Origin of the sequence: Actinosynnema sp. NPDC023587 (assembly GCF_040640215.1) — a bacterium.
GTDB lineage: Bacteria > Actinomycetota > Actinomycetes > Mycobacteriales > Pseudonocardiaceae > Actinosynnema.
Genome location: NZ_JBFABG010000004.1, coordinates 516,195 through 695,397 on the forward strand (window position 1 = coordinate 516,195; position 179,203 = coordinate 695,397).

Annotated in this window: 168 protein-coding genes, 5 pseudogenes and 1 riboswitch; of the genes and pseudogenes, 61 read left to right on the plus strand and 112 right to left on the minus strand. The window is 71.5% G+C overall.

What is annotated here, in order from left to right; all coding sequences use genetic code 11:
* Positions 1-87: 87 nt before the first annotated feature.
* A complete protein-coding gene (locus AB0G01_RS14740) occupies positions 88-1,332 on the plus strand; it encodes an FAD-dependent oxidoreductase (RefSeq protein WP_360944689.1) in 1,245 nt (414 codons plus the stop codon).
* 97 nt (positions 1,333-1,429) lie between these two features.
* Here the strand turns inward: AB0G01_RS14740 and AB0G01_RS14745 are convergent, their stop codons facing one another.
* Complete coding sequence (locus tag AB0G01_RS14745) at positions 1,430-2,200, minus strand: fumarylacetoacetate hydrolase family protein (protein WP_360944692.1); 771 nt, start codon at positions 2,198-2,200, stop codon at positions 1,430-1,432.
* Positions 2,201-2,256: 56 nt separating this feature from the next.
* On the opposite strand from AB0G01_RS14745, the gene AB0G01_RS14750 reads away from it, so the two are divergent.
* Positions 2,257-2,901, plus strand: coding sequence for a S1 family peptidase (locus AB0G01_RS14750; protein ID WP_360944694.1), 645 nt, complete (start codon positions 2,257-2,259; stop codon positions 2,899-2,901).
* Positions 2,902-2,907: 6 nt separating this feature from the next.
* Here the strand turns inward: AB0G01_RS14750 and cimA are convergent, their stop codons facing one another.
* From cimA to serA, 7 genes are all read right to left on the minus strand, one after another.
* Entirely contained in the window at positions 2,908-4,494 is a 1,587-nt protein-coding gene (gene cimA / locus AB0G01_RS14755; RefSeq protein ID WP_360944697.1) for a citramalate synthase, read from the minus strand.
* A 287-nt stretch (positions 4,495-4,781) separates the two neighbouring features.
* Positions 4,782-5,765, minus strand: a complete 984-nt coding sequence (locus AB0G01_RS14760) for an ABC transporter substrate-binding protein (protein WP_360944700.1) — start codon at positions 5,763-5,765, stop codon at positions 4,782-4,784.
* 59 nt (positions 5,766-5,824) lie between these two features.
* Entirely contained in the window at positions 5,825-6,589 is a 765-nt protein-coding gene (locus AB0G01_RS14765) for an ABC transporter ATP-binding protein (RefSeq protein WP_360945277.1), read from the minus strand.
* 51 nt (positions 6,590-6,640) lie between these two features.
* The gene (locus AB0G01_RS14770; RefSeq protein ID WP_360944703.1) at positions 6,641-7,663 is read right to left on the minus strand and encodes an iron ABC transporter permease; all 1,023 of its coding nucleotides are present in this window, start codon (positions 7,661-7,663) and stop codon (positions 6,641-6,643) included.
* Between the two features lie 103 nt (positions 7,664-7,766).
* A riboswitch (cobalamin riboswitch) is annotated at positions 7,767-7,839 on the minus strand.
* A gap of 141 nt (positions 7,840-7,980) precedes the next feature.
* The gene (locus AB0G01_RS14775) at positions 7,981-9,018 is read right to left on the minus strand and encodes a 3-isopropylmalate dehydrogenase (protein WP_015104546.1); all 1,038 of its coding nucleotides are present in this window, start codon (positions 9,016-9,018) and stop codon (positions 7,981-7,983) included.
* Between the two features lie 227 nt (positions 9,019-9,245).
* Positions 9,246-12,578, minus strand: coding sequence for a S8 family serine peptidase (locus AB0G01_RS14780; RefSeq protein WP_360944708.1), 3,333 nt, complete (start codon positions 12,576-12,578; stop codon positions 9,246-9,248).
* Positions 12,579-13,002: 424 nt separating this feature from the next.
* Positions 13,003-14,589, minus strand: a complete 1,587-nt coding sequence (serA, locus tag AB0G01_RS14785) for a phosphoglycerate dehydrogenase (RefSeq protein ID WP_360944711.1) — start codon at positions 14,587-14,589, stop codon at positions 13,003-13,005.
* Between the two features lie 312 nt (positions 14,590-14,901).
* On the opposite strand from serA, the gene AB0G01_RS14790 reads away from it, so the two are divergent.
* Positions 14,902-15,354 carry a hypothetical protein gene (locus tag AB0G01_RS14790; RefSeq protein ID WP_360944714.1) on the plus strand — a complete coding sequence of 151 codons (453 nt, stop codon included), beginning with the start codon at positions 14,902-14,904 and terminating at the stop codon, positions 15,352-15,354.
* Positions 15,355-15,613: 259 nt separating this feature from the next.
* Here the strand turns inward: AB0G01_RS14790 and AB0G01_RS14795 are convergent.
* A pseudogene (locus AB0G01_RS14795) lies at positions 15,614-16,006 on the minus strand (alpha/beta fold hydrolase); the annotation flags it as partial.
* Positions 16,007-16,253: 247 nt separating this feature from the next.
* Here AB0G01_RS14795 and AB0G01_RS14800 point away from each other — a divergent pair.
* Positions 16,254-16,454, plus strand: coding sequence for a hypothetical protein (locus tag AB0G01_RS14800; protein WP_360944717.1), 201 nt, complete (start codon positions 16,254-16,256; stop codon positions 16,452-16,454).
* 163 nt (positions 16,455-16,617) lie between these two features.
* A complete protein-coding gene (locus AB0G01_RS14805) occupies positions 16,618-17,634 on the plus strand; it encodes a ParA family protein (RefSeq protein WP_360945280.1) in 1,017 nt (338 codons plus the stop codon).
* A gap of 33 nt (positions 17,635-17,667) precedes the next feature.
* Here AB0G01_RS14805 and AB0G01_RS14810 read toward each other — a convergent pair whose 3' ends face one another.
* The 8 genes from AB0G01_RS14810 to AB0G01_RS14845 all read right to left on the minus strand — a co-directional run bounded on the left by AB0G01_RS14810 (position 17,668) and on the right by AB0G01_RS14845 (position 27,770).
* Complete coding sequence (locus AB0G01_RS14810) at positions 17,668-19,938, minus strand: TniQ family protein (RefSeq protein ID WP_360944720.1); 2,271 nt, start codon at positions 19,936-19,938, stop codon at positions 17,668-17,670.
* Complete coding sequence (locus AB0G01_RS14815; protein ID WP_360944723.1) at positions 19,935-21,059, minus strand: ATP-binding protein; 1,125 nt, start codon at positions 21,057-21,059, stop codon at positions 19,935-19,937. The genes AB0G01_RS14810 and AB0G01_RS14815 overlap by 4 nt, the downstream gene beginning before the upstream one ends.
* Entirely contained in the window at positions 21,056-23,233 is a 2,178-nt protein-coding gene (locus AB0G01_RS14820; protein WP_360944726.1) for a Mu transposase C-terminal domain-containing protein, read from the minus strand. Before AB0G01_RS14820 ends, AB0G01_RS14815 begins: the two co-directional genes overlap by 4 nt.
* Positions 23,230-23,958, minus strand: a complete 729-nt coding sequence (locus AB0G01_RS14825; protein WP_360944729.1) for a TnsA-like heteromeric transposase endonuclease subunit — start codon at positions 23,956-23,958, stop codon at positions 23,230-23,232. The genes AB0G01_RS14820 and AB0G01_RS14825 overlap by 4 nt, the downstream gene beginning before the upstream one ends.
* A 142-nt stretch (positions 23,959-24,100) precedes the next feature.
* On the minus strand, positions 24,101-24,370 hold the full coding sequence (locus AB0G01_RS14830) for a DUF397 domain-containing protein (protein WP_015104552.1): 270 nt from the start codon (positions 24,368-24,370) through the stop codon (positions 24,101-24,103).
* Positions 24,371-24,435: 65 nt separating this feature from the next.
* Positions 24,436-25,449, minus strand: coding sequence for a ketol-acid reductoisomerase (gene ilvC, locus AB0G01_RS14835; RefSeq protein WP_360944732.1), 1,014 nt, complete (start codon positions 25,447-25,449; stop codon positions 24,436-24,438).
* 29 nt (positions 25,450-25,478) lie between these two features.
* Positions 25,479-25,985, minus strand: a complete 507-nt coding sequence (gene ilvN, locus AB0G01_RS14840) for an acetolactate synthase small subunit (protein WP_360944735.1) — start codon at positions 25,983-25,985, stop codon at positions 25,479-25,481.
* Between the two features lie 39 nt (positions 25,986-26,024).
* Positions 26,025-27,770 carry an acetolactate synthase large subunit gene (locus tag AB0G01_RS14845; RefSeq protein ID WP_360945283.1) on the minus strand — a complete coding sequence of 582 codons (1,746 nt, stop codon included), beginning with the start codon at positions 27,768-27,770 and terminating at the stop codon, positions 26,025-26,027.
* 381 nt (positions 27,771-28,151) lie between these two features.
* Between AB0G01_RS14845 and AB0G01_RS14850 the strand changes: the two genes are divergently transcribed.
* The 3 genes from AB0G01_RS14850 (at position 28,152) to ilvD (ending at position 30,905) form a co-directional block, all read left to right on the plus strand.
* Positions 28,152-28,547: a PH domain-containing protein gene (locus tag AB0G01_RS14850; RefSeq protein WP_360944738.1), complete on the plus strand. Its 396-nt coding sequence runs from the start codon at positions 28,152-28,154 to the stop codon at positions 28,545-28,547.
* Positions 28,544-28,984: a vitamin K epoxide reductase family protein gene (locus AB0G01_RS14855; protein WP_360944741.1), complete on the plus strand. Its 441-nt coding sequence runs from the start codon at positions 28,544-28,546 to the stop codon at positions 28,982-28,984. The genes AB0G01_RS14850 and AB0G01_RS14855 overlap by 4 nt, the downstream gene beginning before the upstream one ends.
* Positions 28,985-29,060: 76 nt before the next feature.
* Positions 29,061-30,905, plus strand: a complete 1,845-nt coding sequence (gene ilvD / locus AB0G01_RS14860; protein WP_360944744.1) for a dihydroxy-acid dehydratase — start codon at positions 29,061-29,063, stop codon at positions 30,903-30,905.
* 657 nt (positions 30,906-31,562) lie between these two features.
* On the opposite strand, the gene AB0G01_RS14865 is transcribed toward ilvD, so the two are convergent.
* Positions 31,563-32,327 carry a DoxX family protein gene (locus AB0G01_RS14865; protein WP_360944747.1) on the minus strand — a complete coding sequence of 255 codons (765 nt, stop codon included), beginning with the start codon at positions 32,325-32,327 and terminating at the stop codon, positions 31,563-31,565.
* 350 nt (positions 32,328-32,677) lie between these two features.
* Entirely contained in the window at positions 32,678-33,592 is a 915-nt protein-coding gene (locus tag AB0G01_RS14870) for a 2-hydroxyacid dehydrogenase (protein WP_360944750.1), read from the minus strand.
* Between the two features lie 29 nt (positions 33,593-33,621).
* Here AB0G01_RS14870 and AB0G01_RS14875 point away from each other — a divergent pair, with 29 nt between their 5' ends.
* Positions 33,622-34,479, plus strand: coding sequence for an alpha/beta hydrolase (locus AB0G01_RS14875; protein ID WP_360944753.1), 858 nt, complete (start codon positions 33,622-33,624; stop codon positions 34,477-34,479).
* A 10-nt stretch (positions 34,480-34,489) separates the two neighbouring features.
* A complete protein-coding gene (locus tag AB0G01_RS14880; RefSeq protein ID WP_360944756.1) occupies positions 34,490-35,671 on the plus strand; it encodes a PQQ-dependent sugar dehydrogenase in 1,182 nt (393 codons plus the stop codon).
* Between the two features lie 21 nt (positions 35,672-35,692).
* Here AB0G01_RS14880 and AB0G01_RS14885 read toward each other — a convergent pair whose 3' ends face one another.
* The 6 genes from AB0G01_RS14885 to gatC form a co-directional block, all read right to left on the minus strand.
* Positions 35,693-38,311 (minus strand): CHAT domain-containing protein, encoded by a 2,619-nt coding sequence (locus tag AB0G01_RS14885; protein ID WP_360944759.1) that lies wholly within the window; start codon positions 38,309-38,311, stop codon positions 35,693-35,695.
* A gap of 62 nt (positions 38,312-38,373) precedes the next feature.
* Positions 38,374-38,685: a hypothetical protein gene (locus AB0G01_RS14890; protein ID WP_360944762.1), complete on the minus strand. Its 312-nt coding sequence runs from the start codon at positions 38,683-38,685 to the stop codon at positions 38,374-38,376.
* A gap of 376 nt (positions 38,686-39,061) precedes the next feature.
* Positions 39,062-40,564 (minus strand): Asp-tRNA(Asn)/Glu-tRNA(Gln) amidotransferase subunit GatB, encoded by a 1,503-nt coding sequence (gene gatB / locus AB0G01_RS14895; RefSeq protein WP_360944765.1) that lies wholly within the window; start codon positions 40,562-40,564, stop codon positions 39,062-39,064.
* Positions 40,561-40,752 (minus strand): hypothetical protein, encoded by a 192-nt coding sequence (locus tag AB0G01_RS14900; protein WP_360944768.1) that lies wholly within the window; start codon positions 40,750-40,752, stop codon positions 40,561-40,563. The genes gatB and AB0G01_RS14900 overlap by 4 nt, the downstream gene beginning before the upstream one ends.
* Positions 40,749-42,248, minus strand: coding sequence for an Asp-tRNA(Asn)/Glu-tRNA(Gln) amidotransferase subunit GatA (gene gatA, locus AB0G01_RS14905; RefSeq protein WP_360944771.1), 1,500 nt, complete (start codon positions 42,246-42,248; stop codon positions 40,749-40,751). The genes AB0G01_RS14900 and gatA overlap by 4 nt, the downstream gene beginning before the upstream one ends.
* Positions 42,245-42,544 carry an Asp-tRNA(Asn)/Glu-tRNA(Gln) amidotransferase subunit GatC gene (gene gatC / locus AB0G01_RS14910; RefSeq protein ID WP_015804727.1) on the minus strand — a complete coding sequence of 100 codons (300 nt, stop codon included), beginning with the start codon at positions 42,542-42,544 and terminating at the stop codon, positions 42,245-42,247. Before gatC ends, gatA begins: the two co-directional genes overlap by 4 nt.
* Positions 42,545-42,750: 206 nt before the next feature.
* On the opposite strand from gatC, the gene AB0G01_RS14915 reads away from it, so the two are divergent.
* On the plus strand, positions 42,751-43,404 hold the full coding sequence (locus tag AB0G01_RS14915) for an ACT domain-containing protein (RefSeq protein WP_360944775.1): 654 nt from the start codon (positions 42,751-42,753) through the stop codon (positions 43,402-43,404).
* A gap of 60 nt (positions 43,405-43,464) precedes the next feature.
* Here the strand turns inward: AB0G01_RS14915 and AB0G01_RS14920 are convergent, their stop codons facing one another.
* The 3 genes from AB0G01_RS14920 to AB0G01_RS14930 all read right to left on the minus strand — a co-directional run bounded on the left by AB0G01_RS14920 (position 43,465) and on the right by AB0G01_RS14930 (position 45,819).
* Entirely contained in the window at positions 43,465-44,190 is a 726-nt protein-coding gene (locus AB0G01_RS14920) for a 3-keto-5-aminohexanoate cleavage protein (protein WP_360944778.1), read from the minus strand.
* Between the two features lie 88 nt (positions 44,191-44,278).
* Entirely contained in the window at positions 44,279-44,929 is a 651-nt protein-coding gene (locus tag AB0G01_RS14925) for a hypothetical protein (RefSeq protein ID WP_360944781.1), read from the minus strand.
* Positions 44,926-45,819, minus strand: coding sequence for a LysR family transcriptional regulator (locus tag AB0G01_RS14930; protein WP_360944784.1), 894 nt, complete (start codon positions 45,817-45,819; stop codon positions 44,926-44,928). Before AB0G01_RS14930 ends, AB0G01_RS14925 begins: the two co-directional genes overlap by 4 nt.
* A gap of 70 nt (positions 45,820-45,889) precedes the next feature.
* On the opposite strand from AB0G01_RS14930, the gene AB0G01_RS14935 reads away from it, so the two are divergent.
* Entirely contained in the window at positions 45,890-46,678 is a 789-nt protein-coding gene (locus tag AB0G01_RS14935; protein WP_360944787.1) for a putative sulfate exporter family transporter, read from the plus strand.
* Here AB0G01_RS14935 and AB0G01_RS14940 read toward each other — a convergent pair.
* Genes AB0G01_RS14940 through AB0G01_RS14950 form a run of 3 tightly spaced genes read right to left on the minus strand, consistent with a single transcriptional unit; the run spans position 46,654 to position 49,938 of the window.
* Positions 46,654-47,400, minus strand: a complete 747-nt coding sequence (locus AB0G01_RS14940; protein WP_360944789.1) for a succinate dehydrogenase/fumarate reductase iron-sulfur subunit — start codon at positions 47,398-47,400, stop codon at positions 46,654-46,656. The two genes, AB0G01_RS14935 and AB0G01_RS14940, sit on opposite strands and share 25 nt — an antisense overlap.
* Positions 47,397-49,307: a fumarate reductase/succinate dehydrogenase flavoprotein subunit gene (locus tag AB0G01_RS14945; protein ID WP_360944792.1), complete on the minus strand. Its 1,911-nt coding sequence runs from the start codon at positions 49,305-49,307 to the stop codon at positions 47,397-47,399. Before AB0G01_RS14945 ends, AB0G01_RS14940 begins: the two co-directional genes overlap by 4 nt.
* A 1-nt stretch (position 49,308) precedes the next feature.
* The gene (locus AB0G01_RS14950) at positions 49,309-49,938 is read right to left on the minus strand and encodes a succinate dehydrogenase cytochrome b subunit (RefSeq protein ID WP_360944795.1); all 630 of its coding nucleotides are present in this window, start codon (positions 49,936-49,938) and stop codon (positions 49,309-49,311) included.
* 72 nt (positions 49,939-50,010) lie between these two features.
* Here AB0G01_RS14950 and AB0G01_RS14955 point away from each other — a divergent pair, with 72 nt between their 5' ends.
* From AB0G01_RS14955 to AB0G01_RS14965, 3 genes are read left to right on the plus strand one after another with little or no spacing between them, the layout of a single operon-like run.
* Entirely contained in the window at positions 50,011-50,916 is a 906-nt protein-coding gene (locus AB0G01_RS14955; RefSeq protein WP_360944798.1) for a LysR family transcriptional regulator, read from the plus strand.
* 9 nt (positions 50,917-50,925) lie between these two features.
* Positions 50,926-51,432, plus strand: a complete 507-nt coding sequence (locus tag AB0G01_RS14960) for an N-acetyltransferase (protein ID WP_360944801.1) — start codon at positions 50,926-50,928, stop codon at positions 51,430-51,432.
* Positions 51,429-51,758: a hypothetical protein gene (locus tag AB0G01_RS14965; RefSeq protein WP_360944804.1), complete on the plus strand. Its 330-nt coding sequence runs from the start codon at positions 51,429-51,431 to the stop codon at positions 51,756-51,758. Before AB0G01_RS14960 ends, AB0G01_RS14965 begins: the two co-directional genes overlap by 4 nt.
* Here the strand turns inward: AB0G01_RS14965 and AB0G01_RS14970 are convergent.
* Positions 51,709-52,434: a glycoside hydrolase family 9 protein gene (locus AB0G01_RS14970; protein WP_360944807.1), complete on the minus strand. Its 726-nt coding sequence runs from the start codon at positions 52,432-52,434 to the stop codon at positions 51,709-51,711. The genes AB0G01_RS14965 and AB0G01_RS14970 overlap by 50 nt on opposite strands.
* Positions 52,431-53,441: a methionine synthase gene (locus AB0G01_RS14975; protein WP_360944810.1), complete on the minus strand. Its 1,011-nt coding sequence runs from the start codon at positions 53,439-53,441 to the stop codon at positions 52,431-52,433. The genes AB0G01_RS14970 and AB0G01_RS14975 overlap by 4 nt, the downstream gene beginning before the upstream one ends.
* Positions 53,442-53,648: 207 nt before the next feature.
* Between AB0G01_RS14975 and AB0G01_RS14980 the strand changes: the two genes are divergently transcribed.
* Positions 53,649-55,058 carry a cellulose binding domain-containing protein gene (locus tag AB0G01_RS14980; RefSeq protein ID WP_360944813.1) on the plus strand — a complete coding sequence of 470 codons (1,410 nt, stop codon included), beginning with the start codon at positions 53,649-53,651 and terminating at the stop codon, positions 55,056-55,058.
* Between the two features lie 185 nt (positions 55,059-55,243).
* On the opposite strand, the gene AB0G01_RS14985 is transcribed toward AB0G01_RS14980, so the two are convergent.
* Positions 55,244-55,708: a hypothetical protein gene (locus AB0G01_RS14985; protein WP_360944816.1), complete on the minus strand. Its 465-nt coding sequence runs from the start codon at positions 55,706-55,708 to the stop codon at positions 55,244-55,246.
* 21 nt (positions 55,709-55,729) lie between these two features.
* Between AB0G01_RS14985 and paaI the strand changes: the two genes are divergently transcribed.
* Entirely contained in the window at positions 55,730-56,116 is a 387-nt protein-coding gene (gene paaI, locus AB0G01_RS14990; RefSeq protein ID WP_360944819.1) for a hydroxyphenylacetyl-CoA thioesterase PaaI, read from the plus strand.
* Positions 56,117-56,134: 18 nt separating this feature from the next.
* On the opposite strand, the gene AB0G01_RS14995 is transcribed toward paaI, so the two are convergent.
* Positions 56,135-56,512 (minus strand): hypothetical protein, encoded by a 378-nt coding sequence (locus AB0G01_RS14995; protein WP_360944822.1) that lies wholly within the window; start codon positions 56,510-56,512, stop codon positions 56,135-56,137.
* An 89-nt stretch (positions 56,513-56,601) separates the two neighbouring features.
* Positions 56,602-57,783, minus strand: coding sequence for a hypothetical protein (locus AB0G01_RS15000; RefSeq protein ID WP_360944825.1), 1,182 nt, complete (start codon positions 57,781-57,783; stop codon positions 56,602-56,604).
* Positions 57,784-57,824: 41 nt separating this feature from the next.
* On the opposite strand from AB0G01_RS15000, the gene AB0G01_RS15005 reads away from it, so the two are divergent.
* Positions 57,825-58,325: a DUF6584 family protein gene (locus tag AB0G01_RS15005; RefSeq protein WP_360944828.1), complete on the plus strand. Its 501-nt coding sequence runs from the start codon at positions 57,825-57,827 to the stop codon at positions 58,323-58,325.
* Between the two features lie 15 nt (positions 58,326-58,340).
* A complete protein-coding gene (locus AB0G01_RS15010) occupies positions 58,341-59,207 on the plus strand; it encodes a serine/threonine dehydratase (protein ID WP_360944831.1) in 867 nt (288 codons plus the stop codon).
* A gap of 54 nt (positions 59,208-59,261) precedes the next feature.
* Here the strand turns inward: AB0G01_RS15010 and mnmA are convergent, their stop codons facing one another.
* From mnmA to AB0G01_RS15045, 7 genes are all read right to left on the minus strand, one after another.
* On the minus strand, positions 59,262-60,344 hold the full coding sequence (gene mnmA, locus AB0G01_RS15015; protein ID WP_360945286.1) for a tRNA 2-thiouridine(34) synthase MnmA: 1,083 nt from the start codon (positions 60,342-60,344) through the stop codon (positions 59,262-59,264).
* A gap of 5 nt (positions 60,345-60,349) precedes the next feature.
* On the minus strand, positions 60,350-61,525 hold the full coding sequence (locus AB0G01_RS15020) for a cysteine desulfurase family protein (RefSeq protein WP_360944834.1): 1,176 nt from the start codon (positions 61,523-61,525) through the stop codon (positions 60,350-60,352).
* Positions 61,525-62,910: an MFS transporter gene (locus AB0G01_RS15025; protein WP_360944837.1), complete on the minus strand. Its 1,386-nt coding sequence runs from the start codon at positions 62,908-62,910 to the stop codon at positions 61,525-61,527. The genes AB0G01_RS15020 and AB0G01_RS15025 overlap by 1 nt, the downstream gene beginning before the upstream one ends.
* 145 nt (positions 62,911-63,055) lie before the next feature.
* Positions 63,056-63,946 carry a lysophospholipid acyltransferase family protein gene (locus tag AB0G01_RS15030; protein WP_360944840.1) on the minus strand — a complete coding sequence of 297 codons (891 nt, stop codon included), beginning with the start codon at positions 63,944-63,946 and terminating at the stop codon, positions 63,056-63,058.
* The gene (locus AB0G01_RS15035) at positions 63,943-64,716 is read right to left on the minus strand and encodes a GNAT family N-acyltransferase (protein ID WP_360944843.1); all 774 of its coding nucleotides are present in this window, start codon (positions 64,714-64,716) and stop codon (positions 63,943-63,945) included. Before AB0G01_RS15035 ends, AB0G01_RS15030 begins: the two co-directional genes overlap by 4 nt.
* A 158-nt stretch (positions 64,717-64,874) precedes the next feature.
* Positions 64,875-65,834 carry an electron transfer flavoprotein subunit alpha/FixB family protein gene (locus AB0G01_RS15040; RefSeq protein ID WP_360944846.1) on the minus strand — a complete coding sequence of 320 codons (960 nt, stop codon included), beginning with the start codon at positions 65,832-65,834 and terminating at the stop codon, positions 64,875-64,877.
* Positions 65,835-65,851: 17 nt separating this feature from the next.
* Entirely contained in the window at positions 65,852-66,634 is a 783-nt protein-coding gene (locus AB0G01_RS15045; RefSeq protein ID WP_360944849.1) for an electron transfer flavoprotein subunit beta/FixA family protein, read from the minus strand.
* A gap of 288 nt (positions 66,635-66,922) precedes the next feature.
* Between AB0G01_RS15045 and AB0G01_RS15050 the strand changes: the two genes are divergently transcribed.
* Both AB0G01_RS15050 and AB0G01_RS15055 read left to right on the plus strand, forming a co-directional pair.
* Positions 66,923-67,765 carry a DegV family protein gene (locus AB0G01_RS15050; protein ID WP_360944852.1) on the plus strand — a complete coding sequence of 281 codons (843 nt, stop codon included), beginning with the start codon at positions 66,923-66,925 and terminating at the stop codon, positions 67,763-67,765.
* Between the two features lie 62 nt (positions 67,766-67,827).
* The gene (locus AB0G01_RS15055) at positions 67,828-67,971 is read left to right on the plus strand and encodes a hypothetical protein (protein ID WP_360944855.1); all 144 of its coding nucleotides are present in this window, start codon (positions 67,828-67,830) and stop codon (positions 67,969-67,971) included.
* 16 nt (positions 67,972-67,987) lie between these two features.
* On the opposite strand, the gene AB0G01_RS15060 is transcribed toward AB0G01_RS15055, so the two are convergent.
* From AB0G01_RS15060 to AB0G01_RS15090, 7 genes are all read right to left on the minus strand, one after another.
* Positions 67,988-68,635, minus strand: coding sequence for a hypothetical protein (locus AB0G01_RS15060; protein ID WP_360944858.1), 648 nt, complete (start codon positions 68,633-68,635; stop codon positions 67,988-67,990).
* A gap of 114 nt (positions 68,636-68,749) precedes the next feature.
* Positions 68,750-69,781, minus strand: a complete 1,032-nt coding sequence (locus AB0G01_RS15065) for a hypothetical protein (protein ID WP_360944861.1) — start codon at positions 69,779-69,781, stop codon at positions 68,750-68,752.
* A 950-nt stretch (positions 69,782-70,731) separates the two neighbouring features.
* Positions 70,732-71,433, minus strand: a complete 702-nt coding sequence (locus AB0G01_RS15070; protein WP_360944864.1) for a hypothetical protein — start codon at positions 71,431-71,433, stop codon at positions 70,732-70,734.
* 147 nt (positions 71,434-71,580) lie between these two features.
* Positions 71,581-71,925, minus strand: a complete 345-nt coding sequence (locus AB0G01_RS15075) for a hypothetical protein (RefSeq protein WP_360944867.1) — start codon at positions 71,923-71,925, stop codon at positions 71,581-71,583.
* An 85-nt stretch (positions 71,926-72,010) separates the two neighbouring features.
* Entirely contained in the window at positions 72,011-73,195 is a 1,185-nt protein-coding gene (locus AB0G01_RS15080; protein WP_360944870.1) for a methyltransferase domain-containing protein, read from the minus strand.
* A gap of 30 nt (positions 73,196-73,225) precedes the next feature.
* Positions 73,226-73,486 (minus strand): hypothetical protein, encoded by a 261-nt coding sequence (locus tag AB0G01_RS15085; protein ID WP_360944873.1) that lies wholly within the window; start codon positions 73,484-73,486, stop codon positions 73,226-73,228.
* A gap of 46 nt (positions 73,487-73,532) precedes the next feature.
* A complete protein-coding gene (locus AB0G01_RS15090) occupies positions 73,533-74,762 on the minus strand; it encodes a helix-turn-helix transcriptional regulator (RefSeq protein ID WP_360944876.1) in 1,230 nt (409 codons plus the stop codon).
* A gap of 206 nt (positions 74,763-74,968) precedes the next feature.
* Here AB0G01_RS15090 and AB0G01_RS15095 point away from each other — a divergent pair, with 206 nt between their 5' ends.
* A complete protein-coding gene (locus tag AB0G01_RS15095; RefSeq protein WP_360944879.1) occupies positions 74,969-75,229 on the plus strand; it encodes a helix-turn-helix domain-containing protein in 261 nt (86 codons plus the stop codon).
* 356 nt (positions 75,230-75,585) lie between these two features.
* Here AB0G01_RS15095 and AB0G01_RS15100 read toward each other — a convergent pair whose 3' ends face one another.
* Together AB0G01_RS15100 and AB0G01_RS15105 are read right to left on the minus strand one after the other, a co-directional pair.
* A complete protein-coding gene (locus AB0G01_RS15100; protein WP_360944882.1) occupies positions 75,586-76,254 on the minus strand; it encodes a DUF3800 domain-containing protein in 669 nt (222 codons plus the stop codon).
* 376 nt (positions 76,255-76,630) lie between these two features.
* The gene (locus AB0G01_RS15105; protein WP_360944885.1) at positions 76,631-77,551 is read right to left on the minus strand and encodes a tyrosine-type recombinase/integrase; all 921 of its coding nucleotides are present in this window, start codon (positions 77,549-77,551) and stop codon (positions 76,631-76,633) included.
* Positions 77,552-77,625: 74 nt separating this feature from the next.
* On the opposite strand from AB0G01_RS15105, the gene AB0G01_RS15110 reads away from it, so the two are divergent.
* The 3 genes from AB0G01_RS15110 (at position 77,626) to AB0G01_RS15120 (ending at position 81,228) form a co-directional block, all read left to right on the plus strand.
* On the plus strand, positions 77,626-78,390 hold the full coding sequence (locus tag AB0G01_RS15110; protein ID WP_360944888.1) for a class I SAM-dependent methyltransferase: 765 nt from the start codon (positions 77,626-77,628) through the stop codon (positions 78,388-78,390).
* Positions 78,387-79,877: a glycoside hydrolase family 57 protein gene (locus AB0G01_RS15115; protein WP_360944891.1), complete on the plus strand. Its 1,491-nt coding sequence runs from the start codon at positions 78,387-78,389 to the stop codon at positions 79,875-79,877. The genes AB0G01_RS15110 and AB0G01_RS15115 overlap by 4 nt, the downstream gene beginning before the upstream one ends.
* Positions 79,878-79,980: 103 nt before the next feature.
* Complete coding sequence (locus tag AB0G01_RS15120; protein WP_360944894.1) at positions 79,981-81,228, plus strand: glycosyltransferase family 4 protein; 1,248 nt, start codon at positions 79,981-79,983, stop codon at positions 81,226-81,228.
* A 101-nt stretch (positions 81,229-81,329) separates the two neighbouring features.
* Here the strand turns inward: AB0G01_RS15120 and AB0G01_RS15125 are convergent, their stop codons facing one another.
* Entirely contained in the window at positions 81,330-82,076 is a 747-nt protein-coding gene (locus AB0G01_RS15125; protein WP_360944897.1) for an acyltransferase, read from the minus strand.
* A gap of 137 nt (positions 82,077-82,213) precedes the next feature.
* Here AB0G01_RS15125 and AB0G01_RS15130 point away from each other — a divergent pair, with 137 nt between their 5' ends.
* On the plus strand, positions 82,214-83,161 hold the full coding sequence (locus AB0G01_RS15130) for a nucleoside hydrolase (RefSeq protein ID WP_360944900.1): 948 nt from the start codon (positions 82,214-82,216) through the stop codon (positions 83,159-83,161).
* Here the strand turns inward: AB0G01_RS15130 and AB0G01_RS15135 are convergent.
* The 4 genes from AB0G01_RS15135 to AB0G01_RS15150 all read right to left on the minus strand — a co-directional run bounded on the left by AB0G01_RS15135 (position 83,135) and on the right by AB0G01_RS15150 (position 86,883).
* The gene (locus AB0G01_RS15135) at positions 83,135-84,289 is read right to left on the minus strand and encodes a class I SAM-dependent methyltransferase (RefSeq protein ID WP_360944903.1); all 1,155 of its coding nucleotides are present in this window, start codon (positions 84,287-84,289) and stop codon (positions 83,135-83,137) included. The genes AB0G01_RS15130 and AB0G01_RS15135 overlap by 27 nt on opposite strands.
* The gene (locus AB0G01_RS15140) at positions 84,290-85,201 is read right to left on the minus strand and encodes a class I SAM-dependent methyltransferase (RefSeq protein ID WP_360945289.1); all 912 of its coding nucleotides are present in this window, start codon (positions 85,199-85,201) and stop codon (positions 84,290-84,292) included.
* A gap of 88 nt (positions 85,202-85,289) precedes the next feature.
* Positions 85,290-86,069: an enoyl-CoA hydratase-related protein gene (locus AB0G01_RS15145; RefSeq protein WP_360944906.1), complete on the minus strand. Its 780-nt coding sequence runs from the start codon at positions 86,067-86,069 to the stop codon at positions 85,290-85,292.
* Between the two features lie 37 nt (positions 86,070-86,106).
* Complete coding sequence (locus AB0G01_RS15150; RefSeq protein WP_360945292.1) at positions 86,107-86,883, minus strand: ABC transporter ATP-binding protein; 777 nt, start codon at positions 86,881-86,883, stop codon at positions 86,107-86,109.
* Between the two features lie 143 nt (positions 86,884-87,026).
* On the opposite strand from AB0G01_RS15150, the gene glgX reads away from it, so the two are divergent.
* The 4 genes from glgX to AB0G01_RS15170 all read left to right on the plus strand — a co-directional run bounded on the left by glgX (position 87,027) and on the right by AB0G01_RS15170 (position 91,670).
* Complete coding sequence (glgX, locus tag AB0G01_RS15155; protein ID WP_360944909.1) at positions 87,027-89,153, plus strand: glycogen debranching protein GlgX; 2,127 nt, start codon at positions 87,027-87,029, stop codon at positions 89,151-89,153.
* Positions 89,154-89,447: 294 nt separating this feature from the next.
* Positions 89,448-89,999: a cysteine dioxygenase family protein gene (locus tag AB0G01_RS15160; protein WP_360944912.1), complete on the plus strand. Its 552-nt coding sequence runs from the start codon at positions 89,448-89,450 to the stop codon at positions 89,997-89,999.
* Positions 89,996-90,382 (plus strand): rhodanese-like domain-containing protein, encoded by a 387-nt coding sequence (locus tag AB0G01_RS15165; protein ID WP_360944915.1) that lies wholly within the window; start codon positions 89,996-89,998, stop codon positions 90,380-90,382. Before AB0G01_RS15160 ends, AB0G01_RS15165 begins: the two co-directional genes overlap by 4 nt.
* 178 nt (positions 90,383-90,560) lie before the next feature.
* Positions 90,561-91,670: a hypothetical protein gene (locus AB0G01_RS15170; protein ID WP_360944918.1), complete on the plus strand. Its 1,110-nt coding sequence runs from the start codon at positions 90,561-90,563 to the stop codon at positions 91,668-91,670.
* A 141-nt stretch (positions 91,671-91,811) separates the two neighbouring features.
* Here the strand turns inward: AB0G01_RS15170 and glgP are convergent, their stop codons facing one another.
* Positions 91,812-94,382 carry an alpha-glucan family phosphorylase gene (gene glgP, locus AB0G01_RS15175; RefSeq protein ID WP_360944921.1) on the minus strand — a complete coding sequence of 857 codons (2,571 nt, stop codon included), beginning with the start codon at positions 94,380-94,382 and terminating at the stop codon, positions 91,812-91,814.
* Positions 94,383-95,099: 717 nt separating this feature from the next.
* Between glgP and AB0G01_RS15180 the strand changes: the two genes are divergently transcribed.
* The 4 genes from AB0G01_RS15180 to glgB all read left to right on the plus strand — a co-directional run bounded on the left by AB0G01_RS15180 (position 95,100) and on the right by glgB (position 102,468).
* The gene (locus AB0G01_RS15180; RefSeq protein ID WP_360944925.1) at positions 95,100-97,079 is read left to right on the plus strand and encodes a maltotransferase domain-containing protein; all 1,980 of its coding nucleotides are present in this window, start codon (positions 95,100-95,102) and stop codon (positions 97,077-97,079) included.
* A gap of 90 nt (positions 97,080-97,169) precedes the next feature.
* Positions 97,170-98,981, plus strand: coding sequence for a maltose alpha-D-glucosyltransferase (treS, locus tag AB0G01_RS15185; RefSeq protein ID WP_360944928.1), 1,812 nt, complete (start codon positions 97,170-97,172; stop codon positions 98,979-98,981).
* Between the two features lie 5 nt (positions 98,982-98,986).
* Positions 98,987-100,321 carry an aminoglycoside phosphotransferase gene (locus AB0G01_RS15190; RefSeq protein WP_360944931.1) on the plus strand — a complete coding sequence of 445 codons (1,335 nt, stop codon included), beginning with the start codon at positions 98,987-98,989 and terminating at the stop codon, positions 100,319-100,321.
* On the plus strand, positions 100,318-102,468 hold the full coding sequence (gene glgB / locus AB0G01_RS15195) for a 1,4-alpha-glucan branching protein GlgB (protein ID WP_360944934.1): 2,151 nt from the start codon (positions 100,318-100,320) through the stop codon (positions 102,466-102,468). The genes AB0G01_RS15190 and glgB overlap by 4 nt, the downstream gene beginning before the upstream one ends.
* 49 nt (positions 102,469-102,517) lie before the next feature.
* Here the strand turns inward: glgB and AB0G01_RS15200 are convergent, their stop codons facing one another.
* From AB0G01_RS15200 to AB0G01_RS15210, 3 genes are read right to left on the minus strand one after another with little or no spacing between them, the layout of a single operon-like run.
* The gene (locus tag AB0G01_RS15200; RefSeq protein ID WP_360944937.1) at positions 102,518-103,249 is read right to left on the minus strand and encodes a hypothetical protein; all 732 of its coding nucleotides are present in this window, start codon (positions 103,247-103,249) and stop codon (positions 102,518-102,520) included.
* Between the two features lie 20 nt (positions 103,250-103,269).
* Positions 103,270-104,460 (minus strand): MFS transporter, encoded by a 1,191-nt coding sequence (locus AB0G01_RS15205; protein WP_360944940.1) that lies wholly within the window; start codon positions 104,458-104,460, stop codon positions 103,270-103,272.
* Entirely contained in the window at positions 104,460-106,022 is a 1,563-nt protein-coding gene (locus AB0G01_RS15210; RefSeq protein ID WP_360944943.1) for a discoidin domain-containing protein, read from the minus strand. The genes AB0G01_RS15205 and AB0G01_RS15210 overlap by 1 nt, the downstream gene beginning before the upstream one ends.
* Before the next feature lie 544 nt (positions 106,023-106,566).
* On the opposite strand from AB0G01_RS15210, the gene AB0G01_RS15215 reads away from it, so the two are divergent.
* Both AB0G01_RS15215 and AB0G01_RS15220 read left to right on the plus strand, forming a co-directional pair.
* On the plus strand, positions 106,567-107,952 hold the full coding sequence (locus AB0G01_RS15215) for a neutral zinc metallopeptidase (protein ID WP_360944946.1): 1,386 nt from the start codon (positions 106,567-106,569) through the stop codon (positions 107,950-107,952).
* Between the two features lie 72 nt (positions 107,953-108,024).
* Positions 108,025-109,464 carry a neutral zinc metallopeptidase gene (locus AB0G01_RS15220; protein ID WP_360944949.1) on the plus strand — a complete coding sequence of 480 codons (1,440 nt, stop codon included), beginning with the start codon at positions 108,025-108,027 and terminating at the stop codon, positions 109,462-109,464.
* 583 nt (positions 109,465-110,047) lie between these two features.
* Here the strand turns inward: AB0G01_RS15220 and AB0G01_RS15225 are convergent.
* From AB0G01_RS15225 to AB0G01_RS15235, 3 genes are read right to left on the minus strand one after another with little or no spacing between them, the layout of a single operon-like run.
* Entirely contained in the window at positions 110,048-111,004 is a 957-nt protein-coding gene (locus AB0G01_RS15225) for a tetratricopeptide repeat protein (protein WP_360944952.1), read from the minus strand.
* Positions 111,005-111,049: 45 nt separating this feature from the next.
* Positions 111,050-111,895, minus strand: coding sequence for a hypothetical protein (locus AB0G01_RS15230; protein WP_360944955.1), 846 nt, complete (start codon positions 111,893-111,895; stop codon positions 111,050-111,052).
* A 42-nt stretch (positions 111,896-111,937) separates the two neighbouring features.
* Positions 111,938-112,237 (minus strand): MTH1187 family thiamine-binding protein, encoded by a 300-nt coding sequence (locus AB0G01_RS15235; protein WP_360944958.1) that lies wholly within the window; start codon positions 112,235-112,237, stop codon positions 111,938-111,940.
* 43 nt (positions 112,238-112,280) lie between these two features.
* Between AB0G01_RS15235 and AB0G01_RS15240 the strand changes: the two genes are divergently transcribed.
* Complete coding sequence (locus AB0G01_RS15240) at positions 112,281-112,784, plus strand: MarR family transcriptional regulator (RefSeq protein ID WP_360944961.1); 504 nt, start codon at positions 112,281-112,283, stop codon at positions 112,782-112,784.
* An 8-nt stretch (positions 112,785-112,792) separates the two neighbouring features.
* The gene (locus AB0G01_RS15245; RefSeq protein WP_360944964.1) at positions 112,793-113,836 is read left to right on the plus strand and encodes a phosphotransferase; all 1,044 of its coding nucleotides are present in this window, start codon (positions 112,793-112,795) and stop codon (positions 113,834-113,836) included.
* 4 nt (positions 113,837-113,840) lie between these two features.
* On the opposite strand, the gene AB0G01_RS15250 is transcribed toward AB0G01_RS15245, so the two are convergent.
* From AB0G01_RS15250 to AB0G01_RS15270, 5 genes are all read right to left on the minus strand, one after another.
* On the minus strand, positions 113,841-114,152 hold the full coding sequence (locus AB0G01_RS15250; protein ID WP_360944967.1) for a DUF3817 domain-containing protein: 312 nt from the start codon (positions 114,150-114,152) through the stop codon (positions 113,841-113,843).
* Between the two features lie 175 nt (positions 114,153-114,327).
* Positions 114,328-115,371, minus strand: a complete 1,044-nt coding sequence (locus tag AB0G01_RS15255) for an ABC transporter permease (protein ID WP_360944970.1) — start codon at positions 115,369-115,371, stop codon at positions 114,328-114,330.
* On the minus strand, positions 115,368-116,282 hold the full coding sequence (locus AB0G01_RS15260) for an ABC transporter ATP-binding protein (protein ID WP_360944973.1): 915 nt from the start codon (positions 116,280-116,282) through the stop codon (positions 115,368-115,370). Before AB0G01_RS15260 ends, AB0G01_RS15255 begins: the two co-directional genes overlap by 4 nt.
* Before the next feature lie 268 nt (positions 116,283-116,550).
* Positions 116,551-118,839, minus strand: a complete 2,289-nt coding sequence (locus tag AB0G01_RS15265; protein ID WP_360944976.1) for a GH92 family glycosyl hydrolase — start codon at positions 118,837-118,839, stop codon at positions 116,551-116,553.
* A 121-nt stretch (positions 118,840-118,960) separates the two neighbouring features.
* Positions 118,961-122,170, minus strand: a complete 3,210-nt coding sequence (locus tag AB0G01_RS15270) for a GH92 family glycosyl hydrolase (protein ID WP_360944979.1) — start codon at positions 122,168-122,170, stop codon at positions 118,961-118,963.
* A gap of 209 nt (positions 122,171-122,379) precedes the next feature.
* Here AB0G01_RS15270 and AB0G01_RS15275 point away from each other — a divergent pair, with 209 nt between their 5' ends.
* From AB0G01_RS15275 to AB0G01_RS15295, 5 genes are read left to right on the plus strand one after another with little or no spacing between them, the layout of a single operon-like run.
* Complete coding sequence (locus AB0G01_RS15275) at positions 122,380-123,363, plus strand: LacI family DNA-binding transcriptional regulator (RefSeq protein WP_360945295.1); 984 nt, start codon at positions 122,380-122,382, stop codon at positions 123,361-123,363.
* Positions 123,360-124,364 carry a mannose-6-phosphate isomerase gene (locus AB0G01_RS15280; RefSeq protein ID WP_360944982.1) on the plus strand — a complete coding sequence of 335 codons (1,005 nt, stop codon included), beginning with the start codon at positions 123,360-123,362 and terminating at the stop codon, positions 124,362-124,364. Before AB0G01_RS15275 ends, AB0G01_RS15280 begins: the two co-directional genes overlap by 4 nt.
* 1 nt (position 124,365) lies before the next feature.
* Positions 124,366-125,127: an ATP-binding cassette domain-containing protein gene (locus AB0G01_RS15285; protein WP_360944985.1), complete on the plus strand. Its 762-nt coding sequence runs from the start codon at positions 124,366-124,368 to the stop codon at positions 125,125-125,127.
* Positions 125,124-126,128: an ABC transporter permease gene (locus tag AB0G01_RS15290; RefSeq protein ID WP_360944988.1), complete on the plus strand. Its 1,005-nt coding sequence runs from the start codon at positions 125,124-125,126 to the stop codon at positions 126,126-126,128. The genes AB0G01_RS15285 and AB0G01_RS15290 overlap by 4 nt, the downstream gene beginning before the upstream one ends.
* Before the next feature lie 19 nt (positions 126,129-126,147).
* A complete protein-coding gene (locus tag AB0G01_RS15295) occupies positions 126,148-127,116 on the plus strand; it encodes an ABC transporter substrate-binding protein (protein WP_360944991.1) in 969 nt (322 codons plus the stop codon).
* A 30-nt stretch (positions 127,117-127,146) separates the two neighbouring features.
* Here AB0G01_RS15295 and AB0G01_RS15300 read toward each other — a convergent pair whose 3' ends face one another.
* The gene (locus tag AB0G01_RS15300; RefSeq protein ID WP_360944994.1) at positions 127,147-128,151 is read right to left on the minus strand and encodes a hypothetical protein; all 1,005 of its coding nucleotides are present in this window, start codon (positions 128,149-128,151) and stop codon (positions 127,147-127,149) included.
* 129 nt (positions 128,152-128,280) lie between these two features.
* On the opposite strand from AB0G01_RS15300, the gene AB0G01_RS15305 reads away from it, so the two are divergent.
* Positions 128,281-129,801: an alpha/beta hydrolase gene (locus AB0G01_RS15305; RefSeq protein ID WP_360944997.1), complete on the plus strand. Its 1,521-nt coding sequence runs from the start codon at positions 128,281-128,283 to the stop codon at positions 129,799-129,801.
* A 396-nt stretch (positions 129,802-130,197) separates the two neighbouring features.
* Here AB0G01_RS15305 and AB0G01_RS15310 read toward each other — a convergent pair whose 3' ends face one another.
* The 3 genes from AB0G01_RS15310 to AB0G01_RS15320 all read right to left on the minus strand — a co-directional run bounded on the left by AB0G01_RS15310 (position 130,198) and on the right by AB0G01_RS15320 (position 133,033).
* Positions 130,198-130,851, minus strand: a complete 654-nt coding sequence (locus tag AB0G01_RS15310; RefSeq protein WP_360944999.1) for a response regulator transcription factor — start codon at positions 130,849-130,851, stop codon at positions 130,198-130,200.
* A gap of 12 nt (positions 130,852-130,863) precedes the next feature.
* Positions 130,864-132,426: a GAF domain-containing protein gene (locus AB0G01_RS15315; RefSeq protein ID WP_360945002.1), complete on the minus strand. Its 1,563-nt coding sequence runs from the start codon at positions 132,424-132,426 to the stop codon at positions 130,864-130,866.
* A 208-nt stretch (positions 132,427-132,634) separates the two neighbouring features.
* Positions 132,635-133,033 (minus strand): pyridoxamine 5'-phosphate oxidase family protein, encoded by a 399-nt coding sequence (locus AB0G01_RS15320; RefSeq protein WP_360945005.1) that lies wholly within the window; start codon positions 133,031-133,033, stop codon positions 132,635-132,637.
* Between the two features lie 111 nt (positions 133,034-133,144).
* Here AB0G01_RS15320 and AB0G01_RS15325 point away from each other — a divergent pair, with 111 nt between their 5' ends.
* Positions 133,145-134,044, plus strand: coding sequence for an arylamine N-acetyltransferase (locus AB0G01_RS15325; protein ID WP_360945008.1), 900 nt, complete (start codon positions 133,145-133,147; stop codon positions 134,042-134,044).
* A gap of 35 nt (positions 134,045-134,079) precedes the next feature.
* On the opposite strand, the pseudogene AB0G01_RS15330 reads toward AB0G01_RS15325, so the two are convergent.
* Together AB0G01_RS15330 and AB0G01_RS15335 are read right to left on the minus strand one after the other, a co-directional pair.
* Positions 134,080-134,968: pseudogene (locus AB0G01_RS15330) on the minus strand (methylmalonyl Co-A mutase-associated GTPase MeaB).
* A gap of 4 nt (positions 134,969-134,972) precedes the next feature.
* The gene (locus AB0G01_RS15335) at positions 134,973-136,160 is read right to left on the minus strand and encodes an acetyl-CoA C-acetyltransferase (RefSeq protein ID WP_360945011.1); all 1,188 of its coding nucleotides are present in this window, start codon (positions 136,158-136,160) and stop codon (positions 134,973-134,975) included.
* Between the two features lie 124 nt (positions 136,161-136,284).
* Here AB0G01_RS15335 and mce point away from each other — a divergent pair, with 124 nt between their 5' ends.
* From mce to AB0G01_RS15350, 3 genes are all read left to right on the plus strand, one after another.
* Positions 136,285-136,731 (plus strand): methylmalonyl-CoA epimerase, encoded by a 447-nt coding sequence (mce, locus tag AB0G01_RS15340; RefSeq protein ID WP_360945014.1) that lies wholly within the window; start codon positions 136,285-136,287, stop codon positions 136,729-136,731.
* Between the two features lie 194 nt (positions 136,732-136,925).
* The gene (locus tag AB0G01_RS15345) at positions 136,926-137,981 is read left to right on the plus strand and encodes a zinc-binding dehydrogenase (protein ID WP_360945017.1); all 1,056 of its coding nucleotides are present in this window, start codon (positions 136,926-136,928) and stop codon (positions 137,979-137,981) included.
* A 68-nt stretch (positions 137,982-138,049) separates the two neighbouring features.
* On the plus strand, positions 138,050-139,378 hold the full coding sequence (locus AB0G01_RS15350; RefSeq protein ID WP_360945020.1) for a chromosome segregation protein: 1,329 nt from the start codon (positions 138,050-138,052) through the stop codon (positions 139,376-139,378).
* A gap of 9 nt (positions 139,379-139,387) precedes the next feature.
* Here AB0G01_RS15350 and AB0G01_RS15355 read toward each other — a convergent pair whose 3' ends face one another.
* Positions 139,388-140,155, minus strand: coding sequence for an alpha/beta hydrolase (locus AB0G01_RS15355; RefSeq protein ID WP_360945023.1), 768 nt, complete (start codon positions 140,153-140,155; stop codon positions 139,388-139,390).
* Between the two features lie 37 nt (positions 140,156-140,192).
* On the opposite strand from AB0G01_RS15355, the gene AB0G01_RS15360 reads away from it, so the two are divergent.
* Complete coding sequence (locus tag AB0G01_RS15360; protein WP_360945026.1) at positions 140,193-140,723, plus strand: GNAT family N-acetyltransferase; 531 nt, start codon at positions 140,193-140,195, stop codon at positions 140,721-140,723.
* Here AB0G01_RS15360 and AB0G01_RS15365 read toward each other — a convergent pair.
* Positions 140,699-141,451 (minus strand): alpha/beta hydrolase, encoded by a 753-nt coding sequence (locus AB0G01_RS15365; RefSeq protein ID WP_360945029.1) that lies wholly within the window; start codon positions 141,449-141,451, stop codon positions 140,699-140,701. The genes AB0G01_RS15360 and AB0G01_RS15365 overlap by 25 nt on opposite strands.
* Before the next feature lie 122 nt (positions 141,452-141,573).
* Positions 141,574-141,867 (minus strand): hypothetical protein, encoded by a 294-nt coding sequence (locus tag AB0G01_RS15370; protein ID WP_360945032.1) that lies wholly within the window; start codon positions 141,865-141,867, stop codon positions 141,574-141,576.
* Positions 141,868-141,919: 52 nt separating this feature from the next.
* Here AB0G01_RS15370 and AB0G01_RS15375 point away from each other — a divergent pair, with 52 nt between their 5' ends.
* Both AB0G01_RS15375 and AB0G01_RS15380 read left to right on the plus strand, forming a co-directional pair.
* Positions 141,920-142,279: a hypothetical protein gene (locus AB0G01_RS15375; RefSeq protein ID WP_360945035.1), complete on the plus strand. Its 360-nt coding sequence runs from the start codon at positions 141,920-141,922 to the stop codon at positions 142,277-142,279.
* A gap of 4 nt (positions 142,280-142,283) precedes the next feature.
* Complete coding sequence (locus tag AB0G01_RS15380; RefSeq protein WP_360945038.1) at positions 142,284-142,493, plus strand: zinc ribbon domain-containing protein; 210 nt, start codon at positions 142,284-142,286, stop codon at positions 142,491-142,493.
* Positions 142,494-142,553: 60 nt separating this feature from the next.
* Here AB0G01_RS15380 and AB0G01_RS15385 read toward each other — a convergent pair whose 3' ends face one another.
* From AB0G01_RS15385 to AB0G01_RS15415, 7 genes and pseudogenes are all read right to left on the minus strand, one after another.
* Positions 142,554-143,129: a DUF3558 family protein gene (locus tag AB0G01_RS15385; RefSeq protein ID WP_360945041.1), complete on the minus strand. Its 576-nt coding sequence runs from the start codon at positions 143,127-143,129 to the stop codon at positions 142,554-142,556.
* A 122-nt stretch (positions 143,130-143,251) separates the two neighbouring features.
* A pseudogene (locus tag AB0G01_RS15390) lies at positions 143,252-144,093 on the minus strand (3-hydroxyacyl-CoA dehydrogenase NAD-binding domain-containing protein).
* Between the two features lie 136 nt (positions 144,094-144,229).
* Positions 144,230-144,964, minus strand: a complete 735-nt coding sequence (gene dhaM, locus AB0G01_RS15395) for a dihydroxyacetone kinase phosphoryl donor subunit DhaM (RefSeq protein ID WP_360945044.1) — start codon at positions 144,962-144,964, stop codon at positions 144,230-144,232.
* Positions 144,961-145,590, minus strand: coding sequence for a dihydroxyacetone kinase subunit DhaL (gene dhaL / locus AB0G01_RS15400; RefSeq protein ID WP_360945047.1), 630 nt, complete (start codon positions 145,588-145,590; stop codon positions 144,961-144,963). The genes dhaM and dhaL overlap by 4 nt, the downstream gene beginning before the upstream one ends.
* Positions 145,590-146,591: a dihydroxyacetone kinase subunit DhaK gene (gene dhaK, locus AB0G01_RS15405; protein WP_360945298.1), complete on the minus strand. Its 1,002-nt coding sequence runs from the start codon at positions 146,589-146,591 to the stop codon at positions 145,590-145,592. Before dhaK ends, dhaL begins: the two co-directional genes overlap by 1 nt.
* A gap of 56 nt (positions 146,592-146,647) precedes the next feature.
* Complete coding sequence (locus tag AB0G01_RS15410; protein ID WP_360945050.1) at positions 146,648-148,153, minus strand: aldehyde dehydrogenase family protein; 1,506 nt, start codon at positions 148,151-148,153, stop codon at positions 146,648-146,650.
* A 73-nt stretch (positions 148,154-148,226) separates the two neighbouring features.
* Positions 148,227-149,219: a hypothetical protein gene (locus AB0G01_RS15415; protein ID WP_360945053.1), complete on the minus strand. Its 993-nt coding sequence runs from the start codon at positions 149,217-149,219 to the stop codon at positions 148,227-148,229.
* An 89-nt stretch (positions 149,220-149,308) separates the two neighbouring features.
* Between AB0G01_RS15415 and AB0G01_RS15420 the strand changes: the two genes are divergently transcribed.
* Positions 149,309-149,434 carry a hypothetical protein gene (locus tag AB0G01_RS15420; protein ID WP_360945056.1) on the plus strand — a complete coding sequence of 42 codons (126 nt, stop codon included), beginning with the start codon at positions 149,309-149,311 and terminating at the stop codon, positions 149,432-149,434.
* Here AB0G01_RS15420 and AB0G01_RS15425 read toward each other — a convergent pair.
* The 10 genes from AB0G01_RS15425 to nucS form a co-directional block, all read right to left on the minus strand.
* The gene (locus AB0G01_RS15425; protein WP_360945059.1) at positions 149,431-149,694 is read right to left on the minus strand and encodes a hypothetical protein; all 264 of its coding nucleotides are present in this window, start codon (positions 149,692-149,694) and stop codon (positions 149,431-149,433) included. The genes AB0G01_RS15420 and AB0G01_RS15425 overlap by 4 nt on opposite strands.
* A gap of 11 nt (positions 149,695-149,705) precedes the next feature.
* Complete coding sequence (locus tag AB0G01_RS15430) at positions 149,706-151,391, minus strand: sodium:solute symporter family protein (protein WP_360945062.1); 1,686 nt, start codon at positions 151,389-151,391, stop codon at positions 149,706-149,708.
* A gap of 307 nt (positions 151,392-151,698) precedes the next feature.
* Entirely contained in the window at positions 151,699-152,094 is a 396-nt protein-coding gene (locus AB0G01_RS15435) for a hypothetical protein (RefSeq protein WP_360945065.1), read from the minus strand.
* Between the two features lie 296 nt (positions 152,095-152,390).
* Positions 152,391-153,062: a dTMP kinase gene (gene tmk, locus AB0G01_RS15440; RefSeq protein WP_360945068.1), complete on the minus strand. Its 672-nt coding sequence runs from the start codon at positions 153,060-153,062 to the stop codon at positions 152,391-152,393.
* Positions 153,040-153,639 (minus strand): 3'-5' exonuclease, encoded by a 600-nt coding sequence (locus AB0G01_RS15445; protein WP_360945071.1) that lies wholly within the window; start codon positions 153,637-153,639, stop codon positions 153,040-153,042. The genes tmk and AB0G01_RS15445 overlap by 23 nt, the downstream gene beginning before the upstream one ends.
* On the minus strand, positions 153,632-154,810 hold the full coding sequence (locus AB0G01_RS15450) for a radical SAM protein (protein WP_360945074.1): 1,179 nt from the start codon (positions 154,808-154,810) through the stop codon (positions 153,632-153,634). The genes AB0G01_RS15445 and AB0G01_RS15450 overlap by 8 nt, the downstream gene beginning before the upstream one ends.
* 117 nt (positions 154,811-154,927) lie before the next feature.
* On the minus strand, positions 154,928-155,848 hold the full coding sequence (locus AB0G01_RS15455) for a helix-turn-helix transcriptional regulator (protein ID WP_360945077.1): 921 nt from the start codon (positions 155,846-155,848) through the stop codon (positions 154,928-154,930).
* The gene (locus AB0G01_RS15460; protein ID WP_360945301.1) at positions 155,778-156,320 is read right to left on the minus strand and encodes a DUF6879 family protein; all 543 of its coding nucleotides are present in this window, start codon (positions 156,318-156,320) and stop codon (positions 155,778-155,780) included. The genes AB0G01_RS15455 and AB0G01_RS15460 overlap by 71 nt, the downstream gene beginning before the upstream one ends.
* On the minus strand, positions 156,317-156,553 hold the full coding sequence (locus AB0G01_RS15465) for a hypothetical protein (RefSeq protein ID WP_360945080.1): 237 nt from the start codon (positions 156,551-156,553) through the stop codon (positions 156,317-156,319). The genes AB0G01_RS15460 and AB0G01_RS15465 overlap by 4 nt, the downstream gene beginning before the upstream one ends.
* 98 nt (positions 156,554-156,651) lie before the next feature.
* The gene (nucS, locus tag AB0G01_RS15470) at positions 156,652-157,311 is read right to left on the minus strand and encodes an endonuclease NucS (RefSeq protein ID WP_360945083.1); all 660 of its coding nucleotides are present in this window, start codon (positions 157,309-157,311) and stop codon (positions 156,652-156,654) included.
* Positions 157,312-157,367: 56 nt separating this feature from the next.
* Between nucS and AB0G01_RS15475 the strand changes: the two genes are divergently transcribed.
* Genes AB0G01_RS15475 through AB0G01_RS15485 form a run of 3 tightly spaced genes read left to right on the plus strand, consistent with a single transcriptional unit; the run spans position 157,368 to position 159,423 of the window.
* Entirely contained in the window at positions 157,368-158,753 is a 1,386-nt protein-coding gene (locus AB0G01_RS15475; protein ID WP_360945086.1) for an amino acid permease, read from the plus strand.
* Complete coding sequence (locus AB0G01_RS15480; RefSeq protein ID WP_360945089.1) at positions 158,750-159,292, plus strand: NUDIX hydrolase; 543 nt, start codon at positions 158,750-158,752, stop codon at positions 159,290-159,292. Before AB0G01_RS15475 ends, AB0G01_RS15480 begins: the two co-directional genes overlap by 4 nt.
* On the plus strand, positions 159,289-159,423 hold the full coding sequence (locus AB0G01_RS15485; protein ID WP_360945092.1) for a hypothetical protein: 135 nt from the start codon (positions 159,289-159,291) through the stop codon (positions 159,421-159,423). Before AB0G01_RS15480 ends, AB0G01_RS15485 begins: the two co-directional genes overlap by 4 nt.
* A gap of 83 nt (positions 159,424-159,506) precedes the next feature.
* On the opposite strand, the gene AB0G01_RS15490 is transcribed toward AB0G01_RS15485, so the two are convergent.
* Complete coding sequence (locus tag AB0G01_RS15490; RefSeq protein WP_360945095.1) at positions 159,507-160,280, minus strand: enoyl-CoA hydratase-related protein; 774 nt, start codon at positions 160,278-160,280, stop codon at positions 159,507-159,509.
* Positions 160,281-160,336: 56 nt separating this feature from the next.
* Between AB0G01_RS15490 and AB0G01_RS15495 the strand changes: the two genes are divergently transcribed.
* Positions 160,337-161,161 (plus strand): hypothetical protein, encoded by an 825-nt coding sequence (locus tag AB0G01_RS15495; RefSeq protein ID WP_360945098.1) that lies wholly within the window; start codon positions 160,337-160,339, stop codon positions 161,159-161,161.
* On the opposite strand, the gene AB0G01_RS15500 is transcribed toward AB0G01_RS15495, so the two are convergent.
* Complete coding sequence (locus AB0G01_RS15500; RefSeq protein WP_360945101.1) at positions 161,148-162,098, minus strand: helix-turn-helix domain-containing protein; 951 nt, start codon at positions 162,096-162,098, stop codon at positions 161,148-161,150. The two genes, AB0G01_RS15495 and AB0G01_RS15500, sit on opposite strands and share 14 nt — an antisense overlap.
* Positions 162,099-162,169: 71 nt before the next feature.
* Between AB0G01_RS15500 and AB0G01_RS15505 the strand changes: the two genes are divergently transcribed.
* Positions 162,170-162,712, plus strand: a complete 543-nt coding sequence (locus AB0G01_RS15505) for a cysteine hydrolase family protein (protein WP_360945104.1) — start codon at positions 162,170-162,172, stop codon at positions 162,710-162,712.
* On the opposite strand, the pseudogene AB0G01_RS15510 reads toward AB0G01_RS15505, so the two are convergent.
* A pseudogene (locus AB0G01_RS15510) lies at positions 162,709-163,956 on the minus strand (methylmalonyl-CoA mutase family protein). The gene AB0G01_RS15505 and the pseudogene AB0G01_RS15510 overlap by 4 nt on opposite strands.
* A gap of 92 nt (positions 163,957-164,048) precedes the next feature.
* On the opposite strand from AB0G01_RS15510, the gene AB0G01_RS15515 reads away from it, so the two are divergent.
* Positions 164,049-164,345 (plus strand): hypothetical protein, encoded by a 297-nt coding sequence (locus AB0G01_RS15515; protein ID WP_360945107.1) that lies wholly within the window; start codon positions 164,049-164,051, stop codon positions 164,343-164,345.
* A 39-nt stretch (positions 164,346-164,384) separates the two neighbouring features.
* Complete coding sequence (locus tag AB0G01_RS15520; protein ID WP_360945110.1) at positions 164,385-164,966, plus strand: DinB family protein; 582 nt, start codon at positions 164,385-164,387, stop codon at positions 164,964-164,966.
* A gap of 169 nt (positions 164,967-165,135) precedes the next feature.
* Here the strand turns inward: AB0G01_RS15520 and murA are convergent, their stop codons facing one another.
* Entirely contained in the window at positions 165,136-166,425 is a 1,290-nt protein-coding gene (murA, locus tag AB0G01_RS15525) for a UDP-N-acetylglucosamine 1-carboxyvinyltransferase (protein ID WP_360945113.1), read from the minus strand.
* Positions 166,426-166,512: 87 nt separating this feature from the next.
* Between murA and AB0G01_RS15530 the strand changes: the two genes are divergently transcribed.
* Entirely contained in the window at positions 166,513-167,085 is a 573-nt protein-coding gene (locus tag AB0G01_RS15530) for a cob(I)yrinic acid a,c-diamide adenosyltransferase (RefSeq protein WP_360945116.1), read from the plus strand.
* 265 nt (positions 167,086-167,350) lie between these two features.
* On the opposite strand, the gene AB0G01_RS15535 is transcribed toward AB0G01_RS15530, so the two are convergent.
* The 3 genes and pseudogenes from AB0G01_RS15535 to AB0G01_RS15545 all read right to left on the minus strand — a co-directional run.
* A complete protein-coding gene (locus AB0G01_RS15535; protein ID WP_360945119.1) occupies positions 167,351-167,785 on the minus strand; it encodes a DUF2550 domain-containing protein in 435 nt (144 codons plus the stop codon).
* 22 nt (positions 167,786-167,807) lie between these two features.
* Positions 167,808-168,173 (minus strand): F0F1 ATP synthase subunit epsilon, encoded by a 366-nt coding sequence (locus AB0G01_RS15540; protein WP_360945121.1) that lies wholly within the window; start codon positions 168,171-168,173, stop codon positions 167,808-167,810.
* 38 nt (positions 168,174-168,211) lie between these two features.
* Positions 168,212-168,433 (minus strand): annotated as a pseudogene (locus AB0G01_RS15545) (hypothetical protein); the annotation flags it as partial.
* A gap of 281 nt (positions 168,434-168,714) precedes the next feature.
* Between AB0G01_RS15545 and AB0G01_RS15550 the strand changes: the two are divergent.
* The gene (locus AB0G01_RS15550; protein WP_360945124.1) at positions 168,715-169,479 is read left to right on the plus strand and encodes an IclR family transcriptional regulator; all 765 of its coding nucleotides are present in this window, start codon (positions 168,715-168,717) and stop codon (positions 169,477-169,479) included.
* An 83-nt stretch (positions 169,480-169,562) separates the two neighbouring features.
* Here AB0G01_RS15550 and atpD read toward each other — a convergent pair whose 3' ends face one another.
* From atpD to AB0G01_RS15600, 10 genes are all read right to left on the minus strand, one after another.
* Complete coding sequence (gene atpD / locus AB0G01_RS15555) at positions 169,563-170,999, minus strand: F0F1 ATP synthase subunit beta (RefSeq protein WP_360945127.1); 1,437 nt, start codon at positions 170,997-170,999, stop codon at positions 169,563-169,565.
* The gene (locus AB0G01_RS15560; protein WP_360945130.1) at positions 170,992-171,903 is read right to left on the minus strand and encodes a F0F1 ATP synthase subunit gamma; all 912 of its coding nucleotides are present in this window, start codon (positions 171,901-171,903) and stop codon (positions 170,992-170,994) included. The genes atpD and AB0G01_RS15560 overlap by 8 nt, the downstream gene beginning before the upstream one ends.
* A gap of 7 nt (positions 171,904-171,910) precedes the next feature.
* Positions 171,911-173,557: a F0F1 ATP synthase subunit alpha gene (gene atpA / locus AB0G01_RS15565; RefSeq protein WP_360945133.1), complete on the minus strand. Its 1,647-nt coding sequence runs from the start codon at positions 173,555-173,557 to the stop codon at positions 171,911-171,913.
* 60 nt (positions 173,558-173,617) lie between these two features.
* A complete protein-coding gene (locus AB0G01_RS15570; protein WP_360945136.1) occupies positions 173,618-174,445 on the minus strand; it encodes a F0F1 ATP synthase subunit delta in 828 nt (275 codons plus the stop codon).
* A gap of 10 nt (positions 174,446-174,455) precedes the next feature.
* On the minus strand, positions 174,456-174,998 hold the full coding sequence (locus tag AB0G01_RS15575) for a F0F1 ATP synthase subunit B (RefSeq protein ID WP_360945139.1): 543 nt from the start codon (positions 174,996-174,998) through the stop codon (positions 174,456-174,458).
* Positions 174,999-175,030: 32 nt separating this feature from the next.
* Positions 175,031-175,285 (minus strand): ATP F0F1 synthase subunit C, encoded by a 255-nt coding sequence (locus AB0G01_RS15580; protein ID WP_360945142.1) that lies wholly within the window; start codon positions 175,283-175,285, stop codon positions 175,031-175,033.
* Between the two features lie 61 nt (positions 175,286-175,346).
* Positions 175,347-176,126 carry a F0F1 ATP synthase subunit A gene (gene atpB, locus AB0G01_RS15585; RefSeq protein WP_360945145.1) on the minus strand — a complete coding sequence of 260 codons (780 nt, stop codon included), beginning with the start codon at positions 176,124-176,126 and terminating at the stop codon, positions 175,347-175,349.
* Positions 176,127-176,275: 149 nt separating this feature from the next.
* Positions 176,276-176,713 (minus strand): hypothetical protein, encoded by a 438-nt coding sequence (locus tag AB0G01_RS15590; protein WP_360945148.1) that lies wholly within the window; start codon positions 176,711-176,713, stop codon positions 176,276-176,278.
* Between the two features lie 289 nt (positions 176,714-177,002).
* Positions 177,003-178,181 carry an MraY family glycosyltransferase gene (locus AB0G01_RS15595; RefSeq protein ID WP_360945151.1) on the minus strand — a complete coding sequence of 393 codons (1,179 nt, stop codon included), beginning with the start codon at positions 178,179-178,181 and terminating at the stop codon, positions 177,003-177,005.
* Between the two features lie 70 nt (positions 178,182-178,251).
* The gene (locus AB0G01_RS15600; protein WP_360945154.1) at positions 178,252-178,902 is read right to left on the minus strand and encodes an L-threonylcarbamoyladenylate synthase; all 651 of its coding nucleotides are present in this window, start codon (positions 178,900-178,902) and stop codon (positions 178,252-178,254) included.
* Positions 178,903-179,203 lie beyond the last annotated feature (301 nt).

Consider the following 179,203-nt stretch of genomic DNA (forward strand, 5'->3'; position numbering starts at 1 on the left):
GACCCGATCAGCGTATCCGGCTTGACCGGCTCGACCGACAGGAGCATCCTGAAGTTATTCAACTGGCGTTGAAAAGAGGTGGGGATCATGGAGAGGACCACGGTCGCGGTCGTCGGAGGAGGTCCGGCGGGGATGGTGTTCGCGCTGCTCATGGCGCGCGCCGGCGTCCGCGTCACGGTGCTGGAGAAGCACGGCGACTTCCTGCGCGACTTCCGGGGCGACACGGTGCACGCGTCCACGCTGACGCTGCTCGACGAACTGGGGCTGGGCCCGTCGTTCGCCGAGGTGCCGCACCAGCTCGTCGACCGGGGCCAGGTCATGACCGACCGGGGGCTGGTCACCATGGCCGACCTGCGCAGGCTGCCCGGCCCGCACAAGCACATCGCGTTCGTGCCGCAGTGGGACTTCCTCGACCTGCTGGCCGACGCGGGCAAGCGCGAGCCGTCGTTCGAGCTGAGGATGAACGCCGAGTTCACCGGCGTGACGCGGGCGGGCGGCCGGGTCACCGGCGTCCGCTACCGCACCCCGGACGGCACGGCCGAGCTGGCCGCCGACCTGGTCGTCGCGGCGGACGGCCGCAGCTCGTCGGTGCGCGCGGAAGTCGGCCTGCCGGTGCGCGAGTTCGGCGCGCCGATGGACGTCTGGTGGTTCCGCCTCCCCCGGCACGGGGGTGAGGTGGGCACCGGGCTCGGGCGGTTCACGCGGGGCGAGGCGCTGGTGCTGATCCCGCGCGGGGAGTACTACCAGTGCGCCTACCTGATCCGGAAGGGCGCGGACCGGCGGTTGCGGGCCGAGGGCGTCGAGGCGTTCCGGGCCAGGGTGGCGGGGCTCGTCCCGTGGCTGGCGGACCGCACCGCGACGATCGGGTCGCTCGACGACGTGAAGCTGCTGGACGTGAAGCTCGACCGGCTGCGCCGCTGGCACGCCGAGGGCGTGCTGTGCATCGGGGACGCCGCGCACGCCATGTCGCCGATCGGCGGCGTCGGCATCAACCTGGCCGTGCAGGACGCCGTCGCGGCGGCCCGGATCCTGGCCGCGCCCGCCCGGCGGGGCCGGCTCACCGGCCGGGTGCTCGCGAAGGTCCGCCGGCGGCGCTGGTTCCCGACCGTGGTGACGCAGGCGTTCCAGCGCCGGATCCAGGACTCGTTCCTGAAGCCGACCCTGGCGGGGGAGCGGGCGGGCGTCGGCGGCGGGCTGCCCGGTCCGGTGGTCCTGCTGCAACGCCTGCCGTGGCTCCAGGCGATCCCCGCCTACCTCGTGGCGATCGGCCTGCGCCCGGAGCACGCCCCCGACTTCGCCCGCCGGGCACCGGAGAAGATCACCCGGAGCTGACCGGCGAATCGGCACCCGGCGGGCCGCTCCCCGGCGGGAACCGGCTCCCCGAAGGGCACCGGCCGCAAGAACGCCACCGCCGGTCTCCCCTACGGGGTCAGCGGTCGGTGACGGTGTTGGTCAGGGTGCCGAGACCTTCGACGGTCACCGAGACCGTCTGCCCGGCCCGGAGCGGCCCGACGCCCGCCGGGGTGCCGGTGAGGATGACGTCGAGCGGGCGGAGCGTCATGACCGCCGAGATGTACTCGATCAGCTCCGGGATGTCGTGCAGCAGCAACGAGGTGCGCGAGTCCTGCGCGACCACGCCGTCCAGCTCCGTCCGGATGGCCACGTCCGACGGGTCGAAGTCGGTCTCCACCCACGGCCCGAGCGGGCAGAACGTGTCGAAGCCCTTCGCCCGCGTCCACTGGCCGTCGGACTCCTGGAGGTCCCGCGCCGTCACGTCGTTGGCGATCGTGTAGCCGAGGACCGACTGCCGGGCCCGGGACGCCGGGATGTCCCGCCCGCCCACGCCGATGACGACCGCGAGCTCCCCCTCGAAGTCCACCCGCTCGGACGCGGCCGGCAGCTTGATGTCCGCGTTCGGCCCGATCACCGCCGTGTTCGGCTTGAGGAACATCAGCGGGTCGGCCGGCACCTCGTGGCCGAACTCGGCCGCGTGCTCGGCGTAGTTGCGACCGATGCACACGATCTTGGGCGGCAGGAACGGTGCCAGCAGGCGGACGTCCGCGAGCGGCCACCTGCGACCGGTGAACGTCGGGTTCGCGAAGGGGTCGTCGGCGATCTCGACGGCGGTCAGGTCGTCACCGTCGCCCTCGATCGAGGCGAAAGCGAGGCCGTTCGGTTGGGCGATACGGGCAATGCGCACGGCGGTCACCCTATCCGGCGGCTTGCGGTACCACCCGCCGTGCCTAACGTCGAGGGATGAAAACCCTGCTGCTCACCCTGCTGCTCACCGCCGCCACCGCCGGCGCTCCGGCCACGGCCACCGCGACACCCCCGCCCGCCACCGCCCCGGTCCCGCTCGAAGCCGGCACCCCGCTCGGCTCCCCGTCCCACGCCCGCTGCGCGAACGGCTTCAACGTCCGGGGCCACCTGCTGATCGCGGTCCGCTGCGCCGACGGCACGGGTCCGATCACCGGTCCCGGCGGCGGCCAGGTCGGCCCGGTCGTCCGCGTCCGCGACACCTACGCCGTGGTGAAGGTCCAGGACCCGGCGAAGTGGAACCAGTTGCCGCGCCTGGTCGGCTCCCCCACGCCCATCACGGGCTCGACCGAAGCGGCCGTCGGGGCGGCGGTGTGCGCCGCGAGCCGGACCTCCGGTTGGAGGTGCGGCACGCTCCAGGCCAAGAACCAGACCGTCCACCACGGGACCGGCGTCATCACCGGGTTGACCCGCACGAACCTGTGCGTCCAACCCGGCGACGACTGGGTGCCCGTGGTCAGCGGGAGCCAGGCCCAGGGCCACCTGCTGGGCGGCCTGGGCGGTGGGCCCGGGGGCTGCACCTCGTTCTTCCAGCCGATCAACCGCATCTTGAGGGCGGAGGCGTTCACCCTCGTCACCGGCTGACCGGGCTCACGCCCCGGCCCTGGTCGCCTTGTGCACGAGGGCGTCGCACAGGGCCAGCCAACTGGCCTCGACGATGTTCCCGTGGACGCCGACCGTGGTCCACTCGCGTTCGCCGTCCGTCGACTCCACCAGCACGCGGGTGACGGCGTCGGTGCCGTGCTGATCGGTGAGGATGCGCACCTTGTAGTCGTTGAGCTGCACGCTGTCCAACCAGGACAGGTGCGGCAGCAGGGCCTTGCGCAACGCGGCGTCCAGCGCGTGCACCGGCCCGTTGCCCTCGGCCGTGGCGATGACCCGCTCGCCCGCGACGTGCACCTTGACCGTCGCCTCGGACACGATCGCACCGTCCCGGGTGTGGTCGAGCACGACGCGGTAGGACTCCAGCGTGAACGGCGGCGTGTCCAGTTCGGACAGCTCGTCCTTCAACAGCAGCTCCAGCGAGGCGTCGGCCGCTTCGAACGACCAGCCACCCGCCTCCAGCTCCTTCACCTTGCGCACCACGCTGGTGAGCGCGTCGGGCCGGCGGGTCAGGTCGATCCCGAGCTCACGTCCCTTGAGTTCGAGACTGGCCCGACCCGCCATCTCGGTGACCAGCACCCGCATGTCGTTGCCGACGGTGTCCGGATCGATGTGGTTGTAGAGCTCCGGGTCCACCTTGATCGCGCTCGCGTGCAGCCCCGCCTTGTGGGCGAAGGACGACGACCCGACGTAAGCCTGGTGGGAGTCGGGTGCGATGTTCGCGATCTCGGCAAGGGCATGGGAGACACGGGTGAGCTCGGCCAGTGATTCGCGCGGTAGCACGTCCAGGCCGAGTTTGGTCACGAGGTTCCCGACGACGGCGAACAGGTCGGCGTTGCCCGCCCGCTCGCCGTAGCCGTTGGCGGTGCACTGCACGTGGGTCGCCCCGGCCTGCACCGCCGCGAGGGTGTTGGCCACCGCGCAGGACGTGTCGTCCTGGCAGTGGATGCCGACCCGGAAGCCCGTGCGGGCCACCACGTCGGCCACGGTCTCGGCCAGCCCCAGCGGGAGCTGGCCGCCGTTCGTGTCGCAGAGGACGAGGACGTCCGCGCCACCCTCCACAGCGGACTCCAAGGTGCGGAGGGAGGTGTCGGGGTCGAACGCGAACCCGTCGAAGAAGTGCTCCGCGTCCAGGAACACCCGCCGCCCCTCGTCCACGAGGTGTCGAACGGTGTCCCGCACCATGGCGCAGTTCTCCGCGACATCGGTCCGCAAAGCGCGTTCGATGTGCCGGCGATCGGATTTGGCGACCAGCGTGACAACGGGCGCGCCGGATTCCAGCAGTGCCCGGACCTGCTGGTCCTCCCGCACCTCCACACCGGGTTTGCGAGTGGACCCGAACGCGACGAGCTGCGCGTGCTCCAGCGTCAGGTCCCCCCGCGCGGCCCGTGCGAAGAATTCGGTGTCCTTCGGCATAGCCCCAGGCCAGCCACCCTCGATGAACCCGACGCCCAGCCCGTCCAACAGCCGCGCGACCGCGAGCTTGTCCGTGACCGAGTAGGAGATGCCCTCGTGCTGGGCACCATCCCGCAAGGTCGTGTCGTAGACGTGGAAGGAATCGCCGAGCGTGGTCACGAGGGTCTCCTAGAGCAGATCACGGAAAACAAAAAGACCCCCCGCAGGATGCGAGAGGTCGGCGCGCCGGGTGCTGGAGGAGCACTTACCCGGCGCGCTCAGAAATAATGATCACGGTGCAGAGAGCCACGTTCTGGATACTGCCACAGCCGACCGACGATTACCAAGCCACGGACGGGTGTTCTCACACTCTGAGCAACGCCGACGCCCGCGAACCCCCACCACGTCGTGTCGTCCTCGGCGGCTCGTCCGTCCGGTGAGGACACTTCGGCCCCGGGTCCAGACCCTCACCCCTGGGCGAGGAACCGCGCGAAGTCCTCGATCGCGGCCGGGTTCCGCGGCGACTCGACCAGCGCCGCGTACGGCAGCACGAAGAACTTCCCGTTCCGCACCGCCGGCACCTCTTTCAGCGCCGGGTACGACTCCAGGAACGCCCGCTTCTGCTCGGGCGAACCGGCGTCCCCGTCCGCGTAGTCGTTGATCAGGATCACCTCGGGGGCGCGGTCCACCACGGCCTCCCACCCCACGGTCGTCCAACTGTCGTCCAGGTCGCCGAAGATGTTCTCCCCGCCGGCCTTCCCGATGATGTCCTGCGGTGCCGCGTTCTTCCCGGCCGTGAAGGGCTGGTCCAACCCGCTGTCGTACAGGAACACCTTCGGTCGCGGCCGACCTCCCAGCAACTTCTCCGCGTCCGCGATCTGCTTCTGGTACCCGGCGATCAACGCGGACGCCCGGTCCGACACCCCGAAGATCGCGCCGAGGTTGCGCAGGTCCGCGTACAGCGCCTCCAGCGGCGGCATGATCCCCCGCTGCTTGCCGACGCCGTTGAGGCAGGCCTCGGTCAACTGGTAGGTCGCGACTCCGAGCCCCTTGAGGGCGTCCGGCGTGAAACCGGTGCTCTCCGAGAACCCGTAGTTCCACCCGGCGAACACCAGGTCTGCCGACGCGCCCTGCACGACCTCCTTGTTGATCTCCGAGGCGAGCTTGGGCACCTTCGCGAAGTCCGCCTTCCACGGCGAGCTGTCGACGTCGCCCTGCTGGCCGTCCCCCATGACGTACCCGGCCATCCGGTCTCCCAGCCCGAGCGCGAACATCAGCTCCGCGATCCCCGTGTCGTTCGTGACGACCCGCTGCGGTGCCCGGTCGTAGGTGACGTCGACCCCGCAGTTCCGCACCGTCACCTTCCCGCCGGTCGAGGGCGTCTCGGCGATCGTCGCCCCGCACCCCGCCGTCAGGCCCAGCACGACCGCCACCGCCACGATCCTCTGCACCGCACTCCTCCCGCCAACGCCCCGCTCCACCTCTCGCACCCCTCTCGTCCTCTCCCGCTTCACCGGTCGAACCGGTGCTCGAACAACAGTTGCGGAACCCCGCTCACCGGGTGCCGCACCACGTGGGCGCTCACCCGGAAGACCTCCAGCAGCACCTCGGGCGTCAGCACGTCGGCGGGTTTCCCGGAAGCCACCACCCGCCCGTCGTCCATCACGTGGACCCGGTCGCAGTACGCCGCCGCCAGGTTCAGGTCGTGCAGCACGGTCAGCACCGTGATCCCCAACCCGCGCACCAGCGCCAGCACCGCGAGCTGGTGGCTGATGTCCAGGTGGTTGGTGGGCTCGTCCAGCACGAGGACCTCCGGCCGCTGGGCCAGCGCCCGCGCGATCAGCACCCGCTGCCGCTCGCCCCCGGACAGGCTCAGGAAGCTCCGGTCGCGCAGGTGCCCGGCGTCCACCCGGGACAGCGCCCAGGCGCAGATCTCCCGGTCCTCCGAGGTCTCCCCGTCGAACCCGGACTGGTGCGGCAACCGTCCCATCGCGACGACCTCGGTCACCGTGAAGTCGAACTCCACGTGGCTGTCCTGGGTCAGCGCCGCCATGTCGCGCGCGCTCTCCCGCACGGTCAGGTCGGCCAACGGCCGCCCGCCCAACCGGACCACTCCCCCGCTCGGCTGCAACGCCCGGTAGACGCACCGCAACGTCGTGGACTTCCCGCTGCCGTTGGGCCCGACGATCCCGTGCACCTCGCCGTCGCCCACCGCCACCGTGACGCCGCGCAGAATCCCGGTCACCGTGATCGCATCGACCTCAACGTCCACCAGCGACCGCCCTCCTCCGCGCCACACGCCCCGCCGGCCCTGCCCCGGCACCCATCACTTGCCCCCGAACACGTAGCCACGACCGCGCATCAGGAACACGAAGCACGGCACGCCCAACGCCGCCGTGATGACGCCCAGCGGCAGTTCCTCGGGCGCGGCCAGCAGGCGTGCCGCCACGTCCACCCAGATCAGGAAGCACGCCCCGGCCAGCGGCGCGATCGCCAGCACCTTCCGGTGGTCCGCTCCCACCAGCAACCGGACCAGGTGCGGCAGCATCAGCCCGACGAACCCGATCGCCCCGCTGACCGCCACCAGCACGCCGGTCATCGCCGCCGTCACCACGAACAGGACCTTGCGCAGGTGGGCGATGTCGACGCCGAGCGTCATGGCGGTCTCGTCGCCCATCGACATCGCGTTGAGGTTCTTCGCCTGGAGCCGCAGGTAGGTGATGCCGCCCAGGACCACGACCGCGGCGATCGGCAGCGACGCCCAGGTGACCCCGCCCAGGCTGCCCAGCAGCCAGAACATCGCCGCCCGCGCCGCTTCCCCGCGCGGTGCCCGGAACACCAGCAGCATCGCGATCGCGGAGAACCCGTACGCCATCGCCGTCCCGGTGAGCACGAGCCGCAACGGCGTGAGCCCGCCGCGCCGGGCCGCCAGGTACACCAGCGCCATCGCCGCCAGCGCGGACAGGAACGCCGCCGTGGACAGCGCGTAGATGCCCAGGGTCGCGAAGAGCCCCGTCGTGGCCACGGCCGTCGCGCCGACGCTCGCACCCGAGGAGATGCCCAGCACGTACGGGTCGGCCAGGGCGTTGCGCACCATGGCCTGGACGGCCACGCCGACCACGGACAGTCCCGCACCGACCACGGCGGCGAGCAGCACGCGGGGCAGTCGGATGTCCCAGACGATCCGGTACGCGCCCGCTTCCGAGGCGTCGATCACACCACCCGAGAACGCCGCTCCGAGGAAGCGCAGCACGTCGGGGAACGCGATGCCCACCGGCCCCAGCGCCACGCCGCACACGATCGACAGGGCCAGGAGCACGATCAGCCCGGCGCTCAGCCGTTTGGTCACCGGTCGCCCTTCGGACAGGTGGCCGTGCGGCACGCAGCCCGGGGGACCGTCGCACCCGTCCCGCAGACCACGGCAGGAGGTGGAGCGTCGTTCGGCCGCCTGCGGGTGATCGGGCTCGCCCTCCACCGGAGGGCCCACCGTTGCGGGTCAGCGCCGGACTTCGACCGGACTTCCCCCGCGAGGGGCTCGACCGACCCTACGTCCCGGACCTGCCGGAACGCGATTCCCGTGGTCCTGCTCACTCGACCGCCGCCCGGGAACGCCGAAGGCCGCCCCGACCGGCGCGGTCGGAGCGGCCTTCGGCGTGACCGCGGAGATCAGCCGGTGCGCACGTTCGAGCTCACCAGCGCGGCGAGCCGGTCGCCCACCGCGTAGGTCGCACCCGGCGACGCGTGGTCCCGGGTCGCGAGGTCGAACGCCACCGACGCCTCGATCCGCCGCGCCGGCTCGTGCTCACCGAGGTGGTCGAGCATCAGGGCGACGGACAGCACCGCCGCCGTCGGGTCCGCGATGCCCTGCCCGGCGATGTCCGGCGCGCTGCCGTGCACCGGCTCGAACATGCTCGGGTTGCGCCGGGTCACGTCCAGGTTGCCGCTGGCCGCCAGTCCGATCCCGCCCGTCACCGCCGCCGCCAGGTCCGTGAGGATGTCACCGAACAGGTTGTCGGTGACGATCACGTCGTACCGGGCCGGGTCGGTGACCAGGTGGATGGTCGCCGCGTCGACGTGCTGGTACGCCACCGTCACGTCGGGGTGCTGCAACGACACCTCCTCCACCACGCGCGACCACAGCGAACCCGCGTGCGTGAGCACGTTGGTCTTGTGCACCAGCGTGAGGTGCTTGCGAGGCCGGTTCGCCGCGCGGGCGAACGCGTCGCGGACGACCCGCTCCACCCCGAACGAGGTGTTGATCGACACCTCGGTGGCGATCTCGTGCGGGGTGTCCTTGCGCAGGAGGCCGCCGTTGCCCGCGTACAGGCCCTCGGTGCCCTCCCGCACGACCACCATGTCGATCTCCGGCGGATCGGCGATCGGACTGCGCACGCCCGGGTACAACCGGGCCGGGCGCAGGTTCACGTGGTGGTCCAGTTCGAAGCGGAGACGGAGCAGCAGGCCGCGTTCCAGAATGCCGCTGGGCACCGACGGGTCCCCGACGGCACCGAGCAGGATCGCGTCGTGCTGGCGCAGTTCGCCCAGCACGGACTCCGGCAAGAGCTCACCTGTGGCGTGCCAGCGCGCCGCGCCGAGGTCATAGCGGGTGATCTCGGCCGCCGGAACGACCTCACCGAGCACCTTCAGGGCCTCGGCGACGACCTCGGGCCCGATCCCGTCTCCTGGGATCACTGCGAGCCGCATCCACACACCTCCCAGGTATCAGTCCCATTGCACGGGACTAGTTTCCTTTGCGAAAGGCTACCGGTCGCAGACCCGTTCGCCGCACTCGGAACACACTTCAGTGGCCATGTCTCCCGTACTGCGGGACACCCGAACGGTTCAGTACCCCCGTTCGGCCGTCACCCGATGCGCTTAAACGGCTCTGGCCGGCCGGGGCAACCCCGACCGGCCAGAGCGACGTACGCAGGTCAGTCCGCTGAGCGGTTGCTCCTGGTCGCCTTCACCTTCACCACGTCGGCCCGATCGCCGGTGGCGTTGTGGTGGTTGAGCACCAGCAGGCTGTCCGCGCCGTCGGCGGCCAGCGCCGCCGCGTTGCGGTTGACCACCAGCGCGGTGCCCGGACGGGCCACGTAGGACAGTGCGGCGTCGCCGCCGCCCTGCACCCACAGGCCCGGCTGGAGCGGGTCGAACGACGACGGGGTGCCGATCGAGTCGATCAACCCGTTCGTGGTGCCCGGCGCGACGTAGAAGCCGGCCACGCCCGAGGTGTACGAGATCCGCGAGGTGTCGCCGGCCGGGTCGATGCCCAGCGCCGACAGCAGCACCGGCAGGACGACCACGTTGGTGTCGAACACGTTGGTGTCGACGTCGCCGAACTGGCCGTTGACGGCCTGGATGTCGACCGTCGCCCCGGTCCGCAGGTCCTGGGTGACCGCCACCAGCAGGTCGGTGTCGGTCAGCTTGTTCGCGTAGACCTCGAAGTCCGGCACGCCGTCACCGGTGGTGTCGATGTCGACGAACGGGACCGTGTTGTTGCCCAGGTTGTACCAGTTTCCCCAGGTCACAAGGCCGAACGCGAGCAGCGCGTTCTGCGGCTCACCCTGCGCCTTGGCCAGCGGCGCGGTGGACGTGACGCCCACGTACCGCAGGTCGCCGCCCTTGGCGGTGTCGTTGAGCGTGCAGTTCGACGTCACGTTGCGGCGGCACTCGCGCAGCTTCGGCGAGGTCTGCTGCAACTCCAGGACGCTGACCAGCGAGCGGTAGGCACCCTGGTTGACGCCGCGACCGGTCAGGTTCAGCACCGACTGCTTCGCGTTGCCCTTGAACGTCACCTTGTCCGGCGTGGTGATGTCCGCCGCCGGCTTCGGGGCCGAGTACACCGGCACCCGCAGCGCGACCGTGGACCCGCTCTTGGGCGTGAACACGATCCGACCGGACGCGTCGGCCAGGAACTGGCGCGGGGTGTCCAGGTGGTTCGCCTCGACCGTCGGGTCGACGGTCTTGCGCAGCAGCGCCGGGTTGTCGATCTTTAGCGTGACCTTGACCTTGGCGATGCCGCGCGGGCTGAGCCGCACGGTGCTCTGCGAGAGCTCGTACTTCACGCCCGGGATGGAGGTCAGCGCCTCGTAGCCGACCGCGTAGTCGACCCACTTGGTGGACTTGTTGACCACCTTGATCGTCTTGGTCTGCGCGACCGGCTTGGTCACCTCGACCACGCCGAACGACGCGCTGACCGCGCCCGGGTCGTCCTGCACGTAGGCCAGCACCTGGTTCTCCAGGGCCGCCTTGCCGTCGATCCGGCCGGAGCCGACGCGGTTGGGCGCGTAGGTCTTGCCGCCGGCCTTCACGTCCGCCGACGCGCTGTTCATGATCGCGGCCTTGACCTCTTCCGGGGTCCAGTCCGGGTGGGCCTGGCGGACCAGCGCGGCGATGCCCGTGGTGTGCGGGGCCGCCATCGAGGTGCCGCTGAGGACCGCCGTCTTGTTGCCCGAGCCGACCGCCGCCGAGGCGATCGAGTCACCGGGCGCGGCCACGTCCGGCTTCACGACCGGGCCGCGCACGCCGCGCGAGGTGAACGAGCTCGGCGTGTCGGTGATCGCCTGGTCGTAGGTGGGCAGCGAGGTGCGCAGGTCGCCCGCGAGGCGGACGGTCAGCGTGCCCGCCGACAGCGCCGGCCGCACCGACGCGGTCGCGCCGCCGGTGAGCTGGATCACCGGGATCGCCGCGTTGCCCGCGATGCCCGCGCTGAAGTTCTCCAGGGTCGAGCTGAAGATCGCGCCCGCCGCGCCCGCGGCGGTCACGTTGTTCGCCCGCGCGCCCGAACCGCAGCGCCGACTGGCGTCGTTGTCGTCCCACTCCAGCCACGCGATCCTGCCCGCCACGGCGGCGGCATCGGCGGCCGACAGCGCGACGCAGCCGTCCTTGTTGCCCGCGTCGCCCAGCGGCACGACCTTCGCGGTGACGGACTTGCCCTCGTAGTTGTACGACTGGCTGTACTGGCCGGCCTTGAGGCCGGCGGCACCGGCCGGGGCGGTCACCTCGGCGGCGTCGCGCAGCACGTACGCGTCACGGGTGCTGGCCACGGTCAGCGACTCGGGGGTGCTGCCCGGCGAACCGCCGATGTCGTACAGGTCGCCGCCGTTGCCCGCGGAGAACACCGTCACGACGCCGGAGGCGTTGAGCTTGCGGACGAACAGCGAGTCGGGGTCGTCCGGTGCGCCGTAGTCGGAACCCAGGGACAGGTTGACCACGTCGAGGTGGTCGGAGAAGTCGCCGTCGCCGTCCGGGTCGAGCGACCAGTCCAGCGCCTGCGCGGTGACGTTGGTCGAACCCTCGCAGCCGAACACCTTCAGCGCGTAGAGCAGGGCCTTGGGCGCGGTGCCGGGACCGATGCGCAGCGCGTTGAGCGAGTCGTCGGTCAGCTTGGTGTAGTCGCCCTTGAACGGGGAGCCGTCGGCGTTGACGCCGAAGCCCGCCGACGTGCCGGCGACGTGCGAGCCGTGGCCGTTGCAGTCGATCGGGTTCGGGTCCGGCTTCGGGGTGTTGACGGCCGGGTCGGTGCTCGCACCGTCGTAGCCGTTGCCGACGAAGTCGTAGCCGCCGACCACCTTGGCGGTCGGGAAGTACGCGGCGTCGACCTTGGTCTCGTCGATCGCCTCGAACGCCGGGATGGTGCCCGGACCGCCGAAGTCGGCGTGCGTGTAGTCGATACCCGTGTCGATGATGCCGATGCGGGTGTCGTCACCGAGCCTGCCGTACTGCTGCCACACCTTGAGGGTGTTGGTGAGCTGGACGGCGGAGGAGTTCTGCCGGGACTTCGGGACCACCGTGCGGACGGACTTCACGTCCGCGCGCTGCGCGATCTCCCGGACCTTGTCGGCGTCGGCCGTGACGACCACGCCCACCACGCCGTTGGCGGTCCGGTAGACCTCCTTGGTCGCGGCGTCCTTGCCCTTGAGGTCCTTCACCACGGAGTCGACGACCTTCGAGGTGTCGTTCTTCGTGGCCTTGGCCGCGTCCTTGGCCTGCTGCTTGGTCGCGCCCTGGCTGGTCTTCTCCTGGTAGGTGTCGACGGCCGGCTTGGCCTCCAACTCCACGAAGGCGGTGACCCGGCCGTGGGCGGCGGTCAGCCGCTTGCCCACCTTCAACTGCAACTTGCCGGCGTCCAGCCCGTGCGCGGCGGCGACGGACTCGGCCGGCTGATCCTCCGCGCCCAGCGCGGTCCCGGCGGTCGAACCGGCGACGAGGATCGCCGCCAACACCGGTACCGCTGATCTGGCGACAACGCGAGATCGGCTCACAACTTGCCCCTACCGAGGTCTGATTCGACCCGGCGGGCAGCATCGCTATACGTCCGGTAGGGGTGGAGCTGCCCGCGCGGTGCCGTGCCCTCTACGGCACCGGGTCAACCTCGTGAGGTGGAACCTAATAGTTCCGCCGAGCCGATCATTTAGACCGAAAGAGTGACGGCACCCACAGATTTGACGACCAACAGTCAACTGTGACACCGCCGGGGACCTGCGACGATACCCATCGAGCTGGATTTCGGCCGGATAGCGCCGCGCCGTGTTCGGAAACGAGCCCCGCTCCTGCCGCGCGGTCCCTCCCGCGCGGAACCGGACGGGCCGGGGGTCGACGTGCCGCGCGACGACCGGGGCGAACCCCCGTCGAGCACCGCGCCACGCGACCCCCGGCCCGCCGGGGAGCACTCGGCCGATCAGGCCGTCACTCGAAGTTGACCGCGCGCACCGTCCGCGCGCCCACGGCCGCGCCGATCGGGTTCAGCACCGCGGTGTCCACGGGCCGGTCGACGCGCAGCAGCATGAACGCGTCCGCACCGTCCTTGGTCTGGCTGATCTGCGCCGCCTCGACGTTCACGCCCGCCTCGCCCAGCAGGGTGCCGACGGTGCCCATCACGCCCGGCCGGTCCGGGTACTCCAGCAGCAGCACGTTGCCCTCGGCGCGCAGGTCGAAGCTGCGGCCGTTCACGCCGACCAGCTTCTCCACCTGGTCGAGACCGGTCAGCGTGCCGGACACGGTGATCACCGCGCCGTCGGCCTGCACCGCGCGCACCGTCACCAGGCTGCGGTGGTTGGCGCTCTCCGGCTCCTTCACCACGTCGACCGACACGCCCAGCGCCGCGGCGAGGCTCGGCGCGTTGACGAACGTCACCTGCTCCTCCACCACGCTGGAGAACACGCCGCGCAGCGCGGCCAGCGGCAGCACCGCGACGTCCTCGTTGGACAGCTCGCCGCGCACCTCGACGGTGACGCTGGTCGGGGCCTTCGCGGACAGCGCCGCGACGACCGCGCCGAGCTTCTGCACCAGCGGCAGGTAGGGGCGGACCTCCTCGCCGACACCGCCGCCCTGCACGTTCACCGCGTCCGGCACGAACTCGCCCTGGAGCGCGAGCAGCACCGACTTCGCGACATCCGTGCCCGCGCGGTCCTGCGCCTCGGTGGTCGACGCGCCCAGGTGGGGCGTGACGACCACGTTCGGCAGGCCGAACAGCGGGCTCTCGGTGGTGGGCTCGGTGCTGAACACGTCGATGCCCGCGCCGCCGACCTGGCCCTCCTTGACCGCCTCGGCGAGCGCCTCCTCGTCGATCAGGCCGCCGCGCGCGGCGTTGACGATGATGACGCCGCGCTTGGCCTTGGCGAGCTGCTCCGCGCCGATCAGACCCTTGGTCTCGGGCGTCTTGGGGAGGTGGACGGAGATCGCGTCGGCGCGCTCCAGCAGCTCCTCCAGGGACACCAGCTCGATGCCGAGCTGGGCGGCGCGCTGCTGGCTCACGTACGGGTCGTAGGCGATGATCTCGGTGCCGAACGCGGCGAGCCGGGCGGCGAAGAGCTGGCCGATCTTGCCCAGGCCGACCACGCCGACGGTCTTGCCGTTGATCTCGACGCCGTTGAACTTGCTGCGCTTCCACTCGTGGTTCTGGAGGGTGGCGTGCGCGGCGGGGATCTGCCGGGCGGTGGCCAGCAGCAGGGCCACGGCGTGCTCGGCGGCGCTGACGATGTTCGAGGTCGGCGCGTTCACCACCATGACGCCGCGCTCGGTGGCCGCCGGCACCTCCACGTTGTCCAGGCCCACGCCCGCGCGCGCGACGACCTTGAGCTTCGTGGTGGCCAGGAAGACCTCTTTGTCCACCTTCGTGGCGGACCGGACCAGCAGCGCGTCGGCGTCGGCCACGGCTTCGAGGAGCGCGGGACGGTCGGTGCCGTCGACGTGGCGCACTTCGATGCCCTCGCCGAAGACGTCGAGAACGGACGGGGCGAGCTTCTCGGCGATCAGGACAACGGGCTTGGTCACGGACGAGCTCCCGGAGGTTGTGCGACAAGACGGGTGGGGAGCGCGGGGCCGTCACAGCGAGCCGAGACCCGCGCGGCCGGCCACGGCAATGTGTCCGGGTTGTGAACGAGCATAGCCGGCGAGGGGCCTCCTCCGGTCACCCGGGTGCCCTGTCTCACCTGCTGGTTTCCCGTACGGGTGTCCTACATCGCCGGTCCGGGTGAACCGACCGCCACCGGCCGCGCCCTCCGCGTCGGAGCGACCGGCCGACCACGGCGGCGGACGGTCGGCCGCGCCTGTGTCGCGGGCGGGACGACCGGCATCGGAGCGGGTATGACCGACAACCCGTTCCACCCCACCGACGCCGAGCGCCGGGAGGGCTACGCCCTGGTGGCCGAGCCGGCAGCGGCCCTCGTGCCGGGCCCGGTGGTCGGCCCGTTCGCGGTGCCGGCCGCACGCTTCCTCTACGACCGGCGCGAGGCGCTGTTCGACCGGGCTGGCACACCGGGCCGCGCGTTCGACACGACCGGCACGGCGGTGCGCCCGGACCTCGGCGGCACGTCGCCGGCCCTGGTCCCGCACCCGCCCGCACCGCCCCTCCGGACCTGGTCCGCACCCGTCGTCCCGAGGGCGGCCGGCCCGGAACCGGAGTGCTGGTGGTGCGAGCACCGCGAATCGCAGTGCGACTGCCTGATCGGCGAGGCGCGGCGCTTCTGGCGGGGTGACCCCTCGGTCTCCACCGACGTGTCACGTCCTCCCGTCCCCCGTGGGACCAGTAGTGGGTGACCAAGCGGGCGAAGGTGAGTTGGAACGCCGGGTCGGCGACCGACAGGAACGGTGCGGCGTCGGGGGCCGGCGAGACGTGCGTGTCCTCCCACCCACACCACCCGCGTGCGGCCTCGGCCCGGATCTCGGGGTCGGGGTCGGGGAGCAACCGGCCGTAGGCGGCCGACAGGTCGCCGTCGCGTTCGGCGGCGGGCACACCGTCGCGGAACCGTTCCCACTCGCGCGGGAAAACGCGGCCCGTGTCACGGGTGATCCAGTCGGTGTCGCGCCGGTCACCGCTGGTGATGGCGGCGAGTACCAGTTCGGTCACCCGATCGGGATGCGCTTGGGCGTAGGCGAGAGCGAGCGTGACGCCCCACGAGCGACCCCGGACCAGCCGGCGGGTGATTCCCAGGTGGCTCCGCAGTGCCTCGACGTCCTCGACGAGGTGCTGCGTGGCGTTGGCCGACCGGGTTGACGACCGGGTTGACGACCGGGTCGGCGGCCGAAGGGGTGCTCCGCCCGGAATCGCGCTGATCGAACAGGACCACGCGGTAGCGGTTCGGGTCGAAGAGGCTCCGCATCCCGGGGACGCTCCCCGTGCCGGGACCGCCGTGCAGCACGACGGCCGGCTTGCCGTCGGGGTTGCCCGACACCTCCCAGCACAGCGAATGGCCGTCGCCGACCTCCAGCGCGCCCGACTCGTACGGCTCGATCGGCGGGTAACGGGTGTCGTCGAGCCTGTAGGTTCTCAACGCGCGTGACATGTCGATCTTGGGTGACCTGCACGTTTCGGCTCGTCTCACGACGGTGGCACCGTCATCAGTCTCAGTGGCCGTGTCACTTCTTCAGATACCCGCTCCACTTCGACTCAGGGAAGCAGAGCGCCTCCAGGCTTGGCTCAGGCGAGGGAGACTGGCATGGGCGCACCGGGTGTCAGCGACCTCATCGCGTGGATCCGCTCGCAGATCGCGAAGGATAAAGCGTGCGCAGACGGGGAGGCCGCAGTGACCAGCGTGTCGGACGACCTCAACGCCAGTCATGACCTGAAGGACGTCCAGGCGGTCGCGGACACCCATCACCCCCTCGCGCACACACGCCTCATTCACGCAGTTGGCTGACCAAACGGCCGACCGCAGGCCGCTCCAGCACCGGCAAGCCGTTCTCACGAGCAGACATGTGGATACTCGATCCGTTCACAGTGGATTCCACATACGTGTCAAGCGTACTTGTGATACGCTACAGACGTACCATCCGTCCACGACTGGGAGCGCCGCCGTGCCGATGACCTATGCCTTCTGGAACAACAAAGGAGGTACCGGCAAGACCAGCCTGTGCTTCCAGTCCATGACCTTCTTCGCTCACCAGAATCCCGACCAGCGCGTGCTGGCTATCGACGTTTGCCCTCAAGCCAACCTGTCGGAACTGCTGTTCGGCGGCCTGACGGGCAAGGGCAGCGAGGTCCTGCTTGCCCGCCAGAATGAACCAACGCGCAGGACCGTCGGTGGCTACTTCGAACTGCGCCTCCCTAATGCTTTCTCGGTTCCGGCGATTGATCCTGATGTGTATATCTCCCACCCGGCGGATTACAATTCCGCCATACCGGACAACCTCGACCTTATTGCCGGGGATCCTATCCTGGAGTTGCAGGCGAACGCTGTTTCCACGCTGGCCAACACTCAACTCCCGAACACCCCAACATGGCTGCGAGTCATCGACTGGATCCGGGATCTGATCGCCACCTTGGAGGACAGGTACGACGTAATTTTCATCGACGCCAACCCCTCGTTCTCGATGTACACCCAGATCGCTCTCGCAAGCGCCGACCGTCTGGTGCTGCCCGTGATGGCCGACGACTCATCACGTCGCGCAATCCAGAACGCATTCTCGTTGGTGTACGGCCTCAAGCTGCCCTCCGAGATCTACACCCAATACGCGTTCGCCACGAAGCTGAAGGCGGAAGGCCGGATGCTGCCGAAGGTCCACGTGATCGCGAAGAACCGGCTCACTCAATACGTCGTGGCAGCGTCCGGGTACTCAGCAGTTTTGAAAACCATCGACGCCGACGTCAAGACGTTGATGGCAGGCAACCCCGATATGTTTTCAGCGAGCAAGGCAAAGGATGTTATGGTTGAGATCCGGGACTTCCAGACTGCCGGGGTCGTCTCTTTCGCTCGCGGCTGCCCATTCTACGCCCAGAAGCCGGGCCGCATGGAGATCATGGGGAAGCGTGTTGGCGTGAAGGGAGAATACCTGGAGAATTGCGTCGAATCTGTGCAGCGGCTCGTCGACGAGCTCTGAGTCAGGGTGCCCCGGCCGAACCTAGCTGAGCCTCTAGAGGTCATTGGTTCTCCGAAGCGGAACATTGTGACGCTGAGCCCATTCGGCCATTGTTCGCCAGGAGACACCGGCTTCGCGAGCTAGGGCGGTCAGAGAGCGCCCATGAATTATATACTGGTCGTGGAGCCAGTCGCGGTCGATGCTGGTGGTGAGCTGTCTGCCGGGTTGACGCAACGGGATTCGGTAGTCGCGGGCGAGCCGGGCGATGTCTCTGTCTCGAACGCCGACCTGTTCGGCGATGTCGGCGGTGCTCATGCGGCGGTCGAGGTAAAACTCAGCGAGTTTGTCCGGGGGTAGGGCCACCTTGGCGGTTTGGTATGCGGTGGCTTTCACGGCTTCGGGGGCGGGCGGGGCGGGGTGGATCTCGACGAGGTGCCTGACCGTGTCGCGCGTGGTGCCGAGGATCTCGGCTGCTTGGCCGAGTGTGCGGTCGTCGTGTCGGATCAGCTGGTGCAGTCGTTCGATGTCGATGTCGGAGGGGTTGTCGCCGGGCAGTGACAGGCCGTCGAGCGGGTTGGTCGGGGGCTGCCAGGTCGGGGGCTCGTCGTGGATGTCGTGGGCGGCCAGGAAGTCGCGGGCGTAATTGTTCAGAGCGTCGGCCAGCGTGGGGGTGAGGACGCGGGCGAAATCGGCTGTTCTGGAACGGGAGTGGTGGTCGCCTTCGACGGCGGCCGGGCAAGTGTCGGCCGGGAGGCCACTGAGGCGTTCGAAGAGGTAGCAGCGGGCTCTTCTGCCTGTTGCTGTGGCGTTTAAGGCGGAAGCGCCTGTGTCGCGGCAGATCCGCTTCCATACCTGGTCTGTGAGCAGGCCGGTGTAGTCCAGGCGGCGACGGCGCCGATAGTCGATCGGGGTGCTGTGGACGGTGAGGTGATCGCCCATCATGGCCAGGGCTTGCCGGATGTCGCCCCACTGGCGGTGTTCGGCGAGCAGGCCCAGCAGCCGGCTGACCTGGTCTCGGTCGACGACGCGGCCGAGAAGGTCGGTCGCATCGCCGACCGGAAGGGTTGTTCCGGTGAACATGATCACGGCCGAGAGAGCGGGTCGTAGTTGCCGTTGCTGGGGACCTGGCACCGACAACCGCAGCGACCACGCTGGCCACAACATTGTCGGAAGACCGCGAGCGAGCTTGCCGACACGGATCGCGCCCGGCTGTGCTCGTGCGGGCAGCGGGTCCGCGACCCGGTGGCGCAGTTGGTCGCTGGCACTCATCGTCGGGGCCAGGGCTGCGACCTGAATCGCGTTCAGAACGGGGCTGGCGGGCACCCGTCCTAGGCTGGTGGCGTCGATCTTCGCCCCGTGGCCGCGGGCTTCGGTGACCAGCCATCGCAGGGCGTCGCCGCCCCGATGGGCGTCGGCTGCGCCCAGAGCGGCGAGAGCGGCGGTCACTGCGATCGCCGCCGCGGCGGCGACGCCGGGTGCCGGTGCGGTCGGCGACGGCTTGTAGGGGCGCGCCTTGTCGTCGATTTGTGGGTAGGCATCGAGCAGGTCGGCGGGGATCATCTGCCCCAAGGATCTCGTGGTGCCGTAGGCGAGAACTCGGTTCGCGACAATCCGGATGTCGGTGAGGGCTGCCTGCGCCGACTGGGGTGAGAAGGCGTAGACGCCGAAGTCAGCGGTGCCGGTGTCGATGATGTCGTGGACGGCTTGCTGGGCCTTCAGACAGGGGTGGTCGGCAGGCAGTTGCGCTGTGTCGGCTTCGGTCAGGTCGGCTCCGCAGCGAGCGGGAGCTCGGCCGACGGAGCCCGGCAGCGGGTTGGCGCAACGGCCCGGGACGGGGACCCGGATACCGGTTGGCGCGCGTCGGCGCTGCCGTTGCCGGCAGGCGGGACAGGTGTCGGAGAGCAGCCGGTGGTGGCGCAGGCAGGCGAACGACCAGCCCAGCCGCCAGGCCAGTTGCCACCGGCCTCCGGTTTCGGCCAAGCATGGCGGGCAGAACCGGGACGAGCTGGGAGGACTCCAGGGAAACGTCTTGTCGAGGGTCCCGGTGACGGGGTCCACTCGGAGCGCGGTCCGGTGGTAACGGGCAAGTGCCATCGTCTGCACGGTGTCGAGGTTCTCGGCGGTCGCCGCGACGAGCGTGGCCGCCTCGTCGGGAGCAGGGCGGGCGATCCATCCGCTGACGGTGGACGTGGGTTGGCTGAGGCCGACGGCGTTGAGCAGGTCGCTCCAACAGGTGTTGTGGCGGGCGGCCAGGGCTTCCAGCCAGGAGTCGATCGCCTCTCCGAGCAGTGGCCGTATCCGGATCGGCAGCGCCCGCGCGGTCACCAGGTCTTCCGCGGTTTCGTGGTGATCCTGCGGGACGCGAGGGCGGTTTCCAGCTCCCGGCGGGCTTTCTCGGCGGCGGCGTCGTTCTTAACCTGGTCAAGCAGGTCGGTGTCGAGCTTTTCGGCGCCGGTGCGCACGGCCCGCTGGCAGCCGCGGTTGATCAGGGTCATCAGCGAGCCGATGTGGCCGGTGGAGCGGGCGAACAGGTAGTCGGACAACTCGTCGGCGATCATGCCGGGGTGTTTGTCGGCGAGGACGACGCGTTGCTCGATCGCGAGCAGCAGTTGTCGCCATTCGCGGCGGCCGTGGTCGGTGTCGACGGCGAACCCGGGCATGTCCAACGGAGTGGTGCGCCGACCGGTTTGGGCGATCACCGCGTCGTTGTAGTCGGAGCCCTCGGAGAACAGGCCGCTGGCGGCCAGGCCGACGCCGACGAAGACGAGGGTGACGGGGAACTCGTTGGCGATGTATTTGAAGTGGTTACTGATTTCGACGCCACTGCGGTGGTGCCACCTCAGGAAGTGCAGGTCGTCGACCACGATGATGCTTGTGTCGCAGGAGAGTACGCAGTCCAGTGCCCGATGGGCGAACTCGGCGGCGGTGCCGTACTTGGTCCCGGGATGGGCGTAGAACTCCAGCATCGCCCGGTTGAACTCGCGCATCCCGGTGTTGCCGGTCAACCCGACCCTGCAGACCGGCCACCGCTGGTGCCCGGCGTCGGTGACCTCACCCAGAGCGGCGATCTCGCGGCGGTGGTACTTCTTGGCGAACGCGAGGACGGCCGTGGTCTTGCCCAGGCCGGGGAACGCGTCGATCGCGACCGCGCCCTTGGCCTTGTCGCCGTCGTGGAGGTTGCTGTCGACGATGTCCCACAGGTCCTCGTGCAGCGCCGCCATCTGCGGTGTCATCAGCGGCCCGAGGTTGGCGTGCCATTCCCGCCGCCGGCGGTTGTGGTCTTCGACCGCGCTCTCGCTCAGCGCTTTCAGCTCGCGCCGCGACAACGACTCGGGAGCGACGCGTGCCGCAGTGTCGACGAACCGACGCCATCCCTCCTTCCGCGACAGCGTGAGCCTGTCCAGCCGGGCCTCGGCGGGAACGTCGGTCGTCGACCGGGTGGTCACACTTCCTCCAGGGCGTCGGCATAGAACGAGTCCTCGTCGAACTCGCCTTCGCCGTCGTCGAGTTCGTCGTCGGCGTCGTCGTCACCACCCTCCGGCTCCGGATCAGGCCCCGGCGGCGTCGAGTCAGGGTCGGCGGCATCCGTGGATCCGGTCGTGGCGGCCAGGACTCTCGCGACCGACGGCAGCGCGGTCACCACCTCGCCGCCTGGTGCGTCGTCGAGCAGAGCGGCCTCGCGCGACAGGCGCAGCGCCATGCGGCGTTCGGCCACCGACGAGCCGAGCCCGAGGTTCCAGCGTTCGAGCAGGTCCGCGACGGCGAGCCGGTCGTCGGGGTAGGTGTATTTCGCCGCCGCCAACTGCCGGGCGAATTTCAGCGCGTCCTCGCTGAACGGCATCTGCGCACCGGGTGCGTGCTCCCAGCGCAGAACACCCCACTTGCGTGTGTCGGGGCGCCGGAACCAGGCGCGGGTGATGTCGTCGGGGTCGTAATGGACAGGCCAGCGGCGCTTGGCTTTCCCGGTGTAAGGGCTGGGTTCTCCGCGCAGCCCGTTCAGCACCGGGCCGTTGTAGCGGCGTCCGTCGAACTCCACGCCGTAGTGCTGGATGGTGCGCCATTTGACCTTCAGGAACTCATAGGCCAGGTCCGCGTCGCGCGGGACCTCGATGTAGCCGGCGCGGGCGATGCCGTGGGAGAACATCACCGCAGGCGACATGCGCAACCCCGGGACACGCGGGTCGATCAGGCTGTCGTGGGGCCGGTGGTGGTAGACCACCGCGACCCACTCCCTGACAATCGCCTCCAACTCATCCAGGTAGAAGAACGCCTCCGACTCCGGGTCCAGCCCGCGCGAGTGGACATCCGGACCCTTGTAGCCGGGCAGCGCCTGAAGCAGGTCTTCGCGCAGCGTGCGGAAGAACCGCTCCACCGGCCCCTTGTCACGCCCCGTACGCAGCCGCGCGGGCTGGATCGAGATGCCCATCCGCCGGCACACGCTGGTCAGATGCTCGGAGACGTAGACCTTGCCGTGGTCGATCACGAGCGTCTCCGGCATCACCGCCGGTCCCGCCGCGCCCCTTAGCGGGCCGTCGACCGCGTCGACGTCGACCAGCACCGAGCGGGGCATTCCGTGCTCGGGCCAGACCGCGTGTTCAGGCCAGTTCTCCCCGGCCGGGCGCGGACGCAACACCTGGAACAGCGTGGCCGCCACGTCCACCGACTTCGTCGACACCGGCGTGATCCGGATGCCGCAGACACAGCGGGTGTACCAGTCCATCGCGACCGTCAACTCGGCCTGCATCCACCGCAGCGTCACCGGATCCAGCGCGAACACGTCCAGGCGGGTCGTGTCCATCAGCAGGTACTCGCCCGGACGCGTCGGCCGCAGTTTGCCGTAAACGCCGTCCGGGCGAGCGGCGATGTCCCGAGTGCGTTTGGTGCTCAGCCGGAACGTCGGATGCCGCCGCTCCAGATCCTCCAAGACCCGGTAGGCCGTCGCACGCGATGGCAGCTTCACAACGTCAGTGCCGAACCGCGCGACCACACGGGCATTGGTCCTGTCGATCACAATCGAACGCGAGGGCCGTGACAGGTCGGTGTGCTCGACCATCACCTCCAAGGCAGTTTCCACCCACCGCTCGTCGGTCCGAGTGGCCGCCTTGCCCCCCACGGCCTCGCGCCTAGTCGCCAGGCCCGCCTCGCCCGAATTCTGAAAAAGGTGAACCCACCGCCCAATGGTGCGAAACCCGACGCCCAGCTCCGCAGCCTTGGCCGCATAGCGCTTCTCCAACGGAACCGAATCGGTGTATTCCGGTCGGGGTTCACCAGCAGCAGCGAGCAACGGGCTGCCCGACCGGTAACCGGTCAGCACCTCCCGGATATGCGCCGCCCGCTCCCGGACCTGCGCCAACTCGGTCTCGCTCAGAGCCGACAGCACGGCCACAATCGCCTCGTCGGCGTCGCTCGACACCGGGCCGTCCGCATCCGGGATGACACTCGCACGCTCGGCCACCAGAAGCTCGCGCAGCGCCAGCCGCCGATAGCGCCGCTGTCCGGTCAGCTCCTTGGCCACCACCTCGGTGCCACCAGCAGCGCAGACCAACTCGACCACTTCCACTACGTCGCCGTCGTAGCTCAGCCGAGTTCCGACTCCGACCCGCACACTCGCGCTCGTCATCGGCGGCTTCTCAACACTGTCGTGCCGCTCAGGGGCTCGGTCAGATCGACGGTCCAATGCTGTTTCCACAGCAGATGCAGCACCGCCGCACGCACCCTCCGGGCCGGGTGGCCCGGCAAACTGGCGAACGCCTCCGCCAGGCTCCGGTCCGTCAGGTCGAGTGACCTCAGCTCCTCAAGCAGATCGCCGTCGAACACGGCGTCTCTCCGGTATCCGGCCAGGAACCGTACGTTCTCCAGCTCGGCGGAGGTCGGCTCCGTAGCGACCTCGAACCGCCAGCCGCGCGATTCGACCACTGCCCGCGTCCAGGCGAAGGTGGACGCGACCTCGGGCTTGGACAGCCGTACAGCCGGTTTCACGTCGACCACCACGGGGACGCCGTCGTGTAGCAGCAGATAGTCCGGCACATGCCTGCGTAGTCGCCCCTCGATCTCGGCTTCTAGCAGGAACGGTTGGGCGACGATACGGCGCACCGACCGATCGAAATCGGCCAGGCGCAACCGCGCCAGCTCCAACCTGGACTCGTAGATCACCAAGTCCTGCTCGGTGCACGCCCAGTAGAAGCCCGAGTAGTGCCTCTGGCCGTGATACCAGCGGAAAGTCCGCCACGGTCGTGCCGTGAACAGCAACTCCATGCTGGCCTCACGCCACTGCATAGCGGATTCCGCGCCGTCTTCGCCGACGCGGAACCGCACGCGCACGTCCCCGACTGTGCCGTCGATCACACGCACATGATTGCCGATGCCAAGCCACTGGCCTGGCACCCGAACGCGCGTGTCTCAATCCCGTGGCAGATCTGCCACGTCCCTGCCATCAGGACTGAGAATCTGCCACTGGGTTTGAGAACCTACAGAGCCGCCGGCGCGGCTACCAGGGCTCGTCGAACTCGCCGTCTTTGACGCCCAGGATGAACGCCTCCCACTCGGCGGGCGTGAACACCAGGACGGGGCCCTCGGGGTGCGCGGAGTTCCGCATCGCCGTGTAGGTCACGCCGTCGGTGTGCTCGACGAACGCGATCTCGACGTGCTCCTCTTCCTCCTCCGCGCCCTCGTCGCTGCGGATCCAGGCTGCGCCGGTGAGGTCGAGGTTGCCCCGCACGTGGGCCTTGTCGTCGTAGATCGGCGCGCTGTCGCTCATGGGCCTAGATATACCGGAGCCCGCGGCGTCGGTGAACACCGCGGGCTCCGTCCTGGGGTGTGGACTCAGGCGGTCTCGGTGATGGGCCGGTCGACCCACGACATGAGGCCGCGCAGCTTCTTGCCGACTTCCTCGATCGGGTGCTGCTCACCCTCCTGCTGCAACTTCTTGTAGTTGCCCCGGCCGGCGTCGTCCTCGTTCACCCACTCGGTGGCGAAGGTGCCGTCCTGGATCTCGCCGAGGATCTTGCGCATCTCCTCCTTGACCCCGGGCGTGACGACGCGCGGGCCGCGGGTGAGGTCGCCGTACTCGGCGGTGTCCGAAATGGAGTACCGCATCCGGGCGATGCCGCCCTCGTACATGAGGTCCACGATCAGCTTCAGCTCGTGCAGGCACTCGAAGTAGGCCACCTCGGGCGCGTAACCCGCCTCGGTCAGCACCTCGAAACCGGCCTGCACCAGCGCCGACGCGCCACCGCACAGCACCGCCTGCTCACCGAACAGGTCGGTCTCGGTCTCCTCCTTGAACGTCGTCTTGATGACGCCCGCGCGGGTGCCGCCGATGCCCTTGGCGTAGGACAGGGCCAGCGCCTGCGCGGTGCCCGTCGCGTCCTGCTCGACCGCGATCAGCGCGGGCACGCCCTTGCCGTCGACGAACTGGCGGCGCACCAGGTGGCCCGGCCCCTTCGGCGCGACCATGGCGACGTCCACGTTGGACGGCACCTCGATCAGGCCGTAGCGGATGTTGAAGCCGTGGCCGAAGAAGACCGCGTCGCCGTCCTTGAGGTTCGGCGCGATGTCCTGCGCGTAGATGTGCCGCTGCGCGGTGTCCGGTGCCAGGATCATGATCAGGTCGGCCTCGGCGGAGACCTCGGCGGGGGTGCCGACCGGCAACCCCTCCTCCTCGGCCTTGGCGCGGGACTTGGAGCCCTCGGGGAGGCCGATCCGGACGTCGACGCCCGAGTCGCGCAGGCTCAGCGCGTGGGCGTGACCCTGGCTGCCGTAGCCGATGACCGCGACCTTGCGCCCCTGGATGATGCTCAGGTCGGCATCGTCGTCGTAGAAGATCTCGACGCTCACTGGTGGTACTTCCTTCCTACAAAGCGGATTCAGCGCACCGCGGTCGCGGTGATGGAGCGGGCGCCACGGCCGATGGCGACCATGCCGGACTGGACGATCTCGCGGAGCCCGTACGGCTCCAGCATCCGCAGCAGCGCGTCGAGCTTCTCAGACGTCCCGGTGGCTTCGACGGTGACCGCCTCCAGGGAGACGTCGACCACCTTCGCGCGGAAGAGCTGCACCGTTTCGAGGACCTGGCTGCGCACGGTCGCGTCGGCGCGGACCTTGACCAGCAGCAACTGGCGCTGCACCGACGCGGCCGGCTCCAGCTCCACGATCTTGATGACGTTGATCAGCTTGTTGAGCTGCTTGGTGACCTGCTCCAGCGGCAGTTCCTCCACGGAGACCACGATCGTCATCCGGGAGATGTCGGGGTGTTCGGTGCGCCCCACGGCGAGCGACTCGATGTTGAAGCCTCGGCGGGAGAACAGACCCGCCACCCGGGCGAGGACACCGGGTTTGTCCTCGACCAGAACGCTCAGGGTGTGCCTAGTCATCACTCGTCCTTGCGATCCCCGCCCGCAGGCGCTCGGCGTTCACTCGTCCTCGTCGAACAGCGGGCGGATGCCCCGCGCGGCCATGATCTCGCTGTTGCCGGTGCCGGCCGCGACCATCGGCCACACCTGGGCGTCCTTGCCGACCACGAAGTCGATGACCACCGGGCGGTCGTCGATCTCCATGGCCCGCTCGATGACCGCGTCGACCTCGTCCCTCGACTCGGCGCGCAGCCCCGCGCAGCCCATCGCCTCGGCGAGCAGCTTGAAGTCCGGGATGCGGTGCTTGTGCGTGCCCAGGTCGGTGCTGGAGTAGCGCTCGCCGTAGAACAGGGTCTGCCACTGCCGGACCATGCCCAGGTTGCCGTTGTTGATGACCGCGACCTTGATCGGGATGTTCTCGATGGCGCAGGTGGCCAACTCCTGGTTGGTCATCTGGAAGCAGCCGTCACCGTCGATCGCCCACACCTGGACGCCCGGCACGCCGGTCTTCGCCCCCATGGCCGCCGGCACCGCGAACCCCATGGTGCCCAGGCCGCCGGAGTTGATCCAGGTGCGCGGGCGCTCGTACTTCACGAACTGCGCGGCCCACATCTGGTGCTGCCCGACGCCCGCCGTGTAGAGGGTGTCCGGCGGGGTCAGCAGGCCGATCCGCTCGACCACGTACTGCGGCGACAGGGTCCCGTCGTCCGGCCAGTCGTAGCCCAGCGGGAACGTCGAGCGCAGCGCGTCGAGCTGCTCCCACCACGGGGTCAGGTCGACGGTCCGGTTCGCGCTCTCCTTCTCCGCGCGCACCGCGTCGATCAGCTCGGTGATGATCTCCTTGCAGTCGCCCACGATCGGCACGTCCGCGCGCCGGTTCTTGGAGATCTCCGCCGGGTCGATGTCGGCGTGCACCACCTGCGCGCCCGGCGCGAACGAGGAGAGCTGACCGGTGACCCGGTCGTCGAACCGCGCGCCCAGCGCCACCAGCAGGTCGGCCTTCTGCATCGCGGCCACCGCGGACACCGCGCCGTGCATCCCGGGCATGCCCATGTGCTGGCGGTGCGAGTCGGGGAACGCGCCGCGCGCCATCAGCGTGGTGACGACCGGGATGTCGTTCTCCTCGGCCAGCCGCAGCAGCTCCGGCGACGCCTCGGCCTTGATCACCCCGCCGCCCACGTACAGGACGGGGCGCTTGGCCGCCGCGATCAGCTTCGCGGCCTCGCGCACCTGCTTGCCGTGCGGCCGGGTCGTCGGCCGGTAACCGGGCAGGCGCAGTTCCGGCGGCCAGGAGAACGAGGTCATCTCCTGGAGCACGTCCTTGGGGATGTCCACCAGGACGGGGCCGGGGCGTCCGGTGGACGCCAGGTGGAACGCCTCGGCGATGGCGCGCGGGATGTCCGCGGCGTCCGTGACGAGGAAGTTGTGCTTGGTGATCGGCATCGTGATGCCGCAGATGTCGGCTTCCTGGAACGCGTCCGTGCCGATCAGCGGGCGGGACTGCTGGCCGGTGATGGCGACCACCGGGACCGAGTCCATGTTCGCGTCGGCCAGCGGCGTGACCAGGTTCGTCGCGCCGGGACCGGACGTGGCCATGCACACGCCGACCCCGCCGGTGGCCTGCGCGTAGCCGGTCGCGGCGTGACCCGCGCCCTGCTCGTGCCGCACCAGGATGTGGCGCACCTTCGTGGAGTCGAGGAGCGGGTCGTACGCGGGCAGGATCGTGCCGCCGGGAATGCCGAACACCACCTCGCAGCCGACCGCTTCGAGCGAGCGGACGAGGGACTGCGCGCCGGTCACGCGGATCGGAGCGCCGCTCGGCGGGGCCGGTTTCGGTCGCGGTCCAGGGCGGGGCGACGACGACTCACCAGGAGCCGGTCGCGAGGTTGCGCTGGTCATCTGTCTGCCTCGTGGGTGTGGAGAATGCACGGTCCGGGCACGAAAAAACCCTCGTCGACCCGAAGGGGTCGCACGAGGGTCGCGCGTCGACGCAGCCTGTACCTGCCTAGGCGTCGACGCGCCTGGGAAGTACGAGAATGAGGTTGCGCTGCATGGCCGTGACGTTAACCGTCAACTGCGACAGGCGTCAACTGTGCGGGACGGCTCTCCCGCATGGTGGACGCCCACGACCGGGTGAAAGCAGCCCGGGGTCACCCCTCCGGCTGGTGTTTGGCAGCATCTCGGCACGTGGACAAGCTCGTCTTCCGGATTCCCGCGCCCGCCCTGCTCGCCGCCGCCACCATCACGGTCTGCGCGACCCCGTTCGCGTGGGCGGCACCCGGCCTCCAGGCCGTCTACCTGGTCCCGCTGGGGTTCGCGTGGTGGGTGCTGCGGAACCGGACCACGGTGGACTCCTCGCAGCTCGTGGCGCGTGCGACGTTCGGCAAGCGGGTCGTCGCGTGGGACGACGTCAAGGCCCTCAAGGTCGTGCCGAGGGGCTGGCTCAGCGTCGTGCTGAAGGACGACTCGCTGGTCCGGCTGCCCGCCGTCCGGGCCGGTCACCTGACCGCGCTGGCGCACGTGAGCGGCGGTCGCCTCCCTGACCCGAACGCAACACCCGACTCCGTAGAGTCAGCGGAGTGACGTCGAACACTCAGCTCCGGTGGGTGCCCGTGACCAGCCTCGTGCTGTCGCTCGCGGGACTCGCGGTGTCGATTTACCTGACCGTGGCGCACTTCTCGGCCGGCGTGCTGCTGTGCGCCGAGGGCGCGGTGGTCGACTGCGGCACGGTCACCACCAGTGAGCAGTCCGAGTTCCTGGGCATCCCGGTGGCGATCCTCGGACTCGCGTTCTTCGCCTTCTTCACGCTGCTGTGCCTGCCCGTGGCGTGGCGTGACGAACGCCTGCACTGGGTGCGGCTCGGCTCGATCGGCGTGGGCGTGCTGTTCGTCGTGTACCTCGTCGCGGCCGAACTCGTGCTGATCGGCAAGATCTGCCTGTGGTGCACCGCCGTGCACGTCATCACACTCGCGCTGGCAGCGGTGCTGGTCACAGGGGCGTTTCGACGGAGTAGCCTCTAAAGCACCGCTCCCGGACCCACGGTGCCCACCCGGCACCTGTCGCGACACCGCTTGAGACGCAGATTCTGGAGGAGCCGTGCCACCGCTCCGTTCCCGCACCACGACCCACGGCCGCAACGCGGCCGGGGCCCGCGCGCTGTGGCGCGCCACCGGCCTGACCGACAGCGATTTCGGCAAGCCGATCGTGGCCATCGCCAACTCGTACACGCAGTTCGTGCCCGGTCACGTGCACCTCCGCGACCTCGGCGACATCGTGGCGGAGGCCGTGCGCGAGGCGGGCGGCGTGGCGCGCGAGTTCCACACCATCGCCGTGGACGACGGCATCGCCATGGGGCACAGCGGGATGCTGTACTCGCTGCCGTCGCGGGAGATCATCGCCGACTCGGTCGAGTACATGGTGAACGCGCACCAGGCGGACGCCATCGTGTGCATCTCCAACTGCGACAAGATCACGCCCGGGATGCTCAACGCCGCCATGCGGATCAACATCCCGGTGGTGTTCGTCTCCGGCGGGCCGATGGAGGCCGGCAAGGCGGTCGTGGTCGACGGCGTGGCCGTCGCGCCGACCGACCTGGTGACCGCGATCACGGCGTCCGCGTCGCCCGACGTCGACGACGAGGGGCTGAGCGCGGTCGAGCGCTCGGCGTGCCCGACGTGCGGGTCGTGCTCGGGCATGTTCACCGCGAACTCGATGAACTGCCTCACCGAGGCGCTGGGCCTGGCGCTGCCCGGGAACGGCTCGACGCTCGCGACGCACGCGGCCCGGCGCGAGCTGTTCGCCGAAGCGGGGCGCACGGTCGTCGAACTGTGCCGGAAGTACTACGGCGAGGACGACGAATCGGTGCTGCCGCGCTCGATCGCGTCGCGCGCGGCGTTCGAGAACGCGATGGCGCTGGACATGGCCATGGGCGGCTCGACCAACACGGTGCTGCACATCCTCGCGGCGGCGCAGGAGGGTGAGGTCGACTTCACCCTGGCCGACATCGACGACGTGAGCAGGCGGGTGCCCTGTTTGTCGAAGGTGGCACCGAACTCGGACTACCACATGGAGGACGTCCACCGCGCGGGCGGCATCCCGGCGCTGCTGGGCGAGCTCTGGCGCGGGGGGCTGCTGAACGAGGACGTCCGCACGGTGCACTCGCCGGACGTGGCGTCGTGGCTGTCGGCGTGGGACGTCCGCGCGGAGAGCCCGTCCGAGAAGGCCGTCGAGCTGTTCCACGCCGCGCCCGGAGGCGTCCGGACGACCAAGGCGTTCTCCACGACCAATCGCTGGTCGAAGCTCGACAAGGACGCGGCCGGCGGCTGCATCCGCGACGTCGAGCACGCGTACACGAAGGACGGCGGCCTGGCCGTGCTGCACGGCAACCTGGCCGAGCGCGGGGCCGTCATCAAGGCGGCGGGCATCGACGAGGACCTGTGGCACTTCGAGGGGCCGGCGCGCGTCGTCGAATCCCAGGAGCAGGCGGTCTCGGTGATCCTGAACAAGGTAATCCAGCCCGGTGACGTCCTGGTGGTCCGCTACGAAGGCCCGGCCGGCGGTCCCGGAATGCAGGAGATGCTGCACCCGACCGCATTCCTGAAAGGCGCGGGCCTGGGCCGGAAATGCGCCCTGATCACCGACGGTCGTTTCTCGGGGGGCACGTCGGGCCTGTCGATCGGCCACGTCTCCCCGGAAGCGGCGGGCGGGGGCACGATCGGCCTGGTGCAGGACGGCGACCGGATCGTCATCGACATCCACGAACGCCGCCTGGAACTCCAGGTTCCGGACGAGGTGCTGGCCGAACGCCGGGCGAAGATGGAAGCCTCGGAACGCCCGTGGCACCCGGCGGACCGGGTCCGCACCGTGACGACGGCGCTGCGCGCCTACGCGCTCCTGACGACCGACGCGTCGAAAGGCGCGGTGCGCGACGTGAACCGCTAGGGTTCATCACGCAGATTCACGATACGACTACCCGCCTGAATGCCCACACGGCACCCAGGCGGGTAGTCGCATACAGGGCGAAGCGCCACACGTCCCTCGATGGGATTGAAGCGGAAACGCTCAATGGAGTGGCGATTTCCGGGCACTTTCCGGCAGGGGATTTCGTTGCCGTAAACAAGGAGCGCGGCACACGGCGGCGAGAACTCGCACCCGGCTCACCTCAGGCCCGCGCTCCCACAATTACACAGCCACACCCGACGACTCATATCCGACGCTCATATCCGACGCCCATGTCCGACGCCCGCGCCAACTCCAGCCCAGCCCGCCTCGAATCCTGGACCTCAGCCCCGCCTCACGTCCTGGACTATGCCCAGCCTGGTCCGGATCTTGGCCCGGCGGCCCTACCGACTCGGCAGCCATACCGGCCCGGCAACCCAGCCGGTCCACCTGGTCCACCTGGCCCACCTGGCCCAGCGACCCAGCCGGTGACCCGGCCCCCGCCCAGCCGCCAGCCATCCCGATCGGTAGGCGGGCAGCAGGCAGGCAGGCGAGCAGCGGACAGCAGGCCAGGCGGCAGGCGGCAGGCGGGCGGGCGGGCGGCGAGCAGGCGCGGGGGTGGTGTGTGCGGAGGGGTGAGTGGTCGGCGGGGCGGTTGGGTCAGGCGCGGAAGACGAGGAGGGTCGTGGCTGTTGCGCCTGCTGCGAGGAGGAAGCAGAGGATGCCGGTCAGCAACGGGTGGCGGAACCAGCTTCGGTTGTAGTCGATCGCGGCGCGGCCTGGGCCGGTGAAGACCAGGGCGAACGCCATTGCCGCGTACGCGAGTTCCTGTTCGACGCCGTCCGGGTTGAGGAAGCGGCGGAAGCCGTCCGGGGGGAAGAGGCTGCCGCCGTACTTCAGGGCGATGACGTTGGCCATCACGCCCAGGATGCCCGCTGCCGCCAGCGGGGTGAAGAGGCCGAGCACCAGGAGGCCGCCGCCGGCCAGTTCGGTGATTCCGGTGATCCAGGCGAGGGTCTTCTCCTCGCGGTAGCCGAACTCGGTCAACTGGCGGGCGAACCCGTCGATCCCCGGACCGCCGAACGCGCCGAACACCTTCTGCGCGCCGTGTCCGATGAACACCGCGCCGAGCACCACCCGCAGCACCAGCAGGCCGAGGTCGGCGCTGCCGGTCCAGCCGAACGGCTTGCGCTCGACCTCCTCGTTCCGGTGGGCGGCGTCGTTCTGCCCGAACGTGTCCACCGGCGTGTAGCCGGAGGTGTCGAAGCTGCTGGTGTCCTTGTTGAAAGCGGCAGTGTCCTTGCCGAACGCCTGGGTGCCGTCGTCGAAGTGGTGCGCTCCTCCACTCCCGCCACTCGTCGAAGTCGAGTAGAAACCGTCGTCGGAGTAGCCGCTCGGGCTCTTCGAACGATCGTCAGTAGCCACGCACCCGCACGTTAGGAGGTTTGGCGGACCACCGCGAGCGTCCGTTACGCGGCCAAGATTCCCCCGAATGGTCTAATTCGGCCACGGATCGAGGGAAACGGCCGGTGCGCAGAGCGACCGAAAGGAGGGTGTGCGAGCGGGAGCGGAGCGGGACGGGAGATGAGGGGTGGAGAGCGGGATGAGGCAGGAGCGGGATGGGGCGGGAGTGGGTGGAGCGGCCCGCGCCGGAGGGATGTGTGACACAGCGTGTCCGGGGTTGGGGCGGGCGGCTCTCGACCGATTGACGTTCAGACGTTCAGCGGCTCAGCGGTTCAGAAGTCCGGACGTTCAGGGGTTGGGCGTTCAGGGGATCAGTAGTCTCCGCGCACCAGGTTTCGGGGCTCCTCGCCCCGCGCGAACCGGGCCAGTTCCGAGGCCACCACGGCGTAGGCCCGCTCCGCGTGGCCGGTGCACGACCCCGCCACGTGCGGCGTCAGGAACAGGCCCGGGGTGCTCCACAGTGGATGGTCCTCCGGCAGGGGCTCGGGTTCGGTGACGTCCAGCGCCGCCCGCAGCCGGCCGGCGGCCAGTTCCGCCACCAGGGCGTCGGTGTCGACCACGGGTCCGCGCGCGGCGTTGACGAAGATCGCCCCGTCCTTCATCCGGGCCAGGAACTTGGCGTCGACCATCCCGGTCGTCTCGTCCGTCAGCGGTACCACGACGAGCACCACGTCGTAGGACCCGAGCAGCTCGGGCAGTTCGGCCATCCCCCGCACCCCGTCGCGCGCGGTCCTCCCCACCAACGTCGCGGTGGCGTCGAACGGCTCCAGCCGGCGGCGGAACTGCTCGGCCAGATCGCCCGCTCCGACGACGAGGACTTCCTTGCCCTGCAACGTGTCCGTGAGGTGGTAGTCCCACTGCCGCGCGACCCGCGCCCGTTCGAACGCCGGGAAGTCGCGGTAGATCGACAGCAGCGCCCCGATCGCCCACTCGGCGGTGCTCCCGCCGTGCGCGCCCCGGCACGTGGACAGCAGCACGCCGTCCGGCACGGTCCCAATGAACCGCTCCGCGCCCGCGCTCAGCAACTGCACGAGCCGCAGCTTCGGCAACCGCCCGAAGAACTCGCGCGGATCGGTGCTCTGGAGGAACTTCGGCACCAGCACCTCGGCGTCGGCGGCCTCCGGGGGCAGGTCCTCCCCCACCGAGTACCGCACCGGCCGAACGCCTTCGACGCCGGTCAACACGCGGATACCAAGATCGTCGGGAACCAACACGGTGAGCGTCACACCCGCACGTTACGGCACACTGTCGGACCATGCGGGAGCACGACGTGTCCTCTGCGGACGGCACGCGGATCAGGCTGTGGCGCACCGACACCACGGGCCCGGACGTGCTGCTGAGCCCGGGGCCGGGCGCGGCGGCGGCGGTGTGGCCGGAGCTGTCGTGCGCCAGGGTGCACGGCTGGTACCACCGGGGCACGATGGGCTCGGACCGCCCGGCCGACCCGTCTCGCGTCACGCTGGGTGATCACGTGGCGGACGCGGTGGCGGTGCTGGACGACGGCGGTGTCGAGCGGTGCGTGGTGGTGGGCTGGTCGATGGGTGTGACGGTGGCGGCCGGGTTGGCGTTGCGGCACCCCGACCGGGTGTCGGGGCTGCTGTTGGTGGCGGGCGCGGCGGGTGATTCGTTCGCGGGCACGGTGGGGGTGCCGGGCCTGCCGGAGGACGTCCGCCGGCTGATCGGCGTGTCGTCGGTCGCGGCGTTGCGGCTGGTGGGTCCGCTGCTGGACCCGGTGCTGCACCGGGTGCCCGTCCCGGAGCTGTCGTCACCGGTGGTGGGCTCGCTGCGGCGGTTCCTGAAGCACGATTGGCGCTGGTACTTCACGCTGGTGCTGGCGTTGGGCCGGGCTCCGCGCCTGGACCTCACGGGCGTGACGTGCCCCACGACGGTGCTCGCGGGCCAGTACGACTGGTTGGCGTCGCCGGACAGCGTGGTCGGCGCGGTGTCGGGGCTGCCGCAGGCGCGTGTCCGCGTGCTGCCGAACACGCACTTCCTGCCGTGGGAGAACCCGCGCGTCGTGGTGGAGGAGCTGGAGTTGCTGCTGGCCCGCGTGCGGGGTGTGGAGCGGGCGGTGGACGACCTTCTCACCTCACGTTCACGGCCGCGCGCTTAGCCTGGGTGCCGTGTCACGACTCCGTGGATTGCTGATCGGCTCCGCTGTCGGCCTGCTGGCCGCCGGCTGCGCGAGCTTCCCGGAGCAGCCGGCACCGGCCGGCTGGAGCCCCGCGCCGCAGTTGACCCCGCAGGCGGGGCCGCGCCCGGAGTTGCCCGGTGAGCTGCCGAGCAGTCCCGGCCAGGGTCAGCAGCCGGGGCAGCAGCCGACGCCCGTGCCGCCGCCGCAGGGGTGCAAGGACTTCAGCCCGGCCGTGGTGGGCACGTGCCTGTCGCCGGTGTCGGGGGTGGCGATGACGGACGTGAACCAGACGACCGGTGCGGTGACGGCGTTGGCGTCCGAGCGCACGACGGGGCGTCTGGTGCGGGTCACCAAGGACGTGGAGCCGGTCGTCGTGCAGACGTTCGAGGTGGACGCGTCCTCCGACGGCGGCCTGACGAGCGTGACGCTGTCGCCGACGTACCCGGAGGACCAACTGGTCTACGTGTACGTGACGACGGCGACGGACAACCGGGTGCTGCGCCTGGCACCGAACGACGTGCCGAAGCCGGTGTTGACGGGCATCCCCAAGGGGCCGTCGGGCAATCGCGGGTCGCTGGGCTACGACCGGACCGGCGCGCTGCTCGTGGCGACGGGTGACGCGGGCAACCCGGCGTCGGCGGCGGACCCGGGGTCGCTGGCGGGCAAGGTGCTGCGCATCGACGGTTCGGGGCAGCCCGCGCGCGGCAACCCGACGGAGGGTTCGCGGGTGCTGGCCTCCGGGCTGCGGTCGCCGTCCGGGGTGTGCACGTCGACGGACGGCACGAAGACGTGGGTGACGGACGCGGGTGCGTCGGCGGACCTGCTGTACCGGGTGGAGGCGGGCAAGGCGCTGGGCAACGCGGCGTGGTCGTGGCCGGACAAGCCGGGTGTGAGCGGGTGCGCGTCGCTGTCGAACGCGGTGTGGGTGGGCACGGCGGGTTCGCCGGGCACGCTGGTGCTGCCGATGGGGCCGGACGGCAACTTCACCGGGAAGCCGGAACCGTTCCTGGACAAGGAGAACGGCTTCGGCCGGGTCGGTGCGATGGTGGCGGTGGACGACAACACGGCGTTGATCGGCACGGTGAACAAGAACGCGGGCGGTACGCCGGTGTCCAGTGACGATCGGGTGGCCGTCATCGTGCGGGACGGCACGGCCGGCAGCAAGGACTGAGTCGACCCCGTCAGGGGCGGGTCAGCCGGAGCCCAGGCAGACGAAGGGCCTGCGCAGGGGGTTGCTGGCGATGGCGTCGGCCAGGGCCACCGCCGGGGACGCGCCTGCCGCGAGGTTGTGGTGGAAGTCGGCCATGGCCTCGGCCGACTGCTCGTCGCCCACGCGGCTGGAGGCGGCGATCACCGTGCGCGCGCCGCTGGCGAGCAGGGCTCCGGCGAAGCCCAGGGGCTCGTCACCCGGCCGGACGCGGTTGAGGGCCAGTTCGCAGGCGGCCAGCACGACCTGGTGCGGTGGGCGGCGGATCCTGCCCATCTCGTGGGCGAAGAGGGCTCCGTCGACCAGTTCCAGCTTGGAGAACAGGGCGTTCTCCGGTTCGTGCTCGCCGTGCGCGGCGATGTGGGCCAGTTCCACGCCGTCGAGCGCGTCGAGGACGGAGCTGACCCGGGCGTCGCTCACGCCCAGCAGCGTGGCGTCCCGGTGGTAGCCGGCCAAGCGGTCGATCTCGCCCTGCGCGGCTTGGAGTCCCGGGCCCCGGACGAGCAGGACCCCGCTCGCGCCGGCCCGGTCCGCCCTGGTGGTGAAGAGCCAGGAGGTGGCGGACGGGACGGCCACCGTGGGGCGGCCGGCGCAGGTGGGGAGGACGCCCCACGGGACGACGTGCAGCGCGCCGGTCGGGACGACCACCAGTGCCCGGCTGCCGATCATCTCCGCCAGGGGGCTCAGCAGGAGGCCGTCCAGCTTCTCGGCTTCACGACTGGCGGAGGCCGAGATCACCCGCATGAGGGGCGGCGGGAGGTGGTCGGGGGCCAGGGCGTTCAGGTCGGCGTGCAGGCGGCGGGCGCACTCCGTCGCCTCGTCCACCGAGCCGAGGCGCTTCATGCGGACGCGGCCACCGGCCAGGACCACCGCCACGAGCGCGTCGCCGGAGGCCGCGAAGCTGACCATGGCCCGGTCGCCGAGCCGGGGCGTGATGTCGTCGGCCGTCGCCGCCGGGCGGGGTCGGCCCCACGGGCTCTCGCTCCAGCCCAGGCGCATCGCGTCCCGCTGGCTGGCGGCCAGGCGTTCCTCCAGCGCGGTGGTGGGCAGGCCGTCGAGCCGGGCGCGCAGGAGGGCTCGGCTCAGCCGGCGGACCTCGGTGATCCGCTCGCTCAGCGCGCTGTCCACTGTGGACTCGACGGGGTCGTAGCGGTAGAGCTGGGCCCGGGTCCGCTCCAGCCAGGTGAACAGGCGTTTCGCCGTCTCGGGCGAGTCCCCCGATTCCAGGACCAGGCGGACCGCGAGGTCGCCGAGCTCCCGGCCGTGCAGGGCGGTGCCCGAGACCAGTTCCAGGCCTCCCATGCGGTCGCGCATCCGGCCCAGTTCGGCCAGGCCCGCCTTGGCCTGGGCGAGGGCGGCGCGCCGGTTGCCCCGCGCCAGGGACAGCTCGGCGCGGCACAGGCGCAGCAGCATCCGGTGGTCTATGGGGGCGAAGCGGCGCGACTTCGAGACCCGGCGCAGCAGTTCGGCGGCGCTGTCGACGTTGCCGTGGCGCACTTCCATGCGCGCGGCCAGGACCGTGGCCAGCTTGGCCTGGTCGTGGAGCTTGAGCGCGCTCAACCGCGTGGCCAGTGCCAACGCCCGGCGCAGCACCGAGGGCGACGAACGGCGGGACTCCACCGCGCGCAACGCGTCCACGCGGAGTTCGATCAGGCCCGCCACGGCCGCCCACGCGGGGCTCCCCCGGCGGACGAGCCTGCGTTGCGCCGATCTGGCCATGCGCCTGGCCAGCACCAGGTCGCCGTCGGCCAGGGCCGCCGCGCCGCGGTAGAGCTCGGCTTCGGCGACGTCCTGGCCGATGCGCTGGCGGCGCAGCTCGGGCAGCACCTCGTCCAGCAGCCGGCCGGCCTCGTCGGTCAGGCCGACGCTGATCATGGCCTCGGCCTGGTCGATGCCCAGGCGCAGCAGGAGTCCCGGCTCCAGTTCGCGGAACGCCCGGTTGGCTTCCTGGTACCGGTGCAGCGCCTGGGGGATGTCGCCGGCCAGGCGCAGCACGTTGCCCAGCGAGTGGGTGGCGAGGGCCGCGCGCAGCGGGATGTCGTGCTCGGTGGCGAGTTCCGCCGCCCGGTTGAGGTCGCGGACGGCGTTGTCGATGCGGTGGACCTCGCCGTAGGCGTTGCCGCGGTTGGTGAGCGTGGTGATCAGCGACTGGACGACGGGGATCGGGTCGCCGCCCCCGGCCCCGGTGTGGGCCAGGAGGCGTTCGTGGTGCGCCACGTCGAGGTCGGCGTAGCGGATGCCCTCTTCGATGCGCCCCACGCGGAACAGCAGGACGCCCTGGACGCCGTTGACGAGGCTGGTGAGCTCGTCGCGCAGCGCCCCTTCGGGCAGGCCGGCGGTTTCCCCGCGGGCGTCCGCGAGCTGCCGCAGCCCGTCTTCCAGGCCTTGGGTTTCGGCCAGGCAGAAGGACAACGTCATGAGCAGCCTGATGCGGACTTCGAGCCGGCCGACCGGGTCCGCGTCCGCCCGGTCGAGCAGGGCCAGCCCCTGGCGGAGGATGCGGGTCGCGGTCAGGTAGCGGTTCGCGGACGCGGACGCCTTGCCCTTGCGGTGGAGTTCACGGGCATCCCCCACGGGATCGGCGGTCGCCAGAGGCACTCTCATATGAGAGCACAAGCTAGCGGACCGCACTGCCACCCGTCCGGCTGGCAGTGCGGCCCGCTGCCTCAGTTCTGCGCGGCGATCGGCTGGTCGACCGAGTGGGTCTGGTACGGGCCCCCGGTGGGGACGACCGGGCCGGGCTTCGCCGGGTCGGGCTGGTGCGGCTGGTACGGGCCGCCGTTGGGGTCGGACTCGCCGCCGCCGGGCTCGCCGTGGGTCTGGTACGGGCCGCCCTGCGGGATCGCGCCGCCGCCGCCGGAGCCGCCGTAGTTCTTGCCCGAACGCGCGGCGAGCGCCTCGGCTTCCTGCTCGACACCGGCCTCGGCCGGGATGGCGTCGATCTCCTCGACGAGCTTCGGATCGGTTTCAGCGGACATGCGTTGTCCTCCCCTACAACGGATCCCGGAGCACTCCCGGGATGCTTGACCGTGAGAGTGATCATTCGGCGGCCCCCCGGCCCTGCCGAACGGCTCAAGACTGACACAGATGGACGCATCTTTGACCGGGAAATTCACCGAGAGCGATCGTCATCACGGAAGCGGGTTGCTTTGACCTGGGCGAATTTCTCTTCAGAGCGGACGGTACCACTCGAATGGGGGAATGTGTTGACACAGAGGTAGCGCCGGAGGCCCGCAATAAGGGGACCGCCCGACCGGTCTCGGGGACGGGCCACCGCCGGCGCGGACCGGGCACGGCGGGCGGAAACGCCACCGCGGGGCAGGCCGGAGCCTGCCCCGCGGTGGTCGGACGCGGCTACGAGCAGCGGGCGATGATCAGGTCGCGGACCTTCTTGGCGTCCGCCTGCCCCTTCGTCGCCTTCATGACCGCGCCGACGATCGCGCCCGCGGCGGCGACCTTGCCGTCGCGGATCTTGGCGGCCACGTCGGGCTGGGCGGCCAGCGCCTCGTCGACGGCCTTCTCCAGCGCCGAGTCGTCGGACACGACCTTGAGCCCGCGAGCCTCGACCACGGCCTCCGGTTCGCCCTCGCCCGCCAGCACACCGGTCACCACGTCGCGGGCCAGCTTGTTGGTCAGCTCACCGGCGTTGACCAGGCCGATCACCCGGGCGATCTGGGTCGGCGTGATCGCCAGCTCGCCGAGTTCCACGCCTCGGGCGTTGGCCTCCTTGGTCAGGTAGGCCACCCACCACGAACGGGCTTCGGCGGGGGTCGCGCCGGCCTCGACCGTCGCCGTCACCAGGTCCACCGCGCCCGCGTTCACCAGGTCGCGGAGCTCGGCGTCGGTGAGCGACCACTCGTCCTGGACGCGCTTGCGGCGCTCCCACGGGAGTTCCGGCAGGGTGCCGCGCAGTTCCTCGACCCACTCGCGGGACGGGGCGATGGGCACCAGGTCGGGTTCCGGGAAGTACCGGTAGTCCTCGGCGGTCTCCTTGGCGCGGCCGGAGGACGTGCCGCCGGTCGACTCGTCGAAGTGCCGGGTCTCCTGGCGGATGGTGCCGCCGGACACCAGCACGGCGGCCTGCCGCGTCATCTCGAACCGCACGGCGCGCTCGACGCTGCGCAGCGAGTTGACGTTCTTGGTCTCGGTGCGGGTGCCGAACTCGGTGGCGTCCTTGGCCATCAGCGACACGTTCGCGTCGCAGCGCAGCGAGCCCTGGTCCATCCGGACGTCGGAGACGTCCAGCGCCTTGAGCAGGTCGCGCAGCGCGGTCACGTAGGCGCGGGCGACCTCGGGGGCGCGCTCGCCGGTGCCGGTGATCGGCTTGGTGACGATCTCGATCAGCGGGACGCCGGCCCGGTTGTAGTCCAGCAGCGAGTGGTCCGCGCCGTGGATGCGGCCGGTCGCGCCGCCGACGTGGAGGGACTTGCCGGTGTCCTCCTCCATGTGGGCGCGTTCGATCTCCACGCGCACCACGTCGCCGTCGTCCAGGGCGACGTCGAGCCAGCCGCCGAACGCGATCGGCTCGTCGTACTGGGACGTCTGGAAGTTCTTCGGCATGTCCGGGTAGAAGTAGTTCTTCCGGGCGAACCGGCACCACTCGGCGATGGAGCAGTTGAGCGCCAGCCCGATGCGGATCGCCGACTCGATCGCCTTGGCGTTCACCACCGGCAGCGCGCCGGGCATGCCCAGGCACGTCGGGCAGGTGTGCGAGTTGGGCTCGCCGCCGAACAGGTTGGCGCAGCCGCAGAACATCTTCGTGTTGGTGTGCAGCTCGACGTGCACCTCCAGGCCGAGCACCGGGTCGAACCGCTCGACGACCTCGGCGTAGTCCATCAGCTCGTGCACCGCGGTCATGCGTCGCCGTCCTTCCGCAGGCCCCGCACGGCCAGCGCCGCGCCGGTGATCGCCACCAGGATGCTCGCGATGGCGTTGACCAGGGCGAGCTTGTCGTTCCTGCCGCGCGCGGTCCGCAGCGTGGAGAACGCGCTCGCCGCCGCGCTGCCCGCGCCGAGCAGCGCGAAGATCCCTCGTGCCTTCTTCACCGCGCCACCGCCAATTCCGGCACGTCCGCGAGCACGGAGCCGCGGGCCGCCTCGTATGCCGCCGCCACCCGGTACATCCGGTGGTCCTGCAACGCCGGTGCCATGATCTGGAGCCCCACCGGGAGGCCGTCCTCGTCGGACAGTCCACTCGGGACGCTCATGGCGGGCGTGCCGGCCAGGTTGGCCGGGATGGTGCAGAGGTCTGCCTTGTACATGGCGATCGGGTCGTCGGCCCGCTCGCCGATCTTGAACGCCGTGGTCGGCGTCGTCGGCGACACCAGGACGTCGACCTGCTCGAACGCCCGCTGGAAGTCGCGGGTGATGAGCGTGCGCACCTTCTGCGCCGAGCCGTAGTAGGCGTCGTAGTAGCCCGACGACAGCGCGTAGGTGCCGATCATGATGCGCCGCTTGACCTCCGCGCCGAAGCACTGGTCGCGGGTGATCGCCATGACCTCCTCGGCGCTGCGGGTGCCGTCGTCACCGTGCCGCGCGCCGTAGCGCATCGCGTCGAACCGGGCGAGGTTGGACGACGCCTCGCTGGGCGCGATCAGGTAGTACGCGGGAAGCGCGTAGTCGAAGCTCGGGCACGACACCTCGACGACCTCCGCGCCGAGCTGCTTGAGCTGCGCGACGGCCGCCTCGAACGAGCGCAGCACGCCGGCCTGGTAGCCGTCGCCGCTGAACTGGGTGACCACGCCGACCCGCACGCCGGTCAGGTCGCCGTTCGCGCCCTCCCGGGCGGCGGCGACGACCGGCGGGACGGGCGCGTCGATCGACGTCGAGTCCATCGGGTCGTGGCCCGCGATGACCTCGTGCAGCAACGCCGCGTCGAGCACCGTGCGGGCGCACGGCCCGCCCTGGTCCAGCGACGAGGAGAACGCCACCAGGCCGTACCGGGACACGCCGCCGTAGGTGGGCTTCACGCCGACCGTGCCGGTGACCGAACCGGGCTGGCGGATCGAGCCGCCGGTGTCGGTGCCGATCGCCAGCGGGGCCTCGAACGCGGCGAGGCTCGCCGACGAGCCGCCGCCCGAGCCGCCGGGGACGCGGTCCAGGTCCCACGGGTTGCGGGTCGGGCCGAACGCCGAGTTCTCGGTGGAGGAACCCATCGCGAACTCGTCCATGTTGGTCTTGCCGAGGATCACGATGCCGGCCTCCTTGAGGCGGCGGGTGACCGTGGCGTCGTAGGGCGGCGTCCACGTGCGCAGCATCGCCGAACCGCAGGTGGTCGGCACGCCCTCGGTGGTGAACACGTCCTTGAGGGCCAGCGGGACGCCGGCCAGCGGGCCGACCGGCCTGCCGGCGGCGATGTCGTCGTCCACCCGCTTGGCGGCCTTGAGCGCGCCGTCGGTGTCGACGTGCAGGAACGCGTGCACCGCGCCGTCGACCTCGCCGATCCGGTCGAGGTGGGCCTGGGTGACCTCGGTCGCGGAGACCTCGCGGCTCGCGACCTTGGCGGCCAGTTCGGCGGCGGTGTGACGAATGAGCTCGGTCATGCTTCCTCACCCAGAATTCGCGGCACGCGGAAGCGGCCTTCCTCGGCGGCGGGGGCTCCGGCGAGCGCCTGCTGCTGACCGAGGCTGGGACGCACCACGTCCTCGCGGAACACGTTGGTCAGCGGAACGGCGTGCGAAGTGGGCGGGATGTCCGCGGTGGCGATGTCGCCCACCGTGGCCACCGACTGCAAGATCACGTCCAACTGGCCGGCGAACAGGTCGAGCTCGTCGTCGGTGACGGCGAGCCTGGCCAGTCGGGCCAGGTGCGCGACCTCGTCGCGGGAGATGCTGGGCATCTCGTCAACCCCCGTGGGTCGGTTTACTCGGATCGGGACCCGCCGAGTCTATTGGCAGGTCAGGGACGAGTCCGACGGGGATCTCCCGCCCGCGCGCGGGGGTGCGGGATTTTACCGTGGCGCAACGCGGCAGGTGGGTCGGAAAGCGAAGCCGCGTCTGCGAGAATCATCGGCCGAAACCCCGAACCTCCTGGAGGCGTTGCACCGTGTCCTTCCTGATCCGGGTCCAGCTCCCGGACCGCCCCGGCGCTCTGGGTGCGGTCGCCTCCGCGCTGGGCGAGATCGGGGCCGACATCCTCAGCGTGGACGTGGTGGAGCGCGGCGGTGGCGTCGCCATCGACGACCTGGTGGTGGAGCTGCCGTCCGGTCGGCTGCCGGACGTGCTGATCACCGCGGCCGAGTCCATCGACGGGGTCGAGGTGGACGCGGTGCGCCCGTACGCCGGAGTGCTCGACACCCACCGCGAGCTGGAACTCGTCGAGGAGGTCGCGGAGGAGCCGGCGCGCGGCCTGGAGGTGTTCACCGAGGGCGTCCCGAAGATCATCCGCGCCGGGTGGGCGGTGGTGCTGACCTGGGACAGCACCGGCGTGCACCGGATCACCGCGTCCACGGCGGCCCCGGAGACCCGGATGGCGAACCCGCCGTGGATGCCGCTGGCGCGGGCGACCGTGCTGGACGGCGAGGAGAGCTGGGTGCCGGAGACGTGGCGGGAGCTGGGCACCGAGCTCGCGGCGACACCGCTGGGCAAACCCGACCGGGTGCTGCTGGTGGGGCGTCCGGGCGGGCCGATGTTCCGGGCGGCGGAGGTGGCGCGGCTCGCCCACCTGGCGGGCATCGTGTCGGTCGTGCTGCCCGACTGAACCCGGTGGCCTGATCCGGACCGGGCCCGGTGATGGGTCCGGTGGCGGGTGGTCGCGCGGCTAGCGGACGGCGTTGGCCCGGATGGTGCGCTGCGCGTAGTCGACCAGTTGGGCGTTGTCCCGGGTCCGGGTGCCGTCCGGGTTGTGGAGGGTGTCCTCCAGCCCGATCCGGGTGTCGAGTTCGAGGCGGGCGGCGTAGTCCAGGATGGGCCACGCGCTGTCGTCCTCGCCGTGCAGCAGGATCGGCGGGCCGAGCGGTTCGAGCAGGCGCAGCAGGGCTTCGGCGTCGTCGGTGGTCCCGGCGGGCCGGACCTCGGCGAGGATGCGGACGGTCCCGTCCGGCACGCCCGCGCGGCGCAGGACGTGCGCGGCGTCCTCGTGGAACACACCCAGTTCGATGCCGACACCCGCGTCCCGCAGCGCCCGCGCCGCGTCGAGCCAGCCGTCCTCGTGGACGTTGACCGAGGCCACGTCGGGGCGGCCGGCGGCCAGGCCGGCCCAGCCGCGCAGGAGTTCGGCGCGGCGCACCGGGTCCGGCTGGATCCACGCGGCGGTGGTGACGCCCAGTTCGGCGCGCGGCGCGGCGGCCCGGACGACGGCCACGGTCGTCGCCACCTCGGGACCGGCCAGCACCTCCAGGCCGACCAGGTCGCGCGGGTGCAGGTGGAAGTGGGCGATGCCGAGCCGGACGAGCGCGGCGGCGTCGGCGGCCAGTTGCGCCGGGCTGACCGGCAGCGCCGGGTGGCTGTCGGCGGTGCGGGCACCGTTCAGGCAGACCTGGAGCACGTCGACCAGCGTCGCACGGGCCGGGAGCGCCCGCGAGCCGCCGACCCGTTCAGCCGCGTGCCGGACGGGTGCCGTGGGGGAAGCGGGGTCAGGAGGGGTCGTCGGCCAGGCCGCGGACCAGCTCGCGGAGGGCGAGCAGGTCGATCGCGCCGCCGGGTTCGGTGAGAGCCGTCTCCACGCGGCCCAGGTGCCGGGCGGCCAGCCGTTCGCCGAGGGTGACGTCCAGGGGCAGGTAGGTCATCGTCTGCCGCTGGGTGTCGTCCAGGTCGCCGAACAGCGGGTGGAACACCGCGACGTCGACCAGGCCGTCGGCGAGGTGGGCCGCCACCCGCACGTCGGCCAGCCGGACGGCTTTCACGCCCAGGTTCACCGTCACCAGGGTCGGATCGGGCACCGGCGGCACCGAGTCGTGGTACTCCCAGATCATGTCCTCGGGCGGCGCGGCGGCCGTCCACGCGTCGGTGTACGGGCGCACCTCCGGGTCTTCCTGACCGCTGAGGACCAGCGCGTAGATCGCGCGGTGGCCGCGTTCCAGCGAGAAGTGCAGGTCGGGGTGCAGCGCCGCGACCAGGTCGCACAGCTCGTTCTCGACCCGGTGCGGCGCGCCGTCCCCCAGGGCCGCGCTGACCTCGGGCAGCAGGTCGTACCAGCGCCGCCAGAACGCGTCCGCCGCCTCGGCCGGGTCGGGCCGGTGCCGGGGCGGTGTCGGGGGTGCGGTGCGGCGGCGGAACCAGCTCATGCCCCCATTGAACTACGCCGGACCGCGACGGCGAGGAGTTCCGCGGCGGGTCCCACGAGCCGCCGCCCGCCCGCCCACACGGCCCGCAGCACGCGCCGCAGGTCCAGCCCCTCCACGGGCACCTCGACGAGCCGGCCGTCGGCCAGGTCGAGGGCCACGGCCAGCACGGACAGCACGGCGGGTGCGACGCCGGCGACGACCGCGCCGCGCACGGCCGTCGTGGAGCCCAGTTCCAGCGCGGGCGGGACGGCGTCCGGCAGCGCCCGGTCCAGGGTGTCGCGGGTGCCGGAGCCGCGTTCCCGCACCACGAGCGGGGTGGCGGCGAGCTCGGTGGCGGTGACCGGGCGCGTGGCCCAGCGGTGGCCGGGCGGCACGACGACGGCGAGCCGGTCGACCGCGACCTGCCGGGACGACAGGCCGGTCACCGCGCCGGGCGCTTCCACGAACCCGAGGTCGACCGCGCCGTCGCGGAGCAGCCCGAGCACCGTCTCGGAGTTCGTCACGCGCAGGCCGACGTGCAGGTCGGGACGGGTGCGGCGGAGTTCGCCGATCCAGACCGGCGCGAGGTGCTCGGCGACGGTCATGCTGGCGGCGACGCGCAGCCCGGCGTCGCGCTCGACGCGCAGCGCGTCCGCGCCCGCGAGCAGCCCGGACACCTCGTCCAGGACGCGCCGCGCCCGCTCGGACACCACCACGCCGGCGGGGGTCAGGGCCGAGCCGCGCCGGCCCCGGTCGACCAGCACGAGGCCGAGCCGGCGTTCCAGGGTGGACAGCCGCTTGCTCGCCGAGGGCTGCGCCACCCCCAGCTCCCGGGCGGCCCGCCCGAGGCTGCCCAGCTCCCCCACCAGCACCAGCAGGCGCAGCGAGGCCAGGTCCGGCGGGTCGGTCATAGGCCCAGGGTATGACTTCATCGCCGGGTTCCGGCTACCGGAACGGGGCGAACCCGCCGAACGTGGTGGTGTGCTGATCGCCGCGCTCGTGCTGGGTGTCCTGGTGGGTGGCCGGTTGCCGGACCTGGCACCGCTCACCCGCAAGCTGCTGCGCGCGGGCGTGGTGGTGCTCGGTCTGCGGCTGTCGCTGCCGCAACTGCTGGAGCTCGGGCCGGGAATCCTGGTCGCGGCCGTCGTCACGGTCGGTGTCACGTTCTTCGGCACGCTGTGGATGGGCGGTCGGCTGCGCCTGCCGCGCGGCCTGGTCCTGCTGGTGGCCAGCGGGTTCTCGATCTGCGGCGCGTCGGCCATCGCGGCGGTGTCGACCGGGCGCGACGAGGAGCACGTGGCGGCGAGCGTCGCGCTGGTGACGGTGTTCGGCACCGCGACGATGGTCGTGCTGCCGCTGCTGGGCGCGTCGCCGGAGTGGATCGGGTTGAGCGTGCACGAGGTGGCGCAGGTGGCCGCCGCCGCGCCCGCCTCCGGGCTGGCGACCGCGATGGCGGTCAAGCTGAGCCGGGTGGCGCTGCTCGCGCCGGTCGTGGCCGGGGTGGGCCGGCGGCGCGGGCCGGTGGTGCCGCTGTTCCTGGTCGGGTTCCTCGCGATGGTCGCGGTGCGGTCGACCGGCGTGCTGCCCGGCGGGCTGCTGGCGGTCACCGAGGTCCTCACCACCGTGCTGTTCGCGGTGGCGATGTTCGGGCTGGGCACGGCGGTCCGGCCGCGCCACCTGCTCGCGACCGGACCGCGCGCCCTGCTGCTCGGGCTGCTGGCGACGGTCCTGGTGTGCTCGGTGTCCTACCTGTCGCTGCGCGTGGTGTGAGCGCGCAGCAGGTCGGCGTTGAGCCGGGCGATCGTGGTCAGCGGGATGCCCTTGGGGCACGCCGGGGTGCACTCGCCGGCGTTGGTGCAGCCGCCGAAGCCGAGCGCGTCGTGCTCGGCGACCATGTCCCGGGCCCGCGAGTACCGCTCCGGCTGCCCCTGCGGCAGGACGCCGAGGTGGGTGGCCTTCGCGGCCGTGAACAGCATCGCCGACCCGTTGGGGCACGCCGCGACGCACGCGCCGCACCCGATGCACGCCGCCGCCTCGAACGCGGTGTCGGCGTCCGGTTTGGGCACGGGGGTGGCGTGCGCGTCGGGTGCGCTGCCGGTGGGCACGCTGACGTACCCGCCGGCCGCGACGATCCGGTCGAACGCGCCGCGGTCCACGACCAGGTCCCGCACCACCGGGAACGGGTCGGCCCGCCACGGCTCCACGGTGAGCACGTCGCCGTCCGCGAAGCTGCGCAGGTGCAACTGGCACGCCGTGGTCGCCTTCTGCGGCCCGTGCGCGATGCCGTTGATCATCACGCCGCACGCGCCGCAGATGCCCTCGCGGCAGTCGTGGTCGAACGCGACGGGGTCCTCCCCGGCCAGGATCAGCCGCTCGTTGAGGACGTCCAACGCCTCCAGGAACGACATGTCGGCCGACAGGCCGTCCAGCGGGTACTCGACCAGCCGCCCGGTCGCGCCGCTCTGCCGCCAGATCCGCAGGGTGAGTTTCACGCGTAGCTCCGGGTGCTCGGCTTGACGTGCTCGAAAACGAGTTCTTCCTTGTGCAGCACGGGTTCAGCGCCGGTGAACTCCCACGCCGCGACGTAGGAGAAGCGGGCGTCGTCGCGGCGCGCCTCGCCGCCCCCGGTCTGCGACTCCGACCGGAAGTGCCCGCCGCAGGACTCCTCGCGGTGCAGCGCGTCCACGCACATCAGCTCGGCCAGCTCGAAGAAGTCCGCGACCCGCCCGGCCTTCTCCAGCTCCTGGTTGAGCCGCTCGCCCGTGCCGGGCACCTTCACCCGCCGCCAGAACTCCTCGCGCAGCTCGGGGATGCGCTCCAGCGCCTTGCGCAGCCCGGCTTCGTCGCGCTCCATGCCGCACTCGTCCCACATCAGCCGCCCCAACTCGCGGTGGAACGACTCGACCGTGCGGTCGCCGTCCACCGCGAGCAGGGCCTTCACCCGGCCGCGCACCTCGGACGTGGTGTCCGCAACGGCCGGGTGGTCCTCGGTGAGCGGTTCGAAGGGTGCGTCGGCCAGGTAGTCGCCGATCACGCCGGGCAGCACGAAGTAGCCGTCCGCCAGGCCCTGCATGAGCGCGCTCGCGCCCAGCCGGTTCGCGCCGTGGTCGGAGAAGTTCGCCTCGCCGATCACGAACAGGCCGGGGATCGTGGACTGGAGGTCGTAGTCGACCCACAGCCCGCCCATCGTGTAGTGCACGGCCGGGTAGATGCGCATCGGCACCCGGTACGGGTCTTCGCCGGTGATGCGCTGGTACATCTCGAACAGGTTGCCGTAGCGCTCTTCCACGGCGCGCACGCCCAGACGGGCGATGGCGTCGGCGAAGTCCAGGTACACGCCGCGCTTCTCGTCGGAGATGTTCTTCGCCGCGCGGGACGCGATGTCGCGCGGCACCAGGTTGCCGAACGCCGGGTACAGGCGCTCCAGGAAGTAGTCGCGCTCGCCGTCCGGGATGTCGTTGGGGGTGCGCGAGTCCTGCGGGTCCTTCGGCACCCACACGCGGCCGTCGTTGCGCAGCGATTCGCTCATCAGGGTCAGCTTGGACTGGTGGTCGCCGCTGATCGGGATGCACGTCGGGTGGATCTGGGTGAAGCACGGGTTCGCGAACAGCGCGCCCCGGCGGTGCGCCCGCCAGATCGCCGTGGTGTTGCAGCCCTTGGCGTTGGTGGACAGGTGGAACACGTTGCCGTAGCCGCCGGTCGCGAGCACCACGGCGTCGGCGAAGTGCGTCGACACCGCGCCGGTGACCAGGTCGCGGACCACGACCCCGCGCGCCCGGCCGTCCACCACCAGCAGGTCCAGCATCTCGGTGCGCGGGTGCACCTCCACCCGCCCGGCGGCGACCTGGCGCTCCAGCGCCTGGTACGCGCCCAGCAGGAGCTGCTGCCCGGTCTGGCCCCGGGCGTAGAACGTGCGCGACACCTGCGCACCGCCGAAGGACCGGGTGTCCAGCAGGCCGCCGTACTCGCGGGCGAACGGCACGCCCTGCGCCACGCACTGGTCGATGATCTCGACGCTGACCTGGGCCAGCCGGTGCACGTTGGACTCGCGGGCGCGGAAGTCGCCGCCCTTCACCGTGTCGTGGAACAGCCGGTGCACGCTGTCGCCGTCGTTGCGGTAGTTCTTGGCGGCGTTGATCCCGCCCTGCGCGGCGATGCTGTGCGCGCGGCGCGGGCTGTCCTGGTAGCAGAACGAGGTGACCCGGTAGCCGAGCTCGCCCAGGGTGGCGGCGGCCGAGCCGCCCGCCAGGCCGGTGCCCACGACGATCACGCTGCGGTTGCGGCGGTTCGCCGGGTTCACCAGGCGGGCGGAGAACCGGCGGCGGTCCCAGCGGGTCTCGATCGGGCCGTCCGGCGCGCGCCGGTCGGAAATCGGGTGGCCTTCGGTGTACAGCGGCATGTCAGCTCACCAATCCGGTGAAGACGGCGAAGGGGACGGAGAGGAAACCGGCGCAGATCACGACCGCCGCGACCAGGCCGGTCACCCGCGAGGTGGTCACGCCCAGCGTCCGGGTCGCGCTCCACACCCCGTGCCGGATGTGGAAGCCCAGCGCGAGCACGGCGACCGCGTAGGCCAGCACCACGTACCAGTGCTGGAAGTCGGCGACGACGTTGGCGTGGATCGCGCCGTGCACGCCGTTCGGGTTGAGCCACCCGACCGTGAGGTCGAGCAGGTGGTAGACCACGAACAGGGCGATGATCACGCCGCCCCACCGCATCGTGCGCGCGGCGTAGGAGCCCTGCACGACCCGGCGGTGCTCGTAGCGGCCACGGGCTCTGCGGGCCCGCACGGTGAGCTGGTAGGCGGCGACGAAGTGCAGGACGACGCACACGAGCAGCCCGACCCGCACCGGCCAGACCGCCCCGATGTCGCGCAGGAACCTGCCGTAGGCGTCGAGCGCGCCCGGTCCGGCGAAGATCGACAGGTTGCCGAGCATGTGCGCGATGACGTAGAGGAACATCGCGGCCCCGGTGACCGCCATGACGGCCTTCTTGCCGATCGTGCTGCGGTAAAGCCGGATCGTCTCCACCCGACCGACGCTAGGAACCGGGACGACGAGTCGTCCAATACATCGTGAGCTGCGGAACGATAGCCTGGGGCTATGACGCTCCAGCAGTTGGCATACTTCCTGGCAGTGGCCCGGACGCGGCACTTCACGAAGGCCGCCGAGGAGGTCCGTGTGGCGCAGCCCTCACTGTCCAAGCAGATCCACGCGCTGGAGAAGGAGCTGGGCGCGGAGCTGTTCAGCCGGGCGCGCGGCAACATCGCGCTCACCCCCGCCGGCGAGGCGCTGCTGCCGGTCGCCAACCGGATTTTGTCCGACGTGGACACCGCGCGGCTGGAGGTGGCCGAGCTGGTCGGGCTGCGCCGGGGCCGGGTGCGGGTCGGCGCGACGCCCAGCCTCTGCGGCAGCCTGTTCGCCGACGTCATCAAGCGCTACCACGACGCCTACCCCGGTATCCGGGTGTCGGTCACCGAGAGCGGGTCGCGGGACCTGGTGGCCGCGCTGGAGGCCGGCGACCTGGACCTGGCGCTGGTGATCGTGTCGCCGGCGGACGCGAACCGGGCGCTGACCATCCGGCCCGTCCTGCGCGAGGAGCTCGTGGTCGCGTCCGCCGCGCCGCTCGGCGTGCCCCGGCTGCGCCTGCCCGACCTGGCCGACCACCCCCTGGTGATGTTCCGGCCCGGCTACGACCTGCGCGAGACGACGCTGGCCGCGTGCCGGCGCGCCGGGTTCGAACCGCAGTTCGCCGTCGAGGGCGGCGAGATGGACGCCGTGCTGCGGTTCGTCGAGGTCGGGCTGGGGGTGGCGATCGTGCCGAGCACCGTGCTGGCCACCCGGTCCCTGCACGGCACGCCGCTCACCCCCGCCACCACCCGGACGGTCGGGCTCGCGCACCGGACGGACGTCGCGCCGACGACCGCCGCGCGGGCGTTCCAGAACGTGCTGCTGGGTTTCCTGCGCGGTGCGGAAATGCCTTCGGGGGTGCACCTCACCGCGTCGTAGGCTCGCCCGATGCTCATCCGACGCGAGACCCCCGACGACGTCCAGGCCATCACCGACGTCACCGACGCGGCGTTCGCGGCCAACCCCGGCGGCGAGGCGTGGCTGGTCGGCGAACTGCGCGCCGACCCCGGCTGGGTCCCGGAGCTGTCGCTGGTGGCCGAGTCGGCCTCCGGCGCGGTCGTCGGGCACGTGGTGTGCACGCGGGCGACGGTGAACGACACGCCGGCGCTCGGGCTCGGGCCGTTGAGCGTGCACCCGGACCACCAGCGGCAGGGCGTCGGCTCAGCGCTGGTGCACGCCGTGCTCGGCGCGGCCGACGCGCTCGGCGAACCCCTCGTGGCCCTGCTCGGCGACCCCGCCTACTACTCCCGGTTCGGTTTCCGGCCTGCCGCCGGACTCGGCGTCGACGCGCCCGTCCCGGAGTGGGGCGCGTACTTCCAGGTGCGGGCCCTGCACGCCCACCGGCCCAACCAGCGCGGCGCGTTCCGCTACGCGGAGCCGTTCGAGCGGCTGTGACGCGGACGGGCTCCCGCCGGGGTGGGCGGGAGCCCGTCGAACGCCCCGGGCCGCGAGCGCGGGTCCTCGAACAGCGCCGCGTCGTTCGGCCCGTTGACCACCGCGCCGACCAGCACGCGCCCGCCGCCGCGTTCGCGCCGAGCGTGAAGTTGCGCTGCCGCACGCCGAACGCGTCGAACGCCGTCACGTTCGCCGCCGTGCCGAACGGGCTGCGCGCCGCGCTGTCCACGCCGGACTGGAGCTGCCGGCGCAGGTCGCCGACCACCTGTGCCTCGGTCACCTCCGCGCCCGGGACGCCCGCGCGCAGCAGCTTGACCAGGTCGTAGTGGCCCAGTGCGTGGCGGCCTTGGCCCAGCCGGCGGACCGCGAGTCCCGCAACGCCCTGCCCGCCGGCGCGAGCTGGGTGGCACCGAACGCCAGGTCGTCGGCCCACGAGTCCTCGGGGTGGTAGGCGTGCGGGAACGCCGAGGCCAGTTCGCCCACGTCGGTGGTCTCGGCCGGCGCGAACAGGGAGGCCGCCTGTTGCAGGTGGGAGCGGACCAGGTTCGGGCTGATCTCCTCGCCCGGCTCGTTCGCGCGGAACACCGGGCGGTGCTTGATGAAGTACTTCTCGTCGCCGGGTTCGACGCTGAGCTCGTCGGCGTCCCACACCTTGTCCAGCCACCGCAGGCCGAAACGGGTTTCTGCCGCCGGCGCGGGGTTCTCCCGGTCGCGCTGGGCGGACAGCAGCGACGCCGTCGCGTACGCCGAGGCGTGGGTGAACTTGACGAAGTCGCCGGCGTCGAACCAGCCGCCCTCGACGTCGACGGTCGGACCGGCGGGCTTGAGCGGACCGGCGGCGACCGGGGCGAACAGGCCGTCGCCGACCTTGAACGACGGCGAGGTCGCGCGCCCGCCTCGACCCGGCCGGACAGCACGGTCCGGCCGGCCGGCGGCGGTGGCCTCAAGTAAAGAAACTTCCCTGATTACTTGGGGGGAGTAGCCGCCGACCGGACCGGTCACCAGCTCTCGGGCGGCTCCGCGAAGGCCTTCCCGGTCTCGCGGGTGAGTTCGAGCGCCCGCCGCACCCACCCGGCGCTCGCGCCGGCCAGCCCGCACGTCGGGGTGGGCAGCGCGTGCGTGCCCAGGATCGAGCGCGGGAACCCCAGCCGGTCCACCAGGTCCAGCGCCGGCTTCGCGATGTCGCGCAGCGCGGGCGGGCGGACCGGGTCGAGGCCCGGGGTCAGGCCCAGGAACAGCGTCGTGCCCTCCTCCCACGCCTCCCCGACCTCGTCCCACATCCCGGCGTCCAGGACGGACACGTCGAACGAGACCGCCTTCGCGCCCGTGCCGCGCAGCAACGTGATCGGCGGCTTGGCCGCGCAGCAGTGCACGACGACGTCCGCGCCGACCCCCTCGACCACGGACCGCAGCAGCGCCCGCGCGTCGGGCTCGGGGACCGCCGCCACCGTGCCGAGCTTCGACGGCGTGGGCAGCAGCCCGCGCAGCACGGCCGGCAACGCCGGCTCGTCGAGCTGCACGACCACCCGCGCGCCGGTCCGCTTCGCCACCTCGGCCACGTGCCGGGCCAGCCCCTCGGTCAGCGACGCGGTGTACTCGCGCAGCGCGCCCGGGTCGGTGAGCACCCGGTGCCCGCGCATCAGCTCGATGCCGGCGGTCAGCGTCCACGGCCCGGCCGCCTGGACCTTCACCGTCGCCGGCATCCGCCCGTCGGCCGCTTCGTCGAACGCGTCGAGGTCGCGGCGCAGGAAGTCCACCCCCCGCCGGTGGTCCTTGCCGGCGTGCGCGGCGGTCCGGTAGCCGGCCGTCACCACCTCCACCGGCAGGTCGACGAGCAGCGCGGCGGTGCGGCCGATGATGTCCGCGCCGACCCCGCGCGCGGGGAGTTCGGGCAGGTGGGGGAGTTCGGGCAGCTCGCCGAGGACGATCCGCGCGGCCTCCAGCGGGTCGGTTCCGGGCAGGGAGCCGATGCCGGTGGCGGTGCCGGCGGGCCAAGGTGCGTGATCCACGGGACCCAGTCTCCCACCCCCGGTTTTGACGGGGTGAAAACTGAAAAGGTCTAGACCCATTGACGAGGTGGTCTAGGCCACCTACCGTCACATTGTCGGTGCTGACAGTTGCGACGGCACCGCACACGACGTGGTGTGGGGGCGCGCCGCGCCCCGCGCTCCCGCACCACTTCCAAACCCCGTCCCCCTGCCACGGGAGCAAGTGCCATGTCGAACAAGCGCAAGACCCTGGCCGCCCTCGCGGCCGGCCTCGCCGCAGCGGTGACCACCGGCCTCGTCCTGGTCGCCCCGGCGGGCGCAGCCGCCACGCCCACCGCCGTATTCGCCCAGGACTCGTCCTGGGGCTCCGGCTACCAGGGCAAGTACACGATCACCGCCGGCAACGCGCCGCTGTCGAACTGGAAGCTGGAGTTCGACCTGCCGGCCGGCACCAAGCCCGGCTCCTACTGGGACGCCACGCTGACCAGTTCCGGCAACCACCACACGTTCACCAACCGCGAGTACAACGGCACCCTCGCGGCGGGCAAGTCCGCCTCGTTCGGCTTCCTGGCGAGTGGCGCGGGCCTGCCGGCCAACTGCAAGCTCAACGGCCAGTCGTGCGGTGGCGGGCCCACCACCACGTCGCCGAACCCGACCACCACCACCACGTGGTCGACCTCGTCGTCCCCCACCACCACGACGTCCACGAGCACCACGACGTCGACCACCACGACCACGACGACCACCACCACGACCCCGCCGCCCGGCGGCATCAAGTCCGCGCCGTACGTGGACATCACGATGCCCACGCCGTCGCTGGAGTCGATGGCCCGCGCGACCGGCCAGAAGGTGTACACGCTGGCGTTCGCGCTCGCCGACAGCTCGGGCTGCAACCCGTCCTGGGGCGGCACGATCCCGCTCAACGACAGCCGGATCATCAACGACGTCAAGGCGTTGAAGGCGCTCGGCGGCGACGTGATCGTGGCGACCGGCGGCGCGGCCGGCCCGTACCTGGAGTACACCTGCTCCACGGCCGACGCCCTGGTCGGCGCGTACAAGAAGGTGCTCGACGCGGTCGGCAGCAACCACCTGGACGTGGACGTCGAGGCGTCCATCCCGCACGACCTGGTCAACACGGCGCTGAAGAAGCTCCAGACCGAGCGCGGGACGGCGATCAGCTACACGATGCGCATCCAGGGCGACGACTACGGCATGGACCCGTACTCGGTGCAGATCCTCCAGAACGCGGCGGCGAAGGGCCTCACCGTCCTGGTCAACCCGATGACCATGGAGTTCGGCACGTCCCGGGCGGACTGGGGCGACGCGGTGATCGCGGCGGCCGAGGCGTCGCTCAAGCAGATGAAGACGATCTGGCCGGCGAAGTCCGACGCGGAGCTCAAGCGCCTGCTCGGCGTGACCCCGATGATCGGCCGCAACTACAACGGCAAGATCTTCAACCAGGCGCACGCCACCAAGCTGGTCGCCTGGGCGAACACGAACAAGATCGGCCTGCTGGGGTTCTGGTCGGTCGGCCGGGACAACGGCTCCTGCCCGGGCGGCGGCATCTCGCCGACGTGCAGCAGCATCGCCCAGTCCCAGTACGAGTTCACGAACATCTTCAAGGGCTTCACCCAGTAATCCCTGCACGGTGGCGGGGGCAGGCGTACGCACGACGCCTGCCCCCGCCGCCACATGTCCGGACGGTTTCGCCGGCGTCGGTCAGCAGGGACACGGACACCCCGCCGGGGACTCCTCGTCGCCTCCCCGCACCACGACCGCCACGGCGAACGGGGCGACCGCCCGGCCGATCTCGGCCGGCACGGTCAGAACAGCGGGGTGAAGTGGATTCTGAACGCCGGGTTCGGCGTCTTCCGGGTCGACGCGGCCAGCCAGTACTCGCCCGGCCGCACGATCGCCCCGGCGTAGCAGTTGCGCTCGCCGCCGACGTCCAGCACGCCCACGCACCCCCTCGGCGGGTTCTCCGCGCCGACCAGCAGCGTCACGTTCGACGTGAGGCCCTCGCCGACGTAGACCGCGACGAACCCGAGCACGTCGGCCCGGTAGACGGTGTTGAGCAGCCCGTCCGCGCGCGGCCCGCCGGTGCCCGGCGGTTCGGCACGCCGCTCCGGGGGCGTCACGGCGTTGTCCGCCGCTGCCGGCCCGACCTCCCGCGCCGCGTCGGCCGGCGGCCGGACCGCCTCCACCCGCGCGGACAGCGCCGCCACCTGGTGTTCCAGCTCCGCAACCCGGGCCCGGAGCGCTTCCTCGCGCCGCTTCGCGCCGAACACCCGACCTCCTAGAGTGCAGCCATGGACGGACCCGCGCAGATGCTCGCCAACGACCCCGCGTCGACCGCGCTCGGGATCAGACCGCTGGCCCTGGCGGACGGTTCCGCCACGCTGGCGATGACGGTAACCGAGCGGATGATCAACGGTCACGGGATCGCCCACGGTGGGTACGTGTTCCTGCTCGCCGACACGGCGTTCGCCTGCGCCTGCAACCGACCCGGTTCGGTGACGGTCGCGGCGCAGGCGGAGATCGACTTCCTGGTGCCGTGCGGGGTGGGCGACGAACTCGTCGCCAACGCGGTGGAGCGGGTCCGGGTCGGGCGCAGCGGGATCTACGACATCACCGTGCGCCGGGGCGACGAGGTGGTGGCCGAGTTCCGCGGCCGGAGCCGGACCCTGCGCTCCTGAGCCGCTCCCAGGGCGCTCCTAGGCCGCGCGGCGCAGGCCCACCACCTGGAGGGCGATGCACCCGACCACGACGACCGCCTGGACGACGATCACGACCATGCCGAGGGTGGTGACCGGGAACCAGCCCGCGAAAGCGGTCAGGAAGCTGTCCACCACCCACACGAAGTTGAGCACCACCGCCGCGCCGACCAATGGCCGGACGGGCTTGACCCCGAGCGCGAAGAAAGCCGCTCCGTTCACCACGAGGAACAGGCCGAGCCCGATCACGAGTGCCCGGGGCAAACCCAGCGGCGCGTCCACCAGGATCATCAGGACGCCCATTGCGGCCGAACCGAGGCCGTCGAGCTTGAGTGCGAAGCGGAGGAGATCGTCATCGCGGACCCGAGTTGTCGTCATGGCCCTGAAGTTAGGGTCGCGGGCACTGCCGGCACCACGTCGAACACTGCCAACAACTGCCAGTTCCGGCAGGTCGACCGGGGTCCGCGTCAGTCCGGCACCCGCGCGGACAGGTCGGCGGCCACCAGCTTGGCCCCGGCGTTCTGCCAGTTGTGCAGGGTGCGCTCGGGGACCTGGTCGGTGAACCACGCCAACGCTTTCCGGGCGTTCTGGTCGAGGTCCTCGCGTTTCGTCCGGCGCGAATACGGCCGGATTCCCACCACGTAGTAGAAGTAGAGCGCGTTGTAGTGCCGCCACTCGTCGCTGGTGCCGAATTCGCCGTCCCGGGGCTTCAACCGGAGAATGCCCTCCAGCAACAGCGCCTTCAACTCGGCGGCCCGTTCCAGCGGCTGGTCCGGCGCGCCCCGCGCGGCCAGCCGGGCGTCGATCACCGGCAGCCGGGTGAGCGGGTTCGCGACCAGCTTCGCCAGGTCGCCGTACCCGCTCAGCGCGCGCCGGGTGGACTTCACCAGGTCCAGCTCGTCGAGCGCGGTCCGCTGGTCGAGCTTCGGCAGCGCCTCGGCGGCGTCGCGCAGCTCGGCCCGGTTCGCGGCCACCGACGGCACGGCCACCCGGTCCACGATCGCCGCCAACGGGTTCGCCAGCACCTGGAGGGCGATGGCCGCCGCCACCGTGCCGAACAGCAGCGGCGTGAGCCGGTCGTCCAGGAACAGCGCGACCTGACCCCCGAACACCACCGCCAGGCCCGCCGCCCCGAGCAGCGAGCGCAGCATGTCGGCGCGGATCGCCTCGCCCTCGTCGAACGCGTCGCGCAGCGCCACCAGGACGCCGAACAGGAGCAGGTCCACCCCGATCGCCGCGACCAGCAGCACCGACGGGGTGAACCCGGTGAGGACGAGTGCCGAGCCGAGCAGGAACATCACCGTCGCCACGCCCCACAGCGCCCCGGTCCGCCGGACGTGCAGGACCACCGCGACACCCAGGGGCACCAGCACGACCAGGGGCACGAACCACGCCACCACCAGCAACGGCACCGCGCTCCACCGCCACCACCGGTCGTGGCGCTCGGGTAGCCGGCACACGATCGCGCCCGTCCACGCCACCGCCGGGATCGCGAGCACGACCGGCGGCACGGGCAGCGCCAACGCCGCCGCGTAGGCCACCAGGCCGGCGGCGGCCCGGTGCAGCACGGGCTTGCGCGGATTCCGCGCCACCAGGTACAGCCCCAGCCACCAGGCCAGGCCGAAAGCCGCCACCGACACCCCGATCACCCGAGGATCCTACGGTTGCACCGGCTGGGACGATGGGGGCCATGCCTGTCGAGCTCACGCTTCGCAAGGCCGCCGAAGAGGTAGGACGTGGTGATCTGGCCGGCGTCCTGCGCGCCCGGCAACGGCTCGTCGGGCTGGTCACCAGCTACCCGGACCGGCTGGACCTGCGGGACCGGCTCGCCGAGGTCTACCGGGTGCTGGGCGACACCGCCCAGGCCGGGCGCTGGAGCTACCTCGCGGACCACCGCGACGAGGCCGAGATCGCGGCGTTCGAACGCGCCTACCGGACCCCCGAGGCCCGCCTGGCGTCGTTGAACTGGGTGGGCGGCGAGGCCACCACGGAGACCGCGCGAATCCGGCTGGCGGCGCTGCGGGGCGCGGTGTCCGAGCAGCTCCGGGCCGAGCTCGCGGTGGCCGACGACCGCGACTCGTCGTGGGTCACGAACGTCCTGGTGCTGGCGGGCCTGATCGTGGTGCTGCTGTGCTTCGTGGTCGGGGCGGTGACGCTCGTCATGTGGGTCTACGAGGGGCTCACCGGGTAGGCGCATCCTGGTGGCATGACCCCCGACGTCGGTGCCGCAGCCGACCGCATCCGCCCGCACGTCCGCCGCACACCCCTGTGGCGGGTGGAGGTCGACGGCCGGCCGCTCGTGCTCAAGCTCGAACACCTCCAGCTCACCGGCTCGTTCAAGCTGCGCGGCGCGGTCAACACGCTGCTCGCGGCCGGTGTGCCGGACCGGGTCGTCACCGCGTCCGGCGGCAACCACGGCCTGGGCGTGGCCGCCGCCGCGCACCTGCTCGGCAGCCGGGCCACGGTGTTCGTGCCGGTCAGCGCACCGGAGGGCAAGGTGCGGCGGATCGAGGCGGCGGGCGCGCGGCTCGTCCGGGCCGGGGCCACCTACGCGGAGGCCGTGGAGGCGGCGCGCGAGGCGTCGGGGTTCTACGTGGAGGCCTACAACGACCCGTGCGTCATCGCCGGGCAGGGCACGGTCGCGGCCGAGGTGGTCGAGGACGCGCCGGAGGTGGACGTCATCGCGGTGGCCGTGGGCGGTGGCGGGCTGGCGGCCGGGACGGCGCTGTCCGGGCGGCACGTGGCCGCCGTGGAGCCGGAGAACTGCCGGGCCCTGCACGACGCCCTGGCCGCCGGTGGGCCGGTCGACTCGGTGGTGGACTCGGTGGCGTCGTCGGCGCTGGGCGCGAGCCGGGTCGGCACCGTGCCGTTCGAGGTGCTCCGGGCGTCGTCGGTGTCCTCGGTGCTGGTCGGCGACGACGAGTTGCTGGCGGCGCGGGACCGGCTGTGGGAGGAGTTCCGGCTGGCCGTGGAACCGGCGGCGGCGGTGCCGTTCGCCGCGTGGCTGCACGGGCGCGTGCCGGGGACGGTGTGCGTGGTGCTGTGCGGGGCGAACACCGACTGGACGCCCTGAGTCGCGCGTCGACGTACGCGGCTCGTGGAGGACGTGACCGGGCGGGACGCGGGGTCAGCGGGTGGTGCTGATGGTGGCGCTGGCCAGCACCAGGTCGCCCGCCGCGTCCGGGCGGTAGACCGCGACCGCCTGGCCCGGCGCGACACCGCTCAGCGGCTCGCGCAGGTGCACGTGGAGCTCGCCGTCGACCAGCTCGGCCACCGCCGGGGCGAGGCCGCCGTGCGCCCGCACCTGCGCGACGCACTCCACCGGTCCGGTGAACTCGATCCGGGTGACCGGGGTCCGCGCCACGATCTCGGTCACCGCGAGCTTCTCCGCCGCGCCCACCCGGACCGTGCCCGACACCGGCTCCAGCGACAGCACGTAGCGCGGCCGGCCGTCCGGCGCGGGCGCGTCGATGCCCAGGCCCTTGCGCTGGCCCACGGTGAACTCGTGCACGCCGACGTGCCGGCCGAGCACCGCGCCGGTCTCGTCGTCCACCAGCACCCCGGGCTGCTCGCCCAGCCGCCGGGTGAGGAACCCGCGGGTGTCGCCGTCCGGGATGAAGCAGATGTCGTGGCTGTCCGGCTTCTCCGCGACCTGGAGCCCGCGCGCCGCCGCCTCGGCCCGCACCTCGGCCTTGGTCGAGTCGCCCAGCGGGAACAGGGCGTGCGCCAACTGCTCGCGGGTCAGCGACGCCAGCACGTACGACTGGTCCTTGCCGTCGTCGGCGCTGCGCCGCAGCTCCACCCGGCCGCCGGCGGTGGACAGCCGGGCGTAGTGGCCGGTGCACACCGCGTCGAAGCCGAGGCCGATCGCCTTGTCCAGCAGGGCTTCGAACTTGATCCGCTCGTTGCACCGCAGGCACGGGTTGGGGGTGCGGCCCGCCGCGTACTCCGCGACGAAGTCCTCCACCACGTCCTCGGTGAACCGCTCGGCGAAGTCCCACACGTAGAACGGGATGCCGAGCACGTCGGCGGCGCGGCGGGCGTCCCGCGCGTCCTCCACCGTGCAGCAGCCACGCGCGCCGGTGCGCAACGTGCCCGGCTTCGCCGACAGCGCGAGGTGCACGCCGGTCACATCGTGACCCGCCGCCACCGCCCGCGCCGCGGCCACGGCGGAGTCCACACCGCCGCTCATCGCCGCCAGCACCCGCATCCCGCTCACACCCCCGCCTTGAGTCGCTTCATCCCCGCGATGCCCGCCGTGCGGGCGCGTTCCACCACCGGTCCGATCGCCTCGGCCAGCTCCCGCACCTCGCCGGTGGTCGACGTGTGCCCGAGGGAGAACCGCAGCGAGCCGCGCGCGAGCACCGGCTCGACGCCCATCGCCAGCAGCACGTGGCTGGGCTGCGCGACGCCGGCCGTGCACGCGGACCCGGTCGAGCACTCGATCCCCTTGGCGTCCAGCAGCATCAGCAGGCTGTCGCCCTCGCAGCCGGGGAAGGTCAGGTGCGCGTTGCCGGGCAGCCGGTGCACCGGGTCGCCGTTGAGGACCACGTCCGGCACCGCGCGGCGCACCGCGGCGACGAGCTCGTCGCGCAGCGCGGCCAGTTCGCCGGCGCGCGCGAGCTGCTCGGTCACCGCGTGCCGGACCGCCGTGGCCAGGGCGACGACCGCCGGCACGTCCAGCGTCCCGGAGCGCACGTCGCGCTCCTGCCCGCCGCCGTGCAGCAGCGGGGTCGTCCGCACGTCCCGGCCCAGCAGCAGCGCGCCCACGCCGTACGGGCCGCCCACCTTGTGCCCGGACAGGGTCAGCGCGCTCGCACCGGATTCGCGGAAGTCCACCGGCACCGCGCCGAGGGCCTGCACCGCGTCGGTGTGGAACGGGATTCCGCGCGCGGCGGCCAGTGCGGCCAGCTCGGGCACCGGGTTGACGGTGCCGACCTCGTTGTTCGCCCACATGGCGGTCACCAGGGCGACGTCGTCGTCCAGCACCTCGGCCAGCGCCTCGGGCCGGATTCGACCGAGTTCGTCGGGTTCCAGCCAGGTCACCGCCGCACCCTCGTGCTCGGCGAGCCACTGCACGGTGTCCAGCACGGCGTGGTGCTCGACGCCGGACGCGACGATCCCGCGCCGGCGGTCGGTGCGCCGGGCCCAGTACACGCCCTTCACGGCCAGGTTGTCGCTCTCGGTGCCACCGCTGGTGAACACGATCTCGGAGGGGCGCGCGCCCAGGGCGTCGGCGAGGTCCTCGCGGGCCTCCTCGACCGCACGCCGCGCCCGCCGCCCGGAGGTGTGCAGCGACGAGGCGTTGCCCGTGGTGGACAACGCCCTGGTCATCGCCTCGATCGCCTCGGGGAGCATGGGGGTCGTGGCGGCGTGGTCGAAGTAGGCCATCAGTCCACCAGGGTAGCCCGGCCCAACCTCCTCGCGAGCACGGCACCGAGGACCGCGACGGCGGCCATCAGCAGGTCGAACGGCACCACTCCGGCGGTGGGTGCCCGAGCCGACGCGAACGCGCCGACCAGCACCCCGCCGAGCCCGATCAGCAACGCCGATCCGAGCATGTCGCTGATCTGCAACGCCGCCGAGTTGAAGCCCCGGTCCACGTCGGTGGAGGCGGCCAGGGTGAGCACGCTCAGGCTCGACATGGCCATCCCCATGCCCGCCCCGGCGACGGCCCACAGCACGGGGGTCAGGAACGCCGGGCCCCACGAAGGTGCGACGAGCGTCACTCCGGCCACGCCGGCGGCGTTGAGCAGGAAACCCCAGCGGACCAGGGTGGCGCGCGGGATGTCGGGTTTGCGCGACTGCCACCACGAGCCGGCGGTCCAGCCCAGGGCGCTCACCGTGAGCGGGATGCCGGCGGCGATGGCCGAGTAGCCGTGCACCGAGGTCAGGGTGAGCGGGATGAACGCCTCGGCGGCGAAGAACGAGCCGGCCAGCAGCCCCCGGGCCAGGATCGTCGCGGGCAGGCCGGGCCGGGCCCGCAGCGTGCCCTTGGGCAGCAGGACGGCCAGGGCCGGGACCAGCACGCCCAGCCCCACCAGGCCGATCACCAGGTTGACGCCGGTCGGGTGCTGCGCGGCCCAGCTGAGGGCCGCCACGCCGGTGCCGGCACCCAGGGCGGCGAGCGGCAGGCCGCGACGCCGGGTCGGGTCGGGCCGGTGCGCGGGCAGCCTGCCCAGCACCGGGACCACGAGCAGGACGGCGAGCAGCACGAACGGGGCCAGCCCCAGGAACACCCACCGCCAGGACAGCGCCTCGGTGAGCCAGCCGGACACGGCGGGTCCGACCAGCGACGGCACCACCCAGGCGCTGGAGAGCAGCCCGAACACCGCGGGCCGGTCGCGCTCGGGGTAGACCAGGCCGATCAGCACGTAGACGGCCACCACCTGGGCACCGCCGCCGAGCCCCTGGAGGACCCGGCCGAGCAGCAGTTGCGGCATGTCCTGCGCGAGGCCGGCGACGACCAGCCCGACCAGGAACAGCGCGGGCCCGATCAGCAGGCTGGGTCGCGGGCCGCGCCGGTCGCTGAGCCGCCCGGACAGGACGGTGGCGATGACGCTGGCGGCGAGGAAGGCCAGGAACGGCCACGCGTACAGGTCGTTGCCGTCGAGTTCGGCCACCATGCGCGGCATGGCGGTGCTGACACCCATGTTCTCGAACGCGAGCAGGGTGACGAGCAGGACGATGCCGACGGTCGGTCCGCGCCGTTCCGGGGTCCAGAGCCGGGCTTTGGTCGTCGTGCCGGGTTCGCGCCCCGCGTCGGTGGTGGCCACCCGCCCATGGTTCAACCTCGCCCCCGGTCGAGGTCAAGGTGATATGACGCGGAAGGACGCAGCGCACACCGCCGGTCGGCCGCCGCGCGGGCACGGCACGGCGGGGGTGCGCAGGCGATCGCACCCCCGCCGAGGTCCGCCGGGCTCAGCGGCGCGCGGCGGTTCGCCGCACGTCCGCCTGCCGGCTGTTGCGGTGCACGCGCTGGATCGGGACCAGCACCTCCCCGTACAGCGCCCGCTCCGACTCCCACTGGACCAGCCCGGCCAGTTCCCGCCGGTCGACAGCCCGGCCGGGCGCGATCTCGTCCAGCACGCGGACCTCGACGACCAGCCCGCGCAGCCGCAGCACCCGCAGCAGGGAGTCGACGAGGGTGTCCGTCCCGACGAACGCCACCCGGCTCGTGGGCTCGCCGCCGACCAGGTACCGCAGGACCACGGGCCGGACCGGCACGCCGGCGTCCAGGGCGGCCTGGAACAACGCCGGCCGGTAGCGCCCGGAGGCCAGGCCGCACCACGTGGTGCCCTCGGCGTGGATGCCGACGGCCGCGCCGTCGCGCAGCGCGGACGCCAGCTCGGCCACCGTCCCCGGCAGCCGCGAGAGCCGTTCCCGGTCCAGGTAGACGGTGCGGGCCGCGGTGATCAGCGGCCCCAGCACGGGCCAGTCCCGGATCTCGCGCTTGGCCACCAGCCGGATCGGCTGCACCGCGTCGATCGCCAGTTCGTCCAGCCACGACACGTGGTTGGACACCACCAGCACGCCACGACCGGGCGTGGCCTGGAAGAGCGGTCCCCCCACGACGGTCAGCCGTGCGCCGAACGCCCGCACCAGGGCGCGGAACCACCGGCGCAGCAACGCTTCCCGCGCGGGTCCGCGACACACCGCGAGCCCCGCCACCACGAGCAGCCCGCCGCACAGCACCGCCAGCGCGGCGACGACCCGCCACACCACGCGGAAGACGCCCACGGCGGGGGTGGCGCGGTCCACGCACCCGTCGCCGCACGGCGAGTACGGCATCCACGCGTGGGCCGGGTTCATGATGTCTCGCCCAGGAAGAACTTCAGGTAGCGCTGGTCGACGTGCTCCATCCCCAGCAGCACGAACAGGTCGGCCACGCCGAAGTCCCCGTCCAGCGCGGGCGGGCCGCACACCCGCGCGCCCAGCCGCAGGTAGCCCTTCAGCAACGGCGGCAGGACGGCCTTGGCCGGGCGCGCCACCGCGTCGACGTCCCACGGCCTGAGCGGCGTCACCCGGTGCTCCTCGGCCGCGTAGTGCTTGGCGCGCACCTGGTCCCAGACGCCGGCCGCGTACGAGCCGCCGTCGTGCAGCGGCACGGACGCGCAGCCCACCAGCCACGAGTGGCCGGACAGCAGCATGTAGCGGGCGATGCCCGCCCACACCAGGGAGACGACCGCCCCGTTGCGGTGGTCGGGGTGGACGCACGACCGGCCGGTCTCCACGACACCCGGCCGCAGCGCCGCCAGGCGGGACAGGTCGAACTCGGTGTCGGAGTAGAGCCCGCCCGCGGCGGCGGCGCGCTCGGGCGGCAGCATCCGGTAGGTGCCGACGATCTCGCCGGTGCGGTCGTCCCGCACCACGAGGTGGTCGCAGTGCTCGTCGAACGGGTCGACGTCGTGGTCGGCGACGGGCGAGTGCAGGATCGCGCCCATCTCCCCGGCGAAGACCCGGTGGCGCAGTCTCTGCGCGGCCACCACCTCGGCGCTGTCGCGGGCGACCAGCAGGGAGTACCGCGGCGCGTCTCCGGCGGTGCGGTTCCCGGTGCTGACAAGCAGTTGGGGCTGCGTCATGGCACTGGTGTACCGACCGGACGGCGAACTCCCGCAGGCCGTTCCGGTGACGCATCGGTGGCAGGTCGGTGAAACCCTGGTGCGCGGACCGGCGACGAGGGCCGCACCTGCGAGAACGCGGTACGACCCTCGTCACCGGAGCGGTGCCCGGGAGGGGCTCAGCCCCTGCGCTCGCCGACCTCGTCGGTGAGCTGCGGCACGACCGAGAACAGGTCGCCCACCACGCCGAAGTCCGCGATCTCGAAGATCGGGGCTTCCGCGTCCTTGTTCACCGCGATGATCGTCTTGGACGTCTGCATGCCCGCGCGGTGCTGGATCGCGCCGGAGATGCCCAGCGCGATGTAGAGCTGCGGCGAGACCGTCTTGCCGGTCTGGCCGACCTGGAACTGGTGCGGGTAGTAGCCGGAGTCCACCGCAGCGCGGGACGCGCCCACGGCCGCGCCCAGGCTGTCGGCCAGCTTCTCGACCACGGCGAAGCTCTCCGCCGAGCCGACGCCCCGACCACCGGACACCACGACGGACGCTTCGGTCAGCTCCGGGCGGTCGCCGCCGACGATCGGCTCGCGGCCGGTCACCCGGGTCACCTTGGCGGCGTCCGCGACGGGCAGCGCGACCGACTCCTCCACGGCGTCACCGGGGGCTTCCGCGGCCTCCACCCCGCCGGGGCGGACGGTGATGACCGGCACGCCGGTGCTCACCCGGGACTTGACCACGTACGCGCCGCCGAAGACGGACTGCGTGCCGACGCCGTCGCCGTCCACGTCCACGACGTCCACCAGCAGGCCGGAGCCCAGCCGCGCGGCGAGCCGGCCGGCCACCTCCATGCCCTCGGTGGTCGCCGAGACCAGCACGGCGGCCGGGGAGGCGGTGCCCGCGATCGTCGCCAGCGCGTCGACCTTGGGCGTGACGAGGTGGTTCACCGCGTCGTCGGACTCCACCGCGTACACCTTGGCCGCGCCGTAGCGGGCCAGGGACTCCTTCACCTTGCCCGCGGTGCCGGGCGATCCGACCACCACCGCGGACGGCTCGCCGAGACGGCGCGCGGCGGATAGAAGCTCATGGGTGACCTTCTTGACCTCGCCGTCGACGTGGTCGACGAGGACCAGGATCTCAGACATGTGTTCCCTCCTCGCCTTCAGATGAGCTTCTGGCCGACCAGGTACTCGGCGATCTTCGAACCGCCGTCACCCGAGTCCTCGACGCGCTGACCGGCACCGCGCGGCGGCTTCGGGGCCGCCTCCAGCACCTCGGACCAGGCCGCGCCGAGACCGACCTCGCCCGCGTCGAAACCGAGGTCCGCCACGGAGAGGGTCGACACCGGCTTCTTCTTCGCCGCCATGATGCCCTTGAAGGACGGGTAGCGCGGCTCGTTGATCTTCTCGGTCACGCTGACCACGGCGGGCAGGTCCGCCTCGATGAACGTCAGGCCCTCGTCGGTCTCCCGCTCGGCCTTGACCACCCCGCCCTCGACGGACAGCTTGCGCACCTGGGTGACCTGCGGCAGGCCCAGCAGCTCGGCCAGGATGGCGGGGATCGCGCCCGCGCGGCCGTCGGTGGACTCGTTGCCGGCGATGACGAGGTCGAAGCCCTCGACCGTGCCCACGGCCCTGGCCAGCACCTTCGCGGTGCTCAGCACGTCGGAACCGTGCAGCGACTCGTCGGAGACGTGGATCGCCTTGTCCGCGCCCATGGACAGCGCCTTGCGGATCGCGTCGGTGGCGCGGCCGGGACCCATGGCGACCACCGTCACCTCGCCGCCGTGCGCTTCCTGGAGCAGCAGCGCTTCTTCCACAGCGCGCTCGTTGATCTCGTCGAGCACCGCGTCCGCGGACTCGCGGTCCAGGGTGTGGTCGGCGTCGGTGAGCTTGCGCTCGGACCAGGTGTCGGGCACCTGCTTGACCAGGACGACAATGTTCATGGGTCCTCTTCGACCTCCTGCGGACGGGCGGCGGTGTTCGGGCGAGCGGGTGCGCTGCGACCGGTCGCCGGGTGCTCCAGTGTGATCCGTGACCCTGCCACGTCATCGCCGCAATGGCATGGTGGTGTCGGCCACCCCGATGTTACCCGCGAGTAGGAGGGGTGGGCACTCTGGTGGGCACCCATGTCGCGTGACGATCCCCACAAGCGTCATAAGGCCGATCGAACGCTATCGTGCCTGCCTGCGGCGGCAGCAGACGGACCCCCCGCTCGGCTAGGGTCGGCAGACATGCACCGTCGAGTAGCGATCGTCACCGACTCCACCGCGTGCCTGCCGCCCCCGTTGGCCGAGAAGCTCGGGATCACCGTGGCGCAGATCCAGGTCCGCATCGGTGACCAGGTGGACGACGAGGCCAGGGTGCCGCTGCCCCGACTCGTGGACGCCATGCGCGACCAGGAGGAGATCGTCACGTCGCCGCCCGACCCGGGCGCTTTCTTCTGGAGCTACGCCGACGCGGCGGCGGCCGGGGCCGAGGCGATCGTGTCGCTGCACGTGTCCACCGACCTGTCGCAGACCGCCGAAGCCGCCCGGCAGGCGGCCGACCAGGCGCGGATTCCGGTGCACGTGGTGGACACCCGGACGTGCGGGATGAGCCTCGGGTACGCGGTGGTGGCCGCCGCGACCGTGGCGGCGGCGGGCGGCGACGCGCGGCGCGTGGTCACCGCCGCCCAGCAGAACTTCCGGCGCAACAGCGAGTTCTTCTACGTGGACACCCTGGAGTACCTGCGGCGCAGCGGGCGGATCGGCGCGGTGGCGGCCCTGTTCGGGTCGGCGCTGTCGGTGAAGCCGCTGCTGACCATGGCCGACGGCCGGGTCGCGCCGCTGGACAAGGTCTTCGGCGGGGAGCGCGCGGTGCGCCGGATGATCGACATCGCGGTCGGCCGGGCCGGCGGCGGCGAGGTGGACATCGCCGTCGAGCACTTCTCCGCGCCGGAGCGGGCGCAGTCGGTGCTGGACCAGTTGCGCGCCAAGCTGCCCCGCGTGCGGCGGTTCCTGGTGACCACGGTCAGCTCCGCGATCGGCGCGCACGTCGGTCCGGGCGCGGTGGGCGTGACCGTTTCGCCGGTTTAGGAACTATCGGCGGGGTTTGCCCGTTGACCTCGCAGGGAACCTAGACCGGGAGAGGAGACGCCATGCCTTCGCTGTTCAGCAAGCTTTCCGCGCTGGCCCGCAGTCCCCAGGGGCGACGGGTCACCGAGCAGCTCAAGCACGCCGCCCGGGACCCGCGCAACAAGACCAGGCTCCAAGGGGTTCTGCGCAAGCTGCGCAAGCGCTAGTCCACCGGGAACCAGCTCACCGGGTCCGCCGCCGCGCCGCCTCGAACGTACGCAGGTAGCGGCGGCGGAACTCGTCCGGATCACCCGGGTACCCCGCCTGGGTCGGCAGGGTGCCGGACACCGAGTGCAGGCCGAACCAGTCGTCCATCGGGACGGACTGCTCCGGCAGCACCGGTTGCTCGCCGGCGGTCCGCACGGGCCACTCCACCGGGTGCCCGTGGCCCGACCAGGGCCCGGCACCAGGTACTCCCGCATTCGTTTCTGCGGTATTCGATTCTGCGGCATTCGGATCTGCCGGGTCCGTGGTGGTGCTCTCGACGGCGGCCACCGGCTCCGGCAGCACGCGCCTCACAGCGTCGGAATCCTCCCGCACGGGCTCGTCCATCACCGGAACCAGCGCCGGTACCAGGGTGAGCGCCGGCCGGGCCGGCTCGTCGGGCGGCGCGGAGATCGGCAGGCCCATCACCGGGTTGCGGTGGATCGGCCTGGCCGCGTAGTCGTCCGGCGGCGGGCGCAGGTCGAGCTTCGGCTGTTCCCGGACCGGCACCGGTGCGGGGACCGGTGCCGGTTCGGCATCCCGTCTCAGCACGTAGGCCGTGAGCACGCACCCGGCCGCGAACGACAGTGCGCACAACCCGAAGACGAACGCGACCGCGCCTGACATAGCACTCCTACCCGACGAGTACGTCCACCTGCGGTCCGCCATCCGGCGGCGGACCGGGAACCGGGCCGACCCCGACCCGCGTGCTGATTGCCCCTCCCGGCACCACCGGACGGCTCAAGCGCCCACCCGCTGCCCGTCGGCGTTCTGCTCCGGGACCGGACCGGGCCGCCCGGTCGTCTGCTCCGCCGTCTGCCCGGTCGTCTGCCCGGTCGTCTGCTCGGGGATCAGGCCGGGCAGCCGGTCCGCCGCAGCGGCCAGCACGGCCCGCGCCTCGGCGAGCTGGGTGGCCACGATCCGGCGCAGCTCGGTCAGCTCGTCGACGTGCTCGTGGATCTCGGCGATCCTCCGCTCGGCTTCCCGGCACGCCATCTTCACCACGAACGAAGCGCGCGCCGAGGCGAGCTCCTCCTGTTCGGCGAACTGCTGGGCGGCCTCGTCGCGCCGGTGGGTCATGGTGAGCTCGAAGTAGTTCTGCACCTTGGTGCGTCGGTCCTCGGACTCGGTTTCGAGGCGGTTGCACTGCTCGGCGGTCTCGCGCAGCAGGCGGTCCGCGTCTTCCTGCGCGCGTGCCAGGGCGTCCGCGCACTCGGCGTCGACCTGGGCGGCGCGCTCGGCCAGGTAGGTCTCGGTGTCCGCGCGGCGGCGCTCCAGCTCGACCTCGCGCTCGTCGAGGTCGGCGGCCCGGCGGGCGGCGGCCTCGCGCAGGTCGCGCGCGTGCTCCTGCGCGGCGGCGCGCAGCTCCGCGATCTCGGCCTCCGCCTCCCGGCGCAGCTCGGCCACCTCGACCTCGGTGCGCTGACGCAGCGAGTCGGCCTCGCGCTCGGCGCGCAGGCGAAGCTCGGCGGACTCGTCCTCGGCCAGCAACAACATCCGGTGCAGGCGCTCGGTCGCACCGGCGGTGGTGTTCGGCGACATCTCCAGCCGCTCGATCCGGGCCCGCGACTCCTCCAGGTCGCCGCGGGTCATCTCCAGCAGCTTGCGCAGGTCGGCCGCCTGGGCCAGCGCCTCGGCGCGATCCACGCTGGTGTACCGGAGCTGTTCCTCCAGGTTGTCGATGTGCTCGATCACCTGTCGGCGGTGGAATCCTCGGTAGACGACGTCGAAACCCGCGTGCAGCGGAACAATCTCCGGCTCTTTCGCACCCATGGCCGCCCCACTCGTTTGAAGATTGACCGAGGATACCGACCGGATGAGTGGCCAACCAGCGTGAGACGAACCTCGGCGACGCCGCCGCGAAGCCCGGCCACAAGCCCTCGAACAGCGGAAACAGCGGAGGAGGAGATCAACACTACTCTGCCTCAGGTCACCCGATGGTGTCATTTTCCGGTAATGGACGAACTCCCCGGGAAACGCCCGACCGGGGACGTCGGGTAATCGCCATCTCCAGGTTCACGCGAAACAGTGACACCCGATGGGCCGGGGCCTGGCTACCGACGAGTAACGAACGACTGGGCTGGACGCCGTGACCGTCGAGCCGCTGCCCCTCACCGGCGAGCGCACCGTGCCCGGTATCCCCGCCGAGAACTACTGGTTCTTCACCAGGTAGGCGCTGTGAGGCGGTCCGTTCGCGCGAGTCACTGCCGAACGTTGTGCCCCTGGTTCTCGTAGCAGACGAAGTCGGCCCCATCCACGGTGCTCCCGTGAGCATCGAGGCGATCACCTGGGCGCTCGGTGGTCCCGACGGAGTATGGGTGGGCACGAGCGCGCACGCTCGCCAGGCTCATGGACGGCAGGAACCTCATCAAGGCGTCCCGCGCGGCCGGCGCACTCGGCATGGACGAGGTCCGCCTGATCCTGGAGCGCGTGCGCGGCGGCAGGGGCCACGCTGATTTTAGCGTCGGAGACGATCCTGGGCGTGGACCACGCCCGGCGTCACCTGTCCTACTGCTTTCCTCGGCCCGCCCCGGCGCAACGTGGGGGCGGGCCATGCGCGTGCTCTGGTCGTGCCTTCTTCTTCGAAAAGAATTACGTCTGCTTGAAGACGGCTCCACACGAGGTGTGCTAACACCCGACGAGTGGTGTCAGCACTTCCCCCGAGCCACACAACCGTCCTTGAAGCGGTAGCCAAACCGCCACCTTCCGGTCGGCTTCAAGCTTTACAACACCTGAAAACCGACCCCGCCGAATATTCCGATAAGCAGTACCGCCACCTTCAAGGTCTTCTTGGCAAGATCGGGACCATTCTCCACTCCGAACCAGCGGAGGATAGCGGTGACACCGTCGAACGTTTCGACGGTACTACCGAAGTTGTGGAAGATGGCGTCACTTGCCACGCCGCCCGCGACCACCGCGATGGTGCGCGCTTGCCCCAGCCTCAGCGCGAGGGTGTCCAGGGTGACATCGAGAACTCGCTTGAGTCGAGACAGGTTGACGCGGAACGTCTGCATCGCCTTTGCCAGGAACCGCACGATTATGCTGCCCTCATGCAGGCTCAAGAACCCCTCGACCGCACTGGACAGGAACTTCCGCAGCACCGACCGGACTTCGTTTTCGATCCGATCGGGGTAGGCACGCAGGAAAGCTCCGACATCGAACTTCTCACTCGTGATCCGGATGCTGAGCGCGTAGGTCTCGCCGACGCCGACACTCTCCCAGTCGTCGGACCGCAGGTCGCGATCCGCATTCCGCAGTGCGGACTTCTCGTATCGATCCGCAGCACGCAGTTCGGCCGGAGTCGCCACCCGCTGGTAGCCCTCGGGACTGCCGAAGTCGGCTGACGAACGAGTATGCGGGTGGTCGAGCACCTGTCCTTCGCCGCTTTCGCGTTCGCGGCGGTTCTCGTCAAAAGGGGTGGACAAACTCGACTCCCTACGTGCGGCGGCACATGCTTACTTTCACGCTACACGCGCACCTGCGGATCGGTCGGCCGTTCATACAAACGGCCTATCGGGACGTCGAAAATCCACTCCCGATCACCCGCTGCAATATAGCTCACGCACAACAAGCTATTCCTTACTTCCTGGAATAAAGATGCCGGTAACGATCAACCGCGCCGGTCGCATTCGGTTCGCCGCCGCGAGGTGTCGCCGAACCGGTGCCGCGCCCACAGCAGTGTCACCGCCGGCCGACGTGCGGCCCGTGACCGCGCGCCAGGCGGGGGCGAGCCGGTGACCGGGCGCGGGCAACAGCAGCAGCCCGCCCGCGATTTCGCCGAACGGGCCCGTCTCCTCCCACACGATGCGCTGGTCGGGGTCGGTGCGGATGCCCAACGCCTCGCCCGCGTGCCTGACCCGGATTCCGTCCGCCCAGCCGCCCGGCCACTGCCGGAAGCCGTCGAGCTGCGCGGCCACGATCGGCAGGAACTTCCAGCCGCCGGCGCACAGGTCGAGCAGGTGCCTCAGCGGCGGGTAGGCGGCGACCGCCGCCGCCTCGGCTTCAGTCGGCCACGTGGACCGGGGTCACGGTGTTGTCCGGCTCGCCCAGCCACACCTGCTGGTCGTCCGGCGTGACGGTCAGGCCGAACTCGAACCGCGACGGTCGACCTTGCCCGACCCACCAGCCGTGGGCAGTCTCCACCTCGTCCCACAACCGGCGCGGCCCGTGCCGGCGCACCTCGAACCGGCCGGCGGTGGTGGCATCGGGCGTGGTCCGCACCGTCGCCCAGCTCCCACTGTCCACATGGAACAGAAGCAGCTCCCACACGTCCGCGTCGGAGTCGTCGTGCGCGACGGAGTGCTGCACATCGGGCACCTGCACGCCCACCGCGAACATGCCGTCACGGTCGTAGGCCACCTGGTGCGGCGGCAACGTGGTCACCGTGGCGGGCAGGTCGGAGTCCTCGGCGAGACCGCCGAACCGGGCCGCGTGGCCCCACGGGGCCCGGTGATCTCGCAAGGCCATGAAGTAGGCGTCGCCTGCTACTGACCCGATCACCGTGCCGCCGTCGTGCACGATCAACTTCATCAGCACCGCCGCGCCCCACGTGGTCCGCCACGGGATGAGGAGCTGTCCGCCGGGACGGGCCGTCTGCTCGACCCACGGCAGCGGGATGCGCCCAGCCGCGACGGCGGCCGTGGAGATCACCCGGTCGAACGGGGCACGGGCCGGATACCCGGCCGTGCCGTCCCCGGTGACCACGGTCGGGTCTACGCCCGCGTCCTTCAACGCTCTACGTGCCCGGTCCGCCAGCTCCGCATCCAGCTCAACCGTGGTCACGTGGTCGTCGCCGAGACGGGTCGCCAAGAGCGCGGCGTTCCAGCCGGTCCCGGTGCCGATCTCCAGCACGCGCCGGCCGGGCTCGACGTCCAACGCGTCCAGCATCGCCAGGACCAGCGACGGCTGGGAGGCGCTGGAGGTGGGGTTGCGGCTGGTGTCCGGCCACACCGTCGCGCCGTCGTCGAGCTGCGTGACGATCGGCCGGTCGCTGTAGACCGCCGCCGCCCAGCCGTCCGGGTCCGTGACGCGGTCGAACGGGGCCGGGCGGCCGGTGCGGTCGTCCACCCAGCAGCGGGCCGGGATGAACGCGCCCCGATCCACGGCGGCGAACACGTCCACCCATGCGGGAGGCACGGCGTCGTCGGCCCGCAGGTCGGCGACGAGATCCGCATGGGTCCTGGTCACTGGCCGCCGCCCGGCTTACCGCCGCCGTGGTTACCGCCATCGGGACCGTCCGGGTTCGACCCCCCGCCTCCCTGCGGCTTGTGGGGCTGGGTCGAGGTGTCCTCGTCGCTGCGGTCGTCGTGCTTGCCCACGTGGCGCTCCCGTCGGGTCGTCGGTGTCGGTCAGGCCGTTGTCGTGTCCGTGGTCCCCGGCCGGGGCGCGGTGCCGCAGCTCGCGGTGCACGTGGAACGCCACCCAGCCGACGACGAGCAGCGCCACGGCGAGCACCAGGAGGAGGACGACAACAGCCATGCACAGGACGCTAGGGCGCTCTCGGTGTCCGTAGTTTCACAGAGTGTTAACGAACGCCCAGCCGGTTCTTCAGCGAGCGGAGTTCCCACGCCCGGACCTTGGCACGGTGGTCGAGCTGGACCAGCAGCTCCCGCGCGACGGGGTCGTGCCGGATGCGCTGGGGCGCGATGCGGTCGGCGGTGTCCAGGTGCCGCACGGCCTCCGCGTCCCGCGCCCCGCCCGCCTGCGCGAACGCCCGCCCCAGGTCGAAGTGCAGGGCCGCGCGCCGGTCGGCGGCGGTCAGGGCGGCGTCGTAGCCGGGTGCGGCGGTGATCCGTTCCGCCGCCGCCGGTCCCCCGCCGGACTCCACCGCGATCGACAGCGCCCACGCACTGACGTTGGCCGGCCCGAAGCTGAACCACAGCGTGTTCTGCTCGCCGATGCGCCGCGCCAGGTCGGCGGCCTCCGACAGGTGGGCTGTCGAATCCTGCGCCTGTCCGGCCTTGGCCGCCATCTGCGCGGAGGTCAGGTGCAGCATCCCCAGGGCTTCCGCCGACGCGGTGTCCGGTGCGGACGGATCGGAGACGTCCGCCAGGCGCTCAAGTTCGGTCGCGGCGATGCTCCGCGCCCGATGCCGCGCGCCCATGCGGCTCAACGCGGTGGAGCTGGTCATGGCGGCGAACGCGGACAGGGCCGGGTCGTCCAGGCGGGCGGCGGCCTCCCGGCCACGCGCGGCGGCGGCCACCGCCAAGTCCGCGTTGCCCAGCGACCGGGCGACGCCGGCAGCGACCATGCACGCTTCAAGCAGGGCGCGCAGTGCGACGCGGCTGTCGTCGCCGCTTCCAGCCACGGCGTGCACGTGAAGGTCGGTGAGCAGCGTTCCGAGATCCCGGCCGGCCGCGCCGTAGCGGGAATGGGCGGAGTGCTCGTTGGCGGTGCGCGCCCACTCCACCAACTCGTGAAGCGGGCGGGCCGGCACGTCGGGTACGTCGTCCAAGGTGGCGTCGTGCAGGCCCACGCTGATGCCGGGCAGGGTGGCCAGGGCGTTGGCGCTGACCCGGTCACCGGGCAGGTACGGGGTGCCGGTGAGGTCCGCGACGGAGCAACTAAGCGCGTGGGCGATGTCCTCCAGCAGGCCGCGCCGCTCGAACCGGCGTAGGCCCCGTTCGAGCATGGAGAGGTACGGCGCGCTGATGCCGGCCAGTCCGGCGGCGGTGTCCAGGGACAGGCCGCGACGCGTGCGGATCGTGCGGACGCGCTGGCCGATCTCCAGTGGTGTCGTGCCCGTGGCGTCCATACCCGCACCTCCCAACCACTTCCGAGGGTAGCCGGGTTGAGTAGGCGCATCATTCGGGTGACGCGATGCGCAGCTCCTCCAGGTCGAGCCTGGCGCGCCGGCCGTTCGGGTCGTCATCCGGGCGCGCTCACCTGCACCGCCACACGTTCGGGTGGAGGACGCCGTGAACTGTTTTCACGATCAACCGAGCGCACAACCTCAACGCCATGAGTGAGACGACGAGCAAGCCGCTGTTCTACACGGTGCGCGAGGCGGCGAAGGTCTTACGCGTGGACGCCGCCACGCTCTACCGCGCGATCCGGGAGGACGCCTTCCCCGCAGTGAAGATCCACACCCGCTACATCGTCCCGACCAAGGCGATCGAGGCGATGGCCTCCGGCGCGACGGAGACCGGCGCGGTGCTCAACGTGGCCGCGATGGTCCAGCAGCGCCGTATCGAGCAGGAGCTGGCGCAGCGCTGGCGGTGAGCGTCCTGACCGCATGCGCAGTAAGGGCACAGCTCCGACTTCACTCGCCTCTACGACACTCGCAGCTAGTGCAGTACCCCGAATGCCGTATAGCCCAAGACAGGATCTTCTGATCTTGACATGAGCGACACGGCAAGTCCTGACCTGCACAGAAGGATCTATCAACGTCAACATACGCAGGCGACAGCACTCGTTCGAATGTGACTCACATCACATGTTACGCGCTAGTCGTCACCCCAAAGGGAGTAACCCCCAGCGTGTACACGCGCTAGGCTCATGGAGCGCGACCCCGTCCGACGAAAGAGCCCCTGGGCTCGGCTTTCGCCTAGTTGGCCGGGGGTTCGTGCTTTTTTGGATCAGTAGTAGGTCTGCGTGCCGGCCTTGAAGATGTCGTACTCGCTGCACACCTTGTCCCTGATCAACTTGAGGCTCCGGTCGTCGCCGCGTTCCCATGCGCGCATGACCGCCCACGTACAGTAGTCAACCGCTTGCAGGCCGAAGTCGGACTCGTCTCGCCAAAAGGCCAGGGTGCGCTTCACGCGGAACGGCACGCACTGAGTCATCACGTCCTCGATGGCTCCACGGAACGCGGCACGCCCCTTCTTGGTCCCGATGGACGCCGCGACGACCAGTAGTTCGTCGTTGACGTGCAGGGTCCGAGGCGCGAGGTACTTAAGGTGGTAGTACCAGGCGTAGCGGAAGAACGTGGGGTCGTCCGGCCTGATCTTCGGCTGGGCCTTCGGTTTGTCGACCAACGTGACGTCCACCCGGAAGTCGATCGGCTTCAACGCCTCGAAAACCGTGTCCCTGACGTGCTGACTGTCGGTGGTCGCGTGGAAGGTCGAGTCGAGGCCGTGCCGCGCCCAGGCCAGTTCGTCCCTCGCGGTGGCGAGAGCTTGGCGCAGCTTGCCCAGCTCCGGCTCCTCGATCAGCAGGGTGCCCACAGCGAAGTACCGGCTGACTTGCGGGGCAGCTCGGAACTGGAGGTCTCCGCTCTCATCCGAGAACAGGTACCGACGAGCCATCCGGCCCCCTTGCTGATCACTCTGGGTGGTGATCCAGCAGACTACTCCGAGAGTCCGGCACCACCTGGACACCCAGAGGGGCACGACACCGCCCTACATCCCGAGTCGCCTCCCTCGCCCCGGCTCGCATACGTAACCGCACGTCAACAAGGTGTGGCGCAACCAGCCTTCCCCGTCTTCTCCGCACGCTCCTCGTCCGACGCGTAGAACTGGCGCGTAGAACTACAACCCGACGCCGCGCATTGCGTTGTCGCGCCACTTGTCCACCGCGCGCACGTAGCCGAGATGACTCAGCGTCAGGCAGCCCGGCCCGGACGACGACGGCCTTGACGATCGTCGCCACCCGGTGCAGCGACTCGATGGTGACCGGCGGGCATCAAACACGGTCACCGCGCGCCAGACGCCGGGCGGCATCCCGTGCACGTTCGTTCGCCGCCGAGTTGCCGTACCGCCGGACCATGAGCGGCGACGACCAGCCGGCCAGGCGCTCGACGTCGCTCTCGCCAGCGCCGTTCGAGAGCAGGTCGTGTGCCCAGGTGTGCCGAAGTTGGTGCGGGTGGAGATGCCCGAGGCCCGCCTGCACGCACCGCCGCGTGAGCATTTCGCCGACAGCGCCGCCCGTTAGCCGCCACGAACCGCCGTCGCGGGGACGGATGGACAGGAACAGGGGGGACGCGTCGGCCGCCGGACGCGTCGCACGGACACGGAGATATTTCCGCAACGCGAGCGCGGTCTTGTTCCCGAAAGGCACGATGCGCTGCTTCCGGCCTTTTCCGAGGACGTGGACCTCCTGGCGGCGGAGATCCACGTCCGCCAGGTCGATTCCGACGACTTCCGCACGCCGGCATCCGGTGTCGAGCAGGACCCGGATCAGCGCGCTGTCCCGCCGGTCGGTGTACGAGCTGCCCCCCATGCTGCGGAGCAGCGCCGACAGCTCCTCGTCGGAGATCACCGGGACCGGCAGCGCTTCGGGCATCGGCAGATCGAGGCCGGCGGCAGGGTTGGAGGTCAATCCGGAGTCCGGCTCGCCCGCCACGTACGACAAGAACAACCTGACGGCGATGCCGTCCCGCCGACGCGTGGCGTCCGCCCGGCCGCCGTCGCGGAGGTGTCGCACCCACCCCCCGACCACCTCCGGCGTGATGTGGGCCGGGCCGGTGATCTCGGGATGGGTTTCCCCGAGCCAGCGGACGAACGCGCGCGCAACACGCGCATACACCGTCACCGTGTGATCCGACACTGTCCCGGCTCGCAAATGCAGGGACCATTCATCCGCCCAGTCGGCCAGCTCATTCACCCCTGTAGGCTACGTCGTAGTTCTCGTGGCAGACAACGGTATGCGGAACGCACGATGGCAGGGAGCCGATCGAGATGTCCGACGTAAGTGCAGTTCCAGCGCCGAGCTTGCCACTGACCGGTGAGCGTACGATCCCCGGTATCAGCCACGAGAACTATTGGTTCCGCCGCCACGAAGCCGCGTACCTCGACCTCGTCCACCACTGCGCCGGCGCGGTGGTGCTGGAGGCCGGGTGCGGTGAGGGCTACGGGGCCGCCCTGATCGCCCGGCACGCCGCCCGCGTAATCGCGCTGGACTACGACCCCGCGACCGCCGCGCACGCCGCCCGCGCCTACCCCGGACTCGCCGTGGTGCGCGGGAACTTGGCGGCCCTGCCGCTGGCCGCCGCGAGCGTGGACGTGGTCGCCAACTTCCAGGTGATCGAGCACCTGTGGGACCAGGAGGGCTTCCTGGCCGAGTGCGCGCGGGTGCTGCGCCCCGGCGGGCGGCTGCTCGTGACCACGCCCAACCGGATCACCTTCTCCCCCGGCCGCGACACGCCCCTGAACCCCTTCCACACCAGGGAACTCGCCGCCGGTGAACTGGCCGACCTGCTGGTCGGCGCGGGGCTGGAGGTGGAGCTCCTGGCCGGGCTGCGGCACGGGCCGGCGCTGCGCGCGCTCGACGCCCGGTTCGGCGGGTCCGTCATCGACGCCCAGGTCGCCGTGGTCGTGGACGACAACCCGTGGCCGGAGGACCTGCTGGCCGCCGTGGCGGGTGTGCGCGGCGAGGACTTCGAGATCACCACCGACGACCTGGCCGCGAGCCTGGACCTGGTCGCGGTGGCGGTCCGGCGATGACCGAGGGGACCTTCTGCCTGGTGCTGCACAGCCACCTGCCGTGGCTGGCGCACCACGGGGCCTGGCCGGTCGGCGAGGAGTGGCTCTACCAGGCGTGGGCGCACTCGTACCTGCCCGTGGTGGACCTGCTGGAGCGGTTCGCCGCCGAGGGCCGCGAGAACGTGCTGACCCTGGGCGTCACCCCCGTGCTGGCCGCCCAGCTCGACGACCCGTACTGCCTGCGCGGCGTGCACGACTGGCTGGGCGACTGGCAGTTGCGCGCGCACGGCGCGGCGGCCCGGCTGCCCGACCTGTCCGCCCGCGAGCACCGGGCGTCGCAGTGGGCGCTGGACAGGTTCGAGACCCGGTGGCGGCACGGCTTCTCGCCGGTGCTCAGGTCCCTGGTGGACAGCGGCGTGGTCGAGCTGCTCGGCGGTCCGGCGGCGCACCCGTTCCAGCCGCTGCTCGACCCGGGGCTGCGGGCGTTCTCGCTGCGCACCGGGCTGGCCGACGCGCGGCTGCGGCTCGGGGCCGCGCCGGCGGGCATCTGGGCCCCCGAGTGCGCCTACGCGCCCGGGATGGAGACCGGCTACGCGGCGGCGGGGGTGCGGCGGTTCCTGGTCGACGGGCCGTCCCTGCACGGCGACACGGCCGCCGCCCGCCCGGTGGGGTCCTCGGACGTGCTGTGCTTCGGGCGTGACCTGGAGGTGTCGTACCGGGTGTGGTCGCCGAAGGTCGGCTACCCCGGCGACCCGGCGTACCGGGACTTCCACACCTACGACCACCCCAGCGGGCTCAAGCCGTCCCGGGTGACCGGGGTGGGGGTCGCGCCGCAGGACAAGGAGCCGTACTCGCCGGAGGCCGCCGCCGAGGTGGTGCGGCGGGACGCGGCGGACTTCGTGGACGTCGTGGTGCGGCGGCTGCGGGAGCTGCGGGAGCGGCACGGCAAGCCGTCGCTGGTGGTCGCCGCGTACGACACCGAGCTGTACGGGCACTGGTGGCACGAGGGCCCGGCGTGGCTGGAAGCCGTGCTGCGCGCGCTGCCCGAGGCCGGCGTGCACGTGACGACGCTGCGCGGCGCGGTGGAGGCCGGGCACGTCGGGACGCCCGTGGAGATCCCGCCGTCGTCGTGGGGCGCGGGCAAGGACTGGCACGTGTGGAACGGGCCGCAGGTCGCCGACGTGGTGGACCTCAACGCGGGCGTGCAGCGCGAACTGCTCGCGCTCGACCTGGCCGGGCCGACCCGCGACCCGGTCGCCGACCAGGCCGTGCGGGAGGCGCTGCTGGCGCTGTCCAGCGACTGGGCGTTCATGGTCACCAAGGACTCGGCCGCCGACTACGCCCGCTACCGGGCGAAGGTGCACGCCGACCGGTTCGCCGAGCTCGCCGCCCTGCTCCGACGCCGACGCGAGTACGGGCACGGACAGGCGCACGGGCGCGCGCGGGCGGGCGAACTCCGGGCCGTGGATGGACCCTTCGGCCACCTCGACGCGCGCGGGCTGGGCTGATGCGCCCGGTCCGGGGGTCGTCGGCGCGGCCCGGGACCCCGGGACGCCCGGCAGCTCCCCCCTGGGTCCACCCGGGGGCACCGAGGAAGTGCGAGGATGCGCCATGCGCGTGCTGATGCTGTCGTGGGAGTACCCGCCGGTCGTGGTGGGCGGACTGGGCCGGCACGTACACGCCCTGGCGACGGAGCTGGCCGGGCAGGGGCACGACGTCGTCGTGCTGTGCCGCCAGCCCACCGGCTCGGACGCCGTCACCCACCCCACCTCGGACGCGGTGGTGGAGGGCGTGCGGCTGATCCGGGTCGCCGAGGACCCCGCGCACCTGGTGTTCGAGCGCGACCTGGTGGCGTGGACGCTGGCCATGGGGCACGCGATGACCCGGGCCGGGCTGGCGCTGCTGCGCGGGTGGCGACCCGACGTGGTGCACGCGCACGACTGGCTGGTCACGCACCCCGCGATCGCCCTCGCCGAGGCCGCCGGCGCGCCGCTGGTGGCCACCGTGCACGCCACCGAGGCCGGTCGGCACAGCGGCTGGCTGTCGCGGACGCTCAACCAGCAGGTGCACTCGGTGGAGTGGTGGCTGGCGAACCGGGCGGACGCGCTGATCACCTGCTCGGCGGCGATGCGGACCGAGGTGGCGCACCTGTTCGAGGTCGACGCCGGCGGCATCACCGTGCTGCACAACGGGATCGAGCCCCGGCGGTGGCGGGTGCGGTCGGCCGACGTGGCCGCCGCGCGCGCGGAGTTCGCCGCCGACGGCCCGCTGCTGCTGTTCTTCGGGCGGCTGGAGTGGGAGAAGGGCGTGCAGGACCTGATCGCCGCGCTGCCCCGGATCCGCCGGGCGCACCGCGGCACGCGGGTGCTGGTGGCCGGCGGGGGAACGCACCGGGACTGGCTGGTGGAGCAGGCACGCGAGCACCGGGTGCTGCGGGCGGTCGAGTTCGTCGGGCACCTGCCGGACCGGACGCTGGCCGCCGTGCTGTCGGCGGCCGACGCCGTGGTGCTGCCCAGCCGGTACGAACCGTTCGGGATCGTGGCGCTGGAGGCGGCGGCGGCCGGGACCCCGCTGGTCGCGTCCACCGCCGGCGGGCTGGGCGAGGTCGTGCTGGACGGCGTGACGGGGCTGTCGTTCGCGCCCGGTGACGTGGCCGGGCTGGCGCGGGCCGTGCGGTCGGTGCTGGACGACCGGCCCGCCGCGCTGCGCCGGGCGAAGGCCGCGAAAGCCAGGCTGGGCACCGATTTCGACTGGGCGCGGATCGCCGAGGGCACCGTGGGGGTGTACCGGGGGGCGGCGGCCTGCGAGCACGGGCCGCTGGGCCGCCCCAAGATCGCCACCGGCAACGCGTTCCTGTAACCGGGCGGGAGCCCGGTGGTCGCGGAGCCCGGTGGTCGCCGCATCGACGTCGGGAGGGGGCGACGCACCCGCCGGCCGGACGGCTCACGGGCCGGGGTCGGTCAGTCCGGCCGCTTCGACTTCTCCAGCGCCTCACGGGCCTTGCGCGCCATGTCGGCCACGGCCGCGCGGCGCACGGCGTCCGCCTCGTAGTCCTCGCGCCGGTCCTTCACGACGCGCGCCGGAATCCCCACCGCGATCTTGAAGTCCGGCACGTCGCCGCGCACCACGGCGTGCGCGCCCAGCACGCACCCGCGTCCGACGCGCGTGCCGCGCGTGACGGTGACCTTCGTGCCCAGCCAGCAGTCCGGCCCGATCCGCACCGGCGACTTCACGATGCCCTGGTCCTTGATGGGCAGCGCGATGTCCGCCGTCACGTGGTCGAAGTCGCAGATGTACACCCAGTCCGCGACGAGCGTCGCCGCGCCGATCTCGACGTCCAGGTAGCAGTTGACCGTGTTGTCCTTGCCGAACACCGCCTTGTCGCCGATCCTCAGCGAACCCTCGTGGCAGCGGATGGCGTTGCCGTCGCCGATGTGCACCCAGCGGCCGATCTCCAGCCGGCCGTAACCGGGGCGGCAGTGCAGGTCCACGTTCTTGCCGAGGAACACCATGCCGCGCAGGACGACGTGCGGGTTCGCCAGCCGGAACCGCAGCAGCCGCCAGTACCGGACCAGGTACCAGGGGGTGTACGCGCGGTGGCGCAGGACCCACTTCAGCGAGGCCAGGGTGAGGAACCTGGCCTGCGCCGGATCGCGCCGCGCACTGCCCCACCTGGTCCACACGGGCGCACCCCACATGCTCGTCACGCGGGCACTCTAGCCGGCGGCCGGCGACCCCGGCGCGGGCCCGGGAGGGCGGCCGGGGGGAGGAGGCGGGGCCGGCGGCCGGTCGTGATCGGCCTCGCCGCCCCCGCCCCCGCCGCCCTGGGGCAGGATGGGAGCACGTGACGACCCCTCTCATCATCGACACCGACCCCGGCGTCGACGACGCCTTCGCCCTCGCGCTCGCGGCGGCCAGTCCCGAGGTGGACCTGATCGGCGTGACCACCGTGTTCGGCAACGTCTCGCCGGAGCTCACCACCCGCAACGCGCTGCGCGTGCTGGCGCTGCTGGGCCGCGAGGACGTGCCGGTCGCGGCGGGTGCGGCCCGGCCGCTGGTGCACCTCCAGCCGCACGTCTCGAAGGCGCACGGCGCGGACGGCCTCTCCGGTTACGCGGACACGCTGCCCGAACCCACCCGGGGACCCGACCGGCGCGACGCGGTGACCCTGCTCAAGGACCTCCTCGTCGCCGCCGACGAGCCGGTGACGATCGTGCCGATCGGGCCGCTGACCAACATCGCGCTGCTGCTGGCCGCGCACCCCGGCCTGCGGGACCGGATCGCGCGCCTGGTCGTGATGGGCGGCGGGGTCCGGGGCGGGAACGTCACGGCCGCCGCCGAGTTCAACCTGTGGTGCGACCCGGAGGCGGCCCGCCGGGTGCTGGTGGACGGGGAGGTGCCGGTCACGCTGGTGCCGATGGACCTCACCCGGCGGTGCGCGGTGGACTCGGCGTGGCTGGCCGAGCTCGCCGCGTCCTCGCCGACCGGCGCGACGCTGGTCGGCCTGACGCCGGACTACCTGGCCACCTACCGCAAGTTCCTCGGCTGGGACGGGATGGCGCTGCACGACGCGGTCGCGGTCGCCGAGGCGGTCCGGCCGGGCATCCTGGAGACCCGGCGGTTCCCGGTCGACGTCGAGTGCGCGTTCGGTCCCGGCCGGGGCGGGCTGCTGGTGGACGAACGGCTGGAGCACGCCGACCGCGCCGGGATCGACGTCGCCGTCGACGCGGACCTGGCCGGCCTGCGCGGGTTCATCCTGGACCGGCTACGTGCGCTCGGCGCGCGCCAGTAGGTAGGTCGGGGTCCGGCCGATCCGGGTCAGCACGACCGTCGCCTCCGCCGAACCGGCGGGCTTGAGCCTGCGGCGCAACGAGTCCGGGTCCACGTCGAGGCCGCGCACCAGGATCTCCAACCGGCCGACGTCGTGCGCGCGCAGCACGGCGCGCAACGACTTCTCGCCGTAGTGGCCGTGCTCCACGACCCGGAACGCGCGCACGCCCGGCGGCGGGATGGGCCCGGTGAGGTAGGCGATGCGCTCGTCGAGCTGCGCCAGGCCGTGCCGGGCGGCGTAGTGCCGCACCAGGCCCGCCCGCACCACCGCGCCGTCCGGGTCGACCAGCCACTCCCCCGGCGGGGTGACCGGGCAGTCGTCGGGTTCCGCGTCCGTGATCGTCCACCCCGGGCCGCCCGAGGTCAGGACGCTGGCCCGGCGGGACACCCCGGGGGTGGCCAGTCCTCGCGTCCACAGGCACGCCTCGCGGACCTGCCCGTCCAGCGAGACCAGCTCGACCTCGTCCGCCCACGGCGCGACCGCGAAGTCCGCGCCGGGTGCGCACTTCACGGCCAGGTCCCGCCCGGCGTAGGCCAGGGCCAGCTCGTCCAGCGGGGGTGCGAAGTCGGCGGGTCGCCAGGTGCGCCGGCCGGTCGCGTCGCGGCGGGCCGGGTCGGCGACCACCGGGACGTCGCGGGAGACCGGCCGCAGCGCGTCCGCGCGCAGCAGGGGCACGGCGTCGCCGAGGTTGTGCCGGGCCATGGCCAGCCGCACCGGGTCCAGGTCCGAACCGATCGAGCCCGGCGGCAGCGCCGCCAGGTCCGCGCCGACCGAGCACGTCACGTCGTGCGCGACCCGGCCGGCGAAGCGCCGCGCCCGGTGCTCGGCGACCGCGCGCGGGGTGGCCTGCTGGAGCGCGTCACCGGTGTAGAGGCCGTCCGCGAAGTCCACTTTGGACGGTGCTTTCCGGCGCAGCAGCAGGGTTTCCAGCACCGCCGCGAAGTGGTCCGGCGCGACCCGGCGGGCCCGCTGCACGTCGGTCAGCCGCGACGCCGGGGTGAGCGGGAGGTCGGCCAGCGCCGACAACGCGGCGCACCCCGCGTCGGCACGCAGGTACGCCACGTCGTCGAGGCTGAACGAGTACCCCACCTAGGCGACCGGCTTGCGGCCCGTCACGGAGACGTTGTAGAACACCTCGCGCGGCAGCACCTTCGCGAGCACGTTCTCGTCCACCCAGGAGAGCCGCTGCCAGGCCCGGTAGGCGAACATCGCCCAGCCGAAGCCCAGCTTCTCGCGCGGCACAGCCGCCTCGAAGGTGCGCACCGGCCACCCGAACAGGGCCGCCGACAGCTCCTCGGTCACCGCCCGCACCTCGGTCGCGCCCGCGCCGCGCGCGGTGCGCTCCAGGTCCCCCGGGTCGAAGGTGTGCAGGTCCACCACGGCCTCCAGCGCGGCGGCGCGGGACGACTCGGCCAGCTCCTCCTGCGGACGCCGCCAGTCGGTCAGCGGCGACAGCCGGGTGACGTTGGTGGTCAGCCACCAGGTCAACTGGCCGAGCTTGCGGGCGTAGAAGTTGCCGATGTCGGTCGGGTCGCCCGCGAACACGAACCGCCCGCCGGGCTTGAGCACCCGTTGCACCTCGCGCATCGCCGCCGCCACGTCCGGGATGTGGTGCAGCACGGCGTGCCCGATGACCAGGTCGAACGTGTTGTCGTCGTACGGTATCCGCTCCGCGTCGGCGACCCGGCCGTCCACCGGCAGACCGAGGTTCTCCGCGTTGCGCAACGCGACCTCGACCATGCCGGGCGACAGGTCGGTGACCGACCCCCGCTCGATCACGCCGCCCTGCATCAGGTTCAGCAGGAAGAAGCCCGTGCCGCAGCCCAGTTCCAGGGCGTGGCCGTACGGGCCGACGCCGCCGGACACCGCGCGGAACCGGTCCGTGGCGTAGGTGATGCAGCGCTCGTCGTAGGAGATCGACCACTTCTCGTCGTAGGTGCCGGCTTCCCAGTCGTGGTACAGCACGTTCGCGAGCTTCGGGTCGTCGTACGCCGCCCGCACCTCTTCGGCCGTCGCGTGCGGGTTGGGCTTGGGGTCCCCGGCCGGCGCGGTGCCCGCCGGGGAGGCGCTGCCCGCCGGGGGGTTGGGGTCAACGACCACTGAACTTCGCCTTCCCGGGACCGCTCTCGATGAACGAGGCCATGCCCGTCTTCTGGTCCTCGGTGGCGAACATGGCCGCGAACAACTGGCTCTCCAGCTTCAGGCCGTTGCCCAGGTCGGTGTCCAGGCCGCCGTCGATCGCGGCCTTGGCCGCCGCGTACGCGCGCACCGGGCCGTCGACGAACTGCCCGGCCCACCGCTTGGCGGCGGCGAAGACGTCGTCCGGCGCGACGACCTCGTCCACCATGCCGATCCGGAGCGCCTCCTCCGCGCCGACGAACCGGCCGGTGTAGATGAGGTCCTTCGCGCGGGACGGCCCGATCAGCCGGGGCAGCCGCTGCGTGCCGCCCATGCCGGGGATGACGCCGAGCAGGATCTCCGGCTGGCCGACCTTGGCGTTGTCGCCCGCGATCCGCCGGTCCGCGCACAGCGCCAGCTCGAACCCGCCGCCCAGCGCGTACCCGGTGATCGCGGCGACGGTCGGCTTCGGGATCTCCTCGACCGAGCGCAGCGCGGACTGGAACGACCCGGCGCGCGCCGCCATCTCGGCGTAGGACAGCTCGGCCATCTCCTTGATGTCCGCGCCGGCCGCGAACACCTTCGGACCTCCGTACACGATCGCGGAGTAGACGTCCGCGCGCTGCGCGGCCTCCTGCGCCGCCGCCCGGATCTCCTCCTGGAGCTGCCGGTTCAACGCGTTCATCGGCGGGCGGTCCAGCCGGATGACGCCGATGCCGTCCTCGACTTCGAGCTTCACGAACTCACCCACAGGTCCTCCTCGACCTCCGTCGGTAGCGCCCCGCAGGTTACCCCTGGGTAGCTTTGCGGCGCGCGAAGTACCGGTCGCCCGACCGGTGCAGCTCCAGCGGCTGGTCGAACGTCTTGGCGAGGTTCTCCTCGGTGAGCACGTCGTCCAGCAGGCCCTGCGCCACGATCGCGCCGTCGCGCAGCAGCAGCACGTGGGTGAAGCCCGGCGGGATCTCCTCCACGTGGTGGGTGACCAGCACGCTCGCCGGCGCGTCCGGGTCCAGCGCCAGTTCCGACAGCCGGGCCACCAGGTCCTCGCGCCCGCCCAGATCCAGACCCGCCGCCGGCTCGTCGAGCAGCAGCAGTTCCGGGTCGGTCATCAGCGCGCGGGCGATGAGCGTGCGCTTGCGCTCGCCCTCCGACAGCGTGCCGTACGCGCGGTCGGCCAGGTGCTCGATGCCGAGCTGCCCGAGCAGCTCCGCCGCCCGGCCGGTGTCGAGCCGGTCGTACTCCTCGCGCCACCGGCCCAGCACCGCGTACCCGGCGCTGACCACCAGGTCGAGCACCTTCTCCTCGGCCGGGATGCGCACCCCGACGGCCGCCGAGCACAGCCCGATCCGGGGGCGCAGCTCGAACACGTCGGTCTTGCCGATGCGCTCGCCGAGCACGTGCAGCCCGCCCTTGGTCGGGTGCAGTTCGGCGGCGGCCAGCCGGAGCAACGTCGTCTTGCCCGCGCCGTTGGGACCGAGCACCACCCAGCGCTCGTCCAGCTCCACGCTCCAGTCGACGTCCCCGACCAGCGTGGTCTTGCCCCGTCGAACCGAAACACCCTGCATGTGGATGACCAGATCTTCGTTTTCCACGCCTGCCCTCGCCCCGTCGATGCCTCGCCGCGCCCATTCTCGTGCAACGCCCGACGCGCGGGGGCGGCAGGGCCGTCGTCCCCACCTCGGGGCCGGATGCTGGGAAGATCGGGGGCATGGCCCTCGACTCGTCCCCGCTCGCAGGTCGGCCGTTCCCACTGGGTGCCCACCCCGAGGCCGGCGGTGTGCGCTTCGCCGTGTCCGTACCACCCGCCACCGCGGTCGAGGTGTGCCTGATCAGCGACGACGGCGCGGAGCGGCGGGTGGAGCTGACCGAGCGCACGTTCGGCGTCTGGCACGGCACCGTGGCCGGCATCACGCCCGGCCAGCGCTACGGGTACCGGGTGCACGGACCGTACGACCCGTCGCGCGGGTTGCGCTGCAACCCGGCCAAGCTCCTGGTCGACCCGTACGCGAGGCAGATCACCGGCGCGGTCACGTCGCTGGACGCGGCCCTCGGGTACGTCGGCGACCCGATGCTCGGGTCGCCGTCGCCGGTCGACTCGCTGGGCGCGGTGCCGCTGTCCGTGGTGTCCTCGCCCGGCGGGTCGGACACCGGCGTGAAGCCGGAGGTGCCCTTCGAGGAAGCGGTGATCTACGAGCTGCACGTGCGCGGGTTCACCCGGCGGCACCCGGACGTGCCCCCGCACCTGCGCGGCACGTACCTGGGCCTGGCCCACCCGGCGGTGGTCGAGCACCTGGCCCGGCTGGGCGTCACCACCGTCGAACTGCTGCCGGTGCAGGCGTTCCTGGACGAGCCGGCGCTGGTCCGCGAAGGCCGGCGCAACTACTGGGGCTACTCGCCGCTGAGCTACTTCGCGCCGCACCCCGGCTACGCCAGCGAACCCGGCCGGGAGGTCGAGGAGTTCCGGACCATGGTGGCCGCGCTGCACGCGGCCGGCATCGAGGTCCTGCTCGACGTGGTCTACAACCACACCTGCGAGGGCGGGCCGGACGGTCCGACGCTGTCCTACCGGGGTTTCGACGCGCCCGGCTACTACCTGCACATCGAGGGCGGCGGCACGCTCGACATCACCGGCTGCGGCAACACCCTGGAGGCCGGGTCGCCGCAGGTCGTGCGGCTGGTCACGGACTCGCTGCGGTACTGGACGACCGAACTGGGCGTGGACGGGTTCCGGTTCGACCTGGCCTCCACCCTGGGCCGGCCCGGCGGCGGCCGGTTCGACCGGGCCTCGGCGCTGCTCACCGCGATCACCTCGGACCCGGTGCTGTCCCGGTGCAAGCTGATCGCCGAGCCGTGGGACGCCACCGGCGACGGCTACCGGGTGGGCGACTTCGGCGTGCAGTGGGCCGAGTGGAACGGGCGCTACCGGGACACCGTGCGGGACTTCTGGCGCGGGCACACCGGCGTGCGGGACCTCGCCTACCGGCTGTCCGGCTCGTCCGACCTGTACGCCGACGACCTGCGCCGGCCGTGGCAGTCGATCAACTTCGTCACCGCGCACGACGGGTTCACGCTGCGGGACCTGGTGTCCTACAACGACAAGCACAACGAGGCCAACGGCGAGGACAACCGGGACGGCACCAACGACAACCGGTCCTGGAACTGCGGCGTGGAGGGCCCGACGGACGAGCCGGAGGTGCTCGCGCTGCGCGCCCGCCAGGCCCGCAACCTGCTGGCCACGCTGCTGCTGTCCACCGGCACGCCGATGATGACCGCCGGCGACGAGCTGTGGCGCACCCAGGGCGGCAACAACAACGCCTACTGCCTGGACGACGACACCTCGTGGGTCGACTGGGGCACCTCGGAGGAGGGCGAGTCGATGCTCGCCTTCACCCGGCGGGTGATCGGGCTGCGGGCGACGAGCCCGGCGCTGCGGCAGCCGGAGTTCTTCGACGGGCGCACCACGCCCTCCGGCGCGCCGGACCTCGTGTGGTTCCGCGTCGACGGCGAGGAGATGGCCGAAACCGACTGGTTCGACGAGGGCCGCCGGTTCCTCGGGATGTGGATCGACGGCTCCACCTCGTTGTCCCGCACCCGCGAGGGCGAACTCGTGTCGGACGACTCGTGGCTGTTGCTGCTGCACGCCGGCGCGGAGGCGGTGTCCGTCACGCTGCCGGGCGTGGAGTACGGCGAGCGGTTCGAGCCGGTGATCGACTCGACCACCGGGGACGGGTCGCCGGCCAGGCCGGGGAGGCTGGAGCCGGGTGCCGAGGTGGAGCTGGCCGCCCGGTCGCTGTTGTTGCTGCGCGTGCCCGAGGCGGGTCGCGGTACCGGCTGACCTACCTCGGGCACCGAGGCAATCCTGGCTGGTGAGAGCCCCTGCGCGGAGTCGGGTCGGCATGGCACCATGCGGGGGTGGCCAGTCAGTTGCTCACGTGGTGTGACCGCACGATCGACCTCCTCCTGGTGGCGTCGTGCGGGTGTAGCCGGACGCGACGAGGCGGCTCGGTGTGACCGTGGTGGGCCTTCCACCACGCTGAACCGGCCGAGGCTTCGTCGCGTCTTGATCGCTACCCCGTACGTTCTGTAGCCATCAGGAGCGATTTTGACTTCCGCAACCGCACGTGCCGATGTGCATTCCGCGCTCGACGTCCGCCTGTTCCGGGATCTGCTGCACCCCTCGCGGGAGTTGTGGACGCCCCGGGAACTCCGTGAACTGACCTCCTACGTGGCCGGTGAGCTGACCACGCCGTTGTTGTCCATCCTCTCGTTCGACGCCGAGCAGCGGTGGTGGGCCCGGCTCGCGCTCACCGAGGGCGTCGAGCTGTGGTTGCTGTCCTGGCTGCCCGGCCAGGGCACCGAACCGCACGACCACGGCGGCGCGGCCGGCTCGTTCACCGTGCTCACCGGGGAGCTGTCCGAGGACTACCGCTACCCGGGCGGGCCGGTCCGCTCGACCGTGCGCGGCGTCGGGTCGTCGATCGGGTTCGGTGCCGGCCGGGCGCACCAGGTGACCAACCGGGGTACGCGGGGCGCGTCCAGCGTGCACGCCTACTCGCCGCCGCTGGTGCCGACCCGGGAGTACCCGAGCCTCGCCGACATCCCCGGCGACATCCCGCCGCTGCCCGCCCAGCGGTTGCCGCTGGACCGGTTGCGGGTGCTCGCCGACCAGGAGGGGCCGTGAGCGCGGAGACCGTGCTGGCCGAGGCGCGGGCCGGATTGCGCCGGGTCGCGCCGGAAGACCTCGCCGGGCTGACCGACGTGCTGCTGGTGGACATCCGCCCGCACCACAACCGGCTGGCCGAGGGCGAGATCCCCGGTTCGGTGCCGGTGGAGCGGATCGTGCTGGAGTGGCGGCTCGACCCCACCGGGGAGCACCGCATCCCGGGGTTCGGCGCGGAGACGACCGTGGTCGTGCTCTGCAACGAGGGGTACGCGTCCAGCCTCGCCGCACGCGACCTGCAACGGGTCGGGCTGCCCAACGCGACGGACCTGGTGGGCGGGTTCCGGGCGTACGCCGAAGCGGGGCTGCCGATCCGCGCGGGCGCGACACCGCCGGTCGTCTGACCGCGCGGGCGTCACGCCGGCAGGTTTCCCGGCCCGGGAGCAGGGCCCGGTCCGGGAAACCTGCCGGCGTGACGCCCGTCCGACCGCACCGCTCGGCCGCACCACACCGCTCACACCGCACTGGTCGGCGGTGCCGGGGAACCGTCCGCCGGCCGGTAGCGTCTTGGGGTTTGTGTGGATGGTGCTGACGGCGCTGGTCGTCATCGGATTGGTCCTGTGGGAACCGGGGGCCTGGGCGGCGAGCCTGGCCGGTGCGGCCTGCGGGCTGCTCGCGACCATGGCCCTGCTCCAGCTCGGGTTGCTGCTCGGCGCGCTGCTGTGGCGGGTGCGGGTGTCGCTGGTGGTCATCGGTGTCGGCGGTGAGGTGCGCACCTGGAACGCGCCGCACCGGCGCGTGGTGCTGCGCACCGTCCCGGTGGTCATGTCCGTCGGGCTCACGTCCGTGCGCGCGCCGGTCCGCCGGCGGCTGTGGCTGACGTCCCTGGTGGCCGTGCTGCTGACCGGGCTCGCGGTGGCCGCCTGCTGGGTGTTCCCGCCCGCCGGGGCGTTCGGCCGGGGCTTCGCGGTGGCGGCGTCCGCCGTCCTGCTGCACGGGCTGGTGCCCAGGCGCGGGGCCGGCATGACGTCGCCGGGGTGGTTCCTGTTCCGGCTGCCGTTCCTGACCGGCCGGGTGGTCGCCGAGATGGAGGCGACGCCGATGGTGAACGAGGTGTCGGACGCGCTGTCCGCCGGTGACCTGGACCGGGCCGAGACCATTGCCGGACGGCTGCTCGACGCGCACCCGACCCTGCTGGTCGCGATCGGGTCGCAGGTGGCGGTGCTGACCATGCGGACCCGCTACGCCGAGGCCCTGCACCTGGTCAGCAAGCTGGTCGGGCGGACCGACCTGGAGCAGCGGGACATGGCCTTCGTGATGGCCGAGATGGCCAGCTCCACGGCCAACGCGATGGAGGCGGGCCAGCTTCCGGTCGAGGTCGGCATGGGCGCGGCGCGGCGGGCGTCCGGCGGTGCCGTGCAGCTCGGCTACCCCCGGTACCGGTGCACCGCGACGCTGGCTCAGCTCGCGCTGCTGGACCAGGACACCGACCTGGCCATCGAACTCGCCGGCCAGGCGAAGCGGACCAGCGAGAGCGCGCTGGGCCGGGCGGACGCGCTGGCGACCATCGCGCGCGCGCAGATGGCGGCCGGTGACAACGCGGCGGCCAGGCAGACCTTGACCGAGGCGAACGAGCTCGCGGGCTGGATGCCGCGCGTGGCGGAGACCAGCGCCCGGCTCGACATCCACTGACCGGGTGCGGGCCGGCCCGCCGGGTGGTCGTCGGCGTTGCCGTGGAGTGCGGGAGAAGGGTGTTCAGACCGGTCGTCGCCAACCGGTCCCGAACACCCCTCGTCCGGCTCCGGGCCTCACCCCGTCTCGCGCACCACCCGGCTAGCCCGCCAGGACCACCCGGCCGAGTTCGGCCGGTGACGCGAGCAGGTCGTGCCGGGGCAGCACGCGGACCGTGTAGCCGACCGCGCCGGCGTGCGGCAGGGGCACCTCGACGTCGTAGTTGCCGTTGCCCGAGTACCCCATGACGTGCGTGACCACGTCGTACAGCTCGTCCGAGTCGCCCACCTTGCCGAGCACCACCTGTACGTCCACCTCGGACGGCTCCAAGCCGGCCAGCTCGATCCGGGCCCGCACCCCGACCGGCGTGCCGAGCAGCGGCACGGTCGAGCCGCTGAGCGTCATCTCCGACTCCAGCACGCGCACCCGCGTCCACGACGCGCGCAGCCGCTGCCGGTACGCGGCGAGCTCCTTCGCTCCCCGGAAGCCGTCGCCGACGACGGAACCGGCCGAGGACGCGGCGGGCGCGTACAGGTTCTCCACGTACTCGCGCACCATCCGCGACGCCTGCACGGCCGGGCCCAGCGAGGCCAGCGTGTGTCGCACCATCGCCAGCCAGCGGGTCGGCACGCCGGTGTCGGCGCGGTCGTAGAACAGCGGCGCGACCTGGCTGCCCAGCAGGTCGTACAGCGCGGCGGCCTCCAGGTCGTCCCGGCGGGTCGGGTCGGAGACGCCGTCGGCGGTCGGGATCGCCCAGCCGTTGCTGCCGTCGTAGAACTCGTCCCACCACCCGTCCCGGATGGACAGGTTCAGGCCGCCGTTGAGGGCGGACTTCATGCCGGACGTGCCGCACGCCTCCAGCGGGCGCATCGGGTTGTTCAACCACACGTCGCAGCCCCAGTACAGGTAGCGGGCCATCGACATGTCGTAGTCCGGCAGGAACACGATCCGGTGCCGCACGCCCGCGTCGTCCGCGAACCGCACGATCTGCTGGATCAGCGCCTTGCCGCCGTCGTCCGCCGGGTGCGACTTGCCCGCCACCACGAGCTGCACCGGGCGCTCCGGGTGCAGCAGGAGGGCGCGCAGCCGCTCGGGGTCGCGCAGCATCAGGGTGAGCCGCTTGTAGGTGGGCACCCGGCGGGCGAAGCCGACGGTGAGGACGTCCGGGTCGAACACCGAGTCGGTCCAGCCCAGCTCCAGGGCGGACGCGCCGCGCTGGAGCCAGGACAGCCGGGTGCGCCGGCGGACCTCGTGCACCAGCTTGCCGCGCAGGTCGTTGCGCAGCTCCCAGAGCCGCTGGTCGGTGACCGGCTCGAAGCCGCGCAGGCCGACGCCGACGTCGTCGGACTCGCCCAGCAGCCGGCTCATCTCGGTGGCCGCCCAGGTCGGGCCGTGCACGCCGTTGGTGACCGAGCCGATCGGCACCTCGGTGACGTCGAAACCGGGCCACATGCCGCGGAACATGTCGCGGCTGACCTTGCCGTGCAGCTTGGACACGCCGTTGGCGCGCTGGGCGAGCCGCAGGCCCATGTGGGCCATGTTGAACAGGCCGGGGTTCTCCTCCGCGCCGAGCGCCAGCACGCGCTGCGTGCTCACGCCGGGCAGCAGCGCTTCGGAGCCGAAGTAGTGCTGCACGAGGTCCACCGGGAACCGGTCGATGCCGGCCGGGACGGGCGTGTGCGTGGTGAACACGGTGCCCGCGCGCACGGCGGCGAGCGCCTGGTCGAAGTCCAGGCCCGTGCCGGTCACCAGCTCGCGGATGCGCTCCAGGCCGAGGAAGCCCGCGTGGCCCTCGTTGGTGTGGAACACCTCGGGCGGGGGGTGGCCGGTGAGCTCGCAGAACGTGCGCACCGCGCGCACGCCGCCGACGCCCGCCAGGATCTCCTGCCGGATGCGGTGGTCCTGGTCGCCGCCGTAGAGCCGGTCGGTGACGCCGCGCAGGTCCTCGTCGTTCTCCTCGACGTCGGAGTCGAGCAGCAGCAGCGGGATGCGGCCCACCTGGGCCTTCCAGATCTTGGCGCGCAGCACCCGGTCGCCGGGCATGGCCACGTGCACCAGGATCGGCGCGCCGGACGGCTCGGTGAGCAGCTCCAGCGGCAGGCCGCGCGGGTCCAGCACGGGGTAGTGCTCGACCTGCCATCCGTCGAGGGACAGCGCCTGCCGGAAGTAGCCGGACCGGTAGAGCAGACCCACCGCGATCAGCGGCACGCCCAGGTCCGAGGCCGCCTTCAGGTGGTCGCCCGCGAGCACGCCGAGGCCGCCGGAGTAGTTGGGCAGCGCCTCGGTGACGCCGAACTCCATGGAGAAGTAGGCGATGCCCGAGGGCAGCGGGCCGAGGTCGAAGTCGCCGTGCTCACGCCGCTGCCGCACCTCGTCCCGACGGCGCTGGAACCAGCGCGGACCGGTGGTGTAGCGGGTCAGGTCGTCCGCGAGCGCCCGCGTGTGGGCGAGGAACTGCTCGTCGCGGGCCAGCGCCTCCAGCCGCTCGGGCTCGACCGTGGACAGCAGGCGCAGCGGGTCGCCGTTGGTCGACCAGCTCGCGGGGTCGATCGAGGCGAACAGGTCCTGGGTCGGCTGGTGCCACGTCCAGCGGAGGTTCGTGGCGAGCGTGCCCAGTGCGGACAGCGGCTCGGGCAGGCTGGCTCGGACGGTGAACCGGCGAATCGCACGCATGGCGTCGGACCCTATCCCCCATCCAGCGGTGCCGAGCAACGGTCACCGAACCGATGCAGGGACCGATCCAGCCCTACCAGCGCGGATGGCCCCCGCGTGTTCTTTCGTACACAGCCCGTCGCCGTCACCGCAACGCACGGGCGCGGTCTCGTCCGTTCCGCCGATCGGTGGCGGGCCGGTTGGCCCGGTCGGGGGCCGCCGGCATTCCGCGCGGGCGCTCCCGGAGGGGAGGGCCGCGCGGCTCGACCGACCCGGCGCGCGCTGTCCACAATGGACGCGAACGGGGTGCGAACGCGCCCTGCCGCCCACCGCCCGGTCCGGGCGACACGCCGACGGCACCGGGCGAGACCCGATCGAGCGATCTCCGTGCCCGGGTCCCCGGCCCTCCCCCCGCACGGCACGCCGCACCACGCCGGCTACCAACAATTGCCTCGCAGTTTTCTTGAGTGACACTCAACCGGGTGACCGGTCGTTCAAGATCGCCTCGTCGGTAGACTGCTGGTCACAAAGCCGCGTGAAGAGCGACTGATCAGGTGACACCCGCTCCGGGGATTGGGACGGGCGTCCCCCGTGACGAGATCGACACCACCGCCAAGTGTGCGATTCGCGCTTACGGGGTAGGAACACAAAGTACGTAGTCCCCGGTGACGCTCCGCGCGATCGCTGCGGGCAAACTTGACCGCGCAAGCGTCACACCAGGTGAGAGGGGCGCTGCCGATGAGCGGACGACTCGGTATCGACGACGTCTCCCCGACCGTGGGCTGTGGCCGGTACCCGGCCAAGGCCGTGGTCGGCGAGCACGTCCCGGTGGAGGCGACGGTGTGGCGCGAAGGCCACGACGCCGTCGCGGCCACCGTGACGTGGCGGGGACCGGGCGACCGGGTCGCGAGACAGACGCGCATGGTCCCGCACGGGATCGGGCTGGACCGCTGGGCCGCCACGATCGTCCCCGACGCCGAGGGCGCGTGGACGTTCCGGGTGGACGCCTGGTCGGACCCGTGGGCCACGTGGCTGCACGCCGTCGAGGTGAAGATCGCCGCCGGCCAGGGTGCCGACGAGCTGCACAACGACCTGGAGTCCGGCGCGCGCCTGATCGACCGCGTGTCCCGCCGGCCCGACCGACGCCGCGACAAGCCGCTGCTGGCCAACGCCGCCGCCGCGCTGCGCGACGAGGACCGGCCGCTCGCCGAGCGGGTCGCGCCCGCGCTCGCCCAGGACGTGCGGCGGGTCATGCACGACCACCCGGTCCGCGAGCTGATCACCAAGGGCAAGCCGCAGAAGGTCTGGGTGGACCGCACGCGCGCCGCGTTCGGCTCCTGGTACGAGTTCTTCCCGCGCTCCACGGGCGGGCTCGACGAAGCCGGCGTCCCGGTGCACGGCACGTTCACCACCGCCGCCCGGGAGCTGGAGCGGATCGCGGCGATGGGCTTCGACGTCGCCTACCTGCCGCCGATCCACCCCATCGGCCGGGTGAACCGCAAGGGACCCAACAACACCCTGGTGGCGTCCGAGGACGACCCGGGCTCGACCTGGGCGATCGGCGCGGACGAGGGCGGGCACGACGCGATCCACCCCGAATTGGGCACGATCGACGACTTCGACGCGTTCGTCGCGAAGGCCACCGAACTGGGCCTGGAGGTCGCGCTCGACCTGGCCCTCCAGTGCGCGCCGGACCACCCGTGGGTGCTCAAGCACCCGGAGTGGTTCACCACCCGGCCGGACGGCTCGATCGCCTACGCCGAGAACCCGCCGAAGAAGTACCAGGACATCTACCCGGTCAACTTCGACAACGACCCGCAGGGCATCTACAACGAGGTGCTGCGGGTCGTGCGGCACTGGGTCGACCACGGGGTGCGCATCTTCCGGGTGGACAACCCGCACACCAAGCCGCCGGACTTCTGGGCCTGGCTGATCTGGGCGGTCAAGGACGAGCACCCCGACGTGCTGTTCCTGTCCGAGGCGTTCACCCGCCCGGCCCGGCTCTACGGGCTGGCGAAGCTCGGCTTCACCCAGAGCTACACCTACTTCACCTGGCGCACGACCAAGGAAGAGCTGACCGACTTCGGCAACGAGCTGGTCGCGCACTGGGACGAGGCCCGGCCCAACCTCTTCGTCAACACGCCGGACATCCTGCACGAGTCGTTGCAGCACGGCGGGCCGGGCGTGTTCGCGCTGCGCGCCGCGCTCGCCGCGACGCTGAGCCCGAGCTGGGGCGTGTACGCCGGCTACGAGCTCTTCGAGCACCAGGCGGTGCGGGAGGGCAGCGAGGAGTACCTGGACTCGGAGAAGTACCAGTTGCGCCCGCGCGACTTCGGGCAGGCGGTGGCCGAGGGCCGGTCGCTGGAACCGTGGCTGCGCAAGCTGAACACGATCCGCCGCGCGCACCCCGCGTTGCGGCAGATGCGCACCCTCCGCTTCCACGAGGTCGAGAACCCCGCGCTGATCGCCTACTCCAAACAGGACCCGGGCACCGGCGACACGGTGATCGTGGTGGTGAACCTGGACCCGCACGACGCCCAGGACGGCACGATCTGGCTCGACCTGCCCTCGCTCGGGTTCGACTGGCACGAACGCCTGATCGCGCACGACGAGGTGACCGGGGAGACCTGGGACTGGGGCCAGGCCAACTACGTCCGCCTGGAACCGTGGCGCGCGTCGGCCCACGTCGTCGGCGTGCAGCGCAGGTTCAGCAGCTAACAAGCGGACAACCCCCGCACGAGTCCCCGCGCCCCGCAGCGCGAGGGACCGTCGAACGTACCCCCGACGAGGTGGGACGAGGTGGAGCACATGGCAGAAAACGCCCGACCCGACGCCGCGCTGACCGGACTGGACGGCGTGCCGCACACCGGTGAGGCCATCGGCGCGGACGGCATGCTGGTCGAACCCCAGGCCGAGGACTTCCGGTCGGCGAAACTCGCGCCGCGCGAACCGGACTGGTTCAAGGGCGCGGTGTTCTACGAGGTGCTGGTGCGCGCCTTCACCGACTCCAACGGGGACGGCACCGGGGACCTGCGCGGCCTGGCGTCGCGGCTGGACTACCTGGAGTGGCTCGGCGTCGACTGCCTGTGGCTGCCGCCCTTCTACGCCTCCCCGCTGCGCGACGGCGGGTACGACATCTCGGACTTCCGCGCCGTGCTGCCCGAGTTCGGGTCGGTCGAGGACTTCGTCTACCTGCTGGACGAGGCCCACCGGCGGGGCATCCGGGTGATCACCGACCTGGTGCTCAACCACACCAGCGACGCCCACCCGTGGTTCCAGCAGTCGCGGGCCGAGCCGGACGGGCCCTACGGCGACTACTACGTGTGGGGCGACGACGACCAGCGCTACCCGGACGCCCGGATCATCTTCGTCGACACCGAGTCCTCGAACTGGACCTACGACCCGGTGCGCGGCCAGTTCTACTGGCACCGGTTCTTCTCCCACCAGCCGGACCTCAACTTCGAGAACCCGGACGTCCAGGAAGCCATGCTGGACACCCTGCGGTTCTGGCTGGACCTGGGCATCGACGGGTTCCGGCTGGACGCCGTGCCCTACCTGTTCGAGCAGGAGGGCACGAACTGCGAGAACCTGCCGCGCACCCACGACTTCCTCAAGCGCTGCCGCAAGGTGGTGGACGACGAGTACCCCGGTCGGGTGCTGCTGGCCGAGGCCAACCAGTGGCCGTCGGACGTCGTGGAGTACTTCGGCGACCCCGAGGTGGGCGGCGACGAGTGCCACATGGCGTTCCACTTCCCGCTGATGCCGCGCATCTTCATGGCGGTCCGGCGCGAGTCGCGGTTCCCGATCTCGGAGATCCTGGCGCAGACGCCGCAGATCCCGGACGGCTGCCAGTGGGGCATCTTCCTGCGCAACCACGACGAGCTCACGCTCGAAATGGTCTCCGACGAAGAGCGCGACTACATGTACGCCGAGTACGCCAAAGATCCCCGGATGAAGGCGAACATCGGGATCAGACGCAGGCTCGCGCCGCTGCTGGAGAACGACCGCAACCAGCAGGAGTTGTTCACGGCCATGCTCCTGTCACTGCCGGGCTCGCCCGTCCTCTACTACGGTGACGAGATCGGCATGGGCGACAACATCTGGCTCGGAGACCGGGACGCCGTCCGCACGCCGATGCAGTGGACCCCGGACCGCAACGCCGGGTTCTCCTCCTGCGACCCGGGGCGCATCTACCTGCCCGTGATCATGGACCCGGTCTACGGCTACCAGGCCCTGAACGTGGAGGCCCAACTGAACAACCAGTCATCGCTGCTGAACTGGACCCGCCGGATGATCGAGGTGCGCAAGCAGCACCACGCGTTCGCGGAGGGCGACTTCACCGACCTGGGCGGCTCGAACCCGAGCGTGCTGGCCTACCGGCGGCGGTGGCGGCGTCCGGACGGGCACGAGGACATCGTGCTGTGCGTGAACAACCTGTCGCGGTTCCCGCAGCCGGTGGAGCTGGACCTGTCCGAACACCGCGGCGCGCGCCCGGTGGAGCTGACCGGCGGGGTGCGCTTCCCTACCGTGGGCGACCTGTCGTACCTGTTGACGCTGCCCGGACACGGCTTCTACTGGTTCCAGCTGGTCGAAGCGGGCGACGAGGGCGAGACGAGGTGAACCCGGTGACCGAACAGCACGACCTGGTCGACAAGGTGATGGCGGAACTGCCCGCGTGGCTGCCCGCGCAGCGGTGGTTCGGCGGCAAGGACCGGCCGGTGACCGCCGTGCGTCCACTGCGGACGTCCGTGCTCAGCGCGGCCGACCCGGTGCTGCTGCACCTGGTGGTCGAGGTGGAGCAGCCGGACCGGCGCGAGCCGTACCAACTGCTGGTCACCGACGTGGTGGAGAACTACGACGCGACCACCGAGCCGGAGCTGACCGGCCGGCTGCTCGACCTGATCGCGGGCAACGCGTCGGTCGACGGCCTGGCCTTCGCGCACGAACCGGGGGTGGAGCTCCAGTCCGGTCTGCGTGGCCGGACGATCACCTCCGAGCAGAGCAACACGTCGCTCGTGTTCGGCAGCCAGTACATCCTGAAGCTGTTCCGCAAGCTCACCCACGGCGAGAACCCGGACCTGGTGCTGCAACGCGCCCTGCACGAGGTGGGCTGCGAGCACATCGCGCAGCCGCTGGGCTCGATCACCGGCTCGCTGGAGGGCCTGCCGACCACGGTCGGCATGCTCCAGCAGTTCCTGCCGGACGCGGTGGACGGCTGGGCGATGGCCACCACGAGCGTGCGCGACCTGATGGCCGAGGGCGACCTGCACGCCGACGAGGTGGGCGGCGACTTCGCGGGCGAGGCGCAGCGGCTCGGCCACGCCGTGGCCACCGTGCACGGCGACCTGGAGCGGGCGCTGGGCACCCAGCACGCGGACGCCGAGGACATCGACCGGACGATCCGCGCGATGGTGACGCGGCTGGACTCGGTGGTCGAGGCGGTGCCGGAGCTGCGGCCGTTCGTGCCGGCGCTGCGCGCGGCGTTCGAGCAGGCCCGCGACACGCCGGGCGCGATCGCCATCCAGCACATCCACGGCGACCTGCACCTGGGCCAGGTGCTGCGGACCGTGCAGGGCTGGCTGCTGATCGACTTCGAGGGCGAGCCGGGCGCGCCCATCGCGGAGCGGACCTCGCTGCGCTCGCCGCTGCGCGATGTGGCCGGGATGCTGCGATCCTTCGACTACGCGGCGCACCAGCTCCTCGTCGGCCGGCCGGAGGACCACCAGCTCACCGTGCGGGCGCTGGAGTGGTCGCGGCGCAACCGCGCGGCGTTCACCGAGGGCTACGCGGAGGCGGCGGCGTCCTCGGTGGGCGACCCGCGCGAGCGCGGGTACCTGCTGCGGGCGTTCGAGCTGGACAAGGCGGTGTACGAGGTGGCCTACGAGCACGCGAACCGGCCGGAGTGGTTGACGGTGCCGCTGTCGTCGATCGCCCGGATCACGGGAGAGGGAGCACGATGACCGAGGACGTCGACCGGTTGCTGTCCGGGTCGCACCACGACCCGCACTCGGTGCTCGGCGTGCACCACCTGCCCTCCGGCGAGGTGGTGGCGCGGGCGCTGCGGCCCGGAGCGTCCGCGGTGGCCGTGCTCGCGGGCGACAAGCGCTTCGAACTGGACCGGGTGGCGGACGGCCTCTTCGCGGGCGAGCTGCCCGAGCACCCCGGCGACTACCGGCTGGAGGTCGACTACGGCGGCGGCTCCGCGGTCGAGGTCGACGACCCGTACCGGTGGCTGCCCACGGTCGGGGAACTGGACCTGCACCTGATCGGCGAGGGCCGGCACGAGCGGCTGTGGGACGTGCTCGGCGCGCACGTCCGCTCCTACGACACGCCCGCCGGCGCGGTGACCGGCGTGTCGTTCGCGGTGTGGGCCCCGACCGCGCGCGGTGTGCGGGTGTGCGGCGACTTCGACGGTTGGGACGGCCGCGCGCACCCGCTGCGCTCGCTGGGCTCGTCGGGCGTGTGGGAGGTGTTCGTCCCGGGCGTGCCGGCGGGCAGCCGGTACAAGTTCCGCATCCTCGGCCGGGACGGCGGCTGGCACGAGAAGGCCGACCCGATGGCGTTCGCCACCGAGGTCCCGCCCGCGACCGCGTCCGTGGTCAGCGCGTCGTCCTACACCTGGGGCGACGCGGAGTGGGAGGCCCGGCGCGCGGCCACCGAGTGGATCAACGCGCCGATGAGCGCCTACGAGGTCCACCTCGGCTCCTGGCGTCCCGGGCTGGGCTACCGGGAGCTGGCCGACGAGCTGGCCGCGTACGTGGTGGAGGCGGGTTTCACGCACGTCGAGCTGATGCCGGTGGCCGAGCACCCGTTCGGCGGGTCGTGGGGCTACCAGGTCACCTCGTACTACGCGCCGACGTCCCGGTTCGGCTCGCCGGACGACTTCCGGCACTTCGTGGACGTGCTGCACGGCCACGGCATCGGCGTGATCATGGACTGGGTGCCGGCGCACTTCCCGAAGGACTCGTGGGCGCTGGCCCGGTTCGACGGCACCGCGCTGTACGAGCACGAGGACCCGCGTCGCGGCGAGCACCCGGACTGGGGCACGCTGGTGTTCGACTTCGGGCGCAACGAGGTGCGCAACTTCCTGGTCGCCAACGCGCTGTACTGGATCGAGGAGTTCCACATCGACGGCCTGCGGGTCGACGCGGTGGCCTCGATGCTGTACCTGGACTACTCGCGCGAAGAGGGCCAGTGGCTGCCCAACCAGTACGGCGGGCGGGAGAACCTGGACGCCGTGCGGTTCCTCCAGGAGCTCAACGCGACGGTCTACAAGCGCCACCCCGGCGTGGTGATGGTGGCCGAGGAGTCGACCGCGTGGCCCGGCGTGACCCGGCCGACCCACCTGGGCGGTCTCGGGTTCGGGTTCAAGTGGAACATGGGCTGGATGCACGACTCGCTGCACTACCTGTCGCGCGAGCCGGTGCACCGCTCGTTCCACCACAACGAGATCACCTTCTCGCTGGTGTACGCGTGGAGCGAGAACTTCGTGCTGCCGCTGTCGCACGACGAGGTGGTGCACGGCAAGGGCTCGCTGTGGCAGCGGATGCCCGGCGACGACTGGAACAAGGCGGCGGGCCTGCGGTCGCTGCTGGCGTTCATGTGGGCGCACCCCGGCAAGCAGCTCCTGTTCATGGGCGGCGAGTTCGGCCAGCAGGGCGAGTGGTCGGAGTCGCGGTCGCTGGACTGGCACCTGCTGGACTCGCCGCTGCACGCGGGCATCCGGTCGCTGGTGGGCGACCTGAACGGGGTGTACCGGGAGAGCCCGGCGCTCTACAGCGCGGACGCGAAGCCCGAGGGGTTCTCGTGGATCGACGCGAACGACTCGGCGGGCAACGTGCTGAGCTTCCTGCGCGTCGGCGCGGACGGCTCGGTGCTGGCGTGCGTGGCGAACTTCTCCGGTCAGCCGCACCACGACTACCGGGTGGGCCTGCCGTCGACCGGCCACTGGCGCGAGGTGGTGAACACCGACTCGGTGGGCTACGGCGGTTCCGGGGTGGGCAACCTGGGCGGCGTCGAGGCGGAGGCCGTGCCGTGGCACGGCCGCCCGGCGTCGGCGATCCTGCAACTCCCGCCGGCCGGCGTGCTCTGGCTCGTCCCGGGGTGAGCACCGGGTGCGGCGGCCGGCGGACGTGCGCCGGCCGCCGCGCCCCGGCTCAGCCCCGGGAGGGCTCCGGCGTGCCCGAGCCGTCCGCCGGCACGGTCCACGTCCCACCCGCCAGGCCGTAGCCCACGGTGCCGGCGTCCGGCCAGACGGCCTGGTCGTCGACGCTGCGGGTCTCGGCCAGCGGGGTCTCCGCCATGGTCCGCAGGTCCAGCACGTGCAACCGCCACGGACCCGGCTCGACCTTCTTCTTGAACGCCAGCCGCGTGCCGTCCGGGGACAGCGACGGGCACTCCACGTTGTCCCGCAGGGCGTCCGCCTCCCACGTCCGGTAGTCCGCGCGGATCAGGTGGGTGCGACCCCGGCTCGCCGCGGTCGCGTAGAACGTGCTGTCGTCGGCGGTGAACGTGACGCCCCAGAAGTTCAGGTCGGGCGCGGAGTACCGCTCGCCGTCGACGGTCAGCGGGATGTCCTCGACCGACTTGCGCAGCTCGTCGGTCGAGGTGTCGAGGATGCCGGTCCGGGTGGAGAACCCGGCAGTGTTGTAGGAGTCGCCGGACACGAACACCGTCCACGACACCATCCGGCCGCTCGGCGACACCTGGAGGCGGCTCGGGATGCCCGGGACCTCGTGCCGGGTCTCCCGCCCGCCGGAGGTCACCGCCAGCTCCACCACCGGCGGCAGGCCGGGCAGCGCCCGCAGGCACGCCGACGTGCCGGCGGCCGACGAGCGCCGCGCGCACCCGTCGGACGCGCCGACCGCGTGGCCCCGGGCGTGCAGCACGTAGCCCGCGGCGGCGAGGATCAGGACGGCAGTGGCCGCAACACCGCTGCGCCAACCAAGACGACGGCCAGCGCGGTCAGCGACACCACCAGCGCCGTCGACACTCCCCAGATCGTCCACATCGCTCCAAACAGGACAGAGGACACGAGTTTCGCCAGCGCCTGCCCGGTTTGCAGCACCGCCATGCCGCTGGTGCGCAGCGCGGCGGGCAGCATCGGGCCGGCGGCGGCCGGCAGCACGCCGTCCGTGGCGGCGTAGAACAGGCCGTGCAGCGCGAGCACGGCGAACACGTTGGCGTACGGCGTGAGCAGCAGCCCGAACGCGGCGGCCAGCGCCACGTGCCCGGCGAGGAACACCGGCCAGCGGCCCACCCGGTCGGCGAGCCGGCCCAGCGGCACGGCCAGCAGCAGGTAGACCGCCGCCGTGCCCAGGGCCAGCAGCGGGAAGTGCACCGCGTCCAGCCGGAGTTCCTGCTGGAGCAGCAGGTACAGGAACCCGTCGCCGACCGCGACCACGCCGAGCAGCGCGGCCCAGCCGACGACCCGGCGGAACTCCCCGGTCCACAACGACCTCAGCCGGGGCCGGGTGACCACCGGCGACTGCCGGTCGCGCACCAGCAGGGCCAGCAGCACCACGCCCAGCGCGGCGAAGCAGAAGCTGGTGACGAACACCGCGTCGTACGAGCCCAGGCTGGCCCACAGCACGAACATCGCGGCCAGCGGCCCGAGGAACGCGCCGATCGTGTCCATCGCGCGGTGCACGCCGAAGGCCCGGCCGAGCCCGTCGGGCGGGCTGCTCAGCGAGATCAGCGCGTCCCGGGGCGCGGTCCGCAGTCCCTTGCCGGTCCGGTCCACGGCGAGCACCCCGCCCAGCGCGACCGGTGACGACACCACCAGGAACCCGATCTTCGCCGCCGCCGACAGGCCGTAGCCCGCCAGCGCCACGGCCTTGCGCCGCTGCCACCGGTCGGCCACGTGCCCGCCGAGCAGCCGCACCACCGCCGTCACCCCGGAGTAGAGCCCGTCCAGCACGCCGAACAGGAGCGGGCTCAACCCGAGCGCGACCACGAAGTACAGCGGCAGCACCGCCGTGACCATCTCCGAGGAGATGTCGGTGACGAGGCTGACCAGGCCGAGGGCGAGCACGTTGCCCGCCACCCGGCCCCCGCCCCGGCCGCCCTCCGGCGTCCGACGTGCGGTCGCCAGGTACATCAGTGACAGTTGTAGGTCGGAGTGCTGTCGACCGGCTTCCCGTCCAGGCCCAGGTACTGCCAGGAGTAGGTGCTGTCGGTCAGGGTCATCTTGAGCACGCCGTGCGCGGACCTGGCGAACTCGGTGATCGCGGGGTTCGCGGACACCTTGTACAGCGACGCACCGCCACCGCCGCCGATCACCGAGCGGGTGCCGTTCGGGTCGGCTTTGCCGGCGGCGTTCAGCGGCTTGAACCGCTCGTAGTGGTGGTCGTGGCCGGACAGGACGAGGTCGGTCTTGGCGGCCACCAGGGTTTCCCACAGCGTCGCGCTGCTGGTGTTGTTGCCGTGTTCACCGGAACTCCACCGGGGGTGGTGGAAGTAGGCGGCGACGCAGCCCTTGCGGTTGTCGGCGAGGTCCTGCTTCAGCCACTCGACCTGCGCGGAACCGGGTTTGCTCGACGCGGTGGAGTCCAGCGCGACGAAGTGCCAGTTGCCCTGCTCCCACGAGTAGTGGGTCTTGCCCTGCGGGGTGGCGATCGGGCCGAAGTAGGTCTTGTACCCGGACAGCGGCGGGCTGTCGTAGGTCTCGTGGTTGCCCGGGACCGGCTTGGTCCTCGCCTTGAACCTCCCCCAGGTCTTGTCGTAGTAGTTCTGGAAGTCCGACAGGTGCGCGTCGTCGTACTGGTTGTCCCCCATGGTGATCACCGCCACGGGGTTCATCTGCTCGACCAGCTTCGCGGTTTTCGGGTGCACGCACGACGAGCTGCTCGCCGTGCACCGCTCGGCGATGTCGCCCGCCGCCGCGACCACGAACGAGCCGGAGCCCGCGCCGGTCGTGGCCCGGACCCGGTCGCTGGACCCGGAGGTGTTGCCGGCCGCGTCCCGGGCCCGCACCGCGTAGTCGTAGCCGGTGCTGCCGGCGAGGCCGCTGTCGGTGTAGGTCGTGCCGTTCGCGGTGCCGACGACGACGCCGTCGCGCATTACGTCGTACCCGGTCACGCCGACGTTGTCGGTGGCCGCCGTCCAGACGAGCGCGGCGCTGCTGGACGTCGTCCCGGTGACCCGGAGGCCGGCGGGCGTGCTCGGCGGCACGGTGTCACCACCGCCGCGCACGCCGTAGACCTCCAGCTCCCGGATCGAGTAGCCGTAGGCGGTGGCCCGCGCGGTACCGAGGACGCGCAGGTAGCGGCCGGTGCCCTGGAGGCCGGCGTGGGTGTCGGAGTCCCCGTCGCCGGTGGTGCGGCTGCTGAGGTCGGTCCACGTGGAGCCGTTCGCGGAGAGCTGGACCTGGTACTTGGTCGCGTAGGCGTCCTCCCAGCGCACGATCACCTGGCTCACCCGGGAGGGGCTGCCGAGGTCCACGGCGAGCCACTGGGGGTCGATGCCGGGCGCGCTGGCCCAGCGGGTGTCGGTTCGGCCGTCCACGGCGAACTGGCCGGCCAGGGTGGGGTCTTCGACCGACGAGGTGGTGATCGGTCGGTCTTGGGAGAGCAGGGCATCGGCTGGTGCGCTGGCGGCGGTCAGCGGCTGTGCGAGCAGCAAGAGCACAGCCGCCGACGCCAACGGGGCGACGCGGCGCACGGTGTTCTCCTCACGGTCCGGGGCGGCGGCTCGGGAGTCGAATAGTAAAGACTGTTTATAATTGGCAGGCTAGCGCCGCTCCGGCACCGGAGTCAACGGCCGGCGACCACTTCCGGGTAATCGGGCAGTGACACCGCGTTCGCTTCCCGCGTGGCGGGTTTCGCGAACAGCGGTGTCAACCACCGCGTGGTCAACACCCGGTAAATCGTTTCCGCTGCCGGGTCTTCGCCTCGGTCGGCGGTGCCGGACACCGCCCCGCCCGCCGACTCCTAGCACCCCTCCACGAACCGCCGTGGCGAGGACCACCGAAACGCGCCGTCCACCCCTCCGGACGCCTCCGCCAACGACGTGACCGAGTCCCCGAAGACGTACTCGGACCGGCTCCCGCCCCGACGCGTCCACCACCTGCGCGCCCCTGTGCGTGGCCTGGCGGCGCACCTCCCTCAGGATGTCCGTGCCCGCACCCTGCTCCGCAGCGCTGACGAGGCGCGCACGAAGTGCCGAGAACGTCCCCTCGGGGGTGGGGAGCCTGCACAATGGTCCGATGCGGCACGCGTCGGCTCGGCTGGTCCTGCTGGTAGCGGTGGTCTCGACGGCCCTCGTCGCGTCGGGGTGCACCCACCCGGTCACCGGCCGCCCGGTGGCCGGCAAGGTGGTCACCAAGGACGGCGTCGACCCGAGCTTCATCAAGGGCACCGACGGCGGCGACATCGACCGGCTCGGCGCGACCGCCGTCACCGACATCGACGAGTTCTGGGAGCAGGCCTACCCGGCCACGTTCGGCGAGAAGTGGCGGCCCATCGAGGGCGGCATCTACTCGGTGGACACCTCGGACCCGGCGGCCAAGCCCCCGCCGTGCACCGAGAAGGCCAGTGACGTGGAGGGCAACGCCTTCTACTGCCCCAGCGCCGACGCCATCGCGTGGGACCGCGCCGCGCTGCTGCCCGTGCTGCGGGACGGCTACGGCGACGCCGCCGTGGTCATCGTCCTGGCCCACGAGGTGGGGCACGCCGTGCAGCGCCGGATGGGCATCACGCCCGAGGTCGAGCGCAAGAACCCGGACAAGTACCCGACCATCCTCACCGAGGCGATGGCCGACTGCTTCGCGGGCAGCTTCGTCAAGTGGGTCAACGACGGCAAGTCCGAGCACCTGGACATCGGCACGGACACGCTCGACGCGGCCCTGGGCGCGCTGGTCTCGTTCCGCGACCCGGTGGGCACGTCCCCGGACGACAGGTCCGCGCACGGCAACGCGTTCGACCGCGTGTCCGCCTTCCAGGACGGGTACCAGGAGGGCACCAGGTTCTGCTCCGGGATGACCGTGCAGAGCCGGAAGTTCACCCAGCAGGCGTTCACCAACATCGACGACCGCGACCGGGGCGGCAACCTCCCGTTCGACGAGATGCTCACCGCCCTCACGCCGGACCTGGACGCCTACTTCAAGGCGCTGGTCACGGCCAAGGGCAAGACCTGGACGTCGCCCAGGTCCACGCCCACCCAGGAGGAGCCGGACTGCGCCGGCGACCAGGGCCCGGTGGCGTTCTGCCCGGAGGACAAGACGGTGGAGATCGACGTGGCCGAGGAGCTGCCGAAGCTGCACGCCAGGATCGGCGACTACGCGACCGGCATCCTCCTCGCGTCCCGCTACGGCATGGCGGCGCGCGCGGCCCTCGGCAAGGCGGTCGACGGCGACGAGGCGTCCGCCGGCGCGCTGTGCCTGGCCGGTGCCTACACCCGCGAGGTGCTGACCCGGCAGCAGGGCTTCGGCCTGTCCCCCGGCGACCTGGACGAGGCGGTGAAGGTGCTGCTGGCCTACGACTACGCGGCCCGCGACGGGTCCGGGAAGGCGTCCGTCGCGCCGGGCTTCAAGCGGGTCGACGTGTTCCGCAGCGGCGTGTTCGTCGGCGACAAGGCCTGTGGGCTCGGGTAGTTCCGGGCCCACGGCCCGCGCCGGACAAGTAGTGTGCGCACGGGACCGCACAGATCGGGATGGGGCTCGGACATGGCTCGACGGGTGTTCACGGTTGCGGCGCTGGTCGCGGTCGCAGCGTTGACCGCCGGCTGCTCGCAGAGCGTGCACGGCTCGGCACGAGCGGTGCGGCCGGACGTGTCCAAGGTGTCGGGCCTGGACATCACGAACGGTGACAGCGGTGCCAAGCCCGGCGTGCCGGACGCGGACCTGCGGGTGGAGAACGGCGACGGCGGCGAGATGGACCGCCTGGCCATCAACACCCTGGCCGACGTCGAGGAGTACTGGTCGGAGCAGCTTCCGAAGAACTTCGGCGGGACGAAGTTCGTGCCGGTCAAGCGCCTGGTCTCGTACGACTCCAACGGTCCGGGCGTCGAGATCTGCCGCACGAACACCAAGGGCGTGGCCAACGCCTTCTACTGCTCCCTGGACGACAGCATCGCCTGGGACCGGGGCGAGCTGCTCCCCATGCTGGAGGACGCCTTCGGCCCCATGGCCGTGGTCACCGTGCTGGCGCACGAGATGGGCCACGCCGTGCAGTACAAGCTGGGCCCGGAGAGCGGCGTCACCCAGGCCACCCCGTCGATCATCAAGGAGCAGCAGGCCGACTGCTACGCCGGCAACTTCTTCCGCTGGGTGGCGGAGGGGAAGTCGAAGCACTTCCGGATCTCCACCGGACCGGGCCTGAACCAGATCCTGGCCACCATGTTCTTCATCCGCGACGCGGCCGGCACCTCGGCGGAGAAGCAGGGTGCCCACGGCAGCGCGTTCGACCGCGTGGCCGCGTTCCAGTTCGGCTTCGCCGGCGACCCCAAGCGCTGCGCCGAGATCGACGACCAGGAGATCAAGACCAGGATCACCCAGGAGAAGTTCGACGCGCAGGACGTCGACACCGGCCTGGGCAAGGGCAACGTGAAGGTGGACGACCAGCGCTACCTGGACCTGCTGGAGGAGAGCCTCCGCAGCGCCTACAAGCAGAGCGGCGCGACCCCGCCGACGATCAAGACGGGCGAGGGGAACTGCGCGGACGCCCGGGAAACCAGCCCCGCCGCGTACTGCCCGTCGACGAACACGATCACGATCGACCTCCCCGACCTGGCCAAGATCGGCACCCCGCCCAAGCGGGGCCAGAAGGGCGGGATCGGCGATTTCGCCGCCTTCGCCGAGATCGCGTCCCGCTACGCCCTCTCGATCCAGAAGGCGACCGGCTACTCCCTGGAGGGCCCGGCGGCCGGCCTGCGCACCGCGTGCCTGACCGGGGCCTGGGCGGGCACCACCACCGACGCCAAGGCCAACCTCCGCCTGTCCTCGGGCGACCTGGACGAGGCCGTGGCCGAACTCCTGGCGGACAAGAGCCTCATCGCGGCAGACGTCAACGGCCAGGTGGTCCCCTCGGGCTTCGCCCGGGTGGAAGCCTTCCGAGACGGTTTCTACGACGGTTCCGGCCTCTGCACCCGCAAATACTCGGACTGACCACGCGAGCAGTCCGGATCGGGACGGGTCACGACAACCGCGTGTGGTGCAAGACCAGAAGTGCGGCCACGGTGTTCGCCGACCGGATATCGCCGTTGCGGATGAGTTCGGGCACGAGCTTCAGCGGTACCCATTCGCGCCGGTGGGACTCGAAGTCGTCCTCCGGGTGACCCACGTACTCGGCACCGTCTGCCTGGTTGTCAAGACCGGACCGAATCGCCCTGAAATTGGCGTGACGAAACAGCGGGACAGGACAGCCCCTCGTCTTCCGCTGAGGTCGAGTTCGGGAAATTGATCAATGGATTGATCGCGGACACCGCGCCCCGACTGTTCGCTGTAGTGCAGGTTTACGGCGATCGTGCGGACACTCGCGTGGGTATTGGAATTCGTGGATCACGCGGAAGTGATACCCGACGGCGGTCCCGGAGACCGTCGAGAGCGTCGCCCGCGCGCGGCGAACCGCCCTTTGCCGGGACCGCGAGCGCGCTTTCGCTCGCGGTCCTGACAAATGGGGGGTGGTCTTCGACGCCGGTCGTCCTGGGCGGGTCGCGCGTCCGGCGAGGACGCCGCACCGCCGCGCTGCTCAGAACAGCGCGCTGGCCAACCCGCGCCGAGCTCGGGCCACGCGCTCGTCATCAGCCGGGAACAGCTCGAAGAGCCCGACCAGGTGCTCCCGAACCCGGTCCCGGTCCTCCCCGTACACCCGCCGGACGGTGTCGATCAACCGCCCGAACGCGCGCTCGACGTCCTGTCCGGCCAACTCGACGTCCGCCGCGGCCAACTGCGCGTCGACGTCGTCGGGCCGGGCGTCCGCCGCCGCTACGGCTTCCGCGGAGAGCCCCTCGGCCCGCGCCGTGAACCGGACCTGCGCCAGCGCGGCCTTCGCCTCGGCGTTGGCGGGCTCGGCCGTCAGAATGGCCTCGTAGGCGGCGATGGCCGCGTCGAACTCGCCGCGCTCGAACGCCTCTTCGGCGGCCACGAACCGGGGGTCGTCGAGCTCCTCCGCCGGCTCGTCGGGACCGGCGGCCTCGGCGGCCTTGATCCCCGGCAGGCGGTCGCGCAGGGCGTCGAGCAGCCGGTCGATCCACTGCCCGAACTCGGCCTGCGGCATCGGTCCGACGAACGCGTCCACCGGCTGCCCGGCGGCCATCGCGACCACGGTGGGCACCGACTGCACGCCGAACGCCTGCCCCACCCGGGGGCTGACCTCCAGGTCGACCCGGGCGAGGAGCCACGCGCCGCCGCTCGCGCGCGCGGCCTGCTCCAGGATCGGGGAGAGCTGCTCCCCCTCGGGACTCAGGGACGCGGTCAACTCGACCACGACCAGGATGTCCAGGGAGCGTTCGACGACGGACTGGAAAGTCGCTTCCGTGACGTCGAGCACCCACGGACTGGGCCCGCCGTCGGTCGCGGCCGAGGCGGGCGGCGCGGTGGACCGCTGGCGGGCGGCGTCGGCCCGGGCCTTCAGCGCGCCGAGGTCGACAGCCCCGGACAGCGCGGCGGACAGTGCTGCGGTCTTGCGAGGGTCTGGCCTTGTCACACTGCCATCCTGGCACGAGTCCCCGGACCCACCGCGCGCGACCGGTCAGGTAGTCAGCTCGCGCACCGGATCGATGGCCATCGGGTTGGTGCGCATGGCGTCGTTCTTCTTGGCGAGCTCCAGCGCCACGGGCGTCATCAGCTCGATGAACCGACTCGTCTTCGCAGGTCCGAGCACCTTCCACGGGTTCTCGGCGGCTTGATCGGTACGCCGTTCGATCTCCTCGCGCAGGGCTCTACCCCCGGCGGTCAGGCCCCCGTCGTACAGGGATCGCGCCGACAGGGACGCTTCCGCAGCCGCCCACTCGTCCTCGCTCCACCCCCGGGCCGCCCGCAAATACGCGGCGTCCAGCCCCTTGTCGGCCCCGAACAGCACGAGGGTCTCGCAGGGCGTCAGGTCAGCCGCCACGAGCGCCGCGATGTGCCCGTCTCCGCGCAGTTCCCGCAGTGTGGTGCACGCCTGCCACAGCGCCAGGTGGGGCTCCGGCGGCACGTCCAGCGCCGCGTTGGCCGCACCCAGGACGCGTCCGGCCGAGGACGCCCCGGCGGCGACCTCGACCGCGAGCCCCGCCGCCTCGTCCACGTCCAGCGCGGGCAGCATCCGCCGCAGCGCCGCGTCCACGCCGCGCAGCCGTGCTTCCAGGAACCGCTCGGCCGGGGCCACCGCCCAGGCGTCGGGCAGCGCTCGGGCCACCACGCGCGGGTGGAAGCTGTAGAACGCCGCCGCCACGGTCTGCGGCGGCGCGGCCCCCAGGGGTGCCGCGCGCATCCCGAAGTAGCCCATCCAGCCGCCCTTGCAGCCCAGCTCGTCGGTGACCGCGCGGGACTCGGGTGTGAAGTAGGTGACGTCGTGGTAGGTCTCGAAGCGCAGCCACAGGTCTCGGGGTGCCATCCCCGAATAGTAGGACGTCCTACTATCTCGCACCGGTGGAGGTCAGTCGGCGGCGAGGTGTCGCTCGACCCGTTCCACCTTGGCCCGGAGCTGCCCCGCGTACCCGGGCCGGATGTCCGCCTTGAGGACCAGGCCCACCCGGGGCGACACCGCCCCCACCACGTCGGTCGCCCGCTTCACGACCGCCATGACCTCGTCCCACTCCCCCTCGACCAGCGTGAACATCGCGTTGGTCTCGTTGGGCAACCCGGACTCGCGGACCACCCGCACCGCCGCCGCGACGGCCTCCGCGACGCTGTCGGACTCCCCGCCGAGCGGGCTGACGCTGAACGCGACGAGCACAGTTGCCTCCTGGTATCCGGGTACCCACTGGTAGCTTCGGCCCATGACGTCCCAACCGCTGCCGTTCGACCCCATCGCGCGCGCCGCCGAGCTGTGGGAGAAGCGGATCGGGCCGTCGACGGCGATGGCGGCGGTCACGAGCGTCATGCGAGTACAGCAGATCATCCAGTCCGCCGTGGACGCCGCCCTCAAGCCGCACGGCCTCACCTTCGCCCGGTTCGAGGCGCTGGTGCTGCTGACGTTCTCGCGGACGGGCAGCCTGCCGATGCGCGTGATGGGCGAGCGGCTGCAACTGCACCCCACGAGCGTGACCAACATCGTGGACCGGCTCGAAGCCGACGGCCTGGTGCGGCGCAACCCCCACCCCACGGACCGGCGGACGACCCTGGTGGAGATCACCCCGGACGGGCACGCCCGGCGGGAGGCGGCCACCGAGGCGGTGACCTCGGTGGAGTTCGGGTTGCGCGGGCTCACCGAGCGCCAGACCGAGCAGCTCACCGACCTCCTGGCGAAGGTCCGGCGCTCGGTCGGGGACTTCTCGGACTGAGCCCGGTCGTGCGGAACGTAGTGGCCCTGGTCCTCGTCGACGGTGCGCCCGTCGGCTCCGTCGAGTTCACCGTGGACAGCCCGTGGTGGAACGACGTCGAGCCCGTGGTGACGCGGTTGGACGAGGTGCTGGGCGTCTCGACCAGCGTGCTGCGCCTGGTGTCCGCGACCGGGTCCGGGATGCGCGGGGGAACCGTCACCTACCAGGTCGAAGCCGCCGCGCGACCTCGGCTCGGACTCCGGCCCGCCCCGCACGACCCTCCTGCCGAGCCCGAGCCGCTCAGGATGCCGTGGGCACGTCCGGGCGGGCCCGCGGCGCTCGTCGCCTGGGCGGGGGAGCACGTCGACGTGCGGCGGGCCGTGCAGGTGAAGACGTGGAACCTGTCGTGCCTGTACCGCCTGGAGACCGACGACGGGACGTTCTGGGCCAAGCAGTTCCCGGAGTTCATGGCCGACGAGGCGGCGGTGATCTCGATGGTGCGGAACGTGGACCCGGCGCTCGTGCCGGACGTGGTCGCCTCCGCGCCGCAGCGTCTGTTGATGCGCGCGGCGGGCGGCATCGACTGCTGGCGGCCGTCGGCCGAGGTGATCGCGGACGTCGTGCCGCGCTGGGTGGCGGTCCAGGCCGCGCTCGCCGGTCCGGCGGCGGCTCGGGTCCGGGGCGTGCGCGTGCCGTCGTTCGGGCTGCCGGACACGTTGCTGCACGGCGACTTCCACCCGGGCAACTGGCGCTCCGGCGGAACCGTGCTGGACTGGGGTGACGCGCACTGGGGGCACCCGGCGCTGGACGCGGCCCGGCTGATCGGGTTCGTCGGGGACGACCTCGGGATCGCGCGGGTCTGGGCCGATGCCTGGTTGCGGCACCGGCCCGACAGCGACCCGTTGGCGGCACTCCGGCACGCGCGGCCGGCGTCGCACCTCGTGGGCGCGCTGGTGTACCAGGAGTTCCTGGACCACATCGAGGAGAGCGAGCGGGTCTACCACCTCGGCGACCCCGAGCGGGAGCTGGAGACGGCCCGATCGCTCGCGGTCGACCCGTGGCCGGAGACCTGAGAGCTCAGGCCCCGTCCGACGCCGTCTCCGCGAGCTTGCCGGTCTTCTGCGCCCAACGCTCGAAGAACACCGTGCCGAACGGCGGGATGCTCGCGACGAGCGCCCAGAACGTGGTGCGGCGGTCCCAGCGGTGGGCCAGCATCAGCGTGACGAGGACGTAGGCGACGAAGATCCCGCCGTGGATCGGGCCGAAGATCTTGACGCCGATCTCCGGGCCTACGACGTACTTGAGGAACATCCCGATCAGCAGGCCGGCCCAGGACACGGCTTCGGCCAGCGCGAAGAGACGGAAACGACCAACGGGGCTGGAGAGCATGCCGTCCATTGTGGTGGGTGACAGGGCTCACCCGGCGGCAGGGGTCCGTTTTGGGAGGTTCTTCCGGCCGACCCTGACCGACCCTGACCGCCGCGTGGCCCCGTAGGGCGCAAAGGTTGCGCCCTACGGGGCACGACGCGGCAAACGCACTACGGCGGTGTGCGTTCTGCCCTCGTCAGTCTTCCCAGCGGAACACCTTGGCGGCGATGAACCCCACCACCAGGGTGAACCCGATGAGCACGGCCGAGGGCACGACCAGGGCTTCGACGCCCTTGCCCCGGACCAGGACGTCCAGCATCCCGTCGTTCATGTGCCGCAGCGGGAAGATGTTCGAGACGGTTTGCAGCCAGCCCGGGGCGTTCTCCACCGGGAAGAACGTGCCGGAGAGGAACGCCATCGGCATGATGACGAGGTTGGCCGCGCCGCTGGCCGCTTCCTCGGTCTTGCAGAACGCCCCGACGAGCATGCCGACCGCGAAGAACGCCGTGGTGCCGAGGACCAGCAGCGGCAGTGCCAGCCACCACTGGCCGGTCAACCGCAAGCCGAACCACGGGGTCAGGGCCACGGCCACGAACATCACGCCCTGGGCCAGCGCGGTGCCGATGCTGACCAGGATGCGGGAGCTCAGGACGGCGGTCGTGCCGACCGGGGAGAGGCGGATCCGGCGCAGGACCTGCTTCTTGCGCCAGGAGACCAGGGTCAGGGCCGCGCCGAACACGCCGGAGATCGAGACCGCCCAGGACAGGATGCCGGGGGTGAGGTACTGGATCGGTTTGAGCGAGGCGTCTTCGACGGCCTTCGCGTCGAGCGTGAACGCGGGCGGGGTGTTCGTGGCGGCGACGTTCACCTTGTCCACGACGCCCGAGACGATGCCGACGACCGTCTGCGCCTTGACCTGGTCGCTGGCGGCGAAGGTCAGTTCGACGCTGTCGCCGTCGACCGCGACCACGGCCGGCAGGTCACCGTCGTGGACCTGCCGGCGCGCGGTGTCGAGGTCGTCGTACTTCTCCAGCTCCAGCGCGCCGGTCTGCTCCAGCGCGGTGACGACCGGACCGTCGCCCACCACGGCGACCTTCGTCCGCTCGTCGCCCGCGTCGCGGAACAGCAGGCCGAAGACGACCAGGAACATCAGCGGGAAGACGAAGGCGAAGAACAACGTCATCCGGTCGCGGAGGAAGCCCTTGAGCATCGCGATCGACAGGCTCTTGAACGCGGTCATGCGCGGTACTCCCGTCCGGTCAGGTCGAGGAAGACGTCCTCCAACGTGGCCGTCCGCACCTGGAGGCCGTCGAGCGTGCCGCGTTCCGCCAGGGCGGACAGCACGGGCGCGGGCTTGCGGGTGGAGATGGTCAGCGAGACCTCGTCCTCCTGCACGTCCTCGACGCCCCGGATGGCCTTCGCGTCGACCACGCCGAGCACGCCCTTCTGGAGGATGACGCGCGTGGGCGCGTCAAGCCCCCGGACCAGGGTGGCCGGTGCGTCCATGGCGAGGATCCGGCCCTTGTCCATGATCGCGACCCGGTCGCAGAGGATCTCCGCCTCGTCCAGGTAGTGCGTGGTGTAGACGATGGTCTTGCCGCGTGCCTGGATGGCGCGCAGCACGTCCCACAGGTTGCGCCGCGCCTGCGGGTCGAGCGCGGCGGTCGGCTCGTCCAGGAAGACGATGTCCGGGTCGTGCACCAGGGCGCACGCGATGGACAGCCGTTGGCGCTGACCGCCCGACAGCTTGTTCTCCCGCACGTCGGCCTTGTCCGACAGGCCGACCAGGTCCAGCATCTCGTCCGCCTTGCGGGCGGTGACGCCGTAGAGCGACCCGAACGTCTGCAACTGCTCCTTCGCGGTGAGCTTCTCGAAAAAGCTGGACGCCTGGAGCTGCACGCCGATCCTCGGCAGCAGCGCGGTGTTGCGCGGCCACGGGTTCTCGCCGAGCAGCGTCACCGAACCCGAGTCGGATTTGCGCAGACCTTCCACGATTTCCAGGGTCGTGGTCTTGCCCGCCCCGTTCGGCCCGAGGATGCCGAAGAACTCCCCCTCGGCGACGGTGAACGAGACGCCGTCCACCGCTTTCAAATCGCCGTAGTGCTTGCGGATGTCCGCGACCACCACGGCTGGTATGTGTGCCCCTGTCATGGCTGGAACGTAGACCGTCGTCGCACGGCCGGCGGGCGAAGTCCGCCGGCCGTGCGACGAAAGTGACCAAAGCTCTACAAGTACAATACTTTCGTCGCTCGTCCCGGTTGCGCTGTGCGTTCATCCGCCCGCGCACGGTGATAGTCGCGGCCGGCGGCCGATCCCACTGCGGCCCATTTCAGGGTTGCGCTGTCACCGAGTCCGGCGGATGTCCCGTGTGGGCGAATTATTGTTTTCCGCCACCGGGGTGCGAGTTCGCCCGGGGCGGTCAGGCGCAGGGGGAGGGCGGGGCGCTGCCGGGTGCGGTGGCCCAGGTGGCTTCGGCGGGGTCGGCGGTGAGGGTGAAGTCCAGTTGCGCGCCGGCGGTCAGCGTCCGGTGGTCCACCCACACGCGGTCGTGGCGCACGTCGTCGAGCCGGGCCGCCTTGATGTACTGGAGACCGCCCGGGTCGGCCCCGTCCGCCGTGATGACGATCGGGTCGCCGTTCCGCTGGTGGATCACCGACCGGGCGTACCTCGGCGCGTGCAGGATGAACTGGCCCGTTCCGGGGACCGCCGGGTAGAGGCCGAGGGCGCTGAAGACGTACCAGGCCGACATCGTGCCGAGGTCGTCGTTCCCCGTCACCCCGTTCGGGCCGTCCACGAACAGGGTCTGCGCGGCGCGGTTCACGGCCGAGGTCTGCCACGGCCGGCCGATCAGCGCGTACAACCACGGCGCGTGCAGGTCCGGTTCGTTGTTGGGGTTGTACCGGAACTGGTTGTAGTAGTCGTACGGGCCGATCACCCACTTCTCGCGGACCGTCTTCGCCGGGTTCGCCACCAGGTCGTCGTAGGCGAAGAAGTCGTCCAGCCTCGCCGCCGCCGCCTCCACGCCGCCCAGGCGTTCCACCAGGCCGGGCACGTCGTGGTGCGCCAGCCACTGGTACTGCCACGCGGTGCCCTCGTGGAAACCGTCCTGCCCCTGCGGGGTGAACGGGGTCAGCCAACGGCCGTCGGCCGTCTTCGGGCGGGGGAAGCCGGTGAAGCCCCGGTCGGTGACCGTGTCGTCCCACAGCACCCGGTAGTTCAACGCCCGGCGGCGGAGGATCTCGGCGTCGTCGTCGTGGCCCAGCGACTTCGCCATGATGGAGAGCGAGCAATCGGCGAGCGCGTACTCCAGGGTGGCGGACGCGCCGTGGTGCGGGTCGACGTCCTGGCCCTTCTTGGGGAAGTCCTTGTCGTAGGGCACGAAACCGTTCTCCGAGTACGACGGGTTGCCGACCCGCCCTTCGAAGGGCGATTCCGGGTCCGGCACGCCGGTGGCGTTCTGGAGCAGGGCCCGGTACGCCTGGTCCACCCGCCCCTCCAGCGCCCCGAAACGCCACAGGTCCACCAGGAACGGGGTCACCGGGTCCCCGGTCATCGTGTTGGTCTCCTGGTTGGCGTAGGCCCACCTCGGCAGCCACCCGCCCTGCTCGTGGATGGTCAGCACGGACCTGGCCACGTCCTCGGCGCGGTCGGGCCGCAGCAGCGCCAGCAGTTGGTTGTGGGCCCGGTAGGTGTCCCAGAGCGAGTAGTACTCGTAGTAGGTCCAGCCGACGGCGGTGTGGACCTCGTCGTCGAAGCCCCGGTAGCGGCCGTCGATGTCGTTGCCGGTCAACGGTTGCAGCAGCACGTGGTACAGCGCCGTGTAGAAGACCGTCCGGTCCCGGGGGTCGTCCGCCTCGATCTCGACCGAGCCCAGTTCGGTGCGCCACAACGCCTGCGCGGCGTCGCGGAGTTCGTCGAACGTCCGGTCGCGCGCCTCCACCAGGTTCTTCGTCGCGCCGGCCGGGTCGACGTGGGAGATCGCGGTGGCCGCGGTGACCGGGCCCTCGGCGAAGGTGAGCCACTGGCCGCGCAGGCCCTCGCCACCCTCCGCGCCGCCCCAGTTGCCGGTCTCGGTGAACGGGCGGTCGAACGTCGTGGTGAAGTAGGTCGTGTAGGGCTTGCCGCCGCAGAACGCCTGCGCCGTCACGGTGCCCACCAACGTCCGGTCGCCCACGACGCGCACGCTGCTGCCGGACACCGGCTCCTTGTCGTTCGCCTGTCCCACGTTCACCAGGACGTGCGGCGTGGCACCGGCTGGGTAGGTGAACCGCTCGACGCCGGTCCGCGTCGTCGCGGTGGACTCGGCGGTGATCCCGGACGCCAGCCGCACCCGGTAGTAGCCCGGTCGGCCGATCTCGCCCTCGTGCGCGTAGCCCACGCCGTAGCGGCGGTGGTCGAAGCTCGACGGCAGCCCGGTCGTCGGCAGCACGGACACCAGGCCGCCCTGCTCCCAGCAGCCCGCACCGGACAGGAAGAAGTGCCCGAACCCGCGGATCACCGGATCGTCGTAGCGCCAACCCGCGTAATGCGACCCGATCGGACTCGAATGGGCCATTCCGAACGGCGCGGAAGCGCCCGGGAACGTGTTTCCCTCGTCTTTCGTGCCGATGAACGTGTTCACCGACTCGACCGGGTCCGTCTGCGCGTCCGCCGTCACGGGTACCACCATAGCGGCCATTGTCAGGAATACCAGCGTCGCGCGGAGCACGGCTTTACCGTATTGCCCGCCCCGACTCCCCGCCACTCGACGTGAGCGGTCGATTCCGCCCGCTCCCCGACCGTTCGGATGAATGCGCGAATTCCGCCGGGACGGCGGAATTCGCGCCTGGTCACGCGAGGCCGACCGCGAACACGTGGAACGTGCCGCCGGTGACCGAGGCGGGCAGCGTCACCGACCGGACCTCTTTCGCCCGCACCGCGATCGGCGCGGTGGCGAAGACGAACACCTTGAGCTGCTGGGAGGTGCCGCCGGAGTTGTTCCGGTACGGCGTGACGGCCACGACCCGGTTGTCGAACGACGGCGGCGTGGTCGCGTTGCCGCCCAGCGCCCAGTCGGAGAAGCCGACGTCCTCCAGTTGGGTCGTGCCGTCGGCGTAGGTGATGGTGAGCTTGCCCGACGCCTTGCCGCCGCCACCGCTGCCGAGCAGGCCCAGTCTCGTGCCGGTGGCGTTGAGCGTGACGGTCTGGCCGGTGGTGGTGACGTTGTCCGGCTCCCCGACCGGCGAGGTCGGCCAGGTGTAGGTGATGCCGTCCTGGCTGACCTCCGCGCCGGGGGTCAGCCCCTCCTCCCCCAGCGCCTTGCGGGAGTAGCTCCAGCCCCCGCCGTCGAAGTTGCCGATGGCCTGGTCGTCGTCCGGTGACGTGCCGACGTTGTTGAACGCGGCCCGCAGGCTCCCCGGATCGGCCACCAGCACGGAAATCGTGCTGCGCTGCCCGTTCGAGAAGGAGACGGGGACGCGGTGGGTCCGCTCGGCGGCGTCCGCGGCGACGGAGACCGCCACGGTCTGCCCGGCCTTGCCGCCCGGCGGTGCGGTGATCCCGCCCTGGCTCGGGACGACGGCGATGCCCTGGGGCGGCTGGGCGTTCCAGGCGACCTCGCCGCCCTTGCCGGAGAAGTCCTGCGCACCGATGGTGACCGTCCCGGTGCCGCCGGCGGGCAGGACGAGGCGGCCGGGGGCGATGTACGACTGCTGACCGACCTCGCCGTCGCGGAACGACGGCGGCGCGTCGGCCGGTCCGGTGCCCCACGCGGTCGGCTCGGTGGTCAGGTCGAACGCCACCGTGCCGCCGTTGGCCACCAACGACTCCGGCAACCACGTGCGGGTCTGCGCGCGGCCGTTGAGCTTGAGGTTCGCCACGTGCTTGCCCGCGCCGGTCGTCTCGATCACGATCGGCCTGCCGTTCGGGCGGGTGATGGTGACCTTCGAGAACAGCGGGCTGTTGACGGCGAGCTCGGCGCGACCGGGGATGGCCGGGTACACGCCGAGCGCGGCCCACACGTACCACGACGACATCTGGCCCAGGTCGTCGTTGCCCATCAGGCCGTCGGGCCCGGGGCCGAACAGCTCGTCGACCGCCTTGCGCACCACGGCCTGGGTCTTGGCGGGCGCGCCCGCCCAGTTGTAGAGCCACGGGCTGTGCATGATCGGTTCGTTGCCGAGGAACGCGTGCGGCTCGTCCGGACCGGCGTTGAGCTTGGCGAAGAAGAAGTCGAGCCGGTCGCGGACCTTCGCGTCGCCGCCCATCGCGGTGAACAGGCCGCGCGCGTTGTAAGGCACCATCCAGGTGTACTGCGCGGCGTTGCCCTCGACCCAGTTGTCCGGGCTGCCGGGGTCGAACGGCTCGACGAACGAGCCGTCGCGGTTGCGGGCCTGGGTGTACGAGGTGGCCGGGTTGAACACGTTCTGCCAGTACTGGGCCCGCGCCATGAACGCCTGCCAGGTCGCGCCGTCGCCGAGCCGCCGGGCCAGCTCGGCGATGGCGAAGTCGGCGCTGGTGTACTCCAGGGTGGTGGCGGGCGCGCCCCAGACGCCTCGCGCGCCGACCGGGACGTACCCGAGTTCCTGGTACTCCGCCAGCCCCGGGCGTTCCTCGTAGCCCTGGGTGGGCTGGGTCGCGCCGCGCAGCATGAGCAGCAGCGCCTTCGACGCGTCGAAGTCCTTGACGCCGAACGCGTACGCGCTGGAGACCATCACGTGGTACGGGTCGCCGACCATGACCCCGGTGTGGCCGTTGGCGACGGTCCAGCGGTCCCACGAGCCGCCCTGCTCGGCGAACGCCACCATGGAGCGGACCATGTCGGCCGTCTCCTCCGGTGCCAGCAGCGAGAGGAGCTGCACTTCCGAGCGGTAGACGTCCCAGCCGGAGAAGTTCGTGTAGACCGCGTGCCCCTGGTCGGCGGTGTGGATGCGCCCGTCGAAGCCGGGGTAGCGGCCGTCGACGTCGGAGAAGACGTTGGGCTGCAACAGGGAGTGGTACAGCGCGGTGTAGAACGTGGTGCGCTGGGCGTCCGTGCCGCCGGTGACCGCGACCTGGTTCAACCGGTCGTTCCAGGCCTTGCGGGCGGCGGTGTGGACGGCGTCGAACGACTTGCCGGCGTTCTCCGCGTCGAGGTTCTTCTGCGCCCCCTCGACCGAGACGAACGACAGGCCGACCCGCATGGTCACGTCCGGGTCGGCGAACGTGACGTAACCTCCGCTGCCGGGCCCGGAGACCGTGGTGTCCAGCGCGCCCGCCGAGCGTTCCCCGGCCTGCGCGGGGAGGGTCTTGCGGGCGTCGCCGAGGTCGCCCCTGCGCGGCGAACCACCGCGCTCGGCGGTCCTGCCGGGCGTGACCGCGCCGTTCTTCCAGGTGCCGACCGACTCGAACGGCTGGTCGAACCGGGCGTGGAAGTACACCCGGTAGCGGTGGTCCGCGCCGCAGAACCGGCCGCTGGTGGCCCACCCGCTGATGGTGTCGGCACCGATGGCGACCTCGGCGTCGTCGGTGCCCGCGACGGAGCCCGAGGTGTTGACCAGCAGCGTGGACGTGCTGCCGCCGGGGTAGGTCAGCCGGCCGGTGCCGGTGCGCTGGGTGACGCTGAGCTCGACCTCAGCGCCGCTGTCCAGGGTCACCCCGTAGTAGCCCGGGGTGGCGGACTCCGCGGCGTGCGAGAACGTCGAGACGTACCGGCCCGGGTCGGCGGCGGGCGACGTCGTCACCTCGCCGACGAACGGCATGATCGGGATGTCCTGGTAGGTCGAGCACCCCGCGCCGGACAAATGGGTGAGGCTGAACCCCTTGATCCGGTTGTCCTCGTAGGAGTAGCCGCCGTGCTGGTGGGTCACCGTGTCGGGGCTCCACTGCACCATCCCGAAGGGCACGTCCGCACCGGGGAAGTTGTTGCCCGCGCCGCCGCCGGTGCCGTGGTCGGGACCACCCGGTCGGGTGCCGACGAACGGGTTCACCCAGCGCGCGAGATCGTCCGGTAGGGCTTGGGCCGCGACCGGTTGGACCAACGCGATCGCCACCACCGCCGCTGTCGCCAGTGCCGTCCTCACGAGCCCTCCTCGGTTGACAACGCTGTCCACGAACCTCGGGTAGTCGCATAATCGCGGAGCGTGCCGGGGGTGCGTCAAGCCCGCGTCCCGGTGTTGTCCGGTTCGGGACAGCGCGCATCATTGACATCGACTGGGCCCGGGTGTGTGATTCGCGGACGATGACAACGTTGTCCGCGAACGGCACCGCCCGGAAACTCCGGCGCGCCACCATGAACGACGTGGCGCGGCTGGCGGGCGTGAGCATCAAGACGGTCTCGCGCGTGGTGAACGACGAGGCGGGTGTGCACCCGTCGACCGCGGAACGGGTGCTCGCGGCGATCGACCAGCTCGGCTTCCGGCGCAACCTGAGCGCGCGCAACCTGCGCCGCGGCTCGTCCACCGGCACGGTCGGCCTGGTGCTGGAGGACGTGGGCAACCCGTTCTACTCCGGCGTGACGCGGGCCGTGGAGGAGGTCTCCCGGTCGCGCGGGCGGCAGGTCATCACCGGCTCCTCGGACGAGGACCCGGCGCGGGAGCGGGAACTGGCGCTGGAGTTCTGCTCCCGCCGGGTCGACGGCCTGCTGATCGTGCCCGCCGGCGTGCAGCACGGCTACCTGGTGCCGGAGATGCGCGCGGGCACGCCCGTGGTGTTCCTGGACCGGCCGGCGGGCGACGTCGTCGCGGACACCGTGCTGGTGGACAACGTCGGCGGCACGGCGGAAGCGGTGCTGCACCTGGCGTCGTTCGGGCACCGCAGGATCGCGTTCCTCGGCGACTCGCCGGACATCTTCACCGCCGACGAACGCCTGCGCGGCTTCCGCGAGGGGTGCGCGCGGGCGGGCCTCGGGTTCCCCGAGTCGCTGGTCGTGATGGGCCCGCACGACCAGGACTCGGTCCGCGCGGCGCTGCGCCGCCTGCGGGACGCGGCCGACCCGGCGACGGCCGTGGTCACCGGCAACAACCGGATCACCGTGCACGCGCTGCGCGCGCTGGCCGGGTCGGCGTCCCGACCGGCGCTGCTCGGCTTCGACGACTTCGAGCTGGCGGACCTGCTCTCGCCGCCGGTGAGCGTGATCGCGCACGACGCGAGCGCGCTGGGGAAGGCGGCGGCCGACCTGCTGTACGCCCGCTTGGACGGCGACACGTCACCGCCGCGCCGCGTGGTGCTGCCGGTCCGGTTGGTGGCCCGTGGATCAGGGGAGGTTCGCGCATGAGCAGCCGGCCGATCGCGCTTCCGGCCAACCAGCCGGAGCAGTTCTACCGGGGCGGGGCGGCGATCGCCGCGCTGCGCGGGGACTCCGGCGCGGACCGGGGACCCGAGGACTGGGTGGCGTCGACCACCACCCTGTTCGGCCAGGCCGAGGCGGGCCTGACCCGGCTGCCGGACGGCCGGTGGCTGCGCGACGCGGTCGCGGCGGACCCGGTGGCGTGGCTGGGAGCCGAGCACGTGGCCGAGTTCGGCGCGGACACCGCGCTGCTGGTCAAGCTCCTCGACGCCGGGCAGCGGCTGCCCGTGCACTGCCACCCCTCCGACGCGTTCGCGGCCGAGCACCTGGCCGGTCGGCACGGCAAGACCGAGGCGTGGATCGTGATCGGCACGACCGGCCCCGACCCCCTGGCGTACCTGGGTTTCCGCGAGGACGTCCCGGCGGGCGCGGTCGCCGAGTGGGTGTCCACACAGGACTCGAAGGCGCTGCTCGACGCGTTGAACCCGGTGTCGGTCAAGGCGGGCGACACCCTGTTCGTGCCCGCCGGCGTGCCCCACGCCATCGGCGAGGGCGTGTTCATCGTGGAGCTCCAGCAGCCCACCGACTTCTCCGTCACGCTGGAGTGGCGGGGTTTCCTCGACGACCGGGACGCCTGGCACCTGGGCCTCGGCCAGGACACCGCGCTGGCGTGCCTGGACCGCCGGATGCGGCACGTGGAAGACCTGCTCACGCACACCGCGTCCCGCGTCGCCCCCTCGGTGAACCTGTTGCGCGCCAAGGCCGACCCGTTCTTCCGCGCGGACCGCCTGCACGTCACCGGGCACCGGGCGCTCGACCCGTCCTTCGCCGTGCTGGTGGTGCTGGCCGGCGAGGGCTCGCTGGGCGGGGTCCCCCTGCGGAGGGGCAGCACGGTCGTCGTGCCGCACGCGGCGGGCGAGGCCGTGCTGACCGGGGACCTGGTCGCCCTCCGGTGTCGCCCACCCCTGCCGTCGAGCCTCGGGAGCTGACATGGCGGAACCCCTGCTGGAAGCCCGCGACCTGGTGAAGCACTACGGCGGCGTGGAGGCGCTGCGGGGGGCTTCGTTCAGCGCGTACGCGGGTGAGGTGGTGTCCCTGATCGGGGACAACGGCGCGGGCAAGTCGACCCTGGTGAAGTGCCTGTCCGGCGCGGAGCGGCCCGACGGGGGCACCATCGCCTTCGACGGCCGGCCGATCACCCTGCCCACCCCCACCGCCGCGCGCGGCCTGGGCATCGAGACCGTCTACCAGGACCTGGCGGTCGCCCCGGACCTCGACCCGGCCGCGAACCTCTACCTGGGCCGGGAGTTGCGCAGACCCGGTCTCCTGGGCCGGTTGGGCGTGCTGGACAAGAAGGAGATGCGCCGCAGGGCGGTGGAGTCCTTCCAGGAGCTCGGGGTGGCGTTGCAGAGCGTGGACGTGCCGATCGGCGCGCTGTCCGGTGGGCAGCGGCAGAGCGTCGCCGTCGCCCGCAGCGTGGTCTGGGCGGGCAGGCTCGTGTTCATGGACGAACCGACCGCCGCCCTCGGCGTGGTGCAGCGGGAACGGGTGCTGGAGGTCGTGAAGCGGGTCCGCGACCGGGGGTTGGCGGTCGTGCTGATCAGCCACAACATGCCCGAGGTGCTCGCCGTGTCGGACCGCGTCGAGGTGCTGCGCCTGGGCCGCCGGGTGGCCCGGTTCACCGCCGCCGAGACGACCGTGGAGGAGCTGGTCGGCGCGATGACCGGCGCGCTCTCGCAGGAGGAGGCATGACCCAGCCGACCGGGCGGACCGTCCGGCAGCGCCTGTTCGGCGCGAACACCCTGTGGATCGGGCTGGTGCTCCTGGCGCTCATCGCGGTGTTCGGCGCGATCCGCCCGGACGCCGTGCTGACCACGTTCACCCTCCAGACCACCCTGGTCGAGACGTCGGTGCTCCTGGTGCTGTCGGTCGGCATGACGTTCGTGATCATCACCGCCGGCATCGACCTCTCGGTCGGCTCGGTGCTGGTGTTCTCCGGGGTCACGTCGATGATCACCATGAACGCACTCAACGGCGGCGACGCCACCACCGCCGGCTGGGGAACCGTCCTGGTGGGGCTGGTCACGGCGCTCGTCAGCGGCGCGGCCTGGGGACTGCTCAACGGCTTCCTGGTGGCCAGGGCCGGCATCCCGCCCCTCATCGTGACGCTGGGCTCGTTCGGCGCGGCCCTGGGCGCGGGGCAGCTCCTGTCCAACGGCTCGAACGTGAGCGGCGTGCCGGACGTGCTGAGCGACAACCTGGGCACCGGCACCTGGTTCGGCGTGCCGAACCTGGTCGTCCTCGCCGCCGTGGTGACCGCGATCGGCGCGCTCGTGCTGTCCACGACCGCGTTCGGCCGCCACACCTACGCCATCGGCTCGAACGAGGAGGCCGCCCGCCTGGTCGGCATCGGCGTCACCCGCCACCTCGTCAAGGTCTACCTGCTGGCCGGGACCCTGGCGGGGTTGGCGGGCTTCATGGCGCTGGCGTACTTCCGGGTCGCGTCCGTCACCGGGCACGACACGGACAACCTGAACGCCATCGCGGGCGTGGTGCTCGGCGGCACCAGCCTCTTCGGCGGCGCGGGTTCGATCGTCGGCACGGTGCTCGGCGTGTTCATCCCGGCCGTGCTGCGCAAGGGTTTCGTGATCATCGGCGTGAACGTGTACTGGCAGCCGATCGCGGTGGCCATCGTCCTGGTGGCGGCCGTGTGGTTCGACCAGTCGCGACGACGGGCGCGCAATCGACGCTAGGCGAAAGGTGCGGGAGACCATGTCAACGAGGACAGTTGCCCTGCTCGGCGCGGCCCTGCTGCTGACCGCGTGCGGTGGCGGGGGCCAGATCGGCGACACCGGTGGTTCCGGCGACAGCAAGAAGGTGGTGCTGATCCCCGGCGTCGCCGCCGAACCGTTCTACATCTCCATGGAGTGCGGCTTCCGCGAGGCGGCCACGGCCCTGGGCTACCAGGTGGACGTCCAAGCGCCCGCGAAGTTCGACTCCACCCTGCAAACCCCCATCGTGACCGGTGTCCTGGCCAACAAGCCCGGCGCGGTCCTGATCGCCCCGACCGACGATAAGGCCATGGCGGGCCCGGTGAAGCAGCTCAAGGACGCGGGCATCAAGGTCGTCGAGGTCGACACCAAGCTCGAAGACACCTCGATCGCGGTCTCCACCGTCTCCTCCGACAACGAGCAGGGCGGCCGGCTCGCCGCGCAGACCCTCGCCACGCTCGCCCAGGACAAATCCGGCTCCGTCCTCGTCCTCAACACCAAGGCCGGCACCTCGACCACGGACACCCGCGCCCGGGGTTTCGAGGACGAGGTCAAGAAGTTCCCGAACCTCAAGTACATCGGCCAGCAGTACACCGACAACGAGCCGGACCAGGCCGCGTCCAAGGTCACCGCCACCCTGGCCGCGAACCCCGACCTGATCGGCGTGTTCGCCACCAACCTCAACACCGGCGAGGGCGCGGCCACCGGCCTGCGCAACGCGGGCAAGACCGGCGCGGTCAACCTGATCGGCTTCGACGCCAGCCCCAAGCAGGTGGAGGACCTGCGCGGCGGGGTGGTGCAGGCGCTGATCGCCCAGGACCCGGCCGCCATCGGCAGGATCGGCGTCGAGCAGGCGGTCGCGGCCCTCGAAGGCCGCACCGTGAAGCGCGACATCGGCACGACCCTGCTCGCGCTCACCAAGGCCGACATGGACGCCAACGAGAAGTACTTCTACAAGCAGGAGTGCTGACGCCGACGCCTGAGCCGGCCCGAACCCGGCTCAGGCGTCCAGGTACTTGTTGGCCAACTCCGAGTACTCCTTCTCCAGGTCGTCGGCCAGGTACGCCACGTAGGCCCACGGCACGTCGTGCACGTGGTCGCGCATCCCGAGCAGGTGACGGCGGGCGCGCGGCGCGTCGTCGGCCAGCGCGAACGCCGCCGCGAACAGGTTGTGCGCCTGCAACGCGCGCGGGTGCGCCCGCACCGGCGACGCGTCCCACCGGTCCGCCGCCTGCGCGATCTCCTCGCGCACCCGGCTGAAGTAGCGCATCTTCAGGCCCGCGATCTTCAGCGCGCTCCGCGCCTGCACCGCCTCCTCGAACTGCTCCAGGAAGATCTCGAAGTGCGCGAGGGGCAGCATCGCCACCACCGGGTCGCCCGGCGACGAGGCGTCCACGCTGCCGTGCGCGAACGCCATCATCTCCTCGGCGGAGCCGCCCCACTTCGAAGCCAGGATCTGGAGCCGGGTCCAGTGCGCCGGGTACAACGAGGTGCACCGGGCCACGATCTCCCGCCACACCTCGTCCTTCTGGTCGCGGTCCACCTGGAGACCCAGCCCGGCCGTCTGGAGCTGCGCCCACGGCACCGCGTCGCGGGGCAGCAGCTTGGCGGCCTCGTGCAACGGCCCGACGGCCTTGCGCAGCGTGCCGAAGAACACCTTGAACCGGTCCTTGCCGACGTCGTCCGCGCGCCCGGACCCCCGGATCGCCCAGGCCTCCCGGATGAACGCCGTACCCGCGAGCAGCCACAGGTCCGGGTCGGTGTTGGCCTTGGCGAGTTCGAGCAGCTCATCCGCGTGCCCGATGGCGTGCTCGCCCAGCACCTCGACCCGCAAGGCCCGCAACTCGGGCTCGTCCCGGCACTCGGCCAACACGGTGGTGGCCGCCCGCAGGTGCCCGGCGTCCATCTCCTCGGCCGCGATGTCCAGGATCGCGTCGTCGTAGGTGTGGTCCCGCACCACCTCACGGGCGACCGCAGCGGGCCGCTTCCTCCGGAAAATCCCCACGTACCCGACCTTACTTTCCCCGAGTGGCGACTGGCCTAGTTCTTTCGTAGACCCGAACGCGAGCCTTTCCGCGGTTGTCGTCCACCCCACCACACCGATGAGGTGGAGGCACGACTGGAGGGGGAATCCATGCGCAAAGCGGTATTGGCCATGTCCGCCGCCGCCCTGGTGGCGACGCTGCCGGCCGTGGCACAGGCACAGGAGCAGGACCGGTCCACCCCGTGGCACGCCCAGAGCATCACCTGGGCCCCGTGCACCGACCTCCCCGCCCCGACCCTGGAGTGCGGGACGTACAGGACGCCGCAGGACTGGCGCAGTCCCGGCAACGGCAAGACCATCACCATCGCGGTCAGCCGCCTCAAGCCCCAGTCGGGCCGGGCCAGGGGCAGCGTGCTGACCAACCCCGGCGGTCCCGGCGCTCCCGGCCGCCTCCTGCCGCTGGTCTACGAGAGCCGCGCGAAGTTGGCGGACAACTTCGAGATCATCGGCGTCGACCCGCGCGGGACCGGTGCCAGCACCAACGTCACCTGTGCGAACTTCGACTTCCTGGCGGTGGCCGACCCCCGGGACCGGAGCCGGCGGAACGTCGAGCTGATCTACGACGCGGCCGAGCTCCAGGCGGACACCTGCCGGCGGAACTCGGGCGAGCTCGGCAGGGTGCTCAACACCGAGCAGACGGTCAAGGACCTCGACCTGCTGCGCCGGCTGCTGGGCCGCGACAAGGTCAACTGGATCGGCTACTCCGGCGGCACGTGGCTGGGCGCGTACTACGCGACCTACTTCCCCGAGCGCGTGGACAAGTTCGTGCTGGACTCGAACACCGACTTCACGACCACGTTCCAGGACGTCTTCGACGAGTTCGGCCGGGGCTTCGAACGCCGCTTCAGGGTCGACTTCCTGCCGTGGGTGGCGAAGTACGACAGCCTCTACCACCTGGGCACGACGCCCGAGCAGGTGCGCCGGAAGTACGAGGAGACCAGGGCGGAGCTGGCGCGGAACCCGGTCCAGCTCCCGGACGGCACCATCGTCAGCGGCGTCACGCTGGACCTGCTCCTCGTGCGGGCGCAGTACAGCAAGCAGAACTTCCCGGACGCGGCGAAGGCGTTCGCGGAGTTGAGCCAAGCCCCCACGACCCGGACAGCACCGGCGGCGGACGTCCGCTACCCGGATGCGGCGAACGCCACGCTGTACGGCATCGCCTGCAACGACACGAAGTTCAAGGGGGGTCGCGAGTACCTGGCGCGGGAAGCGGAGCGCCTCGGCGAGCGGTACCCGCTGATCGGCTACTACCAGTTGCTCGCCCCGTGCGCGTTCTGGGACCGCCCGTCCCTGGACCTGAAGACGCCGACCGGCAAGGGCGTCCCGCCGATCCTGATGGTGCAGTCGGTCCGAGACCCGGCGACCCCGGTCGAGGGCGCACGACGAGCCCACGAGAAGTTCGCCGGTTCCCGCCTGCTCACCGTGACGGACGAGGGCGACCACGGCATCTACGGCTTCGGCAACCCGTGCGTGGACGACATCGTGGAGTCCTTCCTCGTGGACGGCGAGGTCCCGGCGAAGGACGTGACCTGCCCCGGCACACCACTCCCGGACCCGACCAAACCCACCCTCACCACCGCCCCGGCCCTGACCACCCACAACTGGCTCTGACCACCCACACGAACCTCGAACAGCAAAGGGCCCGCAGCAACCCTGCGGGCCCACCACAAACCACAAAAACAACCCACCCCACCAAACGCAAAACCCCGACCCACCCGAACACAAAAGACCCTCGCCCGAGCGTTCTCCCCGTATGGCCCGCGCGCGGCGAACCACGCTTTTCCCGGGTGTGCAAGCACTCTTTTCGCTTGCACACCCGGGAAAAGCGTGGTTGTCTTTGACCGGGCTGTACGGGGAGAACACGAGCCGCTTTCCTCCCCCGGCGGTCCGCCCAGCGGCGAGCGTTGCTTTTATCTTTTCTCAACCCATCCAAAACAAAAACTCCACACCAACGACCGTGGCCTCCGCGCACCACCCCCGCGCCCCATCCCCCGCGCCCCGCGCGAATCAGATGCCGGTAGCGCCCGACTGCCGTCGTCGAGCCGCGTACACCCCAGCCTCCGTGCGGCGATCGAACCCCAGCTTGTGCAACAACGACGACACGTAGTTCTTCACCGTCTTCTCCGCCAGGTACAGCCGGGACGCGATCTGGCGATTGGTCAACCCCTCCGCGATCAGGTCCAGGATTCGCCGCTCCTGGGGGCTCAACGCCGCATAGCGCGGATCTTCCACCGGCCCGCCGCGCAAGCGCTGCAACACCGTCGCCGTGACGTCCGCGTGCAACAGCGACCCACCCGCCGCCAGCGTCCGGATCGCCGAAACGAGATCATTGCCGGACACCTGCTTCAGCATGTACCCGGCGGCCCCGGCCATGATCGCGCCGAACAGCGCCTCGTCGTCCGAGTACGAGGTCAGCATCAGGCAGGCCGGCGGCGGTTGCACGCTGGACCGGATCTCCCGGCACACGGTCACCCCGTCCCCGTCGGGCAGCCGGACGTCGATCACCGCCACGTCGGGTCGGAGCAGCGCGGCGGCCGAGACCGCCGCCGCAGCGCTTTCCGCCTCCCCCACGACCTCGATGTCCGACTCCACCGCGAGCAATTGCTGAAGACCGCGCCGCACGATCTCGTGATCGTCGACGAGCAGCACCGAGATGGACATGGAACCCCCTCCCTACCTCGACACCAACGGCACGGACCACGTCACCGTCACGCCCTTGCCCACTTCCGAGTGCACTTCGCAGCTACCGTCCCACCGGGCCGCCCGCGCGGTCATGTTGACCAGTCCCCCGGTGTGCCGGGCCCGCCCGGTGGGCAGCCCGTCCCCGTCGTCCACCACCACGAGCCGCAGTTCGGTGGCCCCCCGGTCCACCTCCACCCGCACGTCGACCTTCCGCGCCGACGCGTGCCGGGCCGCGTTGGCCAACGCCTCGCGCAACGTCGCCAGCAGGTCCGGCCGCACGTGGTCGGGCACCAGCGAGTCGATCGGCCCTTCGGCGGCCAGCGCCGGCTCGAACCCGAGCAGCCGACTGGAGTCCTGCACCACCCGCATCAACTGGACCCGCAGCGACGCCGACCCGGCGAGCGGTTCCTGCAAGGAGAAGATGGTCCGCCGGATCTCCCGGATCGTCTGGTCGACCTCGGTCACGAAGTTCGCCAGCCGCTCGACCACCAGCGGCTGCTCGACCAGGCCGTTCAACCCCTGCAGCCCCAGGCCCAGCCCGAACAGCCGCTGCACCACCAGGTCGTGCAGGTCGCGGGCGATCCGGTCGCGGTCCTCCAGCACGGCCAGCCGCCGCCCCGCCCCGGTCGCCCGGGTGAACTCCAGGATCAGCGCCGCCTGCCGGGCGAAGGACTCCACCAGCGCCACGTCCGACGCGTCGAACGGGGGGTGGTCCCGCGCCCGCGCCACCATCAGCACGCCGAGGACCCGCTCGCCGGCGGCCAGGGGGACGATCACCACCGGCCCGATCCGGTCGAAGTGGCCGGGCAGCCCGTCGAGCACCTTCGTCCTGCCCGTCGCGTAGACCTCGCGGCTGGCGCTGCCCTCGCGCGACACGGTGAACCCGCGCAGCTCGCCGTCCATCACCCGGACGGCCAGCACGCCCTGCGCGTCGGGCAGCGCGACGACCGCGTTGACCCCGTCCGCCGCCAGCCGGGCGCGGACCGCGACCAGGCGCAGCGCGTCGCGGTCGGGCGTCCCGGTGAGCAGTGCGTTGGTCACCTCGTTGGAGGCCCGCAACCACACCTCGCGCTGCCTCGACTGCTCGTACAGCCGGGCGTTCTCGATCGCGATGCCCGCCGCCGCCGCGACCGCGACCACGACCTCCTGGTCGGCGCGGGTGAAGTCGGCGTCGCCGTCCTTGTCGGTCAGGTACAGGTTCCCGAACACCTCGCCGCGCACGTGCACGGGGACGCCCAGGAACCCCGGCGCGGACGGGTCGAACGCCGTGCCCCGGGACTCCGCGCGGCGGGACTCCTCGCCGTAGGTGAACTCCAGCAGTTGCCGGTTCGGCCCGACCACCGCCAGCGCCCCGTACCGCGCGCCGACCAGGCTGCACGACGATTCCACGATCCGGCGCAGCACGTCCGGGAGGGACAGGTCGCTCGCCAGCGACACGACCGCGCCGAGCAGCCGGTGCATCCGGTCCTGCGAGACGAGCACTTCGGCGGTCCGGTCGGTCAGCTCGCGCAGCAGCCCGTCCAGGCGCGCGTTCGGATCAGGGGAACCAGGCAACCAACCCACCCCTCCAGCAGGGAGGGCCCGAGATTATCCCCTCGGCCCACCAGGCGCGACGGACCCGCCCGCCGCCGACCCGGCACCCGCGCACCACCTCAACCCAGCGCCACGCACCACCTCACACCCAGCACCGCCCGCCCCACACCCAGCACCGCCCGCCCCACACCCGGCACCGCGCCCGGAAGTCCGGCGCGCGCCGGAACCCTCACGCGATTCGGCGACCGGACAGGACTTCCAGCGCCACCACCAGGTACCGGTCCTGCCGACCGATCCCGCGCGACGCCAGCGGCAGTTCGCGCAACCGGTCCAGCACGGCCTCGTCGTCCACCTCGCTGACGTGCCCGACCGCCATCACCGACCACCCCCGCGACAGGTCGGCCGCCACCTCGTCGATCTGGAACGCCACGATCGTGTCCCGCGCGACCAGCGTGGAGCTGCCCTCGGGCACCCGCAGCACCACCGACTCCCCGTCGACCACGTACACGACGGGGTGCACGACGGGCAGCGCCTGGTCGGTGTAGACGAGCCTCCCGACGGCCATCGTGCCGAGCAGTCTCAGGCACTCCTCGCGGGAGAGCACCTGGAGTCCAACGGAGTCGTACATCGCACCTCTTCATGCCCCAGTTGCCGGACTAGAAGATGCGGCCCGGTGATCGTCCTTGCCTAGAGTCGGAAGTCCCGGCTTCGACTTCCCACTCGGATGGGGGACTTTTCGGTGACCGCTCAGGTGACCCGCCCGACCCTGCTCGCGTTCCTCCGCAGACTGGGCCTGACCAGTGCGGAGCCACCCGGCGTCGATGCGCTGACCCGTCTGCACCGGGCGTTCGTGGAACGGGTGCCATACGAGACGATCGAGATCCAGTTGAACCGCCCGACGGCAGTCGACGCGGGTGCTTCCCTGGCGCGCATCCTGAACGGCCGGGGCGGTTACTGCTTCCACCTCAACGGCGCGTTCGGGTTGGTCCTCAGAGCGCTCGGGTACCACGTGACGCGGCACTTGGGCGGAGTGCAGACGACCGCCCGATCGCCGGAGGTGATCAACCGCCACCACTTGGCGCTGACGGTCCGCGACCTGCCCGGGTCCACCGACATCTGGTTGGTGGACGCCGGTCTGGGCGACGGCCTGCACTCGCCGCTACCGCTCCGCGCGGGCAGCTACCGGCAGGGCCCGTTCACCTTCGCGCTCACCCCGTCCACGATCGCCCCCGGCGGGTGGCGGTTGGCGCTCGACCCGCGCGGCAGCCTGCACGCCATGAACTTCGACCCGGCCCCCGCGCGGATGGCCGACTTCGCGGAGCGCCACCACCACCTGTCGACGTCGCCCGGTTCGGGCTTCGTCAGGACGTTCAGCGCGCAGCGCACCGACGCGCACGGCTGGGACACGCTGCGCGCGCTCACCCTGTCCCGCACCGAGGAGATCACCAAGAAGACGGTCCTGGACCGGCGGACCGACTGGCTCGCGGCCCTGGCCGACGTCTTCGGCCTGACCCTGTCCCCGGCGGACGCCGAAGCCTTGTGGCGCAAGGTGAACGCCCAACACGAAGCCCACCTCGCCACCCACGCCCGCGCCACCCACGCGGCCCGAAACGCCCCGACCGGGCCGCCCACGCGCTGAATCCTCCGGTGCGCCACCCGGTGCACCGGGCCGGGTCACGCGCCCACGCCCTCCACCAACCGGTCGGCTGCGGCACAGGGGTCGAGCTCACCCGCCACGACCCCACCGGCCAGGACGTCCACCGCCGTGCCGCCGCGCAGGTCCCCGAACCGGGACCGCAGCCGCTCCAGCGCGATGGCCTCGATCTCGCTCGCCGCCCGGCGCGTCCGGCGTCGGGCCGGCTCCCCGCGCTCGTGCAGCCACGCCCGGTGCGCGTCGATCGCGTCCAGCACGTCGGACGTGCCCTCACCGCGCGCCGCGACGGTCTTCACCACCGGTGGCCGCCACGGCACGTCGGTCCGCTCCCGCCGGCCCAGCGAGATCATGTGCTGGAGATCCCGAGTGGTGACGTCCGCGCCGTCCCGGTCGGCCTTGTTCACCACGAACACGTCGGCGATCTCCAGGATTCCGGCCTTGGCCGCCTGGACGCCGTCGCCCGTGCCGGGCGCGAGCAGCACCACGGTGGTGTCGGCCGCGTCGAGCACCCGCAGCGCCTGCGGCGTGGCCCACGAGAGCCCCCCGAGGTGGCCGCGCGTCGCCATGGACCGGATGAACACGCCGGGGTCGGTCGCGTGCTCGCCCATCCGCACGCGGTCGCCCAGCAGCGCACCGCCGGTGAACGGCGAGGTCGGGTCCACCGCCAGCACGCCGACCCGCTGGCCGCGCGCGGTACGCCGTGACCAGCGCCGACGTCGACTTGCCGACGCCGGGCGCTCCGGTCAGCCCGACCACCCGGGCGTTCCCGGTGAACGGGGCGAGCGCCCGCACCACCTCGCGCAGGTGCGGACTGGCGTCCTCGACCAGCGAGATCAGCCGGGCGACCGCGCGCGGTCGACCTTCCCGCGCGCGGCCGACCGGCTCTACGACGTCGACGGCGCGGACCACACCGCTAGACCTTGGGCACGCGCACGATCAGCGCATCGCCCTGGCCGCCGCCGCCGCACAGCGCCGCCACGCCCACGCCGCCCCCACGGCGCTTGAGCTCCAGGGCGAGGTGCAGGGTGAGCCGCGCACCGGACATGCCGATCGGGTGACCCAGCGCGATCGCACCGCCGTTGACGTTGACCTTGTCCTCGGCCACGCCGAGCTCGCGCGCGGAGACGACGCCGACCGCGGCGAACGCCTCGTTGATCTCGATCAGGTCCAGGTCGGCCGGGTCGATGCCCTCCTTGGCGCAGGCGGCCTTGATCGCGTTCGCCGGCTGCTCGTGCAGACCGGCGTCCGGACCGGCGACGACGCCGTGCGCGCCGATCTCGGCCAGCCAGGTCAGGCCCAGCTCCTCGGCCTTGGCCTTGCTCATCACGACCACGGCCGCCGCGCCGTCGGAGATCTGCGACGCCGAACCCGCGGTGATGGTGCCGTCGGGGGCGAACGCGGGGCGCAGCCTGGCGAGCGTCTCCACCGTGGTGTCGGCGCGCACGCCCTCGTCCGCGCTGACCACCACCGGGTCGCCCTTGCGCTGCGGGATGGAGACCGGCGCGATCTCCTCGGCGAACACGCCGTTCTCGACCGCCTTGGCGGCCCGCTGGTGCGAGCGGGCGGCGAACGCGTCCTGCTCCTCGCGGGTCAGGTCGTAGCGGGCGTTGTGCTTCTCGGTGGACACGCCCATCGCGACCTGGTCGAACGCGCAGAAGAGCCCGTCCAGGGACATGTGGTCCTGGAGGGTGACGTCGCCGAACTTGTAGCCGCCGCGCGACTTGGGCAGCAGGTGCGGGGCCTGGGTCATGGACTCCTGGCCGCCCGCCACCACGACGTCGAACTCACCGGCGCGGATGAGCTGGTCGGCCAACGCGATGGCGTCGATGCCGGACAGGCACACCTTGTTGACGGTCAGCGCCGGCACGGTCATCGGGATGCCGCCCTCGACGGCGGCCTGCCGGGCCGGGATCTGGCCCGCGCCGGCGGTGAGCACCTGGCCCATGATCACGTACTGGACCTGCTCGGGCGCGACACCGGCCCGCTCCAGCGCGGCCCTGATCGCGACGCCGCCGAGCTGCGCGCCGGAGAAGTCCTTCAACGATCCGAGCAGTCGCCCCATCGGGGTGCGCGCCCCGGCGACGATGACGGAACCGGACACATCGGCCTCCACGAGCCTGGTAAGCGGTTGTTAACCAGTCACGATACCCAGCGCTACTCAGGGGTAGCCGTGTGAGGCGGCGCACAGCGCTCGCTGCACCGATTCCGCCGTTACTGTGCCTGCCATGCAGCCGGAACTGCGCGGCCTGGTGACCGCCATCGACCACGTGGGCATCGCCGTGCCCGACCTCGACGCCGCGATCGCGTTCCACCGCGAGAACTTCGGCCTGGCGGTCGTGCACGAGGAGGTCAACGAGGAGCAGGGCGTCCGCGAGGCGATGTTGCGCGCCCCCGGCGACGACGGCACCGGCACGGCCGTCCAACTGCTGGCCCCGCTGACACCCGAGTCGACCATCGCGAAGTTCATCGGCCGGTCCGGGCCGGGCCTCCAGCAACTGGCCTACCGGGTGTCCGATGTGGACGCCGCAGCGGTGGCGCTGCGGGCCGGGGGCCTGCGGCTGCTGTACGCGGAGGCCAAGCGCGGCACGTCCGGCAGCCGGGTGAACTTCGTGCACCCGAAGGACGCCGGTGGCGTCCTGGTCGAGCTGGTCGAGCCCGCAGCCGGCCACTGAGCCCACGTCACCGCAGCGCCGCCACCACGAAAGGCCGACCGCCGGCATCCCCGGCGCGGTTGGCGTGACCTCGAAGCCCGATCCGGCGACACCTCCTCGACCGCGCGCGAAATCCGCTCCCGGGCCGTCGAGTGCCCTGGCTCACAGCCCGGGACACCGAATCGGTTACCCGTGGGTAACCTCCGGCCACCCGCGTGGACCGGCGTCCGACGCCGACCATCCCGCGCAGGTCCCTGTACCTGGACGAGGTGCCCACGCCCGAACTCGGCCCCGGTGAGGCGCTGGTCGCGGTGATGGCCTCGGCGATCGACTACAACACCGTGCGGACCTCGATCTTCGAGCCGGTGTCCACGTTCGGGTTCCTCAAGCGGCTGGGCCGGAGCTCGCCGGAGTCCGCCAAGCACGACCTGCCCCACCACGTGGTCGGCTCCGACCTGGCCGGCGTCGTGCTGCGCACCGGGCCGGGCGTCAACGCGTGGCGGCCCGGTGACCGGGTCGTCGCGCACTGCCTCGACGTGCGACTGGAGCACCCGGACGGGCACGGTGACACCGTGCTCGACCCGGAGCGGCGGATCTGGGGCTTCGAGACCGACTTCGGCGGCCTCGCCGAGGTGGCCCTGGTCAGGGCCAACCAGCTCATGCCGATGCCGGAGCACCTCACGTGGGAGGAGGCGGCGTCACCCGGTCTGGTGAACTCCACCGCCTACCGCCGGCTCGTGTCGACCAACGGCGCGAACGGGAAGCAGGGCGACACGGTGCTGATCTGGAAGGACGAGCACGAGCAGGACCCGCAGGAGTGGAAGCGCCTCGGCGCGAAGATCCGCGAGCCGACCGGCGGCGGCCCCGACATCGTGTTCGAGCACCCCGGCCGGGAGACGTTCGGCGCGTCGGTGTTCGTGGCCGGGCGCGGTGGCACGATCGTCACCTGCGCGTCCACCAGCGGGTTCCCGCACCAGTACGACAACCGCTACCTGTGGGTGAACCTCAAGCGGATCATCGGCTCGCACCTCGCGAACTACCGCGAGGCGCGGGAGGCCAACAGGTTGGTCGCCAAGGGGAAGATCCACCCCACACTGTCCAAGGTGTACTCGTTGGAGGACACCGGGCAGGCCGCGCACGACGTGCACCGCAACGCGCACCAGGGCAAGGTCGGCGTGCTGTGCCTCGCGCCCGAGGAGGGCCCGGGTGTCTTCGATCACGAACTGCGCTCGGCCCACCTGACCGAAATCAACCGTTTCCGCGGCGTGTAAAGCAAAACGTCTGGTGGTGCGGGTGGCGGGGTGCCCCCCGCACCACCGGAACGGGTAGCGTGACCCCCATGGGCCTCGCCGACGACCGTGACCTCGTCCCCCTGGGATCCGGCTTCGACATCGTCAAACGCGGCTACGACCGCGCGCAGGTCGAGGACCACCTGGAGCGCCTCGACTCGGACCTCCGGCTGCTCGCGGCGGACCGCGACGCGGCGGTGTCGCAGACCAACGACCTGAGCCGCCAGTTGGAGGCGGCCCGGTCGGAGATCGCCGAGCTGCGCGGGCAGGTGGAGCGGCTGTCCCTGCCGCCCACCACGCTGGAGGGCCTGAGCGAGCGGTTGCAGCGGATGCTGCGGCTGGCCCAGGACGAGGCCAACGAGATCAAGGCCCGCGCCGAGGCCGAGGGCGGCCACATCCGGGCGAAGTCCGAGTCCGACGCCGCCGCGCTGCGCACCCGGTACGAGCACCTGATCGCCGAGCTCGACCAGCGGCGCACCGCCATGGAGGCCGAGCACCGGAACGTGCTGGAGACGGCCCGCGCCGAGGCGGAGCGCATCGTCGGCGAGGCGCGGGCAACCGCGGCGAAGCTCGACGAGGACTCCCTCGAGCGCCGGACCACGGTCGAGGAGGACTTCGAGATCGCGATGGCGGCCCGGCGGGTCGAGTCGATGAAGATGCTCGCCGAGCAGGAGGCGTCCAGCAAGGGCGAAGCCGACCGCCGCGTCCGCGAGGCCGCCGAGGAGGCCGCCCGGGTGCGCGCCCAGGTGGCCCAGGAGCAGGCCGCGTCGAACGCCGAGGCGCAGCGCCTGGTCCGCGAGGCGACCGAGGAGGCCAACCGCCGCCGGCACGACTCGATCAGCGAGGCGACCGCCCGCGTCCAGGAGGCCACCGACGAGGCGAACCGCCGCGTCCGCGAGGCCTCCGAGGAGTCCAACCGCCGCGTCACCCAGGCCACGCAGAAGGTCGACGCGCTCAAGCAGTTGCGCAACCGCCTGTCCCAGCAGCTCCACGCCGTCCGCGCCGCGCTGCACGAGGTCACCCCGCTGCTCGACCCGCTGGAGGAGGAGCGCCCGCAGGCCGCGCGCCCGAACCCGGCCCAGGGTGCGACGCCGGTCGACCCCGCCGCACCCCAACACGCCGAACCCCAGCACGCCGCACCCCAACACGCCGCACCTCAGCACGCCGCGCCCCAGCCGGCAGCGGCCCAGTCCGCACCCGCCCAGCCGGCACCGGCCCAGCCGGCACCCGTGCAGCCCCAGCCCGCGCACGCCCAGCCCGCCCCGCAGGCCGTGAGCCCCAAGCCCGCGCCGGACGCCAAGCCGCAGAGCGGGCCCGACGGCCCGACGCAGAAGATCAGCCGACCGGCCCCGACCAAGGCCCGTTCCGGCAAGCGCTGACCGACCCGGTCAGACGCCGACCCGCGCCCGCCAGTCGAGGACCGCAGCCGCAAACGCTTGCGGTGCCTCGATCGGCGTCAGGTGCCCGACGCCCGGCAGCTCCGCGTACTCGGCGCGCAGCACGTCGGCCAGCTCGCGGGCGGCGGTCGGCGGGGTCAGCGCGTCCTCGGACCCGACCAGCACCAGCGCCGGCACGTCGAGCGCCGCCAGCACGTCCCGCGAGTCGGGTCGCGCGGCCATCGCGCGCTGCGCCCACGCCACCTCGGCGGCCGGCTGCGCGAGCACCAGCTCCCGCACCCGCTCGACCACCCCGGCCGCCGGCGACGGTCCGAGCAGCCCCGGCACCAGGCTGTCCGGCAGCCACGCGACCCCCTTCGCGGCACCCCCGGCAACGTCCTCCGCGCCGCCCCCGGCCGCATCTCGGGCGACATCCCCGGCGACCACCCGGTCGGCCATCGCCAGCCGCCCGGCGCGCGCCTGGTCGCCGTCCGCCGTGTAGCGGGTGTCGGCCAGCACCAGCCCGGCGACCCGTTCCGGTGCGCGCCGCAGCAGCGCCATCGCGACGTAACCGCCCATGGAACACCCGCCGAGCACGACCCGGCCCAGACCTCGCCGGTCCAGGTCGCGCAGCACGTCGTCGGCGAACGCGCCGAGGTCCGGTTCCCGGTCGAGTCCGCGCAGGTCGGGCGTGATCGGGTCGAGGGCGGCCCGCACCCCGTCCCACATCCGGCCGTCGAACGGGAACGCGTGCAACAACACCATCGGAGACGTCTTCACGGGCGAAATTGTCGTGCCTCCTCGCTACCGTCGTGCCATGACCTCGGGCCCGGCTGAGCTCCGCACCGACCGACTGCTGCTCAGGCGGGTCGGCCCGGGTGACCTGCGCGCCGCGATCGCCATCCTGACCGACCCGGAGACCCACCGCTTCAACCCCGCCGGTCCGCCCTCCCCGGAGGAGGCCGCCGAGCTGCTGGCCGACTGGCAGGACCACTGGGCCCGGGACGGCATCGGGTACTGGGCGGTGGTGCTGGCGGAGTCGGGCGAGGTCATCGGCTTCGGCGGCCTGCGCCACCACCGGCTGGACGGCCGGCCGACGTTCAACCTCTTCTACCGGATCGGGCCCGGCCACTGGGGTCGCGGCTACGCGCCCGAGATGGCGCGCGCCGCCGTCGAGTGGGCGGACCGGGCGCGGCCGGACCTCCCGGTGGTGATCATCACCGACCTCGACAACACCCCGTCCCAGCGGGTCGCCGAGAAGCTGGGCTTCGCGCACGCGGGCGACAGCATCACGATCGACGGCCCCGTGCTGGTCTACCGCCGTCAGGACGTGACGATGACCGGCTGACGCCGCTCCACCGGTCCGGCCCGGGTGCGCGGCAACGGCGTGGGCACGTCGGGCAGGACGGTGCCCACGATCGCGTCGAGGACCACCTCGGCGTGTCCGACCATGAGGTGGCGGGCACCCGGGAAGTCGACCACGGCGGCGGTCGGCACGGCCGCGCCGAACCGCCGCCGGGCCTCGGCCGGCGGGAGGTGGTCGTCGAACTCCGGCACCAGGCAGACCAGCCGCTTGCCGACCCACCGGGCCAGGTGCTCGGGCGTGCTCCACCGCAGCGGCGGCGAGATCAGGACCGCTCCCGCGACCCGGGGGTCGCACCCGTGCATCAGAGCGAGGTCGGTGCCGAAGGACCACCCGACCAGCCAGACGTCGGGCAACCCGCGCTCGGCGGCGAACGCCAGGGCGGCGGCGACGTCGAACCGCTCGCCCACCGCGTTGTCGAAACGGCCCTCGCTGCGCCCGGCCTCGCTAACCGTGCCACGCGTGTTGAACCGCAGCACGGCGAGGTCGGCCAGCGCCGGCAGCCGCCACGCCGCCTTGCGGAAGAGGTGGGAGTCCATCATGCCGCCGTGCGTCGGCAGCGGGTGCAGCAGCACGAGGGTGGCCCGAGCCGCGCGGTCCGCCGGCAGGGACAGCTCCCCCACCAGCCGCAGGCCGTCGGCGGTGACCAGCGTGACGTCTTCGCGCCGCGCGGGCAGCACCGCGTTGGCCGTGATCCGGACCGCGTCACCCATGCGCCCGATCCTGCCACCCACCCGGGCACGGGTGGGAGCACGCACGTCCCCGGACCGCACTGCGCGTTCCCGAAGCAGCCGCTCACCCCGCCCGGCCGAGGACGGGCGGGGTGAGCGGCGGTCTACCGGCGGCGCGGGGTCGGTCCGCGGCGGGTCCGCGAGTTCCAGCAGAACTGGTGCCAGTGGCGGCGGTCGTCGACCGAGCCGTGGTCGGCGGCGGGCCAGGCCACGACGTGCGGGGTGCCCGGTGTGATCTCGTGGTCGCAGCCCGGACAGCGGTAGTTCTTGGTGGTCGCGGCTCCGGAGACGGCGCGGACGAGCCAGTCGCCGTCCGGTCCGCTCTCGGACCGCGCCCAGCCGTGGCCGCCGATCGGACGCGGCTGGTCGGGGCGGTGGGGGCGGTTGCGGCGCGGCACGAGTTACCAGGGTATGCCCGATCCCGGTGCGTGATCGCCTACGGTCCACGGAGTGAACAGGTGGCAGCGGGCTGTGGTCGGGGTGCTGTTGTTGCTGGAGATGGGAGTGGTGGCCCAACCCGCGCTGCGGGCGGGTCTGGCGGAGTTGCAGCCGGTGTCCCGCCCGTCGGGCGCGACGTCGGGGATGCTGCTGGGAGCGGCCACGATCCTGCTGGTCACGGCGGGCACGGCGCTGGTGACGATGCTGGTCCGGCCGTACTCGCGAACGTGGGTGGCGACCTACGCGGGCACGCACGCGGCGGCGGCCGGTCTGGGGTGGGCGCACGAGATGCCGCTGTTGATGCTGGTGGCGACCGTCATGACGGTCGCGGTACCCGCGCTGGTGCTGCTGCCGGCGAAGCCGCCACAATAGGCGCGTGCCCACCTACGAGTTCCGCTGCAAGGCCTGCGGGTCGACGTTCGACGTCAAACGCCCGATGAGCGAGTCCTCCGCACCCGCCCCGTGTCCGCAGGGGCACGGGGACACGGTGAAGCTGCTGTCGATGGTCGGCGTGTCCGGCCTGGCCGGCAACGACCCCCAGCCCGCCGGGGGCGGCGGGTGCTGCGGCGGCGGTTGCTGCGGCTGACGCACCGGCATCCCGGCGGCCTTGAGGGCGCTGCCGGGAACAGGAGCGCCCGGGAGCGGGTCAGCCGGCGGGCTCCTTGGCCAGCAGCACCTCGGCGATCTTCTTGCCCTGCTCGCAGATCCCGCCGTACCGCGCCGACCCGTCGATCACGATGATGCCGACGCCGCCGCCCGCGTAGTCCATGACCAGCACGCACGACGGCTGGACCGACGTGTCCGTGGTGCGGTCGAAGTAGGTGACCTTCCGGTCCTCCACCACGAACTCGCCGTTGGTCTGCTCCAGCGTGATCGGCCGCCCGGAGCGGAACCGCAGGGTCACGCCGACGTCCAGCGAGTCCACCGAGGTCTGCCACTTGCACGACTGGTCGAACTGCGGGTCGTACCCGGTGTCGGTCGGGGCGGCGGACTTGTCCCGCACCTCGTAGGGCAGGTCCTTCCAGGACAGCAGCCCGCAGTACTCGTCGGCCGCGTTCGCGTCCGGCGAGTCGGACTCCGACGTGGGGTCCGGCGAGCCCGACGAGAACGGCGGCTCGATGTCGAGCACCCCGGCCGAGACCGGCGTGCCGTTCACCGAGTACGCGCAGCCCGACGTGACGCCGAGCGCTGCCACCAGAAGCGAGAGAACCACGCGCCGCATGGGTCCACCATGCCAAACGGCCGCGACCCCGTGGCACGCAGGTGCGGCCAAGCACCGGGCACGCGGTCCGGCGGGAACCGCGCACGCCCGCGTTCCGGCCGCCGTCGGGACGCGGGCGGCGCTCAGGTCGCCCGGGTGTGGTCGCGGAGGCCCCTGCCGGTCTTGCGACCCGGGAGACCGGCCGTCACCAGGTGTTCCAGCAGCGGCGCGGGCGCGAACCCAGGTTCGCGGAACTCCAGGTGCAGCGTGCGCTCGATGGCCGGCGACACGTCCAGCCCCACCCCGTCGAGCAGCTCGAACGGGCCCATCGGCAGCGAGCAGCCGGCGAGGTGCTCGAACTCGACGGCGGGGGTGACGCGGGCCGGCGCGGCGTCCCGGTCGGCCTCGGCCGGCCTGCCGCGCGCCACCGCCCCGTCCAGCGACGCGCGCACCCGGCCCAGCGCCGCCTCGGCCTTGGCCGGCGAACGCGCCCGCAGCACCACGTCGTACCCGCGCTTCGCGAAGACCTCCGCGATGCCGGTCGCCATGGTGCCGGTGCCGACCACGCCGACCCGGCGCACCTCGCGGGACGGCGGGCCCGCGTCGGCCGGCGCGGGTGTGAGCCCGTCGGGCACGACGACCGGCGAGTCGGGGCCGCAGATCCGGTCGAGGGCGGCGAGCACCCGGGTCTTGAGCCCGATCCGCTCGGGCACGGCCTCGATCACCAGGTCGACGCCGGCGAGCGCGGCCGGCGAGGTGGTGGGGTGATCCGCCCGAGGAGGCCGGCGCGGTCGGCCTCGGCGAGCCTGCCCCCGGCCACCGCGCGGTCCGTGGAGTGGTCGAGGTGGCCGCGACCGCGAACCAGGCCCTCCTCGTCCACGTCGACCGCGATGACCGTGCGGCCGGTCCGGGCGAGCACCTCGGCGATGCCGGCACCCGTGGTGCCGAGACCGACGACCCCGATCGTGCTGAACTGGCGCACCACTGGTCCACCCTCGCTCCGCGAAGTGGTTACCGATCGGTAACTTGTGCCCAACCATCCCCTGGCCCTCCCACGCCGCCCGCGTGAGCTTCGCCATCGGGATCGAGCAAGGCACCGGTCAAAACCAGCGCGAACGGGGTCACTCGTCGAAGTCGCGACCGGCCAGCTCACGCACCCGGCGGACCGCTTCGGCGGCGTCCGGCCCGGTGGCCGACACCTCGACGGTGGCACCGCCCGGCGCACCCAGGCCCATCAGCGCGAGCACGCTCGCGGCATCCGCCCGCTCGTCGCCGAACCGCACCACGACCCGCGCGTCCAGCTCCGCCAGCGACCGCACGACCAGCGCCGCCGGCCGGGCGTGCAGGCCCATGCCGTTGGTCAGCACGACCTCCGCCCGCACACCGTCCACAGAGGACTCCGCACCGGCGGGCGCGCTCGCGGAGCCGGCACCGGACCGCCCCGGCTGCCCGGTCTCGCCCGACCGGTCCGTCCGGGCCGACCGGTCGGTCCGCCCGGACGCACTGCGCGCGGCGTCCGCGACCCGCCTCAGGTCCGCACCGCCCTGCGCGGCGACCGCCGCCGCCACCGCACCCTCGACCAGCGGCGCGTCCACCACGACCACCTCGCCGGCGGACTCCTCGGCCGCCATGTCCGCGACCATCTTCGCGCTGCCCAGGTCGAACAGCACCACCACGCCACCACCGGAATCGGCACCCGAGATGGCCTCGGCGACCGCCGCGAAGTCCGTGCCGAGACCGCCGGACCCGTCGCCGCCGGCGGCCACGATCCGCACGTCCGGTGCCATCTGACCGGCCAGTTCGACCACGCCGTCGGCCAGCGCCCGGCTGTGCGAGACCACGACCAGCCCGATCACCGCGCACTCCCGGCGAAGGTCCGCAGCAGCAGCGCCGTGGACCGCGCTCCCGGGTCGAGGTGCCCGGCGCTGCGCTCACCGAGGTAGGACGCCCGGCCCTTGCGCGCCACGAGCGGCACGGTCGACTCCGCGCCCTCCTCGGCGGCCCCGGCCGCCGCCGCCAGCACCCCGGCCACGTCGCCGCCGCTCGACGCCGCGGACTCGGCGGCGGCCACGGCGGGCGTCAGCGCGTCCACCATCGTCTTGTCGCCCACCACGGCCTTGCCGCGCGCCACGACACCCTCCAGCGCCGCCTGCAACGCCCCGGCCACCAGTGCCGCGTCCAACTCGGCCGCATCGCCCACGGAGGTCGCCGCGCGCAGGAACGCCGTCCCGTACAGCGGCCCCGCCGCGCCGCCGACGGTGGAGATCAATTTCGTGGCCGCGAGCTTGAGCACCGCGCCCGGTGTCGCGGGCAGCTCACCGTCCAGTGTGGACACCACGGCGGCGAACCCCCGGTGCAGGTTCTCGCCGTGGTCGCCGTCGCCGATCTCCCGGTCCAGCCGCACCAGTTCCGCGCGGTGCTCGGCGACGACCCGGGCCACCGCCCGCAGCGCGTCCGCGACGTCCGCCGCCGTGCAGCCCATCAGACACCCCACCGCAACGCGGCGGTGCGCACCGGGGCGTCCCACAGCCCGATCAACTCGTCGTCCACCTTCAGCACGGTCAAGCTCATCCCCTGCATCTCCAGACTGGTGGTGTACGAGCCGACCAGCCGCCGCTCCACGGTGATCCCGCGCTCGGCGAGCAGCCGCTCGGCGATGCCGTGCGCCAGGTACAGCTCGATCTGCGGCGTGCCGCCCATGCCGTTGGTGAACAGCAGCACCCGGTCGCCCCCGGTGAACGGCAGGTCGTCCAGGACCGGGTCCAGCAGGGCGGGCACCAGCTCGTCGGCCGGACCCACCGGCACCCGACTCCGGCCGGGCTCGCCGTGGATGCCGATGCCCAGCTCCATCTCGTCGTCGGCGAGCACGAAGCTCGGCACGCCCGCGTGCGGCACGGTGCACGCGGACAGCGCCAGGCCCATCGAGCGGACCTGGCCGATCACCTTGCGCGCCAACGCCTCGCAGCCGTCCAGGTCGAGCCCGCGCTCGGCCGCCGCGCCGACGACCTTCTCCAGCAGCACGGTCCCGCCCACGCCGCGCCGACCGGCCGTGTGCGAGGAGTCCCGCACGGCCACGTCGTCGTCGACCACCACGGTCCGCACGTCGATGCCGTCGGCGGCGGCCAGTTCGGCCGCGGTCTCGAAGTTGAGCACGTCGCCGGTGTAGTTCTTCACGATCAGCAGCGCCCCCGCGCCGCCGTCCGCGCGGGTCACGGCCGCCCGCACCTGGTCGGGGGTCGGGGAGGTGAACACCGGGCCCGGACAGGCCGCGTCGAGCATCCCGGGCCCGACGAACCCGACGTGCAGCGGCTCGTGGCCGGACCCGCCGCCGGAGACGACCGCGACCTTGCCCGGCACGGGCGCGTCCGCGCGCACCACGACGGCGGGGTCGTACTGGACGTCCAGCAGGTCGGCGTGCGCCGCGGCCAGGCCCCGCAACGCGTCCGCCACCACGGTCGACGGATCGTTGATGATCTTCTTCACGGTGACCTCCATCGCCGACGGCCACCACCTTCCTACCCCACCCGGGGAGGACCCGCTCAGCGCCCGTAGAGCACCTTCGCCAGCCGCAGGACGCGCCGGACCGTGCGGGAACCGCGCTCGTGGGTCATGGGGTCCAGGACCGACGCGAACCGCTTGCGGGTGACCGCGTGCGCGTAGGCGAACTCGCGCAGCCCGTCTTCGCCGTGGACGCGCCCGAAGCCCGAATCGCCGACGCCGCCGAACGGCAGGCCGGGCACGGAGGCGTAGGCGAGCACCGAGTTGACCGACACCATGCCGCAGCGCAGCCGGTCCGCCAGCTCCTCGCCCCGGTTGCGGGAGAACACCGTCGCGCCCAGGCCGTAGGGCGACGAGTTGGCCCGCCGCACGGCCTCGTCCGCGTCGGCCACCCGCGTCACCACCAGGGTCGGCCCGAACGTCTCGTCGGTCACCGCCGGCGCGTCGTCCGGCACGTCCACCAGCACCACCGGCTCGACGTAGGGCGGCCGGATCGACTCCAGCCCGCCCACGACCGCCCGCCCGCCGCGCTCCAGCGCGTCGGCCACGTGCGACCGGATGACCTCCACCTGCGCGGGTGTGGTGATCGGCCCGAAGTCCGCGGCCGGCTCGCCGCCGGGCCGCAGCTTCTTCGCCTTCTCCACCACCAGCGCGACGAACTCGTCGTACACCGCGTCCGCGACGTACACCCGTTCCACGCCCGCGCACGTCTGGCCCGCGTTGAAGGTGCCGCCCCACACGGCGGCCTCGGCCGCGCCGCGCACGTCGGCGTCCTCCGCGACGATCAGCGGGTCCTTGCCGCCGCACTCCACCAGCACGGGGGTCAACGTCGCGGCACAGGCCGCCATGACCTTCCGGCCGGTCGCCGTGGACCCGGTGAACGCCAGCTTGTCCACCCCGGCCGCGCACAGCGCCGCGCCGGTCTCGCCGAACCCGGTCACCACCTGGAACACCGGGTGCTCCGGCACGGCCTCGGCGAAGGCGTCACCGAGGAGGACGCCGACGCCGGGCGTGAACTCGCTGGGCTTGAACACCACGGCGTTGCCGGCGGCGAGCGCGTACGCGATGGACCCCATGGGCGTGAAGGCCGGGTAGTTCCACGGCCCGATCACCCCCACCACGCCCAGCGGCCGGTACTCCAGCGTCGCCGCGTGGTTGTACATCAGCGCGCCGGGCCTGACCTTGCGCTTGCCCAGCGTCCGGGGTGCCTGGCGAGCCGCCCAGTGCAGGTGGTCGACGACCAGCGCCACCTCGGTGCGCGCGTCGTCGGCGGACTTGCCGGTCTCCGCGCTGATCAGGGTCTGGAGCTCGTCGAGCCGCTTGACCAGCAGCTTGCGCCACGCGTCCAGCCGGGCGCGCCGGCCGTCGAACCCGAGCCCGGCCCAGAACGCCGCCGCCGACCGCGCCGCCCCGACCGCCGCGCGCACGTCGGTCTCGCCGTGCACCGGGTGGTGCGCGACGACCTCGCCCGTGCGCGGGTCGAGCGAGGCGAAGCGCACCTCCTCGCCGTCGGCCGGCGAGGGCTTCGCGGGGGCGGTCTGCGTCATGGGGTCCCTCCTGTGGAGCGCGAAGGTGTTACTCGACAGTAACGGCTGACCGCGTCGGCTGTCAGCCCCCCGGTCAGCCCTTGGGGATCTTGGGCACGATCCCCTTCGCGAACGCCACCGCCGTCACGCACCGGTCGAACTCCGACTTCTTCGGGCCGGACGCCTTCACCTCGACGATCTCGCCCTCCTCGCCGGTGTTCAGCCGCTGGACCCACCGCACCGCGCACGACGGGTACGCGCCGGAGTTCTCCAACTGGTAGCCCGTCACCCCGCCCAGGTCCACCTCGACCTGCTTGGCGTCGAACTTGCGGTCGGCCGGGACGAAGGTCGACCGCATGTCCACCGTGACCTCCTTGCCGTCGGCCACCCACGAGCAGTTGTGCAGCCCGTACGGGTAGACGCGGCTGGTCGCGCCCACCGCGGCCTCGACGACGCCCTTGTCCACCAGCACGCACGGGTCCAGCGTGACCAGCGAGTCCTTGGGCGGCGACTTCACGCCCACCCGGTCCTTGAGCAGCTCGACCACCGACTCGGCCACCTTGCGGCCGGGAACGCACCCGTCGCCGTGCTTGTAGCCGATCTGGACGGTCAGCCCGAGCGCCGGCTTCTCCTGGGTGATCACCGAGACGAAACACGCGCTGGTGTCGAGGGTCTGCTCGTAGCTCTTCAGCCCGGCCAACCGCTTGTCGGCGTTCTTCAGCTCGGTGGTCATGGTCTGGCCGATCTCCACGGTGACCGCCAGGTCCTTGCCGTTCTGGTCCTTCATGAAGTTGGAGCACCGGCTGAACCCGGTCGGCGACACCTCGCCGGGCGTGCCCAGCGTTTCCAGGACCTTGCGGTCGAGCAGCTTGCACGGGTCGATCAGCCGCAGCTTGTCCGCGGCGAACGCCGGGTCGACCGGCTGGCCGTCGGGGACGTTCGTGGGCTGCGCGCCGGTGGTCTCGGTCGCGTTCTCCGCGTTCGCCTGGATGGTGCTGCGCGGGTACGGCTTGTGCTTGGCGAGGTCCGTGCCCGCGCAGGCGGACACGAGCAGGAACGCGCACAGGACGGTGACAAGGCGGGGCACGGGTTGCACGGTAGCGAGCGGACCGCCGATTCGTGACGGGAACCCTGTGTTTGGGCTCACCAAGTACATCGGGAACGATTCAGAAGATCGTGTCGCTGTACCCGGTGAACCCCGAGCAGAGGAGCACCGCTTTGCGCGACCGCATCCGCCGCGCCATCCGCCGCCTGGACGCCTGGACCGTCGAGGCGTTCAACCCCGTCTACCCGCGCCGCTAGGCGCTGCCCGACGTGCTCTCCCGCACCTCGTCCGCCTCGTCCGGGACCACGATCGGCCGCAGGAGCGCCCAGGTGCCGAACAGCGCCGCCAGCGCGGCCATCCCGACGCCGGACCACAGGTTGATGTTGAGCCCGTCGGCCTTGGCCAGGTCGGTCTCGTCGGTGAAGCCGAGCCCGACCACCACCAGGACCACGCCGTAGACCCCGAACAGCACCGCGATCACCAGTCGCAGGTCGAACAGACCGGCCTTGTGCGCCATGACGACCTCCCTCAGCCGAAGATGATGTTGAGCACGGCGGTCAGCGCCAGGATGCCGATGCCGAGCAGCACCGGCGAGCGGTACCAGCCGGCGTCCTCACCGGTCGTCGAGTGCCGGCGGGACTCCTTCGGCGTCAGGCTGTAGACCAGCCCGACCAGGCGTTCCTCCGGCACCGGCCGGGTCACCATCGTCACCGCGACGCTCACCACGATGTCCACCGCGAACGCCGCGCCCGCACCGATGAAGCTCGCGCCCTGGCCGGGCAGGTCGAGCACGCCGGTCTCGGCGAGCACGAACACCGCCACCGCCGCGAGCGTGCCCGACACCAGGCCGATCCAGCCCGCCGCCGCCGACATCCGCTTCCAGAACATGGCCAGGATGAACGTGGCGAACAGCGGCGCGTTGAAGAACGAGAACAGCGCCTGGATGTAGTCCATGATGTTGCCGTAGCCGGCCGCGAGGAACGCGGTGCCGATCGCGACCAGCGTGCCGCCGATCGTGGCCAGCCGGCCGACCCGGAGGTAGTACTCGTCCGGGCGGTCCTTGCGGACGTAGTCCTGCCACAGGTCGTAGGTGAAGACGGTGTTGAACGACGACACGTTCGCCGCCACTCCGGCCATGAACGACGCCAGCAGGCCGGTGATCGCGATGCCGAGCATCCCGTTGGGCAGCAGTTCGCCGATCAGCGCGGGCAGGGCGTTGTTGTAGACGATCCCGGAATCCCCGTCGCCGGCCTTGAGCGCCTGCATCTCCGGCACGACCAGCGCCGCGATGATGCCCGGGATGATGACCACGAACGGGATCAGCGCCTTGGGGTACGCGCCGATGATCGGCGTGCGCCGGGCGGCCGACATGCTCTTGGCCGACAGCGCGCGCTGCACCTCGGCGAAGTTCGTCGTCCAGTAGCCGAACGACAGCACGAACCCGAGCCCGAACACGATGCCGATGACGCTCAGCACCGGGTTCTGGATGCCGGTCAGCTCGGTCGCGGGCCACGCGGACAACTGCTCGGACCCGCCGGGACCGGCGGTGACCTTGTCCACCAGGCCCTGCCAGCCGCCGACCTTGTGCAGGCCGACCAGGGTCAGCGGGAGCAGCGCGGCGACGATCACGAAGAACTGGAGCACCTCGTTGTAGATCGCCGCGGACAGGCCGCCGAGCGTGGTGTAGGTCAGCACGATCACCGCGGCGATGACCACCGACAGCGGGATCGGCCAGCCCAGCATCAGGTTCAGCAGGAACGCCAGCGCGTACAGGTTCACGCCCGCGATCAGCACCTGGGCGACGGCGAAGCTGATGGCGTTCACCAGGTGCGCGCCCTTGCCGAAGCGGCGGCGCAGGAACTCGGGGACGCTGCGGACCTTGGAGCCGTAGTAGAAGGGCATCATCACCAGGCCGAGGAACACCATGGCCGGGATCGCGCCGATCCAGTAGTAGTGCACGGTCGCCATGCCGTACTGCGCGCCGTTGGCGGCCATGCCGAGCAGCTCGATCGCCCCGAGGTTCGCGGAGATGAACGCCAGGCCGGTCACCCAGGCGGGCAGGGAACGACCGGAGAGCAGGAAGTCCAGGCTCGACGACACCGAGCGCCGCGCCAGGAAGCCGATACCGAGGACGAACGCGAAGTAGATCGCGAGCAGCGCGTAGTCGAGCGGACCGGCGTCCAGCCGGAGATCCGCCTCGGCGAGCACGGGCACGGTCGCCCACCTCCCTGTTCAACAAAGTCGAACAACAACAGACGCTAACGCACAGCCGATCATGCCGACCGTAGTGCAGCCGAGGCGTGATCGCCGATCTGAACCACCCACTTCCAGACCTCATGCTCACGCCTGTGATCCCCGGCCTGGACGGGGCTGCACGACACCCCTGGTCACGGCTTACGGCATGGAGCGCGTGCGGTGCGGAGCAACGCCGCAACAGCGGCTCGACTACACCCGAACGGTGGTGACGACCCGTGGTCCGGGTCCGGCGGGCGGCCCTCGCCCTGAGCGGCGCGCGGGGTGATCAGCGGGTGAGCACGAACGGCGTCTCGGCGTAGAACGGCCCCGACGTCGCGCCGACCACGAATTGCGTGCCGGGGGCGGAAGTGCGGAACGAATCGGGCACCTTCACCAGCGCGCCGGCGAAGCGCCCCGCGCCGTCCGTGGTGGCGTCCCCGACCCGCTGCCCGTGGAAGGTGAACACGACTCGGCTGTTGGCGGGATACCCCTCACCGCTGAGCCGCACCTCCTCGCCGGCCTTGGCCGCCTTCGGCTGCGCGACGAGCTGGGCGGGCGCGACCGTGGTGCTGCTGCCCGCCACCAGCGGGACCGGCGCGACCTCGGGATCGACCGCGCAGCCGGACGCCACGGCGGAGGCGAGGACCAGCGCGAGGAGGAACCGGGGTCTTCGTCCAGGCACAGCGCCTCCCCACGTCGATTTGCCGGGCCGTCAGCGTATATCGCGCTTTCCGCGCTGCCACGCGGCCGAACGGTGTACGTGTCGCGCACGCCGGCCACGCACCGCGCACGCCGGGCGGCCCGAAGGTCACACAGCGGCCCCGAACAGCCGCCACGCGGTTCGACCACGGCCGATCGCGCCCCGGATCATGGTGGACCCCCGAAAACGGTCGCCGACCTTTCGCCGCACTTCTCGGGCCCCGGGCCTTGCCACCCGGTGCCGTGCAGCACGTCGTAGCCGCAACTCCAGGTAGCGAGTCAACTGCTCCACGCCAGCGAGGATCTTATTTCACCCACGGTCTTAACTTTAAAGGCCATCAGCCGGTCGCGGATCGCAGCCGCGGACCGCTCTGCCGGCCACCGATCGCAGTCCACCCGCAGCACGTCAAAACCGGCCTGTATCAGCCGCTCGGTGGCCTGCCGGTAGAAGTGGACTTCAGCGTGGCTGCTACCGGGCGAGAGTTGGAAGCGGTTGTGAGGACCGCGCTCAGCGAGTCGCTCCGAGATCACCTCTGGGTCAGCCTCAAGGATCACCGCCAGGTCGGGCCGGTCAGCCTCGGCGTTGAGCTCCCACAAGAAGGCCGGATCTACGCCGTCGAAGCGCTGCATCACCAGGCCGGAGGGGATGTAGCGATCGGATATCACCATCCGGCCGGCTTCGGTGTTCGGCCGGACTTCCGTCTCCAGGTGGTGGTACCTGTCAGCCGCGTACAAGCACGCCAGAGCCGGGCCGGTGGTCGTCTCAGTCAACTCGCGGCACAGTGCCCCGATGGGGCCGCCTGAAGGCTCAGCGGTGACGTGAACTTCTTGGCCGGCAGCGACAAGCAGTTGCGCCAAGTGCCGAACGGTGGTCGATTTACCGGCACCGCTCGGACCGTCGACGCTGACGAACAAGCCACGCTGGTGGTCAGAAAAGGGCCGGAGTTTCATCCTCGTCCCCTCCCGGTGAGACGCCGCGCAGCTCTTCCAGGCTCAGCGATCGAGTGTCGGGCGACGTGGCCAGGCGCACGAACAAGCGAGCCGTGACCAGGGCGTCGTACCCGGCACGGTGGGGCACCGAGTCGGGGCTCTCCGAAAGGCCCTCATCCAACTTGAACGCCTCGACCAGCTTGCCGAGCTTGTGGCTACCTGCGTCAGGCAGCAGGCGACGCGCGAGCTTCAGAGTGTCGAAGACTTCGGGCACCGCCCACTCACCAAGCTTGCGCTGTAGCACCCCGACATCGATGTGGGCGTTGTGAGCCACGATGGCGTCAACCTTCAACGACTTGCGCACTGCGTCGGCGATGTCAACGAAGGTGTCCGCACCTTCAACCTCGGCGTTGGTGATGCCATGAATCCGGCGAGCGAAGTCGGTGATCGGACGGTCGGGCTGGATCAACCACTCCTCAGGCTCACCGATGACACCACCGACGATCGGCACCACGGCCAGCTCCACCAAGTCGGGCGGCTGGTGGCCGTTGCCCTCGACGTCGACCACCGCGTACTTGAGGGTCGTCCAGTCAGCCACTTGGTTTCCCGTCCTTCCATCCGATGTCGGCTCGACCGTGCCGCCGCTCACGGTGCGGGTGGCGCACGTCGTGAACTTGGAAGCCGAGCGCGTGTTGCAGGTAGTAGCGAGGCTGTTCGGTTTCAAGGCCCGACACCACGGCCGCGTGGTCGTTGATGTCCACGACCACCAGACCACGAGCCTCCGGCAGGGAGCGCGCGACCTCCCGTAGCTGGTCGGGTGACGGCGCACGGTGGGCGCTCCGGCAGATTTCGAGTTGGCTCAGCGGGCAGATGTCGCACAGCTCTGGGATGCCGTAGTGCCCGTTGTAGTCCGGCAGGCCATGTGCGTAGGCCACGGCGCAGGAGGTCTTGCGGAACAACGGTGTTGCCGAGCCGAACACCGCCAGCACGCGCGCTTCCAAGGTCTCGGGAACGATCTTGCGGCGTGCGGTGTCCTCGTACGGTTCGGGCAAGCCGTTGGCCTTGTAGTACTCGGCAATCTCGTTGCGGTAGAAGAGACCGGTAAACACGGTGGCATCGGCGTAGGCCGCCAGCTCGTGCGCCTGGTCGAGGTGCTGCGGTGAGTCGTTGAGCCCTGGTACCAGCGGACGCCAGTAAAGAACCGTGCGGTACCTGCGAAGCTCGGGACTGCTCATGAGCTTCAGAGACTCGGCGGCCACGCTCGACGGGTAAGGCTCAATGTCCTTGTTGTCGATCCCCGAGTACGTGAACAGCAACGTCACCTTGATGTGGCGAAGCCGGTTGAGTCGGTCGATGTCGTGGGGCTTCATCTGGTGACGGGTGATGACCAGGACGTGGTTGGTCAACTCCCGCTCGTCCAGGTGCTCCAGCACGGCGAAGGTGTGCGGCCGGACGACGGGCAAGAAGGGGTCGGTTGCCCGGTTGAACACCTGCACCGGCGTCACGTGCGGCTGGAAGTACCGGTGATCGACCAGTTCTTCCACGGCCTGAGCGTCGGTCATGAGCGCACGCGGTACCCGCTGGTCCCACAACCCGTAGGTGTGGCGGATGCAGTAGGCGCAGTCCAGGGGGCACCCCTGGATGTGGTTCAGGCTCAGGCCGCTCTTGCGGTACTCGACGACCTCACGGGCGCGCTCCGGCAATCGGTCGATCTGCTCCCTGGTGAACAGGGCTACGCGGGTAGCCACCTGGTTCTCTCCCGAGTCCACAGAGGAAATGGGGCGGTGTGCCGCCCCTCGACTGGAGAGTAAGGAGTAAATTAGAGCCGGAACAGAAAATTTCTCGGTATTTCTGACAATCCCCCGAAGGTGTGCGGCGGCCAGAAATCAGCCGCCATCCTCCGGTGCCTCTGGCGCGAAGTCCTCGATCACCCGGTTGATGATCGTCCGGGCCGACCGGCCGTAGCCGGCGACGGCGGCAAGCTGCTCGAAGGCGTTGCCGTACAGCTCGATCTCTTGCGGTTGGCGCAGGTCGAGAGCTGCCGAGAAAGTCTCGACGAGCACACGCTCGGTGTCGTACATCCAGAAGCCGTGCCACGGCGAAGTGGCGTACCGGGTTTCAAAGCCAATGATGCCAAGCCGCACGTTGGGCAGTTGGGAGAACGAGATCAAGCGGTCAAGTTGGCCGAGCATGATCCCCGGCGCGCACAGCCGGAACCGCAGCGCTGCTTCCGTCAGAACGAAGTGGAATCGCTTGTCCGGCCGGTACAGGATTTCCTGGCGCATCATCCGCGCCTGCACGGCTTCGTTGATGTCGTTGGGCAAATTCAGGCGACGGATGCCTTCAGCGAACCGGGCACGGGCGTACTCCGAGGTTTGCAAGAGCCCAGGGATTACCGTCGCCTCGAACGCCCGGAAGAGCCGCGTCTTCTGGTCCCACTCGATGTGCGCTTGCTGCCTCGGCTTCAAGCCGGTACGCAGGATGCGCTGCCACTCGGCGTGTTGGACTTCCAGCGTGTGCAGCGAAGCGAGCAGCGATTCTGTCTCGTGCTCGCTACCGGTTGCCCCCGTCCACCCTCTGATGTCGTCATCGGTTGGAGTCTGGCGGCCGTTCTCCAACTTGCTGACCTTGGAGGCCGGCCATGACAACGACTCCGCGAGCTGCCTGCCGCTCAGGTCGGCTTGCCGGCGAAGCTCACGGAGTCGCTTGCCCAGGGCGTTTCTGGCTTCGTGGACGTTAGACGCCCCGGAGCTGCTGGTCGGTGACAAAGTCGTCCCGTCGAACGGCGTGATGCCAGGCAGCGTCACGCCAGTAGTTGTGCTGCACGACCTCGGCGGCATCCTCGACGACCTCGCCACCAAGAAAAGCGTTGTTGTCGTCGAAGTGCATCCGTACCAGCTTGCGGGAGTCGAACAACCAGTAGTCGTGGTTCGGCAAGCCGAGAGCTTCGGCCTTGTCCCGCACCAGATAACGGATGTCTTCTCCTGCACCGTTGGTGAACTGCGCGCACCAGACGCCGAAGCGGCTGTAGTCCGTCAGCGGCAGCGTCACCAGGCGCACACGCGCGAAGCGTCGACCTTCAGCCGTCGCCTCACGCAGCATGTCGAGCCAGCTCTGCATCCACGGCAGGTCATCCGACTCGCCAGCGAGGAACTTCGCGAGCGATTCGTTCTCATAGCTCGCGTCGTACTGGTCGCGGGCTTCAAGCCGGTAGGCAGTGTGCTTGAAGTCGTGGAAGAGCCGGCGAATCCGCGGGCCGGGTGGGATGAGCTCGGTCAGCGCTCCCCCTCCTGCTCCAGGTAGCGACGGGCGTACATCTTGAGCACGTCTTCCGGAATTTCGATCAAGGTCTCGTGGTCCGGCACCGGGCCGATGTCGGCCAACGCTCGCGGGTCGGTGACCTTCCACCCCTGCGCGATGTAGGTCACGCGGTCGGTGCGGTCGGTGGCGAACAGCGTCGGCGAGTTGTCCACCTGGGAGTCCGGGTCTTTGCCGAGGAACCGGGCGCGCATCCTGCCTCCTCGCTAGAAACTTCGAGAAGCGTTCGCGGCCATGGTCCGGCAGTGGCTTGAGTACGGTCAAGGACAGGTGGACCGATTGGGCTAGCCGGTCAGAACAGCCGGAACTCGTCGGATTCGATGCCGCGCAGCACGTCGTAGTCCAGGACCACGCACCGGATTCCACGGTCCTCGGCCAGCGTCCGGGCCTGGGGCTTGATCTGCTGGGCCGCGAACACGCCCCGCACCGGCGCGAGCAGCGGGTCCCGGTTCAGCAGCTCCAGGTAGCGGGTGAGCTGCTCCACGCCGTCGATCTCGCCCCGGCGCTTGATCTCCACCGCCACCGAACCGCCGGTCGCGTCCCGGCACATCAGGTCGACCGGGCCGATCGGGGTCGGGAACTCGCGGCGCACCAGGGTCCAGCCGTCGCCGAGCGTGGTCACGTGCTCGGCCAGCAGCTTCTGGAGGTCCGCCTCGACGCCGTCCTTCACCAGGCCGGGCTCGGGGCCGAGCTCGTGCTTCGAGTCGTGCAGCACCTCGGCCAGCGTGATGACCAGCTTCTCGCCCGCCTTGTTCTGCACGACCCACAGGTCCGGGTCCTCGATGAGCCAGCACGGCGGGCTCATCCAGTTCAGCGGCTTGAACGCCCGGTCGTCCGAGTGGATGGACACCGAGCCGTCCGCCTTGATCAGCAGCAGGCGCTGGGCCATCGGGAGATGGGCCGTGAGGCGTCCGACGTAGTCGACCTGACAGCGAGCGATGACGAGGCGCACGGCCGACAGGCTACGGGGTGCGAGCGGGGTGCCACCGGCAGGTACCGTCGAGCGCCGTGTCACTCCTGCGCACCAAGCCCGTCGACCAGCTCACCGGCGACGGCGGGCACACCGCCCTGCGCCGCACGCTCGGCCTGGTGCCGCTGATCGCGCTCTCGGTCGGTGCGACGCTCGGCACGGGCATCTTCGTGGTGCTCGGCGAGGCCGCCCCCGTCGCCGGACCCGCGGTGGCGGTGTCGTTCGCGGTCGCCGGGCTGGCCGCGCTGTTCTCCGCGCTGTCCTACGCCGAGCTCGCGGGCGCGGTGCCGGTCTCCGGGTCGGCCTACTCCTACACCTACGCGACGCTCGGCGAGCTGGTCGCGTGGGTGTGCGGGTGGTGCCTGCTGCTGGAGTACGGCGTGTCCGTCGCCGCCGTGGCGACCGGGTGGAGCGGGTACCTCGACGCGTTCCTGGAGGCCGCGCTGGGCGTCCGGCTGCCGGAGGCGATCACCGGCGGGGTGGTCGACCTGCCCGCCGCCGTCGTGGTGCTGCTGGCGACGGCCGTGCTGCTCGGCGGGGTGAGGGAGAGCGCGGCGGTCACCACCGTGACCACCGTGCTGAAGGTGCTGGTGCTGCTGTTCTTCGTGGTGGTGGCGGTGGTCGGGTTCCAGGCGCGCAACCTGGAGCCGTTCGCGCCCGCCGGGGTCGCGGGCATCACCGGGGCCGCGTCGCTGGTGTTCTTCTCGTTCATCGGGTTCGACGCGGCGTCCACGGCGGGCGAGGAGGCCAGGAACCCGCAGCGGGACCTGCCGCGCGCGATCATGATCTCGCTGGCGATCGTGACCGTCGTGTACGTGGTGGTCGCGCTGACCGCCGTGGGCGCGGCCGGGGTGGACGCGCTGACCGGCTCGGACGCGTCGCTGGCCACCGCGCTGGGGCAGCTCACCGACGAGGTCTGGCCGGTCGCGGTCCTGTCGGCGGGCGCGGTGGTCGCGATCGCCTCGGTGGTGCTGACCGTCCTCTACGGACAGACCCGGGTGCTGGTGGCGATGTCCCGGGACGGCCTGGTGCCGAAGGTGTTCTCCCGGGTCGGCGCGCGCCGGGTGCCGACCTCGAACACGGTGATCGTCGGCGTGGTGGTCGCGGTCCTGGCCGCGCTGGTGCCGCTGGGACAGCTCGCGGAGGCCACGAGCATCGGCACGCTGGTGGCGTTCGGTCTGGTCAACGTGGGTGTGATCGTGCTGCGGCGCACCCGGCCGGACCTGCCGCGCGGGTTCCGCACGCCGTGGGTGCCGGTGGTCCCGCTGCTCGGGCTCGGCCTGTGCGCCCTCCTGGTCGCCGGACTCGCGCCCGCGACGTGGTTGGCGTTCGGGATCTGGACCGTGGTGGGCTTGGTGGTGTACTTCGCCTACGGGCGACGGCACTCGACGTTGGCCCGACAAGCGCCGGCACAGGGAGAATGAACGTGGAAACCCTCGGATCGCGTGAGGTGTACGCGAACCCCTGGATGACGGTCCGCGAGGACCCGATCCGCCGTGCCGACGGCACGACCGGCATCTACGGCGTGGTGGACAAGCCCGACTACGCGCTGGTCATCCCGCTGGACGGGGAACGGCTGCGGCTGGTCGAGCAGTACCGCTACCCGCTGGGCATGAGGCGCTGGGAGTTCCCCCAGGGCACCGCGCCGGAGCGCGCCGACGAGGAGCCGGCGGCGCTCGCCGCGCGCGAGCTGCGCGAGGAAACCGGCCTGCGCGCCGGCCGGCTGGTCGAACTGGGCCTGCTGGACGTCGCACCGGGCATGTCCAGCCAGCGCGGCCGGGTGTTCCTGGCGACGCACCTCACCGAGGGCTTCCACGAGCGGGAGCACGAGGAACAGGACATGCGGTCGGCGTGGTTCCCGCGCGCGGAGTTCGAGGCGATGGTGGCCCGGGGCGAGATCACCGACGCCCAGTCGATCGCCGCGTACACCCTGCTCCTGCTGCACGAGAACGCCCAGCCGTGAGGGACGTCGTGGAGTCGCCGTCCGCCGACGTGCCGGCGGACCGGGGCGCGGGCCTGCTCGCGCTGGGCACCGGGACCGGCTCGCCGGCCGGGGCGCGGCACCGGCCGGCGGGCTGGACGGAGTCGGCGTGATCCCGGACCGCGCGGCCCTCCCGACCGGCGGGCTGCGGCCGACCACCCTGTTCCACAAGGGGGTCTGAGGCCGCACCGGGCCGCTAGTCGGTCCACTCGGCCGGGCGCTTCTCCAGGAACGCGGCCATGCCCTCCCGCGCGGCGGGCGTCTGGGACGCGGCGGCCATCACCTCCACGGCGATGGCGTACGCGTCGGCCTCGGGCCGGTCCAACTGGGCGTAGAGGGTCTGCTTGCCCAACGCCTTGCCGGCCCGGCTGCCGCGCGTGACCCGGCCCATCAGGTCGGCCACCGCCGCGTCCAGCTCGGCGGCCGGCACGACCTTGTTCACCAGGCCCCACTGCTCGGCGGTGCGCGCGTCGATCACGTCACCGGTCAGCGCGAGCTCCATCAGGCGTTTGCGCCCGACGGCCCGCGCCACCGGCACCGCCGGCGTGTGGCAGAACCAGCCCGCCTTGCCGCCGGGCAGCGCGAATCCGGCCTCCTCGGAGGCCACCGCGAGGTCGCAGGACGCGACGAGCTGGCAGCCCGCCGCCGTGGCCAGGCCGTGCACCCGCGCGATCACGACCTGGGGCACGGACTCGATGGTGCGCATGAGGTCCGTGCACAGGGTCAGCAGGTCGCGCACGCCCTCCAGGTCGCGGGCGGCGACGTCGGCGAAGTCGTGGCCCGCCGAGAACACCGGGCCCTCCCCGGCCAGGACGACCCCCGCCGCGTCGGTCGCCGCGATCGCGCGGAACGCCGACAGCAGTTCGGTCAGGTGGTCGGCTGACAGCGAGTTCCGCTTCCGGGCGCGGTCCATCGTGACGCGCACGACCCCGTCCGCCGGTTCGACGCGGATGTGCTGGTATTCGGCCATGTCCCGACCGTAGTCGGCCGTGCAACCGGACACCCGGCGCGTTCCGTCCTCGGTGCATGAGACCGCGAGTGCTCGTCCTGGCCGTGCTGCTCGCCGGGTGTGCGTCCGGTGGCGACGCCGGGGTGCCGACCGCGCCGGCCGTCAGCACCTCCCCACCGCCGACCGACTTCCCGGCGACCCTCTCGCCGAGGCCGGTCGTGCTCATCGGGGACCTGCTCCAGGTCGTCGACGGGTTGCGCGGCGAGGACACGGTCGACGGGCTCCGGGGTCCGCTCGACTTCACCGGTCGGCACCCGGTCACGCCCGCGCGGGCCCCCGTCGACCTCCCGGACGGCGCACGGGTCGACCTGGCGCTGATCGGCTCGTCGGACGCCCTCCGCACGATGTCCCACCCGACCGGCACCGCGCCACCGGCCACGACGCCACCGGCCACCGCGCCGAAGCTCGTCGGCGTCGAGTTCGGCGCGGCCGAGTTCCCCACCGACCGGGGGCCGTGGACGTTGCCGGCGTGGCGGTTCACCACCTCGGCGGGCACGGTCCTGGCGTGGCCGGCGGTGGAGCCCGACGTGTTCTGGAAGCCCGGCGAGGTCCGCCCGGCGGTCTCGGTCGAGCAGGCGAGCGCGGCGGACCAGGAGGTGGCGGTGTCCATGCCGGCCGCGCCGTCGCCGTGCCCCGGCGACGCCCCCGCCCGCAACGAGCCCGTGGTCCAAGAGACCGGCGGGACCGTCACGGTGGGCGTGCGGACGGTCGGCCACGTCGGGGACTGCGCCCGCACGCTGGCCGTGACGAACCAGCCCTACCGGGTGCCGCTGGCCGCGCCGCTGGGCGGTCGGCTGCTCCTGGACGAGCACGGCGGCGTCATCGCCGTCACGAAGCGGTAGGCACCCGGAACGTGCGGCGGTAGGCGTCGGGGGCGACGCCGAGTTCGGCGCGCAGCCGTCGGCGCAGGTTCGCGGCGGTGCCCAGCCCGGACCGCTCCGCGACCCGGTGCACGGTCAGGTCCGTGGTCTCCAGCAACCGCTGCGCCAGCAGCACCCGCTGGGTCTGCAACCACCGGCCCGGCGTGCTGCCGGTGGCGGCCAGGAACACCCGGTGGAACGTCCGCTCGCTCAACCCGGCGTGCCCGGCGAGGTCCGCGACGCCGATCGGCTCGGTCAACCTGGCCACCGCCCAGTCCACGGTGGACGAGAGCCCGCCGCGCCCGGTCCGGTGCGGCAGCGGCGGGTCCACGTACTGCCGCTGCCCGCCCTCCCGGGTGGGCGGCATCACCAGCCGGCGGGCCAGCGCGGCGGCCACGTCCGCGCCGTGCACCCGGCGCACCAGGTGCAGGCACAGGTCGAGCCCGCCCACGACGCCGGCGGAGGTCAGCACGTCACCCTCGTCGGCGAAGAGCACGTCCCGCAGCACGGTCGCCCGGGGTGCCCTGTCCTCCAACGCGTCCAGCAGCCGCCAGTGCGTGGTGGCCGAGCGCCCGTCCAGCATCCCGGCCTCGGCCAGCGTGAACGCGCCGGAGCACAGCGCCGCGACGGTGCCGTCGAACGCCCGCAGCGCGCGGACCACCGCCGGCGGCACCTCCGCGAACGGGTCCACCCGCCCCGGCACGACGACCAGGTCGCACCCGCGCAGCCCGGTCAGCCCGTGGGTGGCGGGCACGACGCCCAGCGGGTGCACCGGCGTGGCCACCCGGCCCGGCGCGCACAGCCGCACCTCCGACAGCGGCACGCCCGAGTCGCCCCGGTGCACCGCCCAGACCTCGCCGACCACCGAGACGTCGAACACCCGACTGCCCGGCAACACCAGCACGCCGACCGTGAACATGGCAGGAATGTACCGGCTCGCGCCGGTTCTGCCACTCCCCCGCGCGCCCCGTCCCCACCACGATGGACACCATGACGACCACGGCACTGATCCTCATCGACGTGCAGCGCGGCTTCGACGAGCCGGTCTGGGGCACCCGCAACAACCCCGACGCGGAGGCCAACATCGCCGCCCTCGTCGACGCGTGGACCGGCCCCCTCGTGCTGGTGCGGCACAACTCCGCGCCCGGCTACTCGCTGAGCCCCGGCCAGGACGGCAACCTGTTCAAGCCCGAACTCGACGCGGCCGTGCCGGACCTGGTCTTCGGCAAGAAGGTGAACTCGGCGTTCCACGGTGAGATCGACCTGCACGCGTGGCTGACCAACCGGGGCATCACCGACATCGTGCTGGCCGGCATCCAGACCAACATGTGCGTGGAGACCACGGCCCGCGTCGGCGGCAACCTCGGCTACCGGATGAAGGTCGTGCTGGACGCCACCTTCACTTTCGGCATCGAGGAACTCACCGCCGACCAGCTCGCCCAGGCCACCGCGACCAACCTGCGCGGCGGCGGTTTCGCCGAGGTCGTGTCGACGGAGGACGTCCTCCGGGACTTCCCCGGGAGCGCCGGCTAGATCCCGTTGGCTTCCCGGATCACCGACACGATCTCGTCCACGATCCCGGTCAGGTCGTAGTCCTCGGGGGTGAACACGCGGGCGACGCCGCGTGCCCGGAGCTCCTCGGCGTCGTCGGGCGGCACGATGCCCCCGACGACGACCGGCACGTCACCCGCGCCGGCCGCGCGCAGCCCGTCCACCACGGCGGGCACGACCTCCAGGTGCGAGCCGGACAGGACGGACAGCCCGACCACGTGCACGTCCTCCTGCACCGCCGCCGAGACGATCTGCGCGGGCGTGAGGCGGATGCCCTGGTACACCACCTCGAACCCGACGTCGCGGGCCCGCACGGCGACCTGCTCCGCGCCGTTCGGGTGGCCGTTCAGACCCGGCTTGCCGACCAGGACGCGCAGCCGCCGGCCCAGTTCCTCGCCGGTGGCCCGGACCCGTTCCCGGACCCGCGCGATCCGCGCGTCCGCCTCGACCGCGTTCCGCTCGACCACCGGGTCGATGGTCTCGACCGCCCCGCCCATCGCCTGCACCCGGTCGATCTCGGCCCGCGCGCCCACCACGATCTCCTCGACCTTGGCCGCCACGACCTCCGAGCCCTCGAACAGGTCGTCGTACTCCAACAGGTCCGTCTCGTAGGCCGGCACCTGCTGCATCCGCAACGCCCACTGCTGGTCCCACGGCCGTGGCAGGCCGAGGGCTTCGTTCCACGCCGGTAGCCGGACGGCCCGCGCACGCGTGTCCCGCGACAGCGACACCGCGAGCACCTCCAGCACGATCCGCTGCACGTTGTTCTCCGGCTGCGCTCGGTCGACCCCAGCGAGTTGACCTGCACGCCGTACCGGAAGCGCCGGTGCCCGGGGTTCTCGATGCCGTACCGGTCGCGGGTGATCTCGTCCCAGAGCCGGACGAACGCCCGCATCTTGCACATCTCCTCGACGAACCGCACCCCCCGCGTTGTGCCGACCAGCGCGGCCCGGTCCGCGCCCGGCTCCTCGGCGACGGTGACGTAGAACGCGAACAGCCGGCGCACGTCGCCGAGGTGGCTGATCGGCACGCCGACCTCCCCGGGACAGCTCGTCGTCGGGGTCGTAGCCGGTCTGGGTGGGCAGGTCGAACGCCACGGAGAGGCCGGTCTGGCCCTTGGCGACGTTGCGGCGGCAGAGCTCGTTCGAGGCGGCGGCGCTGGAGTGTCCCGCGTAGGTGCGCATCACCCACGGGCGGTCGCGCTCGCGGTCGGCCGGGTACGGCACGGCAACCTCCCACGATGCCGTTCCCCGCAGCGTACTGACGAGTAACCCAGCGCCCGGCGTGCCGTTGCTCACTGAATCGGTGTTGGAGGAGCATGGACGCCGTGTCCGCGCTCATCCAGATCGCACTCCTGGTCGTGGTCCTGGCCGCCCTGGCGCTCCTGCTGCGCTGGGCGTTCGGCGACGACCGGCGGGCCGTGCCCGATCACACCGGAGAAGACTTCGGCCTGCTGAGCGAAGTGGCCGTCGTACCCACCCCCGAGGCCGCGCGGGTGCTGGCGGCACGCCTGCGTGAAGCGGGCATCAAAACCACCGTCGCCACCCGTGGCGACCTGCACCGCCTGCTGGTCTTCCCGGCCGACGCGGCGAACGCGAAACTCCTGCTCCGCTGAGGCCCGGAGACTGTCGTACCCCCCTGCCACACTTGGTCCATGGGGACGAAATCCGACCTGCACCACTACCTGGAACAGGCCCGCAGGGCCGTCGTGTGGAAACTCGACGGCCTGTCCGAGTACGACATCCGCCGCCCGCTCACCCCCACCGGCACCAACCTGCTCGGGCTGGTCAAGCACCTGGCCGTGGTCGAGAGCGGCTACCTGGGCAGCACCTTCGGCCGCCCGTACCCGGAGGACGTCCCGGCCCTGGCGGACGACGCGGAGCCGAACGCGGACATGTGGGCCACGGCCGACGAGTCGAGAGACGACATCATCGCCCTCTACCAGCGCGTGCGGGCCCACTCGGACACCACGGTCGCCGCCCTGGACCTGGACGCCGAGGGCGACGTGCCGTGGTGGCCGGAAGCCCGCCGCAAGGTGACCCTGGGCCTCGTCCTGATCCACCTGATCGCGGAGACCCACCGCCACGCGGGCCACGCGGACATCGTCCGGGAACTGGTGGACGGCGAGGTGGGCCACCGCCCGGAAGTCGACAACATGGCGGAAGGCGACCGCCAGTGGTGGCAGCACCACCACGCCCGCCTGGACCGCACCGCCCGATCATTCGGAGGTGCCTGACCACAACCCACAACCCACAACCGAATAACGACGGCCCATCGCCGCCGCAGCGCCACGCGCGCACCAAGCCCCGCAGCCAGTCACCCAGCCGCCGCGAGGCCAGGTCGGGCGGATCGCCCACCACGCCTCACACGGCGCGCGCGATCCGACCTCAGGGCGCGATCCGACCTCAGGGCGCGATGCGGTCGACCGTTGCGCCGAGCTTGCGCAGGTTCTCCACGAAGCCGGGGTATCCCCGCTCGATGTGGAAGATCTCGTACACCTCGGTCGCGCCGTCCGCGCACAGACCGGCCAGGACCAGGCCGGCTCCGGCCCGGATGTCCGACGCCCACACCGGCGCGCTGGACAGCCGCTCCACCCCGCGCACCACCGCGTGGTGGCCGTCGGTCCGCGCGTCCGCGCTCATCCGCACCATCTCCTCGATGAACCGGAACCGCGCCTCGAACAGGTTCTCGGTGATCATCGACGTGCCCTCGGACACGCTGGACAACGCGATGGCGAACGGCTGGAGGTCGGTGGCGAACCCCGGGTAGGGCAACGTCACGAAGTCCACCGACTGCGGTCGCCCGTCCTGCACCACGCGGAACCCCTGGCCGAGCGCGCCGTCGTGGTCGCTGCCCGCACCGTCGAACGTGGTGACCTGGGCTCCCGCCATGCGCAGCTTCTCCAGCACCAGGTCCAGGTGGTGCGGGTTCACGCCGCGCACGGTGATGTCACCCCGCGTCATGGTGGCGGCGAACGCCCACGTGGCACCGACGATCCGGTCCCCGATCACGCGGTGCTCGGTGGGGCGCAACGACTCCACGCCGTGCACCGTGAGCGTCGACGTCCCCGCGCCTTCGATCTTCGCGCCCATCTCCTGGAGCATCACGCAGATGTCCACGATCTCGGGCTCGCGCGCGGCGTTGTCGATGACCGTGGTGCCCTTCGCCAGCACGGCGGCCATCAGGATGTTCTCGGTGGCTCCCACGCTGGGGAAGTCCAGCCAGATCTGCGCGCCGTGCAGCCCCTCGGCCTCGGCGACGACGCACCCGTGCTCGATCTCGCTGTGCGCACCGAGCTTGCGCAGCCCGTTCTGGTGCATGTCGAGCGGCCGGGAGCCGATCGCGTCACCGCCGGGCAACGCCACCACGGCGCGCTTGCACCGGCCCACCAGCGGCCCCAGCACGCACACCGAGGCGCGCAGCTTGCCCATCGCCTCGGAATCGGCGCGGTAGTTGAGCTCGGCGGGCGTGGTGATGGTGGCCACGTGACCGTCGAGCGTCACCTCACAGCCCAGGCTCCGCAGGACGTCCGCCATCAGCGGCACGTCCAGGATCTCCGGGCAGTTGGTGATGGTGGTCGTGCCTTCGGCCAGCAGCGCGGCGGCCATCAGCTTCAACACGCTGTTCTTCGCGCCGACGACCTCGACCTCGCCGACCAGTCGCGCACCGCCCTGAACCCGGAAGTGCTCGCTCACCAAGGAAACTCCTCAAGTCGGTACCGAAGGCAATCCTACGGACGCACTGGATCAAGCCAGAGCCCGGAGCCCCCTACAGTGCTCGGTATGGCGGTTCACCTCACCAGGATCTACACCCGGGTAGGCGACGACGGCACCACCGGCCTCGGCGACTTCACCCGCGTCCCGAAAACGTCCCCCCGGATCACCGCGTACGCGGAAGTGGACGAGACCAATGCGGCGTTGGGCGTAGCCCTGGCCCTCGGAGCCCTCGCGGACGACGTCCACGAGGTCGTCCGCAAGGTCCAGAACGACCTGTTCGACGTCGGCGCGGACCTCTGCACCCCGGTCACCCCGGACCCCGAGCACCCACCGCTGCGGATCACCCAGCCCTACGTGGACCGCTTGGAGGGCTGGTGTGACGAGTACAACACCAGGGTCGGCAAGCTGGACTCGTTCATCCTCAACGGCGGAACCCCGGGCGCGGCCCTGCTCCACCAGGCCCGCACGATCGCCCGGAGGGCCGAGCGCAGCACCTGGGCCCTGCTGGAAGCCGAGCCCGAGAAGACGAACACGCTCCCGGCGAAGTACCTCAACCGCTTGTCCGACCTGCTGTTCATCCTCGCCAGGGTCGCCAACCCGGACGGCGACGTCCTCTGGCAGCCGGGCGGCAACGCCTGACAGCACCACAGCCGCAGTGCGTGAAACGCACTTTTCACCACGCATCGCGTCGTGTCGTCCCCGCACGGTCCGCGCGCCGGGCCGTACGGGGACGGCGCGGCACCCACCACACCACCGCACGACAACCACCCAAGCGTCGTCCTTGGTGGCCCGCCCGCCCGGCGAGGACGCTTTTCATCTCTTGATCTTCAAAAAGCACGCGCGCGGACTTCTCCCGCGCCGCAAACAAAATCCCAGGTCAGAAGGGCTCTGACCGAGTTCGGGATCAAGAAGCCCAGGGGATGGAACGGCCCGGGGGCGCGGACTCCAGCCAGGACAGGAAACCGGTCAACGCGTCCGGGCCCATGGCGATCTCGACGGACTCGCCCTTGGCCCCGCTGCACCGCAGCACCACCGCTCCGGTGGGCATCGCGTACGTCTCCGACGCCGTCGGCTCGCGCCGGTCGTCGATCTCGAAGCCGTCCCGGTCGATCACGCGGTCCGGTCCGGTGCGCAAGCTCAGCACCCGCGACCACACGAAGGTGTCCCCTCGGTAGTGCCCGACGCCGAGGTGCCACCCCCGACCGCTCACGTCGAGCCTCGACCGCAGGGCGACGTGCACCCCTCCGGCACGAAGCAGGCGGATTCTGCGCCACGCGAAGTACGCGAGGAGCACTACCGCGACGAACAGGACCACCCCGACGACTTCGGCGATCCCCACGGCGATTGTCCGCTCGTCCGCGTCAGGCAGGCTGTCCTGCGGCGCGAAGCCGCGCGAGGGCCCTGGCGCGCTCCACCTCGTCCGCGTCCTGCAACGCCGACCGCGCCTCGGCCACGTCGATCTCGTCGGCCAGTTCGGCGGCCTCGGCGAGGATGCTCACGCCTTCACCGGTCACGGACAGGAACCCGCCGTGCACGGCCGCGGTCACCAGTTCGTTGTCCGCCGTGCGAATCCGGACCACACCGCCCTCGACCAGCCGGCCCAGCACGGGCTCGTGGCCGGGCAGGATGCCGATCTCGCCCTCGGTCGTCTGCGCGACCACCGAGGTGGCCGATCCGGACCACAGGCGGCGTTCCACCGCGACGAGCTGGACGGTCATCTCGGCCACGCGCATCTCCCTTGTCTCACGGTGGAGTCCTGTGCAGTCTAAACGGTCGCCTGAAGCACGCGCCGCCCCAGCCACCCCCAGCCGAGTTCGGCCCGGGGTACCACCCGCCTGGCGGTCGCTCCAACGGTCGTCCCGATCACCGCGCCGATCGCGGCGAGCTTGGCGAACGCGGAGAAACCCCGCGGTCGAGCGATACCCGCAGTGAGCGTGACCCCACCCGGAAGTGGACCACAGATCGCACCGATCCGGCGAATCCCGGCCACACCAGGCTTCACCAGCCGCACCGGGCCGCACCAGGCAGCGCCGCAGCCGGTTCCGGACACGTGCGGACATCGGACACCGGTCCGACCCTGCCACTGTGGACGCCCGCGCTCCCCGAATCGAGCCACTTCCCTTGTCCCGCAACAGCACCATCGACACGATGCCGAGTGGACCGACCAGGCCCAAGCAGACGGGTGACGTCCGGCACAGGCATCACGGGCGGGTGATTTCCGGTCAGCGGGACACCGGCAGGGGAGATCACGCCTGGGAGACTGGGCCGGTGCCAGTCCCCAGATCCATTCTCGGCCGGGCGTTCACGCTGCTCGCGGTGTTCACCGCGGACCGCCCGTCGGCCACGCTCTCCGAGCTGAGCCGCCACTCCGGCCTCCCGCTGAGCACCACGCACCGCCTGGTCCGGGAACTGGTGGCGTGGCGGGCGCTCGAACGCGACGCGGACGGCCGCTTCACCATCGGCCTGCGGTTGTGGGAGCTGGGCGTGCTCTCCCCCGGCGCGCTGGACCTCAGGGACCGCGCGCTGCCCTACCTGGAAGACCTCTTCGAGGTGACCCACCACAACGTGCAACTGGCCATCAGGGACGACCTGGAGGTCGTCTACGTGGAGCGCCTGGCCGCCAAGGACGCGGTGAGCGTGCTGACCAGGATGGGCTCCCGGATGCCGCTGCACGCGACCGGCGTGGGCCTGGTCCTGCTCGCGCACGCCCCCCACGACGTCCAGGAGCGCGCGGTGCACACCCCGCTCAAGCGGTTCACCCCGCACACCATCGGCACCTCGACCGCGCTGCGCGAGACCTTGGCCTCGGTCCGCCGCGACGGCTACGCGATCTCCGACCGCCAGATCGAGCCGATCACCTACTCGGTCGCGGCCCCGGTGCGCGGGCCGGACGGGGACGTCGTGGCGGCCGTCTCCGTGGTCGTCCCGCTGGAGACCCGCACCGACACCGTGCTGCCCGCCGTGCGCGCCTGTGGCCGGGCCATCTCCCGCTCCCTGGGCTGGCGCACCGGACCCCCGACCCCGAAGCCCTGACCCCGGCCACCCTCCCGTCCGCCCAACGCAAAAGCCCGCCCGACCACGAAGGTCGGACGGGCTTCCGCGACAGAGCCGGCGACTTACTTGCCGGCCAGCTTCTTGGCGTTGGCCTCGACGTCGTCGAGCCCGCCGCAGGAGAAGAACGCCTGCTCGGGGAAGTGGTCGAACTCGCCCTTGCAGACCCGGTCGAACGCCTCGATGGTGTCCTTGATCGGGACGAACGAGCCCTTCTGACCGGTGAACTTCTCGGCGACGAGGAAGTTCTGGCCCAGGAAGCGCTCCAGGCGACGGGCGCGACCGACGAGGACCTTGTCCTCCTCGGAGAGCTCGTCCATGCCGAGGATGGCGATGATGTCCTGGAGCTCCTTGTACTTCTGGAGGATCCGCTTCACCTCCTGCGCGACCCGGTAGTGCTCCTCGCCCACGATGGAGGGCTCCAGGATCCGGGACGACGAGGACAGCGGGTCCACCGCCGGGTAGATGCCCTTCTGGGAGATCGGACGGGAGAGCTCCGTCGTCGCGTCCAGGTGGGCGAAGGTGGTCGCCGGGGCGGGGTCGGTGTAGTCGTCCGCGGGCACGTAGATGGCCTGGAGCGACGTGATCGACTTGCCGCGGGTCGACGTGATGCGCTCCTGGAGCTCGCCCATCTCGTCGGCCAGCGTCGGCTGGTAGCCCACGGCCGACGGCATCCGGCCCAGCAGGGTCGAGACCTCGGAACCGGCCTGGGTGAACCGGAAGATGTTGTCGATGAACAGCAGCACGTCCTGACCCTGGACGTCGCGGAAGTACTCCGCCATCGTCAGGGCGGACAGCGCGACGCGCATGCGCGTGCCGGGCGGCTCGTCCATCTGGCCGAAGACGAGCGCGGTGTCCGCGAGAACGCCCATCTCCTCCATCTCCAGGAGGAGGTCGGTGCCCTCACGGGTGCGCTCGCCGACGCCGGCGAACACCGACGTGCCGGAGAACTCGCGGGCGATACGGGTGATCATCTCCTGGATGAGCACCGTCTTGCCCACGCCCGCGCCGCCGAACAGGCCGATCTTGCCGCCCTTGACGTACGGGGTGAGCAGGTCGATGACCTTGATGCCCGTTTCCAGGATCTCGGTCTTGCCTTCGAGCTGGTCGAAGGCCGGTGCCTTGCGGTGGATGCCCCACTGCTCGCCGTCGCGGCCGAGACCGGGGACGTCCAGGCACTCGCCCAGCGCGTTGAACACGTGGCCCTTGACGACGTCGCCCACCGGCACCCGGATGGCGAAACCCGTGTCGGACACGGTCGCGCCGCGGACCAGGCCGTCGGTCGGCTGCATCGAGATGGTGCGGACCAGGTTGTCGCCCAGGTGCTGGGCGACCTCCAGGGTCAGCGTCTTGGCCACCGCTTCGTAGGTGATCTCGACGTGCAGGGCGTTGAACAGTTCGGGCACCGAGCCACGCGGGAACTCCACGTCGACGACGGCACCGATCACCCGGACCACACGGCCGGTGCGGGTGGTGGTGGCAGTAGCACTCATGTCACTCATCACTTCCTGCGCCCCCGGTCAGCGCGGAAGCGCCACCGACGATCTCGCTGATCTCCTGGGTGATCTGGGCCTGGCGTGCCGAGTTCGCCTGACGGCTGAGGTTGCGGACCAGCTCGGTGGCGTTGTCCGTCGCCGCCTTCATCGCGGTCCGCCGGGCCGCCGACTCCGAAGCCGCCGCGTCCAGCAGAGCCGAGAACAGCCGGGTCTTGACGTACTTGGGCAGCAACGCGCCCAGCAGCGTCTCGGCGTCCGGCTCGAACGAGTAGACCGGCTGGAGCTTCGACCTGGTCTGGTCGTACTCGATCTCCATCGGGGCGATGCGCTTCGCGGTCGGCTGCTGGCTCAGCATCGACTTGAACTCGGTGTAGACGACGTGGAGCTCGTCGACACCCTGGCCGCCGTTCTCGGTGCCTTCGAGGAAGGCCGGGACCAGCGTGTCACCCGCTTCCGCGGCGTTGACGTAGTGCGGGAGCTGCGAGAACCCGTTCCACTCGCCGGCGACGTCCCGGCGGCGGAAGCGGTAGTAGCTCGCGCCCTTGCGGCCGATGACGTAGAGCACCGGCTCCTTGCCCTCCGACCGGAGCAGCGACAGCAGCTCCTCGGCCGCCTTGAGCACGTTGGCGTTGTAGCCGCCGCACATGCCCTTGTCGCTGGTGACGACCAGCACGCCGGCCCGCTTCGGGGCCTTGCGCTGGGTCAGCAGCGGGTGGTCGAGGTTGGTCGACGCGCTCGCCAGGGCGGACAGCACACCGGTGATCTCGTCGGCGTACGGCTTCGACGCCGCGACCCGGGCCTGAGCCTTGGCGAGCCGCGACGTGGCGATGAGCTCGTACGCCTTGGTGATCTTCTTGGTCGAGTTGACCGTTCGGATCCGTTGGCGCAGCTCGCGAATCTGTGCCGCCATGCCTACGTCACTTCTCGGTCGGAGCGGGTCGGTTGACCTTGACCGACTCGTGTCCGACCTTGTCGGCGTCCATCGCGTCCGCCGGTGCCTCGTTGACGATCGTGGCACCGTTCGAAGCGGTGAACTGCTGCTTGAACGCGTTGACAGCGTCCACGATGCCCTTTTCGGTGTCTTCCGACAACTTCTTGGACTCGCGGATGCTCGACAGGATCACGTCGTGGCCGCGCCGCACGTGGTCGAGGAAGTCAGCCTCGAACCGACGCACGTCGGCGACCGGGATGGAGTCGTAGTGGCCCTTGGTGCCGAGGTAGATGGAGACGACCTGCTCCTCCATCGGCACCGGCGAGTACTGGGCCTGCTTGAGCAGCTCGACGAGTCGCGCGCCCCGGTCGAGCTGGGCCCGCGAGGCGGCGTCCAGGTCCGAGGCGAAGGCGGAGAACGCCTCCAGCTCGCGGAACTGGGACAGGTCGAGGCGCAGCGAGCCCGCGACCGTCTTCATCGCCTTGGTCTGCGCGGCACCACCGACGCGGGACACCGAGATGCCCACGTTGACGGCCGGCCGCACACCGGCGTTGAACAGGTCCGACTCCAGGAAGCACTGGCCGTCGGTGATCGAGATGACGTTGGTCGGGATGTACGCCGACACGTCGTTCGCCTTGGTCTCGATGATCGGGAGACCGGTCATCGAGCCGGCACCCATCTCGTCCGACAGCTTCGCGCAGCGCTCCAGCAGGCGCGAGTGCAAGTAGAAGACGTCGCCCGGGTAGGCCTCGCGGCCCGGCGGACGGCGCAGCAGCAGCGAGATGGCGCGGTACGCCTCGGCCTGCTTGGTCAGGTCGTCGAAGATGATCAGGACGTGCTTGCCCTGGTACATCCAGTGCTGGCCGATGGCCGAGCCGGTGTACGGGGCGAGCCACTTGAAGCCGGCCGAGTCGGACGCCGGGGCGGCGACGATGGTGGTGTACTCCAGCGCGCCCGCCTCCTCCAGCGCGGTCTTGACGCCCGCGATGGTGGAGCCCTTCTGGCCGATGGCGACGTACACGCAGCGGACCTGCTGCTGCGGGTCGCCCGACTCCCAGGCCTTCTTCTGGTTGATGATCGTGTCGATGCAGACCGCGGTCTTGCCGGTCTTGCGGTCGCCGATGATCAACTGGCGCTGGCCGCGACCGATGGGGGTCATCGAGTCGATGGCCTTGATGCCGGTCTGCATCGGCTCGCCCACCGGCTGGCGCTGGAGGACGGAGGCCGCCTGGAGCTCCAGGGCGCGGTTGTCGTCGGCCACGACGTCGCCGAGGCCGTCGATCGGCTGGCCGAGGGGGTTCACCACGCGGCCGAGGAAGCCGTCACCGACCGGCACGGAGAGCACCTGGCCGGTCCGCTTGACCTCCTGGCCCTCTTCGATCTTGTCGAAGTCACCCAGGATGACCGCGCCGATCTCGCGCACTTCCAGGTTCAGGGCCACGCCGAGCACGCCGCCGGGGAACTCCAGCAGCTCGTTGGTCATGGTGCCGGGCAGACCTTCGACGATGGCGATGCCGTCGTAGGTCTCCGCGACGACGCCGACCTCTTCCCGGCTGACTTCCGGGGAGTAGGTCGAGACGTACTTCTCGATCGCACTGCGGATCTCGTCCGACGAGATCGTCAGCTCCGCCATGTCGTTCCTGCTCTCACTTCGTTATAAGGAAAGGGGCTTGTGGGCCGCGGTTCCGGTTGGTCAGCCGGCGAGGTCGCGGCGCAGTGCCGCCAGCCGACCGGCAACGCTTCCGTCGATGACTTCATCGCCGATCTTGATCAGCAGACCACCGCGCAGCGTGGGATCGACCTCCACGTGCAGCGCGACCGGCCTGGAGTAGATCCGGGTCAGCGTGGTCTCCAGACGGTCCAGCTGCGCCGCGTCCAGCTCGACCGCGGAGCGGACGTAGGCGACCGAGCGCTCGCGGCGCTTGGCCGCGAGCGACGCCAGGTCGGACAGGCCGGCCACGACGCCCTGGCCACGGGGTTCCCGCACCAGTTGGTCGACCAGGACCTTGGTCGTCACGTCCACCTTGCCCGCGACGAGGCCGTCGATCAGCGAGACCTTGCCCTCGACGTCGGCCGCGGGGTCGGTCAGCGCCAGCTCCAGCGGGTGGTTGCCGGCGATGATCCGCCCGAGTCGGAACAGCTCGTCTTCGACGGTGTCGAGCTTGCCGTCCCGCTCGGCCCGCACCAGCAGCGTGGTGCGGGCCAGCGACTCGACGCCGTCGACCAGCTCACGCGGCTTGGACCACCGGGCGGTGACGACCGTGACCAGCACCTGGAGGGTGTCGTCGGAGACCTTGCCGGCGAACAGGCCCCGGAGGAGCTGCTCCCGGCTCGCGGGGTCGGACGACGACTCGGCCAGTGCCCGGCGCAGCGAGGGCTGCTCGGACAGCAGGCCGACGACCGCGAACAGCTCCGCACCCAGCTTGCCCGGGGCGGCGCTGTCCTCGGCCCCGTCGACGATCTCCAGCAGCCGCAGTTCAGCGGCGGCCAGCGCGTCGCGACTGGCGGCGTGCAGCGTCATCGGCGTTCCCTCACTTGGCGGCCGGAGCCGACGTGTTGTCCAGCTCGGAGAGGAAGCGGTCGACGGTGCCCCGACGGCGCACCTCGTCCTCCAGCGACTCGCCCACGACCCGGTCGGCCAGGTCGATGGCGAGCTTGCCGAGTTCGCCGCGCAGTTCCGCGACGATCTGCGCGCGCTGGGTCTCCAGCTGGGTCTGGCCCTGCGCGACGATCCGCGAGGACTCCTCCTGCGCCTTGGCCCGCAGCTCGCTGATGATCTGCTCGCCCTCGATGCGGGCGTCGTCACGAATGCGAGCGGCTTCGGCCCGCGCCTCGGCGAGCTGTGCCTTGTACTGCTCCAGCGTGCGCTGGGCTTCCGCCTGCGCCTGCTCGGCCTTCTCGATCCCGCCCTCGATCTTGGCGGTGCGTTCCGCGTACAACGTTTCGAAGCGCGGTGTCACGAACTTCTTGATGACGAAGTACAGCAGCAGGAACGCGATCAGGCCGATGACGATCTCGGCTTTGTGCGGAAGAACCGGGTTCAGCTCTTCCGCAGCCAGGTTCAGAGAGTTCATCGCAACCGTCTCCTAACGCGATGGATGAATTCTCAGCCGGTGGCGAGGAAGAAGACGACGAAGCCGAGCAGAGCGAGCACCTCGACCAGCGCGAACGTGGTCCAGGCCAGGCTGAGCAGGACGCCGCGGGCCTCGGGCTGACGGGCGGTGCCGTTGATCACCGAGGAGAAGATCATGCCGACGCCCAGGGCGGGGCCGATGGCCGCGAGGCCGTAACCGATGGCGGCGAGACCGGCGTCGGTCATACCGGGTGCTGCGGCTTCCTGGGCAAGAACGATAGCGCTCACTTGTGCTGTTCCCTTTCCAACTCGGTCCGCGAACACTCGCGGATCGGAGGCTCGTTATTCTTCAGTGTTCCTCGGCCAGCGCCGCGCCGATGTAGTTGGCGGAGAGCAGGGCGAAGATGTATGCCTGAAGCACCATGATCAGCGCTTCGAGGAAGGTCAGCGCGATGGCGAACGCGAAGGCGATCGGTGCCACCACGACGGTGATGCCCCCGTTGAGCAGCAGAAATTCGCCGGCGAGGGTGAACACCATCAGCAGGAGGTGACCCGCGAACATGGCCGCGAACACTCGGATCGCCAGCGTGAGCGGGTTCAGGAAGAACTTCTGGAAGAACTCGATCGGCGTCAGCAGGATCAGCACGAACCACGGCGCGCCCGACGGGACGGTCTGGTGCTTGAGGTACCCGAGGAACCCGTGCCGCTTGATCCCGACGAAGTGGTATACCGGGTAGATGACCAGTACCGAGACGGCGAGCGGGAAACCGATGTGCGCCATCGTCGGGAACTGGATGAACGGAATGATGCCGAACAAGTTGTTCACCAGGACGAACGTGAACACCGTGAGCAGGAGGGGCACGAACGGCTTGAAGTCCTTGCTGCCGATCTGCTCACGCGCGATCGAGTTGCGGCCCACGTCGTAGACCGACTCGGCGATGAACTGGAACTTGCCCGGGATGAGCTTCAGGCCGCGCGAGGCCACCAGGAAGAACGTGCCGATGATCAAGATCGACAGCACGACCAGCACCATGGGCTTCGTGACGTCGCCGAAGATCGCCGGGGGGAAGAAGTCCTTCACGCCGGGTGCGACGAACTCGTCACCCGCAGCCAGCACCATCGTGGTCACTGTGTTCCTTCCGGTTCTCCCGGCCGGCGTTCACTCCGCCGGGGGAATCGTCACGATCGGGACAAACGTACCTTACGTACTGCGCGCGCCCGTGAGAGGCACCCCACCTGGGACGATCCACGGTTCGCAAGCGACGTCCGGGCTGCCGGTCAGACGCTCTCCGAGGAGGGGATGACGACCTGGCTCCGGCTGCGCTTGGACGCCCGCGCCTCCATGAAGGTGGCCACCACGATCGTCGCGGCCATGGTCAGCGCGAGCGCGTTCGTGTGCAGCACGGGGAACTTGCGCAGGACGATCATCGCGATCACGAGCAGGATGAGCTTACCCAGGAACCCGCCCAGCGCGGCCATCATGATGAACTGCACGGGCAGGGCCGCCGTGCGGTGCATCAGCCAGAGCGTCAGCAGCGAGCACGCGATGGCGAGCGCGCCGCCGATGAGCGCCGCGACCAGACCGGGGACGCCGGCCAGCACGGTCCAGACCACCGCTCCGACGGCCACGGTCGCGAGGGCCGCCCAGATGAGGCCGCGGAACATCTCGCCCGCGAGCCGCTGGACGACTTTCTCGTGAGTCCACTCCTGGCTCATGTCACCTCTTCCCCACTGGTCGCCACAGAGTGTAAGTGGGGCTCGGGTGACACCTCGCGCTCGGGGTGCGGAAAGCCTTACTACGCCCGAGCCGAGACCGCCACTCGACGGTGTGATCGCCGCCGTTCAGATCACCGAGCGTGACTGCCTGCTCGCGTCCGGCGCGGTTCGGGTTCCGCCTTCCGGTGGTGTCGGCCCGGACGGACGGCGGTGCGGCGACCGCCACCCGGAGTCACTTCGACTCCGTCCGATGCCGACCAGGCCCGGCGTGGTCCGGTCCCGGGGCGGCTCAGGCCCGGCGCAGCTCGCGCAGCCGGGGCACGACCGAGACCAGCAGCGCGATCAGCAGGCCGGCGGCCAGGCACCACCCGACGACGGTCGCGTCGAACAGCGTCAACGACACCGTGCCGAAGGCCAGCACCCCGGCCCACAAGTAGATCAGCAGCACCGCGCGGCGCTGCGAGTGACCGATCTCCAGCAGCCGGTGGTGCAGGTGCATCTTGTCGGCGGAGAACGGGCTCTCGCCGCGCCGGGTGCGGCGGACCACGGCCATCAGCAGGTCCAGCATCGGCACGAACAGCACGGCCGCGACCAGCAGCAGCGGGGACAGCAGACCGAGCATGTCGACGGTCTCGATGGACTGGCCGGAGCCGTCGATGGACCGGTAGTTGAGCTTGCCGGACGCCGAGGTCACGGCGGCGGCGAGCATCAGGCCGATCAGCATGGACCCGGAGTCGCCCATGAAGATGCGGGCCGGGTTGAAGTTGTGCGGCAGGAAGCCCAGGCACGCGCCGGCCAGCGTGGCGGCGATCAGCGCGGGCGGGTAGGAGCCGACGTCCCCGCCGTTCTTGGCCAGCACCCCGATGCAGAACGCGCAGGTGGCCACGGCGGCGATCAGGCCGATGCCGGCGGCCAGGCCGTCCAGGCCGTCCACGAAGTTCATCGCGTTGACCATCGTCACGGCGAGCAGCACGGTGAGCAGCGCGCCCTGGTTCTGGTCGAGCACGAGCAGCGAGCCCTGCCCATCGCCCGGCCCCCAAGGAATCCAGAACACCAGCCACTGGAGCCCGAACAGGACGAGGATGCCCGCCGAGGTGACCTGGCCGGCGAGTTTCGTCAGCGAGTCCAGCTCGAAGCGGTCGTCCAGGACGCCGACCAGGACGATGACGCCGCCGCCCACCATGACCGCCCACGGGTCGTAGGAGAAGTCGAACGCGGCGCGCAGCACGGGGAGCTGGTGGGCGAGCAGCATCCCGCCGAGGACGCCGCCGTACATGGCGAGCCCGCCCATCCGCGGCATGGGCTTGACGTGCACGTCCCGTTGGCGCGGGTACGCGACCGCGCCGACCCGGAACGCGAGCGCCCGGACCAGGCCGACCAACAGGAACGTGACCACGGCGGCGGTCAGCGCGACGAGCAGGTACTCCCGGACCGGGAGGACGGAAGAGGTGTCGGGCAACGGGCCCACTGGTGCTAGCCCCTCAACGATGGGGTTTCGGACACTGCGGGCACCACGCTACTCCGATCAGGAAGATCCACTAGCCGGCGACCTCGACTTCGACACCGAGCACCTCGCGCACGTCCGCGAGCGGCACCGCGCCCTCCCGCAGCACGAGCGGCTCGGGCCCGGTCAGGTCCACGATGGTGGACGCGACGTTGTCCGTGCACGGCCCGCCGTCGAGGTAGACGCCGACGTCCTCGCCGAGCTGGTCCCACGCCTCCTGGGCGGTGCCGGCGGGCGGGAAACCGGATTTGTTCGCGCTGGACACGGCCATCGGGCCGACGTCGCGCAGCAGTTCCAGGGCGACCGGGTGCAGCGGCATCCGCATCATCACCGTGCCGCGCGTGTGCCCGAGGTCCCAGGCCAGCGACGGCGCGTGCTGGAGGACCAGCGACAGGCCACCCGGCCAGAACGCCTCGATCAGCGCGCGGGCCTGCCGGGGCACCGACAGCACGAGGCCGTCGATCGTGGTCCACGAGCCGACCAGCACGGGCACCGGCATGTCCGGGCCTCGGCCCTTGGCTTCGAGCAGGTAGCGGACGGCCTTCGCGTCGAACGCGTCGCAGCCGATCCCGTAGACGGTGTCGGTGGGCAGGACCACCAAGCGCCCGGACCGCACCGCGCCGGCGGCGGCGGCGAGACCGGCGGTCCGGTCGGCGGGGACGGCGCAGTCGTAGAGCGTGCTCACGCCGTTGATCCTGGCACAACCGCCCGCCGGGGAGCGGCGGAGGTCACAACAGATCGACCGGTCCCGTCCCCCGGTAGTCCGAATGGAGGTCAAACCACCCTGTGTTCTCGCGATCGGGGCAGGTGCGACCTCCAGATCACCTTCCCCGGATCTCCGGGGTTCGGGTGGTGCGGAGGGCGACGGCCTCGGCGGTGCTCGGCGCGCAGCCGGGGTTCGGGTGGTGCGGAGGGCGACGGCCTCGGCGGTGCTCGGCGCGCAGCCGGGGTTCGGGTGGTGCGGAGGGCGACGGCCTCGGCGGTGC

What these genes read in the sequence shown, in the direction of transcription:
- AB0G01_RS14740 (WP_360944689.1), top strand. Translation starts at nt 88, where the DNA reads ATGGAGAGGACCACGGTCGCGGTCGTCGGAGGAGGTCCGGCGGGGATG.
- AB0G01_RS14750 (WP_360944694.1), top strand. Translation starts at nt 2,257, where the DNA reads ATGAAAACCCTGCTGCTCACCCTGCTGCTCACCGCCGCCACCGCCGGC.
- AB0G01_RS14775 (WP_015104546.1), bottom strand. Translation starts at nt 9,018, where the DNA reads ATGCGGCTCGCAGTGATCCCAGGAGACGGGATCGGGCCCGAGGTCGTC.
- AB0G01_RS14790 (WP_360944714.1), top strand. Translation starts at nt 14,902, where the DNA reads ATGACCGACAACCCGTTCCACCCCACCGACGCCGAGCGCCGGGAGGGC.
- AB0G01_RS14800 (WP_360944717.1), top strand. Translation starts at nt 16,254, where the DNA reads ATGGGCGCACCGGGTGTCAGCGACCTCATCGCGTGGATCCGCTCGCAG.
- AB0G01_RS14805 (WP_360945280.1), top strand. Translation starts at nt 16,618, where the DNA reads ATGACCTATGCCTTCTGGAACAACAAAGGAGGTACCGGCAAGACCAGC.
- AB0G01_RS14820 (WP_360944726.1), bottom strand. Translation starts at nt 23,233, where the DNA reads ATGACGAGCGCGAGTGTGCGGGTCGGAGTCGGAACTCGGCTGAGCTAC.
- AB0G01_RS14830 (WP_015104552.1), bottom strand. Translation starts at nt 24,370, where the DNA reads ATGAGCGACAGCGCGCCGATCTACGACGACAAGGCCCACGTGCGGGGC.
- ilvN (WP_360944735.1), bottom strand. Translation starts at nt 25,985, where the DNA reads ATGACTAGGCACACCCTGAGCGTTCTGGTCGAGGACAAACCCGGTGTC.
- AB0G01_RS14875 (WP_360944753.1), top strand. Translation starts at nt 33,622, where the DNA reads ATGCGGGAGCACGACGTGTCCTCTGCGGACGGCACGCGGATCAGGCTG.
- AB0G01_RS14885 (WP_360944759.1), bottom strand. Translation starts at nt 38,311, where the DNA reads ATGAGAGTGCCTCTGGCGACCGCCGATCCCGTGGGGGATGCCCGTGAA.
- AB0G01_RS14890 (WP_360944762.1), bottom strand. Translation starts at nt 38,685, where the DNA reads ATGTCCGCTGAAACCGATCCGAAGCTCGTCGAGGAGATCGACGCCATC.
- gatB (WP_360944765.1), bottom strand. Translation starts at nt 40,564, where the DNA reads ATGACCGCGGTGCACGAGCTGATGGACTACGCCGAGGTCGTCGAGCGG.
- gatA (WP_360944771.1), bottom strand. Translation starts at nt 42,248, where the DNA reads ATGACCGAGCTCATTCGTCACACCGCCGCCGAACTGGCCGCCAAGGTC.
- gatC (WP_015804727.1), bottom strand. Translation starts at nt 42,544, where the DNA reads ATGCCCAGCATCTCCCGCGACGAGGTCGCGCACCTGGCCCGACTGGCC.
- AB0G01_RS14925 (WP_360944781.1), bottom strand. Translation starts at nt 44,929, where the DNA reads ATGAGCTGGTTCCGCCGCCGCACCGCACCCCCGACACCGCCCCGGCAC.
- AB0G01_RS14930 (WP_360944784.1), bottom strand. Translation starts at nt 45,819, where the DNA reads ATGACCGACCCGCCGGACCTGGCCTCGCTGCGCCTGCTGGTGCTGGTG.
- AB0G01_RS14945 (WP_360944792.1), bottom strand. Translation starts at nt 49,307, where the DNA reads ATGCCGCTGTACACCGAAGGCCACCCGATTTCCGACCGGCGCGCGCCG.
- AB0G01_RS14955 (WP_360944798.1), top strand. Translation starts at nt 50,011, where the DNA reads ATGACGCTCCAGCAGTTGGCATACTTCCTGGCAGTGGCCCGGACGCGG.
- AB0G01_RS14960 (WP_360944801.1), top strand. Translation starts at nt 50,926, where the DNA reads ATGCTCATCCGACGCGAGACCCCCGACGACGTCCAGGCCATCACCGAC.
- AB0G01_RS14980 (WP_360944813.1), top strand. Translation starts at nt 53,649, where the DNA reads ATGTCGAACAAGCGCAAGACCCTGGCCGCCCTCGCGGCCGGCCTCGCC.
- paaI (WP_360944819.1), top strand. Translation starts at nt 55,730, where the DNA reads ATGGACGGACCCGCGCAGATGCTCGCCAACGACCCCGCGTCGACCGCG.
- AB0G01_RS14995 (WP_360944822.1), bottom strand. Translation starts at nt 56,512, where the DNA reads ATGACGACAACTCGGGTCCGCGATGACGATCTCCTCCGCTTCGCACTC.
- AB0G01_RS15005 (WP_360944828.1), top strand. Translation starts at nt 57,825, where the DNA reads ATGCCTGTCGAGCTCACGCTTCGCAAGGCCGCCGAAGAGGTAGGACGT.
- AB0G01_RS15010 (WP_360944831.1), top strand. Translation starts at nt 58,341, where the DNA reads ATGACCCCCGACGTCGGTGCCGCAGCCGACCGCATCCGCCCGCACGTC.
- mnmA (WP_360945286.1), bottom strand. Translation starts at nt 60,344, where the DNA reads ATGCGGGTGCTGGCGGCGATGAGCGGCGGTGTGGACTCCGCCGTGGCC.
- AB0G01_RS15020 (WP_360944834.1), bottom strand. Translation starts at nt 61,525, where the DNA reads ATGGCCTACTTCGACCACGCCGCCACGACCCCCATGCTCCCCGAGGCG.
- AB0G01_RS15030 (WP_360944840.1), bottom strand. Translation starts at nt 63,946, where the DNA reads ATGAACCCGGCCCACGCGTGGATGCCGTACTCGCCGTGCGGCGACGGG.
- AB0G01_RS15035 (WP_360944843.1), bottom strand. Translation starts at nt 64,716, where the DNA reads ATGACGCAGCCCCAACTGCTTGTCAGCACCGGGAACCGCACCGCCGGA.
- AB0G01_RS15040 (WP_360944846.1), bottom strand. Translation starts at nt 65,834, where the DNA reads ATGTCTGAGATCCTGGTCCTCGTCGACCACGTCGACGGCGAGGTCAAG.
- AB0G01_RS15045 (WP_360944849.1), bottom strand. Translation starts at nt 66,634, where the DNA reads ATGAACATTGTCGTCCTGGTCAAGCAGGTGCCCGACACCTGGTCCGAG.
- AB0G01_RS15050 (WP_360944852.1), top strand. Translation starts at nt 66,923, where the DNA reads ATGCACCGTCGAGTAGCGATCGTCACCGACTCCACCGCGTGCCTGCCG.
- AB0G01_RS15055 (WP_360944855.1), top strand. Translation starts at nt 67,828, where the DNA reads ATGCCTTCGCTGTTCAGCAAGCTTTCCGCGCTGGCCCGCAGTCCCCAG.
- AB0G01_RS15060 (WP_360944858.1), bottom strand. Translation starts at nt 68,635, where the DNA reads ATGTCAGGCGCGGTCGCGTTCGTCTTCGGGTTGTGCGCACTGTCGTTC.
- AB0G01_RS15065 (WP_360944861.1), bottom strand. Translation starts at nt 69,781, where the DNA reads ATGGGTGCGAAAGAGCCGGAGATTGTTCCGCTGCACGCGGGTTTCGAC.
- AB0G01_RS15085 (WP_360944873.1), bottom strand. Translation starts at nt 73,486, where the DNA reads ATGGCTGTTGTCGTCCTCCTCCTGGTGCTCGCCGTGGCGCTGCTCGTC.
- AB0G01_RS15090 (WP_360944876.1), bottom strand. Translation starts at nt 74,762, where the DNA reads ATGGACGCCACGGGCACGACACCACTGGAGATCGGCCAGCGCGTCCGC.
- AB0G01_RS15095 (WP_360944879.1), top strand. Translation starts at nt 74,969, where the DNA reads ATGAGTGAGACGACGAGCAAGCCGCTGTTCTACACGGTGCGCGAGGCG.
- AB0G01_RS15100 (WP_360944882.1), bottom strand. Translation starts at nt 76,254, where the DNA reads ATGGCTCGTCGGTACCTGTTCTCGGATGAGAGCGGAGACCTCCAGTTC.
- AB0G01_RS15110 (WP_360944888.1), top strand. Translation starts at nt 77,626, where the DNA reads ATGTCCGACGTAAGTGCAGTTCCAGCGCCGAGCTTGCCACTGACCGGT.
- AB0G01_RS15115 (WP_360944891.1), top strand. Translation starts at nt 78,387, where the DNA reads ATGACCGAGGGGACCTTCTGCCTGGTGCTGCACAGCCACCTGCCGTGG.
- AB0G01_RS15120 (WP_360944894.1), top strand. Translation starts at nt 79,981, where the DNA reads ATGCGCGTGCTGATGCTGTCGTGGGAGTACCCGCCGGTCGTGGTGGGC.
- AB0G01_RS15150 (WP_360945292.1), bottom strand. Translation starts at nt 86,883, where the DNA reads ATGCAGGGTGTTTCGGTTCGACGGGGCAAGACCACGCTGGTCGGGGAC.
- glgX (WP_360944909.1), top strand. Translation starts at nt 87,027, where the DNA reads ATGGCCCTCGACTCGTCCCCGCTCGCAGGTCGGCCGTTCCCACTGGGT.
- AB0G01_RS15170 (WP_360944918.1), top strand. Translation starts at nt 90,561, where the DNA reads ATGGTGCTGACGGCGCTGGTCGTCATCGGATTGGTCCTGTGGGAACCG.
- glgP (WP_360944921.1), bottom strand. Translation starts at nt 94,382, where the DNA reads ATGCGTGCGATTCGCCGGTTCACCGTCCGAGCCAGCCTGCCCGAGCCG.
- AB0G01_RS15180 (WP_360944925.1), top strand. Translation starts at nt 95,100, where the DNA reads ATGAGCGGACGACTCGGTATCGACGACGTCTCCCCGACCGTGGGCTGT.
- treS (WP_360944928.1), top strand. Translation starts at nt 97,170, where the DNA reads ATGGCAGAAAACGCCCGACCCGACGCCGCGCTGACCGGACTGGACGGC.
- glgB (WP_360944934.1), top strand. Translation starts at nt 100,318, where the DNA reads ATGACCGAGGACGTCGACCGGTTGCTGTCCGGGTCGCACCACGACCCG.
- AB0G01_RS15205 (WP_360944940.1), bottom strand. Translation starts at nt 104,460, where the DNA reads ATGTACCTGGCGACCGCACGTCGGACGCCGGAGGGCGGCCGGGGCGGG.
- AB0G01_RS15215 (WP_360944946.1), top strand. Translation starts at nt 106,567, where the DNA reads ATGCGGCACGCGTCGGCTCGGCTGGTCCTGCTGGTAGCGGTGGTCTCG.
- AB0G01_RS15220 (WP_360944949.1), top strand. Translation starts at nt 108,025, where the DNA reads ATGGCTCGACGGGTGTTCACGGTTGCGGCGCTGGTCGCGGTCGCAGCG.
- AB0G01_RS15230 (WP_360944955.1), bottom strand. Translation starts at nt 111,895, where the DNA reads ATGGCACCCCGAGACCTGTGGCTGCGCTTCGAGACCTACCACGACGTC.
- AB0G01_RS15240 (WP_360944961.1), top strand. Translation starts at nt 112,281, where the DNA reads ATGACGTCCCAACCGCTGCCGTTCGACCCCATCGCGCGCGCCGCCGAG.
- AB0G01_RS15250 (WP_360944967.1), bottom strand. Translation starts at nt 114,152, where the DNA reads ATGCTCTCCAGCCCCGTTGGTCGTTTCCGTCTCTTCGCGCTGGCCGAA.
- AB0G01_RS15255 (WP_360944970.1), bottom strand. Translation starts at nt 115,371, where the DNA reads ATGACCGCGTTCAAGAGCCTGTCGATCGCGATGCTCAAGGGCTTCCTC.
- AB0G01_RS15260 (WP_360944973.1), bottom strand. Translation starts at nt 116,282, where the DNA reads ATGACAGGGGCACACATACCAGCCGTGGTGGTCGCGGACATCCGCAAG.
- AB0G01_RS15275 (WP_360945295.1), top strand. Translation starts at nt 122,380, where the DNA reads ATGAACGACGTGGCGCGGCTGGCGGGCGTGAGCATCAAGACGGTCTCG.
- AB0G01_RS15280 (WP_360944982.1), top strand. Translation starts at nt 123,360, where the DNA reads ATGAGCAGCCGGCCGATCGCGCTTCCGGCCAACCAGCCGGAGCAGTTC.
- AB0G01_RS15285 (WP_360944985.1), top strand. Translation starts at nt 124,366, where the DNA reads ATGGCGGAACCCCTGCTGGAAGCCCGCGACCTGGTGAAGCACTACGGC.
- AB0G01_RS15290 (WP_360944988.1), top strand. Translation starts at nt 125,124, where the DNA reads ATGACCCAGCCGACCGGGCGGACCGTCCGGCAGCGCCTGTTCGGCGCG.
- AB0G01_RS15295 (WP_360944991.1), top strand. Translation starts at nt 126,148, where the DNA reads ATGTCAACGAGGACAGTTGCCCTGCTCGGCGCGGCCCTGCTGCTGACC.
- AB0G01_RS15305 (WP_360944997.1), top strand. Translation starts at nt 128,281, where the DNA reads ATGCGCAAAGCGGTATTGGCCATGTCCGCCGCCGCCCTGGTGGCGACG.
- AB0G01_RS15310 (WP_360944999.1), bottom strand. Translation starts at nt 130,851, where the DNA reads ATGTCCATCTCGGTGCTGCTCGTCGACGATCACGAGATCGTGCGGCGC.
- AB0G01_RS15320 (WP_360945005.1), bottom strand. Translation starts at nt 133,033, where the DNA reads ATGTACGACTCCGTTGGACTCCAGGTGCTCTCCCGCGAGGAGTGCCTG.
- mce (WP_360945014.1), top strand. Translation starts at nt 136,285, where the DNA reads ATGCAGCCGGAACTGCGCGGCCTGGTGACCGCCATCGACCACGTGGGC.
- AB0G01_RS15350 (WP_360945020.1), top strand. Translation starts at nt 138,050, where the DNA reads ATGGGCCTCGCCGACGACCGTGACCTCGTCCCCCTGGGATCCGGCTTC.
- AB0G01_RS15360 (WP_360945026.1), top strand. Translation starts at nt 140,193, where the DNA reads ATGACCTCGGGCCCGGCTGAGCTCCGCACCGACCGACTGCTGCTCAGG.
- AB0G01_RS15365 (WP_360945029.1), bottom strand. Translation starts at nt 141,451, where the DNA reads ATGGGTGACGCGGTCCGGATCACGGCCAACGCGGTGCTGCCCGCGCGG.
- AB0G01_RS15385 (WP_360945041.1), bottom strand. Translation starts at nt 143,129, where the DNA reads ATGCGGCGCGTGGTTCTCTCGCTTCTGGTGGCAGCGCTCGGCGTCACG.
- dhaL (WP_360945047.1), bottom strand. Translation starts at nt 145,590, where the DNA reads ATGGGCTGCACGGCGGCGGACGTCGCGGACGCGCTGCGGGCGGTGGCC.
- AB0G01_RS15410 (WP_360945050.1), bottom strand. Translation starts at nt 148,153, where the DNA reads ATGACGCAGACCGCCCCCGCGAAGCCCTCGCCGGCCGACGGCGAGGAG.
- AB0G01_RS15425 (WP_360945059.1), bottom strand. Translation starts at nt 149,694, where the DNA reads ATGGCGCACAAGGCCGGTCTGTTCGACCTGCGACTGGTGATCGCGGTG.
- tmk (WP_360945068.1), bottom strand. Translation starts at nt 153,062, where the DNA reads ATGAAACTCCGGCCCTTTTCTGACCACCAGCGTGGCTTGTTCGTCAGC.
- AB0G01_RS15465 (WP_360945080.1), bottom strand. Translation starts at nt 156,553, where the DNA reads ATGCGCGCCCGGTTCCTCGGCAAAGACCCGGACTCCCAGGTGGACAAC.
- AB0G01_RS15480 (WP_360945089.1), top strand. Translation starts at nt 158,750, where the DNA reads ATGAACGTGGAAACCCTCGGATCGCGTGAGGTGTACGCGAACCCCTGG.
- AB0G01_RS15490 (WP_360945095.1), bottom strand. Translation starts at nt 160,280, where the DNA reads ATGGCCGAATACCAGCACATCCGCGTCGAACCGGCGGACGGGGTCGTG.
- AB0G01_RS15495 (WP_360945098.1), top strand. Translation starts at nt 160,337, where the DNA reads ATGAGACCGCGAGTGCTCGTCCTGGCCGTGCTGCTCGCCGGGTGTGCG.
- AB0G01_RS15500 (WP_360945101.1), bottom strand. Translation starts at nt 162,098, where the DNA reads ATGTTCACGGTCGGCGTGCTGGTGTTGCCGGGCAGTCGGGTGTTCGAC.
- AB0G01_RS15505 (WP_360945104.1), top strand. Translation starts at nt 162,170, where the DNA reads ATGACGACCACGGCACTGATCCTCATCGACGTGCAGCGCGGCTTCGAC.
- AB0G01_RS15515 (WP_360945107.1), top strand. Translation starts at nt 164,049, where the DNA reads ATGGACGCCGTGTCCGCGCTCATCCAGATCGCACTCCTGGTCGTGGTC.
- AB0G01_RS15520 (WP_360945110.1), top strand. Translation starts at nt 164,385, where the DNA reads ATGGGGACGAAATCCGACCTGCACCACTACCTGGAACAGGCCCGCAGG.
- AB0G01_RS15530 (WP_360945116.1), top strand. Translation starts at nt 166,513, where the DNA reads ATGGCGGTTCACCTCACCAGGATCTACACCCGGGTAGGCGACGACGGC.
- atpD (WP_360945127.1), bottom strand. Translation starts at nt 170,999, where the DNA reads ATGAGTGACATGAGTGCTACTGCCACCACCACCCGCACCGGCCGTGTG.
- AB0G01_RS15560 (WP_360945130.1), bottom strand. Translation starts at nt 171,903, where the DNA reads ATGGCGGCACAGATTCGCGAGCTGCGCCAACGGATCCGAACGGTCAAC.
- atpA (WP_360945133.1), bottom strand. Translation starts at nt 173,557, where the DNA reads ATGGCGGAGCTGACGATCTCGTCGGACGAGATCCGCAGTGCGATCGAG.
- AB0G01_RS15570 (WP_360945136.1), bottom strand. Translation starts at nt 174,445, where the DNA reads ATGACGCTGCACGCCGCCAGTCGCGACGCGCTGGCCGCCGCTGAACTG.
- AB0G01_RS15575 (WP_360945139.1), bottom strand. Translation starts at nt 174,998, where the DNA reads ATGAACTCTCTGAACCTGGCTGCGGAAGAGCTGAACCCGGTTCTTCCG.
- AB0G01_RS15590 (WP_360945148.1), bottom strand. Translation starts at nt 176,713, where the DNA reads ATGAGCCAGGAGTGGACTCACGAGAAAGTCGTCCAGCGGCTCGCGGGC.